Raw genomic sequence first — 228,653 nt, 5'->3', positions numbered from 1 at the left:
GCTCGACGACGGACAGCCCGTGGGCGGCCTTGCCGATGCCTCGCACGTCCGCGGCGGGCAGGGTCGGCGGGACCATGATGGTCTCGTTCGTGTACTCGTGGTTGGCGAAGAGCACCGCGCGGCGGCCCTTGCTGCCCTCGATCTCGAGGACGTCGGTGTAGTCGCAGTTGTAGCCGAACTGCAGCGCCTGCGCCGCGGCAGTCTGGCTCTCGGCATCGAAGGCCGGGGAGTTCGCGAACAGGGGGTCGCCCCAGCGGATCACCGGCTTCCAGCCGTAACCCTGCGGCACCGTCATGGCGTCCACGGAGGCGTCGACCGGCGCGATGGCGTCGAACGGCAGGTTGCTCTTGCGATAGCCCGTGCCGGGAGGCGGTGCGGCCTGAGCCGAGCCGGCTCCGGTCTGCATGCCGACGAGGAGGGTCAACGCGCCGGCGGCACCGGCGCCGAGCGCGCTCCGGCGTGAGAACTCGCTCGAAACGATATCGCGGAAGTAGGTGTTGGTGGAGGTGTTGCAGACCGCATCGGAGCAGGCGTTGTCACACTTCAGCGCACAGGTGACGGCGCTGCGCTTTCCCCTGGTGGAGCCGAGCATCGGCAGAAGGCGGCGTGGAGTTTCAGTCATGGGGTGGTACCTCTCGCAGGATGAACGTCGTCCGTCCCCACCCTGCAGAGCGCACCTGAACAACCGCGGTGCGTGGCGGTGAACGGCGCATGAACGCCGTCCGAACTCGGGCCTCGGTGCCGGTCCCGGGACCGGCACCGATCCACCCGTCTCAGGCCGCCGAGAGGCCTGCGTCCTGGAAGCCGCCCTCGACCCGCAGCGGGAGGGCGCGTCCCAGCTGCCGCTCCCGAGCCGCGTGCACGAACGCGTCGAACAGCGCGGTCTCCGCCGGGTTCTGCTCGGGGTGCCACTGGACGCCGATGCAGAAACGGTTGGCGGGGAACTCGATGGCCTCGATGATGCCGTCTCTGCTCCAGGCGGAGGCCTGCAGGCCCAGTCCTACCCGGTCCACCGCCTGGTGGTGGGATACCGGGACGGCGTCGAGGTGGGTGGCTCCCATGACCTGCGCCACCTGCGAGCCGGGTCGCAGGTCCACGGGGACCGCGTTGAAGCGGTGATCGCCGAGCTGGTAGGGGCTGTCGCCCACCAGATCGGGCAGGTGCTGGTGCAGGGAGCCCCCGAGAGCGACATTGAGCATCTGTTCGCCGCGGCAGATCCCGAGGAGCGGCAGGTCGATCCGGACCGCCTCCCGCACCACGGCGGAGTCCCACGCGTCGCGCAGCCGGTGCGGGGCGTCCGTCTCGGCGTGGGGCTCGGCCCCATAGCGCGAGGGGTCGATGTCCCAGCCTCCGACCACGATCACGCCGTCGAGCCGTGGCAGCAGCTGCTCGACGACGCCGCCGTCGGTTCCCTGCGGCGGCAGCAGGACGGGGATGGCACCGGCAGCGAGGACGGGCGCCAGATAGTTCTGCGGCAGGAAGGCTGCCTCGACGGTTCCGCACCCTTCGGTGACGGCCGGGTCGAGATAGGCCGTGAGGCCGATGACCGGCATCGGGAGCGAGTCCGAGGATGTCAAGTGGATATTCCTTTCATGAGACCGTTGACATCCAATTCTAGTACTTCATTGTTGTCGCCACGTTTCGGACAGGTGAGGATTCCGTATCGCTTCCAGCCCTGGTCAGTGCTGCCCCGCCGCGGCGAGCACCGCGTAGCAGCGACGCAGGCGTTCCAGCCACTCCAGCCTCCTGTCGGGGGCTGCGGCGAAGTGGAGCAGCTTCTCCCCCGAGACCTGCACGTCCCGCACGGGCAGTGCCCCGCCCAGCGGCACGAGCGACGCGTCGGTGACGTCACCGGCCATGAGCGACACGGTTGCCAGGCCACACGCGTAGGGCAGGTCCGGCAGCGCAGCGGCGAGGGCGACGCCGGCACGGATTCCGACGGACGTGTCGAGGGCGGAGCTGACGACGGCGGGAAGGCCCGCGCGGCCGATGATGTCGAGCGCCCGGCGCACGCCTCCTAGCGGCGGCGCCTTGATGACGAGGAGGTCGGCCGCGTCCTCCCGGGCGACGCGCAGCGGGTCGTCCTGGCGCCGCACGCTCTCGTCCGCCGCCACCAGGACCGGAGCGCCGCGGCGGCGCAACTCGAGTCTCACCGCACGCAGACCGGCGATGTCCGCGACCGGCTGCTCGACGTACTGCAGGTCGAATGGCGCCAGCGCGTCGAGGGCGGTGAGCGCCTCGCCGACCTCCCACCCGCCGTTGGCGTCCACCTTGATCCCCGCCTCGGGGAGGAGTCTGCGCACTTCGGCGACGCGGGCGACGTCGTCCGCCAGGTCCTGTCCCTTCTCCGCCACCTTCACCTTCACGGCGCCGACGGCACCGAAAGGGGACAGCACCCCTTCGACGGCGCCAGGTCCGACAGCGGGGACCGTCGCGTTGACGGGCACCGACGCCCGGACCGGGTCCGGGAATCCGTGCCAGGCCGCTTCGACGGCAGAGGCGAGCCACGGAGCGGACTCGGCGTCGTCGTACTCGAGGAACGGACAGAACTCGCCCCACCCTGCCGGCCCGCGCACCAGGAGGGCCTCACGCACGAGGACGCCCCGGAACTTCACCCGCATGGGGACCGACACCACGTGGGCCGAGGCCTCGATCTCCTCCAGCGGAGGCAGCGGAAGGGGAACCGGCGGGGCCATCGGTAGCTTGTGCACGACCTCAGGCTACGGGAGCACCCGGCTCGCCCGGAGGTCGCGGGACGGTGGCGGAACTCGCAGGATCGTGTGGAACCATGGGGTCGATGACCTCGCAGCGAACCCCTTCCCGGCAGGCGCGGGCAGCACGCTCGCCGCTGCTGTTCGTGCTGGCCGCCCTCGCCTGCGCGACGGCGCTCGGATGGACCTACTGGGCCTTCGTCCGGACCACCACGGGTCAGTTCGCCGACGAATCCGCGTGGCGCGAGGCAGGAGTCGCAGCGCCGGACACGCAGCTGCCGTTCCTGCGGTTCCTGGACACGCTGCCCACCATCTCGGCGGTCCTCGCGGCCGCCGCCATCCTGTTCGTGGCCTTCGGGCGCAGGCGCTACGCCGCCGCCCTGACGGCCGTCGCCGTCATCGCGGCCTCCAACCTGACGACGCAGATCCTCAAGAACCTCGTCTTCGACCGCCCCGACCGGGGCGTCGACACGCTGGACTTCAATTCATTACCGTCAGGGCATACGACGCTCGCGGCATCCGCCGCTGCCGCCGTCTTCATCATCGCAACTCCCCGCTGGCGCCCCTTAGCCGCAGCGGCGGGCGGGGGCTACTCCGTCCTCGCGGGCGCTGCCACTTTCCTCAACCTGTGGCACCGCCCGGCCGACGTCGTCGCAGCCCTCCTCGTCGTGGGGGCCTGGACGCTGGTCGGAGGCCTGATCATCATGCGCACCGGGAACACGTGGAACACGTGGCAGGGTTTCGGTGCGCACTGGGCGTCCTCGCGCGGCTGGCTCGTCCTCTGCTGGGTGCTCGGGCTCGGCGGCCTGGCGCTGTCCGCCGCCCTCTATCTCTCCGTCCAGGCCGCCGGCCCCCCACCCGCACCCGGGACGGCGGGCGTGCCCCTGTTCTTCTGGGCGGGCCTCACCTGCATCGTCGGCGTCGGCTTCGCCCTCTCGGCCTCCGTCGGCTGGCTCTTCGCGGCCCAGGCGCGGACGACGACCGAGCAGACGCGGCCGTAACACCCTCGGGGCCCCGCCGCACGCCCTTTCCGTATCCCGCTTCCCCTGTTGAAGCGCCGGGACGACGGTGCAACGCTGGCCGGACCAGCGACGGAAGAGGCGGACGATGAAAGCCATGGTGTACCGCGGGCCCTACAAGATCCGGGTCGAGGAAAAACCCATGCCGAAGATCGAGCACCCGAACGATGCGATCGTCCGGGTCACGACCGCGGCGATCTGCGGCTCGGACCTGCACCTGTACCACGGGCTGATGCCGGACACCCGGGTGGGCACCACCTTCGGGCACGAGTTCATCGGCGTCGTCGAGGAGGTGGGGCCCTCCGTCCAGAACCTCACGCGCGGCGACCGCGTCATGGTGCCCTTCAACGTCTACTGCGGGTCCTGCTACTTCTGTGCGCGCGGCCTGTACTCGAACTGCCACAACGTCAACCCGAACGCGACGGCGGTGGGCGGCATCTACGGCTACTCCCACACGACCGGCGGCTACGACGGCGGCCAGGCGGAGTTCGTGCGCGTGCCCTTCGCCGACGTGGGGCCGGCGATCATCCCCGACTGGATGGACAGTGAGGACGCGGTGCTCCTCACGGACGCCGTCGCCACCGGGTATTTCGGCGCGCAGCTCGGCGACATCGTCGAGGGCGACACCGTGGTGGTGTTAGGTGCCGGCCCGGTCGGGCTGTACGCCGCGAAATCGGCGTGGCTCATGGGGGCCGGACGCGTTCTCGTCGTCGACCACCTCGAATACCGGCTCGAGAAGGCCCGTACCTTCGCCCACGCCGAGACCTTCAACTTCGCGGAGTACGACGACATCGTGGTCGAGATGAAGAAGACCACCGACTTTCTGGGGGCGGACGTCGTGATCGACGCGGTGGGAGCGGAGGCGGACGGCAACTTCCTCCAGCAGGTGACCGGCACGAAGCTCAAGCTGCAGGGCGGCTCCCCCATCGCCCTGAACTGGGCGATCGATGCCGTGCGCAAGGGCGGGACGGTATCCGTCGTCGGAGCCTATGGCCCGATCTTCAGTGCGGTGAAATTCGGTGATGCGCTCAACAAGGGCCTGACCCTGCGCATGAACCAGACGCCGGTCAAGCGGCAGTGGCCGCGCCTCTTCGACCACATCCGCAACGGGTACCTCAAGCCCAACGACATCGTCACCCACCGGATACCCCTCGAGGAGATCGCGGAGGGCTACCACATGTTCTCGGCGAAGCTCGACAACTGCATCAAGACGCTCGTCATCCCGACCCCCAGCTAGGAGATCACCGTGTCGTCCTCCACGCCGTCAACGCCCTACATCGCGAACAAGCCCAAGGACATCCCGACCGCCGAGGCGCTGCGCGCCCGTATCCCCGGCTGGGGCGTGGACCTCGACCCGAAGGACCGACCGTCGTTCCCGCGGGAGGTGTTCGACACCGCCGGGACGGGGGCGCACTGGGACTACCCGGAGGAACAGCAGGGCGGGGAACGCAGGGAGCGGTCGATCGAGCACGGCCAGCTGACTCCGGTCTTCGGCACGAGCGTGCCCCTGAAAGGCGTCTCCGGCAGCATCCGCCGCTACGCCTACCGGTACAGCGAGGGCCGCGCCGCGCACTGGCTCCTGCTCCTGCTCGGCGACCGCGTGGACGCGTGGGGCGCCCACCTGGCCTCGTTCGCCACACTGCGGCCCGACAACCCCATTACGGAGACCGGCATCCTGTCCGAGGGGCGCCGGCACGGACTGGCGTCACGGTTCGGCACGGGACGCGCGGACGTCAACCACACCTGGATCGATCCCATCGTCGTCGGTGGTCCATGGGTCGTCGCGACGGCGGGTGCGGCACTTGCCGCGCGCGCCATCGCCCGCCGCGCGCGGCGCTGAGGCCGGAAGGGCACGCGTGTCGGAGACGGGGCGAAGGGACGCCCGCCGTCAGCGGTGCGCCGCTGCGCCCACCGTCCCCGGAGCGGCGCGCGGGATCCAGTACCAGAGGACCGCCGCGCCGAGGAAGCCCAGGGCCGCCGTCGCCCAGATCCCGACGGAGAGTGTCGCCAGGGCGGTCACGAGCGAGAGGAGCGCCGGCCCGCCCATGGTCCCCGCGTCGGTGAGCAGGCGCCAGATCCCGAGGAACTGCGGGCGTCCGGGCGAGGGCGAGAAGTCGGCCCCGAGCGTCATGACGATGCCCGACCCGATGCCGTTGCCGAAGCCGATGAGCAGGGCGACGAGGAGCAGGCCCACCGCCTCCCCGGTCGTCGGCAGCAGGGCGAGCGCCGTCCCCATGATCAGCATGCACGGGACCGCGATCCAGCGGCGGCCCTTGATGTCCATGACCTTGCCGGAGGGGTAGAAGATCAGCATGTCGATGGCGCCGGACAGCCCGTAGATCAGTGCCGTGGCGGACGCGTCCAGGCCGATGTCCTCCGCCCACAACGGCAGCACCGCCTGGCGCGTGGCTCTGACCGCAGCGATCAGCAGCACGCCGATCCCCACGGTGGCGAAGATGCGTGCGTGGCTGCGCAGGACCGAACGCACCGTCGGCGCCGACGGTGGAGCGGCGCCGAGCAGTGTCCGCGCTGCGGGCCCGTGCCTGCCCGCCTCGAGTTCGGGCACCCGCCAGCTGAGTGCTGCTGCGGCGAGGCTCGCCGCACCTCCGACCCAGTACGCGCCGTCGAGCCCGCGCGCGCTCATGGCCAGGGCCGCGGCGAAGGGCCCGATAAAGACACCGATGCGGGTGACGCCTCCGAGCGTCGAGAGCGCACGGGCGCGGAAGTACACCGGAACGGCCTCGGTGAGGTAGCTCTGCCGCGCAAGTCCGAACACTGCACCGGCCATGCCGACCATCAGGACGGCTGCCGCGAAGACCGGCAGTGCAGGTGCCCACAGCGCCAGGAACATCGCCGCGGCACACCAGAGGGCGGCACCCACGAGTGCTTTCCGCTCGCCGAACCGGGTGGCGATCAGGGTGGCCGGGACGTTGGCGAGGAGGGATCCGACGCCGGAGAGCGTGATGACCAGGGCCGCCGTGGCGACGTCGGCGCCGAGGTCCCGTGCGGTCAGGGCGATGACCGGGAGGATGGCGCCGGTCGCGACCCCGTACAGCAGCGAGGGACCATACGCTCCCAGGGCGATCGAGCGGAGGTCGAAGGTTTCCTGGGGCACCCTTCAACCCTAGTCCGCGCGCAGGAGCGTGGAGCCGCCCCTCGGGAGGATGCGGGATCGGCAGCTGCGGAGAACCGGCCTACTCTCCGCCGTCCCCATCGCCGATCGCTGAAGCGGAACACCCCGGCAGGTCTGCCGGCGGGCCGGCTTCCACCACCGCGCTGAAGGTCTGGCCCGAGTCTCCGGCACGCAGGATCGCCGGGTCCTCGTAGTCCGTCCCGCGGTCGTCGTCCGGGGAGTGCCAGGCCGCGACCTCGACGGGATCCAGTGGCGTCCCGTCCGCGAGCGGACCCGGGATGCGCGTCGCCGCATCCGTTGCGGCTGCCGGGTCGCTCACTGCGGCCACCCGCAGCGGTACCCCTGTGAAATCACTCGGAGACACGGCATTCCCCTCCCTCGGGGTCGCGGCGCGTCCCCTGCATCGATCGTCCTCGCTCCCGACCCGGTGTCAAGGAAATGCCGTCCCAGACGGGAATCGGACTGCCGGCAGGATCTCAGGCGAGCAGGAGGCCTACCGACAGGCCGAGGCCCGCCGCGGCGAGCGCCGCTCCCGCGGTCCCGGCACCGGACACCAGGGCTGCGCGGACGCGGCCGGCCTGGATGAGGCGCACCGTTTCGGTGCTCGCCGTGCTGAAGGTCGTGTATCCGCCGAGGAAGCCCGTCCCGCAGACGAGGGTCCATGCGGGCGGGAGGGCCGACGCGAGGACGAGCCCGGTGAGGAATCCGAGCAGGAGGGATCCGCTGATGTTGATCGCCATGGTGCCGACCGGGACGGGACCCCGGAGGCGCGACCGGATGGCGCCGTCGAGCACGAAGCGCGCGACCGACCCGAGGCCGCCCGCGATGCCGAGCGCCAGCACGGATACCACGCTCACGGAGCACTGTCCGATGCCGCCCGCGAAGGGGTACGGCTCCCGACGGCGATACCCACCGCCGTCGCGCCGAGCCCCACCAGCACGGAGACCGCGAGGTAGGCGACACCCTCGACCGCCCGACCGGCCCCGAGGAGGAGCGCGGAGTCGACGGCGAGCGCACTGTACGTGGTGAAGCCGCCGAGGAAGCCCGTGCCCAGGAGCAACCGCAGGGCACGACGGCGCCCGTGGTCGGCGCCGCGCCGCGCAAGGGCCTCGAGGAGGAGGCCGAGGGCGAAGGCACCCGCGATATTGATCAGGAATATCCCGAGCGGGAGCCCCCCGGGAGTAGGGAGTGCCGCCGCGAGGCCGAAACGGGCAAGGGTTCCTCCCATGCCTCCGAGGAAGACGAGGCCGAGGTAGGCGGGCCGGACGTACGGTGGCGCGCTCTGGTCCTGGCTCGGCACACCTGCCCTGGACTCAGGCAACGTTCCGCGCGAGGAAGTCCAGGGTCAGGGCCCACGCGTCCGCGGCCGCGTCGGGCCGGTATGCGAAACGGTTCGAGTCGTTGAAGAAGGCGTGGCCGGCACCCGGGTAGACCCTGGCCGTGAAGTCCACGCCGGCATCCGCCATCGCCGCGTCGAGGGCCGGCAGCGCGGTGATGAGCGCGTGGTCGTCCTGGCCGTAGAAGGCCAGGACAGGTGCCTTGATGCGGGCGAGTTCCTCGCCGGAGAAGTGGGCATGGCCGTAGAAGGGCACACAGGCGAGGAGCCTCGGCTCGTGCACGGCGAGCGAGAAGCTGTACGTGCCGCCGAAGCAGAAGCCGGTGATGGCCACGCGTCCGCGCACGTCCGCGTCGTCGTACAGGAAGTCGAAGCAGGCCTGGACGCGCCCGATGGTGAGCGCAGCGAACTCGGCGTTCTGCAGCGGCGCCAGGAGGGCCCGGAGCTTCGGCTGGGCCCGGTTGCGTGCCTCCGCGTCCGGGCCGGCGATCGCCTCACCGATCCCCGCGGTGTTCTGCTCGGTGATGCCGTGGTCGGCGAGCAGGTCGGGTGCCACGACGACGTAGCCCTCCCGCGCGAACCGGTCTGCCACATCCCGCGTATGAGCGACGAGCCCCCACACTTCGTGGATGAGGATGAGACCGCCCTTCACGGGACCGTCGGGCCGCGCGACGTAGGCGGACAGCGCGCCGGACGCCGTCGCGATGTCCTGGAATGAGCTCATTCGCCTAGGCTTGCACGCTTCTTGATACTGCGCCAACCGCCCTCGCGGTTGGCGGCGATGATCGCCCGGAAGATCTCGCGCAGGGCATCCTCGTCGAGCGGCCGGTCCTGGTACACGGCGATGGTCCGCCCCGTGGAGTTGGTGTGGCCTCCCGTGATGATTCCCCGGGGATCGGGCGCGAGGCCCCCGTCGTACAGGAACACGTTGACGTGGTCCTTGGTGGCGAGGAGGGCACACACGTTCCCCTGGAGGACGAAGTAGGGCTGGCGCGTGCGCTTGATCGTCTCCTCGACCTCCGGATCCGCGTCGTGCACGAGGCGGCGGACGGCCCGGCAGATGTCCTGCTGCCAGGGAGGCAGCGCGGCGATGTAGTCGTCGATCCGGGGATCGGGTGCTCCGGCCATGGGGACAGTGTGCCAGCGCCCGCGGGCGGCCGGAAGGGCGACGAGGGCTGCCGACCAGGAGGATCCCCAGGCGGAGGCAGGAGGCACCGCGCGCAGGCACATGTTCCATCAGCGTCTCCTGCACTGATTCGGCCCGACGGGAGTATCATCGGTGCCACCACAATCAGTCAACGACGACGGACGTGTGATGACCACCAGATTCCTCCTCCTCCTCGGCATGCTCAGCATCTCCCTCGGGATGTTCGCCCTGTTCGCGGGCGACCGCGGCTACCCCCTCCTCCTGGTCGTAGCGGGCGGCATCATGCTCGCGAGGCTGTGCTTCAGGCCGGGATCTCCGCCTTCCAGCTCCTCCGACGATCGCCATGCCCCCAGATTCTCGATGCCTCCCGTCGGCACCTGCCCTCCGGACCGGCTGCGCGAGGCGCGCGACCTCGCAGCGCGCGTCGTCGAGGCGTCGAACTCCGGCGGGGCGCACCACCGGTGATCGCCATGACGTGATCCGCTGCGCCGCATCGCCCACGGAGCCTTCCGCCCACCGCGGACGTCCTGTTGAGTGGCGGTATGAGAAGAGTCCTGATCCTCGGCGGTACCGCGTGGCTCGGCCGGGAACTGGCCACCCAGCTCGTGGACGGCGGCGACGACGTCACGTGCCTGGCCCGCGGCAGGTCGGGCCCGCCACCGCCCGGTGTGGTCTTCGTCGCGGCGGACCGGACCGCAGGGGCAGCCTACGACGCCGTCCGCACCACGGACTGGGACGAGGTCATCGAGCTCTCCTGGGACATCGGGCATGTCAGAAATGCCCTCAATGCCCTCGCCGGACGGGCGACTCACTGGACGCTCATCTCCTCCTGCTCCGTGTACGCGCCCGATACCGAGGCCGGAGCGGACGAGTCGGCGGTGCTGGTGCAGGCGAACGCCGATGACGATTACGCGCAGGCCAAGGTGCTGTGCGAGCAGTCCTCGACGGCAGCCGTCGGCGACCGCCTGCTGATCCTCCGCGCCGGCCTGATCGCAGGACCGGGGGACGGCAGCGACCGCTTCGGCTACTGGGTCTCGCGGTGCGCCCTCGCAGGGAACGAGGACGTGCTCGCGCCCACCCTCGCCGGCCGCCACGTCCAGGTCATCGATGTGCGCGACCTCGCGGCGTGGACCCTCCGCGGCGGGCGGGACGGCGTCCGAGGAGCGATCAATGCCGTCGGAAACGAGCACACCTTCGAGGACGTGATCGCCCAGGCACGCTCGGTAGCCGGGCACACCGGCACCGTCGTCGAGGCCGCCCCGAATTGGCTGGCGGAGCAGGGCGTCGCCTACTGGTCCGGTCCGCGGTCGCTGCCGCTCTGGCTTCCCGACGGCTTCGAAGGCTTCTCCCGGCGCAGCAATGCAGCCTTCCGTGCAGCGGGCGGAGCGCTCCGGAGCCTGCGCGGAACGCTGCGGGACACGCTCGACGACGAACGCGCGCGGGGGCTCGAGCGCAATCGCAGGGCCGGGCTGTCCCGGGCCGAGGAAGGAGAGCTCCTGGGAGAACTGCGGGACCGCCCCGACGACGGCGGGTAGCCCGGGTCGCAGATACCGCCGCGCTGCAGTGCGGCACCAACCAGCGCCGACGTCTTGCCCCGGCACCCGGCGGGGCCTACCCTGCCGGCAAGACCTCCGGGGACACGAAGGAGGAGGACCATGCGAACCGCGATACCGGCCGTCCTGTGCGGGCTACTCCTCGCCGTTCCGTCCTGTTCGGCGGTGTCCTGCACTGCCATCGCGGCCCTTCCGGGTCTGTCCATCACCCTGGCCGGAGGGCCGGCCGCCGTCACCGAACGCCTCGAGGTCTCGGTCTGCACCGACGACGGCTGCAGCGCCACCGGGGTCGACCTCGCCCCCGGGTCGACGACGACGGAGGAAACCTGCACCCCGGACGGCACCTGCAGCGCCGTCTCCACGCCGGACGGGACGCTGATCGGGTTCGCGGAACTCGACCTGCCCGAGCGTGAGGTGCGTGCCGACGTGACCGTGCACCAGCGGGATGGACGCACCGACTCCTACACGGCCACGGTCGACCCGGCCATGGTGCATCCGAACGGTGAATACTGCGATGGCGGGGCGATCCAGGGCCGGCTCGTGCTCGACGACACCGGGCTCCGCTCCGGCTAGTCCCCCGGGCCGGACCAGTGCCGCCCGCTCCGCGAGAGTGCAGGAAGAACTGCGGAACAGACGCTCAGGCGGTCATTTCTGCCGTCTCGTCGGACAACTGCGACGGCAGACCGGATCGAGGACGACGCCGGAGCTACAGGGCGGTGATGGTCCAGCCCGTGTGGTGGGTCTCCCCCGGGTGGAGGACCACGAGGTCCTCGCCGGTGGTGAAGGCCCCGGGCGGGCACGTCATGGGTTCCACGGCGAGTCCGAGCCGTGTGCTCTCGGGCTTCTTCGGGAGGTCCGCGGTGTGGATCTGCACCCAGGGGCAGGTGTCGTCCCACACCATGGCGGTCCCGGTCCCGGACGCCGGATCGGTGACTCGCACTGTGGCCCGGCCGGCGTCGTCGCGCGTCAGGTCGGTGAAGGCGTGGTCGATCTGCACGTCACCCAGCGCGTGGGCCACCCGGAAATCGAACGGAGTGCCGGCGACGGGCTCCTTGGCCACGGGCAGCAGGCGATCGGGAGTGACGGTGAGGACCGTAGCGGCGGGCAGTTCGAGGACCCACGCGTCGAGCGGTGAGGGACCGGCGACGAGGTACGGATGGGGGCAGACCCCGTAGGGCGCTCGCCGCGATCCCGTGTTGAGGGCGGTGATGTCCGTCCGGAAACCCTCCGCTCCGACGCCGAAGCGTGCGTGCAGCGCCACCGTGAAGGGGTACGCCTCCGTCGGCTCGATGGTGCACCCCAGCGTCACGGCGGATTCCGTGTGCTCGACGAGGGTCCAGGGGATGTCGAACACGAGACCGTGGAGGGCCGTGCCGCGCTCGGGCTCGTTGATCGGCAGCTCGTGGGAGGAGCCGTCGAACGAGTAGCGCCCGTCCTCGATGCGGTTCGGCCACGGCGCGACGAAGGCGCCCCGAAAATTGGGCATCTCCTCGTGGGCGCCGAAGCCGACCACGAGCGGCCGCCCCTCATAGGTCAGTTCCCGGACAGCGGCACCGAGACCGAGGACGACGGCCGTGTAGCCGCCGCCCTCGATCCTGTATTCGGAAGAGCTCATGCGAGGGATACGGCCGTCCACGACACGGGGGGAAGCGTGATGGTGACGGCGCTGCCGTCGAGCTTCGCTGAGGTGTTGGTCTTCATGGTCACGCGCTCGGGCTCCTCGAGGGTGTTCTTGGCATATACGTCCGTATCGTACAGCGACTGGGCGTCCACGGTGGTGAACCCGTCGAGCGCCGCGATGTCGATCGTCACGGTCGTCTCCTCGGTCTGCGAACGGTTGACGAGGAAGACGGCGGTCGCGCCCGTCGCGTCGTCGTGCGTCGCCACGGCGTCCACGAGCGACACGACGCCGTACTCGCTGGTCTGGTACGTGCCGGCGTCGAGCTTGAGCTCGAGCACCGAACCCTGCGCGAGCTTCGAGGTGATGGCGAAGGGGAAGAACGTGGTCTGGCGCCAGGCGGGCCCACCCGGCTCCGTCATGATCGGGGCGATCACGTTGACGAGCTGTGCCAGCGACGCCGAGGTGACCCGATCCGCGTGCTTGAGCAGGGAGATCATCAGGTTGCCGAACACGACGGCGTCCGCGACCGAGTAGCAGTCCTCGAGCAGGCGCGGTGCCACGGGCCAGTTGTCGAGGCCCTCGATCTTGTCGACGTTCTCGAAGCGGCTGATGTACCAGACGTTCCACTCGTCGAAGGAGATGTTGATGGTCTTCGAGCTGCCGCGGACCGCCTTCACGTGGTCCGCGGTGGCGACCACGGACTCGATGAAGGAGTCCATGTCGACGGCGGAGGCGAGGAACGACCCGAGGTCGCCGTTCTTCTCCTCGTAGTAGGCGTGGCAGGAGATGTAGTCCACCACGTCGTACGTGTGCGAGAGCACGACGCGCTCCCATTCACCGAACGTCGGCATGTGGGCGCTGGAGGAGCCGCAGGCCACGAGTTCGATGGACGGATCGAGCTGGCGCATCGCCCGGGCCGTGATGGCGGCCAGCTTGCCGTAGTCCTCGGCGGAACGGTGGCCGAGCTGCCACGGACCATCCATCTCATTGCCCAGGCACCAGATCTTGACCTCGAACGGGTCGGGACGGCCGTTGGCCATGCGCTGGTCGGCGAGTGCGGTGCCCTTGGGCAGGTTGGAGTACTCGAGGAGCTCGAGGGCCTCGGGGGTGCCGCGCGTGCCGAGGTTCACGGCCAGCATGAGGTCGCTGTCGACCTTCTGCAGCCACGAGGCGAACTCGTGCATGCCCACCTGGTTGGTCTCCGTGGAGTGCCAGGCGAGGTCGAGGCGGGTGGGGCGCTCCTCGCGCGGCCCCACGCTGTCCTCCCAGCGGAAGCCGGAGACGAAGTTTCCTCCGGGATAGCGGATGGTCGAGACGCCCATCTCCTTCACGAGCTCGATGACGTCCTGGCGGAAGCCCTCGTCGTCGGCGGTCGCATGGCCGGGCTCGTAGATGCCGTCGTAGACGTGGCGGCCGAGGTGTTCGACGAACCCGCCGAAGATGTTGCGGTTGATGGGCCCGACCGTGAAATGGGGGTCGAGCGTGAGGCGTGCGTTCTGCATCGGGCTACTTTCTTGATGGAGTGGCGTGCGGTGGGGCCGGGTGCGGGCTACTTGAGCGAGCCCAGCGACAACCCGCCCTGCCAGTACTTCTGGAGGGAGAGGAAGGCGATGATCAGCGGGATGATCGAGATGAAGGCACCCGTGGTGATCAGGTTCCACAGCGCCTCGCCCCCGCTGCCGGCATTGGAGAGGGCCTGCCAGCCGTTGAGGCCGACCGTGACGGGCAGCAGCAGCGGGTCGCTGAGGACCGCGAGCGGCAGGAAGAAGTTGTTCCAGGTCCCGACGACGGACAACAGGAGCACCGTCACGATCGCCGGGCGCAGCAGCGGAAGCGCGATCTGGAAGAACGTGCGGATCTCGCCCGCGCCGTCGATCCGTGCGGCGTCGAGGAGTTCGTCGGGCACCGCCTCCTGCGCAAAGACCCGCATGAGGTAGACACCGAAGGGGCTGAGCAGCGACGGCAGGATGACGGCCCAGATGGTGTTCACCAGTCCCGCCGAGCTCAGGAGGACGAAGGTCGGGATCACCAGCGCCGTGAGCGGCACCATGACCGCGCCGAGCAGGATACCGAAGAAGGCACCCCTGCCGCGGAAGTTGTACTTGGCGAAGCCGTAGCCCGCGAGGACCGCCAGGATGGTCGCACCCACCCCGCCGGAGATCGCGTAGAGGAACGAGTTGCCCAGCCAGCGCCAGTAGATGCCGTCCTGCCGCTCGAACAGGCCCTGCAGGTTGCTGAAGAAGTGGAACTCGCTGTCGAACCAGAGCGGTCCGCCCGATCCTCCGAACAGGCCGGCGGTGTCCTTGGTGCTCGCGACCGTCAGCCACCAGATGGGGGTGATGAAGTAGATGACGAGGATGAGCAGGAAGATGTGGGAGCCGACGCGCGGACCACCGTTGCGTGCCCGGTTGCGGGAGGCCGATCCGCGGACCTTGCGCCCGCTGTCCTGCTGTTGGGGGGTGTCTGTGACGAGTGCCATGGCTTATTTCAGTCCGCTCTGCTTGCGGGTCAGGAAGAGGAAGAAGAAGGAGAAGACGAACACGACGATGCCGAGGGCGAAGGAGATGGCGGAGGCGTAGTTGAACTGGCTGTAGGAGAACGCCAGGGAGAACGCGTACATGTTCGGCGTGTAGGAGGTCGGGATGGCGCCCTGCGCCACACCCCTCAGCACCTGGGGCTCGGTGAAGAACTGCAGGGTGCCGATCAGGGCGAAGATGACCACCATGACCAGGGAGGACGAGATCATCGGGACCTTGATCCGCAGGGCGATCTGCCGGTCGGAGGCGCCGTCGAGCACCGCCGCCTCGTAGATCCCGGGGTCGATGCCGCGCAGGGCGGCGTAGATGATGATCATGTAGTAGCCGGCCCACTGCCAGGTGACGATGTTCACGAGGCTGCCGAAGATGTTGTCCTGCGCCAGGAATTCCGGTGCGGCGAGTCCGAAGATGCCGAAGATGCTGCTCGCCGGGCCGAAGCGGGGGCTGTAGAGGAAGCCCCACATCAGGGCGCCGATGACGACCGGCACCGCATAGGGGATGAAGATCATCAGGCGGGAGAACTTCGAGGCCCACGTGGTCAGGTTGTCGAGGACGAGGGCCGCGACGAGTGCCACGAGCATCTGGGCCGGGATCATGATCAGGGCGAACTTCGCCACGGTGCCGAGGCCCTGGAGGAAGATCGGATCGGAGAACGCCTTGATGTAGTTGTCTCCGCCGACGAACCTGTTGCCGGTCGCGAGGGTGCTGGTGAACAGGCTCATCCGGAAGGCATAGACCAGGGGAAGGATGAGGAAGGTCAGGAAGATGAGGGCGAAGGGCGCCACGAACAGCCATCCCCAGCGCTGCTTGCGCCGGTAGTTCCTGTCCGGGCGGTGCTTGACCTGGTGGGGTGCCTCGGCGCGGTGTGACGACGTCGGCGCGGTGGTCGTGGCCATGGTGGTCTTTCCTCGAGCTGTGGGACGCATGTGCGGCGGAAGCCTGCCGGGAGCGGTTCGGGAGCGGTTCGGGAGCGGTTCGGGAGCGGTTCGGGAGGGCGCCCGCAGGAGCGGGCGCCCTCCCGTGGCTTACTTGATGGTGAAGCCCTGCTCGGTCGCGTACTGCTCGAGCGAGGCCTGCAGGTCGTCGAGCGCCTGGCTCGCGTCCTTCTCGCCCTGGACCATCGCGTAGATCTCGACGGTCAGCTGGTCGTAGGCGTAGTTCTGGAACGGGCTGAACGTGGCGCCCTCGTAGCCGGCTGCGGCGTCGAGGAAGACGTCCTTGTTGATCTGCTGGCCGCCGAAGAACTCGTACTCCTTGTCGGCGAACGCCTCGGATTCGAGGACGGGAGCGTAGGACGGGAAGAGGGCTCCCTTGTCGACGCCGAGGTTCATGCCCTCCTCGTTGCCGAAGATGCCCATGGCGACCTTCGCTGCGAGCTCCTTGTCCTTCGCCTGCTCGGTCACCGCGAAGGTGGAGCCGCCCCAGTTCACCTGGACGGGGCTGGCAGCGTCCCACTGCGGGAGCGGGGCCGCACGCCAGACGGCGTTCGGATCGGCGTCCGACAGGCCCTGCAGGTAGCCGGGGCCCCAGGCGGCAGCCAGGTAGACGGCGTAGGAGCCGTCCACGAGCTTGGTGTTGTAGTCGGCCGTGAAGGCGTCATCGGTGGCGACGAGGCCATCCTTCACGAGGCCGTCCCAGTACTCGAGGACCTTCTTGGCACCTTCGTCGTTCACCTTGATGCCGATCTCCTGCGGGTTCGCGGAGTCGTATTCGAACGGGACGGAGCCGGCCTGGGCGAAGAGCGCCTGGTTGAACGCGCGCCCGTTGGTCGGGAAGTCGGCGATGACGGCGCCGTCGCCGGACTCCTTCAGCTTCTTGGCCGCTGCCTCGAACTCCTCCCAGGTGGTCGGCACCTCGATGCCTGCGGCATCGAAGAGGTCCTGGCGGTAGAGCATGCCCATGGGGCCGCCGTCGACGGGGATGGCGTAGACGGCGTCACCGCTGCTCGCGTCTTCCCAGGCACCCTCGGCGTAGTCCGCCTTGACGTCATCGGCGCCGAACTCGGTGAGGTCCACGAGGGCATCGCGGATGGTGAAGCTGGAGAGGACCTCGGATTCGAGCTGGATGACGTCGGGGGCGCCGGAGCCGGACTCGATGGAGGTGGAGAACTTCGTGTACTCGTCGTTGCCCTGGCCGGCGTTCGTCCAGCAGATCTGGACGTCGTCGTTGGCGTTGTTGAACTGGTCGACGACCTCGTTGAACGCGGGATACCAGGCCCACACGGTGACCTGCGGGGCCTCGGCGTTGACGATGGTGTTGGTGCAGGACGCAGCTTCGGAGCCGCCTCCGCCGCCGCTTCCGCTTCCTCCGGAGCAGCCGGTCAGTGCTACAGCAGTGGCGGCGACGATGCCTGCCGATGCCAGGAACTTGGCTTTCATATCTCTTGCTTCCTCTCGCGGTGGTATTCCACCGTGGTCCGCCCAGGGGCGGCCGGTCCGGGTGCTGCAGGGAGGAGGATCGCCGGGGCAACAGATGCTGAGCCCGCTCGAATCTTCCTTGATCCGGGTCCGTCCTCCTGCAGGTCAGCTCGCCGGGCGAGGGTCTCTACAAGTGCCGGTTCCGTCATTTACATCGTTGTAGGTAAACGATGTAGAAGAAGCATGCAGAGTGAGGGCTGTCACTGTCAAGCAGCTGGGCGAAAATTTCGGTGCCGGTCGGAGAACTAGCCCGGCAGTGCGGAGGACTCGCGCTCGACGACCCGGAAACGCGCCTCGAACTCCCGCGGTGGAACATCGTCCTCGCGGCTCGAGATGCGCTCCTGGAGGACGCGCACGGCGGTGTCGGCTATCTCGGCCCTGCCCGGGTCGATCGTCGAGAGCGTCGGCAGGGAGTACCTGCCCTCGTCGAGGTCGTCGAAGCCGATCACGGCGACGTCGTCGGGAATCCTCCGGCCCGCTTCCTGCAGCACCCGCATGGCACCGAGGGCCAGCGTGTCGTTCAAGCCGAACACCGCATCGAATTCGACGCCGGACTCGAGCAGTTGCCGCATCGACGTGGCACCGTTCGAGCGATGCCACAGGGTCGTATAACCCAGGAGCCTCGGGTCGAACGGAACGCCGGCCTCCTCGAGCGCCTGCCGGTAGCCCCGCAGGCGCAACCCGGCGGAGCCGATCACCTCACCCTCGTGCGCACCGACGACGGCGATCCGGCGACGGCCCTTGGACAGCAGGTGTGCCGTTGCAGCCTGCGCGGACTCGACGTTGCTCATCGTCACGTGGTCGGTCGGCCCACCGAAGATCCGTTCGCCGAGGAGGACGAGCGGGAAGCTGACGTTCAGGTGGTCGGCGTCCTCGTTGGACATACCGAGCGGACTGAAGAGCAGCCCGTCCGTCATCTGGAGCCGTGGGCTGGAGAGGATCTCGAGCTCGTGGGCGCGGTCTCCCCCCGTCTGCTCGATGAGGACCTTCAGGCCCCGCCCTTCAGCGGCCTTGATGATGGAGTCCGCCAGCTCCGCGAAGTAACTCAGCGAGAGTTCGGGCACGGCGAGTCCGATCACGCCCGTCCTGCCCGAGCGCAGGCTGCGCGCGGAGAGGTTCGGGCTGTACCCGAGCTCGGAGATGGCCTCCATGACCCGCTGCTTGGTGTCCGCGCGGATGTGCTGGTAGTCGTTGATGACGTTCGAGACGGTCTTGATCGAGACACCGGCCGCCAGCGCGACGTCCTTCAGTGTGGCCGCCATGCCGCTCCCTCATCCCGCCGTGATGCCCTGTACGTCACGCGTGAGGCGAGTCTACAACGATGTAGGATGGCCGGGCACCGTTGACGAGGTGGTGCCAGCTTTCATCCCATCGTCGCGATACCGGCCAGACGTCGCGACACCGGCCAGAGAAGGACCACCATGATCGAGGAACAGGTACGGGACCGGCTCAACTGGGCGGGGAACTACGAGTACCGCGCCCGCACGATCGAGCATCCCACGTCGCTCGCCGACCTCCGGAGGGCGGTGGCCGGCGCCACACGCATCAGCGCTCTCGGCTCGCGCCACTCCTTCAACGACATCGCCGACAGCCCCGAGACCCTCGTGTCCCTGGACGTGCTCGACCCGGGCGTCGAGGTCGATGAGCGCGCGCTCACCGTCACGGTCGGTGCCGGTGTACGGTACGGCGTCCTCGCGGAGCACCTCCAGCGCCGCGGCTTCGCCCTCCACAACCTCGCCTCGCTCCCCCACATCTCGGTCGGTGGCGCCATCGCCACTGCCACTCACGGTTCGGGGAACGCCAACGGCAACCTCGCCACCGCCGTCGTCGGGTTGGAGCTGGTCACCGCGTCCGGCGACGTCCTGACCGTCGGAAAGGGGGACGCCGACTTCGACGGCATGGTGGTCGGCCTCGGCGCACTCGGCGTCGTCCACCGCGTGACCCTGCGCATCGAGCCGACCTTCGAGGTGCGCCAGGACGTCTTCACCGAGGTGCCGTGGGACGCGGTCCTCGCCGACTACGACGCCGCGACCTCGTCCGCCTACAGCGTCAGCCTGTTCACCGACTGGGCCGGAGACACGATCGGACAGGTGTGGCTCAAGAGCAGGATGGACAGCGGCTCCGACGTGCCGGCGCAGTTCTACGGCGGCGTCCCGGCGGACCGCGCCTACCACCCGGTACCGGGCGTCGCCGCCGACCACTGCACACAGCAACTCGGCGTCCCCGGACCGTGGTCAGACCGCCTCGCGCACTTCCGCCTCGCCTTCACCCCCAGCAACGGCCAGGAGCTGCAGACCGAGTACCTCGTGGGAAGCGAGCACGCCGTCGAGGCGATCCAGCGGATGCGCGAACTCGCACCGCGGATCACGCCCCTGCTGCAGGTCTCGGAAGTGCGGTCGATGGCGGCGGACGAGCTGTGGCTCAGCACCAACTACCAGCGTCCCGGAATCGGCCTGCACTTCACCTGGAAGCCTCTGCAGGACGAGGTGGAAGCACTCCTGCCCGAGATCGAGGCCGCGCTCGCCCCGCTCCAGGCCCGCCCGCACTGGGGCAAGCTGTTCGCTGCCGAGGCAGCACACCTCGCGCCGCTCTACCCCCGCTTCGACGACTTCCGAGCGCTGGCCCTGCGCATGGACCCCGAGGGCAAGTTCCGCAACCCCTTCCTCGACCGCACGATCTTCGGCACGACGCCGTAGGAGGGGCCGCTGCTGGCCCGCCTGCACTGATCTCCACGGTAGGGGTGCCGGAGCAACGACAAGGCCGGCTACCCGGGGGAACGTCACACGATCACGGGCAATACTGCGTGCTGGACAGGTAGTTTCGCGCCACGTTGAGGGTTGATTCTCAAGGGTCAACCAATGGACACTGGACAAACCTGGGGAGGTTCGATATGTCAGTCGACTTCGGGAGCAACGATGCGCAACGATGGATTCCTTCCCCTGGGCAGGCGTGGTAGAGGCCGCAGGGCTTCCTGGCTCGGCGCTCTGCTGACCGCGCTGCTGCTTGCGCTGGGCGCCCTGGTGGTGCCGGTCGCGGCGTCGGCTGCTCCCGGTGATGTCGGGGTCGAGGGTCCGTCCCATGCCGGGACGGGTACCCCGACGGGTACGAAGCGGGCGACCAACGCGCTCTGGTTCAACGACGGGTTCTGGTGGGGGAACCTGTGGGACACGGCTAGCGCGGATTTCCACATCTTCCGGTTCGACACCGGAACGAGCTCGTGGGTCGATACCGGTGTGGCGACTGAGACGCGCGCCAGCACCCATCACGATGTCCTGTGGGACGGGTCGACGCTCTTTGTGGCCAGCTACCGGTTCGTCAACGACGGCCTGCCGGCCGAGCCGAACTTCCCGACGACGATGCGCCGCTACAGCTACAACGCGAGCACGAAGACCTACACGCTGCTCAGCTCCACGCAGATCAACAACTCCAAGGTCGAGGCCCTGACCATCGACAAGGACTCGACCGGTCGGGTGTGGGCCACCTGGCGAGAGCAGGACAACCGGATCTATTTGAACGTCACCGGCACGGACGGCACGACGTGGGGGACGCCGTTTCCGCACCCCGCGGGGTTGAGCAACGTCTCAGTGGACGACATCTCCGCCCTGATCGCGTTCGGACCCGGCAAGATGGGATTGATGTGGAGCCGTGAGGTCGGCGATGCCACCGACGGCATGTACTGGAGCTTCCACGTCGATGGAGCGTCGAACACCTCCTGGAGCCCTGCCGTGGCGGCGACGTCGGGACTGAACAGCGGTGATGACCACATGAACCTGAAGTGGCTGGATTCCTCCGGTGGCCGGGTCTTCGCCGCGGTCAAGACATCATTCACCTCCCCGTCCCAGCCGCTGATCCAGCTGTTGGCACTGGACAACGCGTCCTCGCAGTGGACGGCCCACACGATCGCGACCCAGGGCGAGTGCCCCAACCGGGTGATCGTCCTGATCGACGAGGCCGCGCAGCGGCTGCGGACCTTCGCCACCTATCCCAAGCCCAGCGGCACCACGAACGCCGGCGTCTGTTCCACCACGGGGGGCGCGATCTATGAGAAGTCCGCGCCGCTGAACGACCCCGGCCAGCTGGCCGCCGCCACGAAGATCCCTCGCATCGTGGACGCCGACCAGTACGTGCACAACGTGACGTCGACGAAACAGAACCTCAACAGCGCGGCGCGGGGCACGGCCAACAGCGGTGTGCTGATCCTCGCCGACGTGAACGCCACGAACCGTTACTGGCACTTCCACGACCCCAGCGGCGGCGGGAGTCCTGCGCCGACGCCAACGGATACGACGGCTCCGACGGTGACGGCTACGACGCCGGCTGATGGCACCACGTCCGTGGCGCCGGCGTCCGATGTGACGGCATCGTTCTCGGAGGCGATCAGCCCGGCGACGGTCACGGCGAACACCTTCACCCTCATGGCGCAGGGCAGCAGCACCTCAGTGGGCGCCACCGTCACACTCGACAGCACGGGCAGGATTGCGACGCTGAACCCGACTGCGGACCTCACGCCAGGTACCACGTACACGGCGACGATCACGGGCGGAACCGGTGGGGTGACGGATGCTGCCGGCAACCCGTTGGCGACAAGCAGGACCTGGACCTTCACCACGGCTCCCGCGGCCGGTGGCACGTTGGAGACCGTCACGCTGACGGCGACCGCCGACAGCTATGTGTCCAGCGGGGCGCCGGGGACGAACCGTGGCACGAGCCCCACGCTGTGGGTGGACAGCAGCCCGATAGAGATCACGTACCTGGCGTTCAACCTGAGAGCGTATGCGGGCAGGACGATCGAGAGTGCCACGCTGCAGCTGACCAGCGCAGGTAACGGGTCGACGGGCAAGCAGAATATCAAGCTGGTCGCCAATGACAGCTGGACCGAGACCGGGATCACGTACGCCAACGCTCCTGCCCCCGGCGCCAGCATCGGCACGCTGGGTCCGACAGCGATCAACACCCGTTACAGCGTTCCGCTCTCGGCCACCGGCCTGGCCGGTGAGCTAGGCCAGCAGCTCTCCCTGGGCATCGACTCCAGCAGCAGCGACGGCCTGATCCTCAACTCCAAGGAAGCCGGCGCTACCTCCGCACCCACGCTGGTGCTCACGCTGAGGTAACAGGTCACGGCCGGCATTCGGACGCTATGTGCCGGGACTTCATCTGTGAAGAGGAAGTCCCGGCACATTCATGTCCACACCTACCGCGCTAGGCCCCGTGGCTGGGAGTCCTGTCTGAATCCTGCTCGGCGACCCGTTTTCTGCGGGCGGGTACGCCGGCACTCACTCCATGCGGGGAGGATCTTCGAGCAGGCGGTTTGCGAGCACTTGAACGGCCCTGCCCAGGTTATGCAGCTGGCCCGCCGGCGCGCCGCGACCCGGTAGGGCTCAGCTACCCGCCGGTCGCCAGTAGCGCAGCCCACCGCTGGTGGCGCCGTCGCGGGCCACGTCGACCACGACGTACGGGAACGCACGACGGTCCGACTGGTCGAGTCCACGACCGCGGACGTCCGACCCCCAGGTGCCGGTGTTGGCGTACCGGGTGGGGCTCGCCTCGAGGGCCGACTCGAGCGCCCGGTGGGTGTGACCCGAGACGTACCAGGACACCGCGGCGCCGTGCGCCTCGAGGGTACGCGCGACCCGGACCGCTGCAGCGGGGGCGTCCTCCCTGACGACGTTCCGCCCCGCGGCCGCGAGCACCATCCGGGTCGCGGTGACAGGGAGCGCCGACACCGTCCGGAACCGGGACAGCCGCGCCAGATCCCGAACGGCCACCCCATCGAGCGCGAGCCGCAGTGACTCGGTCTGCAACAACTGGTCGTACGCGTGTTCCCGGACGCGGAGTTCCGCCCGCTCGGACGCCAGGCACGCCCGCGCCACGGCCCCCGCGCGACTCAGGCGGGACCTGGACGGATTTTCGTTCCAAGCGGCGAGCGGCGGTAGGTCCAGCTCGTCGGTACCGTTGACCGCGGCCCGGAGCACCTCGGGTATCCGGTGCAGCGCGTGGTGCTGGTGCCCGTGCTCCGCCACCAGCACGCCGGGCACATGGAGGAACCACGGGTGCACCTGGACCCGGGCAGGCTCGACGGGTGACAGCAGCGCCGCCAGGCGGGCGGCGACCGAGGGCCGGGCCAGCTCCACGTCGTGGTTGCCGCACACGAAGTGCAGCTGTACACCGCGCGTGGCGCACGCCTTCAGTGCCCGGAAGGTGTCGAGGTGGCAGGACAGGATGGACTCGAGCCGGGCCAGGGTCTCCTCCTCGGTGAACCCGGCCAGTTCGAACGTGTCACCGACGAACACGACGTGCTGCTGCAGATCGGAGGCTGCAAGAACCTCGCCGCGCAGGAACTCGGGCAATACCCTCCCGGGGGAACGGGGGTCGTCGTCCGAGACGCCCAGGTGGAGGTCGCTGACGAGCCACCACCGCGCCGCGCCGTTCATAGGAGCAGTCCCATGACACGGGGAAGGACGAGGAGCAGGTACATGATCCACATGACGGCGACACCCCTGCGACTCACGGTCCCTGCCAGGTCGATCAGCATCCCGCCCGCCGAGCGCGTTCCCTGCACGTAGGGACTCTGATGACGCCCATCGTGACGACGCACACCTGCCACGGCCGCAAAGCGGGGTAGGACATCGCCCGGAGCAAGGCGGGGCAGAACACCAGGACGAGCAGCATGCCGAGCGGGGGGCCGGTCAGCTGCGGACGGTAGGCCGCTGTCCGGTCCGACGCGCCGGAACTCGAGCGCGACGAGGGTGAAGAGCAGAACGGCCGTCGCGAGAAGTCCCGCCACGTCGATGATCATGCTGCGGCCTCCTGCCGTGCGCGCGCCATGCACGCGAGGATGGTGATGACGCCCATCGTGACCACGCACGCCTGCCACGACCAGAGCGCGAGGTAGAACATCGCCGTGGACACTGCCGTGAGCACGGCGAGGCCGAGCGCCAGGACGAGCAGGGCGCCGAGCGCGAGGTCCTTCACGTCCATGAGCCGCACCAGTGCCTGTCCCGGGAGCAGGATGAGGACGGCCAGTGCGGCGACCGCCTGCAGCGGTGCCGGCAGCCCGACGAGCGTCGCCAGCGACAGCGCGACGGCCAGGAGACCGAGCACCACGGTGCCCCGGCTGACGCCGCTCATCGCGCCACCGTGTATGCTCGCGCATCGGCGTTGCTGAACGCGAGCTCCACGCCATCCTGCACGCTCAGCCACTCCTCCAGCTCGGCGAACTCGCCCGCGGTGGTGGTGCCCTGAAGCACGAGGCTCGCCTCCGCGGAGCGCGTGAGCAGCACGACTCCGCCGCCAGGATTGTGCCGGATGTAATCGTAGACGGCCGGGCCGCAGGTCGCTGCCGCCAGGTCTTTCAGGCACAGGTCATCGACCGTCCTGTACCGGTGGTCGAGGTAGCCCTCGCTGCGCCACGGCGTCGGATTCGCAGCCGAGATGATCGCCGAACCCGGCGGCGCCATGCCCTGCACGGCAGCGATGGCGCTCATTTCATCGTCGGTGAAGACGTCGTACCGGGCGTTCCCGAACCGGCCGGTCACGGTCAGCACGGCCAGCAGGAAGCAGGTGAGGACAAGGCCCGCCACGGCGCGGGAGGAGGGACGTGTGCCGCCGTCGGGAAGCAGGACCGAACACGCCTGCAGGGCGACGAAGGGCAGTGCGAACAGCGAGACGCGGATGAGCATCTCCCCGCCGTACGCCTGCGCGGGGAAGAGCACCAGGGGGGTGACGGCGAGGAGTACCACGCGGATATCGAGACGCCCCCGGCGCCAGTCCCGTAGTGCGCCCAGTGCGGCGAGCGCCCACAGCACGAGGGTGAGAACCACCCTGATCCTCACCACGAACACATGCCCGGCCGACCCGGCTATGCGGTCGGTGACGTTCGCCTCGGTCGCGACCTGCAGTCCCGCGTCCGCCAGCGGCGGGTGCCCGACGAGGTAGGCACTGGCGGGGTAGAGAAGCCAGAGCGCCAGCACGACCGCCGTGATCAGCAGCAGCCGACTGGGCCAGATACGTCCGCTCAGGGTGAGGGCGGTGATGGCGATGAGCAACATGAACGGTGTCAGTTGGTGGCTCGCGCAGATGACGGCGACGAGCAGAAGGGCCACCGCGAGGGCGCCCGTCCGGAGCACCGGTCGGGTCTCGGCAGCCGATCGCCCTCGCCACCACGACGTGAGCTGCGCGCGCCCGAGACCGTGGATCTTGGGCACCCGCGCCGCCAAGGGGCCGACGACCAGCGCGATCACGACGAGATGCAGGAAGAAGCCGAACGCCTGGGGGGACAGGTAGTCCTGGTCCTGCCAGTTGCCGAGGCAGAAGAGCCAGAGCGCGAGCCAGCGCCGTCGCGCATCGCGCGTCAGGTAGCCGGTCAGCACGCCCATCGCAGCGAGCCACAAACCCATGTTGAGCACCGGTGCCCACAGGGCGAGGGTCACCGGGTCGAGTCCGGTCGCCCCGAGCACCGTCGCCAGGAGGGCGAAGAAACCCGGCCAGTTGAAGTACGCGTCGATGGTCGGGTCGATCCCCTGGGTGCCTGCGAGGGCGTCGGCGATGCCGAGGTGACGGAACGCAACCTCACCCCGCGGTACGTCCGTCACGAAGGCTGCTGTCCCGAAGATCACGAGTACGAGCACCACCATGAGCCAGATCATGACCGGACGGCGCGCCGGGCCGGCGGCATCCCCCCGCAACGCCACGACGAAGGCGACGTGCAGCAGCAGGACCCCCACCCAGAACGGGTAGGGCAGCACGGCGACGAGCCCCAGGTCGCTGTTCACGGGCACAGCCACCGTGGAGGCGGCTCCCACGGCGAGTGCCAGCGCCACGACGCCGGCCAGTACACACGTCACGTCGCGCGGCTTCCAGCGTCCGGCGGTGCGGCGGCTGGCCTCATCAAGCGTGCTGGTCGTCATCGAGCGTCCTTCGTCAGGCGGTGGAGGACGGCGACCAACCGGACACCGACCGCCACGGCCCCGATGGAGAGCACCACCAGCCACGCCAAGGCCATGGCCGTGGCGCCCCTGTCGGCGGCCCACACTGCCGCGGTGCACAGGGCGATGCCGAGTACGAGGCCGACCGCGATCGCCTCCGCAAACCGACCGCGGGCCCGGCACACGGCATTGTAGGCCTGCAGCACCGCGTACGCCACCACTCCGGCCGCCAACCATCGCAGGGCGCCGGCGGAGGAGTCTGCGTACCGCTCACCCAGCAGGGTGAGCAGTGGGTGGGCGAAGACGATGAGGACGACGGAAGCCAGGCCTCCCACCGCGAGTGACCACCGGAGACTCGCCCAGGTGGTCGACACCAGGCGGGCCGGTTCGCGGACTCCCTCGGAGAACTGGACGATGCCCATCAGCATCGGTGCTGTGTAGGCAGCCCAGGCCATCATCCATGCGGGATACCAGTAGGCAGCGGCCTCCGGCGCCACCATGTGCGCAAGCAGCAGCGGCAGCACCAGCCCTGGGAGGCGCTCGGTGAGGGTGAGGAGCTGGTTCGGAATGCCGAGCGACAGCAGTGGGAGGCCTCGTGCGGAGCGCAAGGATGGTCGCGGCCGGTAACCGACCAGCCGTCGCAGCTGTACCGCGCCGACGGCGCACGCCGTGATCGATCCGAGCGCCCAGCAGGCCATCAGCACGTCGGCGGTTGCACCCTGCGCCTGCCATGCGACGAGCGCCGCGGCCGCCAGTGAGACCCCGCCGCCCAGGATGTACCTCGGGGTAGCGGTAGCACCCCGGCCCAACGCCACGAGCGCCTGGTCCAGGACGATGGCGACGGTACCGGCGACGGCAGCCACGAGGAACGTGAGCCAGAAGAGCACCGATTCCGACGACGTGTCCGGTGCGAGGGCGGACTGCAGCACGAGGTAGCCAAGGGCCAGCGTGGTGCCGGCCAGCCCCACGATGGCGAACGCTGCGTCCAGCACCCGCGCGGGCGCCTCCCCTCGGCCTACCGCGACGATCACGGCGGACCCGGCACCCAGCACGGCCAGCTGCGTGCAGATCATCACCGCCGACACCGCGGCCGCGGTCAGGCCGATCTCACGATCCGCGGTGGCATGGGCCGCCACGACCCAGAAGGCGAAACCCGAGCCCGTCTGGGCGACCTTGCCCACGATGAGGCCGAGCGAGCTGCGCAGGGCGGAATGGCGGACGATCGCCGCATCCGCCACAGCGGTCCCCCGCCTAGCCCTCACGGCGCGCGACTCCCCTCGCCAGGCCCGCGTAGTTGTACCAGCAGAAAGCGATGTAGTAGCGCAGCCACCGGGGCTGACCTGCGACCAGGCTCAGGGCGCTACCCCGGACTGCTGCGGCGGCCGGCAGCAGCGCCAACCTCGCCCCACGCCAGCCGTGCTTCCGGATCATCCGGCCCAGTCCCGTTCCGTCCATGAGGAACTGGTCGAGCGCGAAGTCGAAGTCATCCGCGGCGAAGCGATGTTCGACCATGACCCGGTCCGACACCGCGGTTCGCAGCCCCGACTGCCTCATCCGCCAGCGCAGCTCGATGTCCTCCCCCGACTTGAAGGAGTCGTCGAACCCCATGCCCAGCATCAGGTCCCGGTCGACGAGCGTCGCCACCAGCCCGAACCAGTTCCGGCTGCGGCCGGTGCGGTGGTGATGCGCCAGCGCCTGCCCCCAGTAGCCCGGTCCGGCGACACTCTCCAGACCGGCCTGGAGAGCGTCGTAGTTGCCCTCGACCAGCTCCGTGAGCAGGTCGGCGACCCCCGTGGGCCCGAAGACGACGTCGGCGTCGCAGAGCAGGACCCAGCGGGTGGTGCTGCTCTGCACGCCGAGTGTTCGTGCCCATGGCAGACCGCGGCCCTCGTCGCTCAGGACCCGGGCGCCGGCCGCATGGGCGAGCTCGACGGTGCGGTCCGTGGACAACCCGTCCACCAGGATGATCTCGGCGACACCGGACGCCCGCAGGGCCTCCAGGCAGCGCGGAAGAAGTTGCTCGGCGTTGCGGGCCGGAACGACCGCAGTGACCTCGGCAGGGCTGTGACCCACGGTGTCCCCCTCAGACCTGCTCGAGGACCGACGGCAGCAGCTCCTCGAGGTACCGGACGATGTCGTCCGACGCCTCGTCGGCCGAGTATGCGGCGGGCACCTGCAGCAGGTGGCAGGGTCGTCCGTCGAGCGCCTTGCTCAGCACGTCCCCCTTGGCCGCGAAGTGCTCGCGCCACGGGACGACGGACGTAGCCGCCAGACCGGTGACAACCTGCTGCGAGAAGCCTGCCATCTCGATGTGGAAGTTGCCGATCATGCGGTCGACCATCCACTCCTTCGACTTCTCGACGAGCCGGGACCGGGTGCCCTCGAAACGCTCGATGTAGATGACGGCCGCGAGCGGGGCCGAGGTCGTCACTTCCTGTCCCGGGAACGCGGTTGCCGGCTCAACCATGCGGTGCTCGGGCGACCAGCGTCGGGAGAAGTCCGCCAGGCGCGGATAGCGGATGACGTACGGATGCACCACCGTGGTGAGACGGCCGACGCTCTGGGAGAGCTGCGACGGGACGAGGGGCTTCCGGACACCTTCGAACAGATGCGGGTAGATGGTCCGGTGGTGTGGCTTGATGAACATCGGCTTCGCGTAGCCGAGCAGCTCGGCGTCCTCGGACAGGAAGGCCCAGTCGTCGCCGATGAACGACCATCCCTCGCGCCGCATCAGCTTGGCGGCGGTGCTCGTCTTGCCGGTCCCTCCGGCGGCGGGAAGCGCGATCGCGTGGCCCCGGTATGCCATCGTCGCCGCGTGGATCATGCCGGCTCCCCGACTGATCATGGCGGCATCGAGAACAGGGACCACGGAGGTCAGCAGTTCGCCCGGCCCGTGGATGCGCCACTGCTCTGCGTCCCTCACGATCTGGACCCGATCGTCCTGGAAACGAACGCTGTTCTCCGTGTACGCGAGCTCGTGCTCGAGCAGGCCGGCCTCGGGCATCGGCTCCGGCTGGGCATCGACGACGATGTCGGCCGGCCGTTCCGTGTCGGTGGCGAAGCACGCCAACATGCTCTTGAGCTGCATCGCTGCCGGCGCTTGTGCGTCGACGCGTATTGTGACGCGGCCGTGGATGTCGAAATACAGTGCCTCGGTCTGCGAGGTGCGCATGGTCGTCCCCTGTCTGGATGTGGTGTAGGTCGGATTGTCGTGCTGGTGGGCGGTGTCAGCCGGGTCAGGCCACGCTTATCACTGGAAGAACGCTTGTCGGATCAGTGGGTGTTCGCGGGAAGGTCACGTTGGCGTAGGCGTACTTCACGCGGCGCAGCGCCTCCGGGCGCGCGCCGGCTGTGGGGGCCTCCCAGAGAAGGCATTCATGGGCCATCGTCCCCAGTACCCGCCAGCCGTCCCTGAAAGTCTGGAGGTTCGACGCCCCGGAGATGCGGTCCAGTTCGAAGCTGGGGACCTCGGCAATCCTGAGGCCCGCCCTCGCGGCCCTGACGATCAGCTCCGTCTCGATCTCGAATCCGTCGGATTCCAGTTGCAGGATGTCCAGGCACTCCCGCCGGAATGCGATGTAGCCGTAGCAGAGGTCCGAGTAGTTGCTGTGCAGAACCGCGTTGGCCAGTCCGGTCAGCGCACGGTTCCCTGTCCGCCGCAGCCACGTCAGGTCCTCGGACCCTCCTCCGGTGACGTACCGGGAACCCTTGACGAAGTCGTAGTCGTGCTGGAGTGGGGAGACGAACCAGCCGATCTCCTGGGGATCCATGCTTCCATCGGCGTCCAGCATGACGATGATGTCACCGGTTGCCGCAGCAAATCCTGACCGGAGTGCGACACCTTTGCCCTTACGCAGTTCATTGACCACGACGATATCGCTGCGCAGTGCCCGCGCCACCCCGACGGTATTGTCCGTGGAACGACCGTCGACAAGCACGACCTCGTCCACGTACAAAGGCATACGCCGAAGGACCCAAGGGATGTTCTGGGCCTCGTTCAAAGTTGGAATTACGACGCTTATCGACGCCCTCACCGGCGCTGCCGCGGGTTTGGAAAACGAAATCGAGGGCTGGATGGAAATAGACAAATGCCTCACCACTTCAGGGTGTGTAGATTACTTCGGCCTCTGGAACGCCCCGTTGTGGGTGCCAGTGACCCCCGAGCATATAGTCGACCAACCCGGGTAAACACCAGTAGCAGGTACTCGCTTTTATAGCGCTTCCTACTTGGGGAATTCCCCGGTATCGCAGGGGCTAGGGGTGGAGGAGTAACGCCGAGTGACCTGTTAGGTACAGAGGGGGATTGCCCCGCGAGCGCGTTAGGTAGAGGGGGTACGGGGCGAGGCCTCCGCGACCAGTCCAGCACCAGATCGAGCCGCTCGTAGAAGAAGCAGAGGTACCCGGCCAGTGCCGAAGCGTCGCCGAACGGCTCCGCGTAGGTCCACGCCCTGCCCTTGCACGGGCAGACGGTCCGGGTCGGGCTGGGAACCAGAGGCACCTCGACGCCGTCCGTACGGAAGTAGTAGCGCACCGGCAGCATGGTTTCGAGGGCAGGGAGCCGACACCACTCCGTCGCTGCCGGCCCGGCGCTAGTGCTTGCGCGTGAGCCACTTCCAGTGCGCCAGCGTGCGCAGGCGGATCAGCAGCACCCGCGACTGCTCGGGACCGTACGGCAGGATAGGGATGGCCTTCGTCACGTCCAGGGACGCCTCATCCATCGCGAGGCGGGTCACGCGGACGGCACTGCGCATCTTGTTCATCTGCGTGATGACCTCGGCCACCGCCACGGGATCACCGTGTCCGGGCACGAAGACGTCGTAGAGGTCCTCCAGCGCTACCATCTTGCCGAGCGTCCGCACCCAGTCGGTGGGGAACGAGTCCTCGAACGCCGGGTCGGCCCCCTCCTCGACGAGGTCTCCTGTGAAGAGGACGTTGCCCGCTCCGACCAGGAGGTCGTGGTCGGTGTGGCCCCGGCCGAGGTGGAACAGCGTCACGGATACGCCGCCGAGGTCCAGGTCCACGGGTGTCCCCTCGACCAGGCGGTTGGCAGGCAGGACGTCCGTCTGGGCGCCGTCGCCCACACCCATGGCCGGCTCGACGGCGGCGACCAGCGTCCGCTGCCCCTCACCGGTCTCTGCCTGCACCGCACTGCAGCGCGACGTCGCCCAGAACTCCTCGACGCCGCGCGAGGCGAAGTAGCTGTTGCCGAAGAAGTGGTCGGCATGGGCGTGCGTGTTGACGACGATCAGCGGCAGCCCCGTGATGTCCCGTACGTGCGCGAACACCTCGGCGGCACCGAGGGGGCCGGCACCGGTGTCGACGACGAGCGCCCGGTCCGCCCCGACGACGAGCCCGACGTTCATCCGGAACCCGGCGGTGCGCAGCACGTAGATGCCCTGCCCCACCTCCCGCCAGGGGGTGAGGTTCTCGGCAGCGGGGACAACGGTGATCATTGGATCCTCTCGGTGGCGGCAGGACTACCAGTCTAGGGCGGCGTCCGCCGGTTACCTCCGGCTCCGCCGAGGGAGTTCCGCAGGCGCCGGGAATCAGCCGACCGCGACCCCCGGCACCGGCCGGGGATGCTCGGGGATGCGGAACAGCGGCAGCGCGACATTGACCAGTGGCCCGATGAGCAGTGCGAAGGCCACCGTTCCGAGGCCCACCGATCCTCCGAGCAGCCAGCCGAGCAGCAGGACCGTACCCTCGATCGCCGTGCGGACAAGCCAGATCGGCAGACCGAAGCGGTCGTGGAGACCGGTCATGAGGCCGTCGCGGGGCCCAGGACCGAGCCGCGCACCGATGTAGAGCCCGCTAGCAGCGGCGAGCAGCACCAGTCCACCCGAGAACAGCAGGATCCGCGCCCACAGCGCGCCCGGCTCGGCCAGGAGCGCGAGGCCCACCTCGGCGCTCGGTCCCACGAGCAGAGCGTTCAGGATGGTCCCGATGCCCGGGCGCTGCCTGAGCGGTATCCAGAGCAGCAGGACGATCAAGCCGATGATGTTGGTCATGAAACCGAACGGGATCCCGGTCCGGAGGGAGCCTCCCTGGCTGAGGACGTCCCACGGAGACACCCCGAGCGTGGCCCGGATCATCATGGCGAGCGAGAATCCGTAGAGGAAGAGGCCGAGAAGGAGCTGCAGCCCGCGCCGGGCGCCGAGAAACGTCATTCCTCCAGTAGAGCCGCTGATTGGACTTACATCAAGATGCCAATCGTGGCATCGTGGCCCCATGATGGTTCTACCCGCCCGCCGCCTGGTCACGGAACTCGGCGCCTGGCGCTCCACCGGACCCGCCTACGTCGCCCTGGCGGACCGCATCCGGCTGCTCACCCTGGACGGCCGGATCCCCCTCGGCACGCGGCTGCCGGCGGAGCGCGAGCTCGCCGTACAGCTCGCCGTCAGCCGCACCCTGGTGGCCGCGTCCTATGCGCGACTCAGGTCCGCCGGCTACATCGAGAGCACGCGGGGTTCGGGAAGCGTCGTCGCCATGCCCGGACGCGGTGCCGGCCACGACGACGGCGGCGGCGCCGTCGTCCTCGACCTCAGCAAGGCGACCCTTCCGGCAGCGCCCCAGGTCGGCGAGGCCGCGGCCAGGGCGGCCGCGGAGCTTCCCGCCTACCTGAACGCGAGCGGCTACGACCCACACGGACTTCCGCGCCTGCGGCAGGCCCTCGCGGACCGGTACACGGCGCGCGGAGTCCCCACCGGTCCGCACCAGATCATGGTGACCCTCGGTGCGCAGCACGCCATCGCGCTCCTCGCGCGAACCCTGCTGAAGCGCACCGACACGGTGCTCGTGGAGGCGCCCAGCTACCCCCACGCGTACGAGGCCCTCCGGTCGGCCGGCCGGCGCCTCGTTCCCGTGGCCGTGGATGTGCACCGCGGCTGGGACGACGACGGACTCGACCAGGCCCTCCGGCGTGCGCAGCCGGCCCTGGCCTATGTCATGCCCGACTTCCACAACCCGACCGGCGCCGTCATGCCCGCCGAGCAGCGGCAGAGGCTGATGGGCGCAGCCGTGCGCCAGGACACGGTCGTCGTCGCCGATGAGACGATGGCCGAACTGCGCATCGACGGCGGTGCGGAACTCCCCCTTGCCGCCTACGGGCCGGCCGTCCTGATCGGATCCATGGGCAAGACGGTCTGGGGCGGGTTGCGCATCGGATGGATCCGCGCGGGTGAGGAGCTGATCCACCGGCTCGTCCAGTCCCGATACTCGCAGGATCTGGGGACACCGATCCTCGAGCAACTGATAGCACTCGAGATGCTCGGGAACTACGACGAACTGCTGCGGTTCCGCGCGGGCCAGCTGGCGGAAGGTCGCGGGAACCTCGAGTCGCTCCTGCGCGCGGTCCTGCCGGAGTGGGAGGTTCCGCACGTGACCGGTGGACTGTGCACGTGGGTCAACCTCGGTGCGCCTGTCAGTTCGCAGCTCGCCCTCGCGGCCCGGGACCGTGGCCTGCTGCTGGGAGCGGGGCCGCGCTTCGGCATCGGAGGGGTCTTCGAGCGCTTCCTCCGCGTCCCCTTCAGCTACCCGCTCGAGGACACGCGCCAGGCCGTCGACATCCTGTCCTCCGCCTGGCACTCGCTGGATCCGGGGGTGTCGGTCCACGACGACTTCGCCCCGGCGCTGGTGTAGGGCCCTCATTCCGTGGCACGTCGTTGCTGGAACTCATGGCGCTGGTTGTTCCGCTGACAAGCCGGCGGAGATGGCCTTGGCAATGTGTCTGGCCGCGGCCGTGCAGAAGATGAGCTGCCCGGGCACGCGAACGTCCATGCCGGGGTCTCCTTGCATCGCCGGCTGGAGGGTGCCTCCCCAGTAGACCCGCACGCCCGGGGGTGTAAGCCCCGGCAAGCTCGGCCCGTGGACGTCCGCCGTAGCGGACGCTCATTGCTCACCCGGGCGGACCGGGGGCCACCCCAGCTGACTCCCTCACCGGTTACACCCTGAATCTACCCCTGGTCGTGATCCTCCTGTTCTGACTGAACAGCTGGCCGATCTCCCTCATCCGGTCCTGCGGCGAGGGCGGCCAGGGACGCTGCCACGGAGTGATCCGGTTCCTCGAGGGGAGCAGTGTGGGCCCGGAGGATGAGGACCGATTTGTCCGCCACCTCGAGGTTCGTCCCGGCTGCCACGGTTGCTGTACCGACGATCGTGCCCGCCGTGTCCAGAGCCACTTCCCACTGCGGGGAGTATTCATCCGGCGGCAGCGTGAAGGTCACGGGCCGGTCGTGGGAGTTGAAGCACAGCAGGAAGTTCACGTCCGTGATGGGGCGTCCCCGCCAGTCCTTGCCGATCGAGGCCCCGTTGTAGAAGACCCCCAGGGCACGGGCGAGCGGCTGACCCCAATCGGAGGGCAGCATGGGTGCACCATCGGGGTTCAACCACACGATGTCAGGCAACGGCTGGCCTTGTTCCCGTTCGATCGGCCGTCCGCTGAAGAATCGGTTGCGCCGGAAGGTGGGGTGCTGGCGGCGCAGCCGGGAAAGCACCGCGACGAATTCACTCAGCGGCTTGTCGACGTGATCCCAGTTCACCCAGGTCAACTCGTTGTCCTGGCAGTACGCATTGTTGTTGCCCTCTTGGCTACGGCCCGACTCATCGCCGTGCACCAGCATCGGTACCCCCTGGGAGACCATCAGGGTGGCCAGGAGGTTTCGCTGCTGCCGGGCGCGGAGGGCCAGGATCTCGGCGTTGTCGGTGCGGCCTTCCACTCCGCAGTTCCAGGAGCGGTTGTGGGACTCCCCATCCTGATTGTTCTCGCCGTTGGCATGGTTGTGCTTCTCGTTGTAGGACACCAGGTCGCGCAGGGTGAAGCCGTCGTGGGCGGTGACGAAGTTGATCGAGGCGACCGGGCGGCGGCCTGAGGACTCGTAGAGGTCCGCTGATCCGGCAAGACGTGAGGCGAACTCTCCCAAGGTGGCCGGCGCTCCGCGCCAGAAGTCACGCACCGCATCCCGGAACTTGCCGTTCCATTCCGTCCACTGCGGCGGGAAGTTGCCCACCTGATAGCCGCCGGGTCCGACGTCCCACGGCTCGGCGATCAACTTCACCTGGGAGACGACCGGGTCCTGCTGCACCAGGTCGAAGAAACTGGCCAGCCGGTCCACCTCGTAGAACTCGCGAGCCAGCGCGGCGGCGAGATCGAAACGGAAGCCGTCCACGTGCATCTCGACCACCCAGTAGCGCAGGGAGTCCATGATCAGCTGCAGGGAGTGGGGATGGCGGACGTTCAGGGTATTCCCGGTGCCCGTGTAGTCCGTGTAGTACTGCCGGTCGCCTTCGACGAGCCGGTAGTAGGCAGAGTTGTCCAGGCCCTTGAACGACAGGGTGGGACCCAGGTGGTTGCCCTCCGCGGTGTGGTTGTACACCACGTCGAGGATCACCTCGATCCCGGCCTGGTGCAGGGACCGGACCATGGCCTTGAACTCCTGGACCTGCTGCCCCGGTTCCGGGGTCGAACTGTAGCCATTGTGCGGGGCGAAGAAGCCGATGCTGTTGTAACCCCAGTAGTTGGACAGCCCCCTCTCCAGCAACAGCCCGTCATGGACGAACTGATGGACCGGCATCAGTTCGATCGCGGTCACCCCGAGCTTCTGCAGATGCTCGATGACCGCCGGGTGAGCGACCCCGGCAAAGGTTCCCCGTTCCGCGGCCGGCACTTCGGGGTGCCGCATGGTCAGGCCCTTCACGTGAGCCTCGTAGATCACCGAGTCGTGATACGGGATCCGTGGGGGCCGGTCCCCCTGCCAGTCGAAGAACGGACTGATGACCACCGACCGCATGGTCGAGGCAGCCGAATCCTCCGCATTGAAGGATCCGGGATCACCGGGATCGTGGGAGAACACCGCCGGCCCCCAACGGACGTCTCCACTGATCGCCTTTGCATAGGGGTCCAGCAACAGCTTGGCGGGGTTGCACCGCGCACCCCGGAACGGGTCAAAAGGGCCCTCCACCCGGTATCCGTACCTCTGGCCCGGGATCACATGCGGCAGGTAGCAATGCCACACGAAAGCATCCACGGCCTCCAGCGGAATCCGGTACTCGGTGCCGGCCTCGTCGAACAGGCACAGATGCACGGCCGTGGCCGCTTCGCTGAACACCGCAAAATTCGTGCCGTTGCCGTCATAGGTCGCCCCTAGCGGATACGGGGTGCCTGCCCACACGTCCATGTTCGCCCTTCCTTCAGGAGCGGGAGAACGAACCTGTGCTTCCGTCAGCGCCTGGCATCGCCGACCCCTGCAGCGTCCCAGCATCGGAGAATCCACGCCCTTCCCTCGCTGGAACCCACCATATTCGAGCCTCCGTTCCCGGCGTGGAGAAATGCACCGGGATGAAGCCGTCACAAGTCCCGGGCCTGCTGTCAGTAATGGACTGCCACCGGAACCTGACGGAACATACCCGTCGTCCAGGTTGTTGTACAGAGTGATGACGACACCCCAGGAACTGGATCTGACCACTATCTCTCCCACGCGTCTGTGGGTTCCCCAACACGTCATGATTACCCGGGCTGCGGCGGACCTACCGCACACTGCCGAGATCATCAGGCGTTGCGAGCGTGCCGGGGTCGACGACATCCGGTTCCTGCCCGGAAATGCGCTCACGGGCCTCCGCGGTGCCAGTGAGCGCGAGACCTATGCGTCGGCGAAGAACACGCTCGCGGTCGTCGTAGCCCCTCCCAGTGCCCTCAAGCCGCAGCCGATCCCGCCGAGCGCTGATTGGCGGATCGACCTCGCGAAGGGTTGCCCCGCCCACTGCCAGTACTGTTACCTCGCCGGATCCCTGCAGGGGCCGCCCGTGACCCGCGTGTACGCCAATATCGACGATGTGCTGGATGGCATACGCACTCACGCCGGTAGGGGCTCCGTCACCCGCGGCACACTGGAGCGCGGGAACGAGGGTACGACCTTCGAGATGTCCTGCTACACCGACCCGCTCGGCATCGAGAGCGTCACCGGTTCGCTTGCCGCCGCCATCTCCCGCGTCGGTGCGGGTGAGTTCGGCAGCGACGTGCAGATGCGGTTCACGACGAAGTTCGACGACGTCGGTGAACTGGTGACTCTGGACCACGGGCGGCGGACGCGCGTCCGGTTCTCGGTCAACGCTGCAGAGGTGGCAAACCGCTTCGAGGGCGGAACCGCACGCATGCCGGCGCGCCTCGCCGCTCTCCGCGCGGTGGCGGCCGCCGGCTACCGGGTGGGCCTGACGATCGCCCCGATCATGCCGATCCCTGGCTGGCGAGAGCAGTACGGCGCGTTGCTGGATGACGTCTCCGGCGCGGTCGCCGGCATCGGTGACCTCGATCTCACGGCCGAGATCATCACGCACCGCTTCACCCCCGCTAGCAAGGAGGTGTTGCTGGGGTGGTACCCGAAGACCAAGCTCGAGATGGACGAGGATCTGCGGAGCCAGAAGCGTTCGAAATTCGGCGGAGTGAAGTACGTGTACCCGAAGCAGACCATGACGGAGATGCGGGAGTGGTTCACGGAGGAGCTCGAGCGGCGCCTGCCGGCTGCCCGGCTTCTCTACTGGACCTGATGCGCAAACACCGGCCCCGGTGGCTGAGCCGGGTCTCTGGTGGCACTCTGCAACCTGTGGTTGGATGTCCTTAGGTTACTTAGCAATCAGGCGGGTCGTGGCGCACAGTGTCGTGGGCCTCTGGTTGAACGTGGTGGTTCCTAGAAGGTCTCAGTCATATGCTCACTGCTCCGTTGCCAATTCTCTCGCCTCGTACGAGTCCGTCGGATCCATCTGCCCGCGCTGACACCGGCGGCCCGGTGTCAGTCGATGCGTTGCTGCTTCATGTCGCTGACGGTGATGTGCCGGCGTTCACCGCACTGTATGAGTGCACCTCCCGCCGCGTGTACGGGCTTGTGCGCAGGGTGCTGGTGGACGCGGAGCTGAGCGCCGAAACGACGCAGGACGTGTACCTCGCCCTCTGGCAGGGTGGAGCAGCCCGTTTCGATCCCGCCCTGGGCTCGGGGATGTCATGGATTCTGACGCTCGCGCACCGCCGCGCGGTGGACAGGGTCCGCGCCGAGGAATCCCACCGCGCGAGGGATCTGAACTGGGGCATCAGGAACCGGAATGTCGACTACGACCAGGTCGCCGACGCCGTCGTCCAGCGGACCGAGACCGACGCGGTCCGGGCGGGCCTGGGCATGCTCTCCGCAGTGCAGCGTGAGGCGATCGATCTCGCGTATTACGCGGGCATGACCTACGCCCAGGTCGCCGACCATCTGGGCATCCCCGTGCCGACGGCGAAGACCCGGATCCGCGACGGCATCAAACGCCTCAGCTCGTGCCTGCAGGAATCCGGTTGACCTCTCCTGAAGGGGATGTGGTACGTCACGCTGCCGGAGGGCGACCGTCGAGGTAGTCCGCGAGGTAGGGCGCCGTGACGCTCGTCCCCGAAGCGAGCGCGGCAACCTGCTGCGGAGTCCCGGTGGCGACGATCCGGCCACCGGCCGAGCCGCCGCCGGGACCGAGGTCGACCACCCAGTCGGCGGCGGCGACGACAGCCATGGTGTGCTCCACGACGACGACAGTGTTGCCGGCCTCCACCAGCTTCCGTAGCTGGGCGAGGAGCAGGACGACGTCCGCGGGATGCAGCCCCGTGGTCGGTTCGTCGAGCAGGTAGAGGGTGGAACCGCGCCGGGCACGCTGGAGTTCGGTAGCCAGTTTGATGCGCTGGGCCTCTCCTCCGGACAACTCGGTCGCAGGCTGGCCGAGCCGCAGGTAGCCGAGCCCGACCTCCCGAAGCGTGGCGAGGGAACGGGCCGCGCCCGGGACATCACCGAGGAAGCCTGCCGCTTGATCGACCGTCATCCCGAGGACATCGGCGATGGTGCGCCCTTTGAACCTCACCGACAGGGTTTCCTCGTTGTAGCGGGAGCCGTGGCAGGTGGGGCAGGGCCCGTAGCTTCCGGGCAGGAAGAGGAGCTCGACCGACACGAAGCCTTCGCCCTGGCAGGTCTCGCACCGGCCGCCCTGCACGTTGAAGGAGAACCGGCCCGCGCCGTAGCCCTCTGCCCTCGCGGCGGGGGTCGCTGCGAAGGCTTTCCGCACCGCGTCGAAGAGCCCGGTGTAGGTGGCGAGATTGGAGCGCGGTGTCCGGCCGATCGGCTTCTGGTCCACGCTGACCAGACGGTCGATGCATTCGAGCCCCCTGATGCGTCCGACGACGGTGGCCGCCCGGTCCGCGACGTCATCGGCCGGTTCGCCGTCGACCGGCGTGTCATCCCGCACGTGGGAACCGACGGCCTCCGCCAGGACCTTGCTCACGAGGGTGGACTTTCCGGAGCCGGAGACACCGGTCACTGCTGTCAGCACTCCCACCGGGATCTCCGCGTCCAGCCCCCGGAGGTTGTGGCGGTGGATCCCCTCGAGCCGCAACCACGCGGTCGGCGTCCGCACCTCGCCCTGCCCGTTCCGGGACGGCGCAGTCCCGGACAGGAAGGGTGCCGTCAGGGAATCGGGGACCTGCGCGAGCCCGTCGGCGGGCCCGCTGTAGATGATGGTGCCTCCACCCTCACCGGCGAGCGGTCCGACATCGACGATCCAGTCCGACCGTCGGACGACGTCCATGTTGTGCTCGACCACGAAGACCGTGTTCCCCGCATCCTTGAGGGCCTCCAGCACGGCGAGGAGCGGCTCGACGTCGGCAGGGTGCAGGCCCGCGGACGGCTCGTCGAGCACGTAGACCACGCCGAACAGGCCCGAACGGAGCTGCGTGGCGATGCGCAGCCGCTGCATCTCACCGGGTGAGAGCGTGGGCGTGGCCCGGTTGAGGCTCAGGTACCCCAGACCGAGGTCGACCAGGACGCCCAGCCGCTGCACGAGGTCCCTGCTGATGGTGACGGACACCTCCGTACCCTCGCCCGAGGAGGAGGACCGGTGCGCGGCTGCCGGATGCTGGATCGTCGCTGCGGGCTCGAGCCGGGCCGCCAGCTCCCCCAGCGGCAACGCGTTGGCGTCAGCGATCGAGAGCCCGCCGAATGTCACGGCGAGCGCCTCCGGGCGCAATCCGCTGCCTCCGCACACGCCGCAGGGCCCGGATTCCAGAAAGGGCAGGACGCGGTCGCGCATCTGCTGGCTCTTGGAGTCGTGCAGCGTGTGCAGCACGTAACTCTTCGCACTCCAGAACCGTCCCTTGTAGGGCTTGGCCACACGGTCCCGCTGGGGAGTCACCTCGACGACGGGCTGCTCCTCGGTGAACAGGAGCCAGGCCCGTGCTTCCTCCGGAAGGTCGCGCCAGGGGACGTCGATGTCGTGGCCGAGCTCGCTGACGACATCACGGAGGTTCTTGCCCTGCCAGGCACCGGGCCAGGCCGCGATGGCGCCTTCGCGGATCGTCAGGGACTCGTCGGGGACGAGCGTCTTCTCCGTCACGTCCCGGGCGATCCCGAGTCCGTGGCAGCGGGGACATGCTCCGGCGGCCGTGTTGGGCGAGAACGCGTCCGACTCCAGCCTGTCCGGAGCATCGGCCGGGTACGTCCCTGCCCGTGAGTACAGCATGCGGAGGGAGTTCGAGAGCGTGGTCAGGGTGCCGACGGTGGAGCGGACGCTCGGCGTGCCGCGGCGCTGCTGGAGGGCGACAGCGGGAGGAAGCCCGGTGATCGACCCGACATGCGGCGTGTGTCCCTGCTGGATCAGCCTGCGCGCATAGGGAGCGACGGATTCGAGGTACCGCCGCTGGGCTTCCGCGTAGATGGTCCCGAAGGCCAGCGAGGACTTCCCCGAGCCGGACACACCGGTGAAGGCGACGACGGCGTCCCTCGGGCAGTCGACGTCGATCCCGCGCAGGTTGTTCTCGCTCGCGCCGCGTACCCGGACGAACCCGTCCCGGACACTCGACAGCTCGGCAGGGGCGTCGTTCAACGATTCGATCACCAGTCCCACCCTACGGTCCTTCAACCGCACCGGAGTACGACCATCGGAGTACGGCCATCGGATGGCGGATCATAGGTCGCCTGGAATCGAAGCGGAAGGCGCCCGACGCCGGCGGATTCGCATCGACCGGCCGCTGTCCCGCTCCTAGGGTGGTGGAATGGCTGATATCAACGAAGAGTTCCCCACCCTGGACGACCTCAACCCCGACAACGACGCCCTGCCGCGCCCCTCCCGCCAGACACACGGGAAGGCCGACGACCACGTGGACGACGACGCCCTCGCCCTCGCCACCGAGCGCGAGGAAGTCGCTCTCGGCCTGAAGGACTACGTGCCGGACGACGTCCCGGACGCCACGGACCCGCTGCCCGAGGGCTCCGCGCCCGAGGCCGACCTGGCGCAGCGGGGATTGCTCGGCAACCCTGACGACGCCTGATACCGGACCGCTGGATACCCGTCGCCGCGGTCCCCGCCCGGAGGGCCGCGGTCACAGGTCGGCGAGCATCGCCCCCGGGTCCTCCATCGCGTCCGCGACGAAGCGCAGGAACCCACCCGCGGTGCCGCCGTCGCAGACGCGGTGGTCGAATGCGAGCGTCAGTTCGGTCACCTTGCGCACCGCGAGCTGCCCGTCCACGACCCAGGGACGATCGAGGATGCGGCCCAGGCCGAGGATCGCCGCCTCGGGATAGTTGATGATCGCCGCGCTGCCGTCGACGCCGAACACGCCGTAGTTGTTGAGGGTGAAGGTGCCCGAGGACAGGTCCGACGGGGAGGCCTTGCCGTCACGCGCGCTGGCGGCAAGGCGCCGGATCTCCGCGTCGAGCTCCCGGGCGGACAGGGTGTCCGCCCGACGGATGCTGGGCACGACGAGCCCCCGCTCCGTCTGCGCGGCGATCCCGAGGTTCACTCCGTCCACCCGCACCACCTCCTGGGTGCCGTCGCCGCCCGTCGCGATCCTGCTGTTCAACTCCGGGTACCGGGCGAGGCCGGCGACCACGAAACGGGCCACGAAGGCCAGGATGCCGGGGACCGCGTCGGGGGTGCGTCGCTTCATGCCCTCACGCAACTCGACGAGGGCCGTCACGTCGACGTCGACCCAGACCGTCGCCTCCGGGATCTCGCGCCTGCTGCGGGTCATCGCGTCGGCGATGGTTCGGCGGACTCCCCGGAGCGGTGTCCGCTCCAGCACGGCGAGCCCGGAGCGGGAGTCGAGCTCATGCAACTGTGCCGGAAGGATGCGGGAGTCCTCGCCCGATGACGGCTGGTCACCGGCCGATCGGACCGCACCGGATTGGTCCTCCGATCGCGCGAGGGCCTGCTCCACATCCCTGCGCAGGATGAGCCCCTCCTCCCCCGATCCGGAAATGGCATCCAGGCGGAGCCCGTGGTCCCGGGCCAGCCTGCGGACCAGCGGGGACACACAGAGAGGTGCGAGCCCGCGGGCCGCTGTCGTGGGAGCCGATGCCCTGGGAGCCGCCCCGGGGTCCATGTTGGCGGTCGGCCCGGTGGCAGGTGCGGATGCGGCTGGGCGGCCGCCCTTCCTGCGCGGACGGGTCCGCCCTCCGGTGAGGCCGCCGGGGGTCCCGTACCCGATCAGTACGTTTCCCGAACCCGCGCTGCCCGCGGGCCGGTCCTCCATCGCCCGGGCCGCCGGTGCGGGAACCCCCGCGTCCTCCCGCATTTCGACCGCCGCTTGCTCGACGGACTCCTGCGCGGACTCCTGCGCGGACTTTTCGCCGGTGGTCGCACCGGGAGCCGGTGAGTCGACACCCTCGGGGCGCACCGACAGGAACGGTGCCCCGACGGCCAGGACCTCCCCGGGCTTGCCGTGCAGGACGGCGACGGTGCCCGCGAAGGGCGACGGAACCTCGACGACAGCCTTGGCGGTCTCCACCTCGGCGACCGGCTGGTCGACAGCGACCTCATCGCCCTCGGCGACGAGCCAGGACACGAGCTCCGCCTCGGTCAGCCCCTCCCCGAGGTCGGGAAGGGCGAAGACCAGGAGCTTCGGGGTGATGGTCGGCACGCTCACGGTCAGTCCTCCCACTGCAGGTCGTCCACGGCGTCGAGGATGCGGTCGACGCTCGGCAGGTAGAAGTGTTCGAGCTTCGGGGAGGGGTACGGGATGTCGAAGCCCGTGACGCGGAGCACGGGTGCGGCGAGGGAATGGAAGCAGCGTTCCTGCACCCGCGCCACGATCTCCGAGGCGACCGAGGCGAACCCCGGGGCTTCGGCGACGACGACGGCGCGTCCGGTGCGTCGCACGCTCTCGCAGACGGTCTCGTCGTCGAACGGGACGATGGACCGGAGGTCGATGACCTCGATCGAGCGCCCCTCCTCGGCGGCAGCGGCAGCTGCTGCGAGAGCCGTCGGAACGGATGGGCCGTAGCTGATGAGGGTCGCGTCGGTTCCGGCACGGGCCACGACGGCGCGCCCGATGCGCCGGGGAGCCTGCCCGTCCTCGAAGGTACGTCGGAGCTCCGCGAGGTCGACGTCCTCCCGCGACCAGTACAGCTTCTTCGGTTCCAGGAACACCACCGGATCCGGGGACGCGATGGCCTCGCGCAGCAGGAAGTAGGCGTCGCGCACCGTCGCCGGAGCGAGCACCGTGAGGCCGGGTGTGTGCGCATAGTAGGCCTCGGACGAATCGCAGTGGTGCTCGACTCCGCCGATACCCCCGGCGTAGGGGATCCGGATGACGATCGGCAGGTGCACCGCGCCCCGCGTGCGGTTGCGCATCTTCGCGACATGGCTCACCACCTGCTCGAAGGCCGGGTAGGCGAAGGCGTCGAACTGCATCTCGACCACGGGCCTCATGCCGTTCATGGCCATCCCCACGGCCATCCCCACGATGCCCGCCTCGGCGAGCGGCGTATCGAAGCAGCGTTCCTCCCCGAACCTGGCGGTGAGGCCGTCAGTGATGCGGAAGACTCCGCCGAGCACGCCCACGTCCTCGCCGAACATCAGGACGGTCGGGTCGGCTTCCATCGCGTCCGCGAGCGCAGCATTGAGTGCCTGTGCGAAGGTCGAGGCGGCCTTGACCGGAACAGGCCGGGACCGGTGCGGGGAGCCCGCCGGGGGTGCTTCCGTGGTCTGCGTCATCGAAGTTCCCCCTCCGCCTGGTCCCCGGCTCCCGCTGATTCGGCCTCGGCATCCCGCGCCAGTTCCTCCCGCAGCTGCTCCGCCTGCTCGCGTAGCTGGGATGTCTTCTCGGCGTACACGTACTCGAACAGCTGTGCCGGGTCCACCTCGGCCTCCGTGTTCAATCCTCCGCGGATGGTGGCGGCAATCGAATCCGCCGCGTCGGACAGGGCGTGCTCGCCCTCGTCCGTGAGCAGGGTCAGCCCGCGCAGGTAGGTGCGCATCCGCAGGATCGGATCCCTGGGCACCCAGCGCTCGACGTCGTCGGCCGAGCGGTAGCGCGTGGCATCATCGGCGTTGGTATGGGCGTGCATCCGGTACGTGTGCGCCTCGATGAGCGAGGGTCCGCCGCCGTCGCGCGCGCGGTCCACCGCGGCTCCGAGCACGGCGAGGAGGGCAGCGAGGTCGTTGCCGTCGACGCGCTCGCCGGGCATCCCGTAGCCGATCGCCTTGTGCGCGAGCGAGGGAGCGACCGTCTGGTGATCGAGAGGAACGGAGATCGCGAACTCGTTGTTCTGGATGAGGAACACCACGGGGACGTGGAAGACGGCCGCGAAGTTCATCGCCTCATGGAAGTCACCCTCGCTGGTCGCCCCGTCCCCGCACATCGCCAGGACCACGGTGGACTCTCCGCGCAGCTTGGCCGCGTGGCCCACCCCGACGGCATGCAGCAGCTGGGTGGCGAGCGGCGTGGCCTGCGGTGCCACTCGATGCTCGTGCGGGTCGTAGCCGCCGTGCCAGTCGCCGCGCAGCAGGGAGAAGACCTGCAGCGGATCGATGCCACGGGTGATGACGGCGACGGTGTCGCGGTAGGTGGGGAAGAGCCAGTCCTCCCCGGCGAGGACGACGGCGGCGGCCACCTGGCAGGCCTCCTGGCCATGCGACGAGGGATAGACCGCCAGGCGCCCCTGCCGGACGAGGGCGTTGGCCTGGTCGTTGATGCGGCGGCCCGCGACGAGGTGTCCGTAGGCGCTGAGCAACAGCTCCCCATCGGGCAGCGGGTAGCGGTCGTCGTGCGTGTGGCATCCCTCCGGATCCACCAGCTGCACGGGCTTCGCCGACGGAAGCAGGGCGCTGTCCATGCTCTGCTGGGTTCCGCCGGCCGACGCCTCCATGCTTCCGCGCCCATTCGTTGCCGTACTCATCCCGCCTCCATCTTCGGCCGCCCGCGGCGGCTCTCCTACGATGCACCGGGCGGTAGCTCCGGCGCTGGATGCTGTGTAGGTCCAGTATGCGCAGGCGCCTCTTTTGTATCCATGGACTGCGGGAAGTGTGGATCATCGGGCGAAAAACGCACTTTTGTGTGGACGTATTGGTAGTGTGAGCTGCATTACATGAAGGAGTGTGGACACGTGGCGGATGGCAGCCTGGACGACGTCGATCGGAAGATCCTCGCCGAGCTCACGAGGGACGGCCGGCAGTCGGTCACCTCGGTGGCGGAGCGCGTGCACATCTCGCGCGCACACGCCTACTCACGGATCGCGAGGCTGACCGAGGACGGCGTCCTGACGCGGTTCACCGCGATCATCGATCATGCCAAGGCGGGGCTGCGGTCCTCCGCCTACGTCACGCTCAAGGTGCGGCAGGATTCGTGGCGGGAGCTCCGGGACAGCCTCCGGACCATCCCCGAGATCCACCACATCGCACTGGTGGGTGGCGACTTCGACGTGATCCTGCTGGTGCGGGCGGAAGACAATGTCGGGCTGCGACGCGTCATCTTCGACCAGTTGCAGTCGATGCCCGGCGTACTCGACACGCAGACGTTCCTCGTCTTCGAGGACCTCGACACGCGCTGACTCGTCACCGTCCTCGCGGTGCGAGAGCAGCGGAACTACGGCTTGGTCAGCCCTGACCTGGAATCCTCGAGGGAAGCCCGCAGCCACTCGTACGCGCTGGCTTCCGAGGTGAAGAAGCGGGTGGGATGAACGGCACGGCGGGCCCCGGCCGCCAGCACCTCGTCCATGGGCCCATCCCCCAGCAATGCCGCCGCGACCACGAGCGCCTCCGCGTTGAACGAAGCACGCGCACCGGGGTGAAGATCGACGATCTCGGTCATCTCGACGAGGATCGCGTAGGGGCGGCCACCCGAGAGCTGCCTGCTCATGGCGAGGACGGACAATGCGTCGTCGGGAGTTATCGCCACGCGCGCAGCCCAGGCGAGGTGCTGGAGGTCCGATGCCACCAACCGGACCGTAGCCCTTCCGCCTGCTGCCGCCAGGCTTTCCATGGTCCCCCTTCGGACGAGGCCTCGACGTCCGCGCTTGCCGCACTGCCGCGAAGTGCGCGCGATCACGCCGGATGTGCCAGAAGATATCATGACGACCGGTCCGGAGGGTGACGGCGGGTCAGCGCGAGTGGGCGAGGGGTGCGGCTCTGCGGGCTTCCGCCGCCTTGGCGGCCGCTTCCGTCGCCCTGGCCGCCTCGGCCGCTTCTGCGAGCTGCACGAGATGACGCAGGGCAGCGGCCGGTTCGGGATTCGAGCGTCCGGCGAGCTGCGCGTGCAGCCAGGCTGCCAGGCGCTTCTCTCCGGCCGACTGCGGCGACGTCAACGAGGGCAGGCGCCCCTCCTCCTCGAGGAAGTCGGCGATGCTCTCGACCTTCAGCCACACTGCACCGCTGTGGCTGCTGTCGCGCTGCTCCCGCTCCTGCAGCAGCCCTGCTTCCTGCAAGGCCAGTACGCGCCCGGCACCCAGCCTTCCGGCCCGTACCGACTTCCGCTGCTCCTCGAGCCAGAGGGCGAGCCGGTGCTCACCGGGCGAGGCTGCGCGACCGGAGGGTTCCCGACCTTCGGCGGCGACGAAGGCCGTCAGGGCCCTCAGCCGAACCTCCCAGGATGTCGTCGCCATGGAATGGCCTCTCGAAAGCAGGAATCGGACGATCAGTAGTGAGTTTACTGATAAGTATGCTTACCAACTACATCTGACCGGTTCATGACGTCGAAACAGCACGGCAGGCCGCCCGGGTCCAAGGGCCCGCCCGCCCTTCCGGGGTCACCGGACGCCGGAGCGGCAGTGGCAAGATGGGAGCCATGACCGCTGATGCCATCGCACTCGTTGTCCCCGTTCCGCCGCCGGCCAGGAAGGTGCCCCAGCCGCGCACGCACCACGGCGACACGTTCGTCGACTCCTACGAGTGGATGCGCGACAAGGAGAGCCCCGAGCTGATCGACTACCTCACGCGCGAGAACGAGTACACCGACGCCGTCACGCGCCACCAGGAACCGCTGCGGGAAGCGATCTTCGACGAGATCAGGGAACGGACGCAGGAGACCGACCTGTCGGTGCCGGCTCGCAAGAAGGGCTGGTGGTACTACTCGCGGACGGAGGAAGGGAAGCAGTACGGCATCCAGTGCCGGACTGCCGCGGAGGACACCGGCGACCTCAGCCGCGACTGGACGCCCCCCGAGGTCGTACCCGGCCGGCCCGTTCCGGGCGAGCAGATCCTGCTCGACGGCAATGAACTCGCCGAGGGCAAGCCGTTCTTCTCCCTCGGGGGCCTGTCCGTCACCGAGGACGGCACGCTGCTCGCCTACTGCGAGGACAATGCCGGCGACGAGCGGTTCACCCTGCGCATCAAGAACCTCGAGACGGGGGAACTCCTCCCCGACGAGGTGCCGAACATCTTCTACGGGCTGTCCTTCTCCCCCGACGGTACGCGCGTCTACTACACGGTCGTCGATGACGCCTGGCGCCCCTACCAGGTGCGTGTCCACACGCTGGGCACCCCGGTCGCGGACGACGTCGTGGTGTACCAGGAGGACGACGTCGCGATGTGGACCGGCTTCGAGGTCTCCGCCGACCGCACGCAGCTCCTCATCAGTATCGGATGCTCCGAGTACAGCGAGTACCGTGTCCTCGACCTCGCGAGGCCGGAGGACGGGCTGACCACGCTGATCTCCCGCGACGAGCACATCCTGTACGACGCCGAGCCCGTCACCATCGGCGGGGCGCCCCACTATCTGCTGACGCACGACCGCAACGCGAAGAACTCCATGGTGAGCCTCGTCGCCGCGGGCGAGTTCGCACGCCCGCTCGCGGAGCAGCAGTGGACCACGGTCATCTCGCACGACGACGCCGTCCGGGTGAATGGCGCCTCGGTCACGCGCACCCACCTCGTGCTGTCCGTGCGGAAGGACACCATCGAGCGCGTGCAGGTCCTCCCGCTCGCCGGGCTCGGGACGGCGGACCAGGAGCCGCCGACGGAACCGGACTTCGACGAGGAGCTCTTCTCGTGCAACCTCGCCAACGCGGAGTTCGACTCCCCGATCATCCGGCTGTCCTACACCTCCTACCTCACACCCCCGCGCGTCTACGACTACGTCCTCGAGGACGGCTCGCTGAAGCTACGCAAGGAGACGGAGGTGCGCGGCGGCTACGACCCCTCCTCCTATGTCGCCGAGCGGCAGTGGGCGCCGGCCGCGGACGGTACGCTGATCCCGCTCTCGGTCGTCCGCCGCGCAGAGCTCGTCCCGAACGGCACCCATCCCGCGGTCATCTACGCGTACGGCAGCTACGAGGTCAGCATGGATCCGGGCTTCTCCATCGCGCGGCTGTCCCTGCTGGACCGCGGCATCGTCTTCGTCACCGCGCACGTCCGCGGCGGCGGTGAGATGGGGCGCAGCTGGTACGACCAGGGCAAGAAACTCGCGAAGAAGAACACCTTCACCGACTTCGTCGATGCGACCACCTACCTCGGCGCCTCGGGCTGGGCGGATCCCGGGCGGATCGCTGCGATGGGCGGGTCCGCCGGCGGCCTCCTCATGGGCGCCGTCGCCAACCTCGCTCCCGAGAAGTACCGGGCGATCGTGGCACAGGTGCCGTTCGTGGACGCGCTCACCACCATCCTCGACCCGGAGCTGCCCCTCTCGGCGCTCGAATGGGAGGAATGGGGCAACCCGATCACCGACCCCGAGGTGTACCGCTACATGAAGGAGTACACCCCCTACGAGAACGTGCGGCCGGTGCCGTACCCGCGCATCGCGGCCGTCACGAGCTACAACGACACCAGGGTGCTCTACGTCGAACCGGCCAAGTGGGTGGCGCAACTCCGGGAGACGACCACGGGCAGCGAGCCGATCGTCCTGAAGACCGAGATGGACGGCGGCCACGGCGGGGCCAGCGGACGCTACTCGCGCTGGCGTGACGTCGCCTGGGACTACGCCTTCGCGGCGGATGCGGTGGGCGCCACGGAGGTGCTGGCACGTTCCACCAGCTCCGTGGAGTAGATCACCGGCTCCGGGTGCGAGCCCGGAGCCTCGATCTCCTCGAGGAGCATGGTCCCGGCCTTCACGGCCATCTCGACCATGGGCTGGGTGATGGTGGTCAGGGGCGTCGGGGCGGTCTCCGCCACGGCATGGTTGTCGTACCCCATCAGGGCGATGTCCCCGGGGACCGTCCTGCCGGCCGCCTGGATGACGTCCAGGACCCCGAGCGCCATGAGGTCCGAGGCCGCGAAGATCCCGTCGATGTCGGGGTGCTCGGCGAGCAGCCTGCGGGCCGCGGCCGCGGCGCCGTCGGTGGTGAAGTCGGCGTGGACCACCGGCCCTTCGGGCAGCCCTGCCTCGGCCAGGCCCTCCCGCCACCCGCGGAGGCGGTCGACGGCGGCTGTCATGTCCGCAGGACCCGCGACCGTCGCGAGACGTCGTCGCCCGATGCCCGCGAGGTGACGTGCGGCGAGGCGTCCGCCGCCCACGTTGTCGGTATCCACGTACGTGACGTCGAACGCCATGTCCCACGGACGCCCGATGAAGATGGTCGGCAGGCCGGTCTCGGCGAGTGACCTCGCCCAGGAGTCGGCCTTGTGGTGCGAGACGACGATGGCCCCGTCCACGTGCCCGCCCCGCAGGTAGCGCAGCGTGCGGGACGAGTCGTCGTCTGTCCTCGACATCAGCAGCACCAGCTGCACGTCGGTCTCGCGGAGCGCCTCCGTGATGCCGGTGATGACGACGGCGAAGAAGGGGTCCATCATGACGCGGACATCCGGCTCCGGGATGACCAGGGCGATGGAGGACGTCCGGCGGGTCACGAGGCTGCGGGCGGCCCGGTTCGGGATGTAGCCGAGGGCGACGACGGCGCGGTCCACCGCGGCCTGCGCCTCGGGGCTGACACGGTCCCCGCCGTTGATGGCACGCGACGCCGTGGACCGCGACACCCCGGCTGCCACGGCGAGATCCTCGAGCGTGGGGCTCGGGCGAACTGCTGCGTGCCGTAGCGACCGGGGCGGGGACGTGTTCATCACCTCGACAATACGACACCCGCGCTTCCGCCGTCAGTGGATGAGGCGGCCGACGGGAGGGCCGACGGGAGCGCATTGGAGGCCGCGACGCGTGCGTACCAGAGGGCGCTGGCCTTCGGAGTCCGCTCCTGCGTCCCGTAGTCCACGCGGACCAGCCCGAAGCGCTGGTGGTAGCCCCACGCCCACTCGAAGTTGTCCAGCAGGGACCAGGCCAGGTAGCCCCGGAGGTCCACGCCGTCGTCGATCGCGTCCTTCATGGCCCGGAGGTGGACGTCGAAGAATGCGAGGCGGTCCTGGTCGTCCACGAAGCCGGACCCATCGGGGACGTCGTCGTAGGCGGCGCCGTTCTCCGTGATGTAGATCGGGATGCCCGCAGGGCCGGTGTACTCGTCCTGCAGCCTGTTCAGCAGGCGGCGGAGACCGTCCGGCTGCACCTCCCAGTCCATGGCCGTGACCGGCAGGCCCCGTGGAACGGAGCGTACGCCGGAGGCGGCGACGTAGGGCGAGGAGACCGGGCGCTCGACGGGCGCGTGGCCCTCCTGCGGCGCCGCCTCGTCCGACGGCGTCTTCGTCACGGCCTCGCCGTGGTAGTAGTTGACGCCCAGCACGTCGATCGGGGTGCCGATGATCTCCAGGTCGCCCTTCCGGATGGAATCGGTCAGCCCCAGGTGCTCGACGTCCCGGAGCACGTCCTCCGGGTACGAGCCGCGCAGCACGGGGTCGAGGAAGATGCGGTTGAACTGGCCGTCGATGCGCCGGGCGGCGTCCCGGTCGTCCTCGCTGGAGGGGTCGAGGGGATCAGGGACGGTGAGGTTCAGGGTGATGCCGAGCGTGGCGTCCCCGTCCCGGCGGCGCAGTTCCTGGGTTGCCAGCCCGTGCGCGAGCAGCAGGTGGTGGGCGGCGGCGAGTGCCGCGGTCGGCTCCTGCCGTCCCGGCGCGTGCACGCCGGCCGCGTAGCCGAGGAACGCCGCGCACCAGGGTTCGTTGAGGGTCGTCCAGATCCGGACGCGGTCGCCGAGGGCCTCGTGCATCACCGCTGCGTACTCGGCGAAGCGGTAGGCGGTATCGCGGTTCGTCCAGCCGCCCTTGTCCTCGAGGGCCTGCGGCAGGTCCCAGTGGTAGAGGGTGAGCCACGGCGTGATGCCGGCCTGGAGGAGCTGGTCCACGAGGGTGGAGTAGAACCGGATCCCCTCGAGGTTGGGCGTCACTCCGTCCGGCATGCAGCGCGACCAGGACGTCGAGAAGCGGTAGGCCTGCAGGTTGAGGCTCTTCATGAGCTCCACGTCCTCCGCGGACCGGTGGTAGTGGTCGCAGGCGACGTCGCCGTTGTGCGCGTCGGCCACCGCTCCCGGGACGCGGGAGAACGTGTCCCAGATGGACGGTCCCCTGCCGCCTTCCCGGGCGGCGCCCTCGATCTGGTAGGCGGCTGTCGCCGCGCCCCAGAGGAAGCCCTCGGGGAAGGTTCGTTCGGTGCTGCTCATCCTTTGACTGCTCCTTGCATGATTCCTGAAACGAGTTGGCGTCCCGCGACCGCGAAGAGGAGCAGCAGCGGGATGGTGGAGAGAACCGCTCCGGCCAGCACGATCGAGTAATCGACGAAGTGCGCGGCCTGGAGCAGCTGCAGCGCCACCGGGAGTGTGGGGTTGGACGGATCCAGCACGATGAACGGCCAGAAGAAGTTGGTCCACGTGGCGACGAACGTGAACAGTGCGAGCATCGCCGCCGCCGGTCGGGCCGCTGGAAGGCCAACGTACCAGAACGCCTGGATCATGGAGGCGCCGTCGATCCGTACGGCCTCGATCAGCTCGTCCGGCAACGCGTCCCGCAGGTACTGCGTCATCCAGAAGACCCCGAAGGCCGTCACGACGCCCGGGACGATGACGGCCCAGAGCGAGCCGGTCCAGCCGAGCTTCGCCATGACGATGAACAGGGGCACCACACCCAGCTGGGTGGGTACGGCCATCGTGGCGACCACGAACACCAGCAGTACCTTGCTGCCCCGGAAGCGGAGCTTGGCGAAGGCGAAGCCGGCGAGGGTCGAGAACAGCACCACCGACGCCGCCGTGACCGTGGAGACGATGAAGCTGTTGCCGAGCGCCTTCCAGAACGGGATGCTGTCCAGCACGGTGGCGGCGTTGGCGAGGAAGTTGCCCCCGGGAAGCAGGGGTACGCCCTTGCTGATCACCGAGCTGTCGTGGCTGCCCACCAGGAAGGACCACCACAGCGGGAACACGGAGCCGAGGATCACCGCGCCGAGGAAGCCGTAGGTCAGGAACCCGGGGCGCCGCATGGTGCCGCCCGGAGCGCCGCGGCGCCTCGCGCCGAGCCCCCGCTGCGCCGCACGGGCGGCGCCCTTGCCTGCAGTCTGCTCGATCATGGGGATGGAGCTCATCGTCGGCCTCCCTGGCTTGCGATGCGGCGGGTGATGAGGAAGTTGGCCATCGCTATGAGGACGATGATCAGGAACAGGAGCCAGGCGACCGCCGAGGCCCTGCCGAAGTTGCGCTGGCCCCAGCCGAGCTCCCAGATGTACATGGTGAGCGTTTGCCATTGCCGGTCCGCGCCGCCGAGGCCCGCCTGGTCGAAGACCCTGGCCTCGTCGAAGATCTGGAGTCCGCCGATGGTGGCGGTGATGACCACGAAGATGATGGTCGGCCGCAGCATGGGGACGGTGACGGAGAAGAACTGCCGGAGGCGTCCGGCACCGTCGATGGTTGCCGCCTCGTAGACGTCCCGGGGGACGGCCTGCATGGCGGCGAGGAAGATGAGCGCGTTGTACCCGGTCCACCGGAAGTTCACCATCGTGGCGATGGCCGCGTGGCTCGCCAGGGACTCGGAGTGCCAGCGGACCGGGTCCAGCCCAATCCCCGTCAACAGCTCGTTGAACAGGCCTGCCTGGTCAGCGAAGAGGTTGTTGAAGATCAACCCGACGGCCACGGGGGCCACCACGAAGGGAACGAGGACGCCCATCCGCCAGAACGTCCTGGCCCTCAGGTTGGCGTCCAGCACCGCGGCGATGGCGATGGCGAGGACGACCTGCGGGATGGACGAGAGGAGGAAGATGCTGAACGTGTTCCCTACCGCATTCCAGAAGAACGGCTGCGCGAGCACGAACTCGTAGTTCTCCAGCCCCGTGAACTCGCCCTGGCCCCCGATGAGGTTCCAGGTGTGGAGCGAGACCCATGCCGTGTACAGCAGGGGGAACAGGCCCGTGATGGCGAAGAGCAGGAAGAACGGCGAGATGTAGAGGTACGGGGACAGCTTGACGTCCCACTTCGACACCTTCTGGGAGAGGGCCAGCCGCTTGACGTTCCTGTCGCGCGGCGGCCGCTGATGCGTATCGGGAGGAGGCTGGACCCGGTCCGTGACGGCCATCGGCTACAGAGCGCCCACAGCGGTGACGAACTTCTCCCAGGAGGAGGCCGGGTCGTCGGTCTTGTCGACGTCGACGCGGGTCAGTGCCTGCTGCATCGCGTCGTTGATCGCGAAGTACTTGGGGCCCTTGAACGGCGTGACCTCGACGGCGGCAGCGCGGTTGGCGAGGATCTCACCGGTCGGTGCGTCGTTGAAGAACGGGTCGACCTGTCCCTGGAGTTCCTCGCTCTCGAGCGCCTCGACCTGGCTGGGGAACGTGCCCTTCGACTCGAAAGCCTTGATCTGCTGCTCCGGGGCGGTCAGCCATTCGGCGAGCTTCTTGGCTTCGGCCTGGTGTGCGCCCTGGGTGGGAACGGTCAGGTACGAACCGCCCCAGTTGCCACCGCCGCCGGGGAAGACATCGGCGATGTCCCAGCCCTCGACGCCTTCGGCGTTGCCCTCGATGATGCCGAGCATCCAGCCCGGGCAGAGCTTCGTGGCGAAGGCGTCGGACTGGAAGCTCGCCGTCCAGTCGTCCTCCCACTGCGTGAGGTGGGCGGAGAGCCCGTCGGTGACGGACGCCTGCAGGACCTGCTCGTAGATGTCCTTGACCTCGGGGTTCTCGGTGGCGATCACGGCTGCGTCGTCGTCCTCGTAGGCGTTCTGGACTTGGTTGATCATGCCCTGGTAGGTGGCTCCGGCGGAATCGAACCAGGCCACGCCGTCGCTGGCGGCGACGAACTTCTTGCCCGCATCGAAGTAGTCCTGCCACGAGCCGTCGAGCATCTCGGCGACGGACTCCCGGTCGCTCGGCAGTCCGGCCTTCTCGAACAGGTCGGCGCGGTAGCACACGCCCTGGGGCCCGGCGTCGGTGCCGTATCCGATGAGCTGCCCGTCCTCGGTGGTCGCTGCGGCGGTCTTCCAGTCCAGCCAGCGGCCCTCGACTGCGGGGTCGGTGAGGTCGGCGAACTGGTCCGGGTACTCGAGCAGTTCGGGCAGCCAGTCCACCTCGATCGCCTCGATGTCCGACAGGCCGGACCCGGCGGCGAGCCTCGTGGTCAGGTTGTCCCGGGCCTCGTTGGAGGTGGCAGCCTTCTTGTGTTCGAGGGTGACGTTCGGGTTGAGCTGCTCGTATTCGTCGAACAGCTCCTCGTAGCCGAACTCGTTGAACGTGCCGATGGAGAGGGTGACGTCCTCGGTACCGGTTTCGCCGTCGACGCCGGCCTCGCCGGATCCGCCGGACCCGCAGGCGGTGAGGGCCATGGCGAGGCATGCTGCCGCGGCCGAAAGTGCGGTGATACGTGCTCTGCTGTGCACGGGTGACTCCTTTGTCAGCTTGGATACCGCTGCGGGGTGCAGCGGAGTCTGGGTGGAACATCCCGGCAGGAACTGCCGGAGGGGGATCCGCCTGCGGAGCCGGTTCCTGCGGACCCGGTCCAGGACGGTGGCGGCGGCGGTTGCGGGAGTACCCGGAACCCTGCCGGAGAGAGTGGTTCGAAGCAGGAGAGGCCGCGGACCCACCGACTGATCAGGCACCGTGGGAGCGCTCTCACGCTGTGCACCCATCCTGACTGTGACCCAGGACACTGTCAAGTGGGAGCGCTTCCACGGCCACGACATTTTTTCCCCGAAACCTATAGCCGCAGGTCAGGGCTGTCTGTTTGCTTACCCGTGATCCGATCGTTACGCCACGTCACGTCCCGGCGCCCCCGCGGTTAGAGTGGTGGACGACCCACCAGGACCCCGATCAGGAGCAGCCGGGCGATGACGCACGAATCCCTTCCCCCCTGGACCATCTCGCTCGGTGAACTCGACGAGAAGATGGGCGTGTCCATCCTCGAGCAATCAGCCGAGCGGGTCGTGGCGACGATGCCCGTGGAAGGCAACCGCCAGTCCTTCGGGCTCCTCCACGGAGGCGCCTCCCTTGCCGTCGGCGAGGCCGTCGGCTCCTGGGCCGCGGTGATCCACGCGTCTACCCTCGGGAAGACCGCCGTCGGAGTGGACGTGTCGGCGACCCACCACCGCAGCGCGCGGGACGGCACGGTCACGATCACGGCGACCCCCATCCACCTCGGCCGGACCCTCACGACCCACGAGGTGCTCCTGACCGACGAGGCCGGCCGGCGGCTCTGCACGCTCCGCATCACCAACCTCCTCCTCGACAAACCCGCAACCGTGAGTAGCGTTGAGCCATGACTCCAGCGACGCGCACCCTCCGGTTCCGTCCCACCAGGTTCATCGCCCTTGCCGCCGCGACCTCCGCGGCGTTGCTCGGCGGTTCCGCGGGTCCTGTCGCGGCAGCGCCCAAGGAGCCCCTGTCCTATGTCGCCCTCGGCGACTCCTACGCGTCCGGCTTCGGCGCTCTGTCGGGTTCCGACACGGAGCAATACGGCTTCTGTGGCCGGTCGGACCTCGGCCTACCCGGACTCCTGGACGCCAAGAAGCAGATCGATCTGGACGAGGACGCGACGTGTGCCGGCGCGAAGGTCGCCACGGAGCCTGGAGGCGCCATCGACCTCCGGGAGCAGCTGGTTGCACTGTCCGCTGATACCGACCTCGTCACCATCTCGGCGGGCGGCAATGACGCCGGCTTCGGAACCGTGGCAGGGGCCTGCGCGACGCAGCCCACCGATGTCTGCCAGCAGGTGATCGCAGCCACGAGTGCGAAGGCGCTGCCGGTGCTCGCTGCAAATCTCGACGCACTGTACGACAGCATCCGGGAAAAGGCCCCCGACGCCACCGTCGTCGTCACCGGCTACCCTCACCTGTTCTCGCCCGACTTCGGCAACGCGCTGATTCCACTGGCGTCGCAGAAGGCATTCAACGAAGGCACCGACGCCCTGAACGCCGTGATCCGCCAACAGGCCGAAGCGCACGGCTTCATCTTCGTGGATCTGGTGCCGAGGTTCGAGCGACACGGGCTCGGTTCCCGCAACCCGTGGATCACCTTCCAGCCGGGCGCCGTCGACAACCTGCACCCCACCGCCAAGGGCTACAAGTCCGGGTACTACCCGGCCGTGCGGAGCGCGGTCAACTTCGCCCGACTCCAGCGCTAGGGCGCTGCTGATCCGTCCTGCCCGGCCCGGTGCAGCCGGCCCCGCGCCGGCCCCCTCGTGCAGCGGGATGTCCGGACCGGCCTTGGGTTGCCTCGCCGCTAGACTCGACGGGTGACTTCAGAGCTTCCCGCCAAGGTATCCGACATCTTCGATCCCACCCGCTGGCGCGTCGTGGCGGGTTTCGAGGACTTCACGGATCTGACCTACCACCGCCAGGTGGAGCGCGACGGCGCCGTAGTGCGCGACCTCCCCACCGTACGCATCGCGTTCGACCGCCCCGAGGTCCGCAACGCCTTCCGCCCCGGAACAGTGGATGAGCTGTACCGGGCCCTCGATCACGCCCGCATGAGCCCCGACGTCGCGACCGTGCTGTTGACCGGCAACGGTCCCAGCCCGCGGGACGGCGGGCATTCCTTCTGCTCGGGCGGCGACCAGCGCATCCGGGGCCGTGACGGGTACCGGTACGCGGAGGGCGAGACGAAGGAGACGATCGACCCCGCCCGTGCGGGTCGGCTCCACATCCTCGAGGTCCAGCGGCTCATCCGGACCATGCCGAAGGTCGTCATCGCCGTCGTCAACGGCTGGGCGGCGGGCGGTGGACACAGCCTGCACGTCGTCGCGGATCTGACGATCGCCTCGGCCCAGCACGGGAAGTTCAAGCAGACCGATGCCACCGTGGGCAGCTTCGACGCCGGCTACGGCTCCGCGCTCCTGGCCCGGCAGATCGGCCAGAAGAAGGCACGCGAGATCTTCTTCCTGGCCCGCGAATATTCCGCACAGGACATGGTGGACATGGGCGCGGTCAACGAGGCGGTCGACCACGCGGAACTCGAGACGACGGCGCTGGCCTACGCCGCAGACATCGCGCGGCAGAGCCCGCAGGCCATCCGCATGCTCAAGTTCGCCTTCAACCTCGCCGACGACGGCCTCGCGGGCCAGCAGGTGTTCGCCGGTGAAGCGACCCGCCTCGCCTACATGACCGACGAGGCCGTGGAAGGCAAGGAAGCGTTCCTCGAGAAACGCGCTCCGGACTGGTCCTCGTTCCCCTACTACTTCTAGGAGACACGTGGAACTCCTCCCCGTGCACACCCCCGAGGGCTTCGACCCCCTCGGACTGCTGAAGCCCCTCGCCGCCGCGCTGGCAGGCGAAGGTCCCGCCGTCGCGCCCCACGTGCGGCCGGACCAGACCTTCGGCGGCTCGCTGCCGAACGACGAGATCGCCGCCGTCATCAGCACGTCGGGGTCCACCGGCGCACCCAAGCAGACGATGCTCAGCGTCGACGCCCTCGCCGCGTCGGCCATGGGTACGGCCTTCGCCCTGAAGGCGGAGGGCCAGTGGCTCCTCACCCTCCCCGTGCACTACGTCGCCGGTTTCCAGGTGCTCGTCCGGTCGCTCTACGCCGGCACGCAGCCCTGGGTCATGGACACCTCCGCGGGCTTCACGCCGCAGGCCTTCACCGAGGCTGCGGCGGAACTGACCGACCGGGTCCGTCTCACGTCGCTGGTCCCGACGCAGCTCCACCGGCTGCTGACGGATCCGTCCGCCGAGACCCTCCGGCTCCTGCGCCGTTTCGATGCCATCCTCCTCGGCGGTGCACGGGCCGGGGCACCCCTGCGCGCCCTCGCCCGCAGCCAGGACCTGAAGATCGTCGAGACCTATGGCATGAGCGAGACCTGTGGCGGCTGCGTCTACGACGGGACTCCGCTCGAGGGCGTCGAACTCCGCTCGGTCGCGGGCCGGCTGCGCATCGGCGGGTCCGTCCTCGCCGACGGCTACCTCGACGCCCCCGAGCTCACGGAGGAGAAGTTCGTCTTCAATTCCGGCCAGCGCTGGTTCGTCACGGACGACGCCGGCGACGTGGCACTCGACGGCTCCGTCACCGTCCACGGGCGTCTGGACGACGTCATCATCACGGGCGCACTCAAGGTGTCGGCAGCGAAGGTCTCCGATGTGATCCAGGCCCTCCCGGGCGTGGAACAGGCGATGGTGCTCGGCATCCGCAGCGAGGAATGGGGCACGGCCGTCGCCGCGGCGATCGTCGGCGACGTCGACGCCGACGTCATCCGGCAGGCGGTCCACGTCGAACTGGGAGCGCACGCCGTTCCCAAGGCCATCGTGAGCCTCGACGCCTTCCCCCTGCTACCCGGTGGCAAGCCCGATCGCCGGACCATCCAGGCGCTCCTCGAGCGCGCCTAGGGCGTTCGAGGCACCAAGCACAACCGACCGACCGACAAGAAGGAACTCCGTGGCGACTGCCGCTCAATGGCTTGAAGGAGCCCGTCCCCGCACCCTCCCGATGGCTCTCGCGCCCGTGATCATCGGGAGCGCCGCCGCGTTCGGCCTCGGATCCTTCCGGCCCGTCAACGCCGTGCTCGCGGCGGTCGTCTCCGTGCTGCTGCAGGTCGGCGTGAACTACGCGAACGACTACTCCGACGGCATCCGGGGGACGGACGACGAGCGCGTCGGTCCGCTCCGCCTGACGGGGTCGGGTGTCGCGCAGCCGCAGCAGGTCAAGCTGGCCGCCTTCGCGTGCTTCGGCCTCGCCATGCTCGCCGGCCTGGCCCTGGTTGTCCTGTCGCAGGCCTGGGTGCTGCTCCTCGTCGGCGTGGGCTGCATCGCGGCCGCGTGGGGGTATACCGGCGGAAAGAATCCCTACGGGTATCTCGGCCTGGGCGACCTGTTCGTCTTCGTGTTCTTCGGGCTGGTCGCAACGCTCGGGACCACGTACACGCAGGCGGGCCAGCTCAGCGGCGCGGCGTGGATCGGGGCCGTGAGCACCGGCCTGATCGCCGTGGCGCTCCTGATGGCCAACAACGTCCGGGACATCCCGACGGACAGCGTCGTCGGGAAGAGGACACTCGCCGTCCGGCTGGGGGACCCTGCTGCCCGCATCAGCTACGTCCTGATGCTGGCCGCAGCTATCCTGCTGCCCGTGTTCCTGATCTCCGACTACCCCTGGGTGCTGCTCGTCCTGCTGCTCATCCCGGCCTGCCTGACGCCGAGCCGGCTGATGCTGAAGGGTGACAAGGGCAGGAGCCTGATCCCGGTGCTGAAGCAGACGGGTCTGATCAACCTCGCGTTCAGCGTGCTCTTCGCTGCGGGCATCGTCACCACCGTACTTCTGCGAGGCTGAGCGGCCGCGCCCAGCCGAGGATCAGGCCGCGTTGCCGCGGGGCCGGCGATCCGCATTGACCCGGGTGTTCGGATCCAGCGAGTCCTCGGCCGCGGCGTCGTCGAGCTCGACGGCCGTGCGGAGCGGCGGGGCACCGGGGGTGAACCGCCGCTGCAGGGTGGCCCCTGCGGCATCCCGGAGCTTGCGGAAGAAGAGGTACGTCACGCACCAGGCGAGGATGGCCGCCACCACCGCGGACAGGAACAGTCCCAGCCCGAGCAGCACGCACGCCACATAGAACACGACGATCAGCAGCAGGCGGAGGGCGGTGAATTTGAGGAAGGCCACGCTGCAAGTTTACTCGCCTACAATTGGCGCATGCCCCGCCTCCTGCTCTTCGCCGCGATCCTGGGGGTCGCCGTCGTGATCTATGCACTGATCGACTGCGTCATGAGCCGAAAACACGAAGTGCGGAGCATCTCGAAGACCGCGTGGTTCGTCACGATCCTCGTCCTGCCGCTCATCGGTGCGGGGATGTGGTTCCTGTTCGGCCGCCCGCGCAGCGAAGGTCCCTCCGGGCCGCGGCGACCGGCGCCACGCACGCCGACCGCTCCCGACGACGATCCCGCCTTCCTCCAGAATCTCGAGGCCCAGCGCCGACAGCGGGCCCGCGAGCAGGAGAGGCGCCTCCGGGAGAAGGAACAGCGGGAGCGCGAGGCCAAGGCCCGCGACGCCTCCGGGGACAGCCGTAAGGACGACAAGCACGACGGCGAGGGCAACGACGACGCCGGCTCCGGTCCTGCGGGAGTCCACCGCCCCTGACGCGGCCGGAGGCCTGACACCTCCAGGGGAGCGCGGCGACGACGGCCCTCCCGGCGTGCGAAAGCCTTCGCGGCGATGTCAGCCCCCGGGCCGCCCCGCGGCATTATGTTCTCCCGATACACGAAAGCCCCGCGGCATGTGCCGCGGGGCTTTTGCGTACCGCCCGGACGGGAGACCCGGCCTAGACCCCGGAGTAGCTGTGGAGGCCCGAGAAGTAGATGTTCACGATCGTGAAGTTGAACACGATGCACAGGTACCCGACGATCGAGAGCCACGCTGCACGTGTCCCGGTCCAGCCGCGCGTAGCCCGTGCGTGCAGGTACCCGGCGTAGACGGTCCAGATCACGAAGGTCCAGACTTCCTTGGTGTCCCAGCCCCAGTAGCGGCCCCACGCCTGCTCCGCCCAGATGGCGCCGGCCATGAGTGTGAAGGTCCAGCCGACGAAGGCGATGGCGTTGAGGCGGTAGGACAGGTTCTCGAGGCTGAGGGCGGACGGCACCAGGCGGAGGAACTTCGCGGGATCCGCCTTGCCTGCCTGGAGCTTGGCCTCGCGCGAGGTCTGCAGGAGCTGGAGCACGGACATCGAGAACGTGATCGTGAACAGTGCCGAGGACGCGACGGCGATGGACACGTGCACGATCAGCCAGTAGCTCTGCAGGGCCGGGATCAGCCGTGCGACCGGCGTGGGGAACCCGACAGTGGCGGCGCACAGCATGATGACCACGAGTCCCACCACGAAGGAGCCGACGAAGCGCAGGTCCTTGCGGGTGAGGGTGATGAGGAAGATCGCAGCGACGAGGAACGCACCCGTGGTGCAGAACTCGTACATGTTGCCCCACGGGACGCGGTGCGCGGCGACCCCGCGCGTGATGACGGCGGCACCGTGGATGACGGCGGCCAGGACCGTCAGCGAGACGGCGATCCGCGCGGTCCTGCGCCGGGGCCCAGACCCGTAGTCCATGGAGTCGTCGGCCGCGGGCGACGTGCGGGCGGCCGCCGTCGTCGAACCCGCCCCACGGGAGCCGACACCGGCGAGGGCGCGCGCCGGGACTGCCTGCTCGCCGGCGAGGCGCGCTTCGAGGGAACCGATGGTCGGGCTCGACTTCACGAGGTCGAGCACGAAGAAGACGAGTGCCACCACGTAGGCGATGGAGGCCAGCAGCATGAAGAGCTCACTGACCTGCCCGAGCTCAGCGTTGACTGGTGCTGTCATGAGTTGTCCTTTGAGTTGTGGTGCGACTGCCCCGCGCCGGCTGCCGACGAGGCGCCGACCTCCTGCTGTCCATTTTCCCCCGCCGCGCCGGACGGCACCAACCAGCGGTCCGCCAGCAGCTTCTCGACGGCCTTGCCCTCGGCCGGCAGCCGGTTGTCCTCACCGCGTGCGAGGAGCCCGTACTCGACCATGATGCGCCCGTCCGGGTGTTCGCCCGTCCGCACCCAGAGCCTGCGACGGCCGATGAACAGCGACGCGGAGAGGCCGAGCAGCGCGAGGGTCGAGAACACGAGGGCCCCTGCCTCGCCCGGATCGTGGTGGATGTCGAGTGCGACGTAGCGCTTGAGCCCGTCGAAGGTGATCGACCCCTTGCCCTCGGGCAGGTCGACGGTCTGGCCCACGCCGAGCACGATGCCGCCGTCGTCACTGTTGCGGCTGTTGAGCTCGGTGAGGTTGTCGGTGTCGAGGACGTAGACGTTCTCCGGCGTGCCGTCGTCCAGCCCCAGGTCCCCGTAGTAGGAGTTCAGGTTGAGCTGCGGGTTGAAGGGGTCCGGGTCGCGCGAGAAGGACACACCCTGCTCGTCGACGAAGGCGGTGGGGAGGAAGAAGCCGACGAACCCGAGCTGGTCCGGCTTGGCATCCGGAGCCTTGATGACCATCAGGGAGGTGTAGAGGCCGTCCGACGGAACCGAGACGACGGGGCCCTGCTGCGCAATGTTCCCCTCGCCGTCCCGGACCGTCACCACGGGCGCGTAGCCGTTGCCGACGAGGTACACGTTCGTCCCGCCGATCGTGAGCGGCGCGTTGACCTTGAGGACCTGCTGCGTCTCGTCCTCCCCCGGGCCGTCCTGGGTGGTGACGTTCGCGGTGAAGTCGAGCGGCTGGCCGTAATGGCTCTCCTGCTCGCGGTCGAAGCGGACGTCGAACGAGTCGAGGCGGAGCGAGTACGGCTCGAGCTGGTCGTCCGAGAAGTTGGAGCCCGGGTTGAAGGTGTCGTAGCCGATGAGGGTGTTGACGAAGCTCTCACCCTCGACGACGACCTTCTGGCCGTTGTAGCCGAAGAGCCCGCCGACGGCGACCGAGACCAGCACGCCGATGAGTGAGGTGTGGAAGACGAGGTTACCGAGCTCCTTCGCCAGTCCGCGCTCAGCGCCGACGGACGGACGGTCGGTCCCCGCGTCGCGCAGGTCCACCCGGTAGCCGCGCTTCCGCAGGACGGCGGCGGCCTCCTCAGCGGCGGACACCGGGGTGAGACCGGCTTCGCGTGCGGTGTGCGCGGGAACCTCGAGCGTCCCGTAGACGGGCAGGCGGGAGAGCCGCTTGGGAGTGCGCGGAGGCTTGGAACGGACGGCCCTGAAGTGGGCGATCGCCCGCGGCACCACGCACCCGATGAGGGAGATGAAGAGCAGGAGGTAGATCGCGGAGAACCAGACCGACGAGTAGACGTCGAACAGCTGGAACCAGTCGAGAACGGGCCCCGTGTCAGGGTTGTCCTGGATGTACCGCGTGACCACGGCGGGATTGGCCGGGCGCTGCGGGAACAGCGAGCCGGGAACGGCGGCGACGGCGAGCAGGAGGAGCAGGAACAGCGCGGTACGCATGCTGGTGAGCTGCGTCCAGGCCCACCGCAGGGTCCCGAAGAACCCGAGTGAGGGCAGCACGACGTCGGGCGTCGCGCCCTGGGCGCCTGCCCGTTCCCTCGTGTCCTGCGGGGTGTCCTGCTTCACTGTGCCCTGTCCCTTCGTATCGGTCCTCGCGTGGCTTCCATCGGTCGTCATGGGTCAGATCGGCAGGACGACGTTGCCGATGAGGAGGTCCTGGAGTTGTGTGATCCAGTAGTTCCAGACGCCGGTCACCATGAGGACTCCGACGAGCACCAGCAGCCCTCCCCCGGCCCGCTGCAGCAGGAGCCTGTGCCTCCGGAAGAAGGCGAGGGCTCCCATGCCGCGCCGCACGCCCACTGCGATCAGCAGGAACGGCAGGCCCAGGCCCAGGCAGTAGACGAACGTGAGGACGGCGCCCTTCAGGGCCGTCGCATCGTTCCCGGAGATCGCCAGCAGCTGCACGGCCCCCAGTGTCGGACCGATGCACGGAGCCCAGCCCAGCCCGAAGGTCACACCGAGCAGGGGGGCACCCAGGAGACCCGCGGGCACCTTCGCGTGCACGCGGCTCTCTCGCTGGAACCAGGAGATGCCTCCCATGAAGACGATGCCCAGCAGGATCACGACGAGGCCGAACACCTGGATGAGCCATCCCTGCGAGACCCTCAGGAACGCTCCGAGCTGGCCGAACAGCGTTCCGTAGGCCATGAAGACGACGGAGAAACCGAGGACGAAGAGTCCGATCCCGGCGAGCATCCTCCCCTTCTTCTGCTTCTCGAGGTCCACACCCGTCAGTCCCGTGACGTACCCGAGGTATCCCGGGACCAGGGGAAGGACGCAGGGGGACGCGAAGGAGACCAGGCCCGCCAGCAGCGCGACCGGCAGGGCGAGGAGCATGGAGCCGTTGAGGACGGCGTCGGCGAAGGCATTCCCCGCCACGAGGGGAACGGACGCGGTCAGCTGGCCCGCCATCGGCAGGGTCATCGGCACGGCGCGGCGACCGCGCTACTCGGCGAGCGCATCGGAGATGAGTGCCTTGAGGGTCCCGCGGTCGGCGAGTCCGAGGATACGTGCGGAGACCCGGCCCTCGCGATCGAGGACGATCGTGGTGGGAACGGCCTGCGGGGGCACATACTGCGTCATGTCGAGCAGCACCCCGCCGTCCTTGTCGTTGAAGCTCTCGTAGGGGATGCCGAAACTGCGCTCGAAGGCCTCTGCCGTCGCCTGCTCGTCGCGGATGTTCACGCCGTAGAACGCGGCACCCTGGGGTCCGTACTCATCGTGGAGTGCCACGAGGTCGGGGGCCTCTTCCCGGCAGGGTGCACATGAGGCGTACCAGAAGTTCAGGACGGTGACCTGGCCGCTCCAGTCGGAACTGGAGACGGAGGTGCCGTCGAACAGGCTGCCGGTCACGTCCACGGGCTCGCCCCGGTCCGCCTCCGCGTACTCGGTGACGGAGCCGTCCCCGGCGATGTAGTTCTTGCCGTCCCCCGCCGCGGCCTGCTGGGCGAGGGGATCCTCAGCGGCGCAGGACGCCACGAGCGAAACCGGCACGCTGAAGGCAAGCACCATACCCAGCTTGAGCAGGAGGCGGCGCTTGGGAGAACGGGCGGTTTGGGTCACGGCTTCTTCCGATGATTTCTACGGCTTGTAGTAATTCTATTACGCGCCGGGGACATTCGCCGCACCGGGCAGCAGATCGGCGCAGGGCTCCGCGTAGCGCACCCGCCGGATGGCGTCACCCTCGAAGTCGAGGGACGTGACCGACGTGAGCGTGCACTCGCGCTGGCGCGGATCGTGCCACAGGCGGCGGTGCTCGGCAGCCAGCCTCGTCACCCAGATCGGCAACTGGTGGCTGACCAGGATGGCCTCGGCCGGACGATCCGCGGCCTCCTGTCCGGCGAGCTCCACGGCACGGCGTCGGGCATCCTGCACGCCCGCCATCACGCGCTCCACCTGCTGGTGGTAGGGCTCACCCCAGGACGGCTTGAACGGGTTGACGAGCAGCGGCCAGTAGCGCGGCTGGCGGAGCCGGCTCTTGATCTTCGACATGCCCTCGAAGCCGTTCGCCGCCTCGATGATGCGCTCATCGGTCGTGATCGGGAGGCCCAGGGCATCGGCAAGCGGCTGCGCCGTCTCCTGCGCCCGGGTGAGCGGAGACGCCACGAGGTGGACGATATTGGCACCCTCATCCCGCCGCTGCTCGAAGTAGCCGGCCACCTGCTCGGCCATCCGCTGGCCGAGGTCGGAGAGGTGGAACTCGGGGAGCCTCCCGTAGAGGACCCCCTCGGGGTTATGGACCTCACCGTGGCGCACCAGGTGGACGGTTGATCTCTGCATGCCTCCAGTTTCCCGCATGGCCCCGTGCGACGGCCAATCGGGAATCACGACAACGACCCCTCGCCATCGCTTTACTTGAAGGTTTTACCGATCTCTGGAATAAAAGATGCATACGCATGCTTTTGTATCTCGTAAGCATGCGCCACCCACTTCCACTCAGGAGTTCACCATGACTGTCCCCTCAGGCCTCACCACCGGTACCTGGTCCTTCGATCCCGCGCACAGCGAAGTCGGCTTCAGCGTCCGCCACGCAGGCATCAGCAAGGTCCGCGGCTCGTTCAAGGACGTCGACGCGTCCCTCGCGGTCGGCTCCTCGCTCGAGGACTCCCGCATCACGGCGACCATCAAGACCGCATCCTTCACCTCCGGCGACGAGAACCGCGACGCGCACGTCAAGGGCGCCGACTTCTTCGACGTCGAGGAATTCCCCGAGATGACCTTCGTCTCGACCTCCCACGAGGGCTCGGGCGAGACCTACAAGATCCACGGCGACCTCACCATCCGCGGCATCACCCGGTCCGTCGTCCTGGACGCCGAGTTCAACGGCGTCGCTGTCGATCCCTTCGGTGCCACCCGCGCCGGCGTCTCCGCCTCCACCACCATCTCCCGTAAGGACTTCGGCCTCACCTGGAACGCGGCCCTCGAAGCCGGTGGCGTCCTCGTCGGTGACAAGGTGACCATCACCATCGAAGCCGCCTTCGTGGCTTCCGCCGCCGTGACGGTCTGATCGACCGCGCGGCTTCCCTGCCGAAAGGCACCGCGGCTCCCGGCCGGCGTCGTCCACTGGACGACGCCGGCCGTCGGCGCTGAGGCCTGTTCCCGCCCGGGCCGACGAACTAGGCTGACGAGGACCGCATCCGCGCAAGGAGCGTCCAGAGGGCGCCCGAGTCGGATGGCAGACCACACGAGGGGGCCGCGATGAGCACGCAGGACAACCCGCCTTCGGGCCAGGACGACAGGCAGTTCGGGACTCCCCCGGGTTCGACGGGCGGCACGTCCCCGTCCGGGCAGCAGGGCACCTGGCAGCAGAACGACGGCAGGACACCCTACGGCCAGGTGGGCCAACCGGGCCACACCGGCCAGTACGGCTACCAGGCCGCCCAGCCCTACGCCTACCCCGGCGGAGGTGCAGGCCTGCGGCCCGCGGAGAAGGGGCCCGCTCCGGCGGAGGTCGTGAGGGCCTACTACCTGATCGTGGCCGCCGGAGTCCTCTCGCTCGTCGCGTCGATCATCTCGGCCCTGACCACCGAGGTGCCCGACATCGCAGGCGCATCGATCGGCGTCGGGCTCGGCATCGTGTTCGCGGCGCTCTTCGCCGCCGTGTACGTGGTGCTGGCAGTCTTCATCAGGAAGGGCCACAACTGGGCGCGCATCACCGCGACGGTGCTCGCCGCGCTGAACGTGCTGTCCGTGCTCAGCAGCTTCCTCCTCATGCCGCTGGTCGGCCGGGCCGCCGAGCTGAGCGACCAGCCGCTGGCGACGCCGTCGGGATTGTCGCTCACACTGGGGGTCATCGTCATGCTCCTCGGAGTCGCCGGCGTCGTCCTGACGTACCTCAGGCCCTCGCGGCCCTACTTCGCGCCGCGGCGGCTCGGCTACTGAGTGCGGCCCCGCCTCGAGCGGACTACCGGGCGCGGACTATTGGGCGCGGGAGATCGGGCCGAGGTCCGGCTCCTGCGCCCTTTGCGCGTGGTATGCCAGGATCTGCAGCTCCGTGGACATGTCCACCTTCCGCAGCTGCACGTGCGGCGGCACCTGCAGCACCACCGGCGCGAAGCTGAGGATGCTCGAGATCCCCGCGGCGACGAGCCGGTCGCACAGCTCCTGCGCCACGGACGCCGGCACGGCGAGGACCGCCATGTTGGTCCGGGTGCGCTCCAGCACGGTCTCGAGGTCGTCCACGGCGCTGACGCGGAGATACCCCACCTCGGAACCGACGACGAGCTGGTCCGCATCGAAGATCGCAACGATCTCGAAGCCGCGAGAGACGAAACCGGAATAGCCGGCCAGCGCGCGGCCGAGATTACCTGCGCCGAGGATGGCCACGCGCCAGTCCAGCGTGAGCCCGAGGGCGATCGAGATCTGTCGGTTCAGGTACTGCACGTCGTACCCCACCCCGCGCGTGCCGTAGGACCCGAGGTAGGAGAGGTCCTTCCGGAGCATCGGAGAATTGACGCCGGCGGCATCCGCCAGCTCCTCGGACGAGACGCGTTCGATGCCCTCGGCGAGGAGGGAGTTGAGCGCCCGCAGGTAGATGGTGAGCCGGGCCACGGACGCAGGCGGAATGTGACGCGCCGTGTCGCCCACGGGGTGAAGGCCTGGCATCTCCGGCGTTGTCACTGTCATCGGCTCCGTTGCTAGCACCGCCGCACCCGGTGGCAGGGCGGCAGTTCCGGGTGTCCCCCGGCGTCGGGGGCGGAAGTAGAACCACTGTATGCCGACGACGCGGGGCCTCCAAGCCGGGCCCGCCGCTCCTGGACGGCCGCCGTCCGGCAGGCCGCGCCGTACGGGTGGGCTGCTAGGACAGCAACCGGCGCAGCCTCGCCTCGTCGATGGACCAGAAGTCCCGCTGCACACCGTCGATGAACAGGACGGGCAGTTCCTCGGCGAAACGCTTCCCGAGGGCGGGCGCGTCCGTCACGGACAGCTCCCGCCACCCGACGCCGAGTTCCGCCGTCACACGCCCCACGACGATGCGCGCGTCCTCGCAGAGGTGGCACTCCGGCCGGGTCAGGAGAACGACGCCGGTACCAGGCGGATCCGCGGGCATTTCCATCCTCCAACCGTACTGCCGCGCCGCAGGGGCAGGCGCGGAGGGGAAGAACTAGACTCAGACCATGCCGGACGCCGCCCGGGGCACGCAGCCCTCCAAAGAGCCTCCGGCGCCGGCCCAGGGCGAAGCGGCCTTCTTCGATGTCGACAACACGCTGATGCGCGGCGCGAGCCTGTTCCACGTGGCCCGCAAGATGTACCAGCGCAAGGCCTTCACCCTCCGCTTCGCCGCGGGTCTGGCGTGGAAGCAGCTTCGCTTCATCATGCGGGGCGAGACGATGACGGACGTCAATTCGGTCCGCGATGCCGCCCTCGCCTTCGCCATCGGCATCGCCCACGAGGACATCCTCGCCCTCGGCGAGGAGGTGTACGACGAGATGATCGCCTCGAAGATCTGGCCCGGCGCCCGCGCCCTCGCGGAGCAGCACCTGTCCTCGAACCGGCAGGTCTGGCTCGTCACCGGGACGCCCGTCGAGGTCGCCGCGGTCATCTCCAGCCGCCTCGGCCTGACCGGCGCCCTCGGCACGGTAGGCGAGGTCGCGGAAGGCCTCTACACGGGAAAGCTCGTCGGCGAGTTCCTGCACGGACCTGCGAAGGCCGCCGCCATCGTGGCGCTGGCGGAGCGCGAGAACCTCGACCTCGCGCGCTGCTGGGGATACAGCGACTCGTACAACGACATCCCGCTGCTGACGGTCGTGGGGCATCCCGTCGCCATCAATCCGGACAGCAGGCTCCGCCGCCACGCCCGCGCGAACAACTGGCCCGTTTACGACTTCCGCAGCGGCCGGCGTGCCGCCACGTTCGGCCTGCGTGCGGCCACCGTCGTCGGCTCCATCTATGGACTCTGGCGCGGGTTCTCCCGCTTCAGGGCCCACTGACGCAGCTGCCCTGTCCTTCCGGACGACCCCGACGATGCGCTCCGGATAGCCTCGGGAACGACGACGGCCCGGCTCCCCGCTAGGCGGGGATCCGGGCCGGTCGGCACACTCCGGCTCGAGGCCGGGCGCCTGACTACTTCTTGTTGCGGCGCTGGTGACGGGTCTTGCGAAGCAGCTTGCGGTGCTTCTTCTTTGCCATACGCTTGCGGCGCTTCTTGATTACTGAACCCATAGAGTCCTCACAAACTGTTGTGTAGCCAGCGCGGATCCAGGCAGGAAGCCAAGAGGCCGGCGCTGTGATGACGAAAGGCACATGCCTGCTGGCAGTTGCCCGGATGGTGCAAAAGTCGGGCGGGCCTAGGCCCGCCCAAAACGCTCCTTAACAGGGTACATCCGTTTGGAGAACGGACTGGACGGTCTGCCCGCCGCTCAGGCGCTCTCGGTCTGGACGTCGACCTGCGCCCGGAGGAGGAACTCCCCCACTGCCGATTCGGGGACCCGGTAGGACCGACCGAACTGGACTGCCGGCAGGTCTCCCGCGTGGACGAGCCTGTACACCGTCATCCGTGAAACGCGCATGAGGTCGGCCACTTCCGCGACCGTCAGAAACTGCACATCCGAGAAGTTATTCCCGTCTGCCATCACACCACTATTCCTTTGCATGGAGGCCTGGATCCCGCTCCGGGACCGGCATCGAGAAGGATGCCCGGAGCGACTGCACGGCGTGTCGCCTTGTAGCAAAGGATGATCCGCCTAAGGAATCACTTTAGTGGCTGGCGGAACCAAACGAAAAGGAAGCCGTGCGCCGGACCCGCACGGAGGACCTCATGAATCGCGACGACGGCGCAACTGCGACAGGAGATCGGCGGCGCGCTCGGCCGCCCTGCCCATGGTCCTGCCGATCTGGGGTCTCGGCGCCCCCGGCTCGACCTGGACCTCCGGATTTGCGAGGACCGCAGCGGCAAGGACTCCCGCGTCTGTCGGCGTCGCTTCGGCGACCGCGGGGGACACAATCTCGGGGACGACATCCGGCGCAGCATCCGGACCAGCGTCCGGTCCCGCCTCGGGCACAGCCTCCGGTACCGCGTCCGATGCCCCCTCGGGTCCCGCGCCCCGCCCGGCATCGGCTCCCGCAGCGGCGCTTCCGCCGGCCGGTTCGATGTCCCCGGGCTGGGCGGCCCGCGGATCGAAGTCGGCAAGCCAGTCCCGCACGAGTCCGAGCGGGGCGGTGTCCAGCGAGTAGTAGCGCTTCTGGCCCTGCGCCCTCATGCTGACCAGTCCTGCCTCCCGGAGGACCTTCAGGTGCTTGGACACCGTCGGCTGGCTCACCTGCAGCTCGACAACGAGCTCCCCCACCGCTTTGTCGCCGTCGCGCAGGTGCTTGAGGATCTGCCTGCGCGTTCCTTCGGCGATGACAGCGAATACATCATCGATTCCCATCCGCCCACCCTAGCGATATATACGCCGGAGGGCATCCTGACGCCCGGGAGATCAGTCGAACCAGGGGTCCAGCCCGTGGAGCGGGAACACTGCCTTGCGGGTGGCCATCACTGTGCGGTCCAGGTCGTCGTTCGGGTCGTACCCGATCTCCCAGGAGCGCCACCACGGCTCGGCGCCGTCGCCCATCAGCGCCGGCGTGTCGATGCCGTGCCGCTCGAGCACGTAGTCCCGCCATGCCGCGGGCACCGGGGTCGCCGGCGCTATCGCGGCTCCGGCCGCCACGGCGACGAGTAGCGTCCAGGACCGGGGCACGACGCTCGCCAGGGCATAACCGCCGCCGCCGGTCGCGATCCACCGCCCGTCGCAGAGCCGGTCCGCCAGCTCCCGCACGCCGAGCATCATCGCGTGCTGTGCGTCGACGCTGACGCGCAGGTTTGTCAGGGGATCCTCCCGGTGGGAGTCGCAGCCGTGCTGGCTGACGATGACATCGGGCGCGAAGGCCCCGGCGAGCTGCGGCACGACGGCGTGGAAGGCCCGCAGCACGGCGGAATCCCCCGCGACCGTCGGCAGCGCGACGTTCACGGCGTAGCCCTCGGCACCCGGTCCGCCCGTCTCGTTGGCGAAGCCGGTCCCGGGGAAGAGGCTCATCCCCGTCTCGTGGAGGGAGATCGTCATGACGCGGGGGTCATCCCAGAAGATGCTCTGGGTGCCGTCGCCGTGATGGGCGTCGACGTCGATGTAGAGGACGCGCCGGGCGCCGCGGTCGAGCAGCCGCTGAACGGCCGCCGCCGCGTCGTTGTAGATGCAGAAGCCGCTGGCGCGCGACCGGGCCGCGTGGTGCATACCTCCGCCGAAATTGACCGCCCGCACAACGGAGCCCTGCACGATCGCGTCGGCGGCGCCCAGCGAACCGCCCGCAAGACGGGCGCTCGCCTCGTGCATGCCCACGAACGCGGGGGTGTCCTCGGTGCCGAGGCCCATCCCGGCGTCCGAGCGGTCCGGGTTGCTGCTGACGCTGCGGACGGCGCTGATGTAGTCGGGGCTGTGGACCGTCGCGAGGTCGTCGTCCGAGGCCACGAAGGGTGACGCGACCGTCACGTGGCCGAGGTCGAGCAGACCGCAGTCACGCGTGAGCCGGGCAGTGAGGTGCAGCCTCTCGGGGTTCATGGGGTGCTGCCCGCCGAAGTTGTAGGCCAGCATCGATTCGTCCCAGACGACCTGGAGGGGTACCGCTGGCCCTGAGTGCGTAGACATCCCTGCAAGGCTACGCGATAGGCGATATTACGACGATGCGTCCGGGTGAGATGCTTTACTACTGCAAGGGAGGATAAGGGATGATTCCGATGCCGCTTCGGCGGGAGGACCAGCGAACGGGGCAGTGCGGGCGGCAATGGTGACTTTCCAGCCACGACGGCTGAAGGACGATCACAACGGGTACTTCAGGCTGCTGGCCTCGATCCGCGACTTCGTCGACTCCTTCGCGAACAGTTCACCCGCCCGGCTCGCCCTCTTCATCTTCACCGCCGTCATCCTGGTCTTCACCGCACTGCTGAGCCTGCCCATGTCGAGCAGCAGCGGCACGGTCACCCCCATCCACGATGCGTTCTTCACAGCGGTGTCCGCCGTCTGCGTCACCGGCCTCACCGTCGTGTCCACTGCGACACACTGGTCTTTCTTCGGGCAACTGGTGATCCTGCTCGGCATCTTCATCGGCGGCCTCGGCACCCTCACCCTCGCGTCCCTCCTGGCCCTGATCGTCAGCAAGCGCCTCGGGGTCCGGGGGAAGCTGCTGGCGCAGGAGGCCCTCAACAATGCGAGCCGCCTCGGTGAGATCGGCACTCTCCTGCGGATCGTCATCACCACCTCCGTGGTGATCGAGGTGGTGCTCGCCGTCGTCCTGATCCCCCGGTTCATGCTCCTCGGCGAACCGTGGTGGCAGGCGCTCTGGCACGGCATCTTCTACTCCATCTCCGCCTTCAACAACGCAGGCTTCACCCCCCACAGCGACGGCCTGGTGCCCTACGAGACGGATCTCTGGATCCTCACCCCCCTCATGGTCGGAGTCTTCCTCGGCAGCCTCGGCTTCCCCGTGGTCATGGTCCTCGTGCAGGTGGGCCACCGGTTCAGGAAGTGGACGCTGCACGCAAAACTCACGGTGTCCGTCTCGCTGATCCTGCTCGTGGCGGGCACCTTCGCGTGGGGATTCCTCGAGTGGGAGAACAGCCGCACGATCGCCAACCTCAGCGTCGCCGACAAGACCATCCATGCCTTCTTCGCCTCGGTCATGACGCGCTCCGGCGGGTTCAACCTCGTGGACCAGAACGACATGAACACGACGACGATGCTCCTGACGGACGCCCTCATGTTCGCGGGCGGCGGGTCCGCGTCGACGGCCGGCGGGATCAAGGTCACCACCATCGCCGTCATGTTCCTCGCGATCGTTGCCGAAGCGCGCGGCGACTCCGACGTGCGCGCCTGGGGACGCACCATCCCGCACAGCGTGATGCGCGTCGCTATCTCGGTGATCTTCATGGGCGCCACGCTCGTGTTGGTCGGCAGCGGCCTCATCCTCGCCCTCTCCGACGAACCGCTCGACAAGGTGGTCTTCGAGGTCATCTCCGCGTTCGCGACCGTCGGCCTCAGCACCAACCTGAGCGCCGAGCTGCCCCCTGCGGGCAAGTACGTCCTGTCCGCCCTGATGTTCGCGGGGCGCATGGGCACCATCACCCTCGCCTCGGCTCTCGCGCTGAGGCAGCGCAGCACGCTCTACCACTACCCTGACGAGAGGCCGATCATTGGCTGAAAGACCCGCCCACAACGCACCCGTCCTCGTGATCGGACTCGGCCGCTTCGGCGCGGCGACAGCCGAGCAACTGGTCCGACAGGGCCGCGAGGTCCTGGCCATCGAGCGGGACCCGCAGCTTGTCCAGAAGTTCGCGGGCATCCTCACGCACGTCGTGGAGGCGGATGCGACGAACATCGACGCACTCCGGCAGCTCGGCGCCCAGGAGTTCTCCGCCGCCGTGGTCGGGGTCGGGACCTCGATCGAGTCCAGCGTGCTCATCGCCGCCAACCTCGTGGACCTCGGCATCGACCACCTGTGGGTCAAGGCCATCACCCCCTCGCACGGCAAGATCCTCAAGCGCATCGGCGCCAACCACGTCATCTATCCGGAGGCGGACGCCGGCCAGCGGGCCGCGCACCTCGTCGGCGGGCGCATGCTCGACTTCATCGAGTTCGACGACGGCTTCGCGATCGTGAAGATGTATCCGCCGAAGGAAACCCAGGGCTTCACGCTCGCCGAGTCCTCCGTACGCTCGAAGTACGGCGTCACGGTGGTCGGCGTGAAGTCGCCCGGCGAGGACTTCACCTATGCGCGGCCCGAGACGAAGGTGTCCGGCCGCGACATGCTGATCGTCTCGGGCCACGTGGACCTGCTCGAGCGCTTCGCCGGCCGGCCCTAGCCGCGGCCCGTCGGAGCCGGCCGGCGGCCCGTCCGGGTCAGTGCCCGCGGCCCGTCCGGCGCTGGCAGAGGTCGGTGCCCGCGGCCCGTCCGGGTCAGTGCCCGCGGCCCGTCCGGCGCTGGCAGAGGTCAGTGCCCGCGGCCCGGCGCGGTCAAGACGACGCCGACTCCGCCAGCTCGCGCGTGATCTCGGCCGCACGGGCAGTGGCCGCCTGGGCGCCGTCCGCGACGATGTGCGCCAGCCCGAGCTTGTCGAAGGTCTCGATCGCGCTCTGCGTGGTGCCGTTCGGGCTGGTGACCGCCCGCCGCAGCGCCGAGGCGTCAGCGCCCTCCTCGGCGAGCATGAAACCTGCCCCGGCGACCGTCTCGCGGGCGATCAGCCCGGCCAGGTCCGGATCGAGCCCGAGCTCCTCGCCTGCCGCTGCCATGGCCTCGGCGAGGTAGAAGGCGTAGGCGGGGCCGGAGCCGCTGACGGCCGACAGCGCGTCGACCTGCTCCTCCGGGATCTCGACGACGGTACCGGCCGGCCGCAGCAGGTCACGCGCCCGCGCCATGAGGTCCGGTCCGGCGGAGGATCCCGCGGAGATGGACAGCACTCCCCTGCCCAGCCGTGAGGGGGTGTTGGGCATCGACCGGATGACAGGCTGCCCCGCGGGCAGGGCTGCCTCGATCATCGCGATGGACACGGCGGCGGCAACGCTCAGGACCACGGCGGAGGGCTTCAGCGCCGGGGCGACCTCCCGGGCGAGCGGAACGATGCCCACCGGTTTCACCCCCAGGATGACGACGTCGGCATCCCGTACGGCTGCGGTGTTCGCGCCGTCGACCTCCGAAGTGGCCTGCGCGTCGATCCCGTGGCGTTGGCGGAGTTCCTCCGCCCGCTCGGCGCGCCGCACGGTGGCGGTGACCAGGGCGGGGTCGAGGCCGGCTGCCAGGAGCCCGGCCAGGATGGACTCGTTCATGGATCCGCAGCCGAGGAAGGCGATGCGCTGCGTGGTGTCCGTAGTCATGGCCCCATCCTGCCACGAGCGCTTCCAGCCTGTTCCCAGCGTTCTCGGTGTTACGGCACAAGGAAGGCGGCTAGTGTTCCAACTACCCCATAAAGGTGCGAGTGATGGGCCGGAATTCCTGATCCGGTCCGGCGTCGGTGGTAGCGGATGATCCCCCAACATCCGTTCCCGCCGGCGCCTTTCTTCGTGTCCGGCGCTTCCGGCCCCGTTCCGCCGGCCCTTGTCGGCGGCCCGTCAGTGGCGCAGGTTCATCCGCGCGAAGCGGAGCGTCTCCGCGAGCCACTCCTCGCGCTCGCCCGCCCCGCGTGCCCGGCGCGTGCTGACCTCCACCGCCACCACACCGTCCCACTCCGCGGCGGCGAGATGGTTGAGCGCCTCGGCGCACCGCTGCTGGCCCTGACCCGGGAGTAGGTGCTCGTCCTTGCCGTTCGGCGTGCCGTCCGTCAGGTGCACGTGCGCGAGCCTGTTCCCCAGGGTACGGATCTCCTCGAAGGAGTCCATCCCGGCGATCGCGGCGTGGGAGAAGTCCCACGTGATGCGCTCGTACGGCTCTGGAACGGGGTTCCAGTGCGGCAGGTACGCTTTCGCCTCGCGGCCCCGAACCTTCCACGGGTACATGTTCTCGACGGCGATCTCGACACCGTACTCGCGGGCGACCCGCGTGATGCCCTCCGGGAACTCCTCGGCATACCCCGTCTGCCACCGGAACGGCGGGTGCGTCACCACGGTCTTCGCCCCCACCTCCGCAGCCATGGCGGCGGAGAGCTCGATCTTCGTCCAGGCCTTGCCCCATACCTGTTGCGTCAACAGGAGTGTCGGCGCGTGGATGGCCAGGATCGGCATCTCGTAGCGCTGGCTGAGCATGCTGAGCTGGTCGGGGTTCTGGCTCACCGAGTTGTTGGTGACCATGACCTCCACGCCGTCGTAGCCGAGGTCCTGTGCGAGCGCGAAGGCGTCGTGGACGGAGAGCGGGTAGACGGAGGCGCTGGACAGCGCGACCGGGATGCGGCCGTCGGGCTGTGCCACCTCAGGCTCCCCCGGGCAGGGACAGGCGTCGTGCCGAATCGAGCTGGATGTGGCCCACCCCGACTCCGGGCAGCGGCTCGTCGGCCTCGAACATCTTGGCGTCGAACCGCCGCAGCAGCAGGCCTTCCCGCAGCGCCCACGGGCAGATGTCCATGGACGGGACGTCGAACAGTTCGAGGGCGCATTCGGCGACGAGCGCACCCGCCAGGACCTGTGGCGCACGGAGCTCGGAGACGCCGTCGAGGTTGATGCGGTCCTTGACGCTCATCGCGGCCAGGCGCTTGGTCCACAGCTTGAGGTCCTCCAGGCGCAGCTCGCGGCGCACGAAGGGCCCGGCGGCCGACGGGGCCGCCCCTGCAATGCGCGCCAGCGAGCGGAAGGTCTTCGAGGTTCCGGCCACGAGGTGGGGGCTGCCGAGGTGGGCGAACTGCGGCACCGCTTCCCGGAGGGTCGCCCGGATGTAGCGGCGCAGTTCCTTCACGCTCTTCGCCGACGGCGGATCCCCGCGGAGCCAGTCGCGGGTGAGGCGGCCCGCGCCGAGCGGAACGGACAGCGCCACCTCGGGGAGCTCGTCGGTGCCCATCGCCATCTCGAAGGACCCGCCGCCGATGTCGAGGTTGAGGATGGATTCGGCTCCCCAGCCGTACCAGCGGCGGACGGCCTGGAAGGTCACCGCGGCTTCCTGGTCCCCGGACAGTTCCTGGAGGTCGACGCCGGTCTCCTCACGCACGCGCGCGAGGACCTCGCTGCCATTGCCGGCCTCGCGGATGGCCGAGGTGCAGAACGCGAGGAAGTCCTCGGCGTCGTGCCCGCTCGCGAACTCACGCGCCTCACCGACGAAGCCAACGAGCTCGTCCTGGCCCTCCCGCGAGATACTGCCGTCCTCGTCGAGATAGGCCACCAGCTGGAGGGGCTTCTTGTGGGAAGCGAACGGCACGGGACGCCCACCCGGGTGGGCGTCCACGAGCAGCAAATGGACCGTGTTCGACCCTATGTCCAGCACACCTAGCCGCATTGTTCCCGCGCTTCCCGCTCATCCCCCGCTATCGTCTGTCTACCCGCAGCGCTACTTGCCCGCCGCGACCTTGCGCTTCGCAGGCGCCCGGCGCGTGGTCTTCTTCGGGGCCGGGCCCTTGGCACGCTTGTCGGCGAGCATCTCGATCGCCTGTTCGCGGGTCAGTTCCTCGATCGCCATGGAGCTGGGCACTGTGATGTTGGTGACGCCGTCCGTGATGTAGGGGCCGAAGCGGCCGTCCTTCACCACGATGGGCTTCTCACTCACGGGATCGTCCCCGAACTCGGCCAGCGGTGGGGTGACCGTCCTGCCGGCACGCTGCTTGGGCTGCTTGTAGAGTTCCTGCGCCTGCTCGAAGGTGATCGTGAAGATCTCCTCCTCCGAGCCGATGGAGCGGGAGTCGCTGCCCTTCTTCAGGTACGGGCCGAACCGGCCGTTCTGCACCGTGATCTCCTTGCCGTCCTCGTCCGTCCCGAGGACGCGCGGCAGGTTCATCAGTTTGAGGGCATCCTCGAGCGTGACCGTGTCCACCGTCATGGACTTGAAGAGCGAGCCGGTGCGCGGCTTGACCTTCGCGGGCTTCTTCGGGGGCTTGGGCTTGCCGTTCTTGTAGTACTCGACCGGCTGGCTGGCCAGTTCCTCGGCCGTCTGCTCGGGGATCAGCTCGATCACGTACGGTCCGTAGCGGCCGTCGCGTGCCACGATGGTCCGCCCGGTCTCCGGGTCGGTCCCGAGGACACGCTCCTCCGACGTCGGGGCCTCCATCAGCTCGATCGCCTTCTCGGCGGTCAGCTCGTCCGGCGCGAGGTCCTCGGGCACGTTGGCGCGCTGCGGCTCCGTGCCCTCCGGTGCGTCCGGTGGCAGGGGCTTCTCGAGGTACGGTCCGAACTTGCCCACGCGCAGCGTGATGCCATCGGCGATCTCCACCGAGTTGATGCGGCGCGCGTCGATCTCGCCGAGCTCGCTGACGATCGTGTGCAGGCCGGTGTCCTTGCGGTCCCCGTAGTAGAAGTGGTTGAGCCACTCCACACGCCCGGTCTCGCCGCGGGAGATGCGATCCAGGTCCTCCTCGAGCTCCGCCGTGAAGTCGTAGTCGACGTAGTCGTTGAAGTGCTCCTCGAGCAGGCGTACCACGGAGAAGGCGATCCAGCTCGGCACGAGGGCCTGGCCCCTGGTCCGGACGTAGCCGCGGTCCATGATGGTGGACATCGTCGCGGCGTAGGTCGACGGGCGGCCGATGCCGCGCTCGTCCAGGACCTTCACCAGGGACGCCTCCGTGTAGCGCGGGGGCGGCGACGTCTCGTGGCCGGAAGCCTCGATCGCCGTTGCACCGAGGGCATCGCCCTGGGCGACGTTCGGCAGGCGCGTACCCTGTGCGTCGTCGTCGGTGCCGTCCTCGTTGCGGTCCGCGTCGCGGCCTTCCTCGTAGGCGGCCATGAAACCACGGAAGGTGATGACGGTGCCGGAGGCGGAGAATTCGGCATCCCGGCCATCGGCGCTCCTGGCACCGAGGCGCAGCGACGCCGTCGAGCCCTTGGCGTCCGCCATCTGCGAGGCGACGGTCCGCTTCCAGATCAGCTCGTAGAGCCGGAATTCGTCACCACGCAGGCCCTGCGCCACCTGGGCGGGCGTGCGGAAGGAATCGCCGGCGGGGCGGATGGCCTCGTGCGCCTCCTGCGCATTCTTGGCCTTGCCCTTGTAGACGCGGGGAGACCCGGGGACGTACTCGGGGCCGTACAGCTCCGAGGCCTGCCGACGCGCGGCGTTGATGGCCTGGTCCGACAGCGCCGACGAATCGGTACGCATGTAGGTGATGTACCCGTTCTCGTACAGCCGCTGCGCCACCTGCATTGTGACCTTGGAGCTGAAGCGCAGCTTGCGGGCCGCCTCCTGCTGCAGCGTCGACGTCGTGAACGGCGCCGCGGGACGGCGCGTGTAGGGCTTGGTCTCCACGGACCGCACCGTGAAGGCGGCGCTCTCCAGCCCGACGGCGAGGGAGCGTGCGGCGTCCTCGTCGAGCCGGACGACGTTGGCCGCCTTCAGCTCACCGCGGTCGGAGAAGTCCTTGCCGGAGGCGATGCGGCTGCCGTCGACGGCGACGAGCTTCGCGGGGAAGGTGCTGCCCTTCGAGGAATCCTCGGGTGTGAAGGTGCCCGTGAGGTCCCAGTACGACGCCGCGCGGAAAGCCATGCGCTCGCGTTCGCGTTCGACGACGAGGCGGGTGGCCACGGACTGCACGCGGCCGGCGGACAGGCCGCGGGCCACCTTACGCCAGAGGACGGGTGAGATCTCGTAGCCGTAGAGCCGGTCGAGGATACGCCGGGTCTCCTGGGCATCCACCATGGGGATGTCGACGTCGCGCAGTTCGCCCATGGCGCGCGTGACGGCTTCCTTGGTGATCTCGCCGAACGTCAGCCGGTAGACGGGGACCTTCGGCTTGAGGACCTGCAGCAGGTGCCAGGCGATGGCCTCGCCCTCGCGGTCCGCATCGGTTGCGAGGTAGAGCTCGTCGGCGTCCTTCAGGGCGGCCTTGAGCTCCGCGACGGTCTTCCGCTTCTCGGGTGACACGACGTAGTACGGCTCGAAATCCTTGTCGAGGTCCACCGCGAACTTGCCCACGGAGGACTTCTTGAGTTCCGCGGGGAGGTCGGAGGGCTGCGGCAGGTCGCGGATGTGCCCCATGGACGCGGCGACCTGGAAACCCTCGCCGAGGTAGCCCGAGATGCTCTTGATCTTGCTGGGGGACTCAACGATGACGAGCTTCTTGCCGTGCTTCTTGTCCGTGGCCTTGGTCGGCACTTCTCTCCTATATAAGCGGGTGCGATGCCGCAGCAGTAACGCGGATATCCGGTCCGGATCCCGCTGCTGGGCCTTCACCTGACAGTATGCGTCATGCGTACCTGCACAAGGGTAACCGCTGGTTTCAGGGGGCAGGAATCAGGAAGCCCTCCCGGATGAGCTGCTCGACGTCGACCAGCAGCGCGGAGGTGAAGGCCGCATCGGGCCTCTCCAGCAGCATGGCGAGGGCGCCTGCGATCTGCCCCGCGGTGAGGTCGCCGTCGCACGCGGAGACGAATCCGGCGAGCTCGGTGCTCAGGAGCGTGGTGCGCCGGAGGCCGGCCCCCTGCCGCAGCAGGATGACCCCGGGGTGCTCGGCCCCGGGCCGCTGGTGGCGTTCCTCGGTGACGTCGTCGGCGACGAGCAGGAACTCGTCGGCGATGCCGATGCCCGAGGCGGCCTGCTCGGTGTGGGCCGCCAGCCAGTCGTTGCGGCCTATGGCGGCGGCCAGGTGCGGGCCCACGGGCTGCTCGATGTCGTGGGTGATCTCCTCGAGCGTCACCCGGACGAGGTTGCTGGGCGTTCCCGGCCTGCGGAGCCACACCGAACCGAAGCCGATCGCCTCGACGTTCCGCGAGGCGAAGTCCGCCAGGTAGGCGGCGAAGCCGTCCAGGTAGGCGCTGCGGTCGCGGTTCTCGGCGGCGTCGCGCAGCCACGTCTCGGCGTACTGCACCGGCGTCAGCTGCTCGCGCTGGATGATCCAGGCGTCCACGCCGGGAGGGACGAAGCTCCGGATGCGGCGGTCCCAGGCCGTACCCTCGGTGATCTCCCAATTGCCGAGCAGCTGCGCGGCGCCGCCCGGTGCGAGGATCCCGGGCAGGTCCCGGACCAGTGTCTCGACGATGGCATCCCCTGCCAGTCCCCCGTCACGGTAGGTATAGCCCTCCTCCCCCGTGCGCGGCGTGATCACGAACGGCGGATTGGAGACCACCAGGTCGAAGTGCTCCCCCCCGACCGGCGCGAGCAGGCTGCCCCGGCGGAGGAGAACCCGGTTCCCGAGCCGCTGGGCGTCGAGGTCCAGTGCCGGTGCGTTGAGCAGGAGGTTGAACCGCGCGAAAGCGAGGGCGCGGTCGGAGATGTCCGTCGCAGTCACGTGGCGGGCATGCGCCAGGAGGTGGAAGGCCTGGATGCCACACCCTGTTCCCAGGTCCAGGGCGCGGTCCACCGGCGTCCGCAGAACGGTCTGGGCAAGGGTCAGCGAAGCCCCTCCGATGCCCAGGACGTGGTCGTGACGCAGGGGTCCGGGGCGCTGTTCGGCCCCGAGGTCGCTCGCCACCCACAGGTTGCCTCCGACGTCCGAGCCGTACGGACGCAGCTCGACGGCGGCGCGCCAGCGCGCCGGGGCCGCTCCCGCACCACTGCCGGCGGCACCCTCCGCGGCATCTCCGGCCCCGGCTCCCGTGGCGCCTTCCGCGGCACCGCCTTCCGGTCCGGTCCTCTCGATGAGCCTCAGCCGTTCGAGGCCGGGTACGCCGATGCCGGGGAAAGCGGCGTGGAGACCCTCTTCCGGGACGGTCTCCCCGAGGAGCCACAGCAGCACCGGGATGACCTGCGCACTGCCGCCTCCACGGAGGAGGCGCCGGCATTCGAGAAGCGCCGGAACCAGCTGTCCCCGGCCGAGGGCGGAGTATGCGGCAACCCCGAGAAGGGCTTCGACGCCGTCGACGGTGTAGTCGAGGGCAGCCAGGTCCCCGGCGAGCGCCTCGAGCGCGGGCAGGTCGGTGCTCGACGGCGCGGACGGGACGTCGTCGTCGAACTCCTGCCGGCCGGCACCCTCGGTGACCGGCATCAGGCAGCCCCTGCTGCCGTCGCCTCGGCCTCGTCGGACTCGCACCCCTGCGGGCAGCGCAGGGTGGCGGGGTCCGCCGCGCACCCGGCGCAGTACAGGGTCAGGTTGCGGCAGGACGGGTTGGAGCAGTTCTCGAACTTGTTCGTGGGTGACTCGCAGCGCACGCACTTGCCGATCGTCACGGCGTCGTCGCTGAATTCGAGGTGCATGCGCTTGTCGAAGACGTAGAGCGAGCCCTCCCACAGTCCGCCGTCGCGGTACTTCTCGCCGTAGCGCACGATGCCGCCGTCGAGCTGGTAGACCTCCTGGAAGCCGCGGTTGACCATGAGGCTGGAGAGCACCTCGCAGCGGATGCCGCCCGTGCAGTAGGTCACGACAGGCTTGTCCTTGAGCTCGTCGTACTTGCCGGAGTCCAGTTCACGGACGAAGTCGTGCGTGGTCCGCACGTCGGGGACCACAGCACCCTTGAAGCGGCCGATCTGCGCCTCGAGCGCGTTCCTGCCATCGAAGAAGACGACCTCCTCCCCCTCCGCACGCTTGGCGTCGACCAGCGCATGCAGCTCTTCGGGTGCGAGGTGCGTGCCGCCGCCCACGACGCCGTTCCCGTCGACCTTCAGCTCACCCGGGGCGCCGAAGGAGACGATCTCGTCCCGCACCTTGACGCTCAGCCTCGGGAAGTCGTCCGCACCGCCGTCGGACCACTTGATCTCCATGCCCCGGAAGGCCGGGTACTCCCGCGTGGTCTTCGCGTACTGCTTCACCGCGCCGATCTCGCCACCGACCGTTCCGTTGATGCCGTCCTTGGAGATGAGGATCCTCCCGCGCAGTCCCCACTTCTCGCAGAGTGCGCGCTGCCACAGACGGATTGCTTCAGGATCGGGCAAGGGTGAAAAGGCGTAATAAAGGGCAATACGGTTCATCGACACGACTTAAAGCCTACTTTGCGGCTTCAAACGGTCGCCTCCGCTGCTGCACTCCCTGTGATTCGCGGTCCCCGAGAACTATCGTTCAGCACATGGGCGCACACGCAGACGACGAGCTCCTCCAGACCTGGATCGACGGATGGTCCGCGTGCCGGGGATACGAACCGCACAGGGACGGGCGCAGTACCTCCGTCCTGCTGACGGACCAGCAGAACCAGACGGAGCACTTCCTCTTCGAACCCACCACCGAACGGTTCCTCGAGCTGGCGTCCGAGACCCGGCAGGATCCGGGACGGGTGCTGACGGTCGTCACCAACCGGATGCAGGAGCTCATCGACGCGGCTCGGCCGCTGCACGTGCACGTGACGGACCGGCAGCAGTCCCTGATGAGCGTCGACATGCGGGGCCAGGACGTCGAGGACCCGCGGGTGCCGAGTGACGACTTCACACTCGAGCGTTCCAGCGAGGGTGCCTGCCGCAGCGTGACGGTCCATGCCGGAGGGGAGCTTGCAGCCCGGGGATCGGTCTCCGTGGTGGGCGATTACGCGGTCTACGATCGCATCGTCACGGAGGAGGGCTACCGGCGGCGGGGGCTCGGCAGCTACGTCATGCGTGCCCTGACCGCCGCGGTCCTGGAGGACGACATCACCACCGGCCTGCTCATGGCCTCGGCGGACGGCCGCGCCCTGTACGCGTTCCTCGGGTGGCAAAATCTCGCCGACGTGTTCGTCATCAGAGGATAAGGAGCCTTTGCGCCGTGCGTGCGGGATTCCCGATGGGACAATTGCGGCGTGGCTGCGCAGAACTCCCTGATCCCGCTGCTCGGAGGTGGACCCGACCCTGAGCAGCTACTGCATGTCCGCGAGATCCCGGCCCGAGAGGCCGAGCACGCCCCCTGGCCCGCGTGGGCGCACCAGGACGTCGTCGAGGCGTTCCGGACGCGCGGGGTGGTCGAACCGTGGCGGCACCAGGTGGAAGGTGCCACGTCCGCCCACGACGGGGCGCACACGATCATCGCGACGGGCACCGCCTCGGGGAAGTCCCTCTGCTACCAGCTGCCGGTCCTCGACGAGATCCACCGCAGCGAACTCGGAAATCGCGCGACCCTCGCACCGAACGGGTCCGTGGCCCTCTACCTCGCGCCCACCAAGGCCCTGGCCGCGGACCAGCTGTCCGCCATCAACGCACTGAAACTGCCCACGGTCCGGGCCGAGACGTACGACGGCGACACGGAGTCCGGCGCGCGCCGCTGGATCCGCGACCATGCGAACCTGGTCCTCGCGAACCCGGACATGCTGCACTACGGCATCCTGCCCCACCACACCTGGTGGGCCCGCTTCTTCCGTCGCCTCAAGTACGTGATCATCGACGAAGCCCATAGCTACCGGGGGGTGTTCGGGTCCCACGTCGCGAATCTCCTTCGACGGTTGCGGCGGATCTGCGCGAGCTACGGCGCGAACCCCGTGTTCATCGGGGCTTCGGCGACGTCGGCCGAGCCCGCCGCATCCTTCGGACGGCTGATCGGCGCCCCGGTGGCCGCCGTCGCCGAGGACAGCTCGCCGCACGGCTCGACGACGGTCGCGTTCTGGGAACCCCAGCTCACGGGCATGAAGGGCGAGAACGGCGCTCCCACCCGGCGGACCGTCATTGCCGAGACATCCGACCTCCTCGCGAACCTCGTGTCCTCCCAGGTGAGGACCATCGCGTTCATCAAGTCGAGACGCGGCGCCGAGAGCATTGCCCAGACGTCCCGCAGGATGCTCGAGGATGTACATCCGAGCCTCCCGCACCGCATCGCGGCCTACCGGTCCGGATACCTGCCGGAGGAACGCAGGGCGCTCGAATCCGCGCTGCGGAGCGGGGAACTGCTGGGTGTCGCCAGCACGTCGGCGCTGGAACTCGGCATCGACATCTCCGGCCTCGATGCCGTCCTGGTGGCCGGCTGGCCCGGGACGAGGGCTTCCCTCATGCAGCAGATCGGCCGCGCCGGACGGTCAGGACAGGACGCCATCGCGGCGTTCGTCGCCAGCGACGACCCGCTGGACACCTACCTGGTGCACCATCCCGAGGCGGTCTTCGACCTCGCCGTCGAGGCGACCGTGTTCGACCCCTCCAATCCCTATGTCCTCGGTCCGCACCTGTGCGCCGCCGCGGCCGAGCTGCCCCTCACCGACGGGGACCTCGGCCTGTTCGGTGCCACTTCGGAGGATCTGCTCGGCACCCTGTGCGACCAGGGCTTCCTGCGGCGCCGTCCCGCGGGATGGTTCTGGACACACCCGCAGAGCGCCGCCGCGATGGTCAATCTGCGCGCCGACGGGGGCGGCCCGATCAATATCGTCGAGGCGGATTCCGGGGCGCTGCTCGGGACGATGGACTCACCCCAGAGCCACTACCAGGCACATCCGGGCGCGGTGTACGTCCATCAGGGGCGCGCCTACGTGGTGCAGGAGCTCAATGAGCAGGACCACTGTGCTGTCGTCTCCCGCGCCCATCCCGACTACTACACGCAGGCACGTGACGTCACGCAGATCGAGGTCATCGGACGCGATGTCAGCCGACTCTGGGGCGGTGTCCTCGCCAACTTCGGTGATGTGAAGGTCACCACCCAGGTGGTGTCCTTCCAGCGCAAGGCTTTCTCCTCCAACGAGGTCCTGGGCGAGGAGCCGCTCGAGCTCGGGGCACGGGATCTCTTCACGAAGAGCGTGTGGTTCGAGATCAGCCCGGAGCTCCTCGAGGCGGAAGGCATCCTCGCGGAGGAGCTTCCCGGAGCACTCCATGCGGCGGAGCATGCCGCGATCGGACTGCTGCCCCTGGTGGCGTCCAGCGACCGGTGGGACATCGGTGGGGTATCCACCGCCCTGCACGCCGACACGGGGCTCCCGACCATCTTCGTGTACGACGGCTACCCGGGGGGTGCAGGCTTCGCCGAGCGCGGTTTCGAGGCGGCGCGGACCTGGCTGTCCGCGACCCGCGACGCGATCGAAGCCTGCGAGTGCGAGTCCGGCTGCCCCTCCTGCGTCCAGTCCCCGAAGTGCGGCAACCGCAACAACCCGCTCAGCAAGGGCGGTGCCGTCGCGGTCCTCTCACTGATCCTGAAGCAGGCCGCCGACACGGCGACCGGAGCCGAGCCGGCGTCCGGATCCACGCCCGGATCCGCCGTCTCGTTGGGCCGGAAAGCCTAGACCGCCAGGACCAGGACGCCGCGTCATGGAGGACATCCAGGCCGCGCTGTCCTCGACGTCAGGGCGGAGGCCCAGCCCGCGCCGCACCCACCGCATCGGGAAGCAGGCCCGCAATGCTGACGGAGACGCGGACCAGGGCAGTTCCCGGACCCGTCTCACCGATGACGCAGTCCTGCACGGCTGCACCGTGGTGTTCCGCAACTGTTCCGGCCACGGAGCACGGGTCGCCGACCGTGAGTCCCCGGGCAGCGTCCGCTGCGGCCAGTGCGGCGAGATCTGCTGCTGTCGCCGCTTTCGACGCGCCCGACGCGGCCTGCAGCAGGAGGGCCGCGGAAGCAATCAGCAGCAGTGCCAGCATGGCGAGGCCTGCCATCAGCAGCGTCCCGGCCCCGCCCTCCGAATCGGTGAGCGACCCGGCTCCGCTCTCCGAGTCGGTGGGCGACCCCGCGCTGCCCACGGCCGTGCACCTACCCACCGTCCTCCTCCTTACCCGAGGCCGTCGCAGTCAGCTCGATTCCCATCAGTTCGACGACGGGCCCTTCGACCCGCGCCCTCACCTCCACGGTGGTCCAGCCGGAGCCGAACGCCACGGAGGCGGTCGCATTGCTCCCTGCAAGCCGCCGCACCGTCTGTTCCACGGACGCGCTGCTCTCACCCCGCATGGCCTCGCGTGCTCCTGCCCGTGCTGCTTCCTCCAACTGCAGCTGGACCGTGCCGACGTGCGCGGTACCGAGCAGGAGAGCGAGCAGGACGACCAGGGCGGGAAGGACGACGGCTACCTCGGCGGTGACCGACCCACGCTGACCAGGGTGTGCGCGTCCCATGCCACGATCCCGGGCGGCAGGCGTCCCGCCGAGACCGCAGGAAGGGATGCCGGGGTGACCGCACGCGTTCCCTCTCGTCTGTCCCCGCTTCGGCCCGCCCCGGTCCGCGCCCATCAGCCGAAATTCAGCGCAGACGTGATCAGGGACATCAGGAGGCCCTTGACCTCGCCACTGGACAGCACCGCGACGAGCAATGCCGCAAAGGCGACTGCGGCGAGCGTGGCGATGGCATACTCGGCGGTCGCCATGCCTGCCTCCCCGCCGGGAACGCCATCCTGGCGGTGCCGGATGATCCGTGCGTTCGACCGCCGCCGCCGTGCATCAGCCCGACGGGCAGCCCGATCGCCCGCGGGCTCCGGGTCGGGGAAACTCCCCCTGCCGCCCTGGCCGAGGATCGGCTCGGGGATGACCGCGTCAACGGGGGGCTCGCTGATCGTGCAGGACGATCCGTCATGTCGGGCTTCCGCGGGCGCCCGGAACGAGGAACCATCCAGCCTCCTGGCGTGTGTTTCCGATGACATTGGAACTCCTTCTGTCGGCGGGGGCGTTGGTCCCCGTGCTGGGAGCGGCAGTCGCCGCAGGACCAACTCTCGCGAGGCGGAAGTGCCCGGCGGGTTCCCCGAAGGGCTAAGTGGATAACCCCCTGGCGGGACTAGAGGGGCAGGAGCCCCAGGACGACGGGCACGACTCCGAGGCAGATGAAGGCAGGTAGTGAACACAGGCCGAGGGGCAGGACGAGTTGCACTCCCAGTGCCGCGGCTTTCCTGTCCACCTCGCGGTTGTGCCGTCGTCGCAGCTGGGCCGCGTGGGCGTGCAGGAGCGCCGCGGACGGCGCGCCCGTGGAAGTAGCGAAGCGAAGGCCCTGCCGGACGTCTTCAACGACGCCATCCTGAATCAGCGCTCCACGTCTCCGGCCGGGCCCGTGTGCCCGCTGCTTGGGGGCAGCGGAAGAGCTCCCACCGTTCAGCCCGTGGTGCCACGCGGGTCCGCCGGCGGATCCCCCTGCGCTGTCCCACGCGGCATCCCATGCGGCGTCCCACGAAGCGCCGAGGACCCGGGCGGCGTGGACCCGCACCAGGGACGTACGGATCCGGGGCTCGCAGGTTTCCGCGACGAGGAACAGGGCCTTCTCGACCGAAGCTCCCGAGGACAACACGGCGGCCAGCAGGTCGAGGATGAGCGGCGCGTCCCCGATTCCCCGTCGTCCTCCCGGACGTGCGGGTGGCGGGATCCTTGACCTGACCCGCCCCGACCCGACCATCAGCGTGAAGGCCGCAGCGGCCAGCAGCAGGGAGACCAGCGGCCCGGCCATCATGGCGCACCTCCTGCGCGCTGCACGAGGCGCCGGGACCATCCACGTGATGCCACCATCAGGACTGCGCCCGTCAGGAGGGCGAGCCGTCCCAGGGCTGAGCCGATGAGCACCTCGAACGGGTTGATGCCGAGGGCGAAGCCGAGGACCAGGCCGACGATCGGCAGCCAGGCGAGGAGGACGACCGTTGCGCGGGGTCCTGCGAGCGCAGTGTCCCGGGCGGACAGCCCGTCGAGCTGGGCGTCGAGCTGGGCTGCGTAGTGCTCGAGGATCCCTGCCAGCGGTGCCCCGCTGCGCTCCGCGGCCTCCAGGCAGCCCGCGAGGTCAATCCACAGGTGGTCGACGTGGGTGCTGCTCCAGCCCCTGCGGCGTGTGTCGCTGGAGCCCCCTGCAGCCTGACGGAGGGCATCGGGGATGCTGAGGCCCAGGCCGGCCGCCCGGCATGCCGTCGCGATCACCGGTAGGGCCGCATCGCCGAAAGCGCTGTGCCGGTCTGCGTAGACGACCTCGAGGTCCGCCCACAGGACATGGGGTGGCCGCCCCGCCCTGAGGAGCCCGGCCAGCTGGTGCACGAACAGTGGCAATTCATGCAGGTCGGCCGTCTTGGGGCCGGTCGGCCCTCGCCCTATCCGGACGCCGACTCCCTGAACACCGGACGCCCCGATGAGGACCGTACCCGGCTGTTGCCTCCTGCTCCGCGGAACCGTCCTGGGGAGTGCGAGCACGACGGAAGCACACGCCAGCAGGCATGCGACGGTCGTCCCGGTCCCGGGTCGGGCCCGGTCCAGCCCACCCTGAGGGCGAAGCCGCTCCATCCCGCCGCCCGGTGGCAGCCCTCACGGGTATCGACCAGGGCCGGCGTCACCTCGAGGTCCCTGCCCGGACTCAGCTCCACGAGCCCGATGCTTTCGACGCGTCGGCCCCGGGCATCGCGCACGACATGCACCACCACATCCAGGCCGCTGGCCGCCTGCAGTGCGAGGGCGTCAGGCGTCAGGCCCGCAAGAGCGGCGAGCGCGCTCAGACGGGCCGGGACGGCGTTCGCTGAATTCGCATGCACCGTTCCCCCGCCACCGTCGTGCCCGGTGTTCATCGCCGACAGCAACTCGCGGACCTCCGCACCGCGGCATTCCCCGACCACCAGCCGATCCGGCCTCATCCTCAGCGCCTGTCGCACGAGTTCGGTGAGATCGAGCACGCCCGCCCCCTCGAGGTTGCCGTGCCGGGACTGGAGTCCGACCGTGTGCGGGTGGGACGGGTTGAGCTCTGCCGCATCCTCGACCAGCACCACGCGCTCCTGATGCCCGGCCAGGCCGAGGAGGGTGGAGAGGAGTGTGGTCTTCCCGGTTCCTGTCGCGCCGCTGACGAGGAAATTCAGGCGGTGCCGCATCATCAGCGTCAAGGCCTCCGCCATCGCGGGAGCGATCGTCCCGCTAGCGACGAGTTCCGGAAGGGTGAACACCCTGGGCCTCCGGATCCGGATCGACAGGAGTGTCCCCGCCGTCGAGATCGGTGGAAGGACGGCGTGGATCCGCAGTCCTCCCAGACGCACGTCCACGGCGGGACACCCGTCGTCGAGGCGCCTGCCGCCAGCGGCCACGAGACGGACGGCGAGAGCGCGCACCTCCTCGTCGGTGTCGAACATGCGGCCGATCCGCCGCAGGCCTGTGGCGCCGTCGATCCAGACGTCATCGGGTCCGTTGACGAGGATGTCCGTGACGGTTTCCTCCGCGAGGAGATACTCGAGCGGCCCCAGTCCCTTGAGTTCGGCACGGACGTGGTCGAGCGCGGACAGGGTTCCTTCCGACCCGAGCAGCCTCCCGCTCGATCCCACGGCGTCGGCGAAGGCCGCTCCGGTCGCCGGCACCTCTCCGGCAAGAACAGCCCTCCGCACCGACTCGACCATGGAGGCCCCGGAGGCTCCGGGTGCCCCGGGTACCCCTCCGGGATCCCTGCCCCCTACCCCGTCGCCGGCCGGCCACCCCGGGGGATCCTGGTAGGGAGGGGCACTGCCGAGGGCGGTACGCAACTGGCGCCGGGTGGGCCCGCCCCGCATGTCACCGCCCCTCATGCCGTCCGCTCCATACCGGCGACGCCACCGGTGGCGACACCCGCGACGACGCCCGCGACCACGGACTGGACGACTTTGCGCGCCTTTTTCGGCACTCGGAAATCGAGCATCCTGCCGTCTGCTTCCGCCTGGGCCGCTCCCCGCACGAAGGGAAGGTACGGGAGGGGCCCGGCTCGTCCGATCGATTCGGCGACGAACCACGCGTCCAGGCCGTCGAGTACCGGGCCGCGCAGCACCACCGTCACAGGTGTCGACCCGTGGGCCTGCAGGACGCCGGCAGCTGCGGCGACGCTGCGGGGCCTGGCCGGGACGAGGAGGACCAGCCGATCGCATGCAGCCGCCAGCGACGGAACGGCGGCACCGCTGCTGCCGAGATCGATGAAACTGGTGTCGAAGGCGCCCCGTGCAGCTTCGAGGACCACTCCGGCGGACCCCATACTGTCCCCTGGCGGACTTTGGACGGAGCCGGTCGGCGCGGTGTGCGACAGCAGGGAGAAGGTACCGTCCGTCGGCAGTGCCGCCGCGAGCTGCTCGGCACTCAGTGTGCCTCGGATCTCCCCGAGGTCGTGCCATCGCACACCGGGCCGGTCCTCGAGGCCGAGGGCGAGGTCGAGGCCCCCACCCAGGGGGTTCCCGTCCACCAGCAACGCGGGTCCCCCCTCGGTAGCGGCATGGCGTGCGCACCAGAAAGCGAACGTACTGACCCCGCATCCACCAGCGGTCCCGAGGACACCGACGACGGGCCCGGTGGCGGCCGGGTTCAGGAATCGTCCGAGGTGTTCCGCGAGCCAGCCCGCACCCTGGGGCAGGATGACGACGCGGGACGACGGCAGGCCGGCGGCGCTCCCCCATGCCCTCGTTTCATCCCCGGCTGCCCCGACCACGATGACCTCACGCTGGCCGTGCAGCCCTTCAGTCACCTGCTCGCAGCCGACGAGGAGCACCAGTGGATCGAGGGAGAGGGCTTCTGTGAGGACGGGAACGAGCAGAGGCGTGACGCCTGCGGCAGCACAGGCCCTCGCCACCTGGTCCTTGACCAGCTGTGAGCCGCCCGCAAGGACCACCGGCCCCCGTCGGGCGTTCAGGGCCCACATCGCCTGCGTCATCCGCCAAGCATCGTCCGGCGAGTTCACTCCGGACCGGGCACCGCCGCTATGTGGACAGCCCTTCCGATTCGAGGAATGACACTCCCACCGCCGACAATGTGCTCATGTACATTGCCGTGGCCTCCGTGCCGTCGAGTCGCGGTGGCAGCGCGGGAATGGCGCTCCAGCAGCTGGACTCCGAGGGCCGGCACCTCGGAGAGCCCGACGTCGTCGATCACGACGCATTCGCGGCCGCCGTCGCAGAGGCCGAACATCGGCGGCCGCGCTGGGTGTGGAGCAGCACGCGGCTCTGGTACCCCGACCTCCTGTCCGCAGGCGTGTCCGTGGACAGGTGCTGGGACCTGGCGCTGACGGGGAACATCCTCGCGCACTCGCCGTCGTGCCGCCCCTCTCCGTACATCGAATCCCTGAGGGCCACGGCCCGGACGGACGACGGCACGGAGCCTCCCCGCCTCCTGCTGCCGCCCCCGGCGGCGCCGAACCAGCACTCGCTCTTCGACGAACCGCAGGAGCCGGTGGGCCCTCCGGTGGGCGACGTCGTCGGGCAGTTCAGGGAGCAGCTCGCCGCGGTATCGGGTGCCGAGCCCGGCCGCCTCAATCTCCTCGTCGCCGCCGAATCCGCGGGCTCGCTCATCGCCGCCGAGATGGAGCACTGGGGGCTTCCCTGGCGCCGGGACGTCCATGAGGACCTGCTGGAACGAACCCTCGGACCGCGCCCGCCGGAGGGCTCGAGACCGACCGAGCTGGAGCGGCTCGCCCAGGAGCTGCGCACCGCCCTGGGTAATCCCGCGCTGAATCCCGATTCACCGCAGGAGGTTCTGCGAGCCCTGCACCGCGCCGGTATCGAGGTTCGGACGACGCGCTCCTGGGAGCTCGAGCGCCAGGCGCATCCGGCCATCGAGCCGCTCCTCGCCTACAAGAAGCTCTCGCGGCTGCTGACCGCTAACGGCTGGAACTGGCTCGACGCCTGGGTCCGGGACGGGCGGTTCCGGCCCGAGTACGTGGTGGGCGGTGTCGTATCGGGACGCTGGGCGTCGCGCGGCGGAGGTGCGCTGCAGATCCCGAGGCAGGTGCGCGACGCCGTGCGGCCCGACGAGGGCCATGTCTTCCTCGTCGCCGACGCAGCGCAGCTCGAGCCGAGGGTCCTGGCAGCCCTCGGGCAGGATGCGGCGCTCGCAGCCGCGGCCCGCGGACAGGACCTCTACCAGGGGATCGCGGACCAGGGGTTCGGCGGCGACCGCGCCCAAGCGAAGCTCGCCATGCTCGGCGCGATGTACGGCGCGACGAGCGGTGAATCGGGCAGATTGATGCCACAGCTGACGCGCGCCTACCCACGCGCCATCGCCGTCGTGGAATCTGCCGCCCGGGCCGGTGAAGCAGGGGGCGGCGTCTCCAGCTACCTCGGCCGCGGTTGCCCGCCCGCGTCGGAGGAATGGCGAGCGAGGCAGAGGACGACGACGGCGGAGGAGCAGCGCCGGGCGGACGGAGCGGCCCGGGCTCGCGGTCGCTTCACGCGGAACTTCGTGGTCCAGGCCTCGGCGGCGGAATGGGCGCTGTGCTGGCTCGCCGAGATCCGACGGCGACTGGCCGCAAGCAGCATCCCGGAACCGCGAAGCCGCATCGTCTTCTTCCTGCACGATGAAGTGGTGCTGCATGTCCCCGCGCAGCAGGCGGCCGAGGCGGGCACCATCCTCGACCTCGCCGCCCGTGCGGCGACACGCCTGATCTACGGCGACATCCCCATCGAGTTCTCCATCAACACCGTCACGGTCTCCTCCTACGCCGACGCCAAGTAGTCCGGGCTCCGGACCGTTATCCACATCGTCCGAGGATGCTTCGAGCGCGTATCGGCCTCCCCGTACGGTGGCAGCACGAGCGCGGGAAGGCAGAGCACGGGAAGGCGGAGTGCGTGAACGTCCTGAGGATCGATACCGACCGGTACGCGGAAGCAGCAGCGCTGGCCTCGGTCGCCGCCCGTGGACTGGCCGACGCCGCGGATGCGGCGAGTGCGGCACTGGTGCGGACCGCCGGCATGGCCGGGTGGGACGCCATGGGCGCCGGCTGGGCCGCCTCCTACGACCCGGCGGCCCGCGAGGTCCTGGCCGCATGCCACGAGCTCGCGCTCGCGTCGTCCGACACGTCGCAGGCGCTGACCCTCTCGGCGGGAAACTACATCCTCGCGGAGCACGTCGCGTCCAGGGGCGTGTCTGCGCTGATTCGTCCGTCGCTTCCGGCGGCGGTAGGGGAGGTAGCGGCTCCGTGCCCGCCGTCCGCCTGCGATGTCAATCCCGGCTGGCCCCCGCCGTGCTGGGACATCGTCGCCGGGATAGCCGGCGTTGCGTGGCCCTCCGGTGATCCGGAACTCCTCCGTTCGGCCGGGATGTCCTGGGCCGTCCTCGCCGATGACGTCGACGCGACCGTCGACGGTCCCGCCTCCCGGTCGCACACGCTCCTGGATGGCCTGCTGGCCGAGGATCTCGTGCTCCTCCGGACGAGGAGTGCGGTGCTCCAGAGCTGCGGCCGTCGTGTTGCCGAGGCGTCGAGGGACATCGCCACCGGGTGCGCGTCGCTCGCCGCCGCCGTCGACCGGGCGCACCAGGAGTTGATCGACGAGACCCGGTCATTCGCCCTGGAGTGCGCCGCGCTGGCGGCCGTCGGAACCGCGCTGAGCTTTGCCACGCTCGGTGGTTCCGCCGCGATCACCGCCCTGGTCGGCGCGGCCCGCACCGCGCAGATGGTGGCCCGGGTACATCAGGTCCTCGCACGGCTGAGCACGCTCGCGCGCACCGTGCCGGTCGTCGCCGCGCGGCTACCCGGAGCGGCGAGGCTGGTCACGGGGCTGCGGGGCGCAAGGGCACCGGCCCTTCTCCGGTCCGTCCAGTCCGCTCGTCAGGCGCTCGGATCGGCGCCGGGCGCGGGAACCGCACCGGGTCGCCTTTCCCGCCTCGCGCCGGCCGTACGCATCCTCCGGCCCATCGGAGCGGCCGGACTCCGCGGGCTCGATTCAACGGCTGTCTCCATCGCTCTGTCGAGTCCTGCCGCTCTGGCGCGGAATGTCCTGTCCTACCAGGCGCGGCGCGCCGTCCTCGGACCCGGGGCGGTCAGGGGTAGCGGGGTGGATCAGGCCCTGGCGGTGCTGCGGAGTTCCCGCTTCGGCGCCTTGCCCGTCGTACCCGCCGCCGAGGCGGCGCTCAGGACAAAGGGCCGGATCGACACGGTCACCGGACTGGCCGCACTTCCGGGTTCCCTCAGGGACCGGTACTCCCCCGGTCGCATCCGGGTCCCGGCGGCCGGATTCCAGGGTCCCGGCCGGCTCACAGGGGCGCGGGGATCTCCCGGGATCGGTCCCAGGCGCGCGTCCAACCGAGCCCCTCGAACATCGCGTCCAGCAGCATCGCCGTGAAGCCCCAGATCACGGCTTCCGGCACCAGGAAGGCAGGGGTCCTGCTGACGAATCCGTCGCGCCGGACCACGGCCGTCCTGCGGTGCACCGGGTCGAGGAGGGTGCTCACGGGAGCCCGGAAGACAAGCTCCGACTCCGCCGTATCGACGGCATGGGTGGGTGACTGCTCGGCCCACCATCCGAGCACCGGCGTGACCATGAAATTGCTGACGGGAAGTCCCACCTCCGGCAGCAGGCCGAGGATCTCGATGCCGTCCGGATCCACACCTGTCTCCTCCCGGGCTTCGCGCAGGGCCGCCGCACCTTCATCCGCGTCACCCGGGTCGATGGTGCCGCCGGGGAAGGCGACCTGGCCGGGGTGGTTGGACAGCGAGCTGGCGCGCATCACGAAGAGGATGTCCAGGTCACAACCGGGGATGTCGTCGGGACCGGCACGCTCAGGATCCCGCGCGGAGGGTGCGCGCGGACCGACCAGGATGAGGACCGCCGCACGCCGGGCGCGTGCGGGATCGAGCCGTGCGAACTGCCAGCCGCTCGGGCGTACCAGGGTGGCACCGGGGCGGTCCATGGACTTCGCCCACGCCGCCAGTTCGTCGTACACCGTCACGGCAGGACCGGTCCCGCAGACGTGCCCCGGGCGGGGACGGGCCTGGCCGGGGTGGGCCGGAGGCTAGGCACCCAGACCATACCCGGCCTCGCGAAGCTCCGCGCGGGTCCGCCCGGCTCGCATCAGCTCCACCAGTTCCTCGCGGCCGGGTGCCAGCTCGTACTTCAGCAGCTTCGCCGCCTTCATCGGATCCACCTCACCCTCACCGAAGGACGGACACAGCGCGGCGACGGGGCACACCCCGCACGCGGGCTTCTTGGCATGGCAGATCCGACGCCCGTGGAAGATGACCTGGTGCGAGAGCATGGTCCAGTCCTTGCGCTCGAACAGGGCACCGACCTCGCGTTCCACCGTGACGGGATCCTCCGACGCCGTCCAGCGGAACCGTCGGGACAGTCGCCCGAAGTGGGTGTCCACGGTGATGCCCGGAACGCCGAAGGCATTGCCCAGGACGACGTTCGCGGTCTTCCGCCCGACACCGGGAAGGGTCACCAGGTCTTCGAGCCTTCCCGGGACCTCGCCGTCGAACTCGTCGACCAGGCGCCGGGAGAGTGCGAGGAGGCTGTTGGCCTTTGCGCGGTAGAACCCCGTGGGGCGGATGATCTCCTGCAGCTCGAGTTCCTGGGCCTCGGACATCGCACGGGCGTCGGGGTACCGCTCGAACAGCGCAGGGGTGGTGAGATTGACCCGGACGTCGGTGGTCTGCGCGGAGAGCACTGTTGCCACCAGGAGCTCGAAGGCGTTGCCGAAGTCGAGCTCGGCCACCGCGTACGGGTACGTCTCGCCGAGGACCCGGCCGATCTTCCGAGCCCGGCGCTTCAGGGCGACGGGCGATTCTTCCTCGGGCTTCGCTTTCCTGCCTGCCACTCGCGGATCTCCTCTCGGTGGTGCTTCTCGGTGGTGCTTCTCGGACCACTGGGCACCAGTGGCAGGCGTCAGTCGCGGGGAGCGCGCTCGATGTTGCGCAGGTCCCGCAGGATCCCGACGGCGCCCGTGCGCTTGTCCTGCACCAGGAACTCGTTGCCGCGATCCTCGATACCCACTTCCCAGTCGCCTGGCTGGAGGGTGAAGACCTGGCGGCCCGTCTGCTCGTCGAAGACGGGTCGGGACGAGCCGACAGCGAACCAGAAAGCCTCGACAACAGGCTCCTCGTCGTCGGTGGACCGGGTCGCGGTGATGGTCTCCTGGCGCCGTTCCTCCGCGGCGGGAGCGGAGGCAGCGGAGGTTGAGCCAGCGGGGGCGGCGGTGGAGCCGTCGTGGACGACATCCTGGATGCGCGTTTCGCCGACGGTGTCCGTAGCGGGCTGTGCCGGGACGGCGTCGGAGGAATGGTCCGGGGACGGACGGTGCACGCCGTTCTCCTCGTCAGCGCCGATGGCGTGGGCGCCGCTCTCCACATGACGCGGCGCATGCGACTCAGTGGATGCTGAGGTGGATACGGGTGAAGCGGACGTCGAACTGTTTTCGGACCCCTCGCGCTCCATGCCCGACTGGCCCGAGGCCGCGGCCCCGGCACCCACCGCCCCGGCTCCGCCCGCGCCGTACAGCCCTGCTCCGTTCTGCCGGACCGCCGCAGCCGCCGGGTTCACTCCGGCCGAACCCGACTCGCTGCGGGACGCGGTCACGGTCGGGCCGTCCTTCGCTTCAGCGGCGGGCTTCGCCGGCTTCGGCGGTCGGGGGCGGGCCGCGGTGATGGGGCGCGCCACAGTATGTGCCGGCGTCTCGGGCCGGTCCGCGAAGTCGTTCCGGAAGACGGGGAGGAACGGCCCGACGACGGTCGCGGCCACCATGAGCAGGGAGCCGATCAGCGCCAGCAGCGGCCCTGGATGGAACGCTGTGACGGTCTGGAGGAAGAAGAACGTCGCCGCGAGGACCGCGGAGACCGACGCGAACTGATCGGCCGACAGGGAACCCACCCGCAGGTTGGAACTGCCCAGGCGCCGTCCCGCGAGCAGGGCCAGGGCGACCACGGGCAGCAGGATGCCGATCCCGATGAAGAAGAGCTGGACGCTGTTCCAGAAGTTCGCGTACAGCACCCTGCCGTCGGTGAAGGGCAGCAGCGTTCCGATGAAGGCGATCACGACACCGCCGCCGAAGACGAGCTCACGCAGGGTGAAGGGACCGAGCACCGCAGAGCTCGGACCGGCAGAGCTACTGGCCGACGATTGTCCAGCCGTCCGGCCAACGACCGTTCCGGCCTCCTGACCTGCCGCTTGACCTGTGGCCTGTCCCGTCGTCCCTGCCGCGAGGGTTGATGCACCGGAGGCGCTCGCGCCCGTCGTCCCTGGAGCCGATCCGTCCGTACCGGGCGAGGAGCCCTGTCCCGACGTCGACGGTTCAGGGCGAATCGTGCGCTGCCCCTCGGATGCTTCGGTCATCTCTTACTCCCGTTTCTAGCGCTGGTCACCCGCGGCCCACTCTCGACCGGCGGGTGTCGATTACCTTCTTCCACCCTAGCCACCGGCACCCGCCTTCTCCACCAACGACGGGGCCGTGGCACCCAGCCGCTCACCGCACAATCGGCGCAACTCGGCTAGGTCCTGTGACGCCGGGCACACGCCGCGCACAGAACTCGATAGTGTTCCCCTAGAGCACGTGGCGGTGCTGCGAGTCGTCGCGGCGCCCTGCGTCCCATCCGTTCCACACCACGTCACAAAGGGGTAGACCATGAGCGCCGAACGACAAGGCGACGCCTTCGAGAACCTGCTGCACGAGGAACGCCGTTTCCCGCCCAGCGAGGAATTCGCCGCGAACGCCGTCGCGCAGCCGTCACTCTACGACGAGGCGCGGGAACAGGGAACGGAGTTCTGGGCCCGGCAGGCCAGGAACCTCCTCACCTGGGACTCGGATTTCACGCAGACGCTCGACTGGTCGGACGCACCGTTCGCCAAGTGGTTCGTCGGCGGCACCGTCAACGCGGCGTACAACGCGCTCGACCGGCACGTCGAGGCGGGGCTCGGGGACCGCGTGGCCATCCACTTCGAGGGCGAGCCCGGCGACACCCGCACCATCACGTACGCGGAGCTGACCCGCGAGGTCAAGAAGGCGGCGAACGCCTTCGAGGCCCTCGGCGTGCAGAAGGGTGACCGCGTGGCGGTCTACCTGCCCATGATCCCCGAGGCTGTCGTCACGATGCTCGCCTGCGCCCGCATCGGCGCCGTCCACTCCGTGGTCTTCGGCGGCTTCTCGGCAGACGCCCTCCGCAGCCGCATCGACGACGCCGAGGCCAAGATCGTCGTGACCTCGGACGGCACCTACCGCCGCGGCAAGCCGAGCCCGCTCAAGCCCGCCGTCGACGGCGCCCTCGAGAAGGAGGGTCACACCATCACCAGCGTCGTGGTGGTGCGGCGCAACAATGAGCCGGTCCAGTGGACCGAAGGACGCGACCTCTGGTGGCACGACGTCGTCGACACGGCCTCGGACGAGCACACGGCCGTGGCGCACGACGCCGAGCACCCCCTGTTCATCCTCTACACCTCGGGCACCACCGGGAAGCCGAAGGGCATCCTCCACACGACCGGGGGCTTCCTCACGCAGACCGCCTTCACCCACCGGAACACCTTCGACCTGCGCCCCGAAACGGACGTCTTCTGGTGCACGGCGGACATCGGCTGGGTCACCGGGCACAGCTACGTCGCCTATGCACCCCTCGTGAACGGCGCGACACAGCTGATGTACGAGGGGACGCCGGACACGCCGCACCAGGGCCGCTGGTGGGAGCTCATCGAGAAGTACAAGGTCAGCATCCTCTACACGGCACCGACGGCCATCCGCACGTTCATGAAGTGGGGCCGCGACATCCCCAAGAAGTACGACCTGTCCTCCATCCGCGTCCTCGGATCCGTCGGGGAACCGATCAACCCCGAGGCGTGGATGTGGTACCGGGAGGTCATCGGCGGAGGCAAGGCTCCCATCGTGGACACCTGGTGGCAGACGGAGACCGGCGCCCACATGATCGCGCCGATGCCGGGCGTGACCGCGACCAAGCCCGGTTCGGCGCAGGTCGCCGTGCCGGGGATCGCCATCGACGTCGTCGACGAGATGGGCGAGTCCGTGCCCAACGGATCAGGCGGCTACCTGGTCATCCGCGAGCCGTGGCCGGCCATGCTCCGCGGCATCTGGGGTGACCCCGAGCGCTTCAAGGAGACCTACTGGTCCCGCTTCGACGACATGTACTTCGCAGGGGACGGCGCCAAGAAGGACGAGGACGGGGACATCTGGCTCCTCGGCCGGGTCGACGACGTCATGAACATCTCGGGCCACCGCCTGTCGACCACGGAGATCGAGTCCGCACTGGTGAGTCACCCGTCCGTGGCGGAGGCGGCCGTCGTCGGTGCAAGCGACGAGACGACGGGCGAGGCGGTGGTCGCGTTCGTCATCCTGCGCGGTTCGGCCAAGGACGACGACGACATCGTGACCACCCTGCGTAACCACGTGGGCAAGGAGATCGGACCCATCGCCAAGCCGCGGAACATCCTGGTGGTCCCCGAACTGCCGAAGACGCGCAGCGGTAAGATCATGCGGCGCCTGCTCAAGGACGTCGCCGAGGGCCGCGAGGTGGGCGACGCCACCACGCTGTCCGATCCGACGATCATGCAGCAGATCGCCGTCTCACTCCGCAAGTAGCGGCTCGGCCCGGGCATGAGGCCCGGGAGCTGAGCAGGAGGCGTGGGGCCCGAGGCCCGCACGACGAGGAAGGACCCCCGCACCTGCGGGGGTCCTTCCTCGTTGCGGCGGGACGACGCCCGACGGCATCGAGCCGAGCCGGGCGGCGGAACGGTCAGCCGACGGTGGCGTCCACGGTGACCTCGATGTTGCCGCGGGTCGCGTTCGAGTACGGGCAGACCTGGTGCGCCTGCTCGACGAGCCGGTCCGCGGTCTCCTGGTCCACTCCGCCGATCTCGGCGTGCAGGGCGACGGCCAGCTGGAACGCTCTACCGTCGACCGCGTTGATGCTCACCTCGGCGGTGACCGCCGTGTCGCTGATCCTCGCCTTGCCGCGGCTCGCGACGAGCTTCAGCGCGCTGTGGAAGCAGGCCGCATAGCCGGCGGCGAAGAGCTGCTCGGGGTTCGTCGCACCGCCGGTGCCGCCCATCTCCTTCGGGACCGCCAAATCGACGACGAGTTCCCCGTCGTCGGTGCGCGCCTTGCCGTTGCGTCCGTCGCCGCTCGCTGTTGCCACTGCAGTGTAGAGAGCACCCATGCTGTCGATCCTTCCGTTCCGGGGCCGGACTGGCACCCTCACTACAGGTAGACTAACTAGTAACTCTACGTCGTCCAAATCCTGGGGCATCCCGCCCCCGACCCACAATGGAGCATGATGAACGCGCAGCTTCCCGTCCGCGAGCGCATCCTCGCCTCGGCTACCCGACTGTTCGACACCACCAGCATCCGCTCGGTCAGCGCCGACAGGGTCATCTCCGACGCCGGCACCACCAAGGTGACGTTCTACCGGCACTTCCAGTCGAAGGACCACCTTGTGGTCGCGTACCTGGACAGCCAGCTCGAGCAGCTGAAGACCGTCGTGGCGCGGGAACGGATGGACCGGGACGCGTGCGCGGTCCTGCTCCGTCTCGCCACCGTCAATGGCACCGCGGCCTGCCGGCCGGGCTTCCGCGGGTGCACCTTCATCAACGCCGCGGCGGAGTACCCGGCGGAGGGCAACCCGGTCCGGGACGCCGTCGATCGCTACCGGACCTGGCTGCACGGCGTGGTCGCCGAACTCCTGGACGAGCTGGGAGCGGACCAGCCCGACGTCGTCGCGGACCAGCTCATCATGCTGCGGGACGGAGCGATGGTGCACGGCTTCATGGGCGATGCGTCCGCCGTGACCCGGTCCCTCGTGACCGCCGGGCGCGCCATCGTCGCCGCCCACGTCCGCACGCCGCTTCCCGCCTGACGCACCGCGGTCCTGCCTGAGGGATGCGGAAGCATCTTCGCGGGAGGCCGCGGCCGGTGGGAACGGCGCCCTGCCGCCGGTGTGACGTTCGTCCTGAAAGGTGGCCCGGGCCCGGGGGCAAGAGGACAATTTCAGCGTGTCCACAACCCTGCAGCAGCCCCCCGTATCGAATCCGCGCATGGCCCGCCGCGTCGCCGGAGCCTCCTTCGTCGGAACCGCCCTCGAGTCCTACGACTTCTACGTGTTCGGCACGGCCGCCGCACTCGTCTTCAACACCGTCTTCTTCACCGAGCAGGATCCGCTCGCCGGAACGCTGTCGGCCTTCCTGGTCTTCGCGATGGGGTTCGTCGCCCGCCCCCTCGGCGCCATCCTGTTCGGGCACCTCGGTGACCGGATCGGCCGCAAGCGCACCCTGATCTGGACCATCACCCTGATGGGACTGGCCACCGGCGCCGTCGGACTGCTGCCGGACTACACCACCATCGGCGTCTGGGCCCCGATCATCCTCACCGTGCTCCGGCTGCTGCAGGGCCTCTCGCTCGGCGGCGAGTGGGGCGGTTCCATCCTCATCGCCACCGAGCATGCCGAACCGCGCAAGCGCGCGCTGTACGCCTCCATCCCACAGCTCGGCTCCCCCGTCGGCACCATGCTGATCTCCGCCATCTTCCTCGTCCTCGCCGTCGTCGCCCCCGATGTCATGACCTCGTGGGGCTGGCGTATCCCGTTCCTGCTCGCCTTCCCGTTCCTCGCCGTCGCGATCTACCTGCGGCTCGCCATCGACGAGACGCCCGTTTTCCAGGAAACGGACCGGCGACACGCGCTCCCCCGCGTCCCCTTCCTCGAGGTCCTGAAGTCCCAGCCCGTCGCCATCGTGGTCGCCATCGCCTCCGCGGTGCTGGGAATCGGTTCCTACTTCCTGATGGTCACGTACACGCAGGCCTACGGCACGCAGACCCTCGGCCTGTCGCAGGAGACCGTCCTGAACGCCGCCCTCGTGGGATCCGTCCTCCAGCTCGCCACCATCCCCGCCTTCGGTTACCTGGCCATGCGCATCGGCTCCGCGAAGGTCGTCGCCGGCGGCGCGCTGGGCACGGCCCTGATCGCCTTCCCCCTCTACTGGATCATCAGCATCGCGACCGAGCCGATGTACATCGCCGCGATCATCCTCGGCGGTATCCTCCCGACCGCCAGCTGGGCCGCCCTCGGCGGGCTGATGGCGGACATCTTCCGGCCGGCGACGGCATTCACCGCCCTGTCCTTCGCCTACAGCATCGCCGCCATCGTGGCGGGCTTCGTGCCGTCGATCACGCAGCGGCTGGGGATCGCGACGGGCGGCGCCTGGTGGCACCCCGGCGTCGTCCTGGCGGTCCTGAGCCTCGTGACCGTAGCCGGAGCGCTGGGTGCGGCGGTCCTGCGCGCGCGAACGGCGGATCCCGTGCCCGCCGCCCGCAGTGCGGCATAGTTAGGGCATGAACCCGGCACGCACACCCAGCATCCTCGTGATCAACGGACCGAACCTGAACCTGCTCGGCAGCCGGGAACCGGCCGTGTACGGGACGGCGACGCTCGACGACGTCGTCCGCCTCGCCTCGGACACCGCACGGGAACGCGGGTGCACCACCACCGCGATGCAGTCCAACCACGAGGGCGAGATCATCGACGCCATCCATGCCGCGCGCTCGACGTCGGACGGGATCGTCATCAATGCCGGGGCCTTCACGCACACCTCGATTGCCATCCGCGACGCCCTCGCCGGCGTCGAGCTCCCGGTGGTGGAGGTCCACATCAGCAATGTGCACCGGCGCGAGGAGTTCCGGCACCACTCGTTCCTCTCCGCCGTGGCCGACGCGGTGATCGTCGGCGCAGGGATCGACGGCTACCGCCTTGCAGTGGACCACCTCGCCGCACGCCTCACCGCCGGGGGCGCCGCACCGTTGCCAGAAAGTTAGCCCAGCGCCCGCCGATTGGGCGGTGACCGCCCTGCGCATAGGGCACGATGGTGCTATGACGGACATCACCCCGGCCGGCAGCATGACCGACCTGACCGACGACCCTGACGCACCCCTGCTGGAGGTGCGCAACCTGGCGGTCAGCTTCCGTACGACCGGCGGTGAGGTGAAGGCGGTCGAGGATGCCAGCTTCACCCTTCGACGCGGCAGCGCCCTCGCGATCGTCGGCGAATCCGGATCCGGCAAGTCGACGACGGCGATGGCGTGCATCGGCCTCCTGCCGGGGAACGGCAAGGTGACCTCCGGCAGCATCCTCTTCGAAGGCCAGGACCTCGTGAACCTGCCGGAAGCGAGGATGCGCTCGATCCGCGGCAGGGCGATCGGCCTCGTGCCGCAGGACCCGATGTCCAACCTCAACCCGGTGACGAAGATCGGCACGCAGGTCGCCGAGACGCTCCTCGTCCACGGCATGGCCACCAAGAAGAACGTCAAGCAGCGCGTCATCGAGGTGCTGACGGCCGCCGGCCTGCCCGACGCCGGCGAGCGCGCCAAGCAGTACCCGCACGAGTTCTCGGGCGGGATGCGCCAGCGGGCCCTCATCGCGATCGGCCTCGCCTGCCAGCCCCGGCTCCTCATCGCCGACGAGCCGACGTCGGCCCTGGACGTCACGGTGCAGCGCACCATCCTCGACCAAATCGAGACGATGACGGACCAGCTCGGCACGTCGGTGCTCCTCATCACCCATGACCTTGGGCTCGCCGCCGAGCGCGCCTCGCAGCTCGTGGTCATGCACCGCGGACGCGTCGTGGAGACCGGCCCCGCCGACCGGCTGCTCAACGATCCGCAGCACCCCTATACACAGTCGCTCGTCCGCGCTGCTCCGAGCGTCGCTGCCGTCCGCCTGCGCCCCGGCGCCTTCACGGCGGACGCCGCCACCCGGCGGAAACTCGCCGAGGAAGTGTTCGCGGAGCACGAGGCCGGGCACGGGACCGCGGGCTCCCCGGACTCCGGGGACGCGGCGGCTCCCGCAGGGCCGCTTCCCTCCCCGGCCGGTGCCCATGCCGCGACGTCGTCCACCGACCGGCCCGCCGCCCCCGCGGAGCAAGCCGCCCCCGCGAACATCGTGGAGATCCGGGACCTCACGAAGGTCTACAAGCGCCGCGGCAGCAAGGAGGACTTCTACGCCGCGAAGAACGTCACGCTCGATGTCCCGCGGGGGCAGACCGTGGCGATCGTCGGCGAATCGGGGTCGGGCAAGACCACCACGGCACGCATGCTGCTCAAGCTCATCGAGCCCACGTCGGGCACCATGACCTTCGACGGCATGGACGTCGCCACCCTCGATAAGGCGCAGCTCAACGACTTCCGCCAGCGCGTGCAGCCCATCTTCCAGGACCCCTACTCCTCGCTGAACCCCATGTTCACGATCGAGCGCATCGTCGAGGAACCCCTCAACGCCTACAAGCGCGGATCGAAGAAGGAACGCTCGGCACGGGTCCGCGAGCTGATGGATCAGGTCTCCCTCCCCCAGAACGCCCTCCGGCGCTACCCTGCGGAGCTCTCCGGCGGGCAGCGGCAGCGTGTCGCGATCGCACGGGCGCTCGCCCTGCAGCCCGAACTGATCGTCTGCGACGAGCCGGTCTCCGCCCTCGACGTCCTGGTCCAGGCCCAGATCCTCAAACTCCTCGGCGACCTGCAGTCCGAGCTGGGCCTGAGCTACCTGTTCATCTCGCACGACCTCGCGGTGGTGCGCCTCATCTCGGACTACGTCTGCGTGATGAAGGACGGTGAGCTGGTGGAGGCCGCCAGCTCCGAGGAGGTCTTCCAGAACCCCCGCCACCCGTACACCCGTAAGCTGCTGGCCTCCATTCCCGGCAACGAGCTCAACATCGACGAGGACCTCGCGTCCTAGCCCCCGTCACCAGCCGATGCGGTCGAAGGTTTCCCGGAGCTTGCGGCCGCGCGGCGGGTTGAGGGACTCCACCCAGGAGATGCGCCCTGTACCAGCCCTGGGAAGGCGCATAGATTGGCCGCACACGATGATGCGGAGGAACCATGGGTGAGCAGGTCATGACGGGCGGGACGACGGCGGTTTCGGGGTGGCCGGCGCTTCGCGTCGGGGACTGGGAGGACACGCAGGCGACGCTGCACATGTGGCTGCAGGTGGTGGGCAAGGTCCGGATGGCGCACGCGCCCCTGGTCAACCACTGGTGGCAGGTGCCGCTCTACGTGACGCCGCGCGGGCTGGGCACCTCACCGATCCCCTACCGGGACGGCATGTTCGACATCGAGGTCGACGTCGTGGCGCACCGGCTGGTGATGCGCAGCAGTTCCGGCGAGGACCGCAGCGTGCCCCTCGAACCGCAGTCGGTGGCGGAGTTCCACGCGCGGACCATGACGGCGCTGTCCGAGCTCGGCATCGAGGCACCCATCCGGCCCGTCCCGACCGAGGTGGATCCGGCCGTGCCCTTCGCGGAGGACCACCACCACGCATCCTACGACGCAGCGGCGGTCACGGCGTTCTGGCGGCAGCTCATCCAGGCGGAGCGGGTCCTCACGCGCTTCCGTGCGGAGTTCCTCGGCAAGGTGAGCCCCGTGCACTTCTTTTGGGGCGCCATGGACCTCGCGTGCACGCGTTTCACCGGCCGCCCCGCCCCGACCCACCCCGGTGGCGCCCCGAACTGCGCCGACTGGGTCATGGAGGAGGGGTACTCGCACGAGCTCTCCAGCTGCGGATTCTGGCCTGGCGGTGGAGAAGAAGGCGCTTTCTACTCCTACGCCTACCCGGAGCCGGAGGGGTACAGCGGCGCCGTCATCGACGTCGACGGCGCCTACTACAGCACGGAGTTCCGCCAGTTCCTGCTGCCCTACGAGGCCGTGCGCAGCGCGGCGGATCCGGACGCCGCGCTCCTCCGATTCCTGCGGGGCACCTACCGGGCCGCGGCGACCGCGGGCGGCTGGGATCCCGCCCTCCTCATCGACCCGCACCGGCTGGACAGGCATGCCCGATGACGGGAGCGACGGACCCGTCGGTCGCACTCCGACGGAAGCGGCCACCGACCTGGAGGTCGATGGCCGCCGGCGGCTGATGCGATGGTGCTACTTCCTGCGGGTCTTCGGGTCGAGGGCCTCGCGCAGGGACTCACCCAGCAGGGTGAATCCCAGGGCCGTGATCGCGATGCACGCACCCGGTAGGAAGGCGAGCTGCGGGGCGACGGCGAGTTCCACCTGTGCATAGGTGAGCATGCGGCCCCACTCCGCGGCCTGAGGCAGTCCACCGCCGAGGCCGAGGAAGGACAGCGCGGCCGCATCGATGACGGCGGTCGCGAGAGTGAGGGTCGCCTGCACGATCAGGGGCCCCATGCTGTTGGGCAGCAGGTGGCTCATGGTGATCGTCCTGCGGCTGAGCCCGAGGGTCTGCGCAGCCAGGATGTAGTCCGCTCCGCGCTGCGACAGCATCGAGGAGCGCAGGAGCCGCGCGAAGATGGGGATCTGCGACACGCCGATGGCGATCATGATCGCGTAGGAACTCTGCCCGAGCACCGCCGCGATGCTGACGGCCAGGAGGAGGTTCGGCACGGACAGCAGGATGTCCACGAAACGCATGATCACGTTGTCGACCCAGCCGCCGAGGCCTCCGGCGAGGACACCGAGGAGCATGCCGCCGGCGAGTCCCAGCCCCGTCGAGACCACGCCGATCAGCAGCGATGCCTGCGCGCCCCAGATGAGCTTGCTCAGAACGTCGCCGCCGAAGCGGTCGAGGCCCAGCGGGAAGCCGTCGATCTCTCCGGGCCCCGGGATGGTGGTCGGCGTGATCGAGGTACGGCCGGGGAGATCGTTGCCTCCGTAGGGTGCCAGGATCGGGGCGAGGATCGCGACGAGCAGGAAGAGCCCGATGATGACGGCACCCGCGATCGCCTGCGGGTTCCTGCGCAGCCGAAGGAACGCATCCTTCCACAGGCCAGTGCCGCGCCCGGTGTCGATGGCGGGATCAGTCGGCGCCGCGGAACCGTCCGCAGCTGGGGGGAGGATCGTACTCATTGCACACGCACCCTCGGGTCGATGACGGAGTAGGAGAGGTCGACGATCAGGTTGATCAGGGCATACAGGATCGCGATGAAGATGATGAAGCCCTGGAGGACGGGGTAGTCCAGCCCGAAGATCGCGTCGCGCAGGAACCTACCGATCCCGTTGAACGCGAAGACCGTCTCGGTCAGCACCGCGCCCGAGATCAGCAGGCCCAGCTGGAGGCCGATGGTGGTGACGACCGGGAGCATCGCGTTCCGCAGGATGAAACTGCCCCTGATCGTGCGCTCCATCAGGCCCTTCGCACGGGCGGTACGGACGTAATCGGCGTTCTGCACCTCGAGGACCGATGCGCGGGTGATGCGGACGATGATCGCGAGCGGAATGGTGCCGAGGGCCAGTCCCGGGAGGATCAGGTGCAGGACGGCGTCCCAGGCGGCATCCCACTCCCCTGTGAGGATGCCGTCGAGGACGTAGAAGTCGGTGAAATGGGTCGCGTCGATACGCGGATTCTGCCGGCCGTCGGGGGGCAGGATGGACCACTGGATGGCGAAGAGGTATTTCAGGATGAACGCCAGGAAGAACACCGGAACGGTGATGCCGATCAGGCTGAGGACGACGGAGCTGTGGTCGACGAAACGCCCGTAGTGGCGGGCCGCTGCATAGCCCAGCGGCACACCGACGCCGATGGCGAAGATCAGGGCCACGATCGTGAGTTCGACCGTCGCGGGGAACCGGGTGGCGAACTCCTCGAGCACGGGACGGCCCGTGTTGATGGAGACCCCGAAGTCTCCCCGCAGAAGTTTGCCCATGTAGGTGAAGTACTGGACCAGGAGCGGGCGGTCGAACCCGTAGAGCTCGTTGACCCGGGCAATGGCCTCAGGGGTTGCCTTCTCGCCGAGCAGCGCTGTCGCGGGACCGCCCGGAAGGCTGCGCACCCACAGGAACAGCAGGACCGACAGCCCGAACAGAGTAGGGATGAGCAGGGCAATTCGCTTGCCTATGACGCGTAACACGATGTCCTCTCGGGGATGAACCAGGATGTGCTCGCCACCACAGTGGAGCCGGACCTTGAATGCGGGTCCGGCTCCACTGGAGATGCTGGTGCTACTTGCTGAGCTCGATGTTGTTGAAGACCTCGTCATTGACGGGGCTGGCCGGGTAGGACGTGACGCGCTCGTTGAACGCCAGCGAAGGAGCCGGGTGCGCCAGCGGGATGGCCGGGATGAACTCGGAGATCTGCTTGTTGATCTCCTCGTACGCCTTGGTCTGCTCGTCGCGGTCGCTCATGCCGCGCGCCTCGCTCAGTGCGGCGAACAGCTCGGGGTTGTTGAAGCCGAATTCCGGCTTCTCCTGACCGAAGAACACGCCCACGAAGTTGTCGGTGTCGTTGTAGTCACCGGTCCAGCCGAGCAGGTGCAGGCCGTGGTCCTCGGTTCCCTGGACCTGGTCGAGGTAGTCGGGGGACCAGGCAGCGGGTGCCGGGGTGACCGTGATTCCGACGTCGGCGAGCTGCGCCTGGAGGTTGGTGAAAACCTGTTCCGGAGTGGGCATGTAGGGACGGGAGACGTTCGTCGGGTAGTTGAACTGGATCTCGAACCCGTCGGGGTAACCGGCTTCGGCGAGGAGCTCCTTGGCCTTCTCCGGATCGAAGTCGTACGTTTCGACATCTTCGCTGTAACCGTCGACGACGTCGGGGATGAACTGGGTTGCGACCTTGGTGCCTTCGGGAAGGGTCTGGTCAACGAGGGCTTGCTTGTCGATGGCGTAGGCAATCGCTTCGCGTACCTTGGGGTTGGCGAGCTGCTCGACCTTGTGGTTGAAACCCAGGTACAGGATGGTGAACGGATCGCGGGCGACGACGTTGTAGCCGGCGTCCTTCAGCGACTGGATGTCGGCCGGTGCGACGAGGTCGTACCCGTCGATCGTTCCGGCTTCCAGGGCCTGGCGACGGGCCTGCGGGTCGTCGATGATCCGGAAGATCGTGTTGGTGATCTGTCCCTTCTCTCCCCAGTAGTCCTCGAAGATCGACAGCTCGACCTGCTGTCCGACGTCCCACGAGTCGAACTTGAACGGTCCGGTACCGACGGGGTGACCCGTCGCGTATTCGCTCTGCTTCGGGGATTCCGCCGAGCCGCCGATCTCGTCGGCCTTGTACTGCTCGAGGGCCGTGGGGCTCTGCATGGAGAAAGCCGGGAGGGAGAGTGAGGGGACGAATCCGGCGAAGGGCCTGGCGAGGTTGACGGTGACTTCGTTGTCTCCGTTGGCCTCGCAGGACTCGTAGACGGCATTCTCCGGCTTGTCGGCGAAGCCGTGGAACAGGTCGTTGTAGTAGGTGGAGACGGTCGGCGCCTGCTGGAGGCCCGTCCAGTTGTACCACCGGTCGAAGTTGAAGCAGACGGCGTCGGCGTTGAAGTCGGTGCCGTCGTGGAACTTGACGCCTTCCTTCAGCTTGAAGGTCGTCGAGAGTCCGTCCTCGGCGGTCTCCCACGACTCCGCGAGCAGGGGCTCGGGATCGGGAGTGCCTTCCTTGACGCCTACGAGTCCCTCGAAGATCTGGCGGCTGACGCGGAAGGACTCGCCGTCGCTGGCGAACGCGGGGTCGAGGGACTTGGGATCCGCGGACGCGGCGAACACGAAGGTGGAGTCGACGGCGGCCTCTCCCTCGGTGCCGGTGTTCTCCTCGCGCTGGCTCTGTACGCAGCCGGTGAGGAGGAGGGCGGTGATGGAGAGACCGGCGGTGAGCGCAGCGCGTTTTCTCGCGAATCCTGCGCCTCGCACGGAAGTGCCTTTGTTAGACATGTGTTGCTCCCTGGTGAACGAGTGATTCCTACCGGATCTACCGGCAGCCATGGGACCACAGCGGCGAGCGCGCTGATCCGTGTGACGAGCCTAACTTCCGCGAGCGCCGCCAGCGGTATTTTCCGGGCCGAAGTGGTTACGATTTGGCATCGTGAGTGGTACGTGCGGCCGGCGACACGGCGACGTAATCTCGCCGAAACAGGAGAACCGGTCAGTGCAGCCGCAGGCGCACCGAGTGTCGCATCATGCGGGCAATCAGGTGGGCAGACGTGTCACGCGGGCTGATGTAGCAGCGCGGCAGGGTGAACCGATCGGCCGGCTCGTAGTCCCCGATCACGCAGCCGTGATCGTAGCCTGCCGCGCGCACGGCCGCGGCGGCGTCGTCGTCGAATTCACCGTAGGGGTAGCAGAAGCTTGCGATCTCCTCCTGCAGGACGTCCTGGAGGACCTCACGACTGCCCCCGATCTCCGCCATCAGGAAGTCCGCACCGGTACCCGCGAGGTGGGGATGGGTCATGGTGTGGCTGCCCACCTCCTGCCCGGCGGCCGCAACGGCGCGCAACTGGTCGCGGTCCATCAGGCCGAGGCGGGGGCCGTCGTCCCACTCGTTGCTGCCGCCGAGACGGCCGGCCACCGCATACAGCGTGCTCGTCATCCCGTATCGTCGCAGGGCCGGGAGGGCGTGCTCCAGGTAGTCGGTGTAACCATCATCGAAGGTGAGCCCGACGAGGCCTCGGGCCTCCCCCCGCTCCTGGGCGCGCAGTAACTCCGACAGGGACACCCCGCGATAGCCGAACCGCCGCAGCAGCCTCAGGTGCCGGTCCAGCCGGTCCGGGTGGACCCGCAACCGGTGCGGATCCGGCAGACTCGAGGGGCTGATGGAGTGGTACATGAACACCGGCGGCGTGGCCACGCGGACCCGCGCGGCGGGGGCGGCTGATCTGGAGATGATGTCCCCTTCATCGAAGAGCGAGATATGCGCTGAAGCGTACCAGCGTGACTATTCAGCCCCGCGTGCACTGTCCGGCCGAGACGGAGTCGCCCAGCCCTACGGCACCCTCCGCAATCGGCCGCAACTCCTCGAGCGAGAGTGCGTAGCCGACGGGGGCATCCGCCGTGGACTTGGCGAAGACGACGCCGGCCACGCGGCCCTGCAGGTCGAGCAGCGGTCCGCCCGAGTTCCCCTGCTGCACGTTCGCGGCCAGGCTGTAGATCTGGAGGGGCTTGGGGTCCGCACCGTAGATGTTGTTCACGAGCACGGGTGAAAGGCCCTGGACGCTGGCGGGCTGGATCCGGTACGGCCCGCCGGCCGGATACCCCGCGAAGGCGGCCGTCGTGCCATTGGCCAGTTCGTCCCCGAGCGGCAGCGGAGCCGCCTCGAGGTCGTCGACGGCGATCACGGCGATGTCACGCGCCGTGTCGAGCTGCACCACCCGGCCCGGCAGGGCGCCTCCGCCGGGCACCTCGACGACGGGCTCGTTCACCCCGGCGACCACGTGGGCGTTCGTGATGACCCGGCCAGGAGCGACGACGAACCCCGATCCCGTCTGGTTCTGGCCGCACTGGTAGGCGGTGCCGGTGATGCGGACCACGGAGGCGGCCGCAGCGGCGAGCTCGGGGGTGTCCACCGATGCGTCCGGTACCTCTGCAGGCACGGGTGCGACGCCCTCGAGGAGCGTGGGGATGCCGTCGTCGACGGCGATCGTCCGCAGCTGCGCCATCCACGAGCGCACCGGTCCCGGTGTCGCGGTATCGATTCCGCGGATCACCTGCGAGGAAGCGAGTTGCTGGGACACCAACGGGACGCCGAGGGTCCCCACGCTGAAGGCGAGCATCGAGAGGACGAGCGCGGCGACCACGACGTTCACCACGCCACCGAGGAGGCGGTCGACGAGGCGCAGCGGTGGGAAGTCGGACCAGCGGCGGATGGAGGCACCCAGCGCGGAGCCGACCGCCTGGCCCACGAGGACGAGGACGATCACCGTCGCGATGACGGCGATGAGCCGCCAGGGATTGTCCGGAACCCACCCGCTGACGAGGGGTATCGCGAAGAACGCCGCGACCGCACCCGCGACGAAACCCGCGATGCCCCCGAGCGTGACGAGGAACCCCTTCCGGATCCCGCTCACGAGGTACCCGAGGAGGATCACCGCCAGGACGACGTCGAGGAGGGTGAACCCCGCGAGATTCAATTCCGGCACGTCTATTCTCCCCTGGCTATGGACGACGGAAGGTGGCCCACCTCCCGGCACTGCGAGCGATTCTAGCCGCGAAGCATGGGAGCACGGTGGGAAGGAAGGGTGCGGCAGCGGGAATGGAGCGCGAATACGGGCCTCCGGAGCGCGTATCTGTCGTCACATCCGCTCCAGTACGGCAAGATGGAGAGGAGAATACAGCGCGGACCGCCGCATCAAGACGCATCAGGAGAATTCATGGATATCGAGGTACTGCGCCGGGCGCCCCTCTTCGCATCATTGGGAGACGACGTCTTCGCCGCACTCACCGACGAGTTGATCGAAGTGGACCTCCCCCGCGGCTCGTCGGTGTTCCGTGAGGGTGACCAGGGCGACCAGCTGTACTTCATCGTCTCCGGCAAGATCAAGCTCGGCCGCACCGCCCAGGACGGCCGCGAGAACCTCCTCGCGATCCTCGGCCCCGGCGAGTTGTTCGGCGAGATGGCCCTGTTCGACCCGAGCCCGCGCACCGCGACCGCCACCGCGGTGTCGGAGACGCGCCTGGCCGGTCTCAAGAACGAGAACCTCCGCACGCTGCTCGAAACCCGCCCCGAGGTCTCGGCCCAGCTGCTGCAGGCCCTCGCCCGGCGGTTGCGCCGCACCAACGAGTCGCTCGCCGACCTCGTGTTCTCCGACGTTCCCGGCCGCGTAGCAAAGGCCCTGCTCGACCTCGCGGACCGCTTCGGCCGCCCCGCGACCGACGGGATCCTCGTCGCCCATGAGCTCACCCAGGAGGAACTGGCCCAGCTCGTCGGCGCATCCCGCGAGACGGTCAACAAGGCCCTTGCCGAGTTCGTGCAGCGCGGCTGGCTCCGTCTGGAGGCCCGCGCCGTCGTCATCCTCGACATCCAGCGGCTGCGCCAGCGCAGCCGCTGATTCCAAAGGACGAGGAAAGGCACCTGCCCGAGGGCAGGTGCCTTTCTCCGTTGTGCACCTTCTTCGTTGTGCAGGGGCGGCGTTGTTGTGCAGGGCCTCACGCCGGGTCCAGGGAGGCCTGAGAAGACAGAAGTGACCGCCGCGAGCCGCGAAGAGCGGTCTTTTCTGCCGTCTCGACGGGACGGGCACGGCCTGTCAGCGGCCCCGTTGGACCGAGCCGCCCTCGCTGAGCTTCGGACACTCGACCTGCAGCACGAGGTCGCCGTCGTGCTCGGAGAGCTGCGGGTGGTAGATCTTCACGGGGCGCTTGTGCGAGAGGTAGGCGATGCAGCCGCGCGAGGAACCGATCTTCTCGAGGATGATCTCGACCGCCGGGACGGCGAGCTCGCTGAGCGTGCGGCCCACGGTGTTCGCCTGGCCCACTTCGTCGCCGAGCCTGGTGGTGTCCCGGTTCGCGATCTCCTGCGCAGCCCAGCGCCACTCACCCCAGACGCCCTTGCTCTCGAGGATGCTGGGCTCCTGGTTCACGGGCTGCGCCGCCGCGAAATAGTGCGTGTCGAAGCGGCGGTGGGCGAAATCGGGGGTGAGCCAGTGCGAGAGCGGCTTGATGAGGTCCGTGCGGACGCCCAGGCCGCGGCGGGCGAGGATCTCCGAGAAGCGGCTCTCACCCTCGTTGATGGCCTCCCGGGCCTTCATCCACTCCTTGGCCTGGGTGCCCTCCACCATCGACGAGGCGTCGGGACCGGCGAGGAGCACGCCGGTCTCCTCGAACAGCTCGCGGATGGCGCAAAGCACGTGCCGCCGGGCCACCCGGTGGTCCTCGACGCCGAGGCTCTTCGCCCACATCGACGGCGTCGGCCCGAACCACGGGAGGTCGTCGTCGTCGGACTCCTCGATGCTCCCGCCCGGGAACCCGATGACGCCGAGCGGCGACTGACCCCGACGGTAGGAGAGATACGTCTCCGTGCCGATCGCGGTGTCACGCAGGAGGACCACCGACGACGCCGACCGGGCCTTCAGGGGCGTGCGCTCCCCGTGTTCGATCCAGCTCTCCGCTGCCGTGCGCTGGTCGGGGTGCACGGGGAAGAGCCTGGTGCTGACGCGGTCCACGGCCTAGACGAACTCCGCGAGGAGTTCGACCTCCACGGGTGAGTCGAGGGGAAGGACGGCGACACCGACGGCGGAGCGGGCATGGATCCCGGCATCGCCGAGGACGGCTCCGAGCAGGTCGGATGCGCCGTTGATGACCGCGGGCTGCCCGGTGAATGAGGGGTCGGACGCCACGAAGCCCACGACCTTCACGATGCGCGTGATGCGGTCGAGGTCGCCGATCTGGCTCTTGATCGCCGCCAGCGCGTTGACCGCGCAGGTAGCGGCGAGGGAGGCTGCCGTCCCGGCATCGACACCGCCGTCGGCCGCACCGACCTTGCCCGAAGCTGGGAGTTTGCCATTAATGAACGGCAACTGGCCGGACGTGTACACGTAGCTGCCGGTGACGACCGCAGGGACGTAGGAGGCGACCGGCGGAGCCACCTCGGGGAGCGTGATCCCGAGGTCCGCGAGACGCGCCTCGACCGCCGAAACCGCTGTATTTCCAGCAGACACCGCTAGTTCTTCTCCCTCTTGAGGTACGCGACGAGGCCGTTTCCGTCCGGCCCGGGGACCACCTGCACGAGCTCCCATCCATCATCGCCCCACTGGTCGAGGATCTGCTTCGTCGCGTGGATGATGAGCGGAATCGTAGAGTACTCCCATTTCTTCATGAGGAAAGCCTAGCGCGTGCTTGTAAACTGGAATAATGGCTGCGCGCAAATCTCCCCTGTTCGACACGGCAACCACCTTCGGCAGGATCATGGCATTCCTCGGGATCAGTGGGCTCGCCGGCGTGCTCGCCGCGGGCCTGCTTGTACCGGTGGCTGCCGCCGCGGGGACGGGAGCTTCCGCCTCGATCCAGTTCTTCGAGGAACTCCCGGCTGAGCTGGAGCGCGAGGCGCTCGCCCAGCCCACCAAGATCGTGGCGACCGACGGATCACTGATCGCGACCCTCTACGAGGAGAACCGCCAGCCGGTGACGCTCGACCAGGTGTCGCCGACCATGCGCGACGCACTGATCTCCATCGAGGACTACCGCTACTACGAGCACGGCGGCGTGGACCTCGAGGGCATCCTCGGGGCGATCGCCAGCAACGTCTCGAACGGCACGCAGCGCGGCGCGTCGACCATCACGCAGCAGTTCGTCAACAACGTCCTGATCGACACCGCCCGCCAGAACGGCGGGACCCTCACGCTCAGTGGTGGCGGAAAGACCGTGGGCGACAAGCTCCGCGAGATGAAGCTCGCCATCGCCGTCGAGAAGGAGCTCAGCAAGGACGAGATCCTCGAGGGCTACCTCAACATCGTGCCGTTCAGCGGCACCACCTACGGCGTCCAGGCTGCCTCGAAGTACTTCTTCGACGTCGACGCCAAGGACCTCAACATCCAGCAGAGCGCACTGCTCGCCGGTCTGGTGAACGGTCCGAGCGCCTACAGCCCCGAGTCCAACCCGGAGGGAGCGCTGCAGCGCCGCAACATCGTCATCGACGCCATGCTGACCCGTGGCAAGATCACGCAGGAGCAGCACGACGCCGCCCTCGCCACGGATCTCGGACTGAATATCAGCCCGACCCTGAGCGGCTGCGTCGGCGCCGCGCAGGCCCCCTACTTCTGCGACTACGTCACGCACCTCATCATGAATGATCCCGCCTACGGCGAGACCGTGGAGGACCGCGAGAAGGTCCTGTTCCGCTCGGGCCTGACGATCAAGACCACGCTCGACTCCCGGGTGCAGGCCGCGGCGCAGACCGCCGTCACCGAGACGGCCAACCCGGACACCACGGACGGCAAGGTGGGTCACACGATGATCAGCCTCGACCCGAAGACCGGCAACATCCTGTCCATGGCGCAGAACACCCGGTACAACCCAGAAGCGGGCCAGGGCAACACCGTGCTGAACTTCAACGTCGACCAGTTCGACGGCGGGGATCCGTCGAAGAGCCTCGGCGGCGGCGGCGGGTTCCAGCCGGGCTCGACCTACAAGCCGTTCACCGTGGCGGCGTGGGTCGAGGACGGGAGGAGCCTGAACCAGGTCCTCGACGGCACCAAGAAGACCTACCGCCAGTTCGACGAGTGGAAGGCGAGCTGCGCGCAGGGCGGGAAGTTCCTGATCCAGGAAGAGGACGGCTACACGCCGCAGAACTACGGGGACATCAACTACCGCTTCACGACCGTCCTCGACGGACTCGCACAGTCGCTGAACACCATGACGATGGCCAGCGCCCGGCAGCTCGACCTCTGCAGGATCCGCGACATCGCCTACGACCTCGGCGTCCACCAGGCCAAGAGCGCCGAGGGCGAGGAAGCGAAGTTCGGTTTCCAGCCATCTGCCCTGATCGGCGGCGGCGGCGAGGCCGCACCCATGTCGATGGCCAAGGCGTACTCCGGCTTCGCCAATGAGGGTGTCGTCTGCGACCCCCGTGCACTCACCGAGGTGACCGCCGTCGACGGGACGAGCTACCCCGTCCCCGCCGTGTCCTGCGAGCGGAAGATCTCCCAGGACGTAGCGCGCGGCGTCAATTACGCCACGCAGCGCGTCATGACGAACGGCTCCGGGCAGCTCCTCGAGTACGGTGACATCCCGATGGCGGGCAAGACCGGCACCAACGATGCACGCTCGCAGACCTGGTTCATGGGCTACAACTCCGGCATGGTCACCGCCAGCTGGGTCGGGAACTGGCAGGGTGAAGGCGAGGCCAGCTCGCTCGGCGGCCTGCAGATCGGCGGGCAGGTCTACCCCGAGATCGACGGCTCACTCATCGCGGGACCGTCCTGGGCGCGCTTCATGCAGCAGATCCCCGGCCTGTACGTGGGAGCGCCGTTCGCGAACCCTCCGGCCAGCATGATCAACGGCCCCCAGCGCCCGATCCCCGGCACGTCCCGCACGGCGGTTCCTGCCACACCGGGCACCGACAACGGCGGGACTGGCACGGGCGACTCCACCGGTGGTACCACTGGGGGATAGGCGGACGACGACGGAGGAAGCAGCTAGCGTGAAATCGACTCAGACAACCCGGAGCGGGGCACCGCTCGGCTGGGCGGCAGGGCTCACCCTGACCACCGCAGCCGCAACCCTCGCCTACGCCTCGGCGGTCGAGCGCACGCTGTACCAGCTGCGGGAGGAGACGGTTCCGATCCTCCCGCAGGGCGCCGCTCCCCTGCGGGTCCTCCACCTGTCGGACATCCACATGGTTCCCGGACAGAAGTCAAAGGCTGACTGGCTCTCCAGCCTGGCGAGCCTGAAGCCCGACCTGGTGGTCAACACGGGCGACAACCTCAGCTCCAAGAAAGCCGTCGGTCCGCTGCTCGAGGCACTCGAGCCGCTGCTGAGGATTCCGGGTGTCTTCGTGCCGGGATCGAACGACTACTACGCTCCGGTGTTCAAGAATCCGCTGCGGTACTTCGCAGGGCCGTCGATCACCCCGAAGGGCCCCCAGGACCTGCCCTGGGCGGACCTGTTCAGCGCCTTCGGCGCCGCCGGCTGGGTCGACCTGACCAACAGGGCACAGTCCATCGGCTTCCGGAACATGCGCATCGACTTCACGGGAGTCGATGATCCGCACCTCGGCCGCGACCGGTACGCTCCCTACCCTCCCGGGAGCAGCACCTCGGCCGACGCTCCGCACATCCGGATCGCCGTCGCGCACGCACCCTACCAGCGCGTCCTCGACTACTTCACCGACGGCGGAGCGGACCTGATGCTCGCCGGCCACACGCACGGCGGCCAGGTGTGCATCCCGGGCTACGGAGCGCTCGTCAGCAACTGCGACCTGCCGACCTGGCGTGCCCGCGGATTGACCCAGTGGGACTCCAACGGCCGCACCGTACCGCTCAACGTCTCCGCCGGCATCGGAACCTCGCGTTTCGCGCCGGTCCGGTTCGCCTGCCGGCCGGAAGCAGTGCTCCTGACGCTCACTCCCCGGAGTTCCCGCTAGCCAGCATCTCCCTGCGGGTTCACGGACCGCGATCGGTGGAACAGCTGCCCTGCCCTAGCATGGTTGCTAGGGGACACCAACGACCATCGATCACCGAAGAGTTGGCATGACGAACCAGAACACACTGTGGCAATCGCTCGGACGGCTGTACCCGCATGTCCGGCCGATCATCCCGCGCCTGCTTCTCGGACTGCTCTGCGCCCTCGGAGCGAGTGTCATGGCTCTCGCCATCCCCCAGGTGCTGCGTGTCCTGATCAATGACGCCCTGGCGGAGGGAGGATCCGCACGCACCGTGTGGATCGCGTCCGGCGTCGTCCTCCTGCTGGGAGTCCTCGAGGCGACCTTCGTCGCGCTGCGGCGGCAATTCGTCATCACGCCGGCCACAGCGGTGGAGACGAGCATGCGCACCTCCTTCTACCGGCACCTGCAGGATCTGACGATCGAGTTCCACGACCGCTGGGGTAGCGGCCAGCTCCTCTCCCGCGCCATGAGCGACCTGAACCTGATGCGCCGCTGGATGGCGTTCGGGCTCATCATGCTGGTGGTCACCTCCCTGACCGTGGTCATGGGCGTGACCGTCATGTTCCTGACCAGCTGGGTGCTCGCCCTGATCTTCCTCGCGGCCGCAGTGCCCCTCATGGTCTACGGCTACCGCTTCCGCAGGTCCTACAGCCGGGTCTCCCGGAAGAGCCAGGACCAGGCCGGCGACCTCGCCACCACGGTCGAGGAATCGGTCCATGGCATCCGGGTCCTGAAGGCCTTCGGGCGCAGCCGCGAGGCACTGGAGGACTTCGAGGAGCAGGCGGAGGAACTGCGCCGCACCGAGATCTTCAAGGCGAAGTCGCTCGCCAATTTCTCGATGACCGTCACTCTGCTGCCCGAACTCGCGCTGGCCGCGTCCCTCGTCGTCGGCGTCATGCTGGCCGCGGACGGGACCGTGTCCATCGGGGCGCTCGTCGCCTTCTTCGCAACCGCCGCAGCCGTTGCGGGGCCGGTCGAATTCATCGGCCCGCTGCTCGCCATGACCTTCACGGCGAAGACGGCCATCGACCGCCACTACGAGGTCATGGACTCCGAGAACACGATCACGGATCCCGTCGAGCCCGCCCACCTCGCCGAACCCCGCGGGGACGTCCTGTTCGAGTCCGTCCACTTCCGCTATCCCGATGCGCAGGACGACGCCGGCGACGTCCTCGACGGCATCGACCTGCACCTGCGGGCCGGCGAGACCATGGCCCTGGTCGGAGTCACGGGATGCGGTAAGAGCACGCTCCTCCAGCTCGTCCCGCGGCTGTACGACGTCACCGGTGGAAGCATCATGATCGACGGCGTGGATCTGCGGGAGTTCAGCCTCCAGGAGCTGCGGACGCTCGTGGCGGTCGCCTTCGAGGACACGACCCTCTTCTCGAGCTCCGTGCGGGACAACGTCCTGATGGGTTCGGATGCGACCGGCCCGGAGGCCGAGAGGGTCCTCGCCGAGGCGCTGGAGGTGGCGCAGGCACAGTTCGCCTTCGCCCTGCCGGAGGGGCTCGACACCCTCATCGGCGAGGAGGGCCTGAGCCTGTCCGGCGGCCAGCGCCAGCGGATCGCGCTGGCGCGGGCCATCGCCGCGCACCCCACGGTGCTCGTACTCGACGACCCGCTCTCGGCGCTCGACGTCGCGACCGAGGAACGCGTCGAGGAGGGGCTGCGCGCGGTCCTGAGGTCGACGACAACGCTGATCGTGGCGCATCGGCCATCCACCGTCGCCCTGGCCGACCGCGTGGCGCTCCTGCAGGACGGGCGCATCGCCGACGTCGGCTCGCACTCCGAGCTGCTGGCCCGCAACGACCACTACCGCTACGTCATCGCCAGCCTCGATGACGAGGAGATCGCGCAGCTGGGACGCGCGGCCCGGCCGGAGCACGACGACGAGGAGGCCCTCGCATGAGCCGCACAGCAGCACCCGGTGGCGTCCCCAGGGACAACGGGGACCCACGGGGAGCGACCTCCTCCGGCGTCCTCAACGAGGACGACGTCCTGCTCGATCGGGCGCAGAGCAAATCCGTGCGCTCGAGGTCCTTCCGGCTGCTGGGCTCGCTCATCCGGCCGAACCGCAGGCAGTTCCTGTGGACCATCCTCCTGGTCGTCATCTCCCAGGCAGCCCGCGTGGCAGGGCCGGCCGTCATCGCTTTCGGTATCGACCACGCCCTGCCCGCCCTGATCGCGGGCGATCCGTTCCTCCTGTGGGCGGCCGGCGGCACCTACCTCCTGGCGGCGGTACTCGCCTCGGTCCTGACCGCGGGCTACGTGCGTGCGACGGCCCAGCTCAGTCAGGCCATGCTGCTGGACCTCCGGGTACGGGTCTTCCGCCACACACAGCGGCTGAGCCTCGAGTTCCACGAGAAATACACGTCCGGGCGCATCATCTCCCGGCAGACCTCGGACCTCGATGCGCTGCGGGAGCTGCTCGATTCCGGTGTCAGCTCCCTCGCCTCGGGCGTCATCTTCATGCTCTTCACCGCCGTGACGATCTTCGCTCTCGACTGGCGGACGGGCTTCCTGATCCTGGCGGCGGCGATCCCCATGTTCTTCCTGGCCCGCTGGTACCAGAAGCACTCGCAGATCGCCTACCGCGAATCCCGCGTGGTGTCGGCCAAGCTGATCGTCCACTTCATCGAGACGATGACCGGCATCCGCGCCGTGAAGGCGTTCCGCCGGGAGGCGGTCAATGCACGCCGGTACGACGAACTGGCGGAGGACTACCGCAGGGTCACTATCCGCTCCATCAACCTCAACGGTGTCTTCCAGCCCGGGCTCGTACTGATCGGCAACGTCACCGTCGCCGTCGTGCTGGTGTTCGGCGGGTTCCGGGTGCTCGGCGGAACCCTCGAGGTCGGCGCGCTCCTCGCCCTGCTTCTCTACAGCAAGCGCTTCTTCCAGCCCGTGGACCAGATGGCCATGTTCTACAACTCGTTCCAGTCCGCCTCCGCGGCCCTGGAGAAGGTCTCCGGGCTGCTGGAGGAGGTGCCCACCGTCCGGCCGCCGAAGAACCCCGTGCCCCTGCCCCAGCCACGCGGAACCATCGAGTTCTCCGACGTCGGTTTCCGTTACGGGGACGGGCCGGTGGTGCTGCCCACCCTGAACCTGTCCATCTCCGCCGGGCAGACCGTCGCCCTGGTGGGCCAGACGGGAGCCGGCAAGTCCACCATCGCCAAGCTGATCGCCCGCTTCTACGACGTGTCGGAGGGCGTCCTGACGCTCGACGGCGTGGACCTCCGGGACCTCGCGCCGGCGGACCTGCGGCGCGCCGTCGTGATGGTCACGCAGGAGGCGTTCCTCTTCAGCGGATCCGTGGCGGACAACATCGCCCTGGGCAGGCCCGAGGCCAGCCGGGAGGAGATCGTGGCGGCGGCCCGTGCCGTGGGCGCGGAGAGTTTCATCCTCGAGCTTCCCGAGGGCTTCGACACGGACGTCAACAAGCGCGGCGGTCGCGTGTCCGCGGGGCAGCGGCAGCTCATCAGCTTCGCCCGGGCATTCCTCGCCGACCCGGCCGTCCTCATCCTCGACGAGGCGACCTCGTCGCTCGACATCCCGAGCGAGCGGCTGGTACAGGAGGGCCTGCAGAAGCTCCTCGGCAACCGGACGGCGCTGATCATCGCGCACCGCCTCTCCACGGTGGCCATTGCCGACCGCGTCCTCGTGGTGCACGACGGCCAGGTGGTGGAGGATGGAACGCCGGCGGAGCTGATCGGCGGAACGGGCCGTTTCGCCACCCTGCACGCGGCGTGGAAGGACTCGCTCGTCTGATTCGGCGTGCGCTCGGCGGGTCCGGTTTTCCTCGCCGCTCATCCTCGGCTATTCTTGGACAGTTGCTGTTCGGGAGGTTCACTCCTTCCGGGGCGACAACGGGGTGTGGCGCAGCTTGGTAGCGCGCGTCGTTCGGGACGACGAGGCCGCAGGTTCAAATCCTGTCACCCCGACCAGAGAAGGCCCGCCGGCAGACGCCGGCGGGCCTTCGTCTTGCCCTGATCAGCGGGCGGAGACCGTCACCACTTCGTAGCCCTCGGGATCGGGAACGCCGAACTTCGCGTTGGCGAGCGCCAGGGTGTTGCCGAAGAGGGCCACCGTGGTGGGGACGTTGAACGCATCGCTCCCGATGACGTCCTCGACCTCACCCGTGGAGAGATCCTTCGAGAGGTCGATCCGGCTGACCACGTTGCACCTGTTCTGGACGGCGTAGAGGGTGTCGCCCTTGGCGAGGATGCCGTCGACGTTCGGCAGTGCGTCCGTCTCGATGAGCGCGCTGGCTCCGGTCGCCGGGTCCACCGTGTAGAGGGCCTCGTTGGTCGAGTGCGCCACGATCAGCGTCCTGCCGCGGTCGACGGACGTGATGCCGTTGAGGTTGAAATCACCCGTCAACTGTGCCGCCGGGCCGGACAACGCGATCGTGCGCGGTTCGCCGAGCGCTCCCTTGCGTCCCACCGGGATGAAGTACAGCTCGGCGCGCTGCGAGTTGGTGAAGTACGCGCCGTCCCGCGTGAGTGTGACGTCGTTGATGAACGCGTCACCGGTGGTGAGCTGGATGTCCGCCACCGGAGCACCGGTGCGGGTGTCGTAGACGTAGGCGTGGCCCGTGGCGCCGCCCGTAGCGTCGACCGTGGCGCCGCCCGCGACGAACAGCAGGTCGTTGCGGACGTCCGCCTTCAGGCCGACGGCCGCCCGGCCCTCGGGGGCGTCGATGAAGACTTCGGCCGTGCCGCGGCGGATATCCCCGCGGTAGATGTCGCCGTCGCCGAGATCACCGGCATAGAACGTGTTGCCCCTGCCCGCGGCGATGCCCTCCGCACCCGACGCGCCGGGGAGCTGGATGACCGCTCCCTGCTTCTGCGAGTCGTCGGAGGTTTTTTGGTGGGACACTTCCGGGCAGGCCGACGGCGGGGCCGCGACCGCGCCGGTCGCAGGCAGCAGGAGCACTGTCATTGTGACGGCTGCGAGGGTGGCGGCGGCCCGGCGGGTGCCCGGGCGGGGGGCGGCAGGCGTGGTCTGATGGATGGTATTCACTGTGCTCCTCGATGGTTCGGCGCGAACGGCCCTAACCGAAGGTTCCGCACTGCGCTGTGTCGAAATAGGCGTTGGATCTCGCCGGTGAACAGACGATCATCGTGAACTGCGGCCGGGAAGGCCGCCGGACCTGCCGGGAAGGGCAGGACCGAAGCATAACGCCTTGATCACGCAGATGGTCCCCGTGCCCGGCAGATGGACCGCGTGGAGCCGATCGTGGGTAGCCGACCGCCGCTCGTGGTAGGCGCGGGACGGCGTGCCGGAGGTCGACACGCCATGAGACCGGGAGTCCTGCCGCAGGACGCGGGAACGACGACGGGTAGGGGCCATCCCGAGCGGGAGGACCTCCGGGCACCGGAGATGTTCGTGGACCGGTGCCTCAGGTGAAGGTGCGCCCGGTCAGCCGCTCGTACGCCTCGATGTAGCGGGCACGCGTGCGCTCGATGACGTCGTGCGGCAGGGCCGGCGGTTCGGAGTGCCGATCCCAGCCCGAGGCGTCGGACGTGAGCCAGTCGCGCACGAACTGCTTGTCGAAGGAGGGCTGCGCCTGTCCGGGTGCGTAGAGGGCGGCGTCCCAGAACCGCGAGGAGTCGGGTGTCAGCACCTCGTCGCCGAGCGTGATGCGGCCGGTGAGGGGGTCGAGGCCGAACTCCACCTTGGTGTCCGCGAGGATGATGCCGCGCTCCCGGGCGATGGCCTCGGCCCTCGAGTAGATGTCGAGCGTGAGCGAACGCAGCTGCGCTGCGGCATCGTCGCCCACGGTCATGACGACGGCGTCATAGGTGATGTTCTCGTCGTGCTCGCCCACCTCGGCCTTGGCCGACGGCGTGAACAGGGCCGGCTGGAGGCGCGAACCGTCCACCAGCCCGGCGGGCAGCGGCAGGGAGCACACCGTCTGCGACTCCCGGTACTCGACCAGCCCGCTCCCGGTGAGGTAGCCGCGGGCGATGCACTCGATCGGGTACATGACGAGATTCCGGCAGATCATGGCCCGGCCCTCGACGGCAGCGGGTACCCCGCCGGCCACGTCGGCGGCGATCACGTGGTTGGGGATGCCGGTGAGCCGCTCGAACCACCAGAGGCTGAGCTGGGTCAGCACGCGCCCCTTGTCGGGGATCTCCGTGGCCAGGACGTGGTCGTACGCGCTGATGCGGTCGCTCGCGACGACGAGGACGACGTCGTCGCGCCCGTCCTCCGGTTCGTACAGGTCGCGGACCTTGCCGGAGTAGACGTGCCGCCAGCCGGGCAGTTCGGGGTGGGCGGGGGCGAAGGTGCTCATGCCGGAGCCGCCGCCGGCCCGGTGACCGTGACTTCCGAGCGGGAGGCCTTGAGCGCGATGTCCGTCCGGTACTGGCCGCCCTCGAGCTCGATCAGCTCCAGGCTCCCGTAGGCGGTGGACCGCGCGTCCTCGAGGGAGTCCCCCAGGCCGACGACGGCAAGCACGCGGCCGCCGGCGCTGACCACCTTGCCGTCGCGGAGCGCCGTGCCGGCATGCAGCACGTGCGCGCCGTCGACCTTCGCGGCCTTCTTGAGCCCGCGGATGCGGCGCCCGGTCGCGGGAGCATCGGGGTAGTTCTCCGATGCGAGCACGACGGCGACAGCCGTCTTCGGCGACCAGTTGAGCTGGTCCACCTGGTCGAGGGTGCCCTTCGCGGCAGCGAGCAGCACTCCCCCGAGCGGTGTCGTCAGTCGGGCGAGCACCGCCTGGGTCTCGGGGTCACCGAACCGTGCGTTGAATTCGATCACCCGCATGCCCCGCGAGGTGAGGGCGAGGCCGATGTAGAGGACACCGGCGAAGGGTGTGCCGCGGAGGGCCATCTCGTCGATCACGGGCTGCGCGACACGGGCGATGACCTCGTCGACGAGACCTGCGGGAACCCATTCCAGTGGTGAGTAGGCGCCCATGCCCCCGGTGTTGGGGCCCTGGTCGCCGTCGGAGATGCGCTTGAAGTCCTGGGCCGGCGCGAGCGGGACCACGGTGCTGCCGTCGGAGAGGACGAACAGCGAGACCTCGGGTCCGTCGAGGTATTCCTCGATGACCACGCTGCCGCCTGCCTCGAAGCACGCCGATGCATGCGCACGCGCCGCCTCGAGGTCGTCGGTGACGACGACGCCCTTGCCGGCGGCCAGCCCGTCGTCCTTCACGACATAGGGGGCGCCGAAGGTGCACAGCGCCTCGTTCGCTTCCTCGTCCGTCGCGGCCACTCGGGCCATCGCGGTGGGTACGCCGGCAGCGGCCATGACCTGCTTCGCGAACGCCTTGGACGCCTCGAGCTGGGCCGCGGCCTTCGTGGGACCGAAGACGGGGATGCCCGCCTCCAGCAGTGCATCGGCGACGCCGGCGGCGAGCGGGGCCTCGGGGCCGATGATCACGAGGTTGGAACCGAGCCGGCGGGCCAGTCCGGTCACGACGGCGGGGTCGTTGGCGTCGACGTCGTGGGTCGGGACGTCCTCGGCGATCCCGGCGTTGCCGGGGGCTGCGTGCACCTCCCGCACGTGCGGGTCGGCCAGCAAGGCCCGGACGATGGCATGTTCGCGGCCTCCGGGGCCCAGCACAAGAACCTTCACAGTAGGACAGCGTACTGGAGAGGGTTCCGGCGCACACAGCGCCCATCCCCTGTTACGCCGTCCGTGGCGGTGGTGACACATCCCCTGGCCGGCGGATGCCCTCCGGGCAGCGAATGGGAGGACCTCACCGCGGTGCTTGCACAGTCCTGACACGTCGGAGCATAGGCACCCGTCAGGAGGGCCGATTGCCTACGAAAACTGGTTCGCGCTTGTCCTGAAAAGCCTGGAATCCCTCGGCATAGTCGGACGTTGTGCACAGTCTTGCCTGCTCCGTGTTTTCCTCTGCCATGGACTCCCACAGTCCCAAGCGTTGGTCACGGATGTGAGCCACCAGCTCCTTGCTGGCGGTGAAGGCGCCGGTAGCACCCACTGCCACCTTGGCCACAATTGCGCGCGTGGTCTGCAAAAGCTCATCAGCTGGCATGGCGCGGCTGAACAGCCCCTTCGCCACGGCCTCCGTGCCGCTCATCAGCTCAGCGGTGTAAATCAGGTCCAACGTTCGGTGCATGCCCAGCCGCTCGGTGAAGTACCAGTGCCCACCGGAATCCAACGTGGCTCCCAGTTTGGCGAACGGCGAGCCGAACTTGGCGTTTTCCGCTACGTACACGACGTCCGTGGCCAACAGCAGCCCCAGTCCGACGCCCAGACAGGCACCCTGGGCGGCCGCGAAAGTAGGCGCCGGGAAAGCACTCATCTTCTTGAGCAGTGGCTGTACCAGTCCCCCCAGATAGGCAGCCGCATCGTCACTGTCCGGGCTGACACCTGAGATGTCCCGGCCCGCACAGAAAGCCCGTCCTTCTCCCCTCAGGAGCAGCGCTCTCACCTCACCGCGGGCTGCAGCGACGGCGGCGTCGTCGTAGGCCACGGAAAGATCCGACAGCGCATGCTCATCGAGTGAGTTCAGCTTGTGAGGCGCGCCCAGCACTACCTCGGCAACGCCGTTATTGATGGACAGCGAGATCATGGCGGTTCCTGTCAGAAATGTCGGTGAGACTCAGACGTCGAAATCGACGCTGACTTCCTTGCTGGTGGGATGCGACTGGCACGTGAGCACGTACCCTTTGTCCAGCTCATCCTGTTCGAGGGCGTAGTTCTCGTCCATAGTGACGCTGCCGGTGACCACCTTGGCACGGCAGGTACCGCATACTCCCCCGGCACACGCGAAGGGCACGTCGGGACGGACGCGCAGGGCCGCGTTGAGAAGGGACTCCCGGGCATGGATGGGGCTGGTGACATCCCCCTGCAGTCCGTCGAGCTTGAACGTGATCTTGTACGTCTCCTGCGCCTCGTCCACCACCACGGGTCGGCCGGCGTTGCCCTCCGGACGGTCGGGCTTGCCAGAACTGAACAGCTCGAAGCGGATGTTCTCCGGCTTGACGCCGCGTTCGGCGAGAGTGTCCCGGCACAGCTGCACCAGCTCGAACGGCCCGCAAAGGAACCATTCATCCACGTCGTCCGCGCGGATGGCCGTGCCGAGGAGCTGCTGCAGCTTCTCGGCGTCGATCCTTCCGCTCAGTAGCGGCGCAATCCGCTGCTCGCGGGAAAGGACATGATGGATTGCCAGCCGCTGCGGGTACTTGTCCTTGAGGTCCGCAAGCTCCTCGAGGAACATCACGTCCATAGCAGCCTTGTTGGCGTAGATGAGGTCGAACCGGGTTTTCGGATTCGCGGCCAGCAGCGTGCGGGCGATGGCGATCACGGGGGTGATCCCGGATCCGGCGGCGATGGCGACGAAACTCGCTTCTCCATTGGCGGCGACATCCCCCGCCAATTCCTCCGGATGATTCAGGGAGTTCATACGGTTCTGGTCCATGGCCGTGCCGTCTCGGCCGTACCTGGAGACGAATGCACCCATGGGACTCATGACGTCCAGGGTGTCCCCTGCTTTCAACTCGGCGTTCGCCCAGGTGGAGAAGAGCCCGCCGAGGTCCTTCTTCACGGCCACCCGGATCTCACTGCTGCCATCGGCAAAACTGCGCGGCTCCGCGCAGATCGAGTAGCTTCGGCGTACTTCGCGCGGTGTGCCGTTCTCGTCCGGCAGTTCAGTACGCAATGCCACGTACTGTCCGGGCAGGTAGTCGAAGTGACCGGCAAGTCCGGCAGGGACGTCGAAGGTGATCTCGATGGCGTCCTCGGTGAGTCGGCGCACGTCACGCACGGCGAGGGTGTGGAAGGACGGGCGACGACGGCCGGGGGCCTGCGCCGATTCGGCGGCAGTCTGGCGGACAGCAGGCATGAGGCTTCCTTACAGCACTTTGAAATAATCGAACGGTTCCTTGCAGACCTGGCACACGTAGAGCGCTTTGCAGGAGGTGGAACCGAAGCGGGTGAGTTCCCTGGTGTTGAGCGAGGAGCACTGGGGGCATTTGACGGCCAGACTCAGCCTGACAAGGCCGGAGTGTCCTCCGGCCGCCGCTCTTCCCGAGGGCGGGGCAATGCCGTATTCCTGCAACTTGGCCTTGCCCGTTTCGGTCATCCAATCCGTGGTCCACGCCGGAGCAAGGACGAGCTCCACCTCCGTCGAGGGGTAGCCCTCCTTGGCGAACGCTGTTTTCAGGTCGTCACGGATGGCATCCATGGCGGGGCAACCGGAGTACGTAGGCGTGATGGTGACGAGTACGTTCTGGTCCTCCGTCACTTCGACGCGGCGCAGGATGCCCAGATCCGCAATCGTGAGCACGGGGATCTCGGGATCACAGACCGTGGAGGCGATGGCCCACACCTTCTGGTGATCAGGGCTTCGCCCCACTGCGGTCGCATGGGTTCCGGCATCGGACGTACCGATGTCCCTGGGCATCACCAGCTCGCCCCAGGATGCTCGCGCGCCAGTACCTGCATTTCGGCGAGGATGTAGCCCAGGTGTTCGGAGTGTCGGCCGCGGCGACCGCCACCAGGTGCTGCGGGCACATTGGGCACCTCGAGCTGCGCTTCGGCGAGGATCTGCCCGGTGAGCTGGTCGAAGTCGTCGCGGACACTGGATGGCGCGACGGCGATACCTGACTGTGCCAGTCGGATGACCAACTCGTCGTCGTCGAAGATCTCATTCACGTACGGCCACATGAGCCGTAGGCCGTGAATCATTCGGCGTCGGGATTCATCGGTGCCGCCGGCCAGGCGCAGGATCCACTGGGCGCTGTGGTCCCGGTGGTAGTCCACTTCCTTCACAGCCTTCGCGGCAATCGCTGCCAGCGTCGAGTCGGTGGATTCGGTGAGGCGGCGGTAGAGCTCGTACTGGTAGTAGCTCACCAGGAATTGGCGGGCGATGGTCACAGCGAAGTCGCCGTTGGGCTGCTCGAAGAGATGGGCAGAACGGAACTCGTGCTCCCGACGGAAGTAGGCGAGGTCATCCTCGGACTTCCCCCATGCACCTCCGGCGTAACTCAGGAAGCTTCGGGCATGGCCCAACTGATCGAGGGCGATATTGCCAAGGGCGACGTCTTCCTCCAGTTCCGGGGCACGCGAAATCCAGTGACCGAGCCGCTGAGCCAGGATCAAGGCATCGTCGCCCAGGCGTAGCGCGTACTCGGCTACATCTCCGGTGGGCTTGCTCAGGCCGGTGCGGACCTCGAGAGCGATGTCCTCCGGGCGGAGGGCGTTGCCGGGCGTGATGCGGGTGGCGGAGGCATTCGAGTCTCCACCGGCTACACCGGTGGAGATATCGCCGTGGCCGGTGATGGAGTCGGGGCTGCTCACAGGTGCTTTACCCCTTCGCTCTTGGTGTAATACGTGGCGTGCCGGTAATCCTTGCCCTGCGGGGACTCGAAGAATGCCCCCTTGGAGCCGGGGTCGCTGGAGGTGATCGCCTCCGAAGGAACAACCCAGACAGACACGCCTTCATTGCGGCGGGTGTAGAGGTCCCGCGCATTGCGCAGGGCCATGGCTGCATCCGGGGCATGCAGCGAACCGGCGTGGACGTGGCTCAACCCTCGATTGGACCGGACGAAAACCTCCCACAGCCCCCAAGCGGTATGTTCTGCCGAACGACCTACCGGCTCGTTGCTCACCGTCGGGCTGCTTGCCTGATCCCTGGGCGTGGTGGACGCGGCCTGCGCCTGGGCGTCAGCCGCTTCCACGGTCGGAGGACCGGCGGGAACGTGCCGGGCCCCCCGGATCACGTCACTGGCGCCGCTGGCGGGAACGTCCGGATTGCCATGCGGGCTCATGCTGCCTGTTCCTTCTGCTTCGCGGCGTAAGCAGAAGCTGCTTCCCGCACCCACGCGCCGTCATCGTGTGCCTGCCTGCGGCGTTCCAGGCGCTGCGCGTTACAGGGGCCTCGGCCGGCGAGTACTTCCTGGAACTCGTTCCAGTCCAGTGGGCTGTGCTCCCACTTCTTGGCGTCCTCGTTGAAACGGATCTGGTCGTCCGGCAGTGTGAGGCCCAGGACCTTGACCTGCTCCACCATCATGCCTACGAAGCGGCTACGCAGCTCATCGTTGCTGAAGCGCTTGATGTTCCAGGCCATGGACTGCTTGGAGTTGGGTGAATCATCGTCCGGCGGGCCGAACATCATCAGGGACGGGGCGTACCAGCGGTCTACAGCGTCCTGGGCCATGGCCTTCTGCTCCGGCGTTCCGTTGGCGAGCTCCAGGAGGATCTCGAAACCCTGGCGCTGGTGGAACGATTCCTCCTTGCACACGCGCACCATCGCGCGACCGTAGGGACCATACGAGGCGCGGCAGAGCGGAACCTGGTTGCAGATAGCTGCACCGTCCACCAGCCAGCCGATGGCACCCATGTCCGCCCAGGTCAGCGCGGGGTAGTTGAAGATCGAGGAGTAGCGGGCCTTGCCGGCGATGAGATCGGCCATCATCTTGTCCCTGGTCTGCCCCAGGGTTTCCGCGGCCGAGTACAGGTACAGCCCGTGGCCGGCTTCGTCCTGAACTTTCGCCATGAGGATGGCCTTGCGCTTCAGGCTGGGGGCGCGGGAAATCCAGTTGGCCTCAGGCTGCATCCCAATGATTTCGGAGTGGGCGTGCTGGGAGATCTGGCGCAGCAACGTCTTCCGGTAGGCCTCCGGCATCCAGTCCCGCGGCTCGACGCGCGAGTCCTCGGCCATGACGCGGTCGAAGTCAGCCTGGGCTTCCGCTACCAGTTGAGCTGCGGACTCCAGTGCCTCCGGGGATAGCTCGGCGGGCACTGACTGCACGTTCTGCATTGCCATGGTTGCTCCTGGTCGAGGCCGACGAGTACAGAGATTGTTTACCGATCGTTCGTTCAGGATATGCATCAGTCACCGTGGCGTCAACGCTTCGGAAGGATTGCGCCAGTGGAGGTCGAGCCGCGAGGGAAGGCCGACAGGCCCTGCCCCCTTCAGCCCCTCCCCGTCGATAGCATCGAGTGCGGCGCTGGCCCCCGGGACGAGAGGATGCATATTGACGCGCCCAGTAACGCGTGGGATTCTTTGGTGAACGAACGGTCGGTAACTAACAGTGTGCGACGATCCACCTTGCGGTCGTGACAGGAGCTAACTCATGTCTTTCCTTCCCCAAGCCTTCCTGGTCGGCGGCAGGCGCACTCCCGTCGGGCGTTACGGTGGATCGCTGGCGAGCGTGCGCCCTGACGACCTGGCCGCCCTGGTGGTCAGGCAGGTGGTGACCGACGCCGGAATCGATCCGCACGACGTCGACGAAGTCATCCTGGGCAACGCCAACGGCGCCGGTGAGGAGAACCGCAACGTCGCGCGCATGGCGTGGCTGCTGGCCGGCTTCGGGGACACCGTGCCCGGCATCACCGTCAACAGGCTGTGTGCCTCCGGGTTGAGTGCGATCACGATGGCCTCCCACATGGTGAAAGCCGGAGCGGCGGATCTTGTCGTCGCCGGCGGCGTGGAGTCGATGTCTCGCGCCCCCTGGGTCATGGAGAAACCGACCACCGCCTATGCGAAGCCTGGAGAAGTCTTCGACACCTCCATCGGCTGGCGGTTCACGAATCCCGCCTTCAAGAAGATCGACAAGATGACGCTCTCGATGCCCGAGACCGCCGAGGAGGTTGCCCGGCTCGACGGCATCTCGCGGGAGGACGCCGACGCGTTCGCCGTGGCATCCCATGACAAGGCGATCGCGGCCATCAAGGCCGGCTCCTTCGACCGGGAGATCATTCCAGTGACGGTCAAGGGCCGGAAGGGAACCGAGACCGTCGTCGATACCGACGAGGGCCCGCGCCCTGGTACGACGATGGAGGCCCTGGCCGGGCTGCGCCCGGTTGTGACGCACGGTACCGTCGTCACTGCCGGGAACTCTTCCTCCCTCAACGACGGAGCCTCCGCGATCCTCGTCGCATCCGAAGCCGCCGTGGAGAAATACGGGCTGACCCCGCGGGCGCGGATCGTCGACGGCGCCTCCGCCGGCGTTCCACCGCACATCATGGGCCTCGGACCTGTTCCGGCCACGCAGAAGGTACTCGAACGCACGGGCTGGAGGGTCGCGGACCTCGGTGCCGTCGAGCTGAACGAGGCCTTCGCGACGCAGTCCCTCGCCAGCATTCGACGCCTGGGGCTGGACCCTTCCGTGGTCAACAGGTACGGCGGGGCCATCGCGCTGGGACACCCTCTGGGCTCGTCAGGTTCACGCCTGGTGGTCACACTGCTCGGACGGATGGAGCGTGAAGGAGCTGCGCGGGGGCTGGCGACCATGTGCGTGGGCGTCGGCCAGGGCACTGCCCTTCTCGTGGAAGGGCTCTGATGGACCAGCTGCTCTTCGAAGAGTTCACCGCCCTGCGGGTCGAGGAGCAGCAGGACCGCCTCCACGTCACCCTCGACCGCCCTGACGTCCGTAATGCCATCGACACCATCATGGTCGAGGAACTGCACACAGTGTGCGGCTACCTGGAGCGCGTCCCAAAAATTCTGATCATTTCCGGCACGAGGGTCGATGGCAAAGGCATCTTCGCCTCGGGGGCGGACATTTCCCAGCTGCGTGACCGACGTCGTGACGACGCCTTGACTGGGATCAATTCGCAGATCTTCGACCGGATCCACAAGCTACCTCTGCCCGTGATCGCCGCGATCGACGGCTTCGCTCTGGGTGGGGGCGCGGAACTTGCCTACGCAGCCGACTTCCGCATCGCCACTCACCAACTCAAGCTCGGGCAGCCCGAAACCGGGCTGGGGATCATTGCTGCCGCAGGTGGCTTGTGGCGGCTCAAGGAGCTCGTCGGCGAGCCCGTCGCGCTGGACATCCTGTTCGCGGGTCGGATCCTCGATGCCGAGGAAGCCCTCGCCCTGCATCTGGTCACCGAACTGCACGCCCCCGACGATCTGCCAGCAGCCGCCCACGCGTTGGCCGACCGCATCGCGAGGCAGGACCCACTCGCCGTGCGGATCTCCAAACGCGTCTTCGCCGCGCCCCGCTCGGCCCACCCGCACATCGATGAGCTCGCCCAGGCCGTGCTTTTCGAGTCCCAGGCGAAGTTCGACCGCATGCAGGCCTTTCTCGACCGGAAGAACCCGCCGCACCAGGAGCACGAATGAGCCACGCACAGACCATCCCGGCCGTCACGGGCGTCCTCGGCGGAGGCCGGATGGGAGGAGGCATCGCGCACGCCCTCCTCATCGCCGGATCGACGGTCACGGTGGTGGAACGCGACGACGAAGCGGCCACAATCGCCCGCGAACGGATCGAGCGCGACCTCGCCGCCTCCGTGGAACGCGGCACCGTCGACAGCACTTTCGAGGAGCTCGCGGGCCGGCTCACCGTCTCCCTCGACCATGCCGACTTCGCGCCGGCCGGACTCGTCGTCGAGGCCGTCCCCGAGTCCTGGGATCTGAAAGTCGCCGCGCTGCAGGAAGTGGAACGTCACCTCTCCCCGACCGCCTGGCTCGCCACGAACACCTCCTCCCTGTCCGTGGACGGATTGGCCGAGCAGTTGGCCCGACCCGAACGGTTCTGCGGTCTGCACTTCTTCAACCCGGTACCGGCGTCGAAGCTCGTCGAGGTCGTCATCTCCAAGCACACCGCGCCTGAACTCGAGAACCTCTCCGTGCGGTGGGTCCAGGACCTGGGGAAGACTCCGGTCGTGGTTCATGATGCCCCCGGCTTTGCCTCGTCGCGACTGGGCGTCGCCATCGCCGTCGAAGCTATCCGCATGGTGGAGGAAGGCGTCGCCTCACCAACCGACATCGACAACGCGATGGTGCTGGGTTACAGATTTCCGGTAGGACCTCTCGCCCTCACCGACATCGTCGGCCTCGATGTGCGACTGGGAATCGCGGAGTATCTGGCCTCCACCCTGGGCCCTCGGTTCGAACCCCCGCAGCTGATGCGGGACATGGTCGAACGAGGAGAGCTGGGCCGGAAAACCGGCAAGGGTTTCTTCACCTACGACGACTAGATCTACCTTCCCCCGACATCGCAGTGAAAGGACTTCCGTGGCAACGCAGACACAGACCATCCTCCCCAGTTACATCCAGGGCCAGTGGTGGACGCCGGAAAACCCGCAGAACGTTGCCGAGGTCATGGATGCCTCCACCGGTGAGACAGTGGCACGAGTCTCGACCGATGGTCTTGATATCTCCGCGGCCATCGAGTTCGGGCGCACGGTTGGCCAGACCTCCCTCGGCGAGTACACCATCCATGAACGGGCGCTCAAGCTCAAGGAAATCGCCCAGTACCTCACGGAGCACAAGCAGGCCCTTTACGACGTCTCCTATCTCACCGGAGGCACGCTGAAGGACCACTTCTTCGACGTGGACGGCGGAATCGGCACACTGTTCACCTTCTCCTCGAAGGGGCGCCGCGAACTTCCCAACGCCAACGTCATCGTGGACGGCACCGTCGAGCAACTGTCAAAGGACGGCTCGTTCCTCGGCGAACACCTGTACTCGCGGATGCCGGGCGTCGCCGTGCAGATCAATGCCTTCAACTTCCCTGTCTGGGGTTTCCTCGAAAAGTTCGCCCCGTCCTTCCTCGCGGGCATGCCAACCATCGTGAAGCCGGCGACTCCCACGGGTTACGTCACCGAGGCCTGCGTACGGCTGATGGTCGACTCCGGCATCCTGCCCGAAGGCTCGCTTCAGTTGATCTCCGGATCTGCCCGGGACCTGCTCGATCACCTGGACTACCGCGACCATGTCGCGTTCACCGGATCCGCCGGAACCGCGCAGACGCTACGGAACCACGACAAGGTGATCAACGGTGGAATCCGGTTCACCGCAGAGACGGACTCGCTGAACGCCGCCATCCTCGGTCCGGATGCCACGCCTGACACCCCGGAATTCGATGCTTTCGTCAAAGCCGTCTTCGTCGAGATCACCTCGAAGGCCGGCCAGAAATGCACCGCCATCCGTCGTGTCATCGTGCCGCAGGACCGGGTCGAGGACGTCGTCTCGGCTGTTGCGGAACGGGTGCAGCAGCGGGTGGTGATCGGCGACCCCCGCGCCGAGGGCGTTACGATGGGCGCCCTTGCGTCCAAGGAACAGCAATCCGAAGTGCGCAAGGCCGTTGAGCGACTGGTGGGAGCCGGGGGCACCGTCCGGCTCGGAGGCCCGGATGCCTCGACGGGTGATGCCGATGCCTCAGCAGGGGCTTTCTTCCCCGTCACCATCCTGTCCTTCGATGACCCGCTCACGCCGGAGGTGCATTTCGTCGAAGCATTCGGTCCCGTCACCAGCGTCATCGGTTACACCGACATCGAGGACGCCGTACGCTTGGCAGCCCTCGGTGGCGGCTCACTCGTAGCCACTGTCTGCACCAACGATGGTCCCACCGCTGCCCGCTTCGCCGCCGGCATCAGTGCCCACCATGGTCGCCTCCACTACCTGAACCGTCAGGATGCCAAGACCTCGACCGGTCACGGCTCCCCCATGCCGCACCTCATCCACGGCGGGCCAGGTCGTGCAGGCGGGGGCGAGGAACTCGGAGGCGTCCGCGGCGTCAAGCACTACATGCAACGCACCGCGATCCAGGGGCCGCCGGACATCCTCACGGCCATCACCGGGGTCTGGCACCGCGGCGCCGCGGCGGAGACCGTGACCCGCGAGAGTGTGGAGAACGGTACGGGTGTCCATCCCTTCCGGAAATCACTGGAGGATCTGCGCATCGGCGACCAGTTCGCGTCCGAGCTTCGCACTGTGACCCTCGAGGACATCGGCGACTTCGCCGGGAAGACCGGCGACACCTTCTATGCGCATACCGACGAGGAAGCTGCTACCGCCAACCCCTTCTTCCCCCGCAGGGTCGCGCACGGCTACCTTCTCGTCTCCTGGGCGGCAGGACTGTTCGTCGACCCCGCGCCGGGACCTGTCCTGGCCAACTACGGGCTGGAGAACCTGAGGTTCATAACGCCCGTTACCTACGACGACGCCATCCGGGTGACCTTGACGGCCAAGCAGATCACGCCCCGAGTAACGGATGAATACGGCGAGGTCTGCTGGGACGCAATCCTGCACAACCAGAATGATGAGATCGTGGCGACCTACGACGTGCTGACCCTGGTCGCGAAAACCTGGCCTCCCGCCTGATCAGCCCGCATGGCAGGGCCCCGGTCATCGAGCCGGGGCCCTTGCCATGCGGCCGCGCGGGTAGTCGAGCGTCCAGTTCTACGGAGCGCGCAACCCGGAGAAGGCGAGAGCGACGACGGTGTCAGCCAGCTCACCCGTGGACTTGCCGGCCTCGGGCTTGTACCAGTCGACGATCGAGTTGATCATGCCCAGCAGCAGGCGGGCGGCCGACCGGCTGCTGAGGTCGGTCCGCAGCGAGCCTTCCTGCTGTGCCCGTTCGATGAACCCCGCGACCTGACCGGTGATCGAACGCCGACGCTTGAGCGCCCGGAGTTCGACGTCCGAGTTGCCCCGCAGCCGCAGCAGGAGGGTCACGTAGGGCATTTGCTCGACGAGTACGAAGACGGTGCGCCGCACCACGTGCTCGAGTCGCTCCAGGTCCGACACGGCAGCGCTGTCCTCGGAGGCGATGACCTCCTCGAGCGCGTCGAGGGCTCGGTTCAGGGCTTGCTCGAGGATCTCCTCCTTCGACTCGACGTGGTGGTAGATGGCCGACTTGGAGATCCCGAGGTGCCCGGACAGGGTACCCATCGAGGTGGCGTCGTAGCCGTGAAGGTTGAAGACATCCACGCACACGCGCAGCAGCGTCTCGCGGTCGTAGCCCGGCCGGCCCCGACGCGGAGTGTCCGTCGGCGCGGCCGCCTGTGCGTTCGTCATGAGGACCTCTGTTCCGACGGGAAGGACGAAGCTGAAGCTACGAGTCTATGACGGGTTCCGCAGCCGGGGAGCCGGTCCAGGCCGCCGGCTGCTGCCCCCCGACCGTCATCCCTTGTCCCGCAGGTCGTAGACCCGGCGCAGCTTGCCCGAGGAACGGGCAAGGGTGTCAGGTTCTGCAATACGTACGGTGGCGGAGCAGCCGATCTTCGTCTTGATGGCGTGGAGGAGTTTCTTTCCGCCGATCTCGGCCGCCTCGACCGGGGCTTCCTCGCGTCGCTCGATAATGATCACCATCTGGTCCATGCGGGCCGGGCGGCTGATTTCGAGAGTGAAGTGAGGGCTCAGCTCGGGGACCTGCAGGACGAGTTCTTCGATCTGGGAGGGGAAGAGGTTGACTCCGCGCAGGATGATCATGTCGTCCGAGCGACCGGTGATGCGGCCCATCCGCCGGTGGCCGGGTCGCTCCGTTCCCGGAAGCAGGCGGGTGAGGTCGTGGGTGCGGTACCGGATGATGGGGAGCGCTTCCTTGGTGAGCGCGGTGAAGACGAGTTCACCCGGCCTGCCCGTCTCCTGCACCTCGTCGGTGAAGGGGTCGATGATCTCGGGCCGGAAGTGGTCCTCCCAGATGTGGGATCCGTCCTTGGACTCCACTGATTCGCCGGCCACGCCTGGCCCCATGACCTCGGAGAGGCCATAGATGTCGCAGGCGTCGATCGAGAACGTCCTCTCGATCTCGCGCCGCATCTCCTCCGTCCACGGCTCGGCGCCGAGGACGGCGGTCCGGAGTGAGGTTTTCCGGGGGTCCAGTCCGAGCTTCCTGAAGCCATCGGCGATTGTGAGGAGATAGGTCGGCGTGGACAGGATGGTCTGGGGTTCGAAGTCGCGGATCATCTGGACCTGCTTCTCGGTCTGCCCGCCGGACATGGGGATGACCGCGCATCCGAGGCGTTCAGCGCCGTAGTGAGCGCCGAGACCGCCGGTGAACAGCCCGTAGCCGTAGGCGTTGTGCACCTTGTCGCCTGGGCGCATCCCCGAGAACCGAAAGCAGCGGGCCACGAGCGAGGCCCAGGTCTGCAGGTCGTTCTCCGTGTAGGCGACCACTGTCGGCTGACCGGTGGTTCCGGAGGAAGCATGGATGCGTCGCACGTCGCTCATCGGCACCGCGAGGGACGTGAAGGGGTAGGCCTTGCGCAGGAATTCCTTGTCCGTGTACGGGAACAGCCGGAGGTCCTCGAGGTCCTTGAAGTCGCCGGGGTGCACCCCGTGCCCATCAAAGAGCTCTTGGTATGCCCGAACGTTCTCGTAGGCGTAGTGAAGTGTCCACCGGAGCCGATCGTACTGGAGCGACTCGATCTGGTCCCGACTCATGGTCTCCTCGAGGTCGGGCTGCAATCGATCAGCAGGGACAACGGAGGGGGTGTACGGGTTAGGTACGGAACACGTGGTCATAGTCGGGCTTCCTTGGCGTGCTGTGCGGAAGTGGAGGAGGACTGGGGCGGTACCGCCGCATCGGGGGCTGGTGATGGGTGGCTCAGGCTCGGCGTGAGGTCTGCTCGTGGGTGTAGAGCCGGTTTCTGTCTGGGCTTGGGGATGGTGCGGCTCCGCCCGCGAAACTCGGCCACCAGAGCTTCGTCAGCTGTCACCTGGATGTCATAGACCCCGCTGCGTCCGGCCTGGGCTCGGACCGTGCCCTTGGCGACGAGGGTCTGGCCCTCCCTGGCGGAGGAGATGAAGTTGATGTCCGCACCGGCCGCCACCGTAATGGTGCCATCGCTTCCGGAGGGGCTATTGCAGGCCAAAGCGAAGCAGGTATCGGCGAAAGCGAAGATCATGCCGCCGTGGGCCATGCCGAACCCGTTGAGCATCTCCTCGCGCAGCGTCATCCGGATCTGCGCATGGCCTTCACCGATCCGGTCCACCTCGATACCCAGCCACCGGGATGCTTGATCTCCGGAAAGGAGGGGATGGTCTTGGGACATCGATGTCTCCTCATCATTTGTGACCGAATGTTCAGTAGACAATCCCTGGCCTGTGCTGTCAACCACAGCCGGGGCAGTGAGACGTCATGACACCGCAAGGAGCCCGGACCCCTCGGGTTCGGGCTCCTTCCGGCAGGAGTGTTGTGCTGCAGCTCAGGCGCTGATCACCTGGGGCTGGCCGAGGTGCTTGAGGCCTTCTACTCCGAACTCGAGTCCGTATCCCGACTTCTTCGCGCCGCCGAAGGGTGCGCGCGGGTCCACTGTGCCGTGCTTGTTGATCCAGACCGATCCCGCCTGTATGCGGGCGGCGACGGCAAGGGCCTTGTCCCTGTCCGAGGACCACACAGACGCGCCGAGCCCCACGTCCAGGCCGTTCGCCCATTCGATGGCCTGTTCCACGTCGGAGTACTTGATGATCGGCAGGGCGGGGCCGAACTGCTCCTCGGTGACCAGCGGGTTGTCGTTGTCGACGTCGGCGACGAGGGTGGCAGGGTAGAAGTAGCCGGGCTGGTCCTTCTCCGGTTCCCCGCCCACCACGATGCGGGCGTTGGAGTCCTTGGCCGCCTGGACGAGGTCCGCGACGATGTCGAACTGCGCCTTGTTCTGCAGGGGGCCGAGGACGTTGTTCTCGTCGAGGCCCACGCCCATGGGCATGGCACGCGCGATGTCCGCCAGGGCCTGAACGGTGTCTTCGTAGATGTCCTCGTGGACGTAGAGCCGCTTCAATGCGGCGCAGGTCTGACCCGTGTTGATGAACGCACCCCAGAACAGGTCCTCGGCGATGGCGCGGGGGTCGGCGTCGGGTAGGACGATGCCGGCATCATTGCCGCCGAGTTCCAGGGTCAGCCTTTTCACGGTGTCGGCCGATGAACGGATGATGTCCTGGCCGGCGGCCGTCGATCCGGTGAACATGATCTTGGCGATGTCGGCATGGCTTGCAAGGACAGCGCCAACATCACGTCGCCCCGAGACAACCTGCAGGACGTCGGCGGGCAGCGCGAGGTTGAGGACATGCACGAGCGCCAGAACGGATAGGGGCGTCATACCGGAGGGCTTCATGACCACGGTGTTGCCCATCCGCAGGGAGGGAGCCAGCTGCCAGACGCTGATCATCATGGGCCAGTTCCACGGGCCGATGGCGCCCACGACACCGAGCGGCCGGTAGTGCAGTTCGACCCGGCCGCTCTCGTCATCGACGAGGACCTCCGGCTCGAGGTCGAACGCGGCGGTCTGCCGCAGCCAGGCTGCGCAGGCTCCCACTTCGAATCGGGCGTTGGGGCCGTTCAGCGGCTTGCCCTGCTCCCGGGAGAGCAGCTCGGCCAAGGCCTCGGCATTGGCGTCAATGGCGTCAGCGGCCCGGCGAAGATAGTCGGAGCGTTCCCCGTGGGTCTTCGCGGCCCAGGCCGGCTGTGCGGTCTTGGCGGCTGAAATGGCGACCTCGAGATCTGCCACAGTGTGTTCCGGTGCACGACCCACCAGCTCCCCCGTCGCCGGATCATGAATAGGGCGTCCGCCCTGAGTCGGCTGGATCACGCCCAGCAGATCGGCGGCGCTCGTATACGCGGTGGAAATCTCGGCCTGCGTGGTCATGGAGTGTCCTTTGTTCTCAGCGGGCCCTTCAGGCCGACGGTGGCGGAAAGGGTCTGGTGTCCCGGTCTCACCCGATTCTGGAGCAACGGCGCGCGTACCGCTTTCTTCTGAGCGCACGGGCATTGCCAACGCGCGTACGAAGCTGATGCACGGCTTCGTCGGGGCCGTTTCAGTCAGGATTGCGCTCTGCCGCAACAAGCAGTCGCGCAGAGACAAGGCCAGTGCACAACTCCCGGTCCATGCTGTGAATCAAGGCACACGGGGATGCCTTCGAACTGCGACTCCGACGACGAAGAGGTACCGATGAGCATTTCCAATCCCGATCCCGCGCTCACCGTCCGGGACGACGGCACGGTGCACCCGACCGCGCTCCGGGCGGGCAGTGTAGGGGTGCTCGGCATCCTGTTCTTCGTGCTGTCGGCTCAGGCACCCCTCACCGGCATCGTCGGGGCCTCTCCCCTTGCAACAGCGCTCGGCAACGGTGCCGGCGCACCGGGCGCCTACCTGGTCGTCGGTCTGGTGATCATGGTGTTCTCGGTCGGTTTCGTGGCCATGAGCCGGAGGATCCAGGCGAACGGCGCCTTCTACGCCTACGTCACAGCAGCTTTCGGTGACCGCGTCGGAGCTGGAGCCGGCTGGCTCGCCCTCCTGGCGTACTGCACCATCCAGGCTGCCATGTACGGGCTGTACGGTGCCGCCTTCTCCGGGCTGCTCGCCTCCGTCGGATTGCCACTTCCCTGGTGGCTGCTCTCCGTCGCGACCATGGCACTGGTGCAGGTCCTGGGGTCCCTCAACGTCGAGCTGGGCGCACGCATCCTCGCCGTCCTCGTCGGCCTGGAGATCCTGATTCTTCTCGCGTTCGGCATCGGAGTGCTGCTGAGCGGCGGCGGTCCCGAAGGCATCGACGTCGGGGCCAGTTTCTCCCCCGGTGCCATCGCGAGTGGAGCACCAGGGGTCGCCATCATGTTCGCGGTGGCCTCCATGTTCGGATTCGAATCCACGGCGATCTACTCGGCAGAAGCTAAGGACCCCAGCCGGACCGTCGCCCGCGCGACCTACCTCGCCGTCGTCGTCATCGCGGCGTTCTTCTCGTTCATCAGTTTCATGCTCGTCAGCTACTACGGAGCCTCCCGGGTCGGAACGGCGGCCGGGGCTGCCCTCGAGTCCGGAGACGCCACATCGTTCGTCCTCGGTCCCATCGTGGAGATGTTCGGGCCGTGGGCGGGTACCGCGACCGGGATCCTGCTGGTCACCTCGCTCTTCGCAGGCATCGTCGCCTTCCACAACGGCGTCAACCGCTACCTCCACTCACTGGCGCTACGCGGGTCCATGCCCGCCGCAGTGTCGCGCACGAACAAGCACATGGCTCCCGCTGTCGCCGGTCGTATCCAGACCGCCGCCGCGCTGATCCTCGTCGTGCCGTTCGCGATCCTCGGACTGGATCCCGTGCTCGCGCTCTTCTCCTGGTTCAGCGGCCTGGCGGTCGTGGCGCTCCTCGTTCTGTATGTCCTGACGTCCCTGGCTGTGGTGGCCTTCTTCAGGCGGCACCGCGAGGGCAGCCGGCAGTGGCAGACCCGGATCGCACCGGTGCTGGCATTGGTCCTGCTCGCCTGGGTTCTCTACCTGGTGGTCAACAACTTCACGGCGTTGATCGGCGGCAGCATGGCCACAGCAATCTCCCTGCTCGTGGTGGTTCCGTTGACGTTCCTCGTCGGACTGCTGACGGAGTCAGCCGTGAGTGCACGCCGGGGGAAGAACCGGAGGAAGGCAGATCAGGAGCCGATCGGACAGTAGGTCACTCCGGCAGGACACTACGGCGCCCCCTGATGCAGACTGCTCAGGCCGCGCTCTTCCACGAACTCGGTGACTGGCCATAGGCGTCACGGAAAGCACGGCTGAAATGGGCAGCGTCCACGAAACCCCAACGATTCGCGATGGATGAGACCGGCTTGCCGGTCTGCAGCGGATCACGGAGATCCCGGGCAGTACGCTCCAGCCGCTGATGACGGATCCAGCTCGCCACGGTGGTACCGGAGTCCTGGAAGAGGTGGTGGAGATGACGTGTGGAGATGAAGTGTGCAGCTGCGATGGAGGCCGGCGACATGCTCGGATCTCCCAGATTCGCTTCGATGTAGTCATGGACAGAAGCCAGCAGGAGAGCGTGGGGCGTCAGGGCGTCGCGTCGCTCGTCCAGCTCCGAATGCAGCATCGTGGCGACCAACTCCAACGCACTGGAGGCGAGCCGAGCGCCGCTGGGCCCCTTCAGGGCCGCAAGATTCTCCGCCATCTGCCGGATGAACGGCCCGACGATACCGGCGATTCCCTGGGACGAGGACATAGGGACGGCGGACAGCTGACCAACCAGATCAGGGGAAAGAGTGAGAGCGTCGTGGGGGAACATGACGACAACCATGCGGGCATGTCGCTCGAACACCAGGCTGTAGGGCTTGGTGGTGTCGTACACGGCCATATCACCGGGCTGCAGCATCGCCTCGCGGTTGCCCTGGACAAGGAACCCTGCACCTTCGAGCTGGACGTTGAGCTTGAAGTACCTCTGGTCGCTTCGCTCGATCAGACCAGGAGTGCGGTGCACCTCGTGTCCATCCGCGGAGATCTCGACGATGGAGGTGCGGTCCCAGCTGCGTGAGCGCATGGTTCCCTGAAACGATGTCCTGGCCGGCGCCTCGGTCACCAGGGGCACGAACGACTGCGCGACGATGTGCCGCCACTCCTCGACCGAGGAGGCACTCGACGTCGTGACGTTCTGTCGATCCAGCTTGGGCGAGGGTGTGGGCATCGTGGTGCTTCCTGACGCGGTTATCCGAGATGTGCCGTGGAACACAGTGCGTCAAGGCTAGCGCCCCGCCTGAAGCTTTGTCACGGTTTTTCTACAGCCGGTGAAAAATAATTGCAGGCCTCACCTGAGAAGCGTGAAGTAGTCGTCGGTGCGACGCTGGATGTCGGCGAGATCGTCGCCGAACACGGCGGTGACCTGGGCGCCCAGGAGCATGTCGAGCAACTGGGCGGCGATGATCGGGTCTTCCACCGCCGTGGTGACCTCGCCGTCGATCCTCGCCTCGTGGAGATGCGCGAGGATGGCCGCACGCCACTGATCCATCGACCGCCGGTAGAGATCGCTCTTCTCCGGATCCTGGACGGCTTGCTGCCAGAAGGGAATGACGATCCTGGCCTCGTTCAGTCGCTCGGCATCCAGTGGCAGGATCTCCTGGCAGAAGATGCGCAGCGCTGCGAGGCCCCGCTGACCCTGCTTGGCCTCTGCGATGCGCGCGTTGGTCCTGTTGAGCACGTGTCCGAACGCGAACGCCAGCAGGGTGTCCTTCGAGGGGAAGTAGGGCTTCAATGCTCCGTTGGCGAAACCCGCCTCGAGCGCGATCTGGCGCATCGTCGCGGCCTCGGGTCCCATTCGCGCGATGATTCGCCAGGTCGCCTCCACCAGCTCCAGACGGCGCGCATCATGGTCGACGATCTTCGGCACTTCACTCCCTCCATCACGAACTGTTCACCCAGTATCCCTTGTCCTTCCACACTGTCGGCGCTTATTCTCTACACTCATAGAATAAAAACCGGACCTGCTGGTTCTGACCGAAGGCTTGCTATGACCTCTTCAATGACTGAAGTATCCGCCCCCTACGCCCTGGCGAGCCCTGCCGAGGTCACCTGCGTACAGAACATCCTGCGCTCTGCGGGGTTGCTCGAGAACCGGCACCGCATCGCGTACCTGGGGTTGGTCGACCCTCCCCGAAAGGCTCCTGCGGAACATGCGGACCGCGTCTTCCGGGTGTTCATCCATGACTTGTCGGGCGGTATGCCCTCGGACGTCCGCGTGTCCGTGCTGGAGGGGCGGGTCCTGTCGGCTGTCACCCTCGACACCAGGGAGACAGGTGAACTGCCAGTCCTCGAGGAGGAGTTCGAAATGGTCGAGACGCTGCTCCGGGAGGACCAGCGGTGGCTCAAGGCCCTGGCTGCCCGTGGTCTGGATGTCGACAAAGTGCGGGTTGCTCCACTTTCGGCAGGTGTGTTCGAGTACGCGGAGGAGCGAGGCCGCAGGATCCTCCGCGGTCTTGCTTTCGTCCAGGACTTCCCGGAGGACAGCGCCTGGGCGCATCCCGTCGACGGCCTGGTCGCCTACGTCGACGTCGTCGGCCGGACGGTGGACCAGGTCATCGACACCGAAGTCTTCCCCGTACCCGCGGAACATGGGAACTACACGGATCCGGAGCTCACCGGGCCGCTGCGCTCCACCCAGAAACCCATCGAGATCACGCAGCCGGACGGCCCCAGCTTCACCATCTCCCACGGGAACCACCTCGAATGGGAGAAATGGAGCCTCGACGTCGGGTTCGACGTCCGCGAAGGCGTGGTGCTGCACAACCTGGCGTTCGACGACGGCGACCGTCGCCGGCCCATCGTCAAGCGTGCGTCGATCGCCGAGATGGTCGTCCCCTACGGAGACCCCTCCCCCATCCGGTCGTGGCAGAACTACTTCGACACGGGCGAATACCTCGTCGGCCAGTACGCCAACTCCCTGGAGCTCGGATGCGACTGCCTGGGGGACATCACCTACCTCAGCCCGGTCATCAGCGACGCCTTCGGCAACCCGCGCGAGATCCGGAACGGCATCTGCATGCACGAAGAGGACTGGGGCATCCTCGCCAAGCACTCCGACCTGTGGTCCGGAGTCAACTACACCCGTCGAAACCGCCGCATGGTGATCTCCTTCTTCACGACCATCGGGAACTACGACTACGGCTTCTACTGGTACCTCTACCTCGACGGCACCCTCGAATTCGAGGCAAAAGCGACCGGCGTCGTCTTCACCAGCGCTTTCCCCGAAGGAGGATCCGCGAACATCTCGCAACTGGCTCCCGGACTCGGGGCGCCCTACCACCAGCACCTGTTCGGGGCACGTCTGGACATGGCGATCGACGGCTTCACGAACACCGTGGAAGAAGAAGAGATCGTTCGCCAGCCCATGGGCCCTGAAAATCCGCGGGGCAACGCCTTCACGAAGAAGCGGACACCCCTGCTCCGCGAGTCGGAGGGCGTCCGTACCGCCGACGCTCACGTCGGTCGCACCTGGCTCATCTCCAACCCGAACTCCCTGAACAGGCTGGGCGAGCCGGTCGGCTACAAGCTGCTGCCCGAGAACCAGCCCACCCTACTGGCCGACCCGGAATCGTCCATCGCTCGACGGGCCGCCTTCGCTACGAAGGACGTGTGGGTGACGCGTTATTCCGACGCGGAACGTTACCCCACGGGTGATTTCGTGAATCAGCACGGCGGCGGTGGAGGCCTGCCCGAATACGTGGCGCAGGACCGCGGGATCGACGCCGAGGACATCGTCGTCTGGCACACCTTCGGCCTGACCCATTTCCCGAGGGTCGAGGACTGGCCGATCATGCCGGTCGACACCGTCGGGTTCAAGCTGCGGCCCGAGGGCTTCTTCGATCGCAGCCCGGTCCTGGACGTCCCTCCATCAGCTCCCACGTCCGGCTCCCACTGCCATGGCTAGGCGATGAGTTCCGCCGGCTCGGGCGGGAGCATACGGTTCCGCATCCACTCCCGCCTGAGCGCGACGGCGACAGCGTTCTCGTGCGCCCTGCATCTCGCGATGATCGGCGGGCACGGGAACTGGGCGATGGGGGCCCTCCTGGTGGGGATGGTCGCCCTCTGCCTGCCCTGCGTCGTTCATCTCTGGCGCAGCGCCAGTGTGGGTGCGGCCCGCCGGGTCACCGCAGCAGCGCTGGGCATGGTCGCCCTGCACCTGGTCATCCTCTGCGCCGGCAGCCCCGCCGGGCATCCACACTCCAGGGCGGGAGATCTGGCGGACATCAGCCAACCCTCCGCCCATCTGGCCATGCTCGGTGTCATGGCGGTGGAACTCGTTACGGCGATGACGGCGTCCAGCCTCGTCGGGCGCCTGTTGTCCTCCGAGCGGCTCCGCGTGCACGGGGCGCGCTCGTCCTAGCCGACCTGACCCGAGCCGGCCACCCGGCGGGACCCTGGCCGTATCAGCGCAGGCTCCGTTCGATGATCCCTGCGGAACGTGCTACTTCCGCTCCGATGCGTTCCGTCGGCAGATCGCTGCTGAGGTACACGACCGCCAGGGCAGCCGGAAGCTGCCCTGGCACCCGCACGGCGGCGCCCACTGAACTGACGCCGGGAATCACCTCATCGTGGCTCAGCGCATATCCGCACCGGGCTGCCTGCCGGGACTCCGCCCGGTAGGGCTCCCCGGGGGCAAGGCGCCCCCACTCGTCCTCGCCGAACGCGGACTGGATGGCGATGCCCGGCGCGCCCGCACTGAAGGAATGGCGTGAACCGGGCCGCTGGACGAGTGTCCCTTCGCCATGCGGAGGCTCGACCGCGACAAGGGTCACGCACTCGCGGCGGTCCCACACGGCAATGAAGGCGGTCATCTGCAACGACGTCGCCAAGGCGGTCAACTCCGGCAACGCGGCGGACTGCAGGTTCCGCGCCACGCCGCGGGCAAGGCTGGCCATGCCCAGGCCGATAGTGACATTACCCGCGGGATCCCGCTGCACGAGGGCATGGTCCTCCAGCGTCCGCAGGATCCGGTAGGCGATGGAACGATGGACGCCGAGGGCGGCAGCAACCTCGGCGATGGACATGCCGCTGGAGGAATCGGCGAGGATCTCCAGAGCGCGGATACCCCGAGAGAGCGTCTGGCTCTGCGGTGCGCCCTTCGCTCCGGTCGCGGCCTCCGTCGAACTGCTCACTTCGCTCACCGGACCCATCTTAGGTGGCAGGCTGCGCCGTGCGGACCGGCGAGTGGAGGCCCGCGAAGAACTGCTCAAGTTCCCGGGTAGCGTCCAATGGAACCACCGCGGCAACATACTGGTCGGGGCGGACCACGACGACGACCCCGGAACGGTCGAGCCCGCGGAGGTCGAAGATGTTCTCAGCCGGATCTGTGGCATAAACCTTTTCGTAGTCGGTGAGCCCGAAGGGTCCGACCGCCGGCTTGAAGGCTGCCGGCACGACGCCGATGTCCACCTGGGTGTGGTCCTGCTGGTAGATCACCTTCACGTCGAACCACGCGTCCGCGTCCGCGCCTTCCGGAGTGGCCGCCAGGGGCGAACCGGGAGCCGTCGTGAGCCAGTGGGCGAACTCGGCCGTCTTCGTCGAAGCGCCTGCCGTCGCCCCAGCCGCGAAGACGTAGATGCGCCAGCGCCCATCGGCAACCGCGTGATGTCCGAGGTGCGTCGGGACGCCATCGCAGACGCGTACGACAGGGGCGGACTTGAACCGCTTGCCGATCGGGAAGCCCTGGGCCAGGCCCTGGTGCACCGGTTCGGCGACGAGCATGGAGGGCTGGTACTGCGTCATGAAGCCCGCCGGGAACTCCTGTGTCCGCACGTAGAAATCCTCGAGCTCGGAGGGGTCCTCGAACTCCTCGGGCCGCTTCGCCATGAGGGTCGACCACTGCTTGTCGAAATCGATGAGGTTCTTCGCCACGACCTGGCGCTCCGCCGAGTAGGTCGCCAGCAGGCTCTCCGGGCTACGGCCCTCGAGCACGTGGCCGAGCTTCCAGCCGATGTTGAAGCCGTCCTGCATGGAGACGTTCATTCCCTGACCGGCCTTCGCACTGTGCGTGTGGCAGGCATCCCCCGTGATGAACACCCGCGGCGTCCGGGTACCGAGATCTTCCGGGAGGACGTCGTCGAACCGGTCGGTCAGGCGGTGCCCCACCTCGTAGACGCTGTGCCAGGGGACGTCGCGCACGTCCAGGGCGTAGGGGCTGAGAATCGCGTTGGCCTTGGCGATGATCTGCTCGATGGTCGTTGCCCGCACTGCGCCGTTGTCGTGCGGGTCCGTTTCGCCGAGGTCGACGTACATGCGGAAGAGATGTCCGCCTTCGCGGGGGATCAGCAGGATGCTGCCGCCGCTCCCGGACTGGATGGCGCACTTCAAGCGGATGTCGGGAAAGTCGGTGACGGCGAGGACATCCATGACACCCCAGGCGTGGTTGGCCTTGTCGCCGGCGAGCGTGCACCCGATGGCCTGGCGGACCTTGCTGCGGGCACCGTCGGCGCCCACCACGTACTTAGCGCGGACAACGCGCTCCTGTCCCTGCCGCTCCCCCGCCGTCTCGATAAGCGTCACCGTGACCGGGTAGTCGGCGTCATCGTCCACCTCGAGCCGGACGAACTCGAACCCGTAGTCGGGCTCCATCCGGGTGGGGGAGTTCTTCATGAACTCGGCGAAGTAGTCCAGGACGCGTGCCTGGTTGACGATGAGGTGCGGGAACTCGCTGATGCCCGTCGGATCGTCCTCGGGGCGGGCCGTTCGGACGATGCGCGACGGATTCTCGGGGTCCGGCTTCCAGAATGCCATCTCGACGATCCGGTAGGCCTCCTCGGTGATCCGCTGGGCGAAGCCGAACGCCTGGAACGTCTCGACGCTCCGGGCCTGGATGCCGTCGGCCTGACCGATGGCCAGCCTTTCCGGCCGGCGCTCGACGATGCGCGTCGTGATGTCGGGGAACTGCGAGAGCTGCGCCGCCGTGATCATGCCGGCCGGCCCGGTGCCGACGATCAGGACGTCGACCTCGTTCGGAAGATCTGCAGGCCGGTTCACTCCGACCCCTGCTGCGGGCTGGGTACGGGGCTCACCGGAGACGTAACCATGGTGGTGGAATTGCACGGGGCTGTCCTCACTTCGTTGTGGCGCAAGCTATCGGTGTTCTATATTCGAACGAGTCGTTCTACTATTGCAATTTGAATGCTACGGCCCGAATGTGGCACGGGCAACACCGAGTGCTGCTTTCCCTTCGAGGAGAACTCTTGACGGCGGACGCATCTCGACCTAGTGTTCGTATACGATTTCATATCTCATCAGGCCTCAAAGGAGCGGACCATGCAGGAAGTGACGCAGGACGTGCTGGCTGCCGCCGGCAAAGTCATCGCGGTGCACATCAACTACCCCAGCCGTGCCGCCCAGCGGGGCCGTACACCCGAGCAGCCGTCCTACTTCCTGAAGCCGTCGTCATCCCTTGCCCTCACGGACCTGGCAGTGGAACGGCCCGCGGGCTGCGAACTGCTCGCTTTCGAGGGCGAGATAGCGCTGGTCATCGGCGCTCCGGCCCGGCGTGTGTCCATCTCCGATGCCTGGAACCATGTGGCGTGGGTGACGGCCAGCAATGACCTCGGCGTCTACGACCTCCGCTACGCGGACAAGGGCTCGAACCTCCGGTCCAAGGGCGGCGACGGATTCACACCGGTGGGACCGGGGCTGATCCCGGCCGGCGATGTCGATCCTGCCGCACTCCGCGTCCGCACCTGGCACAACGGCGTCCTGGTGCAGGACGACACGACCGCAGACTTGCTGTTCCCGTTCGCGCGGCTCGTCGCCGACCTGTCACAGCTCCTGACGCTCGAGACCGGTGACATCATCCTCACCGGTACACCAGCCGGGGCTTCGGTCGCCGTTCCGGGCGACACTCTCGAAGTCGAGGTCACGGAGATCGATGGCGGGCTCACGACCGGCCGCCTCGCCACCAGGGTCACGGACGGGACGGCGCCCTTCGCGGATTTCGGCGCACAGCCGAAGATCGACGACGCCCAGCGCGAGGAAGCCTACGGGTCACGGGAAGCCGCGGGACTTCCTTCACGCCGGCCTGCGCTGACCCCTGAACTGAAGAAGAAGCTTGAGGGCGTGTCGACTGCGACGTTGTCGTCCCAGCTGCGCAAGCGCGGACTGAACAACGTGAGCATCGACGGGCTCACGTCGACCCGACCCGACCGGCGCATTGTCGGACTCGCCCGTACGCTGCGCTACGTACCCAACCGCGAGGACCTCTTCAAGGCCCACGGCGGGGGCTACAACGCCCAGAAGCGGGCCATAGACTCGGTCGGCGAAGGCGAGATCCTCGTCATGGAGGCGAGGGGCGAGAAGGGCACCGGCACCATCGGCGACATCCTCGCCCTGCGAGCGCAGGTCCGAGGTGCCGCAGCCATCATCACCGATGGCGGCGTCCGTGACTTCGCCGCAGTCTCGGCCATGGACATGCCTACCTACTACGCCAACCCCCACCCGGCCGTCCTGGGCCGCCGCCACATCCCGTGGGACACCGACATCACCATCGCGTGCGGCGGCGCCACCGTCCAACCCGGTGACATCATCGTGGCCGACGCGGACGGCATCCTCGTGATCCCGCCGGCCATCGCCGAGGAACTGGTGGACGACTGCATCCAGCAGGAGAAGGAAGAAGTCTTCATCTTCGACATGGTCCAGCAGGGACACGGTGTGGACGGGCTCTACCCGATGAACGCCGAATGGCGGGCCCGCTACACGGATTGGGAAGCGAGCAAGGCTGATGGCTGACACAACACTCGCTGGCCCTTCTGCCGCAGCCACTGCCGGCAGCAAGTCGGAACAGGCCTATCACGCCGTGAAGAAGCAGATCGTGGATGGTACCTACTCCCCCGGGTACCGGCTGGTCCTGGCAAAGATCGCCGAGGACCTCGGCGTCAGCGTGGTGCCGGTCCGCGAGGCCATCCGTCGGCTGGAAGCGGAGGGACTGGTCACCTTCGAACGCAACGTCGGCGCGACGGTCGCGGGCATCGATCCCACCGAGTACCTCTACACCATGCAGACGCTCAGCATTGTCGAGGGTGCAGCGACGGCCCTCTCCTCACCCCTGATCGGACCGGACGACATCGCCCGTGCCCGGGCCGTGAACGAGGAGATGCGCGCCTGCCTCGAGCACTTCGACCCCGTGCGCTTCACCCGGCTCAACCAGGACTTCCACAGCGTCCTGTTCGAGAACTGTCCCAATCCGCACATCCTGGACCTCGTGCATCGCGGCTGGAATCGGTTGGCCTCCCTGCGGTCCTCGACCTTCCGCTTCGTCCCCGGACGCGCCCAGGAGTCGGTCGAGGAACACGAGGCGCTCCTTCAGCTCATCCAGTCCGGGGCAGACGCCGCCGACATAGAACGCGCCGCCCGTCTCCATCGCAGTGCCACCCTCGACGCCTACCTCAGCCAGACCAAGAACACCTGACACACGCCTCGAATCACCCGAGCAGTAAGGAATCAACGATGACGTTCACTGCAGACCAGACCACAGCGCATTACGTGCCGCAGGACCTGCCCACCTCCATCCAGCACTACATCGGTGGCAGGTTCGTCGACTCGATCGGAGGGAAGACGTTCGATGTCCTCGACCCGGTGTCCAACACGACCTACGCCACAGCCGCGGCGGGGCAGAAAGAGGACATCGACCTCGCGGTAGCAGCCGCGCGGGAGGCCTTCACGAACGGGCCCTGGCCGAGGATGAAGCCCCGCGAGCGCGCCCGCGTCCTCAACCGGATCGCCGACGCCGTCGAGGCCCAGGAGGAACGGCTCGCAGAACTCGAGACCTTCGACACCGGGCTGCCCATCACCCAGGCGAAGGGCCAGGCCCTGCGCGCGGCGGAGAACTTCCGCTTCTTCGCCGACCTGATCGTCGCGCAGTTCGACGACGCCATGAAAGTTCCCGGGTCGCAGATCAACTACGTGAACCGGAAACCCATCGGCGTGGCCGGGCTCATCACGCCGTGGAACACGCCCTTCATGCTGGAGTCCTGGAAGCTCGCTCCCGCCCTGGCGACCGGCAATACCGTCGTCCTCAAGCCGGCCGAGTTCACTCCCCTCTCAGCATCACTCTGGGCCCGAATCTTCCAGGACGCAGGCCTGCCCGACGGCGTGTTCAACCTCGTCAACGGACTCGGCGAGGAAGCCGGGGACGCCCTCGTGAAGCACCCCGACGTCCCCCTGATCTCCTTCACGGGCGAGACCACCACCGGCCAGACGATCTTCCGCAACGCCGCGGCGAACCTCAAGGGACTCTCCATGGAGCTCGGAGGGAAGTCCCCCTGCGTCGTCTTCGCCGATGCGGACATCGACGCCGCCATTGACTCGGCCCTCTTCGGTGTCTTCTCCCTCAACGGGGAACGCTGCACAGCCGGCTCCCGCATCCTCGTCGAGCGAGCCGTCTACGAGGAGTTCTGCGACAAGTACGCCGCGAGGGCGAAGACGATCGTCGTCGGCGACCCGCACGATCCGAAGACCGAGGTCGGGGCGCTCGTCCACCCCGAGCACTACGACAAGGTCGCGTCCTACGTGGAGATCGGCAAGACAGAGGGCCGGCTCCTCGCCGGCGGTGGCCGTCCCGACCACCTGCCCGAAGGCAACTACATCGCCCCCACCGTCTTCGCCGATGTAGCCCCCGACGCGCGGATCTTCCAGGAGGAGATCTTCGGCCCCGTCGTCGCCATCACACCGTTCGACACGGACGACGAGGCACTCGCACTCGCCAACAACACGAAATACGGGCTCGCGGCCTACATCTGGACGCAGAACCTCACACGCGCCCACACCTTCTCCTCCAATGTCGAAGCCGGAATGGTGTGGCTGAACAGCCACAACGTCCGCGACCTTCGCACCCCCTTCGGCGGCGTGAAATCCTCCGGGCTCGGCCACGAAGGCGGCTACCGGTCCATCGATTTCTACACCGACCAGCAGGCCGTGCACATCACGCTCGGCACCGTCCACACACCGAAGTTCGGCAGCGTCGAAGACTCCGCTGCCAACGAAGGCTGAGTCCGACTCCTGCATCCCTGCTCGAATCCATCCCTGCTCGAAGAAGAGAAGACCATGACTGATTTCGTCCCCACCCCCACCCTCCCCGCTCCGGATATCGTGCGCTGCGCGTACATGGAGATCGTGGTCACCGACCTCGCCCGCTCCCGCCAGTTCTACGTCGACGTCCTCGGTCTGCACGTCACCGAGGAGGACGAGAACGCGATCTACCTGCGCTCCCTCGAGGAATTCATCCACCACAACCTCGTGCTCCGCCAGGGCCCGGTCGCCGCCGTCGCGGCCTTCGCCTATCGCGTGAAGTCGCCCGCCGAGGTCGACGCCGCCGAGGCCTACTACCAGGAACTCGGCTGCCGCACCGAACGCCGCCGCAACGGTTTCACCAAGGGCGTCGGGGACTCCGTCCGCGTCGAGGACCCGCTGGGCTTCCCCTACGAGTTCTTCTACGACGTGCAGCACGTCGAGCGCCTCACCCAGCGCTACGACCTCTACTCCGCCGGTGAACTGGTCCGTCTGGACCACTTCAACCAGGTCACCCCCGACGTGCCGCGCGGCCGGGCGTACCTCGAGGACCTCGGCTTCCGCGTCTCGGAGGACATCAAGGACTCCGACGGCGTCACCTACGCCGCCTGGATGCACCGCAAGCAGACCGTCCATGACACCGCGCTTACCGGCGGTGACGGCCCGCGCATGCACCACGTTGCGTTCGCCACCCACGAGAAGCACAACATCATCCAGATCTGCGACAAGATGGGCGCCCTGCGGATCAGCGACCGCATCGAGCGCGGCCCCGGACGCCATGGTGTCTCCAACGCCTTCTACCTCTACATCCTCGACCCGGACGACCACCGCATCGAGATCTACACGCAGGACTACTACACCGGAGACCCGGACAACCCGACCGTCACCTGGGACGTCCACGACAACCAGCGCCGCGACTGGTGGGGCAACGCCGTCGTGCCGTCCTGGTATACCGAAGCCTCCCTGGTCCTGGACCTCGACGGCAACCCGCAGCCCGTCATCGCACGCGAGGACAAGAGCGAAATGGCTGTCACCGTCGGTGCCGACGGCTTCTCGTACACGCGCAAGGACGACGACACGGCAGCCGAGGGCTTCAAGCTCGGCGCCCAGCTCTAACCGCTCATCGCGTTGCCGGTCCCGCCTCCCCCAGATGTGGGACCGGCTCCCAGAGGTCCCCTGAGTTGCCCGAACACCTGAGGAGTACGGAAATGCTTGACCCCGCGACCATCGAGTCCATCGCTGACGAACTCGTCGACGCTGCCCGGACCCGCACCCCTGTCCCCCTGCTGACCGCCCGCTACCCGGGCATGACGGTGGAGGATTCCTACGCCGTGCAGCGGTTGTGGCGCCAACGCAACGAGGACGCCGGCCGCACGCTGGTGGGCCGGAAGATCGGGCTCACCTCGCGGGCGATGCAGGCGGCGACGGGCATCACGGAGCCGGACTACGGCGCGATCTTCGACGACATGGTCCTCGAGACCGGGTGCTCGGTGGCGTGGGATGCGTACACGCACCCGCGGGTCGAGGTGGAACTCGCGTTCGTGCTCAAAGCCGACCTCGCCGGTCCGGGCTGCACGATCTTCGACGTCCTCAACGCCACCGACTACGTCGTGCCGGCCCTGGAGATCCTGGACTCGCGGATCGAGATGGAAGGCAGGACCATCGTGGACACCATCTCCGACAACGCGGCCATGGGCGCCATGGTCGTCGGTGGCAGGCCGGTGCGGCCCGACGCCGTCGACCTGCGCTGGGTGTCCGCCATCCTCTACAAGAACCAGGTCGTCGAGGAGACCGGAGTAGCCGCCGGGGTGCTCGACCACCCGGCCGCGGGCGTGCACTGGCTGGCCAACAAGATCGCCCCCCACGGTGACGGCTTGAAGGCCGGGGACATCATCCTCGCCGGGTCCTTCACCCGCCCGATGTGGGTGGACAAGGGCGATACCGTCCACGCCGACTACGGACCGCTGGGAGCCATCACATGCCGCTTCGTCTAGGACCCACCTTCGCCGAGGCACTGGCTGCCGCAGACCGTCCGCTGGCCGGCATGTGGGTGTGCTCCGGCAGTGCGCTCGTCGCCGAGATCTGCGCCGGATCGGGATTGGACTGGCTGCTCGTCGACGCCGAGCACAGCCCCAACGGGCTCGAATCGATCCTCGCCCAGCTCCAGGCCATCTCCGGCTACCCCGTGCAGACGCTCGTCCGGCCGCCGGTCAACGACACGGTCCTCATCAAGCAGTACCTCGACCTCGGAATCCAGAACCTGCTCATCCCGATGGTCAACACCGTGGCAGATGCGGAAGCCGCCGTGGCTGCCACGCGTTATCCGCCCGAGGGTGTCCGCGGCGTGGGGTCGGCACTGGCCCGTGCCGCCCGCTGGAACAGGGTCCCGGACTATTTGGCCCGCGCGTCGACGACGATCAGCCTGACGGTCCAGATCGAATCGGCGACAGCCGTGGATGCGGTTGAGGACATCCTCGCGGTCGACGGGGTGGATGCGATCTTCGTCGGGCCCTCCGACCTCGCGGCGTCCATGGGCCTGCTCGGACAGCAGGAACACCCCGACGTCCGGGCCGCCGTCGAACGGTGCCTTGTGGCTGCAGTACGCGCAGGAAAACCGGCCGGTGTGAATGCCTTCAACGCCGACACCGCGCGCCACTACCTCGATCACGGGGCATCCTTCGTCCTCGTCGGCGCCGACGTCGCCCTGCTCGCCCGCGGATCCGAAGCCCTCGCCGCCGCCTTCATCCCTCCCGCCGTCGATTCCGCTGACGGCACCTCCCCCGTCAGCTACTGACTCTTCAAGGACTCCCATGACAGTTCCAGCCTTTGCCCCTGCCGTCTCCGCGACCCGTGAAGCCGAGCTTCTTGCAACAGTGCCGACCGGCCTGCTGATCGATGGCCGGTGGAGGGATGCCTCCGACGGCGGCACCTTCGACGTGCATGATCCCGCCACTGGTGCGACGCTCGCAACCCTGGCCTCGGCAACGAGCGCGGACGCCGTGGCGGCGCTCGATGCGGCCTCCGCCGTGCAGGCCGCCTGGGCGCGGACCGCACCCCGGGAACGCTCCGAGATCCTGCGACGGGCCTTCGACCTGGTCACCGAGCGCGCCGAGGACTTCGCCCTACTCATGACCCTGGAAATGGGCAAGCCGCTGGCGGAGGCGCGCGGAGAAGTGAAGTACGGCGCCGAGTTCCTGCGCTGGTTCTCCGAGGAAGCGGTCCGCGACTACGGCCGCTACCTGACAGCACCCGAGGGCACGAACAGGATCTTGGTCCAGCACAAGCCGGTAGGGCCTTGCCTGCTGATCACCCCGTGGAACTTCCCGCTGGCCATGGCCACCCGCAAGGTCGCCCCCGGCGTCGCCGCCGGGTGCACGATGGTCCTCAAGCCCGCGAAGCTGACTCCTCTCACCGCGCAGCTCTTCGCCCAGACCATGCTCGACGCCGGTCTGCCCGCAGGCGTCCTCAACGTCGTGTCCTCCGCGAGCGCCTCCGGGATCTCCGGCCCACTCCTCGGCGATCCCCGCCTGCGGAAGATCTCCTTCACCGGGTCCACCCCCGTGGGGAAGCGGCTCATGGCCGACGCAGCCCAGAACGTCCTCCGCACGTCCATGGAGCTCGGCGGCAACGCGCCGTTCCTCGTCTTCGAGGATGCCGACCTGGACAGGGCCGTCGAGGGAGCCATGGCCGCGAAGATGCGGAACATGGGCGAGGCCTGCACCGCTGCCAACCGCTTCCTCGTCCACGAGAGCGTTGCCGAGGAGTTCACCCGGAAGTTCGCTGCCGCCATGGGTGCGCTGTCCACCGGGCGCGGTACCGACCCGGCAACGCAGGTCGGCCCGCTCATCGACGCCGGCGCGCGCGACGACGTCCACAAACTCGTGAGTGCAGCGGTGGATGCCGGAGCGGTAGCCGTCACGGGCGGCGCTCCGGTCGAGGGGCCCGGATACTTCTACCAGCCCACCGTCCTGGGTGATGTGCCCAACGACGCGGCCATCCTCCGCGAGGAGATCTTCGGCCCGGTAGCCCCCGTCACGACGTTCGCCACCGAGGACGACGCGATCCGCCTCGCCAACGCCAGCGAGTACGGTCTCGCCTCCTACCTGTACAGCCGGGACTTCAACCGCCTGCTGCGGGTCGCCGAGCAGATCGAGTTCGGCATGGTCGGCTTCAACGCCGGCGTCATCTCCAACGCCGCCGCTCCCTTCGGAGGCGTCAAGCACTCAGGACTCGGACGTGAAGGCGGATCCGAAGGCCTCGCCGAATACACCACCACTCAGTACATCGGCATCGCCGACCCCTACGCCGACACACAGGCACGCTAACGCCGCCACCGGTTCCACCCCACGGAGGATGTCTGGGAGGCTCCTACCAAGCGGCCCTGACCGGCCATTGGAGCAGACGCTTTAGCTAAGTGGCCAGGGCATCATCCTCGACCTGGACAATCACCCCGGTCTCCGGTCGGATCGAGGATTTAACCCCGCAGGCCACTGTCATTTGGATCGATCAGGACCACAACCGGGGCCGCCATATGTTTGCGAGAACGGACACCCGCTCGATCCGGTGTATCCCCAGCGGGCGCATTAGCGCCGCAGGCGCAGCCGATTCAAGGCTGACATGAGCGAGGCTCCTGCCCTGAGCATTGAGTCAACACGTTGCTGAGAACGTGACGCCTGCGCAACACCACCCAACCTCTGACTCAGACTCGAACCGAGGGCGAAAGGGTCGTCGGTCGTAGTCGATCGTCCGATTCAACAGAGCCGAATCTGCTAGTGCACAGGAACGATCGCTCGATCACACTCGCCGAGTCGACAGAAGGTCGGTCATCGGCGATTCAGATCAGGCGTTTGGTAGCGTCGCAGATCGTTCGCGAACTCGCCGCACTCCGGGTGTCGGTTGAACAGGCCAAAGGGCCCGCAGGCCCCAGTGAGAACTGGGACCAGCGGAGCCCTCGGTTCAAATGACCCGGCTCTAAGCCCGTTGAGCCAGTTTGGTGAGCCAGGTCTCTCGCCCCTTCTGGGGCTTGCAGGAGAGCTGTGTTCCATTCGCCGTGCACCATGTCTGGTAATCGGACGAGTAGAGCTTCTTGCCCACCCAGTTGTATCCGGGACCTTCGTCCTTCGCCGGCGTGTAGGGGACGAAGTTGAAGGCGTCGGACGTGCTGCCACTCCCGTCATACCGGGCCACCGCCGGGTACGGGTAGACCGGTCGTGTGATGGGTGCGGTGGAACCCTCCGCCGTGACCGTCTTCGAGGCGACGATGACGGTCGGCGTCTTACCGCTTTCCACCCATGCCATCACCGGGGTGAGGACGTCGAAGGTGTTCGGTCCGGCTCCGCCGCTGCAGTGCTCCACTCCTGGGAAGAGGAAGAGCTTGCTGAAGCTGTCGGCCGTCTTGGCTCCCATCGCCTGACGCACGGCGTCGTAGTAGGCCAGCGTGGATTGCGGGGAGATGTGCTGGTCATTCCAGCCGTGCCAGAGCAGGAGCTTGCCGCCGCTCTCCTCGTAATCCTGAAGGTCGGGGTCAAGGGCTGACATGTAGCTCGAAGACTCCATCGTGTCCCAGAAGGCTTTCTTGGTGAACTCGAGATCCGAGAGCTGGAAGTCCGGCCGGGGGCTGTTGGGCTCGGCGAGGTACCGGAGGTAGGACAGGGCGAAGTTCTCGCTCGGGACTGTCTGGCGCTGGGTTGCAGGTACGAACAGGGTCCATGCCAGCTCCGAGCCCCACTCGTGGGAGATCTCAAGCTCGAGTTGGTGGCCTTGTTCATCCACCGCTCCGTCGTGCAGGCGCTGGACCACGGCTGCCTCTTCCGCGGACAGGCAGGTGTTGGCGTCCTGCCCGGTAGCGCAGATGAGCGACGCGGGGTCGAAGTCGCAGGCCCGTGGATCATCGAGGACTCCATCAGTCAGCCCGTCCAGGCCGTCGCACGCGCCCAGCACAGCGCTGTGGATCAGCGGCAGTTTCCCTGACAGCAGGATGTAGTTGCCGTTCTCGTCCTCGTTGGTCAGGACGTTCCACGCGTGGTGGTAAGTATTCTGCAGGGCCATGTTGTTGGCGGGAGCGCCGGCGGCAATGCCGTCGAAGTCATCAGGGAAGCGCTGGGCTTCCATCAGTCCCTCGCGGCCGCCGTCGGAGCAACCCGTGAAGTAGGAGAAGGCGGGCTGCTGGCCGTAGAACTTCGCGATTAGTGCCTTGGCGGTCAACGCTGTGACGTGCACGCCCCGGTAGGCGAAGTCGATCTGTGCCTGCGGGTTGTTCACTGCCCACGAGCCGTCGTTCTGGCCCTGGTGGCCCATGTCGGTGGTGGCGGTCGCCACCGTTCCGTCTTCCACGATGGAGCAACCGGCGGCCTGGCCGATGTTGATGGATGCTCTGCCGCAGAGCCCACCGCAGCCGGTCTGGACGTACCGTTGCGTCCACCCTTCGGTGGGCAACCGGACGATGATGGTGTTCGCCGGAGCGATGGTGCCGGTGACTTCGCAGTAGGGTGCGGGCACCCCGGCGGTGACGACGGCGGCCGAAGTGATTGTTACGGGTGAACCGGCCGCAGAGCTGAAGTCGAAGCCGACCAGATCCGTGCAGGACATCACAGGGGTCAGGGCGGGTAGGTCGAGGAGGCCTTCGGCGGTGACCGCCGGCTTTGCGGCAGGGGCGGCCGGGACGCTCCCGGCTTGGGCCGCGGGGAGCAGGGCGGTACTGGCGATTGTGGCGATACACAGGCCAGCTATCAGCTTTGTTTGCAGCGCGAGGTTCTTGTTCGGCAGGGACTTTTTGGTTCTGGACCATAAGAAATGCATCGGCTCTCCTTTGAGTCAGCGGACCGGCGTGGCTACCGTTCGCGGCGATGACACGCTGAACGTTATCGATATTGTTAACGATTTGTAAAGGCTTTCTTGCTAACGAGAATTGCGGCTCCATCGGGCACGAGAGAGGGACCCGTTTCCGGGACCGTGGCGCAGCACAACCCCCGCCTCAGGGGAACGAAAAACCGCTTCCACCCCCGGCAGGCCTGCCTTTGGGGATGAAAACGGCTCGTGGCGCTACGCCTGGTTCGGGACGAGGCAGGAGCGCTTCAGGGGTTGCTGGATCGGATGACGTCGGCGACGCTTTCGAGGTGGACGCGCATTGCCTGGGCGGCTGCATCAGGGTCGTGTGCGCAGACGGCGGTGATGATCGCCAGGTGTTGCGGAAGTGACACTGCTGGCCTGCCAGGCTGCCGGGCCAGTCGGAACTGGAAGCGTACGGCCTGTCCTCGAAGTCGCTGGATCGTCGCGGCCGCTGTCTGCTGCGCGCTGATGGCGATGATCCGGGCATGCAGCTTTTGATTGTTCTCGGAGTAGGATTCCCGGTCGCCGCGCTCCACGGCGTCTGTCATGCGCTCCGCGAGCTGCTGCAGTTCGGCGATTTCCTTGTCCGTGATGCGTTCAGCGGCCTTCCTAGCGCAGAGTGCTTCCAACGCCGCTCGGACCTCGGTGATTTCGACGGCTTCGTCCACGGAAACGGCACGTACCCTCGCCCCCCGGTTCTGTACCCGCTCCACGAGGCCCTCGACACTCAACTCGGACAATGCCACCCGGATGTTCCCGCGACTCGCACCATATTCCGCCGCGAGGTCGGCTTCGACTAGTCGCTGGTTTGGCACCAGCTCCCCGGTCACGATAGCGGTGCGCAGCAGGTCGGCCAGTTCGGTCGCCGTCACGCTGCGGCCAAGTGATTCGTCCAGGGTTTCCACGCGTGATGCCTCCCGGCCGGCGTTCTCAGCCGGCATTGCTAACAATTTGCTTCCTCAGGGTACTCCACACTGCTTCGGCCCCTTCCGCCTCGAAGTACACGGAGTCAGTGCGACGCCGAGGCAGGACGGTGTCCGGTCTTAGCGAGCTGAATCTGCTCGTAGACGTGGTGCCGCAGTTCCGTGAAGCGCGAGAGGGCTCGCGTGTTGAGTTGGTCCCTCTCCGCCGGGAGGTCGATGATGAGGTCTTCCTGCACGACTGTGGGCGAACTGGACAGGATGATCACCCTTTCGCCCAGGTACACCGATTCGTCGATGTCATGGGTGACGAAGAGGACGGTGACGCCGAGCTTCTTCCAGACAGTACGGATCAGGTCCTCCAGATCCGCACGGGTCTGGGCATCGACGGCCGCAAAGGGCTCGTCCATCAGCAGCACTTCGGGCTGGTAGGCGACGGCCCGGGCGATCGCGACGCGCTGTTGCATGCCGCCCGAAAGCTGCCAGGGGTAGGACAGGGGGACGTGGGACAGGCCGACGGCCTCCAGTGCCTCATCGACCAGGCGGTCCCGCTCCTCCTTAGGCATGCCCTGGTTCTTGAGAGGGAGTTCGACGTTCTCGCGGACCCGCATCCAGGGAAATAGTGAGCGGCCGTACTCCTGGAATACCACAGCCATCTTCTTGGGAGGGCCGGTGACTTTGGTGCCGTCGAGCAGTACCTCGCCCTCGGTGGGTGCCATGAGTCCCGAGATGCACTTCAACAGGGTTGTCTTGCCGGACCCGGACGGTCCGACCAGGCAGGCGAGTTCCCCGGCGCGCAGGTCGAAGGTCAGGTTGCGTACGGCTTCCACCGGGCCGCCGTCGGTTTGGTAGACCTTCTTGAGGCCCTGGACCGAGAGCATGGCCTTTCCACCGGTCATGGTGCGGCCGGCTCCGGTTGCTGCACCGGGGCTCCCAGCCAGGTCCGGGTTCTGATTGATGTCAGACTGCATTTTCTACCTCTCGCAGGCCGTAGTACCAGCGCAGGATGCGGCGCTCGGTGAATTGGAAGATGAAGGACATGGCAACGCCGATCAGGCCGAGGATCACGATGCCGGACCACATTTCCGGCACGGCAAATGAACGCTGGAACTGGACGATGGTGAAGCCGAGTCCGGATGAGGACGCGAACATTTCGGAGATGACCATCAGGATGAGGCCGATGGAGAGGCACTGGCGCACCCCGGCGAGGATCTGCGGCCCGGCCGATGGTAGGACCAGGTACCGGACCCGGGCCCATCCGCCGATGCCGTAGGTGTGGGCGGAGTCGGAGAGTACGCCGTCGATCGCCCGGACACCCTCGATCGTGTTCAGCAGCACCGGCCAGATGCAGCCGGAAATGATGACTACTACCTTCATGGAATCGGAAATGCCCATCAGCAGCATCAGTACGGGCACGAGGACCGGTGGCGGAACGGCCCGGAAGAATTCGAGCACCGGTTCGGTCAATGCCCGGAGCCACGGGATCGACCCGATCAGTAGCCCGGCAAGGATGCCGAGGATGATCGCCGCCGAAACGCCGGCAAGGAGCCGCAGGATACTGGGGAGCACGTCGGTGAAGATCCGGTCGCCGAACCATGTCTTGCCGAAGGTGGAGGCAAGAGTGCCCGGCGTGGGGACGAAGAAGCTTGTCGCGCCGAGCGTGGATAGCCACCAGATCAGGACGAGCAGCGCCGGCAGCCCCAGGACATACAGGAAGCTTTTCGCGATTCTCATACGATCACCTCGGAACGGATGGAGGAGTGCCAGGAGAGGGTCTTGCGCTCGATGAACCTCATCAGCAGGTTGATCAGAACGCCGATCAGGCCGGTGGCCACGATCAGGGCGTACATCCCGGAGATCGCCCCGCCGGATTGTGCCAGTGCGATTTCCCGGCCGAGTCCGGGAGAACCGATGACAAGCTCTGCCGTGATGGCGAGGATCAAGGCGACCGACGCGGCCAGCCGGACCCCGGTCATCAGGTAGGGCAGTGCCGTCGGGAAGACGACGTATCGCACACGCGCCACGGTCTTGAGCCCGAAGCTCCGGGCCGTCTGCATGGCGACGTTGTCGACGTCGGCCACTCCGTAGAGCACCTGGATGAAGATCTGCCAGAACGATGCATAGATGATGAGCATCAGCGAGGATTCGATCTTCACCCCGAACAACAGGACGGCCAGGGGGATCAGCGCGACGGACGGTATGGGTCGGAGGAATTCGACGGTCGAGTTGGTGAACCGCCGTAGGAACTGCGAGGAACCCACCACGAATCCTGCGGCCACCGCCAACAGTACGGCGGCAGCCAGTCCCAGAACCCAGGCCAGCAGGGTCTCCCCCACCGCCGCCCAGAAGGCAGTCAGCTGGAAGTCCACGGCAAGCGCAGCCAGCACCTCCGAGGCCGGTGGCAGGAAGCGCGCCTCAACGAGTCCCAGCCGTGGGATCAGCTCCCAGGTGAGGAGGAATCCGAGGATGCCCGCAAGCCCGAGGGTTCGTTTGGTCATGGAAGCAGCTCATCGAGGTTCACGTCTTCGGTCAGCAGCCCGTCATCCTTGGACAGCGTCACCAGCTCTTCGACGGACGCGCGGTTGATCTCGCTGGCGAAGTCGGGCAGGACCAGCTTCTCCGCGGTGGCGGCATCGATCTTGGTGTAGGTCGGCAGGATCTCGCGGACCGCGTCGGGGTTGTCCTGCGCGTAGGTCAGGGACTTCTCCATGGCGGCGGTGAACTTCTCCACGAGTTCGGGGTTGTCGGAGACGGTGGCCGCGGTGGTGAAGTAGGCGCCGACAGTGAGGCCGTCCGCCGCGTCGACGTAGTTCGAGGCAAGAAGCGTGTCGCCGGCGCCCGTTCCCGTGGTGAGGAACGGCTCGACGACCTGGATCGCGTCCACCTGGCCCCGCTCGAGTGCCGCCTGCATGTCAGGGAAGGCCAGTTCCACGAACTTGATGGTGGACGGGTCACCTCCGGCCTTGCGGACGGATGCCCGCACCGTGGTGTCGTTGATGTTGTTCAGAGTGTTGACGGCAACGGTCTTGCCCGCCAGATCCGCAGCCGACGTGATCGGGCTGTCCTTGGCCACCAAAATGCCGCCGAAGTCCTTGCCCTCTTCGCCCGTGGAGCTGGCACCGGAGGCCACGACCTTGACATCGAGTCCCTTCGACTTGGCCAGCAGCATCGACGATACGTTGCTGAACCCGAAATCCATCGTGCCGCTCGTGACGGCGGGGACGATCGCAGCTCCGCCCTGCGCGGGAACCAGCTCCAGGGACAGCCCTTCGTCCTCGAAGAATCCCTGCTCCTGGCCGAGGTAGATGGGGGCGACGTCCACGATGGGAATGATGCCCACCTGGATCTGCTCGCCGGCGCCGGCTTCAGCCTCAGCAGAAGCCGCCCCCTGAGCCAGGGGCGCCGACGAGCAGCCGGTGAGAAGGAGTGCGGTGACGGCCATGACGGCGGGGTACGACTTCATTGTCAATCCTCTGAGTAGGTGTGGTGCGGGTCACTACGACACGATCAAGCTATGTCCTGCCACCATTATTGTCAACAATGTTGCGACCTAAATCGTCGAGGTTCCGTTCACCTGCACTTCACTTCTGTTGTTCGCTAAATTGTTGACAATATTGCGTGTGAGCTGGTTCACTCGATCGAAACGGCGTCGTTCGGCGGACGCCCCTCCCCCGATGACAAAGGACAGCGAGAATGAACGATGCCTTCCACGACGTGGCGCATGTGGGCCACGTGGAACTTCTGACCCCGGAGTTCGAGAAAAGCCTGTGGTTCTTCACGGAGCTGCTTGCGATGCGGGAAGTGGCGCGCGTGGGTGATTCCGCGTATCTGCACGCCTGGGACGACTACGAGCACCACACCATCAAGCTGACGGCCAGTCCCACCTCGGGCGTGGGAAAGGTGGCACTGCGTGCTTCGAGCGACGCCGCACTCGAGCGGCGGGTAGCCGCCATCGAAGCCAGTGGCCGCGGAATCGGATGGTACGACGGTGAACCAGGCATAGGGCGCACCTACGCCTTCACCGACCCGGACGGTCACCCCATGGACATCTACTACGAGTCCGAGTGGCATGTTCCCACCGACGAATCCCGGCCCGCGCTGAAGAACCAGGCGGACAGGTTCCCCGGTACCGGCGTCAACGCCCGCCGCCTGGACCACGTGAACTTCCTGGCCGCAGACGTCACACTCAACGGGAATTTCACATCAGCAACCCTGGGAGGCCGCGCCACCGAACAGATCCGCCTCGACAGCGGCAAGCTCGGCGCCCAGTGGTTCACCTTCAACAACAAGAGCTACGACCTGGTCTACAGCGAGGACTGGACGGGCAGCACCGGCCGCCTGCACCACATCGCCTTCGCGACCGACACCCGCGAAGACATCCTGAAAGCCGCGGACATCTTCCTCGAAAACGGCATCCACATTGAATCCGGGCCGCACAAGCACGCCATCCAGCAGACCTTCTTCCTCTACGTGTACGAACCCGGCGGCAACCGGATCGAACTGTGCAACTCCGGAGCCCGGATGATTCTGGCGCCCGACTGGAAAACCGTGGAGTGGACGGAAGCAGACCGTGCCAAGGGCCAGGCCTGGGGCATGAAGACCATCGAGACGTTCCACACCCACGGCACACCTCCCGTAGCCGTGCCCGCGCACTGAAGCCCCCCGAGCAAGGAGAAGACGTGTCTTTCCCAGCACCAGCCACAGCAGTCCTGTCCGTGGGAGCGCGGTGGGCCGGCAGTCAGGTTGCTATTCCCTGTTGGTTCATGCGGGGCGGAACCTCCAGGGGCCCGTTCTTCCGCACTGCCGATATGCCGGTCGACCCGGCCACGCGGGATACTGTCCTGCTGGCGGTTCTGGGTTCCCCTGATCCGCGGCAGATCGATGGTCTGGGCGGGGCGCATTCGCTGACCAGCAAGGCCGGCATCGTCGGACGAAGCGAGCGGGAGGGCGTCGACCTCGAGTTCCTGTTCGCGCAGTTGCAACCGGCCAGTGACGTCGTCGACATCAGCCCGAACTGCGGGAACATGCTCGCAGCCGTGGTTCCCTTCGCCATCGAATCCGGGCTGCTCACTCCCGTTGCGGACACCACGACCGCACGGGTACTGACGCTCAACACGGACATGGTCGCGGAAATCACCGTTCCGACTCCCATGGGACCGGCCGGGCGCTACGTGGACTACGAGGGCGACACGAGGGTCGACGGTGTCCCGGGAACCGCCGCCGCAGTGGCCATCAACTTCCTCGACACAGCAGGATCCGTGGCTCCGGGCCTGCTACCAACAGGCAACGTCCGGGACCCGATCGACGTCGATGGCACCGGCACCATCGACGTCACGTGCATCGACAACGGCATGCCGCTGGTAATTCTCCGCGCGGACGCAGTCGGAGCCACCGGGTACGAGACTCCCGCCGATCTCAACGCAAACCAGGAGCTCAAGGACACGCTGGAAACCCTGCGGCTCGCAAGCGGTCACCTCATGGGTCTGGGTGATGTGGCACTGAAGAACTACCCGAAAATGACCCTTGTCGCCGATCCCGTGCACGGCGGTTCAATCCATACCCGCAGCTTCATTCCGCATGTCTGCCATGAATCGATCGGCGTCCTGGCAGCGGTAACCGTCGCCACCGCCTGCATCATCGACGGAACGGTGGCCCGCGGGGTCGCCCAGGTCGGGGATGGTCCTGAGGTCACCGTCTCGGTGGAACATCCCGCCGGTGAATTCAGTGTCGAACTCGGCCTCGAACCGGCCGATCCGCAGCACGTCACAAAGTCCGCCCTCGTCCGGACCGCCCGCCTCATCATGGCCGGGGATGTCTTCATCCCGAGCCGCCACTGGAACCTCGACGACTCGGATGCAGCTTCCGCATCCGCTGGAAAGGACTCGTAGTGATCATCGATATCCATGGGCATTACACGACGGCCCCCGCGGCCCTCGGCCAATGGCGCGACCGCCAGGTTGCCGGCTTGGAGGACCCGTCGCTGGCTCCGTCGCGCGCGGACCTAGCGATTTCCGACGGCGACCTGCAGGAAAGCATCGAGCAGAACCAGCTGCGCCTGATGGACGAGCGCGGTATCGACCTCACCGTCTTCTCACCCAGGGCGTCCTTCATGGCGCACCACGTGGGCGACTTCACGACCTCGGCAGAATGGGCCGCGATCTGCAACGAGCTGTGCTACCGCGTCAGCCGGCTCTACCCGGAACGGTTCGTTCCCGCAGCCATGCTCCCCCAGTCCCCCGGAGCAGACCCCGCGACCTGCATCCCCGAACTCGTCCGGTGCGTCGAGGAATACGGCGCCGTCGCGCTGAACCTCAACCCCGATCCCTCCGGCGGGCACTGGACCTCCCCACCCCTGACAGACCGATCCTGGTACCCCATTTACGAAAAGATGGTCGAATACGACATTCCGGCCATGGTGCACGTCAGCACCAGCATCAACCCCGCCTTCCACACCACCGGCGCCCACTACCTGAACGCGGACACCACCGCCTTCATGCAGCTCATCCAGGGCGACCTCTTCGCAGACTTCCCCACCCTGAAACTGGTCATCCCCCACGGCGGCGGCGCCGTCCCCTATCACTGGGGCCGCTTCCGCGGACTGGCCATGGCCCTGAAGAAGCCTCCGGTCGAGGAGCATGTCCTCGGCAACGTCTTCTTCGACACCTGCGTCTACCACCAGCCAGGGATCGACCTGCTGCTGGACGTCATCCCCACCCGCAACATCCTCTTCGCCTCCGAGATGATCGGCGCCGTCCGCGACGTCGACCCGTGCACGGGCCACAACTTCGACGACACCGCACGCTACATCGACTCCGCGGGGCTAGACGACGTGGACCTGGCAGCCATCCAGGAACACAACGCGCGCACCGTCTACCCCCGACTGAACGACCTGCTCAAACAGCAGGGCCGCTGACCACGACTTATGACCACGACTTATAGGAGCCCTCTTGTCATGCAGGAACTCGGAGTAGTCCACCGCACCATCACCCGAGCCGCCACGACCGACGTCGAAGCACTGTCCGCCTTCGGCGTGAGCACCATCCACGAAGCCATGGGCCGCCTGGGCCTGATGCGCCCCTACATCCGGCCCGTCTTCCCGGGCGCGAAACTCTGCGGCACAGCAGTCACCGTGCTCCTGCAGCCGGGGGACAACTGGATGATGCACGTGGCAGCAGAGCTGATCCAGCCCGGAGACGTGCTGGTGGCGGCTTGCACCACCGAAAGCGAGGACGGCTTCTTCGGGGACCTGCTCGCCACCTCCCTGCACGCCCGAGGCGCCGTCGGTCTCGTCATCGACGGCGGATGCCGGGACGTCGCCACACTGCAGGACATGAACTTCCCGGTCTTCAGCCGTGCCATCAATTCCAAGGGCACCGTCAAGGCCACCCTCGGCTCCGTCAATATCCCCGTAGTCTGCGCCAATGCCCTGGTCACTCCCGGTGACGTCGTCATTGCCGACGTCGACGGCGTCGTGGTCGTCCCCGCCGCCCGCGCGGCGGAAGTCGCGGCAGCGGCACGCACACGCGAGGACAACGAAGAGACCAAACGCGTCCGCTTCGCCGCCGGAGAACTCGGCCTCGACATCTACTCCATGCGCGAACCGCTCGAAGCAGCCGGCCTGCGCTACATCGACTAGGACCCCCACAGGCCAGGAGCAAAGGAGCACCGATGACCGAGCAGTTCACGAAAACCCCCGACTGGCTGGACTGGTATCCCAACCCCTCCAAGCCCCGATTCGCCCTCCCGCAGGGGACCGTCGACACGCACTGCCACGTCTTCGGCCCAGGAGCGACCTTCCCGTTCGCCCCGGAGCGGAAATACACTCCGTGCGATGCCGGCAAAGATCAGCTCTTCGCCCTGCGCGATCACCTCGGCATCAGCCGCAATGTCCTCGTCCAGGCGACCTGCCACGGCGCGGACAACAGCGCGATGCTCGACGCAATCGACGCTTCCAACGGCCGGGCCCGCGGTATCGCCACCGTCCGACCCGATATCACCCACGACGAGCTGGTACAGCTACACAATTCCGGCATCCGGGGAGTGCGCTTCAACTTCCTCAAGCGTCTCGTGAACACGTCCCCGAAGGACGAGCTGCGGACCATCGCGCACAAGATTGCCCCACTCGGATGGCACATCGTCATCTACTTCGAAGGCGCCGACCTCGAGGAACTGGAGGCCTTCTTCGCCGCCCTGCCCACACCCCTGGTCGTGGACCACATGGGCCGACCCGACACATCACAGCCCGTCGACGGACCCGACTTCACGCGCTTCCTCCGCTTCACCGACAAGAACGACGTCTGGGTGAAAGTCAGCTGCCCGGAACGCCTCAGCCTGACAGGACCTCCAGCCCTCAACGGCGAACTGCGTCCCTACCAGGACGCCGTTCCGTTCGGACGTCGGGTCATCGCAGAATTCCCGGACCGCGTGCTCTGGGGAACGGATTGGCCTCACCCGAACCTGAAGGACCACATGCCCGACGACGGGCTCCTCGTCGACTACATCCCCCTCATCGCAGAAACCCCGGACCAACAGCACAAGCTCCTCGTCGACAACCCCACCCGCCTCTACTGGCCCGGCGACGTCGCCTGAGCCTCCCCCACAACCTTTAAAGGGCTCCCCATGCAGCAGCACAGCAATGCAGCCAACCGGCTCGACCGGCTTCCGATTTCCCGCTTCCACAAGATCACCCTCGTCGCCGTCTCCTTCGCGTACTTCTTCGAATTCGCGGACATCAACAGCTTCGCCACCACCGCACCGAAACTGGTCGAACTGTGGGGCGTCACCATCAACCAGATCGCCTACGTAACCTCCCTGTCCTTCGTCGGCATGTTCTTCGGCTCCATCGCAGCCAGCTGGATCGCCGACAGGTGGGGGAGGAAGAACGCCCTCACCATCACCACCCTCTGGTTCGCCCTCTTCTCCTTCGCGGCCGTGTTCGCGTGGGACATCATCTCCCTCGGCGTCTTCCGCGTCCTGACCTCCGCCGGACTGGCCGCCATGACCGTCGTCGCCGTCGTCTACATCAACGAGATCTTCCCTGCCGCCGTGCGCGGCAAGTACCAGGCCTACGCCATCGTCATCGGCATCTGCGGAACACCCGTCACCAACCTCATCGCAGCCGGCGTCGTACCCCTCACCGACTGGTCCTGGCGCCTCGTCTACCTCTGGGGGTCGCTCGGAATCCTGTTCATCCTCTTCACACGGCACCTTCAGGAGTCCCCCCGCTGGTACGAGAGCAAGGGCCAGTACGACAAGGCAGACGCCGTCCTCGCGAAGATCGAGGCAGGCGTCGAGGCAGAAAAGGGCACGTTGTCCGCACCAGCTGCCCCCGTCGTCACCAGCCCGCAGCCGAAGGCACCCCTGAGCATCCTGCTGCAGAAGAAATACCTTGGCCCTACGATCCTCCTCACGATCCTGTGGGTGACGCAGACCATCGGGTTTTTCGGCTACTCATCCTGGGCGCCCACCCTGCTCGCGCAGGAAGGCTTCAGCGTCCAGAAGTCCATCTTCTACGTGGCGCTGACAACCGTCGGGGCGCCCCTGGGTTCATTCGTCGCATCCCTGGTCACCGACCGTTTCGAGCGCAAATGGTGCCTGGTCGTCTTCGGAACGCTGATCGCCGTCTGCGGGCTCCTCTACGGACTGACCTTCAACCCGATCCTCATCGTCGTGTTCGGCTTCCTCGTGAACATGTTCGAGCGCGGCTACACGGCACTCGCCTACGCTTACTCCCCCGAGCTCTTCGACACCCGCGGACGGTCGCTGGGCACCGGCGTTTCCTACGGGCTGGGACGGCTCTCCAACGCCGCCGGACCCCTCATCATCGCCGCGCTCTACACCAGGACAGGATACGAAAGCGTCTTCATCTTCATCGCCGGCACCTGGATGGTCGGCGCAGTAGCACTGGCGATCTTCGGGCCCATGACGAAGCGGGCACGGCTCATCCTCGCCGAAGGAACCAGCTCGACGACGGACACCGCCGTAAAGCCGAGCGAAACACCGGCTACCCCCAACATCTCCTGATCGGACACGGTCGCATAACCGAAGCCCCGCAGGTGGTTGCTCATCTGCGGGGCTTCTCCGGTCTGCAACGCTAGGGCGGGTAAGGCCTGGCATCAGCTCGGTCGCGCCTGCGGTGTCTAGCGCGAGAATCCCGAGAGTGGGAACGAGGCGCGGTGGCAGCGGCTGGTGCTTCTTTCGCGGGAACCAAGGGCCCAGACGAGCATGCACACGACCGCGAGCAGGCCCCAGGAGACGCGGGGGGCAGCAGCAATGGCGGCGAACACGGGACTGAATACGGAGTCAGTGCCGGTGAGGACGCCGATGGCCCAGGCGCTGCCTGCGATGGTGCCGCCAGCTGCCAGCACCACGCGCAGGTAGCGGTAGGCAGTGCTTCGGGCTGCGAGGACGAGCAGGGGCAGGATGGCCGCGACGGCGATGAGTTGGGCCAGTTCGACTCCGACGTTGAAGCCGAGGATGGCTCCGACGAGGGCCCCGGTATCAAGGTGCATTTCCACCAGGGTCGTGGCGAAGGCCGTCCCGTGAACGAGCCCGAAAGCAGCGGCAATCAGCAGTTCACCCCTACGGACCAAGGGCCGGAGGGCATGGACAGCGGCAAGCACGATCGACAATGCGACCAGGGTTTCAACCACCATCCCTGGGGGTGAGAAGAGCTGGAACGACACCAGCGCAAGGCTGAGCGCGTGGCCCAGGGTGAACGCGGAGACGAGCAGTGCTGTTCGGCGGACGATTCCGCCCGCTCGCCAACCCTTGATAGGCGCTTGCTGCCAACGTGCGGCTCCTCGGCCCGTCGCAACGGCGAGGCAGGGTGCGATCAGCAGCAGCATCCCGAGGAACAGCACATGGTCCGGGCCTTCGGCGATGTGGCTCATGCCAAGCTGCACCGTGGCGAGGAAACCGCTCCACCAGGAGGAGCCCGCGCGATCGAGCCCGACCGTCTTTGATGTACTGGTCAGGACGGAGAGCAGCTGGGGCTCGCCGTCGGCAACAGCCCCGCTGTACCAGTCGCTGACCAGTGATACGTAGACGTCGTGGGTGGCGATGCGCTCACTGACGACGTCGTAGGCAAGGATGAGGCTCTCGCCGACCGACCCGTCATCGGCCGTGCCCGTCACGTTGACGATGAGGGTAGGAACGCTGTTGATGGTGTCGAGGGACACCGAGTCGACGGTCGTGGCGAGGCCGCCATCGGCGTCGGTCACGGCCACATGGTCCAGCACGTAGGACTCGATGCTTGCTGCGGCGTCGCTGACAGCGGTGTCCGTTGGCTCGATGGTGGTGTCGGTGGCCAAAGTGTAACGGTCGAGGGGAACCTGGAGCTCGAGGTCGACGTCGGACTGGTGGACCGTGACGAGCACGGCGGAGGTCTCGGAGGGGTGGGCTGAGGCGACGGCGGCGGGCATCGCGGCGAGGGCTACCCCCGCCGCGATGCTGGCTGCGGCGACCCGGGCGGGCCGCCGGCTCATGCCCCGTACGCCGAGGTCTTGTCGCGGTACACCGTGTGGAGGTGGATGTCGGATCCGCCGATGCCCGCCTGGTGTACGTACTCGATCCAGACCTGGGGGCCGCTGATCCGGAAGTAGGCGTCCTCGCTTTCCGGGTCCGTCGAACCCGACCACGAGATGTACGTCTCGTCGTAGGCCGCGACATAGGACGCGGTGATTTCCGCTGCGACCGCCTCGTCGATATCGCCGACCCACTCCTCGATGGCCGCCGTGACAAGGTCCTGCTGTTCCTGCGTCAGGTCCGAGACCAGGACGCCGCCGTCTTCGGGGAAAGCATCGGCGTCGGCGCCCGCACCCATGACGACGTCGTCGTAGATCTGCGGAAGTTCGGAGGTGGTCAGTTCCTCGGCACTGAGGCTGCCCAGCACCGCGAAGACGGAATCCTTCAGGGCACCCAGAGGCTCGATCGTGGTGCCCGATTCGTCGGTCCAGGTCTGCGGTTCGATACCGACGAACTCCGGTGTCATCGTCACCGCACCATCGCTGTAATCGATGTTCAGTGCCAAGTGGTGCCCGCCGAACTGGACCATGAACTGGCTGTCCGCGGTCGGGTCGCCGAAGAAAGCGAAGAAGTAGTTATCGCTGCTCCAATCCAGCTGTGGACCCGTACCACCGCTCAGGGTGCCCGAACCCAGGACATCGTCCGCGGCGAAGGTATCCAGAACCTGCTGGTAGCCCTCCTCGCTGAGCATGGCCTGCAGGAGTGCCAAGGCGGCCTCGCGCTGTTCATCGGTAAGGTCACCCATCGCCAAGCCGCTGCGCTGAACCAGGCCCTCTGGAAGATTCGACCAGTTCGATTTAGCTGCGGTATCGGTGTAGTCGAAGCTCAGCGTGGTGATCTGGCCCTCAGTCAGGGTCGCCGTGAATGCCGCCGCCGCTTCCGACACTGCGGCGGTGTTCTCGGCCGAGGTTTCGCTACTCGCAGCAGATGCATTCGACGATGCCTCAGCGGTCGATGACCCCGTCGATTCAGCAGTTGCGTCGGTGGTGGCCTCAGCAGTAGCCGTGGAAGACGTACTGGAGGACGTGTCCGTGGTGGAAGTGGAAGCCGTGCCCGGGACGCTGCAGGCGGCAAGTGAACCTGCGAGGGTCAGCGCAGCGACGGAGGATACGAACCTGCGCCAGTAGCGCTGTGTGGCAGGGGAAGTCGAAGTAGTCATGGAAAGAGTTCATCGCCAGACCCTGTTCAGGCATTAGGCCAAGGCTGTATAAGACCTGTGAAGAAGGTGGGTAGCTGCAGGGCATGGACTACGGTCGCCGATGAGCCACATGGGCGCTCCGCCGCTTCGACATATCTGAATTATCGGCAGATTCGCCACCTGACGGCCGTCGACGCAAGAGGTAGTCGCGGCGCCACTCCTGGTGTGTGGCGCCGCGGGTGACCGGTTCTAGTAGCTGATGGCCTGGGGAGCTCCGAGGTGCTTGAGGCCTTCGACGCCGAATTCGAGGCCGTACCCCGAGGTCTTGACCCCTCCGAAGGGCACCCGAGGGTCCACGGTGCCGTGCTTGTTGATCCAGACAGTGCCGGCCTCGATGCGGGCGGCGACCTTGAGTGCCGACTCCACATTGGACGACCAGACGGAAGCGCCGAGCCCCACATCGAGTCCGTTCGCCATGGCGACAGCCTCATCCACACTGGAGTACTTGATGATCGGTAGTGCCGGTCCGAACTGCTCCTCCGTCACCAGCGGATTGTCATTGTCGATATCGGCTACGAGGGTGGCCGGGTAGAAATAGCCGGGCTGGTCCTTCTCCGGGTTGCCACCGAGCAGCACCGTGGCCCCGGAATCGCGGGCGGACTCGACCAGTCCGGCGACGATGTCGTACTGGGACTTGTTCTGCAGCGGACCGAGAACGTTGTTCTCATCCAGGCCCACGCCCATGGGCATCGATGCGGCGACCGTGGTGAGCTCTTCACACACCGCGTCGTAGATGTCCTCGTGGACGTAAAGCCTTTTGAGGGCGGCGCAGGTCTGGCCGGTGTTGATGAACGCACCCCAGAACAGGTTCTCGGCGATCTCCTTCGGGTTGGCGTCAGGCAGGACGATGCCGGCGTCATTGCCGCCCAGTTCGAGGGTGAGGCGCTTGACCGTGTCAGCCGAGGACCGAATGATGTCCTGACCTGCGGCGGTGGACCCGGTGAACATGATCTTGGCGATGTCGGGGTGGCTTACCAGCACGGCGCCCACGTCCCGGCGGCCGGCGATGACGTGGAGGACATCCGCGGGCAGGACTTTGTTGAGCACGTGAACAAGCGCCAGCACGGACAAGGGTGTCATCCCCGAGGGTTTGACGACGACGGCGTTGCCCATCCGAAGGGCAGGAGCGATCTGCCAGATCGTAATCATCATGGGCCAGTTCCAGGGCCCGATAGCTCCCACAACACCGAGCGGGCGGTAGTGCAGCTCCGCGCGGCCCCCATCATCATCCACGAGCACTTCGGGCTTCATCTCGAAGGATGCGGTGGCCCGCAGCCAGGCCGCACAGGCGCCGACCTCGAAGCGTGCATTCGGTCCGTTCAATGGCTTGCCCTGCTCGCGGGAGAGCAGCTGCGCGAGTGCTTCGGCGGATGCTTCGACCGCATCAGCTGCCCGGTTGAGGTACGCAGACCGCTTGTCGTGGGACAGATCGCCCCAGGCCGGCTGGGCAGCGCGCGCCTTTCCGATCGCAGCCTCGAGGTCGGGCGTTCCGTGTTCCGGGGCGCGTCCGACCACAGCTCCGGTAGCGGGATCCTTGATGTCCCTGCCGCCCTCGGCCGGCTGGATCGCGGCGAGAAGGCCCTCGAAGGTGGCTGGTGCGGTTGTCTCTGTGGAGGTTGTCATAGCAGTCATGTCTCCTGTGGGAAGTTGTCTGTTCGATGGCTCGGAAAGAAATTTAAGAGTGGGTCGTCATTGCTGATTCGACAGGTTGATTACGCTCGAGTTCCTGTTCGATGGCGCGGGCGGCGTCCAGACCGCTTTCAATTGCCCCGTCGATGAATCCGCCCCAGCCATTGGCAAAGTCAGATCCTGCCAGGCGGATTCGCCCTTCGGCTCGTTGTAGTTCTGCGAGGGATTGCGTGAGGTATCCGGCGTAGTGCATCGGCCAGGTGGAGCGGGAGTATTCGTCGTCGACCCAGTTGTGCCCGGCGACTTCAAGAACTTCCAGGCCGGGTACCAGTGCGTCCAGGATGCGCTGGGCGGCTGCGGGGTCGTCGACGTCGACGGCTGCGGCATCGGGTCCGAAGCAGACGAGCGTGGTCGAGTCATCATCGATGTACTCCGCTTGAACGAAGTTGAGGGCAGCATGTTCGGGGCCCATGGCGACGAAGCGTTCCTGGCGGCCTTTGACCTTGATCCATAACTTGGCGCCTCGTCCGGCCTGTCCGCGGGCAGCGGCTTCGCGTTTGCCCGCCGAGAGTTCGGGCTGGATGTCGAGGTCGTTCAGTGTGCTCAGCGGAATGGCGAGAACGAGTTGCTGGGCGGCATAGTGTGAGCCATCGGCCGTCCTGACCGTGACACCAGCGTCGTCCTGCTGAATGGCCGCAACTACCCGATCCAGCCGGAGGTCAGCAGTTGAGTCGGCCAGGATCGCTTCGGCGAGGCGGAGGGTCCCTCCTTCGACCTTGAAGGAGGCGCAGGCTTCGAACATGGTCGACCAGGAACCGGACGCGACGGCGCACCAGCGAAGCGCCTGCGTGTACGCGGCTTCGTCGAGTCTGCCGTTGAAGTTCAGCGTCCAGAAGGATCGCAGCAACTGTCGCTGCTCCTCAGGCAGGTCCAGCCGGTCGATGGCGTCCGACAGGGTGATGTGGTCGATGTCGGACACGTCGGGGTTGGACAACGGCGACCACGGCAGAGGGAAGTACCGCCGCGCATCGGCCAGAAGTGCCTGGTTGGGCTCATCAAGAAGCCCCAACAACGTGTCGGGATGCCCCTCATGGTGCTGCCCGTCGGCAGTCCAGTAGGCCTTGGTGAAGTCCGGCCCTGCAATGGGTTCGATCCCGTAGCGGCCCATCTCGGCCCAGACGTACGGCTGCGTCCAGTGGACCCAGGTGCCGCCGAGTTCGAGATTGCGCCCGAGTTGGTTGTCGAGGTACGTGCGGCCGGCGATCCGGTCGCGTGCTTCGAGGATGATGGTTCTGTGGCCGCGGCGGGTCAGTTCGCGGGCCGCGGTGAGGCCGGCGAAACCTGCCCCGACGACGATGACGTCAGTAGTTTCCATGACGTGCTCCTACTAGCTGTAGACGAAGAATTCGATGGTGGGCTCCAACACGGTCCACCGTGTGTTCGCACCCTTGGAGAGTGAGGCCATCGCGCCGGCTGGCAGATCGAAGGTGTCCCCGCCCTGAACCTCGATGTGAAGGTGCCCGGAGACGATGCAGATCGTCTCGTCCTGATGAATAGGTAGATCGAAGGGCTCCGGGGCCTCTTCCGGTGTGACCTTCCATAGGCCTGCGGAGAGGGCTTCGTTTCCGTTGTCGCCCGGGCGGCGCAGCCACTGCACCTTGCCGAGCTCGAAGGGTTCGAACGCGTTGTCGTCGTGGCGAGCGTGAAATACCTGAGACATGTGGATGTCCTACTTTCGTTGCGGGGTCATTCCGAGGTGCGGATTATCAGCTTGTGACAGTTGCTGGACGCTGTTCGATCGAGTCGTCCGGTTCGCGCAGGAGGGGAAGCCGGTCCTGGAATCGTCGACGAATGACGAACAAGACCAGGGACAGCAGCAGGATGCCGACGCCTATTGCCAACTCCACAGGACCGCCGTAGCCGGACAGGTGCGAGGAGGAAGCACCGATGACCAGCACTGCGGCCCCATAGACGGTCAGGACGATGGCCAGTGGCACGGACCATGCGCCGAGCTTGAAGCTGCGGAATGCGTTGGGGCGGTCCTTGCGCAGAAGCAGGAACCCCGAGACGGCCAGGAGGATGGCGAGCAGGTAACCGATGTTGGCGGCCACCAGGATGGAAATCGGGTTGGAGACGAAGATGACCAACAGCACGTTCATGATCACGGCCACGATGATGGCCCGAGCAGGGACCTGGTTCCGGTTGAGGACCTCGAGCTGGCGAGGAACCAGCCCGTCTACGGCCGCTCCATACAAGGCTCGGGAGCCGTCAGCCATGCTGGCATTCACTCCCATGAGGAGCGCTCCGATGGTGATCAGAAGCGCGATATCCCCGGCGAAGCCGGCGGGAAGGACGGAGGCGAACCCCGTGACAAAGACTGCACTGGGATCAGCGGCAGCGTCCGCCTGGGACACGAGACCGCCCACACCGAGGGGAACAAGGGCGAACATCATGAAGGTGTAGCCACCAGAGGCGGACAGCGCTCGGCGTGCGTCCCTGTTGCTGCGGTACTCGGGAGTGAATGCGGCGCACATCTCCGTTCCGTAGGCAGTCCAGCCGATGAGATACAGCCATACAGCGGCGTCCTGCCATCCTCCCCAATGATCTGCCCCTGGCTGCCCCAGACCCCAAGTCAGGTTGCTCAGTTCCCACTGACCACTCACCAGGGGAGCGACGACGAAGGTCAGGAGCGGAATGAGCAGCAGGGCGCCAAAGACCTTGTTCACCCATGCTGCCGGTTGCGCACCGATGAGGTTGGGCACCATGAGCGCGAGGATGAAGCCGATCCCGATGAGTTGCGCCGGACCCATCTGAGCGATTCCCAGATCGAGGGCCCAGGAAGCTTCGGGAAGCCAGCGTGCCTGCACAATCGCCCCAGCCGTAATACTCACCACGGAGATGACGGCCGACCAGCCGAACCAGTAGCCGAACGTCGCCAGCGCTCCGGCCGGAGCGAAACGGCTCTTCCACGCTTCATGGGCGTAGACCGGCACTCCACCTGGCTTATCAGGGAACATGGACGCCATTTCGGCGAAAAGGTGGTTCTGAACCCAGCCGATCCCCGCGGCCAAGGCCCAGATGAACAACGCCGAGAAGGCGCCGATAGCAGCCAACGTCGCGCCGAAGGACACGAAGAGGCCGCCCGAGACGGCCATCGCCAACGCGAAGGCATCCTGCCATCGCAATGTTCGGTGAAGGGTGGGAGCGCTGTCTGCAGTTTGGTGCGAACCAGCCATGGTTGCGCCTTTCGGTTGCGTCGATGGAACCGTGAATACAGGGGTACCGGTGGGGTGGGAGCGTGACCTGCTGCACTCGGCCACTGACGAAACTATGCACATGCTGAGTTGTTTGTGTCAAGGCTCACAGAAGCTGGATAGACTCGGCGTATGGCATCGACCCGGCACAACAAGTACGGCAAAGGCAGGGAGGCTCTCCTGGCTGCAACGGTTTCCGTCGTTGCAGCACGTGGGCTCCACGGTCTGACCTTTCGTGCTGTGAGCGAGGTGGCGCAGGTCAACAACACCCTGATCAGTCATCATTTCGGCACCAAGGAAGCGCTGCTTCACGAAGCAGTAGCTTGGGCAACGACACGGGCGATCAGCCTCAGTGAGTTATCGGCAGCTGAGGAGATCGATGAGTCTTTCGCTGCCGCGTTGGTTGATCTCATTACTCGCGAACCACACCTACAGCTCTTTCAGTACGAGTTCGTCCTCGAGTCCCGCCGCCGACCAGAACTCCGAGAAGAGGCGGTGACGCTCTACGAGGGCTACATCAGTGCCCTTGAACGATCTTTAGCTCGTAAGGGGCATGCGAACACCAGACCGTTGGCGCGGGCTGTCTTCGCCGCCCTCGACGGCCTGGTGCTCCAACAGCTCACCGTCGCCGATCCTGACGCGGTGCGTGAGGCGGTCATATGCGTGGGCGACCTATTGGACGCCAGCCTCCAGGCGAATCGGCAACCTGTGTAAATGGGATTCGGGGGAGCCTCCCGAGCAGCGTGAACGTCAGGGCTCGGCGCGGGCACCGACGCCCGCGGCGGGTAGGGAATACTGGGACCATGCCCTCCACCTTCACGACGGCTGACGCCGTCGACTTCGCCGTCCTCGAACGCAACGGCTTCATCGAGTCCCGCCACATCGGTGCCGCCGTCGTCCTGGCGGCGGATGGTTCCGTGGTGACCGAACTCGGGGACATCAGCAGCCCGATCTTCCCCCGCTCCACCCTCAAGCCCTTCCAGGCACTGGCCAGCATGAAGGCCGGCGTACCGCTACGCGGCCCGCAGGTGGCCCTCGCCGCCGCGAGCCATGTCGCCAGCCGCGAGCACATGAACGTGGTCCGCACCATGCTCGACGCCGCCGGCGTCACCGAGGACGACCTGCAGTGCCCCGAGGACTGGCCACAGGACGAGGAAGCCCGCAACGAGCTCGTCCGCAGCGGCAAGGGGAAGCAGCGCATCGCCTTCAACTGCTCGGGCAAGCACGCGGCCTTCCTGTGGGCCTGCACCGAGAACGGCTGGGACACCGCGACCTACCTCGAGCCCACGCACCCGCTCCAGCGCTCGGTGGCCTCGGTCATCGAGGAGTACACCGAGGAGTCCGTGGCGGCGTGGGGCGTCGACGGCTGCGGTGCCCCTGTCGCCGCCGTGTCACTGACGGGGCTCGCCCGCGGCATCGGCAAGGTCGCCAAGGCGCCCTCGGACAAGCACGCCGACGCGCGGGCGGCGACGGTCGCCACCGCGATGCTCGACTACCCCTGGGCCGTCCACGGCAACGGCATGGAGAACTCGGTGGTCATGGAGGACCTCGGCGTCCTCGCCAAGAGCGGGGCGGAAGGCGTCCTCGTCCTCGCCGCACGCACCGGCGCGTCCCTGGCCCTGAAGGTCCTCGACGGCAACTCCCGGGCCGCCACCCTCGTCGGCCTCACCCTGCTCGCCGCGTCCGGCGCCATCGACGCCGACAAGGTCGGGACCGTCCTCGAGAAGGTCGTCCCCCCGGTCCTCGGCGGCGGACGTCCCGTCGGCAGCCTGCGGCTCGCCGCCCCGGTCCTAGCCCTGCTCGACTAGGAACGGACCATGGCACGACGACGCATCGCGGGCGAGGACGGTCGCCGGGCACTGGCCCGGGTGGCGGACGGTTCGGCCGGCCGGAACGAGATCGCGACAGCCGTGCGCTTCACGCTGGAGGAACTCGCCGAGCTGGCTCCCGGCAACAGCGTCGAGGTCCGTGTACCGCCCTTCGGCGTCACGCAGTGCGTCGAGGGACCCCGTCATACCCGCGGCACACCGCCGAACGTCGTCGAGACGGACGCCACCACGTGGCTCGCCCTGGTCAGCGGCACCACGGACTGGGCGTCGGCGGTCGCGGCGGGCAAGGTCGCTGCGTCCGGGCAGCGCGCCGACCTCAGCGCCTGGCTCCCCCTCGCCGGGCTCCGCGCGTGAGCACGGACCGGAAGGCCGGCGCCGCGAGGCCGGGCGGGCGGCCGAGTGCCGCGAGCGCAGCCGGGCGTCCCGCCACCGGGCGCCGGGCGGGCTCCCTGAACACCCATCTGAGCGCCCATCTGAACACCCTCCCTGCCCGCACGGCCCGAGCCGTACGGGACCAGCCCCTCGGTGCCTGGCTGACCGGTCTCGCCGCGGCCGCCCTGTACACCGTCTTCTCCGTCACCCAGTGGAACCGGCTGAGCTCGCCGTCCTGGGACCTGGGGATCTTCACGCAACTGGCGAAGGCGTACGCCGGGTTCGGTGCGCCGATCGTCCCCATCAAGGGCGAGGACTTCAACCTCCTGGGCGACCACTTCCACCCGCTGCTCGTGCTGCTGGGGCCCGCGTACGCGGTCGCGCCGTCGGGCCTCACTCTCCTGATCGTGCAGGACCTCCTCTTCGCCCTGTCGGTGGCCGTCGTGGCACGGGCCGGCACACGCCTTCTCGGTCCGCTCCCCGGGATCGCGCTCGGCATCGGCTACGCCCTGTCCTGGGGGCTGCAGTCGGCCGTCGCCGCGCAGTTCCACGAGATCGCGTTCGCCGTCCCGCTCCTCGCACTGAGCCTCGAGGCCGTGCTGCGGCGCCGCGTCCTGCCGGCCGTCGTCTGGGGCGGGCTGCTCGTCTTCGTCAAGGAGGACCTCGGACTCACCGTCATCGCCCTCGGACTGGTTCTCGCGTGGCGCCTCCGCGCCGCCGCGGGGCTCTGGCTGTCCGCCTGGGGACTCCTGTGGCTGATCCTCTCGGTCCGGGTGATCCTCCCGGCCCTGAACTCCGCCGGGCAGTACGACTATTCCGACCGGATCGACGTGGGTGCGATGATCGCCGACCCCGTGAGCGCCGTCGTCGACCTCGTCTCCGGGACGCCGAAGCACGAGACGCTCCTGCTGCTCCTGCTCGCCGGCGGGTTCCTTTTCCTCCGCTCCTCGTTGAGCCTGGTGCTGCTGCCGACCCTCCTGTGGCGGTTCGCCTCCACCCAGGGAGGCTACTGGGGGCCCGAGTGGCACTACAGCGCCGTGCTGATGCCCGTTCTCTTCCTCGCCCTCCTGGACGGCGTGCACACGCTGCGAACCAGCCGCCGGCGGTGGGTGCGCAGCACCGCGATGGTCGGCATCCCCGCCGCCGTCGCGGCCTGCCTGGTGCTGTTGCCCGGGCAGAAGTTCACCGTGCTCGTGGAGCCGGAAACCTACCGGCAGTCGGAGCGCTGGGACGCCGCGCACCACATGATGGACCTCATCCCGGAAGGATCGACGGTGGAGAGCGGGGTGGTGTTGATGGCCTACCTCGTCCCCGACACCCGCGTGTACTGGCTCGGCAACACCAACCCGGCACCGGACTACCTCATCGTCGACGCGGACGACTGGAGCTGGGGGGCCGTCCGGCCGAGCGACGCCGAGGCCCACGCGGAGCAGCGCTACCCCGGAACCGACTACACGCTCGTCTTCGCCGAGGCGGGCTACCAGCTCGTCGAGCGACGTCCCTGACGCCCGGTAGCCTTAAACCATGACCTCCGAGCAGCACTCGCCGAACACTCCTCCCGAGCAGTCCGACACGCGCGGCGCAGCGCCGGCGGACGGGCAGCTGGCCCCCGGCGACCGCGGGGATCTGGGGACCTCGGGCCCGGCAGGCTCCGCCTACCCCGAGCCTGCCGCTCCCGCCGCTGCCACCGCAGCCACCGCATCCACCGCCGGGACTTCTCCAGAGCCTGCGGCCGCAGAGGCTCCCGCCTACCGCGAGGTGACCGTCCGGAGGGCACCCAAGTTCGTGCCCTTCATGATGCTCGGTGCGATCCTCGGTTTCCTCGCCGCACTGGTGCTCGCGTACACGGGCCCGGCCGACCCCACGCTCACCCGCGAGTCCATCCTCGGTTTCTTCACCGTGGCCTTCGCCATCCCGGGCCTGATCCTCGCGGCGCTGCTCGTGCTGATCTTCGACCGGCGGAGCGTGAAGCGGGCGGAGCGTGCCCGCGCGGAGCGCACCTACGACGACGGCGCGGCCTGACTCCACAGCGCACGGAGGGTCGGGGTGGAACGCCGCACGCATGACACCCGCCTCACTCCGCGGAGGTATGCCCTACGCCGGCTTTCCTTCGCGCGGGCGGCTTTGCGTGCCGTGAGAGAATAGGCGCATGGTGCGCGGCGACGGACAACTCTCCCATGATCTTCTTCCCGGCGAAAAAGGACCCCAGGATGCCTGCGGTGTTTTCGGCGTCTGGGCGCCCGGCGAGGAGGTCGCCAAGCTCACCTACTACGGCCTGTACGCCCTGCAGCACCGCGGCCAGGAATCGGCAGGTATCGCCACCAGCGACGGCCACAGGATCAACGTCTACAAGGACATGGGCCTGGTGTCCCAGGTCTTCGACGAGGCGACGCTCAACACCCTGACCGGCCACATCGCCGTCGGGCACTGCCGTTACTCCACCACCGGGTCCTCCCACTGGGCCAACGCCCAGCCCACGCTCGGAGCGACCGCGGCCGGCACGGTCGCCCTCGCACACAACGGCAACCTCACGAACTCCGCCGAGCTGTACCAGATGGTCCTCGACCGCCACGGCAAGCCCCGCGCGGGCGAACTCGCGCAGGGCAACACCACCGACACGGCCCTCGTGACCGCACTGCTCGCCGGGAACGACGGCCGCTCGCTGGAGCAGACGGCCATGGACCTGCTGCCGAGCATCCGCGGCGCCTTCTGCTTCGTCTTCATGGACGAGGGCACCCTCTACGCCGCGCGCGACGCCTACGGTGTCCGCCCCCTCGTCCTCGGCCGCCTCGAGCGCGGCTGGGTCGTCGCCTCCGAGCAGGCGGCCCTCGCCACGGTCGGCGCGAGCTACATCCGCGAGATCGAGCCCGGTGAGTTCATCGCCATCGACGAGGACGGCGTGCGCAGCAGCCGCTTCGCAGAGACGACCGCCGCGGGCTGCGTCTTCGAATACGTGTACCTGGCCCGGCCCGACGCCGCGATCGCCGGACGCTCGGTGTACGAGTCGCGTGTCGAGATGGGCCGCCAGCTGGCCCGCGAGAACGCGGCCGCCGCGGACATCGTGATCCCGGTCCCGGAGTCCGGGACGCCGGCCGCCGTCGGATTCGCCGAGGAGTCGGGCATCCCCTTCGCCCACGGTTTCGTGAAGAACGCCTACGTGGGCCGGACCTTCATCCAGCCCAGCCAGACCCTGCGCCAGCTCGGTATCCGGCTGAAGCTCAACGCCCTCGAATCGGTCATCCGCGGCAAGCGCATCATCGTGGTCGACGACTCGATCGTCCGCGGCAACACGCAGCGCGCCGTCGTCCGCATGCTGCGCGAGGCCGGGGCGGCCGAGGTCCACGTCAAGATCTCCTCGCCGCCGGTGCGCTGGCCCTGCTTCTACGGCATCGACTTCGCCTCGCGCGCCGAGCTGATCGCCAACGGTGCCGCGATCGACGAGATCAGCAAGTCCATCGGCGCCGACAGCCTCGCGTACATCTCCGAAGACGGCATGATCGACGCGACGCAGCAGCCCCGCGAGCGCCTCTGCACCGCGTGCTTCACCGGGACGTACCCCATCGAACTGCCCGACGACGACCGCCTCGGCAAAAACCTGCTCGAGCGCTCCAATCCTGCCGAAAAGGCCGGAGCCACGGGTTGCGATCCAGGGCCGGACTCCGAATTCGAAGCCGTACTGACCGACGAAGACAAGAAAGAGCGGGTATGAGCGCGTCCAACCCCATCACGTATGCCAGCGCAGGAGTGGACGTCGAAGCGGGTGACCGCGCCGTCGAGCTCATGAAGGACGCCGTGCGCGCGACGCACGGCCAGCAGGTCCTCGGCGGGGTGGGCGGTTTCGCCGGGCTCTACGACGTGTCCCGCCTCCTCACCTACACACGTCCGCTCCTCGCGACGTCGACCGATGGCGTGGGCACCAAGGTCGCCATCGCGCAGGCGATGGACATCCACGACACCATCGGGATCGACCTGGTGGGCATGGTCGTCGACGACATCGTGGTGGTCGGCGCGGAGCCGCTCTTCATGACCGACTACATCGCGTGCGGGAAGGTCGTCCCCGAGCGCATCGCGGACATCGTCCGCGGCATCGCGGCCGGCTGCTCGGCCGCCGGCACCGCACTCGTCGGCGGTGAGACCGCGGAACACCCGGGCCTGCTCGGTGAGCACGAGTACGACGTCGCGGGCGCCGCGACCGGCGTCGTCGAAGCCGACCGGGTCCTCGGTCCCGAGCGCGTCCGCGAGGGCGACGTCGTGATCGGGATGGCGTCCTCGGGCCTCCACTCCAACGGCTACTCCCTGGTGCGCCGGGTCATCAACCAGGCCGGCTGGGCCCTCGACCGCCAGGTCTCCGAACTCGGACGGACTCTCGGCGAGGAACTCCTCGAGCCGACGCGCATCTACGCCTCCGACTGCCTCGCACTGGCCCGCACGGACGCAGCGCAGGTGCACGGCTTCAGCCATGTCACCGGCGGTGGGCTCGCGGCGAACCTCGCCCGGGTGCTTCCCCGCGGGCTCGAAGCGACCGTGGACCGCTCCACATGGGAGCTTCCGCCGATCTTCACCCTCGTCTCGCAGCTCGGTTCCGTGCCCCTGCCGGACCTCGAGCGCACCCTCAACCTCGGCGTCGGCATGATCGCGATCGTCGGAGCGGGTGGCGCGGATGCCGCCCTCGCCCAGCTGAATGCGGCTGGAGTGCCGTCCTGGGTCATGGGCAGCGTGCGGGCCGCGGGCAACGGCAGCACCGACGGGCCCGACTACGTGCAGGGCGCCAAGGGTGTCGACGGCGGATCCGTGCGGCTGCTCGGCGCCTACGCCTGACCTGGCGGTCCGCGCGGGCAGAACGAAAACAGCACGACGAGAACAGCACGACGAAGCCCCTGCCCTCGAAAGAGGACAGGGGCTTCGTCGTGGTCAGTGCGGTTCAGCGCCCTGCGTCAGGGCTTCCCCGCCTGCTTGCGCGTGACGACGATGTCGAACGAGCTGGTCCGGGAGTTCCCGGCGTCATCCGTCGCGGTGCACGTGACGGTCGTGATGCCGACCGGGAAGCGGCTGCCCGACAGGGGCACGCAAGCCAGTGGTACCACGCCGTCGAGCGTGTCGATGGCCGACGGCAGGACGTAGGCCACCTTGGCGCCGCTGGCCCCGTTGGCGACCGCCGTGATGTCCGACTGGTCCGCGATCCGCGGCGGCAGCACATCGGCCGGCCGTGCGGGCAGCTTGGCCGGGTCGACGATGCCCCAGTAGGCCGGCGTGACCTGCAGCTCGTCGTCGAAGGGCAGCGGCTGCTCCCAGGGACGGGCCATCGGCCAGGTCCGCAGCCAGGTGCGGGCGTTGCTGATACCCCAGAAGGTCACCGAGTCGACGGCTTCGTTGTGCTCACGCAGCATGGCGAAGAGGTCGCGGTAGTAGTAGCCGACCTCCGCCGCTGCGTCCGCGTCGTCCTCGAACGCCGGGCTGTAGGGATCCACCGGAGCGCCGCTGACGTCGGCACCCTGGTTCTCCGTGGACGCATTGACGTCCAGTTCGGTGATGGCCTGCAGGAGCTTCGGGTCCAGGGCCTCGACGGCCTTGATGGAATCCTCGAGCCACTGCACGGGCCGGGCGACGTCGACATGGGCCTGGTGCCCCACGCCGTCGATCGGCACGCCGCGGGCCTCGAGTGCACGGATCAGCTCGAGGTAGTCGGCGCGCTTCTCCGGCATCTCGGTGTTGTACTCGTTGATGAACAGGGCTGCGTCGGGGAAGTAGCGGTCGGCCAGGCGGAAGGCCTGGTCGACGAAGCCCTCGCCGAGGATCTGGAACCAGCGGCTGTCCCGCATGTCGTGCGGGTTGGCATTGTCGCCGTCCGCGATGACCTCGTTGACCACGTCCCAGGCCCAGATGGGGCTGTTCCCGTCGGGGTAGCGGGCGTTGATATGGTCCGCGATGCCCTTGATGTGCGCTTCCATGCGTGCCTTGAGGAGCGCCTGGTCGGCCGGGCTGTTCGTCAGGTCGCGGGTACCGTCCTTGAAGAACCATGCCGGGGTCTGCGAGTGCCAGGCGAGCACGTGTCCGTAGACCTTCACGTCGTTCGCGTCCGCGAAGTCCAGCAGCTGGTCCAGCTGGGTGAAGGTGAACTGTCCCTCGACCGGCTGCACGCTCTCCGGCTTGCCCGCGTTCTCGGGCGTGAAGGCGTTGAAGTGCTTGCGCACGAGGTCGGCGGCCGTTCCCACGGTCTCCCGGGCATCGATCGCCACACCGACGTGCTCGATCCCGTCAGCGCCGAGCACGTCCTTCAGACCGGGGACATCCGTCTGGATGGACGTCTCGGCGAACGGTGCGAGGCTGAAGTCGTCCAGCAGGAAGTCCACTCCCACCACACCCTCGACGTACACCTGCGCCTTGTCCGCAGCCGCACCGAGCGTGTAGGTACCCTTGAGCTGGGTCCAGCCGTCGGCCGTCACCGAGGCGCCGGCACCGGCGACGCTGTCGTACGCGCTCCCGCCGCCGTTGTCGCGCTGCACGGACACCTTGAGCGATGCCGGTGCCTGGCCCGGAGCGAGCTTCGCCCACACGGATACCTCGACCGCTGTCCCGACCGGCAGGCCGGCCGTGACGTCGAGGGCCGCACCGTGCCAGGGCTGCGTGCGGTTCGTGACGAGCAGGCTGCCGGAACCGGTGCGGGCATCGCTGCTCGCCGCAACGGAGACGCCGGTGCCGCGGGCCGTCCAGCCGTCGGTGCCGGACTCGAACCCGGAGGTGATGCCGACGGATCCTGCAACCGCAGCTCCGCCGCGCGGGAGGGTGAAGGTCCAGCCCTCCGCGAGCTTCTCGGTGACGACCGTCGTGACCGCCTTGACGGTGTTCGAGCGGTCTCCGCCGCCGTCGTGGGCGAGGACCACGGCACCGGGCGTGAAGGCCTTGCGGAGGTTCGCGGTCAGGGTCGCCTCGCTGAGGTCGTTGCCGTCCCAGTCGAAGATGACGTTGCCGAGGCCGAGCGGCTGCATGCCGAGCGCTGCAGCGACCTCGCCGGTGGCGCCCCAGCTGCCGTTCGGTGCCCGGAAGTAGGGCACCTGCTGGGTCGGGTTGCCGACGGCGGCCCGGATGATCCGGAGGTTCTCCTTGAGGTCGGTCTCGACCTGCGCCTGGGTCCACGAACCCATGTCCGCGTAGGAAGTGCCGTGGTTGCACAGGGTGTGCCCCTCGGCGACGATGCGCCGCAGCAGCTCGGCGCCGCCGGAGGCCTGGACGTTCTGCCCGATGATGCAGAAGGTCGCCGTGATGCCCTTGTCCCGCAGGAGGTCGAGGACGGCGGCGGTCTCACCCGGGTTCGGCCCGTCATCGAACGTCAGGGCGACGGCGTTGCCCGTTGCGCGCGCCGAGGCGAGGGGCGTGGTCGTGGGGCTCACCGCACCGCCCGGGACGAAGGAGGGGTCGGGTGCGGGCTGCCAGGCTCCGCCGTCGGCGGGTGCGGCCGTGCCGGTGATCACGACGTCGTCCACGAGGTAGTCGTAGGGCGCACCCAGGTCTCCCGTTCCGAGGTAGGCCCGCAGCGTTGCCGGGTCGGCTCCGGCGGGGGCGTTGAAGGTGCCGGTCACCGTCGTCCAGGCATCGGCCGACACCGTGGTGTTGCCCACCCAGCTGTAGGCGGGTTCGACGACGAATCGAGCCGACGTCGTCGTGCCGGCTGCCGCGGAGAGTTTCACCTGCGCGGAGAAGGTGTAGCTTCCTCCCGCCTGCAGGAGGTTGGCCGGCGTCTTGATGCCGTCGTAGTCGTTGGTCCGGCCCTTCACCAACAGGGCCTTGTCGCCGTCGGCGTCGACGACCGACAGTGCGGGCCCGCCGTTCTGCGCGAGCGGGCTGAAGCTGCCGTCCTCGAAATCCTCGTTCAGCAGTACTGTCGGTTCGTCGGCCTGGGCCGCCGGGAGCGCAAGGGCGCCGGCTCCCGTCATCAGGCCGAACGCCGTAGCGCCTGCGACCAGACGTCGTTGTCTCATGGTTCTCCTTGATGGTGTGGCCCGTCCGCGAACGGACGGGCCACAGACTGCTGGGGGTTGTCGTGCTACTGGTCGTGCTGGTTGTCGTGCTGGTCGTGCCTAGCGGTTACCGCGCCCGGGGGACGCCTGCTCGAGGCTCTCCTGGAGTGCGTAGTAGGCGGGCTTGCGGGTGAAGTCGTTCCACATCACGGTCGCCTCGCCCTCACCGGAGAAGAACACCGGGACCCAGGAGTACTTGTCGGTGAAGCCCCAGATCGTGAAGGAGTTGCACTCCTCCACGGAGATGCACGCGTCGAGTGCCCGCTGGTAGTAGCTCGCCTGCTTCTCGAGCTGTGCGGCAGTGGGCTTGGTCCCCGCTGCCACGTCCATCCGGACGTCGATCTCGGTGATCGCCGTCTCCAGTCCGAGGTCGTCGAAGCGCTGCAGGTTGGTCTGGAGGTCGCCGGGGAAGCCGTAGCGCGTGCTCAGGTGCCCCTGGATGGCGAAGCCGTCCACGGGGACGCCCTGGGCCTTCAGCTGCGGAATAAGCTTGATGTAGGCGTTGCTCTTCGCGTTGACGCCCTCCACGCCGTAGTCGTTGAAGAAGAGCTTCGCCTTGGGGTCGGCCTCGTGCGCCCAGCGGAAGGCGTCGGCGATGATCTCCGGACCCAGTTCCCGGATCCAGATGTTGTCCGTGGTGCGCAGGGTCCCGTCGCCGTTGAAGATCTCGTTGGCGACGTCCCACTGCTGGATCTTGCCTGCGTACCGTCCGACGACGGTCTGGATGTGGTCCTTCAGGATGGCGCGCAGCTCATCCTTCGAGAAGTTGCCCTGTTCCAGCCAGGCAGGATTCTGGCTGTGCCAGAACAGGGTGTGACCGCGGACCACCTGGTGGTTCTCCTGCGCGAACTGGACGATGGCGTCCATCTCTGCGAAGCGGTAGGTGTCGCGTGCGGGGTGCACGAACTCCCATTTCAGCTGGTTTTCGGGTGACACGGAGCTGAACTCGGCGGCGAGGTGCTCCCGATACGCGGAGTCGTAGGTGAAGGGGGCGGGGTAGGGCTGGGTCTCGTGGTGGCCGCCGCCTGCGACGGCAGTGCCGATCTTCAGGTCCTGCGGGGCTGCCCAGCGGAGGGTGTCCTGCTTCTCGATTCCGGGCTTCTGGGGTGCTTCCTGTGCTGCGAGTGCGGGGGTTGCGGCGGGAAGAATCAGCGCCGACGCGAGGACTGCGGCGGCAAGGGACTGACGGGCCTTCATGAGCTCTCCTTTGAGGTACTTCAGGTGCGGTTGCCCGAAACTTTCGTCGGAACTTTTCCGGAACTTTCCGGAAATACCGTTGCTGTAGGTTAGGAACACTGCGCACCACAGGTCAAGAGTGCGAAGGAAATTGGTTCCGGGAGGCAGCTGTCGCCCGAGGTGGCCCGAGGAGGCTGATGTGCAGGACAACGCCCACCCCGCCGTGACGATCTCGGCGATCGCCTCGGCGGCCGGAGTCTCCGTTCCCACGGTGTCGCGCGTCCTCAACGGCCGCTCCGACGTCGCTCCCGCAACCCGCGAGCGCGTCGAGGTCCTGCTGCGCGAGTACGGCTACCGCCGCCGCGGGACAGCACAGGCGGCACCCTCCGGCCTGGTGGACCTGGTCTTCAACGATCTGGACAGCCCCTGGGCCGTCGAGATCATCCGGGGCGTCGAGGAGTCCCTGAACTCCGAGGGCCTGTCCGTCGTGGTGTCCGCCATCCACCGCCGGGGAGGCGCCGACTCCACGCGCAAGTGGCTCGACACCCTCGGTGCGAGGACCAGCGACGGCGCCATCCTCGTCACGACGGACCTCGACTCGTTCCTGCACGCGGAACTGCAGCGCCTCAACCTGCCCGTGGTCGTCGTCGATCCTGCCGGCGTACCGGACCTGGAGGTGCCGACCATCGGGGCGACGAACTGGACCGGCGCGGTCACCGCGACCGAACACCTCATCCAGCAGAACCATCGCCGCATCGGGTTCGTCGCGGGCCGGCCCGGGTTGTGGTGCAGCCGTGCACGCCTCGACGGGTACCGGGCAGGGCTCGACGCCGCCGGCATCGAGTTCGACCCCTCCCTCGTTCTCGGCGGGGACTTCGACTACGCCTCGGGGTTCGCCGCGGGAAGGGACCTCCTTTCGCGGGCCGACCGCCCCACCGCGATCTTCGCCGCGAGTGACCAGATGGCCCTCGGCGTCTACGAGGCCGCGCGCCAGCAGGGCCTGCGTGTCCCCGACGACGTCAGCGTGATCGGGTTCGACGACCTCCCCGAGGCAGGGTGGGCGTCACCGCCGCTCACCACGGTCCGGCAGCCGCTCTCCGAGATGGGCACGCTGGCGGCCAGGACCCTCGTACGCCTGATCCGCGGCGAGCCGGTGGAGAGTCCCCGCATCGAACTGTCCACGCGTCTGGTGACCCGGTCGAGCGTGCGAGCGCTCAGCAACTGAGGGCCCGCTCCGCAAGGAGAACATCCGGGCTTGACTCTGGGCGTAAACCTAATATGTTTGTAACGGCAACATATTGGTCACACACACTTCCTGGAGCACTCAATGGCGATCGAGCCCACCCGCGACGACAAATTTTCCTTCGGACTCTGGACTGTGGGCTGGGAGGCCCAGGACCAGTTCGGCTCCGCGACCCGAGCACCGCTCGACGTCGTCGAGGCCGTCAACCGCCTGAGCGACCTCGGCGCGTACGGCATCACCTTCCACGACAACGATCTGTTCCCCTTCGGCTGCTCCCCGGCCGACCGGCAGCGCGAGATCGACCGCCTGACCGGCGTCCTGAAGTCCACCGGGCTGATCGTGCCGATGGTCACCACCAACCTCTTCAGCCACCCGGTCTTCAAGGACGGCGGCTTCACGAGCAACGACCGCGGTGTGCGGCGCTTCGCCCTGCGCAAGGTCCTGGACAACATCGACCTCGCCGCGGAACTCGGCGCGAAGACGTTCGTCATGTGGGGCGGCCGTGAAGGCAGCGAGTACGACTCGGCCAAGGACATCCGCGGCGCCCTGGAACGCTACCGCGAAGCGGTCAACCTGCTCGGCGACTACGTGACGGACAAGGGCTACGACATCCGCTTCGCGATCGAGCCGAAGCCGAACGAACCCCGCGGCGACATCCTCCTGCCCACCCTCGGCCACGCGATGGCGTTCATCGAGACGCTCGAGCGCCCCGAACTCGTCGGCATCAACCCGGAAACCGGCCACGAGCAGATGGCCGGGCTGAACTTCACCCACGGCATCGCCCAGGCGCTGTACCAGGGCAAGCTGTTCCACATCGACCTCAACGGCCAGCGGAGCATCAAGTTCGACCAGGACCTCGTCTTCGGCCACGGCGACCTCCAGAACGCCTTCTCGCTGGTGGACCTCCTCGAATTCGGCGGACCTGCCGGCGGCCCCTCGTACGACGGCCCCCGGCACTTCGACTACAAGCCGAGCCGGACCGAGGACATGGACGGCGTCTGGGACTCCGCTGCGGCGAACATGCAGACCTACCTCCTGCTCAAGGAGCGCGCTGCTGCGTTCCGCGCGGATCCCGAGGTCCAGGCTGCCCTGGCCGCCTCGCGTGTCTCCGAGATCAACGAGCCCACCCTCAACGCCGGGGAGAGCTACGACGCGCTGCGCGCCGACCGCACCTCCTACGAGGACTTCGACACCGAGTCGTACTTCAACGGCAAGGGTTTCGGCTTCGTGAAGCTCCAGCAGCTCTTCATCGAGCACCTGCTCGGCGCCCGCTGATCCATGGCCCTCGTTGCTGGCGTCGACTCGTCCACACAGAGCTGCAAGGTCGTCGTCGTCGATACGGCGACCGGCGCGGAGGTCCGTAGCGGCCGTGCCCTCCATCCGGAAGGCACGGAGGTCGACCCCGGCGCATGGTGGGAGGCCCTGCGGTCCGCACTGGAGGCCGCAGGAGGACTGGCGGACGACGTCGACGCCCTCGCGGTCGCGGGCCAGCAGCACGGAATGGTGCTGCTGGGCCGCGACGGCAGGGTACTGCGCGACGCGCTGCTGTGGAACGACACGCGGTCGGCCGGCGCTGCACGAGACCTGATCGGCGAGTTCGGTGCCGATGAGCTCGTGGCCCGCACGGGGCTGGTCCCCGTGGCGTCCTTCACCGGCGCCAAGGTGCGGTGGGTACGGGACGCGGAGCCCGATATCGTTCCTGCGATCGCTGCCGTCGCACTCCCCCACGACTGGCTGACCTGGCGCCTGCGCGGTTTCGGGCCGGCGGGGGAATCGCCCCTCGGCCCCGTGCTGGAGGAACTGGTGACGGACCGCTCCGACGCCAGCGGCACCGGTTACTGGAGCCCGGCGACGGGTGGGTACGATCTCGCCCTGTTCGAGGACATCCTCGGCCGCCCCGCGCGCGAAGCACAGGGTGCCGGGGAGACAGCCTCGGGTGACGGTACCGAGGTCATCCTCCCCCGGGTCCTCCCGGCCGAGACCGTCGCGGGCACCGTGCACTCCCCGTTCCTCGCATCCGAAACCCACCGGATCGTCCTCGGGGCGGGTGCGGGCGACAATGCAGGCGCCGCCTTAGGGCTCGGTGCGGAGGAGGGCGACGTCGTCGTGTCCCTCGGAACGAGTGGAACGGTCTTCGCCGTCGCACCGAAGCCGGTGGCCGACTCCTCGGGAGCGGTGGCCGGATTCGCCGACGCCAGCGGACTGTTCCTGCCGCTCGTGGCGACCCTCAACGCGGCACGCGTGCTGTCGTCGGTGGCTGGGATCCTCGGCGTGGACCACGACGGTTTCGCCGGGCTGGCCCGCGAGGCCGCGCCCGGAGCCGACGGCGTGGTCCTGGTGCCCTACTTCGAAGGTGAGCGCACCCCGAACCTGCCGACGGCCAAGGCCAGTTTCCACAACCTCAGCATCGCCTCGAGCACCCGCGCGAACCTGGCACGGGCCGCCATCGAAGGGATGCTGTGCGGACTGGCGGACGCGCTGGACGCCGTGCGGGCGACGGGCGTCGAGCCGCGGCATCTCCTGCTGATCGGCGGAGCGGCCCAGAACGGCGCCGTCCAGGAGGTCGCCGCGCAGGTGTTCGACCTGCCGGTCCGCATCCCGGCACCCGGGGAATACGTGGCACGGGGGGCTGCGGTGCAGGCCGCGTGGGCCCTGGCGGGATCGCGGCCGCAGTGGTCGGTGGACACCGTGAAGAACCAGGCTCCGGATCACCGTCCGGTCATCCGCGAGCAGTACCGGGCAGCAGTCGGGTCCGTGACGTTCTAGCCCGGTACGGCAAACCAGCCCTGTACGACGACGAGGCACCGACCCACCCGGGTCGGTGCCTCGTCGTCGTTCTGGTGTCGTCCCGGTGTCGTCCGGGTGTCGCACTGCGGAGCCGCGGTGCTAGATGCCGGCCTGGTGGTTGATGCCCACCTGATCGACCTTGCGGTGGAAGCGCATCCCGGCCTTGCCGCCCAGGATCGCGCCGACAAGCGGGATGAGGATCGCGATGGCCAGGCCGATCAGCCCGCCGGCCGTCAGCGCACTCCCGTCGACCGGAATGCTCGGCGCACCCTTGATGCTGGACAGGACGTTGAACTGGTTGCCGGCAACGGCGGCGAGGATGGCGAGGACGATCGCGATGATGATGCCCCAGAGCCAGACGGCGATGCCCTGCTTGACGCCGTCGAACCGCGCCATGCGACCCGCGACGTAGCCGCCGCAGTAGTAGGCGACGAAGAGGATGATCGCGAGGACGATCCCGCTGACGATGCTGATGGTCTGCACATTCTCTGTGGCCTGGTTCGCGGCGTCGTTCGCGTTGCTCGTATTGGACGCTCCGATGCCCACGCCGATCGCCGTCGCCAGCGCGCTGAGGATGACGGTGAGGCCGATGGCCGTGAGCCAGCCGAAGAAGGCCGACCCGAACTTCATCCCGCCGAACTGCTCCTTCTCCGCGGCCACGACGTCGTTGCGCCGGCTCTTCGGGGTACTCGCGCCCGCGGTGTTCTCTGATGCCATGATGCAGATGTCTCCTTGGTAGATGGAACGACCGGAACGGGTTACGATGCTGGACAGCGCGACCGAAACGATCAGTCTACTTACTACCGTGACCGAGGAGCCCTCCGAACGTAAACCACCCAGGGTGTTCCCGAATCGCCGCTTGCCTGCCGCGACTGCGCCGGGTAGTCGCACTTCCGGAACCCGGCCGGCAGCCGGAAAACAGAGGCGGGAACGCCACAGCCCGCTTCCGCGAAGGCGGAAGCGGGCTGTGGTCCGGCTGGAAACCGGCTGGCTACTCGCGGCGCGTCAGAGAGTGACCACCTTGACGTCGCAGTGCAGTCGCCGGGTGTGGTCCACGTGCCGGGCCTCCCCCGTCAGGGTGAGGGGTACCGATGCGCGGATGTCGCCGCTCGAAGCGCCGATCCGCAGGTCGAGCTCCCCCGGCTCGACGACGCGCAGCCCGTCGCGCCCGGTGAAGGCGGCGACGTCGGCAGGGACCGTGAACGCGACCCGCGCCGAGGCTCCCGCGGCCAGGGGCACGCGTGCGTAGCTGATCAGTCGCTGCACCGGCCGGACGACGGACGCCACCGGGTCGTGCAGGTAGAGCTGCACGGTCTCGACGCCGTCGCGCTCGCCCGCGTTGGCGACGGTGATCTCCACGGTCACCTCTCCGTCGGTGGCGGCGGTGTCCGCCGACGATTCCACGTCCTGCCAGGTGAAGTCCGTGTAGCTGAGGCCGTGGCCGAAGGCGAACGCCGCCGTCGGATCGATGTTGGACACGCTGTTCGCCTGCGCCAGCGGAGCCGCGAGGTAGGTGGACGGCTGCGCGCCCGGCGTCCCCGGGATGCTGACCGGCAGGCGTCCGCTCGGGTTGATCCTCCCGCTCAGGACACCGGCGACAGCAGCCGCGCCTTCCTCGCCGGGGAAGAACCCCTGGACGACGGCGGCGGCATCGGTCGCGGCGGAACCGAGGGCATAGGGGCGCCCCGTGAGCAGGACGACGACGACCGGCTTGCCGGTCGCGAGCAGCTCGTCGAGCAGCTGCTGCTGGACGCCCGGGAGCGCCAGGGACTCGGCGTCGCACCCTTCGCCACTCGTGCCGCGGCCGAAGAGCCCTGCACGGTCTCCGAGAACGGCGACGACGACGTCGGACCCCCCGGCGACGGCGAGCGCCTCGTCGAAGCCCGTCGTCGCGGTGCCGTCGATGGTGCAGCCCGCGGCGATGGTGACGTCGCTGCCGGCGAACTCGCGCTGGACGGCGTCCGCGACCGTGGGGATGGTGAGACCCATCTCCACCTCGGGGTGCTGCTCTCCCACGTGGGCGGGGAAGGAGTAGCAGCCCAGGAAGGCCCGGTGCGTGTCCGCGTTGGGACCGATCAGGGCGATGCGGGGGGCGCCGGCGAGCGGCAGGATCCCGCCGTTGCGCACCAGGACGATGGACTGCTCGGCGAGCTCGCTGGCGATGGCTCGGTTGGCCGGGGTGTCGAGGTCGACGACCGGGACATCGGCCCCGGCGCCGGCCAGGGCCGGAGGAACCGGTGACCATGCGGGATCGAGCAGGCCGAGGTCCAGCTTCTGCTGCAGGACGCGGCGGAGTGCGCGGTCGACGAGCCCCTCGTCCAGCCTGCCGCCGTCGACCTCGGCGAGGAGGTGCTCGCCGAAGGTGTGGATGGTCGGGAGTTCGACGTCCACGCCGGCCGTCAGCGCTGCCGCCGCGGCCTCGCCGAGCGTCGCGGCCACGCGGTGGAGTTCCTTGAGGAAGGCGATGCCGAAGTAGTCGGCGACCACGGTCCCGTCGAAGCCCCACGTGTCGCGCAGGAGCGAGGTCAGGAGCGAGGCGTCGGCCGCCGTCGGCACGCCGTCGATGTCCGTGTACGCGTGCATCACCGAGCGCACTCCGGACTCGCGGATCGCCATCTCGAACGGAGGCAGGAGCACATCGGCACGCTCGCGCTCGCCGATGGAGACCGGGGCGAGGTTGCGGCCGGCCTTGGACGCCGAATAGCCCACGAAGTGCTTGAGCGTCGCGACGACGCCGGCCCGCTCCAGTCCCTGCACGTAGGCCGTGGCGATGGTACCGATCAGGTAGGGGTCCTCACCGATGGTCTCCTCGACCCGGCCCCAGCGGGCGTCGCGCACGACGTCGAGCACCGGAGCGAGCCCCTGATGGACGCCGACGGAGCGGAGGTCCGCGCCGATCGCCGAGGACATGGTCCGCACCAGCTCGGGATTGAACGTTGCACCCCATGCCAGGGGCACCGGATAGGCGGTCGCCTTCCAGGCGGCGAAGCCGGCCAGGCATTCCTCGTGCACGAGGGCGGGGATGCCGAAGCGGTTGGCCGCCGCGATGCGCTCCTGCGTCCGCTGCAGCGACAGGGCACCGAGCCCTGGCTCCACGGGGGCGGTGCCGAAGGGCCGGGTCAGCTGGCCGAGGCCGTGCGGCAGGAGTTCGTCGAGGTCGACGGGCTCGTTCATCTCGTTCTGGTGGGGGGCCACCTCGCCGCCCTCGGTGTTGGCGCCGACCCAGACGCCGACCAGCTGGGCGACCTTCTCGCGAAGGGTCATCGCCTGGATCAGGGCCTCGACCCGGTCCTCGGGTGCTGCGGCGGTGTTCCGCCAGGGGGCGTCGTTCAGTGTTGTTTCAGTCATGGTTACTTTCCGCCAGCGCCCATGAGGCCCTGGACAAGCGCGCGGCGCGCAAACAGGTAGACGAGCAGTACGGGCACCATCGACAGCGTGACTGCGGCGAGCAGGCCCGGGATGTTGATGCCGTACTGGGTCTGGAAGTTGAAGAGGCCGAGGGTCACCACGCGGGTGCTCTCGGACTGGGTCAGGATCAGGGGGAACAGGAAGCCGTTCCACGCCTGCAGCGCGGAGAAGACGGCGATCGTGGAGATCCCGCCCTTCGACAGCGGGAGGACCAGCCGGAAGAAGGCACGCGCCGGGCTCGCGCCGTCCATGGCCATCGCCTCGTACAGTTCCCCCGTGATGTCGCGCATGGTGCCGCTCAGGATGAGCGTGCAGATCGGCAGCGCGAAGGCCGCCGTGGGGAGGATGATTCCGATCAGGTTGTCGTAGAGCCCCACGGTGTTGATCAGGTAGAACACCGGCACGATCACGGCCTGCGCGGGAATCGCGAGACCCAGCAGGAAGAAGCGGAACACGAACGACGCCGCACGGCTCCGGCTGCGCACGATCGCGTAGCTCAGCGGCGGCACGAGCAGCAGGACGATCGCGACGACGCCGACGGTGACCACGAGGGTGTTCAGGAAATACCGTCCGAAGCCGCTCGTGATGGCGTCCGCGTAGTTCTGCAGCGTGAAACTGGTCGGGAAGGACAGGGGCCCGTTGTCGCCGAACTCGGCGCGGGTCTGGAACGTCCCCGAGATCATGACATAGAGGGGGATCGCGACGATCAGCAGCCAGAGGAAGGAGCCGATGCCCGCGAGGTAATTGGGACGGGTCTTCATCAGAGTCCTTCCAGCGAACTGTTCATCTTGTCGTAGCCGGAGACCTTGACCACCACGAGGGAGATCGCGGTCGCGACGACGACGAGTACCAGGGCGATGGCGCTGCCGACGCCGAAGTCGAAGCTCCGGAACGCCTGCTGGTACATGTAGAAGGCGGTGATGGTGGTGTCCGTACCCGGTCCGCCGTTGGTCAGGATGAGCACCGTCTCGAACGTCGTCAGCCCGCCGACGACCATCAGGATGATCGAGGTGATGGCCGTGTTCCGGAGCTGCGGCAGGGTGATGGAGAAGAACTGGCGCACCATGCCCGCGCCGTCGATCGCCGCCGCCTGGTAGAGGACCGGCGGGATGCCCTTGGCCGCGCCCTGGTAGATCAGGGTGTGGAAGGGCGTGAACTGCCACATGCCCACGAAGATGAGGACGCCGATGGCCCCCGTCTGCGTGCCCAGCAGGTTGCCGTCGCCGAACAGCCACGACAGTTGGCCGGGGATGCCGAAGTTGGGATCGAGCAGCGCGCGCCAGAGGACGGAGATCGCTGCCGAGGACAGCAGCAGCGGGATGAAGTAGATGGCGCTGAGCACGGCGCGGTTGCGCTGGTTGCCCGCTGCCCAGACACCGAGCAGGATGCTCAGCGGCGTCTGGGTGACCACCCCGAGGACGATGAACAGGAGGCTGAGCCAGAGGCTCTTGAGCATCACCGGATCGGCGATGAGCGTCTTCCAGTTGTCGAGCCCCACGAACTCCGGGTCACCGAGGCCGCTCCACGAGGTGAAGGACAGGACGGCGACGGCGGCAAGGGGAACGAGCGCGAAGAGCGCGAAGAAGATGGTGGCGGGCAGGGCCCAGGCGAAGCCCGGGCGTCCGACGGACGAGGCGCCCGAGCGGGCCGGGCGGCTCACGGTGGAGCCGCCCGGCGCTGGCCGCCTGCGGGTAGCAAGCGTTGTCATGGTGTGTCCTAGAGACTCTGCATGGCCTTGATGAAGCCGTCTTCATCGATCTGGCCGCTGAAGAACTGCGCTACGGCCGTGTGGATGGTGACGGTTGCCTCGGGCGGGTAGGCCTGGTCCCAGGAGAGCTGGAAGTGCGGCGCGTCCTTCACGAGGTCGAACTGGTACTTCGCGTACTCCGGGTTGGAGGCCTGATCGAGGAACTCCTCCGTGTTCGTGGTGGTGGGCAGGTTGCCGATGGCGATCTGCTCCTGCACGAACTCGTCCGAGTACATGAGCTTCAGGAACTCGGCGGCCTCTTCGGGGTACCGGGTGTCCTTGGTGATGGAGTAGAAGTTGTTCGTGTTGCCGGCGAGGTTGTCGGGATCGCCCTCTCCGCCTTCGATCGCGGGGAACTCGCTGTAGCCGAGAACGTTCTCGGCGAACTCGGGGTTGGCATCCAGGTGCGTCGCGTAGGCCCACGAACCCATGAGTTCGAAGCCTGCGCGGCCGCTGGAGAGCAGGGTGGGAGACCCGCCGTCGGTGAACTTCACCGAGTCGAAGTTGGTACCGAAGGCACCTGCGTCGATCAGTTCGCGCAGCTTGCCGAGCGCCTCATGGCTCTCCTCGGAGTCCCAGACGCTCGTGTCGCCGTCGAGCGCGGCCTGGAACAGGTCCTCACCGGCCACGCGGTCGAAGACGTACTGGAACCACATCTGGGTCGGCCACTGGTCCGCGCCGCCGAGCGCGATCGGGGTCACGCCCGCCGCCTTCAGCTTCTTGACGTCCTCGAGCAGCTCGTCCCAGGTTGCCGGCGGAGCATCGATGCCGGCCTTCTTGAGCACCTCGGAGTTGTTGAAGAGCATGACGGGCTGCGTGCCACGCATCGGGATGCCATAGCTCTTGTCGTCGACGACTGCCGTGTCGAAGACGGACGGCAGGAAGGCGTCCTTCAGCTGCGGGTCCTCCTCGATGAAGTCGTCGAGGGGCAGCAGCAGGTCCGCCTTCACGAAGTTCGCGATGCTTCCGCCACCCCAGTTGAAGAAGATGTCCGGAGCGGAGTCGGTGTCGATGATGGTCTGCAGCTTGGTCTGGTAGTCCGCGCCGGGGATCGTGTCGAGCACGACCTTGACGTCGGAGGTCTCGTTGAACTTGTCCACCATGGCCTGCTCGACCTTGTTGCTGGCATCTCCGTACACGGCGAGGTGCAGCTCGTTCTCGGGCCGGCTCGAAGCGTCGCCGCCTCCGCCGCCGCACCCTGCAAGGGTGAGGCCCAGCGTTATGACCGCGGTGCCCGCAAGGCTGCGGGACATCCAGGTTCGGTTGTTCATCGTTGAACGCCTCTCGAAAGTTTCGACGATAATATCGAAAGTTGTGTGATGGGTTGAGTGTATGTAACCGAGCTCTCACTATGCAAGCCGGATGTGCTGCCCGTCACAAATTGCACAGAGGGCAGGCGCAGCCCCTGTCCGTGGCCCCTTTCCACCCCGCATGTAAGCTGTGCGCATGTCGATTCCGGCGGAAGAACCGCGCGTCACCCTCGCCCAGCTCGCGACGGCTGCGGGTGTATCCCTCTCCACGATCTCCAAGGTGCTCAACGGCCGTGCCGACGTGTCCCCGAAAACCCGGGCGAAAGTTGAGGAGCTCCTCGAGGAGCACGGCTACCGCCGGCGCAAGGAATCCGCGACTAAGGCGGGCCTCGTCGAACTCGTGTTCCACGAGCTGGAAAGCGCGTGGGCCTTCGAACTCATCCGCGGGGTGGAGAACGTGGCGAGCGAGCACGGCATGAGCGTGGTGCTGACCGAGACGGGAACGCGGCACGCTCCGGGGCCCGAATGGATCGAAGGCATCCTGTCGAGGCGCCCCGCCGGCGTCGTCCTGGTCTTCTCCGACCTGCCGCAGGAGTTCCGCAAGAAGCTCGACGCACGCTCGATTCCTTTCGTGATCATCGATCCGGCCGGGGACCCCGCACCCGACGTCCCGTCCGTCGGTTCGGCGAACTGGTCCGGCGGGATGATGGCCACGCGGCACCTCATCGACCTCGGCCACACCCGGATCGCCGCGATCAGCGGCCCGGAGGACATGATGTGCTCCCTCGCCCGGATCGACGGCTACCGCTCGGCCATGAACCTGGCTTCCCTGCCCATCGACCCGGAACTCATCCGCTACGGGAACTTCCACGTCGACGGTGGACGCGACCACGCCTTCGCGCTGCTCCGCGGGCCGAATCCCCCGACGGCGATCTTCGCGGGCAGCGATCTCCAGGCCCTGGGCGTGCTCGATGCGGCACGCCAGATCGGGCTGCGGGTTCCCGACGAGCTGTCGATCGTGGGCTACGACGACCTGCAGCTGGCGCAGTGGTCCAGCCCTGCCCTGACCACCGTGCACCAGCCGCTCATCCAGATGGCGGAGGAGGCCACGCGCATGGTCCTGCGCCTGCGCGACGGCGAGCGTCCCAACAACCTGCGGCTCGACCTCGCCACCAGCCTCGTGGTGCGCCAGAGCACCGCCGCGCCCTCCACGGCTGCCGCGTCCGCCGCGCGGCCGGTGCCGCAGCGGGCGTGACCGCGCGCGCTTCTGGATACGATAGGCCGAGACCAGGCGCCGTGGGCTCCTGCAGGACGAAGGAGAACCCAGGGCCGTGCGGCTACCCGGTGGAATGAACGGCACTGAGAGCCTTCGCACACAGAATCTGTCCCAGATCCTCACGACGGTGCACCGCAACGGCCCGCTCTCCCGCTCCGAACTGACCCGGCGCAGCGGCTTCAACCGTTCGACCGTCGGCGCCCTCGTGTCCGCCCTCGCGGAGAAGCACCTGGTGCACGAGACGGAACCGGCGGGCGACGGCAGGGTGGGTCGTCCCAGCCCCATCGTGCAGGCCAACCCAGGGGTCGCCGTGATAGCCGTGAACCCCGACATCGATGCCCTAACCGTCGGCGTCGTCGGCCTGGGCGGGAAGGTGCATGCGCGCGTGCGCCGCGAGACCCGCAGCGTGCCGTCCCTCGACGACGCGGTGCGGCTCACGGACGACATCGTGGCCGACCTCCACCCCGTCCTGGCAGGCCTCAACCAGGTCCTCGGCGTCGGCATCGCGCTTCCGGGACTCGTCAATGCGGGCGCGGGGCGCGTGCTCATCGCACCGCACCTGGGCTGGCGGGACGCCGACCTCACCGGACCCTTCGGCAGCGCCCTGGGCCTTCCCGCGGTCGCCGCCAACGACGCGTCCCTCGGATCGCTCGCCGAGACCATCTTCGGCGCCGCGATCGGCGTCGACCACGCGGTGTACCTCAACGGCAGTGCGAGCGGCATCGGCGGCGGCATCGTGACCGGAGGCGCCCAGCTGGTCGGGAGCCGTGGCTACGGCGGCGAACTGGGCCACACGCTCGTCCGCGCGGGCGGGTCCGCCTGTCATTGCGGGCGCTCGGGCTGCCTCGACGCCGAGGTCCGGCTGGAGCGGCTGCTCGAGGCGGCGGGCCTGTCGGGCGGCGGTATCGAGGCGCTCGAGGGCGTACTGTCCGACGACCCCGCACAGGCCGTCCGGGACGAAGCCGAGCGCCAGCTGGAGCTGCTCGCCGTCGCCCTGGTGAATTTCGTCAACATCTTCGATCCCGAGCTGATCGTCCTCGGCGGTTTCCTCGGCTCGCTGTTCGGCTTCCACGGCGCCCAGCTCACCGAGGCCGTGAACCGGGGATCGCTGGCCGGCGGGGTGCAGGTGCGCCGCGCGGCCCTCGGCCCGGAACTCCTGCTGGTGGGTGCTGCGGAGCTCGCCTTCCAGCCGCTCCTCGCGTCACCCTCCTGAGGGCAGTCCGGACAGGCCTCCCCGACCGGCGTCCGGGCACGCAGAACAGCGCATTGTCCCGAAGGACCGATGCGCCGTGTGCGGTATCGAGGAGGTCGGTCGACCGGAGGTCAGCCGATGCGGCGCGAGCCGCTCTCCTCACCATCGTCGTCGAGATCATCGGCGTACTTGTCCGCGTACTCCGAGTAATCCGGCTCAACCGGCTCGAGAGGTTCGGTACGCCGCGTGGACGCACGACTACCCGGGCCTGTGAGCTCTCGCTGCAGTGCCGAATAATCAGTGGCCGGACTGAAGTACTTCATGTCCCTGGCCTGCTTTGTAGCTTTTGCCTTTTGACGGCCGCGCCCCATGGCGTGACCCCCTTTGTGCGTCGATCCGGAGGTGGTCACTGGGGCACGAGGCCCAAGGCTGCAGCGAGGCCCCGGAGTATTTGGTCAGTTTGTCGTAGGTATAGATTACATGCTTTCCGCGGCATCCGAGCGCGGGTTCCACCGGGCTCCGGGGAGGGCCTCGACAGCGGACGGCGGTTCGTGCAAGCGGCCTCCGGTGCCGCGTCCGGTCCTCCCCGGAGGATCTTGGATAGAGTCGAAGCCACGCCGAAGCCCCCGGCAGCACGCGCACCAGGAACGCAAGGAGACAGCGGCCCACCATGAGCAACGAGGAGCAGGCACCCAGGGACCCCGGGAACCACCCCGGGCCGGACGGGTCCGACGGGCCGGACGTGGTGGACGCCGACGCCATCGTCCTCGACGACGGCGACGTCTCCGCCGTGGCCCTGGAGCCCGAACTGTCGGTGTCGCCCGAGACCCTCGACCTGCAGGACCCCGCCCTCGGACCCGCGCAGATCAGCAGGGACACCGCGGAAGCCGCCTCGCTGGAGGATGCTGCCGCCGAGGCCCGGGCCGTGGCGGCCGCAGCCGAGGAGGCTGGAACACTGGTGGGCGGGCCCCTGCCGGCCACCGCGCCGACGGTCCGCGCAGCCCCCGATGGCACTGCTCCGGCCGGCGGCACAGCGGGCGACACGGCACCCGGACCCGTCGGCGGCCCCTATGCCTACCCTCCCCAGGGTGGCGAGCCCGGCCTCGGACATCCGGGGTTGTACCCGGGCACCGACCCGGCCTCGATCGGCCCGGCAGGACAGGGTGCCCCGACAGAGCCCCGACCGGCCGACGACGCCCGCGCGGCATGGATCCCGACGGCATCGGACCCTGAGGACATCGGTGCGCATGCGGCGCCGGACAGGACGTCTGCCGGCAACAGCGTCCTGCCGCTGCTGCTGCTCATCGGCGGCGCCCTCGTGCTCCTGGGGCTCCTCGCCTGGCTGCTCGTCTCCCTCCTGGGCGGAGGGAGTGACGACGATCGCGTCGATCCGTCGTCGCTCGCGGCGGGCGAGTGCCTCGCCGACTTCACCGAGGTCACCGAGGATGCCGTGCGCGTGGACTGCAGCGAACCGCACAACGCGCAGCTCCTGGCGAGCGAGGAATACCCCGAGGATGCCGAGTTCCCCGGACGCGAACAGCTCGACCTCCGCGCCGAGGCCGCCTGCGCGACCGCCTCGGCCGACGTCAATCCCGACGTCGTCACCGAGGATCTCCAGGTGACCCTCCTCCGCGCCACCCCGACCGAGGAGACCTGGGCGGACGGTGACCGCCGGGTCGACTGCTTCGCGGTGATCGGGAACAGCGGCACCGTGAGCCAGAGCCTGCTCAACCCCTGACGCCGCGGCCGGATGCACGAAGGGGAGGAACCTCCGGTTCCTCCCCTTCGTCACTGCACTGTACTCGTGGTCCTTGCGGCTACCGCGCGGCGTGCACCAGCAGTCCGCCCACGTCGAGGCCGACGTCGCCGGCCCCGTCCGGGTCCGGTTCCTGCCGGTCGACGACCACGGTGTCGCCGTCGACGATCTCGCCGGCGAGAATGCCCTTCGCCAGCCGATCGCCGATCTCGCGCTGGACGAGCCGGCGCAGCGGACGGGCACCGTACGCCGGATCGAATCCGGTGAGCGCGAGCCACTCGCTGGCCGCGGCGCTGACGTCCAGCTCGAGCCGGCGGTCACGCAGCCTCTCACCGAGCGACCTGACCTGCAGCTCCACGATCCGGGAGAGCTCGTCGAGGCTCAACGGATCGAAGATCACCACGTCGTCGAGCCGGTTGAGGAACTCCGGCCGGAAGTTCGCGTTCACGGCGGACATCACGGCGGAGCGCTTCGCGGCGTCGTCGAGCGAGGGGTCCACGAGGAACTGCGACCCGAGGTTCGACGTCAGCACGAGGATGACGTTGCGGAAGTCCACGGTCCGGCCCTGGCCGTCCGTGAGGCGCCCGTCGTCCAGCACCTGCAGGAGCAGATCGAACACTTCCGGGTGCGCCTTCTCCACCTCGTCGAGCAGCACCACGCTGTAGGGGCGGCGCCGCACGGCCTCGGTGAGCTGGCCGCCCTCCTCGTAGCCCACGTATCCCGGAGGGGCACCCACGAGGCGCGCGACCGAATGCTTCTCCGAGTACTCGGACATGTCGATCCGGATCATCGCGCGCTCGTCGTCGAACAGGAAGTCGGCGAGGGCCTTGGCGAGCTCCGTCTTGCCCACGCCGGTGGGGCCGAGGAACAGGAAGGAACCCGTGGGGCGGTTCGGGTCGGACACGCCGGCCCGGGCACGACGGACGGCATCGGACACCGTGGACACCGCCCGCTGCTGGCCGATGAGCCGCGCGCCGATGACCTCCTCCATGGCGAGGAGCTTCTCGCTCTCACCCTGGAGCATCCGGCCGGCCGGGATACCCGTCCAGGCGGAGATGACCTCCGCGATGTCGTTCGCGGTGACTTCCTCGGCGACCATCAGGTCGGGGGAGTTCGCGGTCTGCTCCTCGGCGGCCTGCGCCTCGCGGAGCTCGCGCTCCACCTGCGGGATCTGGCCGTAGAGGATGCGGGACGCCGTCTCGAGGTCGCCCTCGCGCTGGGCGCGGTCGGCCTGCGAGCGCAGGTCGTCGAGGGACGCCTTCAGGTCGCCGACGCGGTTAAGGCCTGCCTTCTCGGCCTCCCACCGGGCGTTCAGCCCGTCGAGCTCCTCCTGGCGGTCGGCCATCTCGGCGCGCAGTGCCTGCAGCCGTTCGAGGGACGCCTCGTCCTTCTCGTGGGACAGCGCCATCTCCTCCATGCGCATCCGCTCGATCGCCCGGCGCAGCTCGTCGATCTCCACGGGGGCGGAATCAATCTCCATCCGCAGGCGCGACGCGGCCTCATCCACGAGGTCGATGGCCTTGTCGGGCAGCTGCCGGCCCGGGATGTACCGGTGGGACAGCGTGGCAGCGGCGACGAGCGCCGAGTCGGCGATCGAGACCTTGTGGTGCGCCTCGTAGCGCTCCTTCAGGCCGCGCAGGATGCCGATCGTGTCCGGCACCGAGGGTTCGCCGACGTAGACCTGCTGGAACCTGCGCTCCAGGGCCGGATCCTTCTCGACGTTCTCGCGGTACTCGTCCAGCGTCGTCGCGCCGATGAGCCGGAGCTCGCCGCGCGCGAGCATCGGCTTGAGCATGTTGCCCGCATCCATCGAGCCCTCGGATGCGCCCGCGCCCACGACCGTGTGCAGCTCGTCGATGAACGTCACGACCTGCCCGTTGGAGCCCTTGATCTCCTCGAGCACGGCCTTCAGCCGCTCCTCGAACTCGCCGCGGTACTTGGCGCCGGCGATCATGGATCCGAGGTCGAGGCTGATCAGCGACTTGCCGCGGAGCGACTCGGGGACGTCCCCGGCGACCATGCGCTGGGCCAGGCCCTCGACGACGGCGGTCTTGCCCACACCGGGCTCGCCGATCAGGACCGGGTTGTTCTTCGTGCGGCGGCTGAGCACCTGCACCACGCGGCGGATCTCGGCATCGCGCCCGATGACGGGATCGAGCTTGCCGCTGCGGGCCACCTCGGTGAGGTCCACACCGAACTTCTCGAGCGCCTGGAAGGTGTTCTCCGGGTCAGGCGTGGTCACCCGACGGTCTCCGCGCACCCCGGGCAGTGCGGAGGCGAGGGCTTCGCGCGTGAGGCCGAGGGAGCGCAGGATGGTGCCGGCGGCACCGCTGTCGGCTGCGAGGGCCAGCAGGAGGTGCTCCGTGGAGACGAACTGGTCCCCGAGGGTCTCCGCTTCCTGCTTCGCCGCGTTGATCACCTGGAGGGCGCCACGGGAGAACTGGGGCTGCGCGACGGAGGAGCCCGACGACGACGGCAGGGCCTTGATCGCGGCGCTCGCCTGCACGCTCACGCTGTCGGGGTCCGCACCGGCTGCCTTGAGGAGCGCGACGGCGATGCCGTCGCGCTGGTCCAGAAGCGCCTTGAGGAAGTGCGGCGCCTCGATCTGGGCGTTGCCCGCCGTGGATGCGTTCATGGCAGCGGCTGAAAGCACCTCACGGCTCTTGGTGGTGAAGTTGGTATCCACGCGGGGTTCCTTTCTGGTCCGGGGAGGGGAATCCGGCATTCCCCGTGGCGTTCACATTGAGTGTACTTGACTCAACTTTGCCTGCGGGCAGGATATTCCCCTGCCCGCAGGCAAAGCGGCAGGTGGGTACGCGACAGGCGGGCGTCGGGCAGCCGCCCCTCGGGCAGTTGCGCGGCTCGGTCATAATGACCGTATGGGGAAACTTTGCCGTGCCGCGTCCGTCCTGACCACCGCCGTTCTCGCGGTCAGCCTGGCGGCGTGCACCGACGACCGGCCGACGGCGGAGGACGCCGCAGGGACCCTGGCCGAGGGACTCTCCCGGCTCGACGTCGGGCAGTCCGCCTTCACGTCGGCCGAACCGGCCGAGGTGACCGCTCAACTCGCCGCCATCACCGAGGGCCTTGCGCCGGACATGCCGCGGGTCAGCGTCGCGGAGGTCGAGGAGACCGGGGAGGACAGCGCCACGGCGACCCTCGACTACGTGTGGGACCTCGACGAGACCGACTCCGACTGGACCTACAGCACGACCGCGGACCTCACCCGTGTCGAGGACGTGTGGCAGACCGCGTGGGAACCGGACGTGGTCGTCCCGGACCTCCTGCCGGACGAGAAGCTCACCCTCACACGTGTTCCCGGGGACCGCGGGAACATCACCGGCGCGGGTGGAGAGGTCCTCGTCACCGAACGGCCGGTGATCCGCGTGGGCATCGACAAGACGCTCGTCCCCGAGGCGCAGCAGGTCGCCTCCGCCCGCGCGCTCGCGGCGCTGCTCGACATCGATCCGGCCGCGTACGAGGAGCAGGTCGCGACGGCGGGTGCGGACGCGTTCGTGGTGGCCCTCGTGCTGCGGGACGACGCCACCCGGACCGTGACGGACGCGCAGATCGATGCCGTCCCGGGAGCACTCCGGCAGGCGGACACCCTCGAGCTCGGCCCGACCCGCACCTTCGCCCGGGAACTCCTCGGAAGCGTGGGCGATGCGACGGAAGAACTCGTGGAGCAGTCCGGCGGCGCCGTCCGGGCCGGAGACGTCACGGGACTCGGGGGGCTGCAGCTGCAGCACAACGCGCAGCTCGGCGGCACGCCCGGCCTCCAGGTCTTCGCCGTGCCGATGGATGCCCCGGACGCACCCACCCGGGAGCTCTTCGCCACACCCGCGGTCGACGGCACGGACCTCGCCACCACGATCGATGCCCGGCTGCAGGGCCTCGGGGAAAAGGTGCTCGCGGACGAGCCCTCGGCGTCGTCCATCGTGGCGATCCGCCCCAGCACGGGAGAAATCCTCGCCGCAGCCAACGGCCCCGGCAGCGAAGGCCTGCAGACGGCACTCCTGGGCCAGTACCCGCCCGGGTCCACGTTCAAGATCGCCACAAGCCTCGCACTCCTGAGGAAGGGCTTCACGCCGCAGACTCCCACGCAGTGCACCGAGGAGGTGACCGTGGACGGCCGGACATTCAACAACGCGAGCACGTATCCCGTACAGTTCCTCGGCACGATCCCCCTGCTGGAAACCTTCGCGCAGTCCTGCAACACCGGATTCATCTCGACGCGGGACGAGATCACGCAGGCCGACCTCGTGAGCGCGGCCGCCGACCTCGGCATCGGGGTCGAGGCGGCCATCGGAACGCCGGCGTTCTTCGGTTCCGTGCCGACCGAGGCGGAGGGCACGGCACACGCCGCCGCGATGATCGGCCAGGGCGAAGTGCTCGTCTCGCCCCTCTCACTGGCCACCATGGCCGCCTCCGTCGGCGCCGGATCGCGGGTCACGCCGACACTCCTCGCCCCCGGCGAGTCCGCCGAACTCGATCCGGGATCGGAGAGCGCCGCGGCTACCGCGGCCCCCACCGGCGACGCGACGGCGTCGGCCTCCGCCGGGGAGGAAACCGAGGAGGGCACCGGGGAAGATACCGGGGAGGATGCCGAAGCGCCGTCCGAGGCACCGCCGAGCAGGTTCACCGCCGGGGAGTTCGCGACGCTGAAGACCCTGATGGGTGCCGTCGTCCAGCAGGGCGGAGCCCAGCTCCTGCAGGACGTGCCGGGCGAGCCCGTCCTGGCCAAGACCGGGACCGCCGAATTCGGCAGCGAGACTCCCCCTCGGACGCATGCGTGGGTCGTCGCCCTGCAGGGCGACCTCGCCGTCGCGGTCTTCGTCGAGGAGGGCGAACTGGGCTCCACCTCCGGCGGCCCCCTCATGCAGGCCTTCCTGACGGGTGCCGCCCCGTAGATTTCCAGCAGCCCGTCGGCCGGTCCACGGGCTATCCACTTCGATGACATGGGGGTCAGGTCAGCAGCGCACACGCAGTAGCTTGATCATCCTCCGGCGCGCGCCCGCTGCGCCGGAGGCAATTCGAAGACCGTTGAAAGGGTCGCAGTGGATCTCACGTTCATCCCGCTCATCATCGGCGCGGTGGTGCTGCTCGCCATCATCATCGCCGCCGTCGTCCTCGCCCGAATGGCTTTGCACATCGCCAGCCCGGACCAGGCGCTCATCATCTCGTCGAAGGACAGCAAGGGGCAACCGGATCCGGACAGCCAGCGCGTCGTCTTCGGCCGGATCTTCATCAACCCGTTCTCGCAGCGGGCCTACCCGCTGTCCCTGGCATCACGCCAGGTGTCCCTGCGCATCGAAGGCATCTCCAAGAACGGCATCAAGCTCCACCTCACCGGCGTCGCCCAGGTCAAGGTGGGTGGTGACGCGGACGCCGTCCGTAAGGCCGCCCAGCGCTTCCTCAACCAGCAGGAGGCGATCGACCACTACACGCAGGAGACCCTGTCCGGTTCGCTCCGCTCCATCGTGGGAACCCTGACGGTCGAATCGATCATCCGGGACCGCGCGACCTTCGCCAAGAGCGTCAAGGAGGAAGCGGAGCACTCCATGCACAACCAGGGCCTGGAGATCGACACGTTCCAGATCCAGTCCGTGGACGACGACTCGGGCTACCTGAAGAACCTCGGCCGGCCCGAGGCCGCCCTTGCGGAGCGCAATGCGAAGATCGCCGAAGCGCGCTCGATGCAGGAGTCCGAGCAGGCCCGTGCCCTGTCCGACGAGCAGGTGGCCCTCGCGCAGCAGCAGCTGATCATCCGCCGGGCAGAGCTGAAGGAAGAGGCCGATGCCCGCCAGGCACGAGCCGACGCCGCCGGCCCCCTCGCCCAGGCCGAACAGCAGGAGCAGGTCATCATCCGCGAGCAGCAGGTCGCGCAGCGGCGGGCGGAGCTCCGCGAGCGCGAGCTCGACACCGAGGTGCGCAAGCCGGCCGACGCCGAGAAGTACCGCCTCATCCAGCAGGCCGACGCGAAGCTCGAGGAACGCCGCCGCGCCTCGGAGGCCGCGGAGATCGAAGCCCGCGTCGACCTCGCGCGCCGCAAGCTCGTCGCCGAGGGCGACCGGGTGGCAGCAGAGGCCGACGCCGCCGCCAACACCGCGCGCGGTACCGCCGAAGCGTCGATCAACGAAGCTCGGGGCCGGGCGGACGCCGCCGTCATCGCCTCCCGCGGCAACGCCGAGGCCGGGTCGGCGGAAGCCCGTGGCAAGGCGGAAGCGGCTGGTATCGCCGCACAGGCGGAGGCCTACGAGAAGTTCAACCAGGCCGCCATCCTGTCGAAGGTCCTCGAAGTCCTACCGGCGATGGCACGCGAGATCGCCTCGCCGATGTCGGCGATCGACACCATGACGGTGGTCTCCAACGACGGCGCCAGCCAACTCAGCAGGAATGTCTCGACCGGGGTCCACCAGACGACGCAGCTGGTGAAGGACACCACCGGGCTCGATATCATCGCGCTGCTCGGCGACCTGCTCAGGACTCCGGACAAGGCCGGCATGAACGGTTCCACCCGGAACGGCACCGGCGGGTCCACGGTCACCGGATCCGACTAGGTGCGTCGGGAGGGCCGCTGCCGGTCGATGCGGCGGCCCTTCAGCGGTAGGTGGGCAGGTACGTCCCCGAGGACGGGACGATCACCTTGCCGAGCGGGGCGAGGGACACCGGGATGAGCTTGAGGTTGGCGATGCCCAGCGGGATGCCGATGATGCTCGCGAACATCGGGATGGCGGTGAGCACGTGCCCGATCGCGATCCAGATGCCCGCGACGAGCAGCCAGATGATGTTGCCGACCATCGAGAATCCGCTTGCCGGCCCACCCCGGTTCACCACCGTCTGGCCGAAGGGCCACAGGGCGTAGGCGCCGATCCTGAACGAGGCGATGCCGAACGGGATGGTCACGATCAGCAGGCAGCAGATGATGCCCGCAGCGAAGTAGCCCAGGGCCAGCCAGATGCCGCCGAACAGAAGCCAGATGACATTCAGGAGTGTGTTCATCCGGCCATTGTTCCCCATGGGGCGACGCACTGCACGCGACAGACGAAGGGCCCCCTACCCAGACGGGTAGGGGGCCCTTCAGCGGTTCCTGGACCGGACGGTGCTAGCGCGAGCGGCGGTCGTTCGACGCCGGAGCGCTGGCCCTGCGGGAGCCACCGGCGCGGCGTGCGCCTTCGGCCCGCGGAGCCGAGGACGGCGCGTGGCTCCGCTGGCCGCCTGCTGCGGGAGCTCCCGCGGCAGGGCGGCGTACGGCGTCGCCGACACGCTGGCCGGACGCCGGGCGGCGGCTGCGCGTCGTGGTCTCCGATGCCGTGCGGGGCTCGGCTGCCCGGCGGGGCGACCCGCCCGACTTCCCGGCAGCACCGGTGTCCGTGCCGAAGCGCGGGGCCTGCGGCTGGTCCTTGCGGCGCTCCGCGCGGTTGCCCTGCGCGGCCTGCGGCTCGGCGGAGACGCGTCCGCGTCCACCCCGTCCGCCACGGCCTCCCGCAGCCGGAGCTGCGGTGCGGCGGGCGCGCTTGCGCTCGGCGTTCGCACCCGTCGAGGTACCTTCGCCGCGCGTTGCCTCCCGCGAGGCGAGGAGCGCGGCGCGGGTGCGCGGATCGATCTTGTCGGCCACGTCACCGGTGAGTGACAGGACGAGCGGCGAGGTCGCCTTGACGTTCTCGAAGGCGACGTCGACGCCGGCAGCCTTCATGAGCTTCTGCACCTCGGACTTCTGCTCGGGCAGGGTGATGGTGACCACCGTTCCCGAGGAACCCGCGCGGGCCGTGCGGCCTGAGCGGTGCAGGTATGCCTTGTGCTCCGTGGGCGGATCCACGTGGACCACGAGTTCCACGTCGTCGACGTGCACGCCGCGCGCGGCGACATCCGTGGCCACGAGGACGCGGACGTCGCCCGAGGAGAACTCGGCGAGGTTCCGGTCACGGGCGTTCTGCGACAGGTTGCCGTGCAGGTCGACGGCGGGGATGCCGGCGTCGGTGAGCGTCTTGGCGAGCTTGCGCGCGTGGTGCTTGGTCCGCATGAACAGCAGCCGGCGTCCGGTGCCCGAGGCGAGCTGGACGATGAGCTGCTTCTTCTGCGTCTGGTCGCCGATCAGGAGCACGTGGTGCTCCATCGTGGTGACCGCGGCCTGCGGGTCGTCGACCGAGTGGGTGACGGGGTTGGTCATGTAGCGGTTGACCACCTTGTCCACGCCGTTGTCGAGCGTCGCCGAGAACAGCAGGCGCTGGCCGTCGGCCGGGGTGGTGTCGAGCAGCTTCTTCACGACGGGCAGGAAGCCGAGGTCGGCCATGTGATCGGCCTCGTCGAGGATGGTGATCTCCACCGACTCGAGCGTGATGAGCTTCTGGCGCATCAGGTCCTCGAGGCGCCCGGGGCAGGCGATGACGATGTCGACGCCTGCCCGCAGGGCCTTCTCCTGGCGCTGCTGCGAGACGCCGCCGTAGATCACGGTGGTGTTGAGTCCGAGCTCCTTGGCCAGGGGCTCGACGGTGGCGTTGATCTGGGTCGCGAGCTCGCGGGTCGGTGCGAGGACCAGGGCCAAGGGGCGCCCGGGCTTGCGGCGGTAGGCCGCTTCCTGCTCGGCGAGGCGCGCGACCATGGGGAGGGTGAAGGCGAGGGTCTTGCCCGAGCCGGTGCGGCCGCGTCCGAGGACGTCGCGCCCGGCCAGGGAATCAGGGAGTGACTTGACCTGGATGGGGAATGGTTCGGTGATGCCCTGCGCGGCGAGGTTCTCGACCAGTGCTTTGGGCACACCAAGGGCGGCAAAAGTAGTCATGTAGTTAACACGAACTTTCTTCTCATCTTCCCCGGCACCGGTTGGCGCAGGGGTTCGCCGAAGAAAAGTCAGACAGTGTCCACCGCGCTCACGATCCTCGGAGCCGGATGCGGGACAAAAGAATGCGTTCTATCGACGCAGGCTGCGCGTTCAACTGGCTGGAGTTCTCCGCCGTGCGCAGGCAAGTCCTCCCAGTTTATCAGCAGGTCGCCCGGATCCCCGCATCGGCCGCAGTAGCGCCGCCGGTGGAATGCAGTATCCCCGGCGCACCGCATCGGGCCCCGGGCGTGGTTGGATTCTTCCAGGCCCGTGCACCGATGAGTCGGAGCGCGGGGCGGCCCATCGGCTGTCCGTCCTACGGAGGAAGCATGAAGGACGCACTCGAACTGCGGGACCTGACCAAGGTGTACGGGTCCCTGACAGCCCTGGACGGGGTCTCGCTCTCGGTGCCGCCGGGCAGCGTCGTGGGTGTGATCGGCCCGAACGGCGCGGGCAAGTCGACGACCATGCGCCTGATCCTCGGCCTGATCAGACCGAGCGGTGGTACGGCCATCGTCCTGGGAACCGAATCCTGGCGGAGCGGCCCCTCACTCCGCAGGCGCGTGGGCTACCTGCCCGGGGACCTCAAGCTCGACGGCGGCGCCACGGGGCATGACACGCTGCGGTACTTCGGCCTCATCTCCGGTCCCGTCGACGAGCGCTTCCGGAACGAACTCGTCGAACGGCTGGAGTTCGACCCGTCACGCCGTGTGAGGACGCTCTCGAAGGGCAACAGGCAGAAGCTCGGGCTTGTCCAGGCGCTCATGCACCGGCCCGAGCTGCTCGTCCTCGACGAGCCGACGTCCGGCCTCGACCCCCTGATGCAGCGCGAGTTCATCGCCCTCATGCGGGAGGCGAAAGCGGCCGGCCAGGCCGTCTTCCTCTCATCCCATGTGATCTCCGAGGTGCAGCACTGCGCGGACCACGTCGCCGTGATCCGGCAGGGCGATCTCGTGCGCTCCGCGCGCGTGGCCGAACTGCGGGACGAAGCACCCCGCAGCGTCCGGCTCGAGCTGGACGCCCCGCTGACGGCGGGGCAGGCGGAAGCCCTCCGGCAGGCGGGCCTAGCGTTCCGGCCGACCGATGATCCGCCCAACACCCTCCGCCCGGGCGGTGCAGCGACGGTCGTCGAGGGCCAGGTGTCCGGCTCCCCCGTCGCACTGCTCGGCGTCCTGTCCCGCCTCGGGCTGGTGGATGTCGTGATCGAGGAGCCGGACCTCGAGCAGGCGGTCCTCGGGCTGTACGCGCAGGCGGCACCTGGAATGGAGGTGGGGCGTCATGGCCGGTAGCGCACTGCCGGTGGTCCGGCACACACTGCGCCGCTCCCGCGTCGGGATGGCCGGCTGGTCCGTCGGCCTCATCGCGGCGAGCCTCCTCTACCTCCCGATCTACCCGTCGATGGGGGCGACCGGCGACCTCGAGGCCGTCGTCTCATCCCTGCCGTCGGAACTGGTCACGACCCTCGGCTTCGCCTCGATCTCCACAGGTGCGGGTTACGCCCAGGCAACCCTTCTGGGATTGCTCGGTTTCGTGCTGCTGACCATCGCCGCCGTGGGGTGGGGAGCAGCCGCGATCGGTGGCGAGGAAGAGAGCGGTGCCCTGGAGCTCACCCTGGCGCATGGCGTCACGCGCCCGCAGGTCGCTCTCGAAGCGGCCCTCGCGCTGGCTCTGCGCCTCGCCGTCGTCTGCGGCGTGCTGCTGGTGGCCGTCCTCGTGCTGAACGGTCCCTCCCAGCTCGGGCTGACACCCGGCCACGTCGTCGCAGGCACGGTCGCGCTGTACCTGCTGAGCCTCCTGAGCGGTCTTGCGGCGGTCACGGCAGGAGCAGCAACCGGTTCGAGGACCGCGTCCGTGGCGGCGGGCGCGGGCATCGCCGTCCTGGGGTACGCCTTCAATGCCCTCGGCCACCAGGCGGAGGCGACTCGATGGCTCGGACACTTCTCCCCGTACACCTGGGCGTTCGACCCGGCTCCGCTCGCGAACGGCTTCGGGAACGGTGCGTGGGGCGGCATGGCGCTCATCCTCGGCCTGTGCGGCGTCCTCGTGCTGGCCGCCGCCGTGGGGCTCTCCCGCCGCGACATCCGCTGACATCCGCAGACATCCCCAGACATCCGCAGACATCCGCAGACGGACAGTCGGCCGGCGATGGCGGTGGTCAGCGGACGATGACGACGTTTCCCTGGCCGTGGTGGAGGACCGCGTGGACCGTCGAACCCAGCCGCACGCCGAGCGTGCTGTGTCCCTTGGCGCCGATGACCACGCCGGCTGCGCTGCCGGCGCGCTCCAGGATCAGTCCGGGGATCGAGGGAGCGGTCATGTGTTCCGTCGTGACGGCGATGCCCGGACGGGCCGCCAGCAGGGCGGCGGACCGCTCCAGGACGTGACCGGGATCAGGGACGGTCTCGGCGGGGTGGCGCCGTCGGGACTGCTCGACGTGGAGGAGGTGGATGGACTTGCGCAGGGCCACCGCGAGATCGCCTGCCGTCGCCACTGCCCGGTCACTCTCGGGAGACCCGTCGACGGGAACCAGGACGGCGTCGGACTGGGGCCGCGCTTCCCGGACCACCACGATGGGACACGCCGCGCTCGACGCGAGGTGGAGGCTGGCCGATCCGACCAGCAGCCCGGAGAAGCCACCGAGGCCTCGTGTCCCGGTGACGACGAGGGATGCTTCGGTGGAGAGCCTCGTCAAAGCTTCGGCAGGGAATCCGATGACGATGCGCTTGCCGACATCGAGGCCGGGCTCGGAGCCTGCCGCGAGCGCGCGTCCTTCCTCTGCCGTCGTCTCGGCCTGCCGGCGCAGGCCGCTGTCCTGGACACCTGGGACGGGGCCGAGGTCCTTGGTGAAGAGGGGCCAGGGCCAGCAGTGGGCGACGACGAGCGGCAGGCCGGCCGCTGCCGCGTACCGGGCCGCCCAGAGCACGGCACGTTTCGCACCGTCCGAGCCGTCGTACCCCACCACGACCGGCTTGCCTCCCGTGGACGGGTTCACGCTGATGCACCTCCTCGATGATTGCGCGCGGGGTCGACCGCCGTTGGAACGTCGCCGGCGAGCGGGATGAAGTGTTCGGCGAGCTCCAGCGCGCGGATGGACGACGTCGAGCCGTCCACTCCCACGACGATGACCCGACGGCGGGGCGGGACGATGGGCTCCATGGTCGATTCCTGGTCCTGGCAAGAGGGAACGCGTAGATCTTCATGGTTGCCCCGGCGCGAGGGTTACGACAGGGTCGAAAGACCCACGGTCGAAGGTGACTTTCGGCCCTGCCCGAGGTCGGGCGGCCGGTTCATGATGGGACGCGAGCGGGATGAGCGGTTGCCCAGACAGAAGGAAGAAGATGACAGGCGCGATGGTTGACGGGCGGGCGGAGAGATCGACGGTTTTCCTTCTCGACGATCACGAGTTGGTGCGGCGGGGCCTGCGGGAGCTGCTCGAGGGCGAAGGCTTCGTCGTCGTCGGGGAATCGGGCTCCGCCGAGGAGGCGACGCGGAGGATCCCCGCCCTGTCCCCGGACGTGTCGATCCTCGACGCCAGGCTCCCTGACGGGACGGGCATCGAGGTGTGCCGCGATGTGCGCTCCATCGATCCCTCACTGTCATGTGTCATCCTGACCAGCTACGACGACGACCAGGCCGTGCGCGGAGCCGTCCTTGCCGGCGCCTCCGGGTACATCCTGAAGGAGATTCTCGGCTCCGACCTGATCGACAAGCTGCATCGCGCCGCTCGCGGGGCGTCCCTCTTCGAGGCGGGACTGAAGGAACGCATCGTGGCCGGCCTCAGTGCCGCCCCGGTGGAGGATCCGCGCCTCGTGGGGCTGACCAGCCAGGAGAGGAAGGTCCTGGCGCTCATTGGAGCCGGTCTGACGAACAGGGACATCGCCGGAGAGCTGTTCCTCGCCGAGAAGACGGTGAAGAACTACGTGTCCTCACTGCTGTCGAAGCTGGGTTTCCAGCGCCGCACCCAGGCCGCTGTCTTCATCAGCAGGCCCTGATCAGCCCGCCTGCCAGGATGCAGGCGACGAAAGACGGGGAGGCCCCGACGCCGCAACCACACCACCCCCTAATGGAGCCTTAAGACCCTAGGGGGTAACCCCCCTCTGGGCGGACCATGGACTACGGGCCCGCAGGGAAAGGACGTGCCGCCGGATACGGTCGACCGAACCGCGGGCCGACCCCACTCCAGGCGCAGGCAAGCAGAGGACACGACCGTGATCACCGACCAGACCCCATCCACCCTTCCTGCTGTTCCCCCTCCGGCCCCCGGCTCGTCCGCGGGCAGGGAGCAGCCGACCCGTGGAAAGGAAACAGACCCGAAGATGCTCCTCCAGCGGCAAGGCGAACGCCGTCGGGAGACCGAGCGGAAACTCGCCCTTCACATCCAGAAGTATCGGGAGACCCACCCCCTCATACCGGAGTAGAACGTGCTGGAGCGGTCCGTGCGCGTTCGATGGAACGGCGTTCGTGCCTGGCTCGCACCCCGGGTCGGCGCCCCGGAACGCCGCGGAGCGGTCAACGGGCGGGTGTCCGCTCCGGCTCCTGGAGCTTTCCGTCGAGTGGTGGCACGGGCCCGGGATCAGGGACGACCAGGGTCGGGCAGGGTGGGTGCAGGAGCAGCGTGTGGGTGACCGACCCCAGGTACATACCCGTCCGGGCTCCCCTCCCGTGGCGTCCGATCACCAGGAGGTCGGCACCCGCGCCGTAGTGTGCGAGCGCCTGCGCCGCATCGCGCACCTCGTCGAGGACCTGGCGCACCGCGAGGTGCGGGTAGCGCGTGGAGACGTGGAGCAGCAGTGCCGACGCCCCCTCCTGCATCACCGGGGTCTGCGGCACCCCCGAGCCGTGGACGGGCGCCGACACCACCGTCAGGGTAGTACCCATCGCGTGGGCCTCATCGGCCGCCCTGAGCAGGGCGACGCCGGACAGCGGAGACCCATCGACGCCGACGACCACTCCCCCGCTGGTCGCGTCGGTCGTCGCGTCGGCGGTCCCTTCGATGGTCCCCTCGGTGCCCGGCGATCTCCCATCATCTGAAGGGACGACGACGACGGGTACGCGTGATCCGAGGGCGACCTGCAGGGACACCGAGCCCCGGAACTCACCGCTGGCCGCGTCCATCCGGTCCGAGCCCAGGATGAGCAGCGGCGATTCGGCGGCGAGTCCCAGCAGCGCCTCCACGACATCGCCGCAGTGGAGGTATGTCCCGACGTGCAGCGCGGGAAAGTCGGCGGAGATGCGGCTCGCTTCCGTCCGGAGCACCTCACGGCCGCGGATGACGACGTCGCCGTAGGGGCTGCCCGGTGGCATCAGGGCGGGATCCGGCACGGCATGGACGAGGGTGAGCGGAACACCGAGCGACTTCGCGCGGCGTGCTGCCCACAGGACGGCCGGGCCACCCGTCGCAGCGTCGCGGACCGCCACCACGAGAGGCCGGACCCGCTTGTCCGGCCGGGGGGTGGTTGCCCGGCTGTCCTGCGAAGCCTTCACGACAGGTCCTCCTGGTCGTCGTGGCACAAGGGCGGGAGAGCCTTCATCGGTGTCCTTCCCAAGACTGGAACGCGGCGGCACAGCTCAGCCCGCTTCATCGGGCCGCCCGTGTGAGCAGCCATCTCCAACCATTCCAGACACCGGCCCTGCTGGTCAGGGCCTTTCGGCCCTCGCCTCCGCGTTCGTGAGATCGAGAATGATCTCCGTCCCGGGCGACAGGGCGTCGACGCACGCGATCGAGACCGTCGATGTCGACGGCCGTCACGCAGCCTTCGACGAAGATCCGCGCGCTGCTCAGCTCTGCATCCGCACTGACCAGGGCCCTCAGCTTCTGGTGCGCTGCCGAGGGATGCCGTGCCATAGCGCGACGGCGTCCTTCCGCTTCGACATCGTGGGCGCACTCCTGGGGGCCCCGTCCGGAGGGGGCTCCGAAGCCCGAGCCGGCCATCGCCCTGAGGTGTCCCTCAACGGCGCAGCGCTTCTTCCCGAACATCGGGGCGCGCCTCTGCACCGGTCGGCGCGGTGGATCCGTCCGCGTCCAGCGCCCGTCGCCGGGCCTTCAGGAACGTCATGTCCTCCGGCGTGAACCAATGTTCCCCATGCTCGTCGACGGGCAATTCCTCGTCCATTCCGGTCGCCACACGGTTGGCCATGGTCCGGGGAAGGACGACACACCCCGGGTTCTGCAGGAGCCACTCCTGCACGGTCGGGTCGAGTCGGGGCCAGATGATGCTGATGCTGGTCATGGTGAAAAGCTCCTCAATCGTCAGTGATCCGCGGAGCTGCCGTAAAAGCCGACGGCGAATCGGTCCCATTTCACGGGGCACTTCGGCATTGCACTAGGGTCTTAAGTCCCTTCCGATCGATAAACCTGTCGGGACCGCCCCGATTCCGCCGGGGCCCGTGCCGGATCGCGCACGAGCCGCCTGCGGGGCGCGCTCGCCTCTCCAGAGTTCTTCTGCAAGGGTGGGAGAACAGCCCGGTCCCTGCCAGGAGGAAACCATGACACTGTCCCCAGCGGCGCTTCTCGAGGACGCCCGGTCGCTTACCGGAGACATCATCGATCTCCGGCACCGCCTGCACCGTGAGCCGGAACTGGGCCTGTACCTGCCGCGTACCCAGGAAAAGGTGCTCGCAGCACTCGACGGGCTCCCCTACGAAGTGACCCTGGGCACGGACACGACGTCGGTCACCGCGGTCCTGCGCGGTGGGGCGTCCGGGGCGGACGGCGCCGCACCCGTGGTGCTCCTGCGCGGGGACATGGATGCGCTCCCGGTGCAGGAAACAACCGGAGTCCCGTACAGCTCCGAGGTCGACGGCGTCATGCACGCCTGCGGCCACGACCTCCACACGGCGATGCTCGCGGGCGCGGCCACCCTGCTCGCCGAGCGCCGCGGGGAGCTGCCGGGCGACGTCGTCCTCATGTTCCAACCCGGCGAGGAGGGCCACGACGGCGCGGGCGTCATGATCCGGGAAGGAGTCCTCGGCGCGGCCGGTCGGACGCCGGATGCTGCGTACGGGCTGCACGTGACGTCGTCGCTCATGCCGAACGGGATGCTCACCAGCCGCGGCGGTCCCCTGATGTCGGCGTCGGACGCCCTGATGGTGACGGTGCGCGGAGCGGGCGGGCACGGATCCTCGCCGCACTCCGCGAAGGATCCGGTGACCGTCGCCGCGGAGATCGTCACCCAACTGCAGGTCCTGATCACGCGGCAGTTCAACATGTTCGACCCCGTGGTGCTGTCCGTCGGAGTCCTGAAGGCGGGCACTCAGCGCAACATCATCCCGGAGACCGCGAGGATCGAGGCGACCATCCGGACCTTCTCCACGGCGAACCGGGACAGGATGACCGAGGCCGCCCCTCGGCTGGTGCGGCACATCGCAGCCGCCCACGGGCTGGAGGCCGAGATCGAGTACCTCCACGAGTACCCCGTCACCATCACCGACCTCGACGAGACGGCGCATGCCGAGGCCCAGGTCGCCGAACTGCTGGGCGCCGAACGGTACGTCACCATGCCGCAGCCGATGAGTGGGTCGGAGGACTTCTCCCGGATCCTCGACGCGGTGCCGGGCAGCTTCGTCTTCCTCTCGGCGGTGCCTCCCGGCGTCGAGCCGGTGACGGCGCCGTTCAACCACTCCCCCTATGCCGTCTTCGACGACAGCGTCCTCGCCGATGGCGCAGCGCTCTACGCGCAGCTCGCGATCTCCCGGCTGCTCTCGGCGGACGCACGAAGGGAAGCGGCAGGCGGCTGACGTGAGTGTCGGTGGCCCGGATCCTGCTCGCCGATAGCGGCAAGCAGGATCCCCCGGTGTCGAAGGGCTCGAAGGAAGGGCGCCGGCCCTCGAGTCTCCCGGCCACCGCTGTCAGACGAGCCTTGTGACCTCACTGGGGGTGGAACCGACCGGTACCAGGCGGGTGAGCTGCGTGACGTGCCTGGGCTCGAGTTCACCGAGGTGCGAGACACCGAGCAACCGCATGGTGCGCTCGATCTCGTCCCGCAGGATCGCGATGGCGCGGTCGACGCCTTCGCGTCCGCCGGCCATGAGTCCGTAGAGGTAGGCGCGGCCGATGAGGGTGAATTTCGCGCCGAGGGCCATGGAGGCGACGATGTCCGCCCCGTTCATGATGCCTGTGTCCACCATGATCGTGGCGTCGCGGCCGACCTCGCGGACGACCTGCGGCAGGAGATGGAACGGGATGGGCGCGCGGTCGAGCTGGCGGCCGCCGTGGTTGGACAGGATGATCCCGTCCACCCCCATGTTCACGAGGCGCACTGAGTCCTCGACGTTCTGGACACCCTTGATGAGGATCTTCCCGGGCCACAGGTCGCGGATGATGGCGAGGTCGTCGTAGCTGATGGTCGGATCCATCGCCGCGTTCAGCAGATCACCCACCGTGCCACCGGTGTCGCTCAGGGACGCGAATTCCAGTTTCGGGGTGGTCAGGAAGTCGATCCACCACCACGGCCGCGGAATCGCGTTGAGGACCGTTCCGATGGACAGCTGGGGTGGGATGGAGAATCCGTTGCGCTTGTCGCGGAGGCGGGCGCCGGCAACGGGGGTGTCGACGGTGAACATGAGCGTGTCGAACCCGGCTTCGCCGGCCCGGCGGGCGAGCTCGTAGGAGATCTCCCGCTGGCGCATGACGTAGAGCTGGAACCAGTTGCGGCCGTTCGGGTTCGCTGCCTTCACGCCTTCGATCGAGGTGGTGCCGAGGGTCGAGAGGGTGAAGGGGATGCCGGCCGCAGCCGCCGCACCGGCGCCGGCGGTCTCGCCCTCGGTCTGCATGAGCCGGGTGAACCCGGTCGGCGCGATACCGAAGGGAAGTGCGCTGGGTCCGCCGAGGATCTCCACCGAGGTGTCGACGTGTTCGGCCGGGCGGAGGATCGAGGGGTGGAACTCGATGTCCTCGAACGCCTGGCGGGCCCGGGCCAGCGACAACTCGCCCTCGGCGCCGCCGTCGGTGTAGTCGAAGGCGGCCTTCGGGGTGCGCCGCTTGGCGATGGTGCGCAGGTCCGCAATGGTGAGCGCGGATCCCAGCCGCCGTTTCTTGCCGTTGAGCTCGATCTTCTTGAACTGCATCAGCTCGAGCATTTCCGCCGGGACGGGGAGTTGGCGCTTGGTCACGCGATGGTCCTTCCAATTGCAGCAGTGCGCTGAGGGCGGATCGCCTCGACCTGCTGTACCCGTCATCGGGCCGCAAGGTTGAAACGATTCAAAGTAGTCCCCGAACTCTACCAAGAAAGGCACCGGGCTTCTACGGACCGGGGGCCCGCGCAGGAACCTCGGGAGCAGCGTGCAGGAGTCCACCCCCTGCTCTGACCCGACAGCGCGGAGCCCGGGATCGGAGTCCAGGGCCTCAGTGGCCCATGCGCGACCGGTTCATGCAGTCCTCTCCAGCACTGCTGCCGGGGACTGCACTCCGACGTAGGCGCCCTTGAAGAACAACAGGGGTTCGGCGTCGAGCCGCGCGCTCAGGGACCGGACGCTCCCCACCACGATGGTGTGGTCGCCGCCGTCGTACTCCTGGTGCAGTTCGCAGTCCACCCAGGCGAGTGCGTCCTCCAGCACGGGGTTGCCCAGCGGCGACGTGGTGTAGTCGACGCCGGCGAACTTGTTCGTACCCGAGCGTGCGAACTGGCCGGCCAGGTGCTGGTGCTCTGCCGACAGGATGTTCACGGTGAAGCGCCCCGCTGCACGCAGCAGGGGCCAGGTGCTGGAGGTCCGGGCCGGGCTGAAGGTGACCAGCGCCGGGGTGAGCGAGAGGGAGGCGAAGGACTGGCAGGTGAACCCGGCCGGACCGGTGGGTGTCGCCGCTGTGATCACGGTCAGCCCGGTGGCGAAGTGTCCCAACACCTGCCGGAGGCGCTGGGGGCTGAGGTCCGAAATGTCCGTCATGATGGGTCCTTTCGTGGCGTATGAATTCAATCAATCACCGTTTGTGCCCGCACCCAAGAGCCGGGGAGGCGAGCTGTCGTATGAGGAAACACGGGGTCATCGCCCGTCGTATTGCGTAGTGAACAGGGCTGGAACGGGGCGTGCTGCTGGACGTGGGTCAGGCGCTGAGAGCCACGGCTTTCCTGGACGCCCGATGGGTCTTCTCCAGCGCGGCGGCCAGGTCCTCCTGCAGGTCTGCCAGGTCCTCGACGCCGACGGACAGCCGGACCAGGTCGGTGGGCACCGCCAGCGGGGTACCCCGTACCGAGGCGTGGGTCATCTCCGAGCAGTAGCAGACCAGCGATTCCACCCCGCCCAGACTCACGGAGAGCGCGAAGAGCCGGGTCGATTCGGCGAAGGCCCGTGCGGCAGCCTCTCCTGCTCTGAAGCGCAGCGAGACGATCCCGCCGAAGCCCGACATCTGGCGCGCCGCCAGGGCATGGCCCGGGTGCTCGGGCAGGCCGGGGTAGAGCACCTCCGCGACGCCGGGCTGGTCCCGGAGCCATTCGGCGAGGGCCTGGGCGTTGGAGGTGTGTCGCTCCATGCGCAGGCCGAGGGTCTTCAGCCCGCGGGCGGCCAGGAAGCAGTCCTGCGGCCCGGCGACCGCGCCGCCGGCGAACTGCTGGTAGCCGATGGTCTCGGCCAGCGCGGTGCCGCGGAAAGAACGGTCCGCTACGACCACGGCTCCGCCGAGCACGTCCGAATGCCCGCCGATGTACTTGGTGGTCGAGTGCACCACCACGTCCGCGCCGAGGTCCAGCGGCCGCTGCAGGTAGGGCGAGGCGAACGTGTTGTCCACCACGAGCAGGGCTCCGGCATCGTGTGCCAGCGTCGCCCAGCCGACCAGGTCCGCGATGCCCAGCAGCGGGTTCGACGGCGTCTCCACCCACAGCAGTGCGGTGGAGCCCGGCCGGACCGCGGCGGCCACCGCCGCCAGGTCGGTGATGTCCACGGCCGTGTTCGCCACGCCCCACGGGCCCAGCAGCCCGTTGATCAGCCGGTTGGTGCCGCCGTAGCCGTCCCCGCCGAGGACGATGTGATCGCCCGGGCGCAGCAGTGCCCGCAGCAGCGCATCCTCGGCCGCAAGCCCGGAGGCGAAAGCGAAGGCCGCCGCCCCGTGCTCCAGGGCGGCCAACTGGGCTTCGAACCCGTTACGGGTCGGGTTGGAGCCCCGGCTGTATTCGTGCCCGGCGCGCAGCACGTTGATCCCGTCCTGCACGAAGGTGGAGGTCTGGTAGATCGGCGGGATCACCGCTCCGGTCAACGGATCGGGGTTCTGCCCGGCGTGGACGGCTGTCGTGTTGAAACCCGAGTACTTCGTCATCTCAGACCCCTGTTCCTGCATGGACGACGACGGCACCTGCCGCCGGAGAAGTGGCTGTGAGGTCCGCGGTGCCCACCAGCGGAGCCAGGGCCAGGTCCAGATCCGCGACGAGGTCCGCCGCGGTCTCCAGGCCCACGGAGAGCCGGATCGTGGTCTCCGCGATCCCGGCGGCGGCACGCTGCCCGGGGGTGAGCCGGCAGTGCGTCATCGCTGCCGGGTGCGCGATCAGCGACCGGGTGTCCCCCACATTGGCCACCAGCTTGAACAACCGGAGCCGATCGATGAAGGCCCCCACCTGCCCGGGCTCGGCGGCCAGGTCGAAGGAGAACACACTGCCGGCCCCCTGCGGGAAGTCCCGGGCCGCGAGTCCGGCCTGCGGGTGGCCCGAAACGGAGGGGTGGTGCACCGCGGCGACGGCCGGGTGATCCGCCAGGAACCGGATGACCTCGCGGGTGTTCTGGGCGTGCCGGGCGACCCGGATGTCCAGGGTCTCCAGCCCCTGCAGGATCTGCGCGGCGCTGCCCGGTGCGAGCGAGGGGCCCAGGTCGTGGAGGTACTTGCTGCGCGCGAGGGCCAGGTACGCGCCGTGGCCGTGGCGTTCCCACAGGATTTCCCCGCCGTACCGGCGCTTCGGCCGGGTGAGCTGCGGCCACCGGTCCGGGTAGGCGGAGAAGTCGAAGCGCCCCCCGTCGACCACGGCGCCTGCGAGGGTGCTCCCGTGCCCGCCGAGGAACTTCGTGGCCGAATACACCACGATGTCGGCCCCGTGATCCAGGGGCCGGAACAGGGCCGGGGTCGCCAGGGTGTTGTCCACCACCAGCGGCACCCCTGCGGCATGGGCGACCGCGGCGATCGCCGGCAGGTCCTGCAGCGTGGCCAGCGGATTGCCGATCGACTCGGTCAGGAAGGCCCGCGTGGTCGGGCGCACGGCGGCCTGCCAGGCACCAGGGTCTGCCGGGTCGGCGAAGCTGACCTCGATCCCGAAATCGTCGAAGGTGTCGGTGAGCAGGTCCACCGTCCCCCCGTACAGCTTCGACGACGCCACGATGTGCTGCCCTCCGCGGACCAGCGACACCAGGGCGACGGCGACCGCCGCCTGCCCGGTCGCCGTCGCGAGCGCGGCCACGCCGCCGTCGAGCGCAGCGATCCGCTGCTCCAGCACCGCGACCGTCGGGTTGCCGGTCCGCGTGTAGGTGAAGCCCGGCTCCTTCAGCGCGAACATGCGCCGGGCCGACGCGTAGTCCGGGAATTCGTATGCCGCGGTCTGATAGATCGGAACTGCCACGGGCCGGTAGGGGGCCTGCGGTTCATAACCTGCATGGATCTGGGAAGTGGCCGTACAGCCAGCGTCACCGGTACTCATCGAAGATGCTCCTTCGGCAGAAGTAGTTAGGGCTTGAGGTCGAATCGGTCTAAACAGGCTGCGTCGTCGATCCTGTCCGGGAACCCGGGAGCGGCGGTGCCTCGTCCGCGGTGGAATGCGCTTCCGGAATCCAGGGATTGATGGCCGACACCGAGAATTTCCGGTAGATCTCCACATTCCCCGACACAATGGAGAGGCTCCTAGAAATGGCAGTCGCAGCAATGAGGGAATCGACTGCGGACACTTCGGCGTCGCTCAGCATCGGACCCCAGACAGCCGCGATATCAGCGTCGACAGAAAGAATGTTCGAGCTGTAGGAGTTAACGAACTCCTGCACCCAGGCGCCGACGTACTGGTATTGCTGGTTCTCCCGGCTGACCAGGTGCAGCTCTCCGATTGTCAGAGCGGAGACGAATATGCGGAAGTGTCTCCTCCGCTGGAGGAAATCGACGACAGCCGGAGAAGGGCGGGGGCTCCGCAACTCCACGACGACGTCGGTATCCAGAAGGAGGCCGCTTGTGCGTGGCATTCCTCAGACTGCCAGCGCAGGCAGACCGGCGTCCTCCGTGCGATTCGGAGCCACATGCGGTCTGAGGAGGAAGTCCACGAACGCTTCACGTGGAGCCATCAGTGCCTCGTAGTCGTGAATGCTCACCACCGACAGGGGAACCTGGGAGTGGGGATCAGCAAGGGAGGAGGTAGCAGTCATGGGCGGGCGGCACGGGGCCGCGTCCTTTCGCGAGCTCTTGCCCGCACCAGGTACCCCAGGGGGTGAATGCGGACCGCTTCGTCATCCGAACCACCCACCGAGCGCGGGGTTGGTATGTGACCAAGTCGGAGCTTGGCGGTCACAATTCATGAAGCTGTTGGAAGTATAACCACGCAATCGTGCTCGAAGTAAACACCCACTCCTCGGTGTCCTCGTACATCCGCACGCCTATTGACTGTTCCACGCATGACAGCAGGACTTTCGTGGCAGCAGGGGTTGAAACTCCACACCGAATTGCTCCGGAATATTACGCCCCTGGTTTTTCCAGCGCCCTGATCGTCGTCCATGATGGGGCCAGCCCCTCCGATTGGTGCTCAGTCTTTCGACTGTGGAGGGGACGTGCCTGCGTCACCGGTGGATTTAGAGCCCTAAGCCACACCATCCAGAGCAGCTGAGAGACCTGCCTCCATGACGCTGCAGCTTCCCCCGGATTTCCTGTCCGGAAGGGTGCTAATGGCAGGACCGATGGAAAGGAAAGCATCATGACCCTCGATCGCATCTCCACCAGCCACGCCGGCTCGCTGCCTCGCACACCGGAACTGATCGCCGCCAACGCCGCCCGCACCTTTGCCGAGGACGGCTTCACCCTGGAGCGGACACCCGAATTCGAAGGGCTGCTCACCACTGCCGTGGTGGACCTCGTCCAACGCCAGAAGGAGTTCGGGATCACGATCCCGGGCGACGGTGAGTACGGCAAGGCGATGTCCAACCCGGTCGATTACGGCGCCTGGTGGACCTACAGCTTCCAGCGCACCGCCGGCCTGGAACTGACGGATTTCAACCCGATCCTCGCCGAGCCTGTCCGTAGCGAGCCCGGCGCCATCAGGCTGACCTCGTTCGCCGACCGGCGTGATTGGACACGCTTCGCGGCGGCCTACCAGGATCCCGAGAGCGGCATCCAGATCGGCAAGAACGCCACGGCCTTTCCGTCCGCGACCGGACCGATCTCCTACACCGGGCACGCCGCACTGGCCAGTGACATCACGAACCTCAAAGCGGGCCTGGTTGCTGCGGACATCCCGACGGGGTTCATCACGGCCCTCTCACCCGGGTCCGCCAGCAGGATCGGCAACGACTACTACGCCAGCGAGGAGGAGTTCATCTACGCCTGGGCCGATGTCCTGCGCGAGGAGTACAAGGCCATCGTGGAAGCAGGCCTGATCGTCCAGATCGACGATCCGTCCATCGCGGAGAACTGGGACCAGATCAATCCCGAACCCACCATCGAGGACTACCAGAAGTTCACCCGGATCCGGGTCGAGGCCCTGAACTATGCGCTGCGGGGACTACCCGAGGAACAGGTCCGGTTCCACGTCTGCTGGGGATCCTGGCACGGCCCGCACACCACGGACATCGAGTTCCGCCACATCGTGGACCTCGTACTGGGTATCAACGCCGGCTCGTACTCCTTCGAGGCAGCGAACGCACGCCACGAACACGAA

At 68.1% G+C, this 228,653-nt stretch carries 204 protein-coding genes, 1 tRNA gene, 1 pseudogene and 1 riboswitch (2 of these 207 running past the window's edge); of the genes and pseudogenes, 82 read left to right on the top strand and 124 right to left on the bottom strand.

Features of this window, described 5'->3' with window-relative positions; translation table 11 throughout:
* The 3 genes from P5G52_RS06880 to P5G52_RS06870 form a co-directional block, all read right to left on the bottom strand.
* Window positions 1-622, bottom strand: partial view of a PhoX family protein gene (locus P5G52_RS06880; RefSeq protein WP_301225908.1) — the 5' portion only. Its footprint begins 1,439 nt before the window's first position; the window shows 622 of its 2,061 coding nt (coding positions 1-622); the start codon lies at window positions 620-622; its stop codon lies off the left edge, out of view.
* Window positions 623-773: 151 nt separating this feature from the next.
* Window positions 774-1,577 carry a gamma-glutamyl-gamma-aminobutyrate hydrolase family protein gene (locus P5G52_RS06875; protein WP_301225906.1) on the bottom strand — a complete coding sequence of 268 codons (804 nt, stop codon included), beginning with the start codon at window positions 1,575-1,577 and terminating at the stop codon, window positions 774-776.
* Window positions 1,578-1,679: 102 nt separating this feature from the next.
* A complete protein-coding gene (locus tag P5G52_RS06870; protein ID WP_301228696.1) occupies window positions 1,680-2,696 on the bottom strand; it encodes an o-succinylbenzoate synthase in 1,017 nt (338 codons plus the stop codon).
* A gap of 101 nt (window positions 2,697-2,797) precedes the next feature.
* Between P5G52_RS06870 and P5G52_RS06865 the strand changes: the two genes are divergently transcribed.
* From P5G52_RS06865 to P5G52_RS06855, 3 genes are all read left to right on the top strand, one after another.
* Window positions 2,798-3,712 (top strand): phosphatase PAP2 family protein, encoded by a 915-nt coding sequence (locus P5G52_RS06865; RefSeq protein WP_301225904.1) that lies wholly within the window; start codon window positions 2,798-2,800, stop codon window positions 3,710-3,712.
* A 106-nt stretch (window positions 3,713-3,818) separates the two neighbouring features.
* Entirely contained in the window at window positions 3,819-4,967 is a 1,149-nt protein-coding gene (locus P5G52_RS06860) for a zinc-dependent alcohol dehydrogenase (protein ID WP_301225902.1), read from the top strand.
* A gap of 9 nt (window positions 4,968-4,976) precedes the next feature.
* The gene (locus tag P5G52_RS06855; RefSeq protein ID WP_301225900.1) at window positions 4,977-5,570 is read left to right on the top strand and encodes a hypothetical protein; all 594 of its coding nucleotides are present in this window, start codon (window positions 4,977-4,979) and stop codon (window positions 5,568-5,570) included.
* Window positions 5,571-5,618: 48 nt separating this feature from the next.
* Here the strand turns inward: P5G52_RS06855 and P5G52_RS06850 are convergent, their stop codons facing one another.
* The 6 genes from P5G52_RS06850 to P5G52_RS06825 form a co-directional block, all read right to left on the bottom strand.
* The gene (locus P5G52_RS06850) at window positions 5,619-6,845 is read right to left on the bottom strand and encodes an MFS transporter (protein WP_301225898.1); all 1,227 of its coding nucleotides are present in this window, start codon (window positions 6,843-6,845) and stop codon (window positions 5,619-5,621) included.
* A gap of 79 nt (window positions 6,846-6,924) precedes the next feature.
* Complete coding sequence (locus tag P5G52_RS06845) at window positions 6,925-7,227, bottom strand: hypothetical protein (protein WP_301225896.1); 303 nt, start codon at window positions 7,225-7,227, stop codon at window positions 6,925-6,927.
* A 112-nt stretch (window positions 7,228-7,339) separates the two neighbouring features.
* The gene (crcB, locus tag P5G52_RS06840) at window positions 7,340-7,720 is read right to left on the bottom strand and encodes a fluoride efflux transporter CrcB (RefSeq protein ID WP_301225894.1); all 381 of its coding nucleotides are present in this window, start codon (window positions 7,718-7,720) and stop codon (window positions 7,340-7,342) included.
* The gene (locus P5G52_RS06835; protein ID WP_301225892.1) at window positions 7,717-8,163 is read right to left on the bottom strand and encodes a fluoride efflux transporter FluC; all 447 of its coding nucleotides are present in this window, start codon (window positions 8,161-8,163) and stop codon (window positions 7,717-7,719) included. Before P5G52_RS06835 ends, crcB begins: the two co-directional genes overlap by 4 nt.
* Before the next feature lie 13 nt (window positions 8,164-8,176).
* On the bottom strand, window positions 8,177-8,923 hold the full coding sequence (locus tag P5G52_RS06830; protein WP_301225890.1) for a dienelactone hydrolase family protein: 747 nt from the start codon (window positions 8,921-8,923) through the stop codon (window positions 8,177-8,179).
* The gene (locus P5G52_RS06825) at window positions 8,920-9,327 is read right to left on the bottom strand and encodes a DUF1801 domain-containing protein (RefSeq protein WP_301225888.1); all 408 of its coding nucleotides are present in this window, start codon (window positions 9,325-9,327) and stop codon (window positions 8,920-8,922) included. The genes P5G52_RS06830 and P5G52_RS06825 overlap by 4 nt, the downstream gene beginning before the upstream one ends.
* Before the next feature lie 187 nt (window positions 9,328-9,514).
* Between P5G52_RS06825 and P5G52_RS06820 the strand changes: the two genes are divergently transcribed.
* The 3 genes from P5G52_RS06820 (at window position 9,515) to P5G52_RS06810 (ending at window position 11,472) form a co-directional block, all read left to right on the top strand.
* The gene (locus P5G52_RS06820) at window positions 9,515-9,811 is read left to right on the top strand and encodes a hypothetical protein (protein ID WP_301225887.1); all 297 of its coding nucleotides are present in this window, start codon (window positions 9,515-9,517) and stop codon (window positions 9,809-9,811) included.
* Window positions 9,812-9,888: 77 nt separating this feature from the next.
* The gene (locus P5G52_RS06815; RefSeq protein WP_301225885.1) at window positions 9,889-10,881 is read left to right on the top strand and encodes an NAD-dependent epimerase/dehydratase family protein; all 993 of its coding nucleotides are present in this window, start codon (window positions 9,889-9,891) and stop codon (window positions 10,879-10,881) included.
* A 120-nt stretch (window positions 10,882-11,001) separates the two neighbouring features.
* Complete coding sequence (locus tag P5G52_RS06810; RefSeq protein WP_301225883.1) at window positions 11,002-11,472, top strand: hypothetical protein; 471 nt, start codon at window positions 11,002-11,004, stop codon at window positions 11,470-11,472.
* A 133-nt stretch (window positions 11,473-11,605) separates the two neighbouring features.
* Here P5G52_RS06810 and P5G52_RS06805 read toward each other — a convergent pair whose 3' ends face one another.
* From P5G52_RS06805 to P5G52_RS06780, 6 genes are all read right to left on the bottom strand, one after another.
* Complete coding sequence (locus tag P5G52_RS06805) at window positions 11,606-12,514, bottom strand: aldose 1-epimerase family protein (protein WP_301225881.1); 909 nt, start codon at window positions 12,512-12,514, stop codon at window positions 11,606-11,608.
* Window positions 12,511-14,022 carry an arabinosylfuranosidase ArfA gene (gene arfA / locus P5G52_RS06800; RefSeq protein ID WP_301225879.1) on the bottom strand — a complete coding sequence of 504 codons (1,512 nt, stop codon included), beginning with the start codon at window positions 14,020-14,022 and terminating at the stop codon, window positions 12,511-12,513. The genes P5G52_RS06805 and arfA overlap by 4 nt, the downstream gene beginning before the upstream one ends.
* 47 nt (window positions 14,023-14,069) lie before the next feature.
* Complete coding sequence (locus P5G52_RS06795; protein WP_301225877.1) at window positions 14,070-14,999, bottom strand: carbohydrate ABC transporter permease; 930 nt, start codon at window positions 14,997-14,999, stop codon at window positions 14,070-14,072.
* Between the two features lie 3 nt (window positions 15,000-15,002).
* A complete protein-coding gene (locus P5G52_RS06790; protein WP_301225874.1) occupies window positions 15,003-15,953 on the bottom strand; it encodes a carbohydrate ABC transporter permease in 951 nt (316 codons plus the stop codon).
* 129 nt (window positions 15,954-16,082) lie between these two features.
* Window positions 16,083-17,435, bottom strand: coding sequence for an ABC transporter substrate-binding protein (locus P5G52_RS06785; protein WP_301225873.1), 1,353 nt, complete (start codon window positions 17,433-17,435; stop codon window positions 16,083-16,085).
* Window positions 17,436-17,719: 284 nt separating this feature from the next.
* Window positions 17,720-18,736, bottom strand: coding sequence for a LacI family DNA-binding transcriptional regulator (locus P5G52_RS06780; RefSeq protein WP_301225871.1), 1,017 nt, complete (start codon window positions 18,734-18,736; stop codon window positions 17,720-17,722).
* 159 nt (window positions 18,737-18,895) lie between these two features.
* Between P5G52_RS06780 and P5G52_RS06775 the strand changes: the two genes are divergently transcribed.
* Both P5G52_RS06775 and P5G52_RS06770 read left to right on the top strand, forming a co-directional pair.
* On the top strand, window positions 18,896-20,170 hold the full coding sequence (locus P5G52_RS06775; protein WP_301225869.1) for an FAD-binding protein: 1,275 nt from the start codon (window positions 18,896-18,898) through the stop codon (window positions 20,168-20,170).
* A 219-nt stretch (window positions 20,171-20,389) separates the two neighbouring features.
* The gene (locus P5G52_RS06770) at window positions 20,390-22,585 is read left to right on the top strand and encodes an Ig-like domain-containing protein (protein ID WP_301225867.1); all 2,196 of its coding nucleotides are present in this window, start codon (window positions 20,390-20,392) and stop codon (window positions 22,583-22,585) included.
* Between the two features lie 267 nt (window positions 22,586-22,852).
* Here the strand turns inward: P5G52_RS06770 and P5G52_RS06765 are convergent, their stop codons facing one another.
* The 11 genes from P5G52_RS06765 to yczE all read right to left on the bottom strand — a co-directional run bounded on the left by P5G52_RS06765 (window position 22,853) and on the right by yczE (window position 32,565).
* A complete protein-coding gene (locus P5G52_RS06765; protein WP_301225865.1) occupies window positions 22,853-23,905 on the bottom strand; it encodes a metallophosphoesterase family protein in 1,053 nt (350 codons plus the stop codon).
* Window positions 23,902-24,033: a hypothetical protein gene (locus P5G52_RS06760; RefSeq protein ID WP_301225863.1), complete on the bottom strand. Its 132-nt coding sequence runs from the start codon at window positions 24,031-24,033 to the stop codon at window positions 23,902-23,904. Before P5G52_RS06760 ends, P5G52_RS06765 begins: the two co-directional genes overlap by 4 nt.
* Window positions 24,034-24,266: 233 nt before the next feature.
* Window positions 24,267-24,602, bottom strand: a complete 336-nt coding sequence (locus P5G52_RS06755; protein ID WP_301225861.1) for a hypothetical protein — start codon at window positions 24,600-24,602, stop codon at window positions 24,267-24,269.
* A complete protein-coding gene (locus tag P5G52_RS06750) occupies window positions 24,599-26,380 on the bottom strand; it encodes a glycosyltransferase (RefSeq protein WP_301225859.1) in 1,782 nt (593 codons plus the stop codon). The genes P5G52_RS06755 and P5G52_RS06750 overlap by 4 nt, the downstream gene beginning before the upstream one ends.
* Window positions 26,377-27,636 carry a lipopolysaccharide biosynthesis protein gene (locus P5G52_RS06745; protein ID WP_301225857.1) on the bottom strand — a complete coding sequence of 420 codons (1,260 nt, stop codon included), beginning with the start codon at window positions 27,634-27,636 and terminating at the stop codon, window positions 26,377-26,379. The genes P5G52_RS06750 and P5G52_RS06745 overlap by 4 nt, the downstream gene beginning before the upstream one ends.
* 13 nt (window positions 27,637-27,649) lie before the next feature.
* Window positions 27,650-28,471 carry a glycosyltransferase family 2 protein gene (locus tag P5G52_RS06740; RefSeq protein ID WP_301225855.1) on the bottom strand — a complete coding sequence of 274 codons (822 nt, stop codon included), beginning with the start codon at window positions 28,469-28,471 and terminating at the stop codon, window positions 27,650-27,652.
* Between the two features lie 10 nt (window positions 28,472-28,481).
* Window positions 28,482-29,570, bottom strand: coding sequence for a hypothetical protein (locus P5G52_RS06735; RefSeq protein ID WP_301225853.1), 1,089 nt, complete (start codon window positions 29,568-29,570; stop codon window positions 28,482-28,484).
* Between the two features lie 64 nt (window positions 29,571-29,634).
* The gene (locus P5G52_RS06730) at window positions 29,635-30,432 is read right to left on the bottom strand and encodes a glycosyltransferase family 2 protein (protein WP_301225851.1); all 798 of its coding nucleotides are present in this window, start codon (window positions 30,430-30,432) and stop codon (window positions 29,635-29,637) included.
* A 59-nt stretch (window positions 30,433-30,491) separates the two neighbouring features.
* Window positions 30,492-30,938 carry a DUF427 domain-containing protein gene (locus P5G52_RS18290; protein ID WP_363321869.1) on the bottom strand — a complete coding sequence of 149 codons (447 nt, stop codon included), beginning with the start codon at window positions 30,936-30,938 and terminating at the stop codon, window positions 30,492-30,494.
* 49 nt (window positions 30,939-30,987) lie between these two features.
* Window positions 30,988-31,851 carry an MBL fold metallo-hydrolase gene (locus tag P5G52_RS06725; RefSeq protein WP_301225849.1) on the bottom strand — a complete coding sequence of 288 codons (864 nt, stop codon included), beginning with the start codon at window positions 31,849-31,851 and terminating at the stop codon, window positions 30,988-30,990.
* 93 nt (window positions 31,852-31,944) lie between these two features.
* Window positions 31,945-32,565 (bottom strand): membrane protein YczE, encoded by a 621-nt coding sequence (yczE, locus tag P5G52_RS06720; RefSeq protein WP_301225847.1) that lies wholly within the window; start codon window positions 32,563-32,565, stop codon window positions 31,945-31,947.
* Window positions 32,566-32,626: 61 nt separating this feature from the next.
* Here yczE and yczR point away from each other — a divergent pair, with 61 nt between their 5' ends.
* Window positions 32,627-34,036 (top strand): MocR-like transcription factor YczR, encoded by a 1,410-nt coding sequence (yczR, locus tag P5G52_RS06715; RefSeq protein ID WP_301225845.1) that lies wholly within the window; start codon window positions 32,627-32,629, stop codon window positions 34,034-34,036.
* Window positions 34,037-34,350: 314 nt separating this feature from the next.
* On the opposite strand, the gene glgX is transcribed toward yczR, so the two are convergent.
* Window positions 34,351-36,570, bottom strand: coding sequence for a glycogen debranching protein GlgX (gene glgX, locus P5G52_RS06710; protein ID WP_301225843.1), 2,220 nt, complete (start codon window positions 36,568-36,570; stop codon window positions 34,351-34,353).
* A gap of 256 nt (window positions 36,571-36,826) precedes the next feature.
* Here glgX and P5G52_RS06705 point away from each other — a divergent pair, with 256 nt between their 5' ends.
* Entirely contained in the window at window positions 36,827-37,936 is a 1,110-nt protein-coding gene (locus P5G52_RS06705) for a spore photoproduct lyase family protein (RefSeq protein ID WP_301225841.1), read from the top strand.
* 158 nt (window positions 37,937-38,094) lie between these two features.
* Complete coding sequence (gene sigK / locus P5G52_RS06700; RefSeq protein WP_301225839.1) at window positions 38,095-38,721, top strand: ECF RNA polymerase sigma factor SigK; 627 nt, start codon at window positions 38,095-38,097, stop codon at window positions 38,719-38,721.
* 25 nt (window positions 38,722-38,746) lie between these two features.
* On the opposite strand, the gene P5G52_RS06695 is transcribed toward sigK, so the two are convergent.
* Window positions 38,747-41,290 (bottom strand): excinuclease ABC subunit UvrA, encoded by a 2,544-nt coding sequence (locus tag P5G52_RS06695; protein WP_301225837.1) that lies wholly within the window; start codon window positions 41,288-41,290, stop codon window positions 38,747-38,749.
* A 157-nt stretch (window positions 41,291-41,447) separates the two neighbouring features.
* Between P5G52_RS06695 and P5G52_RS06690 the strand changes: the two genes are divergently transcribed.
* Window positions 41,448-41,723 carry a hypothetical protein gene (locus P5G52_RS06690; RefSeq protein WP_301225835.1) on the top strand — a complete coding sequence of 92 codons (276 nt, stop codon included), beginning with the start codon at window positions 41,448-41,450 and terminating at the stop codon, window positions 41,721-41,723.
* Window positions 41,724-41,774: 51 nt separating this feature from the next.
* Here the strand turns inward: P5G52_RS06690 and P5G52_RS06685 are convergent, their stop codons facing one another.
* The 3 genes from P5G52_RS06685 to P5G52_RS06675 are packed head-to-tail and all read right to left on the bottom strand — an operon-like array spanning window position 41,775 to window position 45,573.
* The gene (locus P5G52_RS06685; RefSeq protein ID WP_301225833.1) at window positions 41,775-43,319 is read right to left on the bottom strand and encodes a dihydrolipoamide acetyltransferase family protein; all 1,545 of its coding nucleotides are present in this window, start codon (window positions 43,317-43,319) and stop codon (window positions 41,775-41,777) included.
* 2 nt (window positions 43,320-43,321) lie between these two features.
* Window positions 43,322-44,389, bottom strand: coding sequence for an alpha-ketoacid dehydrogenase subunit beta (locus P5G52_RS06680; RefSeq protein WP_301225831.1), 1,068 nt, complete (start codon window positions 44,387-44,389; stop codon window positions 43,322-43,324).
* Window positions 44,386-45,573 carry a thiamine pyrophosphate-dependent enzyme gene (locus P5G52_RS06675; protein WP_435868651.1) on the bottom strand — a complete coding sequence of 396 codons (1,188 nt, stop codon included), beginning with the start codon at window positions 45,571-45,573 and terminating at the stop codon, window positions 44,386-44,388. Before P5G52_RS06675 ends, P5G52_RS06680 begins: the two co-directional genes overlap by 4 nt.
* A gap of 207 nt (window positions 45,574-45,780) precedes the next feature.
* Between P5G52_RS06675 and P5G52_RS06670 the strand changes: the two genes are divergently transcribed.
* Window positions 45,781-46,224 carry an Lrp/AsnC family transcriptional regulator gene (locus P5G52_RS06670; RefSeq protein ID WP_301225829.1) on the top strand — a complete coding sequence of 148 codons (444 nt, stop codon included), beginning with the start codon at window positions 45,781-45,783 and terminating at the stop codon, window positions 46,222-46,224.
* A gap of 35 nt (window positions 46,225-46,259) precedes the next feature.
* On the opposite strand, the gene P5G52_RS06665 is transcribed toward P5G52_RS06670, so the two are convergent.
* Window positions 46,260-46,610, bottom strand: a complete 351-nt coding sequence (locus tag P5G52_RS06665; RefSeq protein ID WP_301225827.1) for a DUF7793 family protein — start codon at window positions 46,608-46,610, stop codon at window positions 46,260-46,262.
* Window positions 46,611-46,773: 163 nt separating this feature from the next.
* Complete coding sequence (locus tag P5G52_RS06660) at window positions 46,774-47,274, bottom strand: helicase associated domain-containing protein (protein ID WP_301225825.1); 501 nt, start codon at window positions 47,272-47,274, stop codon at window positions 46,774-46,776.
* Between the two features lie 182 nt (window positions 47,275-47,456).
* On the opposite strand from P5G52_RS06660, the gene P5G52_RS06655 reads away from it, so the two are divergent.
* Entirely contained in the window at window positions 47,457-49,652 is a 2,196-nt protein-coding gene (locus P5G52_RS06655) for a S9 family peptidase (RefSeq protein WP_301225823.1), read from the top strand.
* On the opposite strand, the gene P5G52_RS06650 is transcribed toward P5G52_RS06655, so the two are convergent.
* The 5 genes from P5G52_RS06650 to P5G52_RS06630 are packed head-to-tail and all read right to left on the bottom strand — an operon-like array spanning window position 49,583 to window position 55,279.
* On the bottom strand, window positions 49,583-50,662 hold the full coding sequence (locus tag P5G52_RS06650) for a LacI family DNA-binding transcriptional regulator (protein WP_301225821.1): 1,080 nt from the start codon (window positions 50,660-50,662) through the stop codon (window positions 49,583-49,585). The two genes, P5G52_RS06655 and P5G52_RS06650, sit on opposite strands and share 70 nt — an antisense overlap.
* Window positions 50,662-52,143, bottom strand: coding sequence for a GH1 family beta-glucosidase (locus tag P5G52_RS06645; protein ID WP_301225819.1), 1,482 nt, complete (start codon window positions 52,141-52,143; stop codon window positions 50,662-50,664). Before P5G52_RS06645 ends, P5G52_RS06650 begins: the two co-directional genes overlap by 1 nt.
* Window positions 52,140-53,054 (bottom strand): carbohydrate ABC transporter permease, encoded by a 915-nt coding sequence (locus P5G52_RS06640; protein ID WP_301225817.1) that lies wholly within the window; start codon window positions 53,052-53,054, stop codon window positions 52,140-52,142. Before P5G52_RS06640 ends, P5G52_RS06645 begins: the two co-directional genes overlap by 4 nt.
* On the bottom strand, window positions 53,051-54,037 hold the full coding sequence (locus tag P5G52_RS06635) for a carbohydrate ABC transporter permease (RefSeq protein ID WP_301225815.1): 987 nt from the start codon (window positions 54,035-54,037) through the stop codon (window positions 53,051-53,053). The genes P5G52_RS06640 and P5G52_RS06635 overlap by 4 nt, the downstream gene beginning before the upstream one ends.
* Window positions 54,038-54,040: 3 nt before the next feature.
* Window positions 54,041-55,279, bottom strand: coding sequence for an ABC transporter substrate-binding protein (locus P5G52_RS06630; RefSeq protein WP_435868692.1), 1,239 nt, complete (start codon window positions 55,277-55,279; stop codon window positions 54,041-54,043).
* Window positions 55,280-55,780: 501 nt separating this feature from the next.
* Here P5G52_RS06630 and P5G52_RS06625 point away from each other — a divergent pair.
* The 5 genes from P5G52_RS06625 (at window position 55,781) to P5G52_RS06605 (ending at window position 60,206) form a co-directional block, all read left to right on the top strand.
* Entirely contained in the window at window positions 55,781-56,212 is a 432-nt protein-coding gene (locus P5G52_RS06625; protein ID WP_301225790.1) for a PaaI family thioesterase, read from the top strand.
* Window positions 56,209-57,072 (top strand): SGNH/GDSL hydrolase family protein, encoded by an 864-nt coding sequence (locus tag P5G52_RS06620; RefSeq protein ID WP_301225788.1) that lies wholly within the window; start codon window positions 56,209-56,211, stop codon window positions 57,070-57,072. The genes P5G52_RS06625 and P5G52_RS06620 overlap by 4 nt, the downstream gene beginning before the upstream one ends.
* A 111-nt stretch (window positions 57,073-57,183) precedes the next feature.
* A complete protein-coding gene (locus P5G52_RS06615) occupies window positions 57,184-58,131 on the top strand; it encodes a 1,4-dihydroxy-2-naphthoyl-CoA synthase (RefSeq protein WP_087074591.1) in 948 nt (315 codons plus the stop codon).
* A gap of 7 nt (window positions 58,132-58,138) precedes the next feature.
* The gene (locus P5G52_RS06610) at window positions 58,139-59,269 is read left to right on the top strand and encodes an AMP-binding protein (RefSeq protein WP_301225785.1); all 1,131 of its coding nucleotides are present in this window, start codon (window positions 58,139-58,141) and stop codon (window positions 59,267-59,269) included.
* Window positions 59,270-59,318: 49 nt separating this feature from the next.
* Window positions 59,319-60,206, top strand: a complete 888-nt coding sequence (locus P5G52_RS06605; RefSeq protein WP_301225783.1) for a 1,4-dihydroxy-2-naphthoate polyprenyltransferase — start codon at window positions 59,319-59,321, stop codon at window positions 60,204-60,206.
* 21 nt (window positions 60,207-60,227) lie between these two features.
* Here the strand turns inward: P5G52_RS06605 and P5G52_RS06600 are convergent, their stop codons facing one another.
* Window positions 60,228-60,533: a DUF4229 domain-containing protein gene (locus P5G52_RS06600; RefSeq protein WP_301225781.1), complete on the bottom strand. Its 306-nt coding sequence runs from the start codon at window positions 60,531-60,533 to the stop codon at window positions 60,228-60,230.
* Between the two features lie 30 nt (window positions 60,534-60,563).
* Here P5G52_RS06600 and P5G52_RS06595 point away from each other — a divergent pair, with 30 nt between their 5' ends.
* Window positions 60,564-61,007 carry a PLD nuclease N-terminal domain-containing protein gene (locus P5G52_RS06595; protein ID WP_301225779.1) on the top strand — a complete coding sequence of 148 codons (444 nt, stop codon included), beginning with the start codon at window positions 60,564-60,566 and terminating at the stop codon, window positions 61,005-61,007.
* Window positions 61,008-61,188: 181 nt separating this feature from the next.
* Here P5G52_RS06595 and ccsB read toward each other — a convergent pair whose 3' ends face one another.
* From ccsB to P5G52_RS06570, 5 genes are read right to left on the bottom strand one after another with little or no spacing between them, the layout of a single operon-like run.
* Window positions 61,189-62,220 (bottom strand): c-type cytochrome biogenesis protein CcsB, encoded by a 1,032-nt coding sequence (gene ccsB, locus P5G52_RS06590; RefSeq protein WP_301225777.1) that lies wholly within the window; start codon window positions 62,218-62,220, stop codon window positions 61,189-61,191.
* Window positions 62,217-63,998 carry a cytochrome c biogenesis protein ResB gene (resB, locus tag P5G52_RS06585; protein ID WP_435868650.1) on the bottom strand — a complete coding sequence of 594 codons (1,782 nt, stop codon included), beginning with the start codon at window positions 63,996-63,998 and terminating at the stop codon, window positions 62,217-62,219. The genes ccsB and resB overlap by 4 nt, the downstream gene beginning before the upstream one ends.
* A gap of 3 nt (window positions 63,999-64,001) precedes the next feature.
* Window positions 64,002-64,805 carry a cytochrome c biogenesis CcdA family protein gene (locus P5G52_RS06580; protein ID WP_301228690.1) on the bottom strand — a complete coding sequence of 268 codons (804 nt, stop codon included), beginning with the start codon at window positions 64,803-64,805 and terminating at the stop codon, window positions 64,002-64,004.
* Between the two features lie 21 nt (window positions 64,806-64,826).
* Entirely contained in the window at window positions 64,827-65,444 is a 618-nt protein-coding gene (locus P5G52_RS06575) for a TlpA family protein disulfide reductase (protein WP_435868649.1), read from the bottom strand.
* Between the two features lie 39 nt (window positions 65,445-65,483).
* The gene (locus P5G52_RS06570; RefSeq protein WP_301225775.1) at window positions 65,484-66,161 is read right to left on the bottom strand and encodes a histidine phosphatase family protein; all 678 of its coding nucleotides are present in this window, start codon (window positions 66,159-66,161) and stop codon (window positions 65,484-65,486) included.
* 169 nt (window positions 66,162-66,330) lie between these two features.
* Between P5G52_RS06570 and P5G52_RS06565 the strand changes: the two genes are divergently transcribed.
* Window positions 66,331-66,888 carry a YceI family protein gene (locus P5G52_RS06565; protein WP_301225773.1) on the top strand — a complete coding sequence of 186 codons (558 nt, stop codon included), beginning with the start codon at window positions 66,331-66,333 and terminating at the stop codon, window positions 66,886-66,888.
* A 191-nt stretch (window positions 66,889-67,079) separates the two neighbouring features.
* Complete coding sequence (locus P5G52_RS06560; protein ID WP_301225771.1) at window positions 67,080-67,763, top strand: hypothetical protein; 684 nt, start codon at window positions 67,080-67,082, stop codon at window positions 67,761-67,763.
* 36 nt (window positions 67,764-67,799) lie between these two features.
* Here P5G52_RS06560 and P5G52_RS06555 read toward each other — a convergent pair whose 3' ends face one another.
* Both P5G52_RS06555 and P5G52_RS06550 read right to left on the bottom strand, forming a co-directional pair.
* On the bottom strand, window positions 67,800-68,507 hold the full coding sequence (locus P5G52_RS06555; protein WP_301225769.1) for a redox-sensing transcriptional repressor Rex: 708 nt from the start codon (window positions 68,505-68,507) through the stop codon (window positions 67,800-67,802).
* A gap of 172 nt (window positions 68,508-68,679) precedes the next feature.
* Entirely contained in the window at window positions 68,680-68,937 is a 258-nt protein-coding gene (locus tag P5G52_RS06550) for a glutaredoxin family protein (protein WP_435868648.1), read from the bottom strand.
* A gap of 61 nt (window positions 68,938-68,998) precedes the next feature.
* On the opposite strand from P5G52_RS06550, the gene P5G52_RS06545 reads away from it, so the two are divergent.
* Complete coding sequence (locus P5G52_RS06545) at window positions 68,999-69,811, top strand: HAD family hydrolase (protein ID WP_301225765.1); 813 nt, start codon at window positions 68,999-69,001, stop codon at window positions 69,809-69,811.
* A 133-nt stretch (window positions 69,812-69,944) separates the two neighbouring features.
* On the opposite strand, the gene P5G52_RS06540 is transcribed toward P5G52_RS06545, so the two are convergent.
* The 4 genes from P5G52_RS06540 to P5G52_RS06525 all read right to left on the bottom strand — a co-directional run bounded on the left by P5G52_RS06540 (window position 69,945) and on the right by P5G52_RS06525 (window position 72,505).
* Window positions 69,945-70,043 carry a 30S ribosomal protein bS22 gene (locus P5G52_RS06540; protein ID WP_003792170.1) on the bottom strand — a complete coding sequence of 33 codons (99 nt, stop codon included), beginning with the start codon at window positions 70,041-70,043 and terminating at the stop codon, window positions 69,945-69,947.
* A gap of 197 nt (window positions 70,044-70,240) precedes the next feature.
* Window positions 70,241-70,453, bottom strand: coding sequence for a helix-turn-helix domain-containing protein (locus P5G52_RS06535; protein WP_301225763.1), 213 nt, complete (start codon window positions 70,451-70,453; stop codon window positions 70,241-70,243).
* A 183-nt stretch (window positions 70,454-70,636) separates the two neighbouring features.
* On the bottom strand, window positions 70,637-71,251 hold the full coding sequence (locus P5G52_RS06530) for an ArsR/SmtB family transcription factor (RefSeq protein WP_301225761.1): 615 nt from the start codon (window positions 71,249-71,251) through the stop codon (window positions 70,637-70,639).
* A 51-nt stretch (window positions 71,252-71,302) separates the two neighbouring features.
* Window positions 71,303-72,505, bottom strand: coding sequence for an acetoin utilization protein AcuC (locus P5G52_RS06525; protein WP_301225759.1), 1,203 nt, complete (start codon window positions 72,503-72,505; stop codon window positions 71,303-71,305).
* Between the two features lie 136 nt (window positions 72,506-72,641).
* On the opposite strand from P5G52_RS06525, the gene P5G52_RS06520 reads away from it, so the two are divergent.
* Window positions 72,642-74,054 carry a TrkH family potassium uptake protein gene (locus tag P5G52_RS06520; RefSeq protein ID WP_301225757.1) on the top strand — a complete coding sequence of 471 codons (1,413 nt, stop codon included), beginning with the start codon at window positions 72,642-72,644 and terminating at the stop codon, window positions 74,052-74,054.
* Entirely contained in the window at window positions 74,047-74,715 is a 669-nt protein-coding gene (locus tag P5G52_RS06515; RefSeq protein WP_087074562.1) for a potassium channel family protein, read from the top strand. Before P5G52_RS06520 ends, P5G52_RS06515 begins: the two co-directional genes overlap by 8 nt.
* A 151-nt stretch (window positions 74,716-74,866) precedes the next feature.
* Here P5G52_RS06515 and proC read toward each other — a convergent pair whose 3' ends face one another.
* The 6 genes from proC to trhO all read right to left on the bottom strand — a co-directional run bounded on the left by proC (window position 74,867) and on the right by trhO (window position 83,318).
* Window positions 74,867-75,724 (bottom strand): pyrroline-5-carboxylate reductase, encoded by an 858-nt coding sequence (gene proC, locus P5G52_RS06510; protein WP_301225754.1) that lies wholly within the window; start codon window positions 75,722-75,724, stop codon window positions 74,867-74,869.
* Window positions 75,725-75,958: 234 nt separating this feature from the next.
* Window positions 75,959-76,750 carry a sugar phosphate isomerase/epimerase family protein gene (locus tag P5G52_RS06505; RefSeq protein ID WP_301225752.1) on the bottom strand — a complete coding sequence of 264 codons (792 nt, stop codon included), beginning with the start codon at window positions 76,748-76,750 and terminating at the stop codon, window positions 75,959-75,961.
* A gap of 1 nt (window position 76,751) precedes the next feature.
* Window positions 76,752-77,765, bottom strand: coding sequence for a Ppx/GppA phosphatase family protein (locus P5G52_RS06500; protein ID WP_301225750.1), 1,014 nt, complete (start codon window positions 77,763-77,765; stop codon window positions 76,752-76,754).
* Window positions 77,766-77,816: 51 nt separating this feature from the next.
* Window positions 77,817-80,564 carry a type I DNA topoisomerase gene (gene topA, locus P5G52_RS06495; protein ID WP_301225748.1) on the bottom strand — a complete coding sequence of 916 codons (2,748 nt, stop codon included), beginning with the start codon at window positions 80,562-80,564 and terminating at the stop codon, window positions 77,817-77,819.
* A 124-nt stretch (window positions 80,565-80,688) separates the two neighbouring features.
* Window positions 80,689-82,392: a DUF7059 domain-containing protein gene (locus P5G52_RS06490; protein ID WP_301225746.1), complete on the bottom strand. Its 1,704-nt coding sequence runs from the start codon at window positions 82,390-82,392 to the stop codon at window positions 80,689-80,691.
* Complete coding sequence (gene trhO, locus P5G52_RS06485) at window positions 82,392-83,318, bottom strand: oxygen-dependent tRNA uridine(34) hydroxylase TrhO (protein WP_301225744.1); 927 nt, start codon at window positions 83,316-83,318, stop codon at window positions 82,392-82,394. Before trhO ends, P5G52_RS06490 begins: the two co-directional genes overlap by 1 nt.
* A gap of 89 nt (window positions 83,319-83,407) precedes the next feature.
* Here trhO and P5G52_RS06480 point away from each other — a divergent pair, with 89 nt between their 5' ends.
* Window positions 83,408-84,058 carry a GNAT family N-acetyltransferase gene (locus P5G52_RS06480; RefSeq protein WP_301225742.1) on the top strand — a complete coding sequence of 217 codons (651 nt, stop codon included), beginning with the start codon at window positions 83,408-83,410 and terminating at the stop codon, window positions 84,056-84,058.
* Window positions 84,059-84,106: 48 nt separating this feature from the next.
* Window positions 84,107-86,497, top strand: a complete 2,391-nt coding sequence (locus P5G52_RS06475; protein ID WP_301225740.1) for a DEAD/DEAH box helicase — start codon at window positions 84,107-84,109, stop codon at window positions 86,495-86,497.
* 58 nt (window positions 86,498-86,555) lie between these two features.
* Here P5G52_RS06475 and P5G52_RS06470 read toward each other — a convergent pair whose 3' ends face one another.
* The 7 genes from P5G52_RS06470 to ssd form a co-directional block, all read right to left on the bottom strand.
* Window positions 86,556-86,972: an Rv3654c family TadE-like protein gene (locus P5G52_RS06470; RefSeq protein ID WP_301225738.1), complete on the bottom strand. Its 417-nt coding sequence runs from the start codon at window positions 86,970-86,972 to the stop codon at window positions 86,556-86,558.
* Window positions 86,965-87,321: a TadE family type IV pilus minor pilin gene (locus tag P5G52_RS06465; protein WP_301225736.1), complete on the bottom strand. Its 357-nt coding sequence runs from the start codon at window positions 87,319-87,321 to the stop codon at window positions 86,965-86,967. The genes P5G52_RS06470 and P5G52_RS06465 overlap by 8 nt, the downstream gene beginning before the upstream one ends.
* 113 nt (window positions 87,322-87,434) lie before the next feature.
* Window positions 87,435-87,842: a DUF4244 domain-containing protein gene (locus tag P5G52_RS06460; protein ID WP_363321868.1), complete on the bottom strand. Its 408-nt coding sequence runs from the start codon at window positions 87,840-87,842 to the stop codon at window positions 87,435-87,437.
* A gap of 131 nt (window positions 87,843-87,973) precedes the next feature.
* Window positions 87,974-88,636: a hypothetical protein gene (locus tag P5G52_RS06455; protein ID WP_301225734.1), complete on the bottom strand. Its 663-nt coding sequence runs from the start codon at window positions 88,634-88,636 to the stop codon at window positions 87,974-87,976.
* Window positions 88,633-89,205 carry a type II secretion system F family protein gene (locus P5G52_RS06450; RefSeq protein ID WP_301225732.1) on the bottom strand — a complete coding sequence of 191 codons (573 nt, stop codon included), beginning with the start codon at window positions 89,203-89,205 and terminating at the stop codon, window positions 88,633-88,635. The genes P5G52_RS06455 and P5G52_RS06450 overlap by 4 nt, the downstream gene beginning before the upstream one ends.
* Before the next feature lie 53 nt (window positions 89,206-89,258).
* A complete protein-coding gene (locus tag P5G52_RS06445) occupies window positions 89,259-90,539 on the bottom strand; it encodes a TadA family conjugal transfer-associated ATPase (protein WP_301228684.1) in 1,281 nt (426 codons plus the stop codon).
* A gap of 161 nt (window positions 90,540-90,700) precedes the next feature.
* Complete coding sequence (ssd, locus tag P5G52_RS06440) at window positions 90,701-91,810, bottom strand: septum site-determining protein Ssd (RefSeq protein WP_301225730.1); 1,110 nt, start codon at window positions 91,808-91,810, stop codon at window positions 90,701-90,703.
* A 104-nt stretch (window positions 91,811-91,914) separates the two neighbouring features.
* Between ssd and P5G52_RS06435 the strand changes: the two genes are divergently transcribed.
* Both P5G52_RS06435 and P5G52_RS06430 read left to right on the top strand, forming a co-directional pair.
* Window positions 91,915-93,606 (top strand): bifunctional 3'-5' exonuclease/DNA polymerase, encoded by a 1,692-nt coding sequence (locus P5G52_RS06435; RefSeq protein ID WP_301225728.1) that lies wholly within the window; start codon window positions 91,915-91,917, stop codon window positions 93,604-93,606.
* A 113-nt stretch (window positions 93,607-93,719) separates the two neighbouring features.
* Complete coding sequence (locus P5G52_RS06430) at window positions 93,720-95,213, top strand: hypothetical protein (protein ID WP_301225726.1); 1,494 nt, start codon at window positions 93,720-93,722, stop codon at window positions 95,211-95,213.
* Here the strand turns inward: P5G52_RS06430 and P5G52_RS06425 are convergent.
* The 3 genes from P5G52_RS06425 to P5G52_RS06415 form a co-directional block, all read right to left on the bottom strand.
* Window positions 95,125-95,820, bottom strand: coding sequence for an NUDIX hydrolase (locus P5G52_RS06425; RefSeq protein ID WP_301225724.1), 696 nt, complete (start codon window positions 95,818-95,820; stop codon window positions 95,125-95,127). The two genes, P5G52_RS06430 and P5G52_RS06425, sit on opposite strands and share 89 nt — an antisense overlap.
* A gap of 63 nt (window positions 95,821-95,883) precedes the next feature.
* On the bottom strand, window positions 95,884-96,687 hold the full coding sequence (gene nth, locus P5G52_RS06420) for an endonuclease III (RefSeq protein ID WP_301225722.1): 804 nt from the start codon (window positions 96,685-96,687) through the stop codon (window positions 95,884-95,886).
* Between the two features lie 68 nt (window positions 96,688-96,755).
* A complete protein-coding gene (locus P5G52_RS06415; RefSeq protein ID WP_301225720.1) occupies window positions 96,756-98,198 on the bottom strand; it encodes a hypothetical protein in 1,443 nt (480 codons plus the stop codon).
* Window positions 98,199-98,487: 289 nt separating this feature from the next.
* Between P5G52_RS06415 and acs the strand changes: the two genes are divergently transcribed.
* Window positions 98,488-100,446 (top strand): acetate--CoA ligase, encoded by a 1,959-nt coding sequence (gene acs, locus P5G52_RS06410; RefSeq protein ID WP_301225718.1) that lies wholly within the window; start codon window positions 98,488-98,490, stop codon window positions 100,444-100,446.
* Window positions 100,447-100,600: 154 nt separating this feature from the next.
* Here acs and P5G52_RS06405 read toward each other — a convergent pair whose 3' ends face one another.
* Entirely contained in the window at window positions 100,601-101,023 is a 423-nt protein-coding gene (locus P5G52_RS06405) for an organic hydroperoxide resistance protein (protein ID WP_301225716.1), read from the bottom strand.
* A gap of 114 nt (window positions 101,024-101,137) precedes the next feature.
* On the opposite strand from P5G52_RS06405, the gene P5G52_RS06400 reads away from it, so the two are divergent.
* From P5G52_RS06400 to P5G52_RS06380, 5 genes are all read left to right on the top strand, one after another.
* Entirely contained in the window at window positions 101,138-101,719 is a 582-nt protein-coding gene (locus P5G52_RS06400; RefSeq protein WP_301225714.1) for a TetR/AcrR family transcriptional regulator, read from the top strand.
* Window positions 101,720-101,855: 136 nt separating this feature from the next.
* Window positions 101,856-103,181, top strand: coding sequence for an MFS transporter (locus tag P5G52_RS06395; RefSeq protein ID WP_301225713.1), 1,326 nt, complete (start codon window positions 101,856-101,858; stop codon window positions 103,179-103,181).
* A gap of 7 nt (window positions 103,182-103,188) precedes the next feature.
* On the top strand, window positions 103,189-103,668 hold the full coding sequence (gene aroQ, locus P5G52_RS06390; RefSeq protein ID WP_301225711.1) for a type II 3-dehydroquinate dehydratase: 480 nt from the start codon (window positions 103,189-103,191) through the stop codon (window positions 103,666-103,668).
* Window positions 103,669-103,723: 55 nt separating this feature from the next.
* The gene (locus tag P5G52_RS06385; protein WP_301225709.1) at window positions 103,724-105,580 is read left to right on the top strand and encodes a dipeptide ABC transporter ATP-binding protein; all 1,857 of its coding nucleotides are present in this window, start codon (window positions 103,724-103,726) and stop codon (window positions 105,578-105,580) included.
* Between the two features lie 143 nt (window positions 105,581-105,723).
* Window positions 105,724-106,680 (top strand): DUF5996 family protein, encoded by a 957-nt coding sequence (locus P5G52_RS06380; protein ID WP_301225707.1) that lies wholly within the window; start codon window positions 105,724-105,726, stop codon window positions 106,678-106,680.
* 87 nt (window positions 106,681-106,767) lie between these two features.
* On the opposite strand, the gene P5G52_RS06375 is transcribed toward P5G52_RS06380, so the two are convergent.
* The 5 genes from P5G52_RS06375 to P5G52_RS06355 all read right to left on the bottom strand — a co-directional run bounded on the left by P5G52_RS06375 (window position 106,768) and on the right by P5G52_RS06355 (window position 112,697).
* Window positions 106,768-107,709 carry an ABC transporter permease gene (locus P5G52_RS06375; RefSeq protein WP_301225705.1) on the bottom strand — a complete coding sequence of 314 codons (942 nt, stop codon included), beginning with the start codon at window positions 107,707-107,709 and terminating at the stop codon, window positions 106,768-106,770.
* Window positions 107,706-108,710 carry an ABC transporter permease gene (locus tag P5G52_RS06370; RefSeq protein WP_301225703.1) on the bottom strand — a complete coding sequence of 335 codons (1,005 nt, stop codon included), beginning with the start codon at window positions 108,708-108,710 and terminating at the stop codon, window positions 107,706-107,708. Before P5G52_RS06370 ends, P5G52_RS06375 begins: the two co-directional genes overlap by 4 nt.
* Before the next feature lie 91 nt (window positions 108,711-108,801).
* Window positions 108,802-110,496: an ABC transporter substrate-binding protein gene (locus P5G52_RS06365; RefSeq protein WP_301225701.1), complete on the bottom strand. Its 1,695-nt coding sequence runs from the start codon at window positions 110,494-110,496 to the stop codon at window positions 108,802-108,804.
* A 211-nt stretch (window positions 110,497-110,707) separates the two neighbouring features.
* Window positions 110,708-111,409: a polysaccharide deacetylase family protein gene (locus tag P5G52_RS06360; RefSeq protein WP_301225699.1), complete on the bottom strand. Its 702-nt coding sequence runs from the start codon at window positions 111,407-111,409 to the stop codon at window positions 110,708-110,710.
* Window positions 111,410-111,500: 91 nt separating this feature from the next.
* Complete coding sequence (locus tag P5G52_RS06355; protein WP_301225697.1) at window positions 111,501-112,697, bottom strand: MarP family serine protease; 1,197 nt, start codon at window positions 112,695-112,697, stop codon at window positions 111,501-111,503.
* Between the two features lie 231 nt (window positions 112,698-112,928).
* Here P5G52_RS06355 and P5G52_RS06350 point away from each other — a divergent pair, with 231 nt between their 5' ends.
* A complete protein-coding gene (locus P5G52_RS06350) occupies window positions 112,929-113,606 on the top strand; it encodes a Crp/Fnr family transcriptional regulator (RefSeq protein ID WP_087028341.1) in 678 nt (225 codons plus the stop codon).
* A gap of 195 nt (window positions 113,607-113,801) precedes the next feature.
* On the opposite strand, the gene P5G52_RS06345 is transcribed toward P5G52_RS06350, so the two are convergent.
* The 3 genes from P5G52_RS06345 to sp36 are packed head-to-tail and all read right to left on the bottom strand — an operon-like array spanning window position 113,802 to window position 115,369.
* Window positions 113,802-114,716 carry an NUDIX hydrolase gene (locus P5G52_RS06345; RefSeq protein ID WP_301225695.1) on the bottom strand — a complete coding sequence of 305 codons (915 nt, stop codon included), beginning with the start codon at window positions 114,714-114,716 and terminating at the stop codon, window positions 113,802-113,804.
* Window positions 114,717-114,719: 3 nt separating this feature from the next.
* Complete coding sequence (locus P5G52_RS06340; RefSeq protein WP_301225693.1) at window positions 114,720-115,211, bottom strand: RidA family protein; 492 nt, start codon at window positions 115,209-115,211, stop codon at window positions 114,720-114,722.
* Between the two features lie 2 nt (window positions 115,212-115,213).
* A complete protein-coding gene (gene sp36, locus P5G52_RS06335) occupies window positions 115,214-115,369 on the bottom strand; it encodes a Sp36 family protein (RefSeq protein ID WP_298253797.1) in 156 nt (51 codons plus the stop codon).
* Window positions 115,370-115,404: 35 nt separating this feature from the next.
* Between sp36 and P5G52_RS06330 the strand changes: the two genes are divergently transcribed.
* From P5G52_RS06330 to P5G52_RS06310, 5 genes are all read left to right on the top strand, one after another.
* The gene (locus P5G52_RS06330) at window positions 115,405-117,663 is read left to right on the top strand and encodes a transglycosylase domain-containing protein (protein ID WP_301225691.1); all 2,259 of its coding nucleotides are present in this window, start codon (window positions 115,405-115,407) and stop codon (window positions 117,661-117,663) included.
* Between the two features lie 28 nt (window positions 117,664-117,691).
* Entirely contained in the window at window positions 117,692-118,633 is a 942-nt protein-coding gene (locus P5G52_RS06325) for a metallophosphoesterase (protein WP_435868647.1), read from the top strand.
* 106 nt (window positions 118,634-118,739) lie between these two features.
* Window positions 118,740-120,563 carry an ABC transporter ATP-binding protein gene (locus tag P5G52_RS06320; protein WP_301225689.1) on the top strand — a complete coding sequence of 608 codons (1,824 nt, stop codon included), beginning with the start codon at window positions 118,740-118,742 and terminating at the stop codon, window positions 120,561-120,563.
* Window positions 120,560-122,422 carry an ABC transporter ATP-binding protein gene (locus tag P5G52_RS06315; protein ID WP_301225687.1) on the top strand — a complete coding sequence of 621 codons (1,863 nt, stop codon included), beginning with the start codon at window positions 120,560-120,562 and terminating at the stop codon, window positions 122,420-122,422. The genes P5G52_RS06320 and P5G52_RS06315 overlap by 4 nt, the downstream gene beginning before the upstream one ends.
* Before the next feature lie 99 nt (window positions 122,423-122,521).
* Window positions 122,522-122,598, top strand: a tRNA-Pro gene (locus P5G52_RS06310).
* Window positions 122,599-122,644: 46 nt separating this feature from the next.
* Here the strand turns inward: P5G52_RS06310 and P5G52_RS06305 are convergent.
* From P5G52_RS06305 to paaA, 9 genes are all read right to left on the bottom strand, one after another.
* A complete protein-coding gene (locus P5G52_RS06305; protein ID WP_301225685.1) occupies window positions 122,645-123,676 on the bottom strand; it encodes an SMP-30/gluconolactonase/LRE family protein in 1,032 nt (343 codons plus the stop codon).
* A gap of 379 nt (window positions 123,677-124,055) precedes the next feature.
* Window positions 124,056-124,955 carry a phosphoribosylaminoimidazolesuccinocarboxamide synthase gene (locus P5G52_RS06300; RefSeq protein WP_301225683.1) on the bottom strand — a complete coding sequence of 300 codons (900 nt, stop codon included), beginning with the start codon at window positions 124,953-124,955 and terminating at the stop codon, window positions 124,056-124,058.
* Window positions 124,952-126,244: a phosphoribosylamine--glycine ligase gene (gene purD, locus P5G52_RS06295; protein WP_301225681.1), complete on the bottom strand. Its 1,293-nt coding sequence runs from the start codon at window positions 126,242-126,244 to the stop codon at window positions 124,952-124,954. Before purD ends, P5G52_RS06300 begins: the two co-directional genes overlap by 4 nt.
* Before the next feature lie 172 nt (window positions 126,245-126,416).
* Window positions 126,417-127,208: an enoyl-CoA hydratase/isomerase family protein gene (locus P5G52_RS06290; protein WP_301225679.1), complete on the bottom strand. Its 792-nt coding sequence runs from the start codon at window positions 127,206-127,208 to the stop codon at window positions 126,417-126,419.
* Window positions 127,209-127,238: 30 nt separating this feature from the next.
* The gene (gene paaE, locus P5G52_RS06285) at window positions 127,239-128,480 is read right to left on the bottom strand and encodes a 1,2-phenylacetyl-CoA epoxidase subunit PaaE (protein WP_301225677.1); all 1,242 of its coding nucleotides are present in this window, start codon (window positions 128,478-128,480) and stop codon (window positions 127,239-127,241) included.
* Window positions 128,481-128,489: 9 nt separating this feature from the next.
* Entirely contained in the window at window positions 128,490-129,041 is a 552-nt protein-coding gene (gene paaD / locus P5G52_RS06280; protein ID WP_301225675.1) for a 1,2-phenylacetyl-CoA epoxidase subunit PaaD, read from the bottom strand.
* The gene (gene paaC / locus P5G52_RS06275; protein WP_301225673.1) at window positions 129,041-129,937 is read right to left on the bottom strand and encodes a 1,2-phenylacetyl-CoA epoxidase subunit PaaC; all 897 of its coding nucleotides are present in this window, start codon (window positions 129,935-129,937) and stop codon (window positions 129,041-129,043) included. The genes paaD and paaC overlap by 1 nt, the downstream gene beginning before the upstream one ends.
* A complete protein-coding gene (paaB, locus tag P5G52_RS06270) occupies window positions 129,934-130,407 on the bottom strand; it encodes a 1,2-phenylacetyl-CoA epoxidase subunit PaaB (protein WP_301225671.1) in 474 nt (157 codons plus the stop codon). Before paaB ends, paaC begins: the two co-directional genes overlap by 4 nt.
* Window positions 130,404-131,405, bottom strand: a complete 1,002-nt coding sequence (gene paaA, locus P5G52_RS06265) for a 1,2-phenylacetyl-CoA epoxidase subunit PaaA (RefSeq protein ID WP_301225669.1) — start codon at window positions 131,403-131,405, stop codon at window positions 130,404-130,406. Before paaA ends, paaB begins: the two co-directional genes overlap by 4 nt.
* Window positions 131,406-131,715: 310 nt before the next feature.
* Here paaA and P5G52_RS06260 point away from each other — a divergent pair, with 310 nt between their 5' ends.
* The 4 genes from P5G52_RS06260 to paaZ are packed head-to-tail and all read left to right on the top strand — an operon-like array spanning window position 131,716 to window position 136,700.
* On the top strand, window positions 131,716-132,924 hold the full coding sequence (locus P5G52_RS06260) for a thiolase family protein (RefSeq protein WP_301225667.1): 1,209 nt from the start codon (window positions 131,716-131,718) through the stop codon (window positions 132,922-132,924).
* Window positions 132,924-133,712 carry an enoyl-CoA hydratase/isomerase family protein gene (locus tag P5G52_RS06255; RefSeq protein ID WP_301225665.1) on the top strand — a complete coding sequence of 263 codons (789 nt, stop codon included), beginning with the start codon at window positions 132,924-132,926 and terminating at the stop codon, window positions 133,710-133,712. Before P5G52_RS06260 ends, P5G52_RS06255 begins: the two co-directional genes overlap by 1 nt.
* Window positions 133,709-134,572: a 3-hydroxyacyl-CoA dehydrogenase family protein gene (locus P5G52_RS06250; RefSeq protein WP_301225663.1), complete on the top strand. Its 864-nt coding sequence runs from the start codon at window positions 133,709-133,711 to the stop codon at window positions 134,570-134,572. The genes P5G52_RS06255 and P5G52_RS06250 overlap by 4 nt, the downstream gene beginning before the upstream one ends.
* Window positions 134,573-134,609: 37 nt before the next feature.
* On the top strand, window positions 134,610-136,700 hold the full coding sequence (paaZ, locus tag P5G52_RS06245) for a phenylacetic acid degradation bifunctional protein PaaZ (RefSeq protein ID WP_301225661.1): 2,091 nt from the start codon (window positions 134,610-134,612) through the stop codon (window positions 136,698-136,700).
* A 78-nt stretch (window positions 136,701-136,778) separates the two neighbouring features.
* Here the strand turns inward: paaZ and P5G52_RS06240 are convergent, their stop codons facing one another.
* The 4 genes and pseudogenes from P5G52_RS06240 to P5G52_RS06225 form a co-directional block, all read right to left on the bottom strand.
* Complete coding sequence (locus P5G52_RS06240; protein WP_301225659.1) at window positions 136,779-137,396, bottom strand: TetR/AcrR family transcriptional regulator; 618 nt, start codon at window positions 137,394-137,396, stop codon at window positions 136,779-136,781.
* 105 nt (window positions 137,397-137,501) lie between these two features.
* The gene (locus P5G52_RS06235) at window positions 137,502-138,845 is read right to left on the bottom strand and encodes a phenylacetate--CoA ligase family protein (protein WP_301225657.1); all 1,344 of its coding nucleotides are present in this window, start codon (window positions 138,843-138,845) and stop codon (window positions 137,502-137,504) included.
* A gap of 131 nt (window positions 138,846-138,976) precedes the next feature.
* Window positions 138,977-139,375, bottom strand: a pseudogene (gene paaI, locus P5G52_RS06230) (hydroxyphenylacetyl-CoA thioesterase PaaI); the annotation flags it as partial.
* Between the two features lie 153 nt (window positions 139,376-139,528).
* Entirely contained in the window at window positions 139,529-140,965 is a 1,437-nt protein-coding gene (locus tag P5G52_RS06225) for an aldehyde dehydrogenase family protein (protein ID WP_301225655.1), read from the bottom strand.
* A gap of 303 nt (window positions 140,966-141,268) precedes the next feature.
* On the opposite strand from P5G52_RS06225, the gene P5G52_RS06220 reads away from it, so the two are divergent.
* Complete coding sequence (locus P5G52_RS06220; protein WP_301225653.1) at window positions 141,269-142,759, top strand: APC family permease; 1,491 nt, start codon at window positions 141,269-141,271, stop codon at window positions 142,757-142,759.
* A gap of 43 nt (window positions 142,760-142,802) precedes the next feature.
* Here P5G52_RS06220 and P5G52_RS06215 read toward each other — a convergent pair whose 3' ends face one another.
* Window positions 142,803-143,762 carry an AraC-like ligand-binding domain-containing protein gene (locus tag P5G52_RS06215; RefSeq protein WP_301225651.1) on the bottom strand — a complete coding sequence of 320 codons (960 nt, stop codon included), beginning with the start codon at window positions 143,760-143,762 and terminating at the stop codon, window positions 142,803-142,805.
* Window positions 143,763-143,882: 120 nt separating this feature from the next.
* Complete coding sequence (locus P5G52_RS06210; RefSeq protein ID WP_301225650.1) at window positions 143,883-144,461, bottom strand: TetR/AcrR family transcriptional regulator; 579 nt, start codon at window positions 144,459-144,461, stop codon at window positions 143,883-143,885.
* A 120-nt stretch (window positions 144,462-144,581) separates the two neighbouring features.
* Between P5G52_RS06210 and P5G52_RS06205 the strand changes: the two genes are divergently transcribed.
* Both P5G52_RS06205 and P5G52_RS06200 read left to right on the top strand, forming a co-directional pair.
* Window positions 144,582-146,498, top strand: coding sequence for a primary-amine oxidase (locus tag P5G52_RS06205; RefSeq protein ID WP_301225648.1), 1,917 nt, complete (start codon window positions 144,582-144,584; stop codon window positions 146,496-146,498).
* A gap of 3 nt (window positions 146,499-146,501) precedes the next feature.
* On the top strand, window positions 146,502-146,954 hold the full coding sequence (locus P5G52_RS06200) for a hypothetical protein (RefSeq protein ID WP_301225646.1): 453 nt from the start codon (window positions 146,502-146,504) through the stop codon (window positions 146,952-146,954).
* A 43-nt stretch (window positions 146,955-146,997) separates the two neighbouring features.
* Here the strand turns inward: P5G52_RS06200 and P5G52_RS06195 are convergent, their stop codons facing one another.
* Window positions 146,998-147,744 carry an IclR family transcriptional regulator gene (locus P5G52_RS06195; RefSeq protein ID WP_301225644.1) on the bottom strand — a complete coding sequence of 249 codons (747 nt, stop codon included), beginning with the start codon at window positions 147,742-147,744 and terminating at the stop codon, window positions 146,998-147,000.
* Window position 147,745: 1 nt separating this feature from the next.
* A complete protein-coding gene (locus tag P5G52_RS06190) occupies window positions 147,746-149,653 on the bottom strand; it encodes an FAD-binding monooxygenase (RefSeq protein ID WP_301225642.1) in 1,908 nt (635 codons plus the stop codon).
* 183 nt (window positions 149,654-149,836) lie between these two features.
* Between P5G52_RS06190 and P5G52_RS06185 the strand changes: the two genes are divergently transcribed.
* The 7 genes from P5G52_RS06185 to P5G52_RS06155 all read left to right on the top strand — a co-directional run bounded on the left by P5G52_RS06185 (window position 149,837) and on the right by P5G52_RS06155 (window position 157,935).
* Window positions 149,837-151,333: a fumarylacetoacetate hydrolase family protein gene (locus P5G52_RS06185; protein WP_435868691.1), complete on the top strand. Its 1,497-nt coding sequence runs from the start codon at window positions 149,837-149,839 to the stop codon at window positions 151,331-151,333.
* The gene (locus tag P5G52_RS06180) at window positions 151,326-152,012 is read left to right on the top strand and encodes a GntR family transcriptional regulator (protein ID WP_301225638.1); all 687 of its coding nucleotides are present in this window, start codon (window positions 151,326-151,328) and stop codon (window positions 152,010-152,012) included. The genes P5G52_RS06185 and P5G52_RS06180 overlap by 8 nt, the downstream gene beginning before the upstream one ends.
* A gap of 38 nt (window positions 152,013-152,050) precedes the next feature.
* On the top strand, window positions 152,051-153,592 hold the full coding sequence (gene hpaE, locus P5G52_RS06175) for a 5-carboxymethyl-2-hydroxymuconate semialdehyde dehydrogenase (RefSeq protein WP_301225636.1): 1,542 nt from the start codon (window positions 152,051-152,053) through the stop codon (window positions 153,590-153,592).
* A 54-nt stretch (window positions 153,593-153,646) separates the two neighbouring features.
* Window positions 153,647-154,726 carry a 3,4-dihydroxyphenylacetate 2,3-dioxygenase gene (gene hpaD, locus P5G52_RS06170; RefSeq protein WP_301225634.1) on the top strand — a complete coding sequence of 360 codons (1,080 nt, stop codon included), beginning with the start codon at window positions 153,647-153,649 and terminating at the stop codon, window positions 154,724-154,726.
* A gap of 92 nt (window positions 154,727-154,818) precedes the next feature.
* Window positions 154,819-155,604, top strand: a complete 786-nt coding sequence (gene hpaH / locus P5G52_RS06165; protein ID WP_087074447.1) for a 2-oxo-hept-4-ene-1,7-dioate hydratase — start codon at window positions 154,819-154,821, stop codon at window positions 155,602-155,604.
* Entirely contained in the window at window positions 155,589-156,404 is an 816-nt protein-coding gene (locus tag P5G52_RS06160) for an HpcH/HpaI aldolase family protein (protein ID WP_301225631.1), read from the top strand. Before hpaH ends, P5G52_RS06160 begins: the two co-directional genes overlap by 16 nt.
* A 16-nt stretch (window positions 156,405-156,420) precedes the next feature.
* A complete protein-coding gene (locus P5G52_RS06155; protein ID WP_301225629.1) occupies window positions 156,421-157,935 on the top strand; it encodes an NAD-dependent succinate-semialdehyde dehydrogenase in 1,515 nt (504 codons plus the stop codon).
* A gap of 646 nt (window positions 157,936-158,581) precedes the next feature.
* On the opposite strand, the gene P5G52_RS06150 is transcribed toward P5G52_RS06155, so the two are convergent.
* The 6 genes from P5G52_RS06150 to P5G52_RS06125 all read right to left on the bottom strand — a co-directional run bounded on the left by P5G52_RS06150 (window position 158,582) and on the right by P5G52_RS06125 (window position 164,821).
* Complete coding sequence (locus P5G52_RS06150; protein ID WP_301225627.1) at window positions 158,582-160,408, bottom strand: tannase/feruloyl esterase family alpha/beta hydrolase; 1,827 nt, start codon at window positions 160,406-160,408, stop codon at window positions 158,582-158,584.
* 275 nt (window positions 160,409-160,683) lie between these two features.
* A complete protein-coding gene (locus P5G52_RS06145) occupies window positions 160,684-161,343 on the bottom strand; it encodes a GntR family transcriptional regulator (protein WP_301225625.1) in 660 nt (219 codons plus the stop codon).
* A 104-nt stretch (window positions 161,344-161,447) separates the two neighbouring features.
* Window positions 161,448-162,257, bottom strand: a complete 810-nt coding sequence (locus P5G52_RS06140) for an ABC transporter ATP-binding protein (RefSeq protein ID WP_301228682.1) — start codon at window positions 162,255-162,257, stop codon at window positions 161,448-161,450.
* 61 nt (window positions 162,258-162,318) lie between these two features.
* Window positions 162,319-163,092, bottom strand: a complete 774-nt coding sequence (locus P5G52_RS06135; RefSeq protein WP_301225623.1) for an ABC transporter permease — start codon at window positions 163,090-163,092, stop codon at window positions 162,319-162,321.
* On the bottom strand, window positions 163,089-163,856 hold the full coding sequence (locus tag P5G52_RS06130; protein ID WP_301225621.1) for an ABC transporter permease: 768 nt from the start codon (window positions 163,854-163,856) through the stop codon (window positions 163,089-163,091). The genes P5G52_RS06135 and P5G52_RS06130 overlap by 4 nt, the downstream gene beginning before the upstream one ends.
* Window positions 163,853-164,821 carry an ABC transporter substrate-binding protein gene (locus P5G52_RS06125; protein WP_301225619.1) on the bottom strand — a complete coding sequence of 323 codons (969 nt, stop codon included), beginning with the start codon at window positions 164,819-164,821 and terminating at the stop codon, window positions 163,853-163,855. Before P5G52_RS06125 ends, P5G52_RS06130 begins: the two co-directional genes overlap by 4 nt.
* 230 nt (window positions 164,822-165,051) lie before the next feature.
* Between P5G52_RS06125 and P5G52_RS06120 the strand changes: the two genes are divergently transcribed.
* The 6 genes from P5G52_RS06120 to P5G52_RS06095 are packed head-to-tail and all read left to right on the top strand — an operon-like array spanning window position 165,052 to window position 171,381.
* A complete protein-coding gene (locus P5G52_RS06120) occupies window positions 165,052-166,014 on the top strand; it encodes a VOC family protein (protein ID WP_301225617.1) in 963 nt (320 codons plus the stop codon).
* A 23-nt stretch (window positions 166,015-166,037) separates the two neighbouring features.
* Entirely contained in the window at window positions 166,038-167,246 is a 1,209-nt protein-coding gene (locus tag P5G52_RS06115; RefSeq protein WP_363321867.1) for a 4-oxalomesaconate tautomerase, read from the top strand.
* Complete coding sequence (locus P5G52_RS06110) at window positions 167,246-168,271, top strand: amidohydrolase family protein (protein ID WP_301225615.1); 1,026 nt, start codon at window positions 167,246-167,248, stop codon at window positions 168,269-168,271. Before P5G52_RS06115 ends, P5G52_RS06110 begins: the two co-directional genes overlap by 1 nt.
* Window positions 168,272-168,310: 39 nt before the next feature.
* The gene (gene ligK / locus P5G52_RS06105; RefSeq protein ID WP_301225613.1) at window positions 168,311-168,994 is read left to right on the top strand and encodes a 4-carboxy-4-hydroxy-2-oxoadipate aldolase/oxaloacetate decarboxylase; all 684 of its coding nucleotides are present in this window, start codon (window positions 168,311-168,313) and stop codon (window positions 168,992-168,994) included.
* 32 nt (window positions 168,995-169,026) lie between these two features.
* Window positions 169,027-169,947, top strand: a complete 921-nt coding sequence (locus P5G52_RS06100; protein ID WP_301225611.1) for an amidohydrolase family protein — start codon at window positions 169,027-169,029, stop codon at window positions 169,945-169,947.
* A gap of 30 nt (window positions 169,948-169,977) precedes the next feature.
* Window positions 169,978-171,381 (top strand): MFS transporter, encoded by a 1,404-nt coding sequence (locus P5G52_RS06095; protein WP_301225609.1) that lies wholly within the window; start codon window positions 169,978-169,980, stop codon window positions 171,379-171,381.
* A gap of 116 nt (window positions 171,382-171,497) precedes the next feature.
* Here the strand turns inward: P5G52_RS06095 and P5G52_RS06090 are convergent, their stop codons facing one another.
* Window positions 171,498-172,844: a HupE/UreJ family protein gene (locus P5G52_RS06090; RefSeq protein WP_301225607.1), complete on the bottom strand. Its 1,347-nt coding sequence runs from the start codon at window positions 172,842-172,844 to the stop codon at window positions 171,498-171,500.
* The gene (locus P5G52_RS06085) at window positions 172,841-173,770 is read right to left on the bottom strand and encodes a DUF3500 domain-containing protein (protein WP_301225605.1); all 930 of its coding nucleotides are present in this window, start codon (window positions 173,768-173,770) and stop codon (window positions 172,841-172,843) included. The genes P5G52_RS06090 and P5G52_RS06085 overlap by 4 nt, the downstream gene beginning before the upstream one ends.
* A 7-nt stretch (window positions 173,771-173,777) precedes the next feature.
* Here P5G52_RS06085 and P5G52_RS06080 point away from each other — a divergent pair, with 7 nt between their 5' ends.
* On the top strand, window positions 173,778-174,011 hold the full coding sequence (locus P5G52_RS06080; protein ID WP_301225603.1) for a hypothetical protein: 234 nt from the start codon (window positions 173,778-173,780) through the stop codon (window positions 174,009-174,011).
* 260 nt (window positions 174,012-174,271) lie between these two features.
* Here the strand turns inward: P5G52_RS06080 and P5G52_RS06075 are convergent, their stop codons facing one another.
* Genes P5G52_RS06075 through P5G52_RS06060 form a run of 4 tightly spaced genes read right to left on the bottom strand, consistent with a single transcriptional unit; the run spans window position 174,272 to window position 178,896 of the window.
* Entirely contained in the window at window positions 174,272-175,705 is a 1,434-nt protein-coding gene (locus P5G52_RS06075; RefSeq protein ID WP_301225601.1) for an aldehyde dehydrogenase family protein, read from the bottom strand.
* 52 nt (window positions 175,706-175,757) lie between these two features.
* Window positions 175,758-177,086, bottom strand: coding sequence for a flavin monoamine oxidase family protein (locus tag P5G52_RS06070; protein WP_301225599.1), 1,329 nt, complete (start codon window positions 177,084-177,086; stop codon window positions 175,758-175,760).
* Window positions 177,087-177,098: 12 nt separating this feature from the next.
* Window positions 177,099-177,431 carry a cupin domain-containing protein gene (locus tag P5G52_RS06065; protein ID WP_301225597.1) on the bottom strand — a complete coding sequence of 111 codons (333 nt, stop codon included), beginning with the start codon at window positions 177,429-177,431 and terminating at the stop codon, window positions 177,099-177,101.
* Window positions 177,432-177,477: 46 nt separating this feature from the next.
* Complete coding sequence (locus tag P5G52_RS06060) at window positions 177,478-178,896, bottom strand: APC family permease (RefSeq protein ID WP_301225595.1); 1,419 nt, start codon at window positions 178,894-178,896, stop codon at window positions 177,478-177,480.
* 201 nt (window positions 178,897-179,097) lie between these two features.
* On the opposite strand from P5G52_RS06060, the gene P5G52_RS06055 reads away from it, so the two are divergent.
* From P5G52_RS06055 to purM, 7 genes are all read left to right on the top strand, one after another.
* The gene (locus P5G52_RS06055) at window positions 179,098-179,679 is read left to right on the top strand and encodes a TetR/AcrR family transcriptional regulator (RefSeq protein WP_301225593.1); all 582 of its coding nucleotides are present in this window, start codon (window positions 179,098-179,100) and stop codon (window positions 179,677-179,679) included.
* Window positions 179,680-179,768: 89 nt separating this feature from the next.
* Window positions 179,769-180,773, top strand: coding sequence for an asparaginase (locus P5G52_RS06050; protein WP_301225591.1), 1,005 nt, complete (start codon window positions 179,769-179,771; stop codon window positions 180,771-180,773).
* Between the two features lie 9 nt (window positions 180,774-180,782).
* Window positions 180,783-181,148, top strand: coding sequence for a sterol carrier family protein (locus tag P5G52_RS06045; protein WP_301225589.1), 366 nt, complete (start codon window positions 180,783-180,785; stop codon window positions 181,146-181,148).
* Window positions 181,145-182,671 carry a DUF2079 domain-containing protein gene (locus P5G52_RS06040; protein ID WP_301225587.1) on the top strand — a complete coding sequence of 509 codons (1,527 nt, stop codon included), beginning with the start codon at window positions 181,145-181,147 and terminating at the stop codon, window positions 182,669-182,671. The genes P5G52_RS06045 and P5G52_RS06040 overlap by 4 nt, the downstream gene beginning before the upstream one ends.
* A 19-nt stretch (window positions 182,672-182,690) precedes the next feature.
* Window positions 182,691-183,188 (top strand): hypothetical protein, encoded by a 498-nt coding sequence (locus P5G52_RS06035; RefSeq protein ID WP_301225585.1) that lies wholly within the window; start codon window positions 182,691-182,693, stop codon window positions 183,186-183,188.
* 127 nt (window positions 183,189-183,315) lie between these two features.
* The gene (gene purF, locus P5G52_RS06030; RefSeq protein ID WP_301225583.1) at window positions 183,316-184,875 is read left to right on the top strand and encodes an amidophosphoribosyltransferase; all 1,560 of its coding nucleotides are present in this window, start codon (window positions 183,316-183,318) and stop codon (window positions 184,873-184,875) included.
* Entirely contained in the window at window positions 184,872-185,984 is a 1,113-nt protein-coding gene (gene purM, locus P5G52_RS06025; protein WP_301225581.1) for a phosphoribosylformylglycinamidine cyclo-ligase, read from the top strand. The genes purF and purM overlap by 4 nt, the downstream gene beginning before the upstream one ends.
* Window positions 185,985-186,100: 116 nt before the next feature.
* Here the strand turns inward: purM and P5G52_RS06020 are convergent, their stop codons facing one another.
* The gene (locus P5G52_RS06020) at window positions 186,101-189,142 is read right to left on the bottom strand and encodes an endo-1,4-beta-xylanase (protein WP_301225579.1); all 3,042 of its coding nucleotides are present in this window, start codon (window positions 189,140-189,142) and stop codon (window positions 186,101-186,103) included.
* Window positions 189,143-189,241: 99 nt separating this feature from the next.
* Window positions 189,242-190,378 carry an endo-1,4-beta-xylanase gene (locus P5G52_RS06015; protein ID WP_301225577.1) on the bottom strand — a complete coding sequence of 379 codons (1,137 nt, stop codon included), beginning with the start codon at window positions 190,376-190,378 and terminating at the stop codon, window positions 189,242-189,244.
* A 178-nt stretch (window positions 190,379-190,556) separates the two neighbouring features.
* Here P5G52_RS06015 and P5G52_RS06010 point away from each other — a divergent pair, with 178 nt between their 5' ends.
* The 3 genes from P5G52_RS06010 to P5G52_RS06000 all read left to right on the top strand — a co-directional run bounded on the left by P5G52_RS06010 (window position 190,557) and on the right by P5G52_RS06000 (window position 194,366).
* A complete protein-coding gene (locus tag P5G52_RS06010) occupies window positions 190,557-191,582 on the top strand; it encodes a LacI family DNA-binding transcriptional regulator (protein WP_301225575.1) in 1,026 nt (341 codons plus the stop codon).
* Window positions 191,583-191,684: 102 nt separating this feature from the next.
* Window positions 191,685-192,875, top strand: a complete 1,191-nt coding sequence (gene xylA, locus P5G52_RS06005; protein WP_087074427.1) for a xylose isomerase — start codon at window positions 191,685-191,687, stop codon at window positions 192,873-192,875.
* Window positions 192,876-192,878: 3 nt separating this feature from the next.
* The gene (locus P5G52_RS06000; RefSeq protein WP_301225574.1) at window positions 192,879-194,366 is read left to right on the top strand and encodes a xylulokinase; all 1,488 of its coding nucleotides are present in this window, start codon (window positions 192,879-192,881) and stop codon (window positions 194,364-194,366) included.
* 120 nt (window positions 194,367-194,486) lie between these two features.
* Here P5G52_RS06000 and P5G52_RS05995 read toward each other — a convergent pair whose 3' ends face one another.
* The 5 genes from P5G52_RS05995 to P5G52_RS05975 all read right to left on the bottom strand — a co-directional run bounded on the left by P5G52_RS05995 (window position 194,487) and on the right by P5G52_RS05975 (window position 200,813).
* A complete protein-coding gene (locus tag P5G52_RS05995) occupies window positions 194,487-195,104 on the bottom strand; it encodes a hypothetical protein (protein WP_301225572.1) in 618 nt (205 codons plus the stop codon).
* A gap of 288 nt (window positions 195,105-195,392) precedes the next feature.
* The gene (locus tag P5G52_RS05990) at window positions 195,393-197,735 is read right to left on the bottom strand and encodes a beta-xylosidase/alpha-l-arabinosidase (protein ID WP_301225570.1); all 2,343 of its coding nucleotides are present in this window, start codon (window positions 197,733-197,735) and stop codon (window positions 195,393-195,395) included.
* 2 nt (window positions 197,736-197,737) lie between these two features.
* Window positions 197,738-198,556: a carbohydrate ABC transporter permease gene (locus P5G52_RS05985; protein ID WP_301225568.1), complete on the bottom strand. Its 819-nt coding sequence runs from the start codon at window positions 198,554-198,556 to the stop codon at window positions 197,738-197,740.
* Window positions 198,556-199,503, bottom strand: a complete 948-nt coding sequence (locus P5G52_RS05980) for a carbohydrate ABC transporter permease (RefSeq protein ID WP_301225566.1) — start codon at window positions 199,501-199,503, stop codon at window positions 198,556-198,558. The genes P5G52_RS05985 and P5G52_RS05980 overlap by 1 nt, the downstream gene beginning before the upstream one ends.
* Window positions 199,504-199,511: 8 nt before the next feature.
* Window positions 199,512-200,813 carry an extracellular solute-binding protein gene (locus P5G52_RS05975; RefSeq protein ID WP_301225564.1) on the bottom strand — a complete coding sequence of 434 codons (1,302 nt, stop codon included), beginning with the start codon at window positions 200,811-200,813 and terminating at the stop codon, window positions 199,512-199,514.
* Between the two features lie 175 nt (window positions 200,814-200,988).
* Between P5G52_RS05975 and P5G52_RS05970 the strand changes: the two genes are divergently transcribed.
* Window positions 200,989-202,047 carry a LacI family DNA-binding transcriptional regulator gene (locus P5G52_RS05970; protein WP_301225562.1) on the top strand — a complete coding sequence of 353 codons (1,059 nt, stop codon included), beginning with the start codon at window positions 200,989-200,991 and terminating at the stop codon, window positions 202,045-202,047.
* Window positions 202,048-202,141: 94 nt separating this feature from the next.
* The gene (locus tag P5G52_RS05965; protein ID WP_301225560.1) at window positions 202,142-203,281 is read left to right on the top strand and encodes an ROK family transcriptional regulator; all 1,140 of its coding nucleotides are present in this window, start codon (window positions 202,142-202,144) and stop codon (window positions 203,279-203,281) included.
* Window positions 203,282-203,391: 110 nt separating this feature from the next.
* Here P5G52_RS05965 and P5G52_RS05960 read toward each other — a convergent pair whose 3' ends face one another.
* The gene (locus P5G52_RS05960) at window positions 203,392-203,631 is read right to left on the bottom strand and encodes a DUF3073 domain-containing protein (protein WP_087074409.1); all 240 of its coding nucleotides are present in this window, start codon (window positions 203,629-203,631) and stop codon (window positions 203,392-203,394) included.
* A 299-nt stretch (window positions 203,632-203,930) separates the two neighbouring features.
* Between P5G52_RS05960 and P5G52_RS05955 the strand changes: the two genes are divergently transcribed.
* Window positions 203,931-204,998, top strand: a complete 1,068-nt coding sequence (locus tag P5G52_RS05955) for a septum formation family protein (RefSeq protein ID WP_301225558.1) — start codon at window positions 203,931-203,933, stop codon at window positions 204,996-204,998.
* A 79-nt stretch (window positions 204,999-205,077) separates the two neighbouring features.
* Here P5G52_RS05955 and clpB read toward each other — a convergent pair whose 3' ends face one another.
* Window positions 205,078-207,702 (bottom strand): ATP-dependent chaperone ClpB, encoded by a 2,625-nt coding sequence (clpB, locus tag P5G52_RS05950; RefSeq protein ID WP_301225556.1) that lies wholly within the window; start codon window positions 207,700-207,702, stop codon window positions 205,078-205,080.
* 193 nt (window positions 207,703-207,895) lie between these two features.
* Here clpB and P5G52_RS05945 point away from each other — a divergent pair, with 193 nt between their 5' ends.
* Both P5G52_RS05945 and P5G52_RS05940 read left to right on the top strand, forming a co-directional pair.
* Window positions 207,896-209,926 carry a penicillin-binding transpeptidase domain-containing protein gene (locus P5G52_RS05945; RefSeq protein ID WP_301225554.1) on the top strand — a complete coding sequence of 677 codons (2,031 nt, stop codon included), beginning with the start codon at window positions 207,896-207,898 and terminating at the stop codon, window positions 209,924-209,926.
* Between the two features lie 147 nt (window positions 209,927-210,073).
* Window positions 210,074-211,576 carry a flotillin family protein gene (locus tag P5G52_RS05940; RefSeq protein ID WP_301225553.1) on the top strand — a complete coding sequence of 501 codons (1,503 nt, stop codon included), beginning with the start codon at window positions 210,074-210,076 and terminating at the stop codon, window positions 211,574-211,576.
* A gap of 40 nt (window positions 211,577-211,616) precedes the next feature.
* Here the strand turns inward: P5G52_RS05940 and P5G52_RS05935 are convergent, their stop codons facing one another.
* Window positions 211,617-212,018, bottom strand: a complete 402-nt coding sequence (locus P5G52_RS05935) for a YccF domain-containing protein (protein WP_301225551.1) — start codon at window positions 212,016-212,018, stop codon at window positions 211,617-211,619.
* Window positions 212,019-212,121: 103 nt separating this feature from the next.
* Window positions 212,122-213,795 (bottom strand): DEAD/DEAH box helicase, encoded by a 1,674-nt coding sequence (locus P5G52_RS05930; protein ID WP_301225549.1) that lies wholly within the window; start codon window positions 213,793-213,795, stop codon window positions 212,122-212,124.
* A 368-nt stretch (window positions 213,796-214,163) separates the two neighbouring features.
* Here P5G52_RS05930 and P5G52_RS05925 point away from each other — a divergent pair, with 368 nt between their 5' ends.
* Both P5G52_RS05925 and P5G52_RS05920 read left to right on the top strand, forming a co-directional pair.
* A complete protein-coding gene (locus tag P5G52_RS05925) occupies window positions 214,164-215,123 on the top strand; it encodes an ABC transporter ATP-binding protein (RefSeq protein ID WP_301225547.1) in 960 nt (319 codons plus the stop codon).
* Window positions 215,113-215,922, top strand: a complete 810-nt coding sequence (locus P5G52_RS05920; RefSeq protein WP_301225545.1) for an ABC-2 transporter permease — start codon at window positions 215,113-215,115, stop codon at window positions 215,920-215,922. Before P5G52_RS05925 ends, P5G52_RS05920 begins: the two co-directional genes overlap by 11 nt.
* A 67-nt stretch (window positions 215,923-215,989) precedes the next feature.
* Here the strand turns inward: P5G52_RS05920 and P5G52_RS05915 are convergent, their stop codons facing one another.
* Together P5G52_RS05915 and P5G52_RS05910 are read right to left on the bottom strand one after the other, a co-directional pair.
* Complete coding sequence (locus P5G52_RS05915; RefSeq protein WP_301225543.1) at window positions 215,990-216,826, bottom strand: universal stress protein; 837 nt, start codon at window positions 216,824-216,826, stop codon at window positions 215,990-215,992.
* Window positions 216,823-216,990, bottom strand: a complete 168-nt coding sequence (locus P5G52_RS05910) for a hypothetical protein (RefSeq protein WP_301225541.1) — start codon at window positions 216,988-216,990, stop codon at window positions 216,823-216,825. The genes P5G52_RS05915 and P5G52_RS05910 overlap by 4 nt, the downstream gene beginning before the upstream one ends.
* 182 nt (window positions 216,991-217,172) lie before the next feature.
* Here P5G52_RS05910 and P5G52_RS05905 point away from each other — a divergent pair, with 182 nt between their 5' ends.
* Window positions 217,173-217,826 (top strand): response regulator, encoded by a 654-nt coding sequence (locus P5G52_RS05905; RefSeq protein WP_301225539.1) that lies wholly within the window; start codon window positions 217,173-217,175, stop codon window positions 217,824-217,826.
* A 517-nt stretch (window positions 217,827-218,343) separates the two neighbouring features.
* On the opposite strand, the gene P5G52_RS05900 is transcribed toward P5G52_RS05905, so the two are convergent.
* Together P5G52_RS05900 and P5G52_RS05895 are read right to left on the bottom strand one after the other, a co-directional pair.
* Window positions 218,344-219,318 carry a universal stress protein gene (locus P5G52_RS05900; RefSeq protein WP_301225537.1) on the bottom strand — a complete coding sequence of 325 codons (975 nt, stop codon included), beginning with the start codon at window positions 219,316-219,318 and terminating at the stop codon, window positions 218,344-218,346.
* A gap of 464 nt (window positions 219,319-219,782) precedes the next feature.
* Window positions 219,783-220,064 carry a hypothetical protein gene (locus P5G52_RS05895; protein ID WP_301225535.1) on the bottom strand — a complete coding sequence of 94 codons (282 nt, stop codon included), beginning with the start codon at window positions 220,062-220,064 and terminating at the stop codon, window positions 219,783-219,785.
* 256 nt (window positions 220,065-220,320) lie between these two features.
* Between P5G52_RS05895 and P5G52_RS05890 the strand changes: the two genes are divergently transcribed.
* Window positions 220,321-221,571, top strand: a complete 1,251-nt coding sequence (locus P5G52_RS05890; protein ID WP_301225533.1) for a M20 metallopeptidase family protein — start codon at window positions 220,321-220,323, stop codon at window positions 221,569-221,571.
* A 111-nt stretch (window positions 221,572-221,682) separates the two neighbouring features.
* Here P5G52_RS05890 and P5G52_RS05885 read toward each other — a convergent pair whose 3' ends face one another.
* The 5 genes from P5G52_RS05885 to P5G52_RS05865 all read right to left on the bottom strand — a co-directional run bounded on the left by P5G52_RS05885 (window position 221,683) and on the right by P5G52_RS05865 (window position 226,971).
* On the bottom strand, window positions 221,683-222,945 hold the full coding sequence (locus P5G52_RS05885; RefSeq protein ID WP_301225531.1) for an alpha-hydroxy acid oxidase: 1,263 nt from the start codon (window positions 222,943-222,945) through the stop codon (window positions 221,683-221,685).
* Window positions 222,946-223,200: 255 nt separating this feature from the next.
* Window positions 223,201-223,716, bottom strand: a complete 516-nt coding sequence (locus tag P5G52_RS05880) for a flavin reductase family protein (RefSeq protein ID WP_301225529.1) — start codon at window positions 223,714-223,716, stop codon at window positions 223,201-223,203.
* Between the two features lie 157 nt (window positions 223,717-223,873).
* Window positions 223,874-225,079 (bottom strand): cystathionine gamma-synthase, encoded by a 1,206-nt coding sequence (locus P5G52_RS05875; protein ID WP_301225527.1) that lies wholly within the window; start codon window positions 225,077-225,079, stop codon window positions 223,874-223,876.
* Between the two features lies 1 nt (window position 225,080).
* The gene (locus tag P5G52_RS05870; RefSeq protein WP_301225525.1) at window positions 225,081-226,442 is read right to left on the bottom strand and encodes an O-acetylhomoserine aminocarboxypropyltransferase/cysteine synthase family protein; all 1,362 of its coding nucleotides are present in this window, start codon (window positions 226,440-226,442) and stop codon (window positions 225,081-225,083) included.
* 49 nt (window positions 226,443-226,491) lie between these two features.
* Window positions 226,492-226,971: a PIN domain-containing protein gene (locus P5G52_RS05865; protein WP_301225523.1), complete on the bottom strand. Its 480-nt coding sequence runs from the start codon at window positions 226,969-226,971 to the stop codon at window positions 226,492-226,494.
* Window positions 226,972-227,179: 208 nt separating this feature from the next.
* Window positions 227,180-227,305, bottom strand: a riboswitch (SAM riboswitch).
* A 388-nt stretch (window positions 227,306-227,693) separates the two neighbouring features.
* On the opposite strand from P5G52_RS05865, the gene P5G52_RS05860 reads away from it, so the two are divergent.
* A protein-coding gene (locus P5G52_RS05860) for a cobalamin-independent methionine synthase II family protein (RefSeq protein WP_301225521.1) crosses the window boundary here: on the top strand, window positions 227,694-228,653 show its 5' portion. The gene runs 279 nt beyond the window's last position; 960 of the gene's 1,239 nt are visible here — the first part of the coding sequence; it begins with the start codon at window positions 227,694-227,696; its stop codon lies beyond the right edge, outside the window.

The sequence above is a fragment of the Arthrobacter burdickii genome, assembly GCF_030433645.1.
GTDB classification, from domain to species: Bacteria; Actinomycetota; Actinomycetes; order Actinomycetales; family Micrococcaceae; genus Arthrobacter_D; species Arthrobacter_D burdickii.
The sequence above is the reverse complement of the archived record's forward strand: the minus strand, read 5'-3'. Positions and strand labels throughout refer to the sequence as shown.

Excerpts from the sequence above, each read along its gene's own strand:
- P5G52_RS06870 (WP_301228696.1), bottom strand. The coding sequence starts at position 2,696 with ATGGCCCCGCCGGTTCCCCTTCCGCTGCCTCCGCTGGAGGAGATCGAG.
- P5G52_RS06865 (WP_301225904.1), top strand. The coding sequence starts at position 2,798 with ATGACCTCGCAGCGAACCCCTTCCCGGCAGGCGCGGGCAGCACGCTCG.
- P5G52_RS06860 (WP_301225902.1), top strand. The coding sequence starts at position 3,819 with ATGAAAGCCATGGTGTACCGCGGGCCCTACAAGATCCGGGTCGAGGAA.
- P5G52_RS06830 (WP_301225890.1), bottom strand. The coding sequence starts at position 8,923 with ATGAGCTCATTCCAGGACATCGCGACGGCGTCCGGCGCGCTGTCCGCC.
- P5G52_RS06825 (WP_301225888.1), bottom strand. The coding sequence starts at position 9,327 with ATGGCCGGAGCACCCGATCCCCGGATCGACGACTACATCGCCGCGCTG.
- P5G52_RS06820 (WP_301225887.1), top strand. The coding sequence starts at position 9,515 with ATGACCACCAGATTCCTCCTCCTCCTCGGCATGCTCAGCATCTCCCTC.
- P5G52_RS06815 (WP_301225885.1), top strand. The coding sequence starts at position 9,889 with ATGAGAAGAGTCCTGATCCTCGGCGGTACCGCGTGGCTCGGCCGGGAA.
- P5G52_RS06810 (WP_301225883.1), top strand. The coding sequence starts at position 11,002 with ATGCGAACCGCGATACCGGCCGTCCTGTGCGGGCTACTCCTCGCCGTT.
- P5G52_RS06805 (WP_301225881.1), bottom strand. The coding sequence starts at position 12,514 with ATGAGCTCTTCCGAATACAGGATCGAGGGCGGCGGCTACACGGCCGTC.
- arfA (WP_301225879.1), bottom strand. The coding sequence starts at position 14,022 with ATGCAGAACGCACGCCTCACGCTCGACCCCCATTTCACGGTCGGGCCC.
- P5G52_RS06795 (WP_301225877.1), bottom strand. The coding sequence starts at position 14,999 with ATGGCACTCGTCACAGACACCCCCCAACAGCAGGACAGCGGGCGCAAG.
- P5G52_RS06790 (WP_301225874.1), bottom strand. The coding sequence starts at position 15,953 with ATGGCCACGACCACCGCGCCGACGTCGTCACACCGCGCCGAGGCACCC.
- P5G52_RS06785 (WP_301225873.1), bottom strand. The coding sequence starts at position 17,435 with ATGAAAGCCAAGTTCCTGGCATCGGCAGGCATCGTCGCCGCCACTGCT.
- P5G52_RS06780 (WP_301225871.1), bottom strand. The coding sequence starts at position 18,736 with ATGGCGGCCACACTGAAGGACGTCGCGCTGGCGGCCGGTGTCTCGATC.
- P5G52_RS06775 (WP_301225869.1), top strand. The coding sequence starts at position 18,896 with ATGATCGAGGAACAGGTACGGGACCGGCTCAACTGGGCGGGGAACTAC.
- P5G52_RS06770 (WP_301225867.1), top strand. The coding sequence starts at position 20,390 with ATGCGCAACGATGGATTCCTTCCCCTGGGCAGGCGTGGTAGAGGCCGC.
- P5G52_RS06765 (WP_301225865.1), bottom strand. The coding sequence starts at position 23,905 with ATGAACGGCGCGGCGCGGTGGTGGCTCGTCAGCGACCTCCACCTGGGC.
- P5G52_RS06755 (WP_301225861.1), bottom strand. The coding sequence starts at position 24,602 with ATGAGCGGCGTCAGCCGGGGCACCGTGGTGCTCGGTCTCCTGGCCGTC.
- P5G52_RS06750 (WP_301225859.1), bottom strand. The coding sequence starts at position 26,380 with ATGACGACCAGCACGCTTGATGAGGCCAGCCGCCGCACCGCCGGACGC.
- P5G52_RS06735 (WP_301225853.1), bottom strand. The coding sequence starts at position 29,570 with ATGCGCACCTCGCAGACCGAGGCACTGTATTTCGACATCCACGGCCGC.
- P5G52_RS18290 (WP_363321869.1), bottom strand. The coding sequence starts at position 30,938 with ATGCTGCCGGTGCGCTACTACTTCCGTACGGACGGCGTCGAGGTGCCT.
- P5G52_RS06725 (WP_301225849.1), bottom strand. The coding sequence starts at position 31,851 with ATGATCACCGTTGTCCCCGCTGCCGAGAACCTCACCCCCTGGCGGGAG.
- yczE (WP_301225847.1), bottom strand. The coding sequence starts at position 32,565 with ATGACGTTTCTCGGCGCCCGGCGCGGGCTGCAGCTCCTTCTCGGCCTC.
- yczR (WP_301225845.1), top strand. The coding sequence starts at position 32,627 with ATGATGGTTCTACCCGCCCGCCGCCTGGTCACGGAACTCGGCGCCTGG.
- glgX (WP_301225843.1), bottom strand. The coding sequence starts at position 36,570 with ATGGACGTGTGGGCAGGCACCCCGTATCCGCTAGGGGCGACCTATGAC.
- P5G52_RS06705 (WP_301225841.1), top strand. The coding sequence starts at position 36,827 with ATGACGACACCCCAGGAACTGGATCTGACCACTATCTCTCCCACGCGT.
- sigK (WP_301225839.1), top strand. The coding sequence starts at position 38,095 with ATGCTCACTGCTCCGTTGCCAATTCTCTCGCCTCGTACGAGTCCGTCG.
- P5G52_RS06690 (WP_301225835.1), top strand. The coding sequence starts at position 41,448 with ATGGCTGATATCAACGAAGAGTTCCCCACCCTGGACGACCTCAACCCC.
- P5G52_RS06680 (WP_301225831.1), bottom strand. The coding sequence starts at position 44,389 with ATGACGCAGACCACGGAAGCACCCCCGGCGGGCTCCCCGCACCGGTCC.
- P5G52_RS06675 (WP_435868651.1), bottom strand. The coding sequence starts at position 45,573 with ATGAGTACGGCAACGAATGGGCGCGGAAGCATGGAGGCGTCGGCCGGC.
- P5G52_RS06660 (WP_301225825.1), bottom strand. The coding sequence starts at position 47,274 with ATGGCGACGACATCCTGGGAGGTTCGGCTGAGGGCCCTGACGGCCTTC.
- P5G52_RS06655 (WP_301225823.1), top strand. The coding sequence starts at position 47,457 with ATGACCGCTGATGCCATCGCACTCGTTGTCCCCGTTCCGCCGCCGGCC.
- P5G52_RS06650 (WP_301225821.1), bottom strand. The coding sequence starts at position 50,662 with ATGAACACGTCCCCGCCCCGGTCGCTACGGCACGCAGCAGTTCGCCCG.
- P5G52_RS06645 (WP_301225819.1), bottom strand. The coding sequence starts at position 52,143 with ATGAGCAGCACCGAACGAACCTTCCCCGAGGGCTTCCTCTGGGGCGCG.
- P5G52_RS06640 (WP_301225817.1), bottom strand. The coding sequence starts at position 53,054 with ATGAGCTCCATCCCCATGATCGAGCAGACTGCAGGCAAGGGCGCCGCC.
- P5G52_RS06635 (WP_301225815.1), bottom strand. The coding sequence starts at position 54,037 with ATGGCCGTCACGGACCGGGTCCAGCCTCCTCCCGATACGCATCAGCGG.
- P5G52_RS06630 (WP_435868692.1), bottom strand. The coding sequence starts at position 55,279 with ATGGCCCTCACCGCCTGCGGGTCCGGCGGATCCGGCGAGGCCGGCGTC.
- P5G52_RS06625 (WP_301225790.1), top strand. The coding sequence starts at position 55,781 with ATGACGCACGAATCCCTTCCCCCCTGGACCATCTCGCTCGGTGAACTC.
- P5G52_RS06620 (WP_301225788.1), top strand. The coding sequence starts at position 56,209 with ATGACTCCAGCGACGCGCACCCTCCGGTTCCGTCCCACCAGGTTCATC.
- P5G52_RS06595 (WP_301225779.1), top strand. The coding sequence starts at position 60,564 with ATGCCCCGCCTCCTGCTCTTCGCCGCGATCCTGGGGGTCGCCGTCGTG.
- ccsB (WP_301225777.1), bottom strand. The coding sequence starts at position 62,220 with ATGACAGCACCAGTCAACGCTGAGCTCGGGCAGGTCAGTGAGCTCTTC.
- resB (WP_435868650.1), bottom strand. The coding sequence starts at position 63,998 with ATGACGACCGATGGAAGCCACGCGAGGACCGATACGAAGGGACAGGGC.
- P5G52_RS06580 (WP_301228690.1), bottom strand. The coding sequence starts at position 64,805 with ATGACCCTGCCGATGGCGGGCCAGCTGACCGCGTCCGTTCCCCTCGTG.
- P5G52_RS06570 (WP_301225775.1), bottom strand. The coding sequence starts at position 66,161 with ATGCAGAGATCAACCGTCCACCTGGTGCGCCACGGTGAGGTCCATAAC.
- P5G52_RS06565 (WP_301225773.1), top strand. The coding sequence starts at position 66,331 with ATGACTGTCCCCTCAGGCCTCACCACCGGTACCTGGTCCTTCGATCCC.
- P5G52_RS06560 (WP_301225771.1), top strand. The coding sequence starts at position 67,080 with ATGAGCACGCAGGACAACCCGCCTTCGGGCCAGGACGACAGGCAGTTC.
- P5G52_RS06555 (WP_301225769.1), bottom strand. The coding sequence starts at position 68,507 with ATGACAGTGACAACGCCGGAGATGCCAGGCCTTCACCCCGTGGGCGAC.
- P5G52_RS06550 (WP_435868648.1), bottom strand. The coding sequence starts at position 68,937 with ATGGAAATGCCCGCGGATCCGCCTGGTACCGGCGTCGTTCTCCTGACC.
- P5G52_RS06545 (WP_301225765.1), top strand. The coding sequence starts at position 68,999 with ATGCCGGACGCCGCCCGGGGCACGCAGCCCTCCAAAGAGCCTCCGGCG.
- P5G52_RS06540 (WP_003792170.1), bottom strand. The coding sequence starts at position 70,043 with ATGGGTTCAGTAATCAAGAAGCGCCGCAAGCGTATGGCAAAGAAGAAG.
- P5G52_RS06535 (WP_301225763.1), bottom strand. The coding sequence starts at position 70,453 with ATGGCAGACGGGAATAACTTCTCGGATGTGCAGTTTCTGACGGTCGCG.
- P5G52_RS06530 (WP_301225761.1), bottom strand. The coding sequence starts at position 71,251 with ATGGGAATCGATGATGTATTCGCTGTCATCGCCGAAGGAACGCGCAGG.
- P5G52_RS06525 (WP_301225759.1), bottom strand. The coding sequence starts at position 72,505 with ATGTCTACGCACTCAGGGCCAGCGGTACCCCTCCAGGTCGTCTGGGAC.
- P5G52_RS06520 (WP_301225757.1), top strand. The coding sequence starts at position 72,642 with ATGGTGACTTTCCAGCCACGACGGCTGAAGGACGATCACAACGGGTAC.
- proC (WP_301225754.1), bottom strand. The coding sequence starts at position 75,724 with ATGACTACGGACACCACGCAGCGCATCGCCTTCCTCGGCTGCGGATCC.
- P5G52_RS06500 (WP_301225750.1), bottom strand. The coding sequence starts at position 77,765 with ATGCGGCTAGGTGTGCTGGACATAGGGTCGAACACGGTCCATTTGCTG.
- P5G52_RS06490 (WP_301225746.1), bottom strand. The coding sequence starts at position 82,392 with ATGCCGGTCACCGAGGGTGCCGGCCGGCAGGAGTTCGACGACGACGTC.
- P5G52_RS06480 (WP_301225742.1), top strand. The coding sequence starts at position 83,408 with ATGGGCGCACACGCAGACGACGAGCTCCTCCAGACCTGGATCGACGGA.
- P5G52_RS06465 (WP_301225736.1), bottom strand. The coding sequence starts at position 87,321 with ATGGGACGCGCACACCCTGGTCAGCGTGGGTCGGTCACCGCCGAGGTA.
- P5G52_RS06460 (WP_363321868.1), bottom strand. The coding sequence starts at position 87,842 with ATGTCATCGGAAACACACGCCAGGAGGCTGGATGGTTCCTCGTTCCGG.
- P5G52_RS06455 (WP_301225734.1), bottom strand. The coding sequence starts at position 88,636 with ATGATGGCCGGGCCGCTGGTCTCCCTGCTGCTGGCCGCTGCGGCCTTC.
- P5G52_RS06445 (WP_301228684.1), bottom strand. The coding sequence starts at position 90,539 with ATGGTCGAGTCGGTGCGGAGGGCTGTTCTTGCCGGAGAGGTGCCGGCG.
- ssd (WP_301225730.1), bottom strand. The coding sequence starts at position 91,810 with ATGACGCAGGCGATGTGGGCCCTGAACGCCCGACGGGGGCCGGTGGTC.
- P5G52_RS06435 (WP_301225728.1), top strand. The coding sequence starts at position 91,915 with ATGTACATTGCCGTGGCCTCCGTGCCGTCGAGTCGCGGTGGCAGCGCG.
- P5G52_RS06415 (WP_301225720.1), bottom strand. The coding sequence starts at position 98,198 with ATGACCGAAGCATCCGAGGGGCAGCGCACGATTCGCCCTGAACCGTCG.
- acs (WP_301225718.1), top strand. The coding sequence starts at position 98,488 with ATGAGCGCCGAACGACAAGGCGACGCCTTCGAGAACCTGCTGCACGAG.
- P5G52_RS06405 (WP_301225716.1), bottom strand. The coding sequence starts at position 101,023 with ATGGGTGCTCTCTACACTGCAGTGGCAACAGCGAGCGGCGACGGACGC.
- P5G52_RS06400 (WP_301225714.1), top strand. The coding sequence starts at position 101,138 with ATGATGAACGCGCAGCTTCCCGTCCGCGAGCGCATCCTCGCCTCGGCT.
- aroQ (WP_301225711.1), top strand. The coding sequence starts at position 103,189 with ATGAACCCGGCACGCACACCCAGCATCCTCGTGATCAACGGACCGAAC.
- P5G52_RS06385 (WP_301225709.1), top strand. The coding sequence starts at position 103,724 with ATGACGGACATCACCCCGGCCGGCAGCATGACCGACCTGACCGACGAC.
- P5G52_RS06380 (WP_301225707.1), top strand. The coding sequence starts at position 105,724 with ATGGGTGAGCAGGTCATGACGGGCGGGACGACGGCGGTTTCGGGGTGG.
- P5G52_RS06375 (WP_301225705.1), bottom strand. The coding sequence starts at position 107,709 with ATGAGTACGATCCTCCCCCCAGCTGCGGACGGTTCCGCGGCGCCGACT.
- P5G52_RS06365 (WP_301225701.1), bottom strand. The coding sequence starts at position 110,496 with ATGTCTAACAAAGGCACTTCCGTGCGAGGCGCAGGATTCGCGAGAAAA.
- P5G52_RS06350 (WP_087028341.1), top strand. The coding sequence starts at position 112,929 with ATGGATATCGAGGTACTGCGCCGGGCGCCCCTCTTCGCATCATTGGGA.
- sp36 (WP_298253797.1), bottom strand. The coding sequence starts at position 115,369 with ATGAAGAAATGGGAGTACTCTACGATTCCGCTCATCATCCACGCGACG.
- P5G52_RS06330 (WP_301225691.1), top strand. The coding sequence starts at position 115,405 with ATGGCTGCGCGCAAATCTCCCCTGTTCGACACGGCAACCACCTTCGGC.
- P5G52_RS06320 (WP_301225689.1), top strand. The coding sequence starts at position 118,740 with ATGACGAACCAGAACACACTGTGGCAATCGCTCGGACGGCTGTACCCG.
- P5G52_RS06315 (WP_301225687.1), top strand. The coding sequence starts at position 120,560 with ATGAGCCGCACAGCAGCACCCGGTGGCGTCCCCAGGGACAACGGGGAC.
- P5G52_RS06300 (WP_301225683.1), bottom strand. The coding sequence starts at position 124,955 with ATGAGCACCTTCGCCCCCGCCCACCCCGAACTGCCCGGCTGGCGGCAC.
- P5G52_RS06290 (WP_301225679.1), bottom strand. The coding sequence starts at position 127,208 with ATGATCTCGCTGTCCATCAATAACGGCGTTGCCGAGGTAGTGCTGGGC.
- paaE (WP_301225677.1), bottom strand. The coding sequence starts at position 128,480 with ATGCCTGCTGTCCGCCAGACTGCCGCCGAATCGGCGCAGGCCCCCGGC.
- paaD (WP_301225675.1), bottom strand. The coding sequence starts at position 129,041 with ATGCCCAGGGACATCGGTACGTCCGATGCCGGAACCCATGCGACCGCA.
- paaB (WP_301225671.1), bottom strand. The coding sequence starts at position 130,407 with ATGAGCCCGCATGGCAATCCGGACGTTCCCGCCAGCGGCGCCAGTGAC.
- paaA (WP_301225669.1), bottom strand. The coding sequence starts at position 131,405 with ATGGCAATGCAGAACGTGCAGTCAGTGCCCGCCGAGCTATCCCCGGAG.
- P5G52_RS06260 (WP_301225667.1), top strand. The coding sequence starts at position 131,716 with ATGTCTTTCCTTCCCCAAGCCTTCCTGGTCGGCGGCAGGCGCACTCCC.
- P5G52_RS06255 (WP_301225665.1), top strand. The coding sequence starts at position 132,924 with ATGGACCAGCTGCTCTTCGAAGAGTTCACCGCCCTGCGGGTCGAGGAG.
- P5G52_RS06250 (WP_301225663.1), top strand. The coding sequence starts at position 133,709 with ATGAGCCACGCACAGACCATCCCGGCCGTCACGGGCGTCCTCGGCGGA.
- P5G52_RS06240 (WP_301225659.1), bottom strand. The coding sequence starts at position 137,396 with ATGACGAACGCACAGGCGGCCGCGCCGACGGACACTCCGCGTCGGGGC.
- P5G52_RS06235 (WP_301225657.1), bottom strand. The coding sequence starts at position 138,845 with ATGACCACGTGTTCCGTACCTAACCCGTACACCCCCTCCGTTGTCCCT.
- P5G52_RS06225 (WP_301225655.1), bottom strand. The coding sequence starts at position 140,965 with ATGACCACGCAGGCCGAGATTTCCACCGCGTATACGAGCGCCGCCGAT.
- P5G52_RS06220 (WP_301225653.1), top strand. The coding sequence starts at position 141,269 with ATGAGCATTTCCAATCCCGATCCCGCGCTCACCGTCCGGGACGACGGC.
- P5G52_RS06215 (WP_301225651.1), bottom strand. The coding sequence starts at position 143,762 with ATGCCCACACCCTCGCCCAAGCTGGATCGACAGAACGTCACGACGTCG.
- P5G52_RS06205 (WP_301225648.1), top strand. The coding sequence starts at position 144,582 with ATGACCTCTTCAATGACTGAAGTATCCGCCCCCTACGCCCTGGCGAGC.
- P5G52_RS06200 (WP_301225646.1), top strand. The coding sequence starts at position 146,502 with ATGAGTTCCGCCGGCTCGGGCGGGAGCATACGGTTCCGCATCCACTCC.
- P5G52_RS06195 (WP_301225644.1), bottom strand. The coding sequence starts at position 147,744 with ATGGGTCCGGTGAGCGAAGTGAGCAGTTCGACGGAGGCCGCGACCGGA.
- P5G52_RS06180 (WP_301225638.1), top strand. The coding sequence starts at position 151,326 with ATGGCTGACACAACACTCGCTGGCCCTTCTGCCGCAGCCACTGCCGGC.
- hpaE (WP_301225636.1), top strand. The coding sequence starts at position 152,051 with ATGACGTTCACTGCAGACCAGACCACAGCGCATTACGTGCCGCAGGAC.
- hpaD (WP_301225634.1), top strand. The coding sequence starts at position 153,647 with ATGACTGATTTCGTCCCCACCCCCACCCTCCCCGCTCCGGATATCGTG.
- hpaH (WP_087074447.1), top strand. The coding sequence starts at position 154,819 with ATGCTTGACCCCGCGACCATCGAGTCCATCGCTGACGAACTCGTCGAC.
- P5G52_RS06160 (WP_301225631.1), top strand. The coding sequence starts at position 155,589 with ATGCCGCTTCGTCTAGGACCCACCTTCGCCGAGGCACTGGCTGCCGCA.
- P5G52_RS06155 (WP_301225629.1), top strand. The coding sequence starts at position 156,421 with ATGACAGTTCCAGCCTTTGCCCCTGCCGTCTCCGCGACCCGTGAAGCC.
- P5G52_RS06150 (WP_301225627.1), bottom strand. The coding sequence starts at position 160,408 with ATGCATTTCTTATGGTCCAGAACCAAAAAGTCCCTGCCGAACAAGAAC.
- P5G52_RS06140 (WP_301228682.1), bottom strand. The coding sequence starts at position 162,257 with ATGACCGGTGGAAAGGCCATGCTCTCGGTCCAGGGCCTCAAGAAGGTC.
- P5G52_RS06135 (WP_301225623.1), bottom strand. The coding sequence starts at position 163,092 with ATGAGAATCGCGAAAAGCTTCCTGTATGTCCTGGGGCTGCCGGCGCTG.
- P5G52_RS06130 (WP_301225621.1), bottom strand. The coding sequence starts at position 163,856 with ATGACCAAACGAACCCTCGGGCTTGCGGGCATCCTCGGATTCCTCCTC.
- P5G52_RS06125 (WP_301225619.1), bottom strand. The coding sequence starts at position 164,821 with ATGAAGTCGTACCCCGCCGTCATGGCCGTCACCGCACTCCTTCTCACC.
- P5G52_RS06120 (WP_301225617.1), top strand. The coding sequence starts at position 165,052 with ATGAACGATGCCTTCCACGACGTGGCGCATGTGGGCCACGTGGAACTT.
- ligK (WP_301225613.1), top strand. The coding sequence starts at position 168,311 with ATGCAGGAACTCGGAGTAGTCCACCGCACCATCACCCGAGCCGCCACG.
- P5G52_RS06100 (WP_301225611.1), top strand. The coding sequence starts at position 169,027 with ATGACCGAGCAGTTCACGAAAACCCCCGACTGGCTGGACTGGTATCCC.
- P5G52_RS06095 (WP_301225609.1), top strand. The coding sequence starts at position 169,978 with ATGCAGCAGCACAGCAATGCAGCCAACCGGCTCGACCGGCTTCCGATT.
- P5G52_RS06090 (WP_301225607.1), bottom strand. The coding sequence starts at position 172,844 with ATGAGCCGGCGGCCCGCCCGGGTCGCCGCAGCCAGCATCGCGGCGGGG.
- P5G52_RS06075 (WP_301225601.1), bottom strand. The coding sequence starts at position 175,705 with ATGACAACCTCCACAGAGACAACCGCACCAGCCACCTTCGAGGGCCTT.
- P5G52_RS06070 (WP_301225599.1), bottom strand. The coding sequence starts at position 177,086 with ATGGAAACTACTGACGTCATCGTCGTCGGGGCAGGTTTCGCCGGCCTC.
- P5G52_RS06065 (WP_301225597.1), bottom strand. The coding sequence starts at position 177,431 with ATGTCTCAGGTATTTCACGCTCGCCACGACGACAACGCGTTCGAACCC.
- P5G52_RS06055 (WP_301225593.1), top strand. The coding sequence starts at position 179,098 with ATGGCATCGACCCGGCACAACAAGTACGGCAAAGGCAGGGAGGCTCTC.
- P5G52_RS06050 (WP_301225591.1), top strand. The coding sequence starts at position 179,769 with ATGCCCTCCACCTTCACGACGGCTGACGCCGTCGACTTCGCCGTCCTC.
- P5G52_RS06045 (WP_301225589.1), top strand. The coding sequence starts at position 180,783 with ATGGCACGACGACGCATCGCGGGCGAGGACGGTCGCCGGGCACTGGCC.
- P5G52_RS06035 (WP_301225585.1), top strand. The coding sequence starts at position 182,691 with ATGACCTCCGAGCAGCACTCGCCGAACACTCCTCCCGAGCAGTCCGAC.
- purF (WP_301225583.1), top strand. The coding sequence starts at position 183,316 with ATGGTGCGCGGCGACGGACAACTCTCCCATGATCTTCTTCCCGGCGAA.
- purM (WP_301225581.1), top strand. The coding sequence starts at position 184,872 with ATGAGCGCGTCCAACCCCATCACGTATGCCAGCGCAGGAGTGGACGTC.
- P5G52_RS06020 (WP_301225579.1), bottom strand. The coding sequence starts at position 189,142 with ATGAGACAACGACGTCTGGTCGCAGGCGCTACGGCGTTCGGCCTGATG.
- P5G52_RS06015 (WP_301225577.1), bottom strand. The coding sequence starts at position 190,378 with ATGAAGGCCCGTCAGTCCCTTGCCGCCGCAGTCCTCGCGTCGGCGCTG.
- xylA (WP_087074427.1), top strand. The coding sequence starts at position 191,685 with ATGGCGATCGAGCCCACCCGCGACGACAAATTTTCCTTCGGACTCTGG.
- P5G52_RS06000 (WP_301225574.1), top strand. The coding sequence starts at position 192,879 with ATGGCCCTCGTTGCTGGCGTCGACTCGTCCACACAGAGCTGCAAGGTC.
- P5G52_RS05995 (WP_301225572.1), bottom strand. The coding sequence starts at position 195,104 with ATGGCATCAGAGAACACCGCGGGCGCGAGTACCCCGAAGAGCCGGCGC.
- P5G52_RS05990 (WP_301225570.1), bottom strand. The coding sequence starts at position 197,735 with ATGACTGAAACAACACTGAACGACGCCCCCTGGCGGAACACCGCCGCA.
- P5G52_RS05985 (WP_301225568.1), bottom strand. The coding sequence starts at position 198,556 with ATGAAGACCCGTCCCAATTACCTCGCGGGCATCGGCTCCTTCCTCTGG.
- P5G52_RS05980 (WP_301225566.1), bottom strand. The coding sequence starts at position 199,503 with ATGACAACGCTTGCTACCCGCAGGCGGCCAGCGCCGGGCGGCTCCACC.
- P5G52_RS05975 (WP_301225564.1), bottom strand. The coding sequence starts at position 200,813 with ATGAACAACCGAACCTGGATGTCCCGCAGCCTTGCGGGCACCGCGGTC.
- P5G52_RS05970 (WP_301225562.1), top strand. The coding sequence starts at position 200,989 with ATGTCGATTCCGGCGGAAGAACCGCGCGTCACCCTCGCCCAGCTCGCG.
- P5G52_RS05965 (WP_301225560.1), top strand. The coding sequence starts at position 202,142 with ATGAACGGCACTGAGAGCCTTCGCACACAGAATCTGTCCCAGATCCTC.
- P5G52_RS05960 (WP_087074409.1), bottom strand. The coding sequence starts at position 203,631 with ATGGGGCGCGGCCGTCAAAAGGCAAAAGCTACAAAGCAGGCCAGGGAC.
- P5G52_RS05955 (WP_301225558.1), top strand. The coding sequence starts at position 203,931 with ATGAGCAACGAGGAGCAGGCACCCAGGGACCCCGGGAACCACCCCGGG.
- P5G52_RS05945 (WP_301225554.1), top strand. The coding sequence starts at position 207,896 with ATGGGGAAACTTTGCCGTGCCGCGTCCGTCCTGACCACCGCCGTTCTC.
- P5G52_RS05935 (WP_301225551.1), bottom strand. The coding sequence starts at position 212,018 with ATGAACACACTCCTGAATGTCATCTGGCTTCTGTTCGGCGGCATCTGG.
- P5G52_RS05930 (WP_301225549.1), bottom strand. The coding sequence starts at position 213,795 with ATGACTACTTTTGCCGCCCTTGGTGTGCCCAAAGCACTGGTCGAGAAC.
- P5G52_RS05925 (WP_301225547.1), top strand. The coding sequence starts at position 214,164 with ATGAAGGACGCACTCGAACTGCGGGACCTGACCAAGGTGTACGGGTCC.
- P5G52_RS05920 (WP_301225545.1), top strand. The coding sequence starts at position 215,113 with ATGGCCGGTAGCGCACTGCCGGTGGTCCGGCACACACTGCGCCGCTCC.
- P5G52_RS05910 (WP_301225541.1), bottom strand. The coding sequence starts at position 216,990 with ATGGAGCCCATCGTCCCGCCCCGCCGTCGGGTCATCGTCGTGGGAGTG.
- P5G52_RS05905 (WP_301225539.1), top strand. The coding sequence starts at position 217,173 with ATGACAGGCGCGATGGTTGACGGGCGGGCGGAGAGATCGACGGTTTTC.
- P5G52_RS05895 (WP_301225535.1), bottom strand. The coding sequence starts at position 220,064 with ATGACCAGCATCAGCATCATCTGGCCCCGACTCGACCCGACCGTGCAG.
- P5G52_RS05890 (WP_301225533.1), top strand. The coding sequence starts at position 220,321 with ATGACACTGTCCCCAGCGGCGCTTCTCGAGGACGCCCGGTCGCTTACC.
- P5G52_RS05880 (WP_301225529.1), bottom strand. The coding sequence starts at position 223,716 with ATGACGGACATTTCGGACCTCAGCCCCCAGCGCCTCCGGCAGGTGTTG.
- P5G52_RS05875 (WP_301225527.1), bottom strand. The coding sequence starts at position 225,079 with ATGACGAAGTACTCGGGTTTCAACACGACAGCCGTCCACGCCGGGCAG.
- P5G52_RS05870 (WP_301225525.1), bottom strand. The coding sequence starts at position 226,442 with ATGAGTACCGGTGACGCTGGCTGTACGGCCACTTCCCAGATCCATGCA.
- P5G52_RS05865 (WP_301225523.1), bottom strand. The coding sequence starts at position 226,971 with ATGCCACGCACAAGCGGCCTCCTTCTGGATACCGACGTCGTCGTGGAG.